General features: G+C 66.6%; 217 protein-coding genes, 5 tRNA genes, 2 other RNA genes, 1 pseudogene and 2 riboswitches (2 of these 227 only partly in view). Of the genes and pseudogenes, 118 read left to right on the top strand and 107 right to left on the bottom strand.

Annotated features, from left to right (window positions below):
• The 15 genes and pseudogenes from cysK to KF783_RS06095 all read right to left on the bottom strand — a co-directional run.
• On the bottom strand, nt 1-406 hold the 5' end (the start) of the coding sequence (gene cysK, locus KF783_RS06165; protein ID WP_294077420.1) for a cysteine synthase A. 515 nt of this gene lie to the left of the window's left edge; only the first 406 of its 921 coding nucleotides appear in the window; it begins with the start codon at nt 404-406; the stop codon falls past the left edge of the window.
• A complete protein-coding gene (locus KF783_RS06160) occupies nt 403-1,728 on the bottom strand; it encodes an MFS transporter (protein WP_294077419.1) in 1,326 nt (441 codons plus the stop codon). Before KF783_RS06160 ends, cysK begins: the two co-directional genes overlap by 4 nt.
• Before the next feature lie 39 nt (nt 1,729-1,767).
• Entirely contained in the window at nt 1,768-2,670 is a 903-nt protein-coding gene (locus KF783_RS06155; RefSeq protein WP_294077416.1) for an alpha/beta hydrolase, read from the bottom strand.
• A gap of 17 nt (nt 2,671-2,687) precedes the next feature.
• A complete protein-coding gene (locus KF783_RS06150; RefSeq protein ID WP_294077414.1) occupies nt 2,688-3,179 on the bottom strand; it encodes a pyridoxamine 5'-phosphate oxidase family protein in 492 nt (163 codons plus the stop codon).
• A gap of 67 nt (nt 3,180-3,246) precedes the next feature.
• Nucleotides 3,247-4,008: a helix-turn-helix domain-containing protein gene (locus KF783_RS06145; protein ID WP_294077412.1), complete on the bottom strand. Its 762-nt coding sequence runs from the start codon at nt 4,006-4,008 to the stop codon at nt 3,247-3,249.
• A gap of 372 nt (nt 4,009-4,380) precedes the next feature.
• Nucleotides 4,381-5,442 (bottom strand): hypothetical protein, encoded by a 1,062-nt coding sequence (locus KF783_RS06140; RefSeq protein ID WP_294077411.1) that lies wholly within the window; start codon nt 5,440-5,442, stop codon nt 4,381-4,383.
• Between the two features lie 59 nt (nt 5,443-5,501).
• Nucleotides 5,502-6,363, bottom strand: a pseudogene (locus KF783_RS06135) (SDR family NAD(P)-dependent oxidoreductase).
• A gap of 190 nt (nt 6,364-6,553) precedes the next feature.
• On the bottom strand, nt 6,554-6,847 hold the full coding sequence (locus KF783_RS06130) for a hypothetical protein (protein WP_294077410.1): 294 nt from the start codon (nt 6,845-6,847) through the stop codon (nt 6,554-6,556).
• 100 nt (nt 6,848-6,947) lie between these two features.
• Nucleotides 6,948-7,640: a phosphate regulon transcriptional regulator PhoB gene (phoB, locus tag KF783_RS06125; RefSeq protein ID WP_294077409.1), complete on the bottom strand. Its 693-nt coding sequence runs from the start codon at nt 7,638-7,640 to the stop codon at nt 6,948-6,950.
• A gap of 1 nt (nt 7,641) precedes the next feature.
• A complete protein-coding gene (gene phoU, locus KF783_RS06120) occupies nt 7,642-8,343 on the bottom strand; it encodes a phosphate signaling complex protein PhoU (protein WP_294077407.1) in 702 nt (233 codons plus the stop codon).
• Nucleotides 8,343-9,089, bottom strand: a complete 747-nt coding sequence (gene pstB, locus KF783_RS06115; protein WP_294077573.1) for a phosphate ABC transporter ATP-binding protein PstB — start codon at nt 9,087-9,089, stop codon at nt 8,343-8,345. Before pstB ends, phoU begins: the two co-directional genes overlap by 1 nt.
• Before the next feature lie 71 nt (nt 9,090-9,160).
• Nucleotides 9,161-10,426: a phosphate ABC transporter permease PstA gene (gene pstA / locus KF783_RS06110; RefSeq protein WP_294077406.1), complete on the bottom strand. Its 1,266-nt coding sequence runs from the start codon at nt 10,424-10,426 to the stop codon at nt 9,161-9,163.
• Entirely contained in the window at nt 10,419-11,792 is a 1,374-nt protein-coding gene (gene pstC, locus KF783_RS06105; RefSeq protein WP_294077404.1) for a phosphate ABC transporter permease subunit PstC, read from the bottom strand. The genes pstA and pstC overlap by 8 nt, the downstream gene beginning before the upstream one ends.
• An 18-nt stretch (nt 11,793-11,810) precedes the next feature.
• The gene (locus KF783_RS06100; RefSeq protein ID WP_294077402.1) at nt 11,811-12,845 is read right to left on the bottom strand and encodes a substrate-binding domain-containing protein; all 1,035 of its coding nucleotides are present in this window, start codon (nt 12,843-12,845) and stop codon (nt 11,811-11,813) included.
• 83 nt (nt 12,846-12,928) lie between these two features.
• Nucleotides 12,929-14,134: an ATP-binding protein gene (locus tag KF783_RS06095; RefSeq protein WP_294077400.1), complete on the bottom strand. Its 1,206-nt coding sequence runs from the start codon at nt 14,132-14,134 to the stop codon at nt 12,929-12,931.
• A gap of 103 nt (nt 14,135-14,237) precedes the next feature.
• On the opposite strand from KF783_RS06095, the gene KF783_RS06090 reads away from it, so the two are divergent.
• Genes KF783_RS06090 through KF783_RS06070 form a run of 5 tightly spaced genes read left to right on the top strand, consistent with a single transcriptional unit; the run spans nt 14,238 to nt 17,200 of the window.
• The gene (locus KF783_RS06090; RefSeq protein WP_294077398.1) at nt 14,238-14,639 is read left to right on the top strand and encodes a hypothetical protein; all 402 of its coding nucleotides are present in this window, start codon (nt 14,238-14,240) and stop codon (nt 14,637-14,639) included.
• 6 nt (nt 14,640-14,645) lie between these two features.
• Nucleotides 14,646-14,915, top strand: coding sequence for an HPr-rel-A system PqqD family peptide chaperone (locus KF783_RS06085; RefSeq protein WP_294077396.1), 270 nt, complete (start codon nt 14,646-14,648; stop codon nt 14,913-14,915).
• Nucleotides 14,915-15,778, top strand: coding sequence for an HprK-related kinase A (locus tag KF783_RS06080; RefSeq protein ID WP_294077395.1), 864 nt, complete (start codon nt 14,915-14,917; stop codon nt 15,776-15,778). The genes KF783_RS06085 and KF783_RS06080 overlap by 1 nt, the downstream gene beginning before the upstream one ends.
• Nucleotides 15,775-16,770: a nucleotidyltransferase family protein gene (locus KF783_RS06075; RefSeq protein WP_294077393.1), complete on the top strand. Its 996-nt coding sequence runs from the start codon at nt 15,775-15,777 to the stop codon at nt 16,768-16,770. The genes KF783_RS06080 and KF783_RS06075 overlap by 4 nt, the downstream gene beginning before the upstream one ends.
• 25 nt (nt 16,771-16,795) lie before the next feature.
• Nucleotides 16,796-17,200: a hypothetical protein gene (locus KF783_RS06070; RefSeq protein WP_294077392.1), complete on the top strand. Its 405-nt coding sequence runs from the start codon at nt 16,796-16,798 to the stop codon at nt 17,198-17,200.
• 16 nt (nt 17,201-17,216) lie between these two features.
• On the opposite strand, the gene gph is transcribed toward KF783_RS06070, so the two are convergent.
• Nucleotides 17,217-17,900 (bottom strand): phosphoglycolate phosphatase, encoded by a 684-nt coding sequence (gene gph, locus KF783_RS06065; protein ID WP_294077390.1) that lies wholly within the window; start codon nt 17,898-17,900, stop codon nt 17,217-17,219.
• Between the two features lie 170 nt (nt 17,901-18,070).
• Here gph and glmU point away from each other — a divergent pair, with 170 nt between their 5' ends.
• The 6 genes from glmU (at nt 18,071) to KF783_RS06035 (ending at nt 24,959) form a co-directional block, all read left to right on the top strand.
• On the top strand, nt 18,071-19,426 hold the full coding sequence (gene glmU, locus KF783_RS06060; RefSeq protein ID WP_294077389.1) for a bifunctional UDP-N-acetylglucosamine diphosphorylase/glucosamine-1-phosphate N-acetyltransferase GlmU: 1,356 nt from the start codon (nt 18,071-18,073) through the stop codon (nt 19,424-19,426).
• Nucleotides 19,426-19,845: a hypothetical protein gene (locus KF783_RS06055; RefSeq protein WP_294077387.1), complete on the top strand. Its 420-nt coding sequence runs from the start codon at nt 19,426-19,428 to the stop codon at nt 19,843-19,845. Before glmU ends, KF783_RS06055 begins: the two co-directional genes overlap by 1 nt.
• Nucleotides 19,846-19,861: 16 nt before the next feature.
• Nucleotides 19,862-21,685, top strand: coding sequence for a glutamine--fructose-6-phosphate transaminase (isomerizing) (glmS, locus tag KF783_RS06050; protein WP_294077385.1), 1,824 nt, complete (start codon nt 19,862-19,864; stop codon nt 21,683-21,685).
• A 60-nt stretch (nt 21,686-21,745) separates the two neighbouring features.
• A complete protein-coding gene (locus KF783_RS06045; protein WP_294077383.1) occupies nt 21,746-22,891 on the top strand; it encodes a hypothetical protein in 1,146 nt (381 codons plus the stop codon).
• Nucleotides 22,892-23,167: 276 nt separating this feature from the next.
• Complete coding sequence (locus KF783_RS06040; protein ID WP_294077381.1) at nt 23,168-23,986, top strand: AraC family transcriptional regulator; 819 nt, start codon at nt 23,168-23,170, stop codon at nt 23,984-23,986.
• Between the two features lie 31 nt (nt 23,987-24,017).
• Complete coding sequence (locus KF783_RS06035; RefSeq protein WP_294077380.1) at nt 24,018-24,959, top strand: type II CAAX endopeptidase family protein; 942 nt, start codon at nt 24,018-24,020, stop codon at nt 24,957-24,959.
• Between the two features lie 221 nt (nt 24,960-25,180).
• Here KF783_RS06035 and KF783_RS06030 read toward each other — a convergent pair.
• The 3 genes from KF783_RS06030 to KF783_RS06020 all read right to left on the bottom strand — a co-directional run bounded on the left by KF783_RS06030 (nt 25,181) and on the right by KF783_RS06020 (nt 26,858).
• Nucleotides 25,181-25,254, bottom strand: a tRNA-Gly gene (locus KF783_RS06030).
• 118 nt (nt 25,255-25,372) lie between these two features.
• On the bottom strand, nt 25,373-26,212 hold the full coding sequence (locus KF783_RS06025) for a CsgG/HfaB family protein (RefSeq protein ID WP_294077378.1): 840 nt from the start codon (nt 26,210-26,212) through the stop codon (nt 25,373-25,375).
• 172 nt (nt 26,213-26,384) lie between these two features.
• Nucleotides 26,385-26,858, bottom strand: coding sequence for a phosphoglycerate mutase family protein (locus tag KF783_RS06020; RefSeq protein ID WP_294077376.1), 474 nt, complete (start codon nt 26,856-26,858; stop codon nt 26,385-26,387).
• 78 nt (nt 26,859-26,936) lie between these two features.
• Here KF783_RS06020 and lepA point away from each other — a divergent pair, with 78 nt between their 5' ends.
• From lepA to KF783_RS05985, 7 genes are all read left to right on the top strand, one after another.
• Nucleotides 26,937-28,745: a translation elongation factor 4 gene (gene lepA, locus KF783_RS06015; RefSeq protein WP_294077374.1), complete on the top strand. Its 1,809-nt coding sequence runs from the start codon at nt 26,937-26,939 to the stop codon at nt 28,743-28,745.
• Between the two features lie 76 nt (nt 28,746-28,821).
• Nucleotides 28,822-29,634 (top strand): hypothetical protein, encoded by an 813-nt coding sequence (locus tag KF783_RS06010; RefSeq protein WP_294077373.1) that lies wholly within the window; start codon nt 28,822-28,824, stop codon nt 29,632-29,634.
• Nucleotides 29,635-29,833: 199 nt separating this feature from the next.
• Nucleotides 29,834-31,669 (top strand): sodium:proton antiporter, encoded by a 1,836-nt coding sequence (locus KF783_RS06005; protein WP_294077372.1) that lies wholly within the window; start codon nt 29,834-29,836, stop codon nt 31,667-31,669.
• Complete coding sequence (locus KF783_RS06000) at nt 31,666-32,292, top strand: OmpA family protein (RefSeq protein WP_294077371.1); 627 nt, start codon at nt 31,666-31,668, stop codon at nt 32,290-32,292. The genes KF783_RS06005 and KF783_RS06000 overlap by 4 nt, the downstream gene beginning before the upstream one ends.
• Nucleotides 32,293-32,391: 99 nt before the next feature.
• Complete coding sequence (locus tag KF783_RS05995) at nt 32,392-34,251, top strand: EAL domain-containing protein (protein ID WP_294077572.1); 1,860 nt, start codon at nt 32,392-32,394, stop codon at nt 34,249-34,251.
• A gap of 29 nt (nt 34,252-34,280) precedes the next feature.
• Complete coding sequence (locus KF783_RS05990) at nt 34,281-36,116, top strand: CHASE4 domain-containing protein (protein ID WP_294077369.1); 1,836 nt, start codon at nt 34,281-34,283, stop codon at nt 36,114-36,116.
• Nucleotides 36,117-36,171: 55 nt separating this feature from the next.
• Nucleotides 36,172-36,843 (top strand): hypothetical protein, encoded by a 672-nt coding sequence (locus KF783_RS05985; RefSeq protein WP_294077368.1) that lies wholly within the window; start codon nt 36,172-36,174, stop codon nt 36,841-36,843.
• On the opposite strand, the gene KF783_RS05980 is transcribed toward KF783_RS05985, so the two are convergent.
• The 4 genes from KF783_RS05980 to cysD form a co-directional block, all read right to left on the bottom strand.
• Nucleotides 36,840-37,982 (bottom strand): SET domain-containing protein, encoded by a 1,143-nt coding sequence (locus KF783_RS05980; RefSeq protein WP_294077366.1) that lies wholly within the window; start codon nt 37,980-37,982, stop codon nt 36,840-36,842. The genes KF783_RS05985 and KF783_RS05980 overlap by 4 nt on opposite strands.
• Nucleotides 37,983-38,071: 89 nt before the next feature.
• Nucleotides 38,072-38,794, bottom strand: a complete 723-nt coding sequence (locus KF783_RS05975; RefSeq protein WP_294077364.1) for an inositol monophosphatase family protein — start codon at nt 38,792-38,794, stop codon at nt 38,072-38,074.
• A 229-nt stretch (nt 38,795-39,023) separates the two neighbouring features.
• Nucleotides 39,024-40,943 carry a sulfate adenylyltransferase subunit CysN gene (cysN, locus tag KF783_RS05970; RefSeq protein WP_294077363.1) on the bottom strand — a complete coding sequence of 640 codons (1,920 nt, stop codon included), beginning with the start codon at nt 40,941-40,943 and terminating at the stop codon, nt 39,024-39,026.
• Nucleotides 40,943-41,839 (bottom strand): sulfate adenylyltransferase subunit CysD, encoded by an 897-nt coding sequence (cysD, locus tag KF783_RS05965; RefSeq protein WP_294077361.1) that lies wholly within the window; start codon nt 41,837-41,839, stop codon nt 40,943-40,945. Before cysD ends, cysN begins: the two co-directional genes overlap by 1 nt.
• A 632-nt stretch (nt 41,840-42,471) precedes the next feature.
• Between cysD and KF783_RS05960 the strand changes: the two genes are divergently transcribed.
• From KF783_RS05960 to KF783_RS05950, 3 genes are read left to right on the top strand one after another with little or no spacing between them, the layout of a single operon-like run.
• Nucleotides 42,472-43,836 (top strand): EAL domain-containing protein, encoded by a 1,365-nt coding sequence (locus tag KF783_RS05960; RefSeq protein ID WP_294077359.1) that lies wholly within the window; start codon nt 42,472-42,474, stop codon nt 43,834-43,836.
• On the top strand, nt 43,836-46,256 hold the full coding sequence (locus tag KF783_RS05955) for an ATP-binding protein (RefSeq protein ID WP_294077357.1): 2,421 nt from the start codon (nt 43,836-43,838) through the stop codon (nt 46,254-46,256). The genes KF783_RS05960 and KF783_RS05955 overlap by 1 nt, the downstream gene beginning before the upstream one ends.
• 59 nt (nt 46,257-46,315) lie before the next feature.
• Complete coding sequence (locus tag KF783_RS05950) at nt 46,316-46,705, top strand: response regulator (RefSeq protein ID WP_294077355.1); 390 nt, start codon at nt 46,316-46,318, stop codon at nt 46,703-46,705.
• A gap of 24 nt (nt 46,706-46,729) precedes the next feature.
• On the opposite strand, the gene KF783_RS05945 is transcribed toward KF783_RS05950, so the two are convergent.
• From KF783_RS05945 to KF783_RS05925, 5 genes are all read right to left on the bottom strand, one after another.
• Nucleotides 46,730-47,428, bottom strand: coding sequence for a 2OG-Fe(II) oxygenase (locus tag KF783_RS05945; protein WP_294077352.1), 699 nt, complete (start codon nt 47,426-47,428; stop codon nt 46,730-46,732).
• A gap of 86 nt (nt 47,429-47,514) precedes the next feature.
• A complete protein-coding gene (locus KF783_RS05940; protein WP_294077350.1) occupies nt 47,515-48,351 on the bottom strand; it encodes an RcnB family protein in 837 nt (278 codons plus the stop codon).
• 107 nt (nt 48,352-48,458) lie between these two features.
• The gene (locus KF783_RS05935) at nt 48,459-48,968 is read right to left on the bottom strand and encodes a (2Fe-2S)-binding protein (protein ID WP_294077349.1); all 510 of its coding nucleotides are present in this window, start codon (nt 48,966-48,968) and stop codon (nt 48,459-48,461) included.
• Nucleotides 48,969-49,014: 46 nt separating this feature from the next.
• A complete protein-coding gene (locus KF783_RS05930; RefSeq protein ID WP_294077346.1) occupies nt 49,015-50,616 on the bottom strand; it encodes a pilus assembly protein TadG-related protein in 1,602 nt (533 codons plus the stop codon).
• Nucleotides 50,616-51,038, bottom strand: a complete 423-nt coding sequence (locus KF783_RS05925) for a TadE family protein (protein WP_294077344.1) — start codon at nt 51,036-51,038, stop codon at nt 50,616-50,618. Before KF783_RS05925 ends, KF783_RS05930 begins: the two co-directional genes overlap by 1 nt.
• Nucleotides 51,039-51,304: 266 nt before the next feature.
• Between KF783_RS05925 and KF783_RS05920 the strand changes: the two genes are divergently transcribed.
• A complete protein-coding gene (locus KF783_RS05920; protein WP_294077343.1) occupies nt 51,305-52,462 on the top strand; it encodes an isovaleryl-CoA dehydrogenase in 1,158 nt (385 codons plus the stop codon).
• A 7-nt stretch (nt 52,463-52,469) separates the two neighbouring features.
• On the opposite strand, the gene KF783_RS05915 is transcribed toward KF783_RS05920, so the two are convergent.
• Nucleotides 52,470-52,808: a DMT family protein gene (locus KF783_RS05915; RefSeq protein ID WP_294077341.1), complete on the bottom strand. Its 339-nt coding sequence runs from the start codon at nt 52,806-52,808 to the stop codon at nt 52,470-52,472.
• Between the two features lie 63 nt (nt 52,809-52,871).
• On the opposite strand from KF783_RS05915, the gene KF783_RS05910 reads away from it, so the two are divergent.
• Genes KF783_RS05910 through KF783_RS05900 form a run of 3 tightly spaced genes read left to right on the top strand, consistent with a single transcriptional unit; the run spans nt 52,872 to nt 56,712 of the window.
• Nucleotides 52,872-54,473: a carboxyl transferase domain-containing protein gene (locus KF783_RS05910; RefSeq protein WP_294077340.1), complete on the top strand. Its 1,602-nt coding sequence runs from the start codon at nt 52,872-52,874 to the stop codon at nt 54,471-54,473.
• A 5-nt stretch (nt 54,474-54,478) separates the two neighbouring features.
• Nucleotides 54,479-54,835, top strand: a complete 357-nt coding sequence (locus tag KF783_RS05905) for a hypothetical protein (protein WP_294077339.1) — start codon at nt 54,479-54,481, stop codon at nt 54,833-54,835.
• Nucleotides 54,832-56,712, top strand: coding sequence for an acetyl/propionyl/methylcrotonyl-CoA carboxylase subunit alpha (locus KF783_RS05900; protein WP_294077337.1), 1,881 nt, complete (start codon nt 54,832-54,834; stop codon nt 56,710-56,712). Before KF783_RS05905 ends, KF783_RS05900 begins: the two co-directional genes overlap by 4 nt.
• Before the next feature lie 28 nt (nt 56,713-56,740).
• On the opposite strand, the gene KF783_RS05895 is transcribed toward KF783_RS05900, so the two are convergent.
• Both KF783_RS05895 and KF783_RS05890 read right to left on the bottom strand, forming a co-directional pair.
• Nucleotides 56,741-57,478: an NYN domain-containing protein gene (locus KF783_RS05895; RefSeq protein WP_294077335.1), complete on the bottom strand. Its 738-nt coding sequence runs from the start codon at nt 57,476-57,478 to the stop codon at nt 56,741-56,743.
• A gap of 1 nt (nt 57,479) precedes the next feature.
• Nucleotides 57,480-58,244, bottom strand: coding sequence for a class II aldolase/adducin family protein (locus KF783_RS05890; protein ID WP_294077333.1), 765 nt, complete (start codon nt 58,242-58,244; stop codon nt 57,480-57,482).
• A gap of 87 nt (nt 58,245-58,331) precedes the next feature.
• Nucleotides 58,332-58,515, top strand: a riboswitch (yybP-ykoY riboswitch).
• A gap of 11 nt (nt 58,516-58,526) precedes the next feature.
• Between KF783_RS05890 and KF783_RS05885 the strand changes: the two genes are divergently transcribed.
• The gene (locus KF783_RS05885) at nt 58,527-59,096 is read left to right on the top strand and encodes a TMEM165/GDT1 family protein (protein ID WP_294077330.1); all 570 of its coding nucleotides are present in this window, start codon (nt 58,527-58,529) and stop codon (nt 59,094-59,096) included.
• Nucleotides 59,097-59,106: 10 nt separating this feature from the next.
• Nucleotides 59,107-59,979 carry an ROK family protein gene (locus KF783_RS05880; protein ID WP_294077329.1) on the top strand — a complete coding sequence of 291 codons (873 nt, stop codon included), beginning with the start codon at nt 59,107-59,109 and terminating at the stop codon, nt 59,977-59,979.
• Here the strand turns inward: KF783_RS05880 and KF783_RS05875 are convergent.
• Together KF783_RS05875 and KF783_RS05870 are read right to left on the bottom strand one after the other, a co-directional pair.
• Nucleotides 59,980-60,056 (bottom strand) — tRNA-Pro (locus KF783_RS05875). It lies immediately after the preceding gene.
• Between the two features lie 115 nt (nt 60,057-60,171).
• Entirely contained in the window at nt 60,172-61,470 is a 1,299-nt protein-coding gene (locus KF783_RS05870; RefSeq protein WP_294077327.1) for an FAD-dependent oxidoreductase, read from the bottom strand.
• A 20-nt stretch (nt 61,471-61,490) separates the two neighbouring features.
• On the opposite strand from KF783_RS05870, the gene pnuC reads away from it, so the two are divergent.
• The 3 genes from pnuC to KF783_RS05855 are packed head-to-tail and all read left to right on the top strand — an operon-like array spanning nt 61,491 to nt 62,834.
• Complete coding sequence (pnuC, locus tag KF783_RS05865) at nt 61,491-62,141, top strand: nicotinamide riboside transporter PnuC (RefSeq protein WP_366511706.1); 651 nt, start codon at nt 61,491-61,493, stop codon at nt 62,139-62,141.
• Nucleotides 62,138-62,653, top strand: a complete 516-nt coding sequence (locus tag KF783_RS05860; RefSeq protein ID WP_294077325.1) for an ATP-binding protein — start codon at nt 62,138-62,140, stop codon at nt 62,651-62,653. The genes pnuC and KF783_RS05860 overlap by 4 nt, the downstream gene beginning before the upstream one ends.
• A gap of 7 nt (nt 62,654-62,660) precedes the next feature.
• Nucleotides 62,661-62,834 carry a hypothetical protein gene (locus KF783_RS05855; RefSeq protein ID WP_294077323.1) on the top strand — a complete coding sequence of 58 codons (174 nt, stop codon included), beginning with the start codon at nt 62,661-62,663 and terminating at the stop codon, nt 62,832-62,834.
• 19 nt (nt 62,835-62,853) lie between these two features.
• Here the strand turns inward: KF783_RS05855 and KF783_RS05850 are convergent, their stop codons facing one another.
• Nucleotides 62,854-63,414 carry a lipocalin family protein gene (locus KF783_RS05850; RefSeq protein ID WP_294077321.1) on the bottom strand — a complete coding sequence of 187 codons (561 nt, stop codon included), beginning with the start codon at nt 63,412-63,414 and terminating at the stop codon, nt 62,854-62,856.
• Between the two features lie 114 nt (nt 63,415-63,528).
• Nucleotides 63,529-64,185, bottom strand: coding sequence for an alpha/beta hydrolase (locus KF783_RS05845; RefSeq protein WP_294077319.1), 657 nt, complete (start codon nt 64,183-64,185; stop codon nt 63,529-63,531).
• A gap of 111 nt (nt 64,186-64,296) precedes the next feature.
• Here KF783_RS05845 and KF783_RS05840 point away from each other — a divergent pair, with 111 nt between their 5' ends.
• From KF783_RS05840 to bla, 4 genes are read left to right on the top strand one after another with little or no spacing between them, the layout of a single operon-like run.
• Nucleotides 64,297-65,376, top strand: a complete 1,080-nt coding sequence (locus KF783_RS05840) for an aminotransferase class V-fold PLP-dependent enzyme (protein WP_294077568.1) — start codon at nt 64,297-64,299, stop codon at nt 65,374-65,376.
• Nucleotides 65,373-66,467 carry a cysteine desulfurase family protein gene (locus KF783_RS05835; RefSeq protein ID WP_294077317.1) on the top strand — a complete coding sequence of 365 codons (1,095 nt, stop codon included), beginning with the start codon at nt 65,373-65,375 and terminating at the stop codon, nt 66,465-66,467. Before KF783_RS05840 ends, KF783_RS05835 begins: the two co-directional genes overlap by 4 nt.
• A complete protein-coding gene (locus tag KF783_RS05830; protein WP_294077315.1) occupies nt 66,464-66,799 on the top strand; it encodes a 2Fe-2S iron-sulfur cluster-binding protein in 336 nt (111 codons plus the stop codon). The genes KF783_RS05835 and KF783_RS05830 overlap by 4 nt, the downstream gene beginning before the upstream one ends.
• A complete protein-coding gene (gene bla, locus KF783_RS05825; protein ID WP_294077314.1) occupies nt 66,799-67,671 on the top strand; it encodes a class A beta-lactamase in 873 nt (290 codons plus the stop codon). Before KF783_RS05830 ends, bla begins: the two co-directional genes overlap by 1 nt.
• 27 nt (nt 67,672-67,698) lie before the next feature.
• Here the strand turns inward: bla and KF783_RS05820 are convergent, their stop codons facing one another.
• On the bottom strand, nt 67,699-68,415 hold the full coding sequence (locus tag KF783_RS05820) for an ABC transporter ATP-binding protein (RefSeq protein ID WP_294077312.1): 717 nt from the start codon (nt 68,413-68,415) through the stop codon (nt 67,699-67,701).
• Nucleotides 68,412-69,440, bottom strand: a complete 1,029-nt coding sequence (locus KF783_RS05815) for a hypothetical protein (protein WP_294077310.1) — start codon at nt 69,438-69,440, stop codon at nt 68,412-68,414. The genes KF783_RS05820 and KF783_RS05815 overlap by 4 nt, the downstream gene beginning before the upstream one ends.
• A gap of 142 nt (nt 69,441-69,582) precedes the next feature.
• Here KF783_RS05815 and ffs point away from each other — a divergent pair.
• The 4 genes from ffs to KF783_RS05795 all read left to right on the top strand — a co-directional run bounded on the left by ffs (nt 69,583) and on the right by KF783_RS05795 (nt 72,444).
• Nucleotides 69,583-69,681, top strand: an RNA gene (ffs, locus tag KF783_RS05810) — signal recognition particle sRNA small type.
• Nucleotides 69,682-70,100: 419 nt separating this feature from the next.
• A complete protein-coding gene (locus tag KF783_RS05805) occupies nt 70,101-71,729 on the top strand; it encodes a DNA polymerase III subunit gamma/tau (protein WP_294077308.1) in 1,629 nt (542 codons plus the stop codon).
• Nucleotides 71,726-72,049 (top strand): YbaB/EbfC family nucleoid-associated protein, encoded by a 324-nt coding sequence (locus KF783_RS05800; protein WP_294077307.1) that lies wholly within the window; start codon nt 71,726-71,728, stop codon nt 72,047-72,049. The genes KF783_RS05805 and KF783_RS05800 overlap by 4 nt, the downstream gene beginning before the upstream one ends.
• 71 nt (nt 72,050-72,120) lie before the next feature.
• Nucleotides 72,121-72,444 carry a hypothetical protein gene (locus tag KF783_RS05795; RefSeq protein ID WP_294077305.1) on the top strand — a complete coding sequence of 108 codons (324 nt, stop codon included), beginning with the start codon at nt 72,121-72,123 and terminating at the stop codon, nt 72,442-72,444.
• A 149-nt stretch (nt 72,445-72,593) separates the two neighbouring features.
• Here the strand turns inward: KF783_RS05795 and mtgA are convergent, their stop codons facing one another.
• The 3 genes from mtgA to KF783_RS05780 all read right to left on the bottom strand — a co-directional run bounded on the left by mtgA (nt 72,594) and on the right by KF783_RS05780 (nt 75,324).
• Nucleotides 72,594-73,304: a monofunctional biosynthetic peptidoglycan transglycosylase gene (mtgA, locus tag KF783_RS05790; protein WP_294077564.1), complete on the bottom strand. Its 711-nt coding sequence runs from the start codon at nt 73,302-73,304 to the stop codon at nt 72,594-72,596.
• Nucleotides 73,305-73,381: 77 nt separating this feature from the next.
• Nucleotides 73,382-74,287, bottom strand: a complete 906-nt coding sequence (gene rpoH, locus KF783_RS05785) for an RNA polymerase sigma factor RpoH (protein WP_294077304.1) — start codon at nt 74,285-74,287, stop codon at nt 73,382-73,384.
• Nucleotides 74,288-74,370: 83 nt separating this feature from the next.
• A complete protein-coding gene (locus KF783_RS05780) occupies nt 74,371-75,324 on the bottom strand; it encodes an RluA family pseudouridine synthase (RefSeq protein WP_294077302.1) in 954 nt (317 codons plus the stop codon).
• Nucleotides 75,325-75,342: 18 nt separating this feature from the next.
• Here KF783_RS05780 and KF783_RS05775 point away from each other — a divergent pair, with 18 nt between their 5' ends.
• The 4 genes from KF783_RS05775 to KF783_RS05760 all read left to right on the top strand — a co-directional run bounded on the left by KF783_RS05775 (nt 75,343) and on the right by KF783_RS05760 (nt 77,985).
• The gene (locus tag KF783_RS05775) at nt 75,343-75,741 is read left to right on the top strand and encodes a M67 family metallopeptidase (RefSeq protein WP_294077300.1); all 399 of its coding nucleotides are present in this window, start codon (nt 75,343-75,345) and stop codon (nt 75,739-75,741) included.
• Between the two features lie 132 nt (nt 75,742-75,873).
• Nucleotides 75,874-76,017 carry a lmo0937 family membrane protein gene (locus tag KF783_RS05770; RefSeq protein WP_294077298.1) on the top strand — a complete coding sequence of 48 codons (144 nt, stop codon included), beginning with the start codon at nt 75,874-75,876 and terminating at the stop codon, nt 76,015-76,017.
• Nucleotides 76,018-76,101: 84 nt separating this feature from the next.
• Entirely contained in the window at nt 76,102-76,743 is a 642-nt protein-coding gene (locus KF783_RS05765; protein ID WP_294077561.1) for a histidine phosphotransferase family protein, read from the top strand.
• Between the two features lie 69 nt (nt 76,744-76,812).
• Entirely contained in the window at nt 76,813-77,985 is a 1,173-nt protein-coding gene (locus KF783_RS05760; RefSeq protein ID WP_294077297.1) for a tetratricopeptide repeat protein, read from the top strand.
• A gap of 123 nt (nt 77,986-78,108) precedes the next feature.
• Here the strand turns inward: KF783_RS05760 and KF783_RS05755 are convergent, their stop codons facing one another.
• The gene (locus tag KF783_RS05755; protein WP_294077295.1) at nt 78,109-79,332 is read right to left on the bottom strand and encodes an RtcB family protein; all 1,224 of its coding nucleotides are present in this window, start codon (nt 79,330-79,332) and stop codon (nt 78,109-78,111) included.
• 268 nt (nt 79,333-79,600) lie between these two features.
• On the opposite strand from KF783_RS05755, the gene KF783_RS05750 reads away from it, so the two are divergent.
• The 10 genes from KF783_RS05750 (at nt 79,601) to KF783_RS05705 (ending at nt 93,339) form a co-directional block, all read left to right on the top strand.
• Nucleotides 79,601-81,904 (top strand): chemotaxis protein CheA, encoded by a 2,304-nt coding sequence (locus KF783_RS05750; RefSeq protein WP_294077294.1) that lies wholly within the window; start codon nt 79,601-79,603, stop codon nt 81,902-81,904.
• Entirely contained in the window at nt 81,901-82,338 is a 438-nt protein-coding gene (locus tag KF783_RS05745; RefSeq protein ID WP_294077292.1) for a chemotaxis protein CheW, read from the top strand. Before KF783_RS05750 ends, KF783_RS05745 begins: the two co-directional genes overlap by 4 nt.
• Nucleotides 82,339-82,414: 76 nt before the next feature.
• The gene (locus KF783_RS05740; RefSeq protein WP_294077291.1) at nt 82,415-82,780 is read left to right on the top strand and encodes a response regulator; all 366 of its coding nucleotides are present in this window, start codon (nt 82,415-82,417) and stop codon (nt 82,778-82,780) included.
• A 70-nt stretch (nt 82,781-82,850) separates the two neighbouring features.
• Nucleotides 82,851-83,849 carry a chemotaxis protein CheB gene (locus KF783_RS05735; protein ID WP_294077290.1) on the top strand — a complete coding sequence of 333 codons (999 nt, stop codon included), beginning with the start codon at nt 82,851-82,853 and terminating at the stop codon, nt 83,847-83,849.
• Complete coding sequence (locus tag KF783_RS05730; protein ID WP_294077288.1) at nt 83,849-84,703, top strand: protein-glutamate O-methyltransferase CheR; 855 nt, start codon at nt 83,849-83,851, stop codon at nt 84,701-84,703. The genes KF783_RS05735 and KF783_RS05730 overlap by 1 nt, the downstream gene beginning before the upstream one ends.
• Before the next feature lie 65 nt (nt 84,704-84,768).
• Nucleotides 84,769-85,479 (top strand): N-acetylmuramoyl-L-alanine amidase, encoded by a 711-nt coding sequence (locus KF783_RS05725; protein ID WP_294077287.1) that lies wholly within the window; start codon nt 84,769-84,771, stop codon nt 85,477-85,479.
• A 79-nt stretch (nt 85,480-85,558) separates the two neighbouring features.
• Nucleotides 85,559-85,952: RNase P RNA component class A (gene rnpB / locus KF783_RS05720), an RNA gene on the top strand.
• A gap of 70 nt (nt 85,953-86,022) precedes the next feature.
• The gene (locus KF783_RS05715; protein WP_294077285.1) at nt 86,023-90,573 is read left to right on the top strand and encodes a CHAT domain-containing protein; all 4,551 of its coding nucleotides are present in this window, start codon (nt 86,023-86,025) and stop codon (nt 90,571-90,573) included.
• A 1-nt stretch (nt 90,574) separates the two neighbouring features.
• Nucleotides 90,575-90,997 (top strand): hypothetical protein, encoded by a 423-nt coding sequence (locus tag KF783_RS05710; RefSeq protein WP_294077281.1) that lies wholly within the window; start codon nt 90,575-90,577, stop codon nt 90,995-90,997.
• A gap of 35 nt (nt 90,998-91,032) precedes the next feature.
• Nucleotides 91,033-93,339: a DUF2610 domain-containing protein gene (locus tag KF783_RS05705; protein ID WP_294077279.1), complete on the top strand. Its 2,307-nt coding sequence runs from the start codon at nt 91,033-91,035 to the stop codon at nt 93,337-93,339.
• Nucleotides 93,340-93,375: 36 nt separating this feature from the next.
• Here the strand turns inward: KF783_RS05705 and KF783_RS05700 are convergent, their stop codons facing one another.
• Nucleotides 93,376-94,740 (bottom strand): class II 3-deoxy-7-phosphoheptulonate synthase, encoded by a 1,365-nt coding sequence (locus KF783_RS05700; protein WP_294077559.1) that lies wholly within the window; start codon nt 94,738-94,740, stop codon nt 93,376-93,378.
• Nucleotides 94,741-95,102: 362 nt separating this feature from the next.
• Between KF783_RS05700 and KF783_RS05695 the strand changes: the two genes are divergently transcribed.
• A complete protein-coding gene (locus tag KF783_RS05695) occupies nt 95,103-95,516 on the top strand; it encodes a hypothetical protein (protein ID WP_294077277.1) in 414 nt (137 codons plus the stop codon).
• Nucleotides 95,517-95,535: 19 nt separating this feature from the next.
• On the opposite strand, the gene trpE is transcribed toward KF783_RS05695, so the two are convergent.
• Complete coding sequence (gene trpE, locus KF783_RS05690) at nt 95,536-97,056, bottom strand: anthranilate synthase component I (protein ID WP_294077276.1); 1,521 nt, start codon at nt 97,054-97,056, stop codon at nt 95,536-95,538.
• A gap of 5 nt (nt 97,057-97,061) precedes the next feature.
• A complete protein-coding gene (locus KF783_RS05685) occupies nt 97,062-99,005 on the bottom strand; it encodes a SurA N-terminal domain-containing protein (RefSeq protein ID WP_294077275.1) in 1,944 nt (647 codons plus the stop codon).
• A gap of 120 nt (nt 99,006-99,125) precedes the next feature.
• Between KF783_RS05685 and tpiA the strand changes: the two genes are divergently transcribed.
• The 3 genes from tpiA to KF783_RS05670 all read left to right on the top strand — a co-directional run bounded on the left by tpiA (nt 99,126) and on the right by KF783_RS05670 (nt 101,079).
• Entirely contained in the window at nt 99,126-99,872 is a 747-nt protein-coding gene (gene tpiA, locus KF783_RS05680) for a triose-phosphate isomerase (protein ID WP_294077274.1), read from the top strand.
• Between the two features lie 110 nt (nt 99,873-99,982).
• The gene (locus KF783_RS05675; protein ID WP_294077273.1) at nt 99,983-100,330 is read left to right on the top strand and encodes a hypothetical protein; all 348 of its coding nucleotides are present in this window, start codon (nt 99,983-99,985) and stop codon (nt 100,328-100,330) included.
• Between the two features lie 56 nt (nt 100,331-100,386).
• Entirely contained in the window at nt 100,387-101,079 is a 693-nt protein-coding gene (locus KF783_RS05670) for a hypothetical protein (RefSeq protein ID WP_294077271.1), read from the top strand.
• A gap of 29 nt (nt 101,080-101,108) precedes the next feature.
• Here the strand turns inward: KF783_RS05670 and KF783_RS05665 are convergent, their stop codons facing one another.
• Nucleotides 101,109-103,256: a M3 family metallopeptidase gene (locus KF783_RS05665; RefSeq protein ID WP_294077269.1), complete on the bottom strand. Its 2,148-nt coding sequence runs from the start codon at nt 103,254-103,256 to the stop codon at nt 101,109-101,111.
• Nucleotides 103,257-103,500: 244 nt separating this feature from the next.
• Nucleotides 103,501-103,719, top strand: a riboswitch (cobalamin riboswitch).
• A gap of 168 nt (nt 103,720-103,887) precedes the next feature.
• Here KF783_RS05665 and KF783_RS05660 point away from each other — a divergent pair.
• From KF783_RS05660 to KF783_RS05645, 4 genes are all read left to right on the top strand, one after another.
• Complete coding sequence (locus KF783_RS05660) at nt 103,888-105,816, top strand: TonB-dependent receptor (protein ID WP_294077268.1); 1,929 nt, start codon at nt 103,888-103,890, stop codon at nt 105,814-105,816.
• Nucleotides 105,817-105,893: 77 nt separating this feature from the next.
• The gene (locus tag KF783_RS05655) at nt 105,894-106,349 is read left to right on the top strand and encodes a MaoC family dehydratase (protein WP_294077267.1); all 456 of its coding nucleotides are present in this window, start codon (nt 105,894-105,896) and stop codon (nt 106,347-106,349) included.
• Entirely contained in the window at nt 106,346-107,248 is a 903-nt protein-coding gene (locus KF783_RS05650; RefSeq protein ID WP_294077265.1) for a CoA ester lyase, read from the top strand. The genes KF783_RS05655 and KF783_RS05650 overlap by 4 nt, the downstream gene beginning before the upstream one ends.
• Nucleotides 107,249-107,326: 78 nt before the next feature.
• Nucleotides 107,327-107,494, top strand: a complete 168-nt coding sequence (locus KF783_RS05645; RefSeq protein WP_294077263.1) for a hypothetical protein — start codon at nt 107,327-107,329, stop codon at nt 107,492-107,494.
• Between the two features lie 14 nt (nt 107,495-107,508).
• On the opposite strand, the gene KF783_RS05640 is transcribed toward KF783_RS05645, so the two are convergent.
• Complete coding sequence (locus KF783_RS05640) at nt 107,509-108,798, bottom strand: MFS transporter (protein WP_294077262.1); 1,290 nt, start codon at nt 108,796-108,798, stop codon at nt 107,509-107,511.
• A gap of 120 nt (nt 108,799-108,918) precedes the next feature.
• On the opposite strand from KF783_RS05640, the gene pgsA reads away from it, so the two are divergent.
• Genes pgsA through KF783_RS05625 form a run of 3 tightly spaced genes read left to right on the top strand, consistent with a single transcriptional unit; the run spans nt 108,919 to nt 110,179 of the window.
• The gene (gene pgsA, locus KF783_RS05635; protein WP_294077260.1) at nt 108,919-109,473 is read left to right on the top strand and encodes a CDP-diacylglycerol--glycerol-3-phosphate 3-phosphatidyltransferase; all 555 of its coding nucleotides are present in this window, start codon (nt 108,919-108,921) and stop codon (nt 109,471-109,473) included.
• Nucleotides 109,473-109,724, top strand: coding sequence for a molybdopterin converting factor subunit 1 (gene moaD, locus KF783_RS05630; protein ID WP_294077259.1), 252 nt, complete (start codon nt 109,473-109,475; stop codon nt 109,722-109,724). Before pgsA ends, moaD begins: the two co-directional genes overlap by 1 nt.
• Nucleotides 109,721-110,179 (top strand): molybdenum cofactor biosynthesis protein MoaE, encoded by a 459-nt coding sequence (locus KF783_RS05625; RefSeq protein WP_294077258.1) that lies wholly within the window; start codon nt 109,721-109,723, stop codon nt 110,177-110,179. Before moaD ends, KF783_RS05625 begins: the two co-directional genes overlap by 4 nt.
• On the opposite strand, the gene KF783_RS05620 is transcribed toward KF783_RS05625, so the two are convergent.
• The 4 genes from KF783_RS05620 to KF783_RS05605 form a co-directional block, all read right to left on the bottom strand.
• Nucleotides 110,134-111,069 (bottom strand): hydrogen peroxide-inducible genes activator, encoded by a 936-nt coding sequence (locus tag KF783_RS05620; protein ID WP_294077256.1) that lies wholly within the window; start codon nt 111,067-111,069, stop codon nt 110,134-110,136. The two genes, KF783_RS05625 and KF783_RS05620, sit on opposite strands and share 46 nt — an antisense overlap.
• A gap of 94 nt (nt 111,070-111,163) precedes the next feature.
• Complete coding sequence (gene ahpF / locus KF783_RS05615) at nt 111,164-112,744, bottom strand: alkyl hydroperoxide reductase subunit F (protein ID WP_294077254.1); 1,581 nt, start codon at nt 112,742-112,744, stop codon at nt 111,164-111,166.
• A gap of 106 nt (nt 112,745-112,850) precedes the next feature.
• Nucleotides 112,851-113,414: an alkyl hydroperoxide reductase subunit C gene (ahpC, locus tag KF783_RS05610; protein WP_294077252.1), complete on the bottom strand. Its 564-nt coding sequence runs from the start codon at nt 113,412-113,414 to the stop codon at nt 112,851-112,853.
• Between the two features lie 187 nt (nt 113,415-113,601).
• A complete protein-coding gene (locus KF783_RS05605) occupies nt 113,602-114,363 on the bottom strand; it encodes a sulfite exporter TauE/SafE family protein (RefSeq protein ID WP_294077250.1) in 762 nt (253 codons plus the stop codon).
• A 155-nt stretch (nt 114,364-114,518) separates the two neighbouring features.
• On the opposite strand from KF783_RS05605, the gene epsC reads away from it, so the two are divergent.
• A complete protein-coding gene (gene epsC, locus KF783_RS05600; RefSeq protein WP_294077249.1) occupies nt 114,519-115,217 on the top strand; it encodes a serine O-acetyltransferase EpsC in 699 nt (232 codons plus the stop codon).
• Entirely contained in the window at nt 115,214-115,558 is a 345-nt protein-coding gene (locus KF783_RS05595) for a DUF2794 domain-containing protein (protein WP_294077248.1), read from the top strand. Before epsC ends, KF783_RS05595 begins: the two co-directional genes overlap by 4 nt.
• Nucleotides 115,559-115,561: 3 nt before the next feature.
• Here KF783_RS05595 and KF783_RS05590 read toward each other — a convergent pair whose 3' ends face one another.
• Complete coding sequence (locus KF783_RS05590) at nt 115,562-115,837, bottom strand: acylphosphatase (protein WP_294077246.1); 276 nt, start codon at nt 115,835-115,837, stop codon at nt 115,562-115,564.
• Nucleotides 115,838-115,975: 138 nt separating this feature from the next.
• On the opposite strand from KF783_RS05590, the gene KF783_RS05585 reads away from it, so the two are divergent.
• Nucleotides 115,976-116,752, top strand: coding sequence for a polyphosphate kinase (locus tag KF783_RS05585; protein WP_294077245.1), 777 nt, complete (start codon nt 115,976-115,978; stop codon nt 116,750-116,752).
• Here the strand turns inward: KF783_RS05585 and KF783_RS05580 are convergent.
• Together KF783_RS05580 and KF783_RS05575 are read right to left on the bottom strand one after the other, a co-directional pair.
• The gene (locus KF783_RS05580) at nt 116,749-116,961 is read right to left on the bottom strand and encodes a hypothetical protein (protein ID WP_294077243.1); all 213 of its coding nucleotides are present in this window, start codon (nt 116,959-116,961) and stop codon (nt 116,749-116,751) included. The genes KF783_RS05585 and KF783_RS05580 overlap by 4 nt on opposite strands.
• A 69-nt stretch (nt 116,962-117,030) precedes the next feature.
• Nucleotides 117,031-117,660 (bottom strand): carbonic anhydrase, encoded by a 630-nt coding sequence (locus tag KF783_RS05575; RefSeq protein WP_294077242.1) that lies wholly within the window; start codon nt 117,658-117,660, stop codon nt 117,031-117,033.
• Between the two features lie 65 nt (nt 117,661-117,725).
• On the opposite strand from KF783_RS05575, the gene lipA reads away from it, so the two are divergent.
• Together lipA and KF783_RS05565 are read left to right on the top strand one after the other, a co-directional pair.
• Nucleotides 117,726-118,664: a lipoyl synthase gene (gene lipA / locus KF783_RS05570; RefSeq protein WP_294077240.1), complete on the top strand. Its 939-nt coding sequence runs from the start codon at nt 117,726-117,728 to the stop codon at nt 118,662-118,664.
• Nucleotides 118,664-119,158 (top strand): type II toxin-antitoxin system RatA family toxin, encoded by a 495-nt coding sequence (locus KF783_RS05565; protein ID WP_294077238.1) that lies wholly within the window; start codon nt 118,664-118,666, stop codon nt 119,156-119,158. Before lipA ends, KF783_RS05565 begins: the two co-directional genes overlap by 1 nt.
• Here KF783_RS05565 and KF783_RS05560 read toward each other — a convergent pair.
• Genes KF783_RS05560 through KF783_RS05550 form a run of 3 tightly spaced genes read right to left on the bottom strand, consistent with a single transcriptional unit; the run spans nt 119,086 to nt 121,313 of the window.
• Nucleotides 119,086-119,622, bottom strand: a complete 537-nt coding sequence (locus KF783_RS05560; protein WP_294077236.1) for a CinA family protein — start codon at nt 119,620-119,622, stop codon at nt 119,086-119,088. The two genes, KF783_RS05565 and KF783_RS05560, sit on opposite strands and share 73 nt — an antisense overlap.
• Complete coding sequence (locus KF783_RS05555) at nt 119,619-120,137, bottom strand: hypothetical protein (protein WP_294077235.1); 519 nt, start codon at nt 120,135-120,137, stop codon at nt 119,619-119,621. The genes KF783_RS05560 and KF783_RS05555 overlap by 4 nt, the downstream gene beginning before the upstream one ends.
• Nucleotides 120,138-120,140: 3 nt before the next feature.
• Nucleotides 120,141-121,313 carry a bifunctional 2-C-methyl-D-erythritol 4-phosphate cytidylyltransferase/2-C-methyl-D-erythritol 2,4-cyclodiphosphate synthase gene (locus KF783_RS05550; protein ID WP_294077232.1) on the bottom strand — a complete coding sequence of 391 codons (1,173 nt, stop codon included), beginning with the start codon at nt 121,311-121,313 and terminating at the stop codon, nt 120,141-120,143.
• Between the two features lie 174 nt (nt 121,314-121,487).
• Here KF783_RS05550 and dusB point away from each other — a divergent pair, with 174 nt between their 5' ends.
• Genes dusB through hfq form a run of 7 tightly spaced genes read left to right on the top strand, consistent with a single transcriptional unit; the run spans nt 121,488 to nt 129,675 of the window.
• A complete protein-coding gene (gene dusB / locus KF783_RS05545) occupies nt 121,488-122,516 on the top strand; it encodes a tRNA dihydrouridine synthase DusB (RefSeq protein WP_294077228.1) in 1,029 nt (342 codons plus the stop codon).
• Nucleotides 122,492-123,604, top strand: coding sequence for an ATP-binding protein (locus KF783_RS05540; RefSeq protein WP_294077227.1), 1,113 nt, complete (start codon nt 122,492-122,494; stop codon nt 123,602-123,604). Before dusB ends, KF783_RS05540 begins: the two co-directional genes overlap by 25 nt.
• A gap of 22 nt (nt 123,605-123,626) precedes the next feature.
• Nucleotides 123,627-123,905, top strand: a complete 279-nt coding sequence (locus tag KF783_RS05535; protein WP_294077556.1) for a hypothetical protein — start codon at nt 123,627-123,629, stop codon at nt 123,903-123,905.
• Nucleotides 123,902-125,344 (top strand): nitrogen regulation protein NR(I), encoded by a 1,443-nt coding sequence (gene ntrC, locus KF783_RS05530; protein WP_294077225.1) that lies wholly within the window; start codon nt 123,902-123,904, stop codon nt 125,342-125,344. The genes KF783_RS05535 and ntrC overlap by 4 nt, the downstream gene beginning before the upstream one ends.
• A gap of 59 nt (nt 125,345-125,403) precedes the next feature.
• Nucleotides 125,404-127,650, top strand: coding sequence for an ATP-binding protein (locus KF783_RS05525; RefSeq protein WP_294077223.1), 2,247 nt, complete (start codon nt 125,404-125,406; stop codon nt 127,648-127,650).
• Nucleotides 127,651-127,664: 14 nt separating this feature from the next.
• On the top strand, nt 127,665-129,038 hold the full coding sequence (locus KF783_RS05520; protein WP_294077221.1) for a sigma-54 dependent transcriptional regulator: 1,374 nt from the start codon (nt 127,665-127,667) through the stop codon (nt 129,036-129,038).
• A 43-nt stretch (nt 129,039-129,081) separates the two neighbouring features.
• Nucleotides 129,082-129,675, top strand: coding sequence for an RNA chaperone Hfq (gene hfq / locus KF783_RS05515; protein ID WP_366511703.1), 594 nt, complete (start codon nt 129,082-129,084; stop codon nt 129,673-129,675).
• A 35-nt stretch (nt 129,676-129,710) separates the two neighbouring features.
• On the opposite strand, the gene argJ is transcribed toward hfq, so the two are convergent.
• The 3 genes from argJ to KF783_RS05500 all read right to left on the bottom strand — a co-directional run bounded on the left by argJ (nt 129,711) and on the right by KF783_RS05500 (nt 133,476).
• The gene (gene argJ / locus KF783_RS05510) at nt 129,711-130,931 is read right to left on the bottom strand and encodes a bifunctional glutamate N-acetyltransferase/amino-acid acetyltransferase ArgJ (RefSeq protein WP_294077218.1); all 1,221 of its coding nucleotides are present in this window, start codon (nt 130,929-130,931) and stop codon (nt 129,711-129,713) included.
• Between the two features lie 54 nt (nt 130,932-130,985).
• Entirely contained in the window at nt 130,986-132,650 is a 1,665-nt protein-coding gene (leuA, locus tag KF783_RS05505; RefSeq protein ID WP_294077216.1) for a 2-isopropylmalate synthase, read from the bottom strand.
• Between the two features lie 190 nt (nt 132,651-132,840).
• Complete coding sequence (locus KF783_RS05500; protein ID WP_294077214.1) at nt 132,841-133,476, bottom strand: YceI family protein; 636 nt, start codon at nt 133,474-133,476, stop codon at nt 132,841-132,843.
• A gap of 270 nt (nt 133,477-133,746) precedes the next feature.
• Between KF783_RS05500 and KF783_RS05495 the strand changes: the two genes are divergently transcribed.
• Nucleotides 133,747-134,181, top strand: coding sequence for a hypothetical protein (locus tag KF783_RS05495; RefSeq protein ID WP_294077213.1), 435 nt, complete (start codon nt 133,747-133,749; stop codon nt 134,179-134,181).
• A 55-nt stretch (nt 134,182-134,236) separates the two neighbouring features.
• Here KF783_RS05495 and ilvC read toward each other — a convergent pair whose 3' ends face one another.
• The 4 genes from ilvC to miaA form a co-directional block, all read right to left on the bottom strand.
• Complete coding sequence (gene ilvC / locus KF783_RS05490; protein ID WP_294077555.1) at nt 134,237-135,265, bottom strand: ketol-acid reductoisomerase; 1,029 nt, start codon at nt 135,263-135,265, stop codon at nt 134,237-134,239.
• 110 nt (nt 135,266-135,375) lie between these two features.
• Nucleotides 135,376-135,891, bottom strand: coding sequence for an acetolactate synthase small subunit (ilvN, locus tag KF783_RS05485; protein ID WP_294077211.1), 516 nt, complete (start codon nt 135,889-135,891; stop codon nt 135,376-135,378).
• Nucleotides 135,892-135,895: 4 nt separating this feature from the next.
• Entirely contained in the window at nt 135,896-137,656 is a 1,761-nt protein-coding gene (locus KF783_RS05480) for an acetolactate synthase 3 large subunit (protein ID WP_294077210.1), read from the bottom strand.
• An 80-nt stretch (nt 137,657-137,736) separates the two neighbouring features.
• On the bottom strand, nt 137,737-138,672 hold the full coding sequence (gene miaA, locus KF783_RS05475) for a tRNA (adenosine(37)-N6)-dimethylallyltransferase MiaA (RefSeq protein WP_294077209.1): 936 nt from the start codon (nt 138,670-138,672) through the stop codon (nt 137,737-137,739).
• On the opposite strand from miaA, the gene serB reads away from it, so the two are divergent.
• Together serB and KF783_RS05465 are read left to right on the top strand one after the other, a co-directional pair.
• A complete protein-coding gene (gene serB / locus KF783_RS05470; protein WP_294077207.1) occupies nt 138,665-139,546 on the top strand; it encodes a phosphoserine phosphatase SerB in 882 nt (293 codons plus the stop codon). The two genes, miaA and serB, sit on opposite strands and share 8 nt — an antisense overlap.
• Complete coding sequence (locus KF783_RS05465; protein ID WP_294077206.1) at nt 139,531-140,019, top strand: NUDIX domain-containing protein; 489 nt, start codon at nt 139,531-139,533, stop codon at nt 140,017-140,019. The genes serB and KF783_RS05465 overlap by 16 nt, the downstream gene beginning before the upstream one ends.
• A gap of 19 nt (nt 140,020-140,038) precedes the next feature.
• On the opposite strand, the gene KF783_RS05460 is transcribed toward KF783_RS05465, so the two are convergent.
• Nucleotides 140,039-140,128: transfer RNA gene (locus KF783_RS05460), tRNA-Ser, on the bottom strand.
• 127 nt (nt 140,129-140,255) lie between these two features.
• Here KF783_RS05460 and KF783_RS05455 point away from each other — a divergent pair.
• Genes KF783_RS05455 through mazG form a run of 10 tightly spaced genes read left to right on the top strand, consistent with a single transcriptional unit; the run spans nt 140,256 to nt 149,611 of the window.
• Nucleotides 140,256-141,272: a lytic transglycosylase domain-containing protein gene (locus KF783_RS05455; protein WP_294077553.1), complete on the top strand. Its 1,017-nt coding sequence runs from the start codon at nt 140,256-140,258 to the stop codon at nt 141,270-141,272.
• The gene (locus tag KF783_RS05450; protein ID WP_294077203.1) at nt 141,256-142,194 is read left to right on the top strand and encodes an SPOR domain-containing protein; all 939 of its coding nucleotides are present in this window, start codon (nt 141,256-141,258) and stop codon (nt 142,192-142,194) included. The genes KF783_RS05455 and KF783_RS05450 overlap by 17 nt, the downstream gene beginning before the upstream one ends.
• 36 nt (nt 142,195-142,230) lie before the next feature.
• Nucleotides 142,231-143,397, top strand: coding sequence for a D-alanyl-D-alanine carboxypeptidase family protein (locus KF783_RS05445; protein ID WP_294077201.1), 1,167 nt, complete (start codon nt 142,231-142,233; stop codon nt 143,395-143,397).
• Entirely contained in the window at nt 143,394-144,017 is a 624-nt protein-coding gene (gene tmk / locus KF783_RS05440) for a dTMP kinase (protein WP_294077200.1), read from the top strand. Before KF783_RS05445 ends, tmk begins: the two co-directional genes overlap by 4 nt.
• Entirely contained in the window at nt 144,014-144,997 is a 984-nt protein-coding gene (locus KF783_RS05435; RefSeq protein WP_294077198.1) for a DNA polymerase III subunit delta', read from the top strand. The genes tmk and KF783_RS05435 overlap by 4 nt, the downstream gene beginning before the upstream one ends.
• A gap of 38 nt (nt 144,998-145,035) precedes the next feature.
• Entirely contained in the window at nt 145,036-146,580 is a 1,545-nt protein-coding gene (gene metG / locus KF783_RS05430; RefSeq protein WP_294077196.1) for a methionine--tRNA ligase, read from the top strand.
• Nucleotides 146,577-147,356, top strand: a complete 780-nt coding sequence (locus tag KF783_RS05425) for a TatD family hydrolase (RefSeq protein ID WP_294077194.1) — start codon at nt 146,577-146,579, stop codon at nt 147,354-147,356. Before metG ends, KF783_RS05425 begins: the two co-directional genes overlap by 4 nt.
• Complete coding sequence (locus KF783_RS05420) at nt 147,353-148,117, top strand: MBL fold metallo-hydrolase (RefSeq protein ID WP_294077192.1); 765 nt, start codon at nt 147,353-147,355, stop codon at nt 148,115-148,117. Before KF783_RS05425 ends, KF783_RS05420 begins: the two co-directional genes overlap by 4 nt.
• A complete protein-coding gene (locus tag KF783_RS05415) occupies nt 148,114-148,749 on the top strand; it encodes a TIGR02281 family clan AA aspartic protease (protein WP_294077190.1) in 636 nt (211 codons plus the stop codon). Before KF783_RS05420 ends, KF783_RS05415 begins: the two co-directional genes overlap by 4 nt.
• Nucleotides 148,750-148,771: 22 nt before the next feature.
• Nucleotides 148,772-149,611: a nucleoside triphosphate pyrophosphohydrolase gene (gene mazG, locus KF783_RS05410; RefSeq protein ID WP_294077189.1), complete on the top strand. Its 840-nt coding sequence runs from the start codon at nt 148,772-148,774 to the stop codon at nt 149,609-149,611.
• Nucleotides 149,612-149,620: 9 nt separating this feature from the next.
• On the opposite strand, the gene KF783_RS05405 is transcribed toward mazG, so the two are convergent.
• The 11 genes from KF783_RS05405 to ahcY form a co-directional block, all read right to left on the bottom strand.
• Nucleotides 149,621-149,968, bottom strand: coding sequence for a hypothetical protein (locus KF783_RS05405; protein WP_294077187.1), 348 nt, complete (start codon nt 149,966-149,968; stop codon nt 149,621-149,623).
• 77 nt (nt 149,969-150,045) lie between these two features.
• Entirely contained in the window at nt 150,046-150,708 is a 663-nt protein-coding gene (locus KF783_RS05400; protein WP_294077186.1) for a peptidylprolyl isomerase, read from the bottom strand.
• Nucleotides 150,705-151,997, bottom strand: coding sequence for a GTPase HflX (gene hflX / locus KF783_RS05395; protein WP_294077184.1), 1,293 nt, complete (start codon nt 151,995-151,997; stop codon nt 150,705-150,707). Before hflX ends, KF783_RS05400 begins: the two co-directional genes overlap by 4 nt.
• A gap of 31 nt (nt 151,998-152,028) precedes the next feature.
• A complete protein-coding gene (trxA, locus tag KF783_RS05390) occupies nt 152,029-152,355 on the bottom strand; it encodes a thioredoxin (RefSeq protein WP_294077182.1) in 327 nt (108 codons plus the stop codon).
• Between the two features lie 51 nt (nt 152,356-152,406).
• Complete coding sequence (gene addA, locus KF783_RS05385) at nt 152,407-155,832, bottom strand: double-strand break repair helicase AddA (RefSeq protein WP_294077180.1); 3,426 nt, start codon at nt 155,830-155,832, stop codon at nt 152,407-152,409.
• The gene (gene addB / locus KF783_RS05380) at nt 155,819-158,770 is read right to left on the bottom strand and encodes a double-strand break repair protein AddB (protein WP_294077178.1); all 2,952 of its coding nucleotides are present in this window, start codon (nt 158,768-158,770) and stop codon (nt 155,819-155,821) included. The genes addA and addB overlap by 14 nt, the downstream gene beginning before the upstream one ends.
• Entirely contained in the window at nt 158,763-159,500 is a 738-nt protein-coding gene (locus tag KF783_RS05375; RefSeq protein ID WP_294077550.1) for a nucleotidyltransferase family protein, read from the bottom strand. Before KF783_RS05375 ends, addB begins: the two co-directional genes overlap by 8 nt.
• A 20-nt stretch (nt 159,501-159,520) precedes the next feature.
• Nucleotides 159,521-160,489 (bottom strand): phosphotransferase, encoded by a 969-nt coding sequence (locus KF783_RS05370; protein ID WP_294077548.1) that lies wholly within the window; start codon nt 160,487-160,489, stop codon nt 159,521-159,523.
• A 23-nt stretch (nt 160,490-160,512) separates the two neighbouring features.
• The gene (gene tsaE / locus KF783_RS05365; protein WP_294077177.1) at nt 160,513-160,965 is read right to left on the bottom strand and encodes a tRNA (adenosine(37)-N6)-threonylcarbamoyltransferase complex ATPase subunit type 1 TsaE; all 453 of its coding nucleotides are present in this window, start codon (nt 160,963-160,965) and stop codon (nt 160,513-160,515) included.
• Nucleotides 160,965-163,235, bottom strand: a complete 2,271-nt coding sequence (locus tag KF783_RS05360) for a PAS domain-containing sensor histidine kinase (RefSeq protein ID WP_294077547.1) — start codon at nt 163,233-163,235, stop codon at nt 160,965-160,967. The genes tsaE and KF783_RS05360 overlap by 1 nt, the downstream gene beginning before the upstream one ends.
• 214 nt (nt 163,236-163,449) lie before the next feature.
• Nucleotides 163,450-164,856 (bottom strand): adenosylhomocysteinase, encoded by a 1,407-nt coding sequence (gene ahcY, locus KF783_RS05355; protein WP_294077175.1) that lies wholly within the window; start codon nt 164,854-164,856, stop codon nt 163,450-163,452.
• Nucleotides 164,857-165,015: 159 nt separating this feature from the next.
• On the opposite strand from ahcY, the gene KF783_RS05350 reads away from it, so the two are divergent.
• A complete protein-coding gene (locus KF783_RS05350) occupies nt 165,016-165,618 on the top strand; it encodes a hypothetical protein (RefSeq protein WP_294077173.1) in 603 nt (200 codons plus the stop codon).
• A gap of 43 nt (nt 165,619-165,661) precedes the next feature.
• Here the strand turns inward: KF783_RS05350 and KF783_RS05345 are convergent, their stop codons facing one another.
• Nucleotides 165,662-166,222 (bottom strand): YqgE/AlgH family protein, encoded by a 561-nt coding sequence (locus tag KF783_RS05345; RefSeq protein WP_294077172.1) that lies wholly within the window; start codon nt 166,220-166,222, stop codon nt 165,662-165,664.
• A gap of 109 nt (nt 166,223-166,331) precedes the next feature.
• Between KF783_RS05345 and KF783_RS05340 the strand changes: the two genes are divergently transcribed.
• From KF783_RS05340 to KF783_RS05325, 4 genes are all read left to right on the top strand, one after another.
• A complete protein-coding gene (locus KF783_RS05340; RefSeq protein WP_294077170.1) occupies nt 166,332-166,811 on the top strand; it encodes a peroxiredoxin in 480 nt (159 codons plus the stop codon).
• A 111-nt stretch (nt 166,812-166,922) separates the two neighbouring features.
• Nucleotides 166,923-167,177, top strand: a complete 255-nt coding sequence (locus KF783_RS05335) for a hypothetical protein (protein WP_294077168.1) — start codon at nt 166,923-166,925, stop codon at nt 167,175-167,177.
• Between the two features lie 92 nt (nt 167,178-167,269).
• A complete protein-coding gene (locus KF783_RS05330; protein WP_294077166.1) occupies nt 167,270-168,709 on the top strand; it encodes an AMP nucleosidase in 1,440 nt (479 codons plus the stop codon).
• A 78-nt stretch (nt 168,710-168,787) separates the two neighbouring features.
• Nucleotides 168,788-169,402, top strand: a complete 615-nt coding sequence (locus KF783_RS05325) for a hypothetical protein (RefSeq protein WP_294077164.1) — start codon at nt 168,788-168,790, stop codon at nt 169,400-169,402.
• 81 nt (nt 169,403-169,483) lie between these two features.
• On the opposite strand, the gene KF783_RS05320 is transcribed toward KF783_RS05325, so the two are convergent.
• Together KF783_RS05320 and KF783_RS05315 are read right to left on the bottom strand one after the other, a co-directional pair.
• Nucleotides 169,484-171,307 (bottom strand): M2 family metallopeptidase, encoded by a 1,824-nt coding sequence (locus KF783_RS05320; RefSeq protein WP_294077162.1) that lies wholly within the window; start codon nt 171,305-171,307, stop codon nt 169,484-169,486.
• 61 nt (nt 171,308-171,368) lie between these two features.
• Nucleotides 171,369-172,121 (bottom strand): alpha/beta fold hydrolase, encoded by a 753-nt coding sequence (locus KF783_RS05315; RefSeq protein ID WP_294077159.1) that lies wholly within the window; start codon nt 172,119-172,121, stop codon nt 171,369-171,371.
• Nucleotides 172,122-172,249: 128 nt separating this feature from the next.
• Between KF783_RS05315 and KF783_RS05310 the strand changes: the two genes are divergently transcribed.
• The 3 genes from KF783_RS05310 to KF783_RS05300 are packed head-to-tail and all read left to right on the top strand — an operon-like array spanning nt 172,250 to nt 175,383.
• A complete protein-coding gene (locus tag KF783_RS05310) occupies nt 172,250-172,696 on the top strand; it encodes a MarR family transcriptional regulator (RefSeq protein ID WP_294077157.1) in 447 nt (148 codons plus the stop codon).
• The gene (locus KF783_RS05305; RefSeq protein ID WP_294077155.1) at nt 172,689-173,792 is read left to right on the top strand and encodes an HlyD family secretion protein; all 1,104 of its coding nucleotides are present in this window, start codon (nt 172,689-172,691) and stop codon (nt 173,790-173,792) included. The genes KF783_RS05310 and KF783_RS05305 overlap by 8 nt, the downstream gene beginning before the upstream one ends.
• 1 nt (nt 173,793) lies before the next feature.
• Nucleotides 173,794-175,383 carry a DHA2 family efflux MFS transporter permease subunit gene (locus tag KF783_RS05300; RefSeq protein WP_294077153.1) on the top strand — a complete coding sequence of 530 codons (1,590 nt, stop codon included), beginning with the start codon at nt 173,794-173,796 and terminating at the stop codon, nt 175,381-175,383.
• A 46-nt stretch (nt 175,384-175,429) separates the two neighbouring features.
• Here the strand turns inward: KF783_RS05300 and KF783_RS05295 are convergent, their stop codons facing one another.
• Nucleotides 175,430-176,455, bottom strand: coding sequence for an aspartate-semialdehyde dehydrogenase (locus tag KF783_RS05295; RefSeq protein WP_294077151.1), 1,026 nt, complete (start codon nt 176,453-176,455; stop codon nt 175,430-175,432).
• Nucleotides 176,456-176,777: 322 nt separating this feature from the next.
• Here KF783_RS05295 and KF783_RS05290 point away from each other — a divergent pair, with 322 nt between their 5' ends.
• From KF783_RS05290 to KF783_RS05255, 8 genes are all read left to right on the top strand, one after another.
• Nucleotides 176,778-177,752, top strand: coding sequence for an alpha/beta hydrolase (locus KF783_RS05290; protein WP_294077149.1), 975 nt, complete (start codon nt 176,778-176,780; stop codon nt 177,750-177,752).
• Complete coding sequence (locus tag KF783_RS05285; RefSeq protein WP_294077147.1) at nt 177,749-178,249, top strand: RNA pyrophosphohydrolase; 501 nt, start codon at nt 177,749-177,751, stop codon at nt 178,247-178,249. Before KF783_RS05290 ends, KF783_RS05285 begins: the two co-directional genes overlap by 4 nt.
• Nucleotides 178,250-178,287: 38 nt before the next feature.
• Complete coding sequence (locus KF783_RS05280; protein ID WP_294077145.1) at nt 178,288-179,205, top strand: DUF481 domain-containing protein; 918 nt, start codon at nt 178,288-178,290, stop codon at nt 179,203-179,205.
• A gap of 79 nt (nt 179,206-179,284) precedes the next feature.
• On the top strand, nt 179,285-180,490 hold the full coding sequence (locus tag KF783_RS05275) for a hydrolase (protein ID WP_294077143.1): 1,206 nt from the start codon (nt 179,285-179,287) through the stop codon (nt 180,488-180,490).
• On the top strand, nt 180,487-181,497 hold the full coding sequence (locus tag KF783_RS05270) for an arginine N-succinyltransferase (protein ID WP_294077141.1): 1,011 nt from the start codon (nt 180,487-180,489) through the stop codon (nt 181,495-181,497). The genes KF783_RS05275 and KF783_RS05270 overlap by 4 nt, the downstream gene beginning before the upstream one ends.
• The gene (locus KF783_RS05265) at nt 181,484-182,740 is read left to right on the top strand and encodes an N-succinylarginine dihydrolase (RefSeq protein WP_294077140.1); all 1,257 of its coding nucleotides are present in this window, start codon (nt 181,484-181,486) and stop codon (nt 182,738-182,740) included. Before KF783_RS05270 ends, KF783_RS05265 begins: the two co-directional genes overlap by 14 nt.
• Nucleotides 182,741-182,804: 64 nt before the next feature.
• Nucleotides 182,805-183,026 carry a hypothetical protein gene (locus tag KF783_RS05260; protein WP_294077137.1) on the top strand — a complete coding sequence of 74 codons (222 nt, stop codon included), beginning with the start codon at nt 182,805-182,807 and terminating at the stop codon, nt 183,024-183,026.
• A 65-nt stretch (nt 183,027-183,091) separates the two neighbouring features.
• Complete coding sequence (locus KF783_RS05255) at nt 183,092-184,381, top strand: ATP-binding protein (RefSeq protein WP_294077135.1); 1,290 nt, start codon at nt 183,092-183,094, stop codon at nt 184,379-184,381.
• A gap of 3 nt (nt 184,382-184,384) precedes the next feature.
• Here KF783_RS05255 and KF783_RS05250 read toward each other — a convergent pair whose 3' ends face one another.
• From KF783_RS05250 to KF783_RS05210, 9 genes are read right to left on the bottom strand one after another with little or no spacing between them, the layout of a single operon-like run.
• Nucleotides 184,385-186,421, bottom strand: coding sequence for an acetyl/propionyl/methylcrotonyl-CoA carboxylase subunit alpha (locus KF783_RS05250; RefSeq protein ID WP_294077133.1), 2,037 nt, complete (start codon nt 186,419-186,421; stop codon nt 184,385-184,387).
• Between the two features lie 8 nt (nt 186,422-186,429).
• On the bottom strand, nt 186,430-187,230 hold the full coding sequence (locus KF783_RS05245; RefSeq protein WP_294077131.1) for an alpha/beta hydrolase-fold protein: 801 nt from the start codon (nt 187,228-187,230) through the stop codon (nt 186,430-186,432).
• A complete protein-coding gene (bioB, locus tag KF783_RS05240) occupies nt 187,227-188,225 on the bottom strand; it encodes a biotin synthase BioB (protein ID WP_294077129.1) in 999 nt (332 codons plus the stop codon). The genes KF783_RS05245 and bioB overlap by 4 nt, the downstream gene beginning before the upstream one ends.
• A gap of 5 nt (nt 188,226-188,230) precedes the next feature.
• Entirely contained in the window at nt 188,231-188,692 is a 462-nt protein-coding gene (locus tag KF783_RS05235; RefSeq protein ID WP_294077128.1) for a hypothetical protein, read from the bottom strand.
• A complete protein-coding gene (scpA, locus tag KF783_RS05230; protein WP_294077125.1) occupies nt 188,689-190,827 on the bottom strand; it encodes a methylmalonyl-CoA mutase in 2,139 nt (712 codons plus the stop codon). Before scpA ends, KF783_RS05235 begins: the two co-directional genes overlap by 4 nt.
• The gene (locus KF783_RS05225) at nt 190,827-191,609 is read right to left on the bottom strand and encodes an enoyl-CoA hydratase-related protein (RefSeq protein WP_294077123.1); all 783 of its coding nucleotides are present in this window, start codon (nt 191,607-191,609) and stop codon (nt 190,827-190,829) included. Before KF783_RS05225 ends, scpA begins: the two co-directional genes overlap by 1 nt.
• Nucleotides 191,602-192,027, bottom strand: coding sequence for a methylmalonyl-CoA epimerase (gene mce, locus KF783_RS05220; RefSeq protein ID WP_294077122.1), 426 nt, complete (start codon nt 192,025-192,027; stop codon nt 191,602-191,604). The genes KF783_RS05225 and mce overlap by 8 nt, the downstream gene beginning before the upstream one ends.
• A gap of 16 nt (nt 192,028-192,043) precedes the next feature.
• Nucleotides 192,044-192,838, bottom strand: a complete 795-nt coding sequence (locus KF783_RS05215; protein WP_294077121.1) for a hypothetical protein — start codon at nt 192,836-192,838, stop codon at nt 192,044-192,046.
• 48 nt (nt 192,839-192,886) lie between these two features.
• Nucleotides 192,887-194,413 carry an acyl-CoA carboxylase subunit beta gene (locus KF783_RS05210; protein ID WP_294077119.1) on the bottom strand — a complete coding sequence of 509 codons (1,527 nt, stop codon included), beginning with the start codon at nt 194,411-194,413 and terminating at the stop codon, nt 192,887-192,889.
• Between the two features lie 100 nt (nt 194,414-194,513).
• Here KF783_RS05210 and KF783_RS05205 point away from each other — a divergent pair, with 100 nt between their 5' ends.
• Nucleotides 194,514-195,908 carry a short-chain fatty acyl-CoA regulator family protein gene (locus tag KF783_RS05205; protein ID WP_294077117.1) on the top strand — a complete coding sequence of 465 codons (1,395 nt, stop codon included), beginning with the start codon at nt 194,514-194,516 and terminating at the stop codon, nt 195,906-195,908.
• A 2-nt stretch (nt 195,909-195,910) separates the two neighbouring features.
• Here KF783_RS05205 and KF783_RS05200 read toward each other — a convergent pair whose 3' ends face one another.
• Both KF783_RS05200 and KF783_RS05195 read right to left on the bottom strand, forming a co-directional pair.
• Nucleotides 195,911-197,578 (bottom strand): MFS transporter, encoded by a 1,668-nt coding sequence (locus KF783_RS05200; RefSeq protein ID WP_294077116.1) that lies wholly within the window; start codon nt 197,576-197,578, stop codon nt 195,911-195,913.
• 82 nt (nt 197,579-197,660) lie between these two features.
• A tRNA-Arg gene (locus tag KF783_RS05195) sits at nt 197,661-197,737 on the bottom strand.
• Nucleotides 197,738-197,822: 85 nt separating this feature from the next.
• Between KF783_RS05195 and KF783_RS05190 the strand changes: the two genes are divergently transcribed.
• Entirely contained in the window at nt 197,823-198,314 is a 492-nt protein-coding gene (locus KF783_RS05190) for a hypothetical protein (RefSeq protein ID WP_294077115.1), read from the top strand.
• A 10-nt stretch (nt 198,315-198,324) separates the two neighbouring features.
• Here KF783_RS05190 and KF783_RS05185 read toward each other — a convergent pair whose 3' ends face one another.
• The 8 genes from KF783_RS05185 to KF783_RS05150 all read right to left on the bottom strand — a co-directional run bounded on the left by KF783_RS05185 (nt 198,325) and on the right by KF783_RS05150 (nt 209,086).
• On the bottom strand, nt 198,325-200,586 hold the full coding sequence (locus KF783_RS05185; protein WP_294077113.1) for a fused MFS/spermidine synthase: 2,262 nt from the start codon (nt 200,584-200,586) through the stop codon (nt 198,325-198,327).
• A 22-nt stretch (nt 200,587-200,608) separates the two neighbouring features.
• Nucleotides 200,609-201,151 (bottom strand): GNAT family N-acetyltransferase, encoded by a 543-nt coding sequence (locus KF783_RS05180; RefSeq protein ID WP_294077112.1) that lies wholly within the window; start codon nt 201,149-201,151, stop codon nt 200,609-200,611.
• Nucleotides 201,148-202,137 (bottom strand): porphobilinogen synthase, encoded by a 990-nt coding sequence (hemB, locus tag KF783_RS05175; protein WP_294077111.1) that lies wholly within the window; start codon nt 202,135-202,137, stop codon nt 201,148-201,150. Before hemB ends, KF783_RS05180 begins: the two co-directional genes overlap by 4 nt.
• Nucleotides 202,138-202,178: 41 nt before the next feature.
• Nucleotides 202,179-203,633 carry an MATE family efflux transporter gene (locus KF783_RS05170; RefSeq protein WP_294077109.1) on the bottom strand — a complete coding sequence of 485 codons (1,455 nt, stop codon included), beginning with the start codon at nt 203,631-203,633 and terminating at the stop codon, nt 202,179-202,181.
• A 2-nt stretch (nt 203,634-203,635) separates the two neighbouring features.
• The gene (locus KF783_RS05165) at nt 203,636-206,317 is read right to left on the bottom strand and encodes a valine--tRNA ligase (RefSeq protein WP_294077108.1); all 2,682 of its coding nucleotides are present in this window, start codon (nt 206,315-206,317) and stop codon (nt 203,636-203,638) included.
• 37 nt (nt 206,318-206,354) lie between these two features.
• Nucleotides 206,355-206,828: a DUF2497 domain-containing protein gene (locus tag KF783_RS05160; RefSeq protein ID WP_294077107.1), complete on the bottom strand. Its 474-nt coding sequence runs from the start codon at nt 206,826-206,828 to the stop codon at nt 206,355-206,357.
• Nucleotides 206,829-206,897: 69 nt separating this feature from the next.
• Nucleotides 206,898-208,424, bottom strand: coding sequence for a TolC family outer membrane protein (locus tag KF783_RS05155; protein ID WP_294077106.1), 1,527 nt, complete (start codon nt 208,422-208,424; stop codon nt 206,898-206,900).
• Nucleotides 208,424-209,086 (bottom strand): protein-L-isoaspartate O-methyltransferase, encoded by a 663-nt coding sequence (locus KF783_RS05150; protein ID WP_294077104.1) that lies wholly within the window; start codon nt 209,084-209,086, stop codon nt 208,424-208,426. The genes KF783_RS05155 and KF783_RS05150 overlap by 1 nt, the downstream gene beginning before the upstream one ends.
• A 165-nt stretch (nt 209,087-209,251) precedes the next feature.
• On the opposite strand from KF783_RS05150, the gene KF783_RS05145 reads away from it, so the two are divergent.
• Nucleotides 209,252-209,325: transfer RNA gene (locus KF783_RS05145), tRNA-Cys, on the top strand.
• Nucleotides 209,326-209,652: 327 nt separating this feature from the next.
• Here KF783_RS05145 and KF783_RS05140 read toward each other — a convergent pair.
• Entirely contained in the window at nt 209,653-209,976 is a 324-nt protein-coding gene (locus KF783_RS05140; protein ID WP_294077103.1) for a hypothetical protein, read from the bottom strand.
• A gap of 54 nt (nt 209,977-210,030) precedes the next feature.
• On the opposite strand from KF783_RS05140, the gene KF783_RS05135 reads away from it, so the two are divergent.
• Entirely contained in the window at nt 210,031-210,726 is a 696-nt protein-coding gene (locus KF783_RS05135) for an META domain-containing protein (protein WP_294077101.1), read from the top strand.
• 4 nt (nt 210,727-210,730) lie between these two features.
• Here the strand turns inward: KF783_RS05135 and KF783_RS05130 are convergent, their stop codons facing one another.
• From KF783_RS05130 to KF783_RS05115, 4 genes are read right to left on the bottom strand one after another with little or no spacing between them, the layout of a single operon-like run.
• Nucleotides 210,731-211,483, bottom strand: coding sequence for an AAA family ATPase (locus KF783_RS05130; RefSeq protein ID WP_294077099.1), 753 nt, complete (start codon nt 211,481-211,483; stop codon nt 210,731-210,733).
• A 27-nt stretch (nt 211,484-211,510) separates the two neighbouring features.
• Entirely contained in the window at nt 211,511-212,818 is a 1,308-nt protein-coding gene (gene rmuC / locus KF783_RS05125; protein WP_294077542.1) for a DNA recombination protein RmuC, read from the bottom strand.
• A 52-nt stretch (nt 212,819-212,870) separates the two neighbouring features.
• Nucleotides 212,871-214,241, bottom strand: a complete 1,371-nt coding sequence (gene radA / locus KF783_RS05120; protein WP_294077098.1) for a DNA repair protein RadA — start codon at nt 214,239-214,241, stop codon at nt 212,871-212,873.
• Between the two features lie 39 nt (nt 214,242-214,280).
• The gene (locus KF783_RS05115; protein WP_294077096.1) at nt 214,281-214,976 is read right to left on the bottom strand and encodes a glutathione S-transferase N-terminal domain-containing protein; all 696 of its coding nucleotides are present in this window, start codon (nt 214,974-214,976) and stop codon (nt 214,281-214,283) included.
• Between the two features lie 64 nt (nt 214,977-215,040).
• On the opposite strand from KF783_RS05115, the gene KF783_RS05110 reads away from it, so the two are divergent.
• The gene (locus KF783_RS05110; protein WP_294077095.1) at nt 215,041-216,210 is read left to right on the top strand and encodes a glycosyltransferase family 1 protein; all 1,170 of its coding nucleotides are present in this window, start codon (nt 215,041-215,043) and stop codon (nt 216,208-216,210) included.
• On the opposite strand, the gene KF783_RS05105 is transcribed toward KF783_RS05110, so the two are convergent.
• Together KF783_RS05105 and KF783_RS05100 are read right to left on the bottom strand one after the other, a co-directional pair.
• Nucleotides 216,189-216,512: a DUF2218 domain-containing protein gene (locus KF783_RS05105; RefSeq protein WP_294077093.1), complete on the bottom strand. Its 324-nt coding sequence runs from the start codon at nt 216,510-216,512 to the stop codon at nt 216,189-216,191. The two genes, KF783_RS05110 and KF783_RS05105, sit on opposite strands and share 22 nt — an antisense overlap.
• Nucleotides 216,509-216,961, bottom strand: a complete 453-nt coding sequence (locus KF783_RS05100) for a PadR family transcriptional regulator (RefSeq protein WP_294077091.1) — start codon at nt 216,959-216,961, stop codon at nt 216,509-216,511. Before KF783_RS05100 ends, KF783_RS05105 begins: the two co-directional genes overlap by 4 nt.
• 234 nt (nt 216,962-217,195) lie before the next feature.
• Between KF783_RS05100 and KF783_RS05095 the strand changes: the two genes are divergently transcribed.
• From KF783_RS05095 to KF783_RS05085, 3 genes are all read left to right on the top strand, one after another.
• Nucleotides 217,196-218,515 (top strand): replication-associated recombination protein A, encoded by a 1,320-nt coding sequence (locus KF783_RS05095; RefSeq protein ID WP_294077089.1) that lies wholly within the window; start codon nt 217,196-217,198, stop codon nt 218,513-218,515.
• Between the two features lie 114 nt (nt 218,516-218,629).
• A complete protein-coding gene (locus tag KF783_RS05090; RefSeq protein ID WP_294077087.1) occupies nt 218,630-220,102 on the top strand; it encodes an ABC transporter substrate-binding protein in 1,473 nt (490 codons plus the stop codon).
• Between the two features lie 12 nt (nt 220,103-220,114).
• Nucleotides 220,115-220,543 (top strand): DUF4112 domain-containing protein, encoded by a 429-nt coding sequence (locus tag KF783_RS05085; RefSeq protein ID WP_294077085.1) that lies wholly within the window; start codon nt 220,115-220,117, stop codon nt 220,541-220,543.
• 15 nt (nt 220,544-220,558) lie between these two features.
• Here KF783_RS05085 and KF783_RS05080 read toward each other — a convergent pair whose 3' ends face one another.
• Together KF783_RS05080 and nadC are read right to left on the bottom strand one after the other, a co-directional pair.
• Nucleotides 220,559-221,020 carry a hypothetical protein gene (locus tag KF783_RS05080; RefSeq protein ID WP_294077084.1) on the bottom strand — a complete coding sequence of 154 codons (462 nt, stop codon included), beginning with the start codon at nt 221,018-221,020 and terminating at the stop codon, nt 220,559-220,561.
• Between the two features lie 40 nt (nt 221,021-221,060).
• Nucleotides 221,061-221,906 (bottom strand): carboxylating nicotinate-nucleotide diphosphorylase, encoded by an 846-nt coding sequence (gene nadC, locus KF783_RS05075; protein ID WP_294077083.1) that lies wholly within the window; start codon nt 221,904-221,906, stop codon nt 221,061-221,063.
• A gap of 148 nt (nt 221,907-222,054) precedes the next feature.
• Here nadC and KF783_RS05070 point away from each other — a divergent pair, with 148 nt between their 5' ends.
• From KF783_RS05070 to KF783_RS05045, 6 genes are all read left to right on the top strand, one after another.
• Nucleotides 222,055-222,378 carry a DUF1476 domain-containing protein gene (locus KF783_RS05070; RefSeq protein ID WP_294077081.1) on the top strand — a complete coding sequence of 108 codons (324 nt, stop codon included), beginning with the start codon at nt 222,055-222,057 and terminating at the stop codon, nt 222,376-222,378.
• A 2-nt stretch (nt 222,379-222,380) separates the two neighbouring features.
• Nucleotides 222,381-222,623 carry a BolA family transcriptional regulator gene (locus KF783_RS05065; RefSeq protein WP_294077079.1) on the top strand — a complete coding sequence of 81 codons (243 nt, stop codon included), beginning with the start codon at nt 222,381-222,383 and terminating at the stop codon, nt 222,621-222,623.
• A gap of 1 nt (nt 222,624) precedes the next feature.
• A complete protein-coding gene (gene grxD, locus KF783_RS05060) occupies nt 222,625-222,954 on the top strand; it encodes a Grx4 family monothiol glutaredoxin (RefSeq protein WP_294077078.1) in 330 nt (109 codons plus the stop codon).
• Between the two features lie 34 nt (nt 222,955-222,988).
• Nucleotides 222,989-224,344 (top strand): glycosyltransferase, encoded by a 1,356-nt coding sequence (locus tag KF783_RS05055; RefSeq protein ID WP_294077076.1) that lies wholly within the window; start codon nt 222,989-222,991, stop codon nt 224,342-224,344.
• 242 nt (nt 224,345-224,586) lie between these two features.
• Nucleotides 224,587-224,967 (top strand): BlaI/MecI/CopY family transcriptional regulator, encoded by a 381-nt coding sequence (locus KF783_RS05050; protein ID WP_294077074.1) that lies wholly within the window; start codon nt 224,587-224,589, stop codon nt 224,965-224,967.
• Nucleotides 224,964-225,420: the beginning of a M56 family metallopeptidase gene (locus KF783_RS05045; RefSeq protein ID WP_294077072.1), read on the top strand. 1,199 nt of this gene lie beyond the right edge of the window; only the first 457 of its 1,656 coding nucleotides appear in the window; it begins with the start codon at nt 224,964-224,966; its stop codon lies beyond the right edge, outside the window. Before KF783_RS05050 ends, KF783_RS05045 begins: the two co-directional genes overlap by 4 nt.

Below are 225,420 nucleotides of genomic sequence, written 5' to 3'. Positions count from 1 at the left end.
CGCCGGGGGTCGATGCGACGATCTCGGTCGCGCGCTCGATCGCGCCCTTCATTCCCTTCTCCCGCGGCGTAAGGTCGAAGCTGGCCCCATAAGCGAGCATCAGGCGACGGCGCTCGATGCTCATGCTTTCCGGCATGACCAGGATCAGCTTGTAGCCCTTGACCGCCGCCACCATCGCCAGCCCGACGCCGGTATTGCCGCTGGTCGGTTCGACGATCGTGCCGCCGGGCTTCAGGCTGCCATCGGCCTCCGCCGCCTCGACCATCGCCAGCGCGATGCGATCCTTGATCGAGCCGCCGGGATTGGCGCGTTCGGATTTCACCCACACCTCCGCGCCCGGAAACAGGCGCTGGATGCGGATGTGGGGCGTGTTGCCGATGGTTTCGAGGACCGTGTTCGCCTTCATGTCGTGGTCTCCTCTACAGGGGGTTCGTCAAGCATGACGGGCGCGTCAAAGGTTCGCGCGCGCCGCAATTGCGGAAAGATATGCGCCCAGAGCGCGGTTACCAGCACCGCGGCGATTCCGCCGCCCACCGTGGCGACGACCGGCCCGATCAGCGCGGCGAGAAAGCCCGACCGCGCTTCGCCCAGTTCGTTGGAGCTGGAGATGAACAGCGTCGAGACCGAACCCACCCGTCCGCGCATCGAATCGGGCGTATAGAGCTGAATCAGCGAGGACCGGACATAGACCGACACCATGTCGAACGCGCCGAGTGCGACCAGCGCGACAAGCGAAAGCAGCACCGCCGGCGCCAGATCGCTGCCCACCATGCCAGGCCCGAACCAGTGTTTGAGCAAGGGGCCGGCGGCGCCGAACAGGGTCGTGGCGATGCCGAACCCGATCACCGCCCAGAGCATCTTTACCCCGACATTGGTCTTGAGCGGGCGCCAGGAAAACAGGACGCCGACAATCACCGCGCCCAGCGCCGGCGCCGCGCGCAGATGGCCCAGGCCGTCCGCCCCGATCATCAGAATATCGCGCGCGTAGATCGGCAGCATGGCGGTCGCTCCGCCCAGCAGCACCGCGAACATGTCGAGCGAGATGGCGCCCAGCACCAGCCGGTTGCGCCGCACATAATGCAGGCCATCGACCATCTGGGTAAAGGGGTTGCCAACCGCCTTGATCCGGCTGTGCGGCACGCGGGACACGAGCAGCATCATCAGCAGCGAGACGCAGAACAGGGCGCCCGAAACGAAATAGGGAAGCGAGGCGTCGGCCGCGTAGAGATAGCCGCCCATCGCCGGACCGCCGATCGACCCGACCTGCCACGCGACGGCGCTCAGCGCGATCGCGGTCGGCAGCGATTCGCCGGGGACGAGGTTGGGCGCAAGCGCCTGGAGCGCGGGGCTGGCAAAGGCGCGGGCGACTCCCAGCAGCGCGGCGATCCCGAACAGCCAGGGCAGGGTGATCGACCCGCTCGCGGTCAAGAGCGCGAGCGAGAAGGCGCACAGCACTTCCAGCGAGATCGATGCGCGGATGATCCATCGGCGGTCGATGCGATCCGCCACCCATCCCGATACCAGTGTCAGCGCGAGCAGCGGCAGGAACTGAGCCAGGCCGACAAAGCCAAGCTGAAGCGCGGCCTCGCGCATTCCCATCGTCTCGCGGGCAAGGTCGTAGACCTGCCACCCGATGACGACGACCATCGACAGGCTGGCGAGCGTCGAGGCGAAGCGCGCGATCCAATATTTGCGGTAATTGGCGACGCGAAAGGGATGGGCGGCCATATCGTCCTGTCGGGCCGCCCAACGGCATTGCGGGCGGCTTCACTCCGCCTCTAGGGACTCGCGGTCGGGTCGCGCAATGAAGGATTCGTTGGCGCGGACCACCGAACCCTTTTCCGGATTGCCGAGAAAGGTGATCAGATCCCGGCTCAACCGATCGCCATGAGTCGCGAACAGGCCATGCGGCGCGTCGTCATACTCGACCAGCTGCGCATCGCGGATGCCGGCTGCGGCCGCGCGCGCGGATGCGGCGATCGGCACGGTCGCGTCACCCGTGCCGTGCAGCACGAGCGTCGGCACGTCGAAGGCGGGCAGGTCGCCGCGAAAATCAGTGAAGCCAAATGCCTTCGCGCACGCCAGCGTCGCCGGAAGGCTGGCCTGCATCGCCAGTCGCCAGGCCCAGTCGAGCGTCGCGTCCGAAACCGGATGCAACAAGGTCCCGACGCCAAAGAAGTCGCGAAAGAACGATGCGAAAAAGCCGGGACGATCCGCCGCCAGCCGCTCGCCAATTTCCTCGAGCTTCTCGCGCGGTACTCCATCCGGGTTGTCGTCGGTCTTGAGCATATAGGGGACGACCGAGCTGACAAGCGCCGCAGCGACGACCCCCTTGCCGTCATGACGCGACATATATCGCGCCACCTCGCCGCCACCCATGGAGAAACCGACGATGCTCGCCTCCTCGCCAATGTCGCGCGCCGCCATGACATCGGCGAGATCGTCGGCCAGCGTATCGTACTCATAGCCGGTCCAGGGCTGGGACGAGCGGCCGAACCCGCGACGATCATAGGCGATGACGCGGAAACCGGCCCGCGCCAGCGCCATCGCCTGAGAATCCCAGCTGTCGGCAGACAGCGGCCAGCCATGGATCAGTACCACCGGCCGCCCGCCGCCGTCCCAATCCTTGAGGTACAGATCGACCCCGTCCCTCGTCTTTACATACGGCATGGTGAGGTTCTCCGGCTTCAGGCGAGCGAAACCTCGGCGACCTTGTCGCGATATTCCTTCTTCGGATCGGCGCCGAGCAGCATCTTCACGCCGGCGAACAGGCTGTTCTCGTTGAGCCAGATCTGCGCGCGTTCGGGGTTCAGGCGGATCAGTTGGAGATTGGGATCGTCCTTTCCGCCCTCGTACCAGGCGGCGACAAAGGGATTCCACAGCCGGTCGATCGTGGCGCGATCATTGTCGAGGACGAGATTGCCATGGATCGTCGCCCACAGATCATGCCCCTTGGACGCGAAATGGGCCATGGCGCGATGCCCCTCGCGCATCGCCGCGACGATACCATTGTCCCTGGTGGTGAAGAACCAGACGGGACCGCCATCGCTGTCCTTGTCGCGCATCGCGGTCATCGGTTGCGCATGTCCGTCCTCGACGCCGTCAAGACCGAGGAAGAGGGTGCGATCGTCGTCGAGTGCCTTCCAGAATTTTTCCTGAAGCTCCTGCGGGGTTGGCATGGGCTGCTCCTCTCAAAATTGATTTGCAGCACGAACGGATGGCAAAAGGCAGGGTTCCGGATTTGGCTCAGCCCAGCACGGGGAGGGCCGGTCTGCGCGCGATATAGGCGTCGCCCGCGCGATCCGCGACGAACCCGGTCTGGGCCAGGCGGTTCAACAGAAAGCGCCCGCGGTCCCGCAACTCGTCACGCGCGTCGCGCCCGGCCGCCTTGATCGGGCCTAGCCCGTCCGGTCCGCGCTCCAGCAGTCCCCGCCGGACCAACGCATCGGCATGGCGGGAGGTGGTGGCATAGGGCATGCCGAGCAGGCGGGCGATCACGCTGGTCTTCACACCTGTACCCTGCGCATTCCCCCCATAGCGGGCGCTGCTCCACTCGACCGCCAGCAGAACCGCCTGGCGGGTCCAGTTCGACTCCCGTCGGTCATGCGATCCGACCGCCGACAGCAAAAGGTCCAGCGCCACGCCCGTTCCCAGGCGCGGATCATAGCATATGCCCTTGCGCGCCGCGGGTACTTTGAGCGCGGCGGCCATGGCATCCTCGATCAGGCGGACCAGCAGATCGTGGCACCGGTCGGTAAACGTGGAGGTCACCGGGTCGGAGAGCGCGGACAGCGGAGCCGATACCCCCGCGTCGTTTCGAACCAGCAGATTGGCATCGACCAGCGCGATCACGTTGCGCCGCGTGGTTTCGAACGGGCGGTTGAGCGACGTCGCCAGCGCGTTGATGCTGACCGGACGCGGTGGGGGAGAGGCGGGGGTAAACGGCCCGCACGCCCGGGCCACTGCCGCGAACAGAAGTGCGCGATTGAGCGATCCGAAGGTCGTCATGCCGGCCGCGAATGCGCAGGCCGTGAATTCCAGAAGCAGAAGGTCGAAGGTCGGGCAGCCTTCTTCGACCGGTTCATCACGCTCGGATGCGCTTGGCCCGGATCGAACTGGGTCGGACCGTCTCTGTGTACCCGCGACCAACCGTACCGCCTACTACTGTCAACTCACACGCGTGGGCGAGTGAAGGAGCAAATCGCGTGGGTGGCAACGCGGTGGCTACCCATTTTGGGGGTAATCGGCCGCTCGAATCCCGTTTTGGGTAACTGGGCGTCCGATTGTGCGCGTAAACTGGAATTTTCTGCCGCAATCGCGCGGACTTGATACGTTTTGTTGCGCGACGCCCGGCGCGGTTCGCGCGCCGGGAGTACATGGTCAGGCGAGGGCGGGCTGTGCCGGAGGAAGCCGGCTGCCGATCGAACCGAGCGGTCGGACGATCATCCGCCGCATCGGCTGCCAGAAGGCGGAGAGCATCAGCAATGCCGACCCGATCACCAGCCCGGTGAAGGCCGCGCCGAGTTCGACGGCGCCGGCCCGGGTGAAGAGCGCGTACAGGGCATAGAGGACATAGACGAGGCTGGACACCAGCAGCGCCCGGCGGTCCACCGCCAGCGCGATTCCCGCGAACGCCACGTACAACAGCAACACGATCGCGGCGATCCCGGGCTGAACATTGCCGTCAAAGACGCCGAGCATCTGAAAGATCGGATGCGCGATCATCGGTGCCGCCGCCAGATGGAGCCAGAAGGCGACATCGGCGCGTCGGGTCCGGCGCTGCGGATCGGACATGTCCCACCGCATCGCGAAGCCGAACATCAGCAGGCCGCCAGCAAGGACGATCGGCATTGCCCATGCCTGCGCACCGGCAAAGCTGCTCATCACCAGCGCGATCAGCACGCCGACGATGGCGATCGCTCCGGCAGCCACGGTGATCGGCACCATGAACCGGCGCCAGTGCAGCCAAGCCGCGCCGGCGGTGATCAGGCAGATGCCCGCCGCGATCCCGCCGGCGACCTGCCGCGCGAGCGTATCGTTGCCGGCGCCGACCCACGCCTCGATGGTGGCGGCATTCACCGCGACGGCGGCGATCAGCGCCCCCGCCACGCCGCCGACAAACGCAAGCAGCAGCAGGATGCTGGGGAGCGCCATGCGCCGCACGCGTGTGAAATATTCGGCTAGTCCCCAGGCGAGCGCGGCAACGGCCAGTCCGCCGAGCCAGGGGGTGATCGTTCCGCCGATCCATGCGACGGCGGCAAGCATCAGCGCCGCGGCGACCGCGACGAAAATATCGTTGAAGCCGGTCAGCAATCGGAAATGTTCTTCATCCGCGATCGGTGCGGCCCGCTCGATCGCGACATGGTCTCGAAAAGCGGCGGCCGCTTCCGCGCTGATCGCGCCGGCGGCGACCGCCTGATTGAGATCGCTTTCGCTGTACATGGCATCCCTCCTGTCAGGGCTACCATGCCATAGCTGTATTAGTGATGCAATACGGCGGGTCAGCTCTGGAGCTTTGCCATGATCGTCATCGCCTGCTCGCTGCCGGACTTCGGTACGATCTCGCCCGTCCGGTCGGTGATTTTGGCCCAATGGGCCGCTACGCCGTCCGGCGAGAGATCGTCGCCCGAGAGGTGAACTCCGGGTGTCAGGGTGACGTAGGCGGCCTGGAACACGCCCGCGCCGGCGCCGATGATCATGTTGGTGGGCGCATCCTCGCTGACCAGGAACAGCGCGGCCGGTGCCACGCTTTCCGGCGTGAACGCCTTGAACGCGGCTTCGGGAAAGATGTCCTCGGTCATCCGCGTGCCGGCGGTCGGCGCGATCGTGTTGACGCGGATGTCGTATTTCGCGCCTTCCAGATAGAGCGTCTTGGTCAGCCCGGCGAGGCCCAGTTTCGCGGCGCCGTAATTGGCCTGGCCGAAATTGCCGAACAGGCCGGTGGATGACGCGGTCATCAGAATGCGGCCGTAATTCTGGCCCCGCATCGTCTCCCACACGGCCTTCGTCACATTCGCCGATCCGTTCAGATGCACATCGACAACGAACCGAAAATCCTCCGGCTCCATGTTCGCGAAGCTCTTGTCGCGCAGGACGCCGGCATTGTTGATGAGGATGTGGACGCCGCCCCATTTCTCGACCGCGCGCGCGACCATTTCCTGCATCTGCGCATAGTCGGTGACGCTGCCGCCATTGGCGAACGCTTCGCCGCCCGCCGCCTCGATCTCGGCGACGACCTGCGCCGCCGCGTCGGAGGTTCCGGTTCCGTCGCGCGCGCGCCCAGATCGTTGACAACCACCTTGCACCGGGCGCCGCCAGTTCGATCGCATAGGCACGGCCAAGGCCGCCGCCGGCTCCGGTCAGTCTTGATGGCTATCTGCTACAAATAGGTCAATTCTGTCCGAGTTTTCGAACTCACGCGACCTATCCATCACGCGCCGGATCGGCTACAAAATCCACGTGAAACCAAGGCCTTTGTCATCGGTAATCGGGCGGGGAAGGGGTCGATCACATCGGTCCAGATACGGAACAACTTCGCGCACCCCTGACGCGATCAGCCGCCGCGCTGGCGGCAATTGTCATACTGCCCCTTCTTGCAGATCGGGTAGCTCGCCATCGGCGGGGGCGGGGGATAGGCCTCGGTCGGCGACTTGGACGGCTGGAAAATGACCTGCTGGCCGGGCAGCGGTTGCGCGGACATAGGCGGGGTGGACGGCTGATATCCGCCGACCGGATCGTCCATCGTCTGGCCGGTGGTTGCCGTCGTGGCGGGCGGAGTCGTCATGTCCTGGGCGATCGCGGCGGTACCGGTCATGGCGAGCGCCGCTGCAAGGGCGATCAACTTCATGTCACTTACTCCTGACTGTGTCGGTCAGAGCGTCTTTCGCTCGGCCGGCAAACGCATCAGGCGCCGAATCTATCCCTCGTTTCGCTAGCGTGTCCGTTTGTTAATGTCCGGCGTCGAGCGCATAGCCGGCCGAACGGACGGTACGGATGATGTCGGGGCGGTCGCCGATGTTGATCGCCTTGCGAAGGCGCCGGATATGGACATCGACGGTGCGGCTTTCGATGTCGCTGTCATGCCCCCAGACCGCGTCCAGCAGGCGTTCGCGTGAAAAGACCCAGCCGGGATGCTCCAGGAAATGCTTGAGCAGGCGAAATTCGGTCGGCCCCAGCGGGACGATCTCGCCGCCGCGACGAACCTTGTGGCCGACCGTGTCCATCTCGATATCGGCATAGCTCAGCGCCTCACCGGCCAGCGCCGGGCGGACGCGGCGCAGCACCGCGCCGACGCGCGCGACCAGCTCGCGCGGTGAAAACGGCTTGGTGACGTAATCGTCGGCGCCGGTTTCCAGGCCCCGGACGCGATCCTCCTCCTCGCCGCGTGCCGTCAGCATGATGATCGGCACGTTCGCGGTCTCGTTCATGCGGCGCAGGCGGCGGCAGACCTCGATCCCCGACAGGCTTTCCACCATCCAGTCGAGCAGGACGATGTCGGGCGCCGATTCCTTCGCCAGCAATAACGCCTCCTCGCCGTCGGGGGTGTGAAGGACGTCGAAATCCTCGCGTTTGAAATGATAGGTCAGCAACTCCGCCAGCGCCGCGTCGTCCTCGACCAGCAACATCCGCGCCCGGCTCATCTCAACCCTCCGACGCTTCGGCCGCGTCGCGCTCGGCCATGTAATTGCCGGTCGCGGCGAAATAGACCATTTCGGCGACATTGGTGGCGTGATCGCCGATCCGCTCGATATTCTTCGCCACGAACAACAGGTGCGCGACCTCACTGATCGTGCGCGGATTTTCGACCATATAGGTCACCAGGGTACGGAAGATGCTGTCGTAGAAATCGTCGAGGCGGCGGTCGCGTTCATAGACCCGGATCGCGGCCTCGGCATCGCGCGCCGAGAAGGCGTCCAGAACGTCATGGACCATCTCCGCCGCCAGACGCGCCATCGCCGGCAGAACCGAAACCGCGTCGATCCGCTCCGCACCCTCGACATGGATATGCGGGATGCGCTTGGCGATGTTCTTGGCATAATCGCCGATCCGCTCGACCACCGCGGCGATCTTCAGCGCGGCGACGACTTCGCGCAGATCGTCGGCCATCGGCGCGCGGAGCGCAATCACGCGCACGGCGAGCTTTTCGACCTCCGCCTCGATCGCGTCGATCTGCCGGTCGTTGGCGCGAACCTCCTTGGCCAGCGTGGTGTCGTTCCGCTGAAGCGCGGTCATCGCATCCTGGATCGCCTGTTCGGCAAGCCCGCCCATCTGCGAGATCAGCGCGCGCAGATGCTTGATGTCCTCGTCGAACGCCTTGACCGTATGTTCCTGGCCGGTCGCCATTATCCGTACCTTCCGGTGATATAGTCCTTGGTCCGCTCCTGTCGGGGGGCGGTAAAGATCTGGTCCGTGTCACCATATTCGACAAGCGTGCCGAGATGGAAGAAGGCGGTGCGCTGCGACACGCGCGCCGCCTGCTGCATGTTGTGGGTGACGATCACGATCGCATATTTGCCGCGCAGTTCGTGGATCAGCTCCTCGATCTTCGCGGTCGCGATCGGGTCGAGCGCGCTGCACGGCTCGTCCATCAGGATAACCTCCGGATCGACGGCGATCGCGCGGGCGATGCACAGGCGCTGTTGCTGCCCGCCCGACAGCGCGGTGCCGCTGTCGCCCAGCCGGTCCTTCACCTCTTCCCACAGGCCGGCGCGGCGCAGCGACCGCTCGACGATCTGGTCCATGTCGCCCTTCGCCCGGGCCAGGCCGTGAATCCGGGGGCCATAGGCGACGTTTTCATAGATGGATTTGGGGAAGGGATTGGGCTTTTGAAAGACCATGCCGACCCGCGCGCGCAGCTGCACGACATCCATCGACCGGTCATAGATATCCTCACCGTCCAGCGTGATGCGGCCCTCTACCCGCGCGCTGGCAACCGTGTCGTTCATGCGGTTGAGCGTGCGCAGAAAGGTGGATTTTCCGCAGCCCGACGGGCCGATGAACGCGGTCACATTGTCCATGTCGACATCGATCGACACGTCCTGGATCGCCTGTTTCTCGCCATAGAAGACGTTGACGCCACGCGCCGACATCTTGGGTTCGGCGGTCGCCGCGGCGGATGGGTGCGCCGTTACGGCGGCGGCGTGAAGATCGGCTTGGGTCATTACCAGCGGGTCTCGAATCGGTTGCGAAGATAGATGGCGAGGGCGTTCATCGCGAGCAGGAAGGCCAGCAGGACGATGATCGCGGCGCTGGTCTTTTCGATGAAGCCGCGGCTCACCTCGTCCGACCAGAGGAAAATCTGCACCGGCAGCACGGTGGCGGGGTCGAACACGCCGCCCGGCGGTGTGACGATGAACGCCCGCATGCCGATCAGCAGCAACGGCGCGGTCTCGCCCAGCGCGCGCGCCATGCCGATGATCGTGCCGGTCAGGATGCCGGGCAGCGCGAGTGGCAGGACGTGATGGAACACCACCTGCACGCGCGACGCGCCGATGCCCAATGCCGCGTCGCGGATGCTGGGCGGCACCGCCTTGATCGCGTTGCGCCCGGCGATGACGATCACCGGCATGATCATCAGGGCAAGGGTCAGGCCGCCGACCAGCGGCGCCGAACGCGGCAGGCCAAGCGTGCCGAGGAACACCGCCAGGCCGAGCAGGCCGAAGATGATCGACGGCACCGCAGCCAGATTGTTGATCGATACCTCGATCAGGTCGGTCCAGCGGTTCTTGGGCGCATATTCCTCAAGATACACCGCCGAGAGCACGCCGATCGGAAAAGCGATGATCAGGGTCACGAACATCGTCAGCAGCGACCCCTTGAGCGCGCCCCAGATGCCGACCGCCGTCGGGTCGGTCGAATCGGCGCGGGTCAGGAAATCGGCGTTGAACCCGCTTTGCAGGCCACCGCTCGCGCGCAGCCGCGCGGCGAGCGCGCGCATCGGTGCGTCGCCGCCGCCATCGATCGCGGTGTCGAGCGCGCTGGACGCGGGAACCCAGATGCGGCTGTCCTGATCGAGCAGCGTCGGATCGGCCTTGATCGCCTCGCGCACCGCGACCCATGCGTTGTTCGCGATCGCTTCCTCGCCATCGGGGCCGAATGCCGCCGTGGCGGCGGACGAGACGCGGTTTTCCAGCCCGGCGCCAGCCAGCGCCAGGTCGGCCGCGCGGGTGGACAGCTGCGCACGCTCGACCTTCAACGGTGCCGACTTGAACGCCACCGGCAGCGATACCTCGGTTCGCATGAACCCGGCCGCGCCATTGCCGATCATCGTGACCAGCAGGAAGACGAGGAACGCGGCGGAAACGACCACGGCGCCAAGGCCGAGCGCGCGGAACCGCCGCTCCGCACGGTAGCGCCGGCGGATCCGCCGCTGCATCGCTGCGGCCTTCCAGTCGGTGGGAGCGCGTGGGGCCGGCACTTTACTCATAGGCTTCGCGATACTTTTTGACGACGCGCAACGCGACGATGTTGAGAAGGAAGGTGATCATGAACAGCGTCAGGCCCAGCGCGAAGGCGGCCAGCGTCTTGGGGCTGTCGAACTCGGCCTCTCCGGTCAGCAGATCGACGATCTGCTTCGTGACGGTGGTCGCGCTTTCGAAGGGGTTGAGCGTGATGTTCGCCGCGCCGCTGGCCGCCATCACCACGATCATGGTTTCGCCGATCGCACGGCTCACCGCCAGCAACACGCCGGCAACGACGCCGGGCAGGGCGGCGGGCAACAGGACCTTGCGGATCGTCTCGCTGGTGGTCGCGCCCATCGCCAGGCTGCCGTCGCGCATCGCGCGCGGGACCGCCGCGATCGAATCGTCCGCCATCGACGACACGAAGGGGATGATCATCACCCCCATCACCAGTCCGGCGGCGAGCGCGCTTTCCGAACTCGCATAGGTGAAGCCGAGCGACACCGCGAGGTCGCGGATCGCCGGCCCGACGGTCAGCGCGGCGAAATAGCCATAGACCACGGTGGGGACGCCGGCGAGGATCTCGAGCAGCGGCTTCATCCACTGGCGCACGACGGGGCGGGCATATTGGGTGAGGTAGATCGCGCTCATCAGCCCGAAGGGGATGGCGACGATCATCGCGATGACCGCGCCGATGAAGAACGTTCCCCAGAACAGCGGCACCGCGCCCAGCGTCGCGCCGGGCCGGGCCGGGTCGATCACCTGGGGGCTCCAGTTGGTGCCGAACAGGAAATCGGTGACTGGAACCACCGAAAAGAAGCGGACCGATTCGAACAGCAGCGACAGGAAGATGCCGAGCGTCGTCAGGATCGCGATCAGCGACGCGACGAGCAGCGCCCCCATCACCGTCCGCTCCACCCGGGTGCGCGCGCGGAAGTCGGCGTTGACGCGGGTATAGGCGAAGGCGCCGGTGGCGAAGGCGAGCAGGACCGCGATGGCGGTGCCGATCCAGCTGTAGAAGCGCGCCGCGCTGGCATAAATCGGTGCCAGCTGCTCCGCGAGCGGATAGAAACCGTAGCTGCTGCCGGCGGCGCGGGCGCGCACTTCGTTCAGGATCGCCTGTCGTTCAAAGCCAAAGGCCGGCAGCTCGAACGCGGCTGGCGCGCGGAGCAGGGCGTCGGTCGCCAGCATCGGCGAGACGATCGACCAGGCGATCACGAAGATCAGCGCCGGCACCACCGTCCACATCGCGACATACAGGCCGTGCTGCCCCGGCAGCGAATGGAGCCGGTGCGCACGCGCCGCCCCCAGCCGCGCGGCGCGCGCACGCCCGGTGAGCCAGGCGATGATGCCCAGCCCGGCGACCATGAAGAGAAGCGCGTAGACGTTCACGGACCTGTCGCTCCGCCGCTATTTCAGCGTCGCGGGATCGAACGTGGTTTCACGATCGATCATCTGTTGCGACGCGTCGCGCACATCCTGCGGGCTGGCGATCAGGCCGCGCTTGACCAGCGGGCCGTCGGGCGCCCACATCTGGCTGTACTGGGCCAGGAATTCCTTGAGGCCAGGCACCGCCTTCAGGTGCTGTTTCTTGACATAGATGTAGAGCGCGCGCGCACCGGGATACGTCTTGCCGGCGATCGTCGCATAGGTCGGTTCGACCCCCTCGATCGGGATGCCGCGCAGCCGCTGGGCATTTTCCTCGAGATAGGAATAGCCAAAGATGCCGATCGCATTGGGGTCGGTGGACAGCTTCTGGACGATCAGATTGTCGTTCTCGCCCGAATCGATATAGGCCGCGTCGCTGCGGATCAGCAGGCACTGGTTCTCGAACTTCGTCTTGTCGCTGTCTTTCAGCGCCTTGACCGCCGGATCGCTCTCCTCACAGCCCTTTTCCATGATGAGTTCGGCGAACGCGTCGCGCGTGCCGCTGGTCGAGGGGGGGCCGAGCACCTTGATCGGGATCGCGGGGAGCGACGGATTGACGTCACGCCACGTCTTCGCCGTGTTCGGCTTGCCCATCGGATTGGCGGCGAGCGCCAGATAGATGTCCTTGCGGGTCAGCGCGAATTTCGGCCCCTGGGTCGATTCGGCCAGTGCGATGCCGTCGTTGCCGATCTGGATTTCCATGATGTCGGTCACGCCGTTCTGCCTGCACAGTTCGTATTCCGACTTCTTCATGCGGCGCGACGCATCGACGATATCGGGATGGGCGACGCCGATGCCGCCACAGAACAGCTTCATCCCCGCGCCGGTGCCGCCCTGTTCCACCACGGGCGCCTTTACCTGGGTGCTGCGGTTGACGAACGCCTCTGCCACCGCGGTGGTGAACGGATAGACGGTGGAGGAGCCGACGACCTTGATCTGGTCGCGGCTGGTCTGCTCGCCGCATCCGGTGAGCGCGAGCGCGAGCGCCGCGACGGTGATGACGGTGAAGCTGCGCATGTCGATGTCCCCTTGCGGATCCGATAAGTCTCGCGGTCGGTGACCGGCCGCCACGCGGCGGCCTCTGTTGCAATAGCGTTACGCTATGATGACAACGCTCCGGTTTCGGTGGCGGTGGGCAGCAGGATCGATACGGTGGTGCCACTGCCGACGGTGCTGGCAATGTCGAGCCGGCCGCGATGCCGTTCGACGATGTGCTTCACGATGGCGAGGCCAAGGCCGGTTCCGCCCGCGGCGCGGCTGCGACTCGAATCGACACGATAGAATCGTTCGGTCAGGCGGGGGAGGTGTTCGGGCGCGATCCCCTCACTCTCGTCGCGTACGCTCAGGCGGACCATCGATTCGCCCGTCGGTTCGATCGCGACCACGACGGGGGTTCCCGCCCGGCCATATTTCATCGCGTTGCCGATGATGTTGTGCAGCAGCTGCGACAGCTGGATCCGGTCGCCGCGCACCGGCGGCAGCGGCGCGATATCGATGGTGATGTCGGCGGCGCGCACCGGGGACTGGGCGAGCAGCTCGTCGCGCACCTGCCCGATCAGCTCGGCGAGATCGATCGAGTGATCGGGCGCGCGATATTTCTCCGCCTCGATACGCGAAAGCGACATGAGATCGTCGATCAGCCGCTGCATCCGCCGTGCTTCATTGCCCATCACGCCCAGAAAGCGGGTGCGCGTTTCGGGATCGTCCGCCGCATCCTCCAGCGTTTCGATGAAGCCGAGGATCGAGGCGAGGGGGGTGCGCAGCTCGTGACTGGCATTGGCGACGAAGTCGATGCGGATGCGGTCGGCGGCGTGGCTGCCGGTACGATCGCTCAGATGCACGATCCGTTCGCCGCTCGGCGTCGCGCGTACCCGCATCTCCCACCGCTGTTCGCGCGCGCCCAGGCCCACCAGATGGACCGGGCCGCCCGGTGCGCCGCTTTCCGGGTTCAGCAAGCGTTCGGCGGCGGCGGGGTGCCGGATCGCCACCCGCACGTCCTCCCCCAGGATATGCTCGCCCAGCAGCGCGCGGGCCGCGCGGTTGGCGCCGGCCACGCGATGGTCCGCGATCACCAGCACCGGTTCGAAGATCGCCTCGCTGACGTCGGACAGCGCCCTGGCGGTATCCGGCGCGGGCGCGCTGGTGCTGGTTTCCGTGGGTTCGGCGGGCTGGGCGGCGATCAGCGTCGCGATCGCCCCGCCGACCAGGGCGAGCGCCGCAGCCTCCACCCCGGCGACGAGCCACAGGGCGATGGCGGTGGCGATAATCGCGGCCAGCGCGAAGAGGCTGCGGGTCGAGAGCGGCATGGCGATCCCCGCCTCTAGCGGACGCGGCCCGGTCCGGCCAGCGGCAAGCGGGCTTGCGCGCGATTCACCTTTGTGAAAGGCAGCTATGGCAGGACGGAGGAACATGGACGATCGCGATCCCAACTCGTCGGGCGCCGCCAAAGGCCCCAGCCGCCGCGCGCTGATGCTTGGCGCGGTGAGCGCGTCGGCGATCGTGTCGATCAAGCCCGCGCTGGCGCAGACCGCCGGGTCGGTGCTGAATTGCGAGATTCCGGTTCCCGATCCCGGCCGGGCGGGCAACTATATCGCCGCCGACGGCACGCTGGTCCCCGCCGGGACGCAGGGCGCCTATCCCCCCGCATTCCGCGCCTTTCGCGGCGAAGAGGTGAAACAGGCGCTGAACGGCGCGAACCTGCCCGGAACGACCTACGAACAGAGCCGAGCCTACACCAATTATATCCGTCGGCTACAGCGCGGGACGAGCGGCTTCACCTGCTTCGCCTCGCTTCAGATGCCGCGCGGCTGAGCCGCGATGCACCAGTATCGCGCCGCGCCCGCCGCGACGCTGCGGATCGTGCCGCTCGATACGCTCACCCTGATCTATCATCGCGCGTCCGGCATCACGCATGTGGTCGATTCGCCGGTCCCCGAACTGATCGCGGTGCTGGGCGAGACTATCCTGTCGGTGGATGGCGTCCTGTCGGCGCTGGCGGCGGCACATGATCTGGTCGATCCCGACATCGCGGCGCTGACCGCGCGGCTGGACGAGCTGGTCGATGTCGGGCTGGTCGAGCGGATCTGATGCGCCACGTCACCAGCCTGCGGATCGGCCCGACCGGTTTTCGCGTCGGGAGCGACTGGCGGGCGCCGATCGCGCAGATCGAGGCGCTCTATCGCGACTATCCGAAGCCGGACGACGCCATCCCCGATTTCAACGTCCGCCTGTTCGCGGCGCGGCCGTGGCGACGCTGGATCCGGCCCGCGGTCCATCTGGGCGGCGATTTCGTCATTCCGGACGCGGCGCCGCTGCCCCTGGCCCAGGGGCTGCTGGCGGCGGAGATGGCGATGAACCTGCAAATGGCGCTGGGCCAGCGGCGCTATCTGCTGCTCCACGCCTCCGCGGTCGAACGCGACGGACGCGTGCTGCTGATGAGCGGCGAATCGGGCGCGGGCAAGTCCACGCTCGCCGCGCTGTTGATGGCGCGCGGATGGCGCCTGATGGGCGACGAATTCGCGCTGGTCGATCCGGCGACCGGGCTGATCCACGGCTTTCCGCGCCTGATCAGCCTGAAGAATGAAGCGATTGGGGTGATGGAATCCGCGCTTCCGGATGCGCGCTGGGGACCGCGACTGGCGGGAACGCCCAAGGGGACGATCCGCCATCTGGTGCCGGACGCACGCGCGATCGCGGGGATGGCGACGGCGGCCCGCGCCGGCCTGATCCTCTTCCCCGCATTCGGTTTCGGCGCGGCGGAACGCGCGGTGCAGCCAAGCGAGTGCTTCGTGCGACTGACCCAGGCATCGACCAACTATGTCTCGCTGGCCGAACCGGGCTTCGACGCGCTGACCGGCCTGGTCCGCGACACGCCGGCCCATGCGATCGACTATCCCGACACCGCCACCGCGATCGCGCTGGTCGAGCGGCTGTGGAGCCAGTGCGGATGAGCGGCGCGCTGCTGGTGCGGGTCCTGCGCGATCCGGCGCAGGTCGCGTCCCTGGATGCGGCGGGGTGGACCGCATTGCTGGCCGCCGCGCGAGCGGAACAGCTGATCGGATCGCTGGCGCATCGCCTGTCCGGCCTGGCGTCGATGCCGGGGGCGGCGCGGCGCGTGCTTGACGACGCGAAGGCGGCTGCCGAGCAGGGGCGGGTCGCCGCGCTCTGGGAGGCGGAGATGGCGCGCCGTGCGCTCGCACCGACGGGGATGCCGGTCGTGCTGCTAAAGGGAACCGCGTTCGTGGCGGCGGGGCTTGCCGCCGGGGTCGGGCGACAGATCGGCGATCTCGACATTCTGGTGCCGCGTGCGCGGATCGGCGAAGCGGAGGCGGCGCTGATCGGGGCCGGCTGGGAATGGGTCAAGCCCGATCCCTATGACGACGCCTATTACCGGCGCTGGATGCACGAGCTGCCGCCGCTGATCCATCGCGAGCGGGACCGGATGATCGACGTCCATCATACGATCCTCCCGCTGACCGCGCGGATCGCCCCCGATGCCGACGCGCTGATCGACAGCGCGATGCCGCTGGCGGGTGGCCTGTCGGTGCTCCCGCCCGAGGGCATGCTGGTCCACGCCGCCGCGCACCTGTTCGCCGATGGCGACCTTGCCGGCGGACTGCGCAATCTGTGGGACATCCACTGCCTGATCGCGGAGTTTGGCGGGCAGGGGTTCGACCTTCAACTCGCCGCATGCGCCGCCCGACATGGCCTGACCCGCGAGGTGGAGCGATCGCTGCGCCTCGCGGCGGCGCTGTTCGGGGACGGTGCGCGGCTGACTCCCGTCGATCACCTTTATGTCCGGCGCCTGTTGGCCCGCGACGGGTGGGGGTGGCCGACGCGGCGATTGACCCGGCTCGGTTTCTACGTCCGTTCGCACTGGCTGCGCATGCCGCCGTTGATGTTGGCGCGACATTTGTGGACCAAGTGGCGCAAGACGCAGTAGCCTGCGGCGAAAGGAGACGGGAACGATGCGCGGACTGGGGATCGTGGCGGTGGCGATGCTCGCCGGCTGTTCGGGCGGCAGCGCGGACATCAAGGCCGCGCAGGCGGCGGTCACGGGGTTTCACGCCGCGCTCAATGCGGAGCGTTACCAGGCGATCTATGCCGAGACCGCGCCGCAATTTCGCGCGAACACGCCGCAGGACCGGCTGGTGAAGCTGCTCGCCGCCATCCACCGCAAGCTGGGCGACGCCGGCGAGACGCGGTTGCAGGGCTGGAACGTGCAATATGCCACGGGCGGCAGCGCGGTGACGCTCACCTATCAGACGCGGTACGCGAAGGGGGTGGCGACGGAGGTGTTCGTCTACTCCACCGGTACACCGCCACGGCTGATCGGTTACAACATCAATTCGCCGGACATGATGATGAACTGATCGTGCGGCCGGGCGTTCAGCGTGCGCCGCGCGCGACGCGTTCCAGTTCGGGGATCAACGCGCCATACTCATCGATCACGCCATCGGCGCCCAGACCCTCAACCGGGCCGAGCAGAAAGCCGAAGCTGACCGCGATCGACGGGATGCCGGCGGCGCGCGCGGCGCCGATATCATAGACCGAATCGCCGACGAACGCGGCGCTGCCGCCGCCCAGTCGCGCGATCATCGCATCGATCGGCGCGCGATGCGGCTTCGAAAAGCCCTTGCCCATCGTGTCGCCGCCAATCACCACACCGAACCGTTCGCGCAACCCCAGCGCGGACAGCAGCCGGTTGGCGAACGCTTCGAACTTGTTCGTCACGACGGCGAGCCGGACGTCGCGCGCGGCAAGCGCGTCCAGCGCCGCGACCGCGCCGGGATAGGGTGCGCTGCCATCCGCCAGATGGTCGCCATAATGGTCGAGCAACAGCCGGTAGAGGCGCCGGAACTCGGCGTCGTCGCACCCGCCGCTCGCCTCCAGGCTTTGCCGCAGCATGTTTTTCGCCCCGCCGCCGATCATCGGCGTCACCCGCGCCGGCGTCAGCAGCGGGCGACCGGCGGCCGCGAGCGCGTGGTTCACCGCCGCAGTCAGGTCCGGGCTGGTATCGACCAGCGTGCCGTCGAGATCGAACCCGACGATGTCGAATGGAAAGCGCGCCATGGCTTTCCATAACGCCGCGCCGATTCTGGCCAAGCCCTGACCGGCAGATTACCGGGAATTAAGAGGAAAGCGGGCAGGGGAACGGCTATGCACGGCCTGGAGAACGCGCGGGTGACGCGGGCGTTCGCGGCGGCTAAGGCCACCGCCAGTAGCAACGGAGTGGACACGCGATGAAGAGCCCGATCGCCGCCGTCATCCTCGCTGCCGGCAGCGGCACCCGGATGAAGTCGGACCTGCACAAGGTGCTGCACCCGATCGCGGGGCGGCCGATGCTGCTGCATCTCATCGATACCGCCTCATCGCTGTCGCCCGATCGGACGGTGGTGGTGGTGGGCGCGCGGCGCGAGCAGGTGGAAGCGGCGGTCGCGCCCCATGGCGCCATCGTCGCGCATCAGGCCGAGCAGCTGGGAACGGGCCATGCCGTGGCCCAGGCGCGTGACGCGCTTGCCGGCTTCGCGGGCGATGTGCTGATCCTCTATGGCGACGTGCCGCTGGTGCGGGCCGAAACGATGCGGCGGATGGTCGATCGCCTGCATCATGACGACGCGCCGGCTGCGGTGGTGCTGGGATTTCGCCCCGCCGACCCGGCCGCCTATGGCCGGATCATCGCCGGTGCCGATGGCCGGATCGACAAGATGGTCGAATATAAGGACGCCGCCCCGGATGAACGTGCGGTCACCCTGTGCAATTCCGGCCTGATGGCGGTGCGATCGACGGATCTGTTCGCGCTGCTCGACCGGGTCGGCAACGACAATGCCGCCGGCGAATATTATCTGCCCGATATCGTGATGCTCGCCGCCGCCGACGGGCGCGGTTCGGCGGTGATCGAAACCGATGCGATCGAGGTTGCCGGGGTGAACAGCCGCGCCGAACTCGCCGCGCTCGAACGCGACTGGCAGCATGAACGCCGGGCGCAGGCGATGGCCGACGGGACGACGCTGGTCGCGCCGGAAACCGTCTGGTTCGCCTATGATACGGTGCTGGGCCGCGACGTGACGGTGGAACCCAATGTGGTGTTCGGCCCCGGCGTGTCGGTGGCGGACGGGGCGGTGATCCGCGCGTTCAGCCATATCGAGGGGGCGACGATCGCCGAAGGAGCGACCGTCGGTCCCTATGCGCGGCTGCGGCCCGGCGCGGTGGTCGGCGAGGGCGCGCATGTCGGCAATTTCGTCGAGATGAAGAAGGCGGTTCTGGGCAAGGGCGCAAAGGCCAACCACCTGACCTATCTGGGCGACGCGGATGTGGGGGCGGGGGCCAATATCGGCGCCGGCACGATCACCTGCAACTATGACGGATTCTTCAAATATCGCACGCGGATCGGCGCGGGCGCGTTCATCGGATCGAACAGTGCGCTCGTCGCGCCGGTTTCGATCGGCGATGGCGCGATCGTCGGGGCAGGCGCCGTGGTGACGCGCGATGTCGAAGCGGATGCGCTGGCGCTGGTGCGGCCGGAACAGGTCGTGCGGGCCGGCTGGGCGAAGCGGTTTCGCGCGACGATGCAGGCGCGCAAGCAGGAGAAGTCGTGATGCGTTTGATGAACATCGTGTTGGGCGCCTCGCTCGCCCTTGCGGCTCCCGCGCTCGCCCAGGCGGCCGCGATGACGCCGGCGGAGGCGATCGCCGCCGCCGCCAAGGCAGCCACCGGCGAAGTGCGCGGGGTGTTCGAATTCCGCGTCGGATCGACCGGCGCGTCGGGGTTCAAGGTCTTCCTGAACTCCGATCCCGACTATCGCGCGCCCACCAACCTGACCGCCGAATTGCAGCCTGCCGCCAATACCGAATTGCGGCAGAAGCTCGGCGCGCTGCCGCAGGACGTTCTGACCGGAAAGCGGGTGCGGATCACCGGTACGGCGCATCGCGTTTCGATTCCGAAGCGGGACGGCACCAGCTATTTCCAGACCCGGATCGAGGTCGCCGCGGCGAACCAGATCCAGATTCTCGATTGAGGGAAAGCAACACGGCATGTGTGGAATCGTAGGAATATTGGGGCGGGGCGACGTCGCCGATCGCCTGCTCGACGGGCTGAAGCGCCTCGAATATCGCGGCTATGATTCGGCCGGGATCGCGACCGTCATCGATGGCGCGATCGACCGGCGGCGCGCGTCCGGCAAGCTGGTCAATCTTGGCCGGGAGCTTGCCGCCAACCCGCTGCCCGGCGATGTCGGCATCGCGCATACCCGCTGGGCCACGCATGGCGGTCCGACCACCAGCAACGCCCACCCGCATGCCACCGGCGAAGTCGCGCTGGTCCACAACGGCATCATCGAGAATTTCAAGCCGCTGCGTGAGGAGCTTCTGGCGCGCGGGCGCGTGCTCGAAAGCGAAACCGATACCGAAATCGTCGCGCATCTGGTCAGCGAACAGGTCGAGGCCGGCCTCGATCCCGTCGCGGCCGTCCGCGCGGTGCTGCCCCGCCTCCATGGTGCGTTCGCGCTCGCGATCCTGTTTCGCAGCCATCCCGACCTTCTGATCGGCGCGCGGCTCGGTTCGCCGCTGGTCGTGGGCTATGGCGATGGGGAGACATATCTAGGCTCCGACGCGCTCGCGCTCGCGCCGCTGACCCAGCGTATCTCTTATCTGGAGGAAGGCGACTGGGTCGTGCTGCGCCGCGACGGCGTTCAGGTGTACGATCAGGACAATCGTCCGGTCGAGCGCGAGATCGTCAATTCCGGCGCCTCCGGCCAGATGGTGGACAAGGGCAATCACCGTCATTTCATGGCCAAGGAGATTTACGAACAACCGATCGTGGTCGCCCAGACGCTGCGTGCCTATCTCCAGCGGCTCGACGAACAGGTGACGTTGCCGATCCCCGATTTCGATCTGTCTGCGATCCGGCGCGTGACCATCGTCGCGTGCGGGACGAGCTTTTACGCGGGTATGGTCGCCAAATACTGGTTCGAACAGTTCGCCCGCGTTCCCGTCGATATCGATGTCGCGTCCGAATTCCGCTATCGCGCGCCGGTGATGGAAGCGGGCGGCCTGATGATCGTCATCAGCCAGTCGGGAGAGACCGCCGACACGCTGGCCGCGCTGCGCCATGCCAAGGGTGAGGGGCAGACGATCGCCGCGGTGGTCAATGTGCCGACCAGCACGATGGCGCGCGAGGCGGACCTGTTGCTGCCGACGCATGCCGGACCCGAGATCGGCGTTGCATCGACCAAGGCCTTCACCTGCCAGCTCGCCGTACTGGCGGCGCTTGCGGCGAACCTCGCCAAGGCGAAGGGGCGGATGACCCCGGCGGAGGAAAAGGCGATCGTCCGGCATCTGGCCGAGGCGCCTGCCGCGCTCAACGCCGCGCTTTCCTATGACGAGGCGATCGAAGCGATGGCCGGCGCGGTCGCCGGCGCGCGCGACGTGCTGTATCTTGGCCGTGGCACCGATTACCCGCTCGCGCTTGAAGGTGCGCTTAAACTCAAGGAAATCAGCTACATTCATGCCGAAGGCTATGCCGCCGGCGAAATGAAGCACGGGCCGATCGCGCTCATCGACGAAAATGTGCCGGTCATCGTCATCGCGCCCAGCGGGCCGCTGTTCGACAAGACCGTGAGCAACATGCAGGAGGTGCAGGCGCGCGGCGGCAAGGTGGTGCTGATCAGCGACGCAGCGGGCATCGCTGCGGCCGGCGAGGGGTGCATCGCCTGTATCGAAATGCCGGCGGCGCATCCGCTGATCGCGCCGATCGTCAACGCGGTGCCGATCCAGCTCCTCGCCTATCACGTCGCGGTCGCCAAGGGGACCGACGTGGACCAGCCGCGCAATCTGGCGAAGTCGGTCACGGTGGAGTAGGGTCGCGCCGGTAACGGCGGCCGGGATCGACCGACCGCCGGAAACCGGAGCGTATCGGCGATGTTCAGCCTGTTTCTCGCACTTGCCTCAGTCCAGGATTCCGCGCCGATCATCGTCACCGGCCAGGTTGGCGATGCCCGCCGCGCGCTGGAGGCGTGCCTTGCCCGCAAATGCCCCCCGCTTGAGGATATGGCCGCCTCGCTCCGCTATGCGGAGGCGCAGTTCGTCGCCGGCCAGTATCAGGGCGCGCGCAAGACGCTGAAAGGCGCGACCGACCGCAATCGCGGCTTTGCGGCGGAGCATCCGCGCGAAGTGGCGGGCCTGTATCGCGCGGCGTCGCGGGTGGCGGCGCATCTGGGGGAGGGCGACGAATCCGAATCGCGCGCCTTTGGCATGATGCGCGCGATGAAGGCGGGGCTGCCCGATCAGTCGCCGGAGGTGCTGCTCGCCCGGCTCGAAGTCGCCAAGACTCAGGCGAATTTCAACAAGGTCGCCGGTGCGATCATCACGCTGGAGGGTGTGTGCAGCGCCGCCGAGGCGTCGGGGCAGCGGCTGATCTATGGCATCGCCGCCATCCGCCTCGCCGCACTCAAGGATATCGTCGGCGGCAAGAGCGAGGCGAAGCGCCTGCTGCGTCCGATCACCGGATGGACCGAGCCGGAAATGGCGCAGGTGCGCTTTGCCGCGCGCCTGCTGCTCGCACGGCTGGAGGACGGGCCTGAGGCGATGGACAAGCTCATCGCCGAACTGCGCAGCGCGCCGGGCCAGCCGCCGGTGCTGCTCAAGATGGCGCCGCTCAAGATCGACTGGTACGATCCGCGCGGTGCGAGGCAGGGCGTGGGCGAGGTCGCGACCGTGAAGGTCGAACAATGGTATCAGCCGCGCGTCGATCAGAAATGGGCCGATATCGGATTCTGGGTGCGCCCTGATGGCACGGTGGACGATGTCGATGTGCTGCGTGAGAGCGGTGCGGAGAAATTCTGGATCGATCCCATTGTCGCCCAGACGAAGAGCCGGGTCTATGCAAAGGCGGCGAATCCGGCCGGGCCGGCCGTCTATCGCGTCGAACGCTTCACCCTGACCGCGCTATGGGACAAGCTCACCGGCACCCACCAGCGCGTCCGCGCGCCCGCCTATCGCGTCGAGCGTCTGGATCTCACCGCCGACCCCGCGCCCAAATCGGCGGAACCCGCCGGGGCGAAGTAGCGTCCTGTCCGGGGTCCGCGCGCATCAAGCTGGTCGAAGCACAGTGCGGGAGCGAGGGGTGGTGCAACCGGCGGCGCGGGACAGGTGAAACGCCTCATATTTGAAGCGCCGAGCAGCTTCGCGCACGTTGTGAGTCGCGAAACGCTGCGTCAGTTCGGCGCCCCGGTTTTACACATTGATGCTCTGCGACCGGTTGGCTGAAAGTGGACATCAGTTCGTCACGGGTGGAAGGGCTGGACACTTGCGAACACCCGGTTCGGCGGCAATATCGATTGGATGCAGCCCAATGCGGAACATCACGATGCCGGTCTGCATGGTTCTGAGGTCGAGCTGATTGAAGCGCAGCTTCGCGCGGGTGCGTTTTCGCCGCATCGCCACGATACCTATACGATCGCGGTGACCACGTCGGGGGTGCAATCATTCAATTATCTGGGGAAGCGTTGGCAGTCTCTGCCCGGGCAAGCGGTGATCCTGCATCCAGACGAAGTGCATGATGGGTACTGCTGCAACCAGACTGGCTTTTCCTATCGGGCGGCCTATCTGCCACCGGCACATATCCAGACCGTGATCGGGGGAGCGGCCCTGCCGTTTCTGGCGGAAGGGGTTTCAACCGACGCCGATCTGGTCGGCTCGGCGCTTCACCTGATCGCGATGTGCAGTGCCGAGGTTGATCTCTTCGGTTATCAGGACGCGCTCCACCAGTTCGTTTCCGCGATGCAGCGGTGCGAAGGCCGCCGGCTGCCGGCCAGGCGGAATATCAATCGTGAAGCCGTGATGCGGGTGCGCGAATTTCTCGACAGCATTCCGGCCCCCGGGGTGAACCTCGATCAACTCGAGGAACTGGCCGGTTATGATCGCTGGCAGCTTTCACGCGACTTCCGCGCGCTGCTGGGGACCAGTCCCTATCGCTATCTGCAATGTCGCAGACTTGAGCGCGCTGGTCGGCTGCTGCGCAGCGGGCTTGGCATGGCCGCAGCTGCCCACGAGGCCGGATTCGCGGATCAGAGCCATTTTGGTCGGGTGTTCAGGCGCACTTTTGGAACCACGCCACTGGCTTGGCACCGGTCCGGGCAGACGCGCACAATCATTCTATAACCCGGACCAGCCCCCGGGCTAAGCGGCTGGAATGACCCAAACCATCTTTTCGCCCGAATCGCATCGCGGCTGGCTGCCCTGGGCCTGGCTTTCGCCGGTGGTCTGCATCCTGCTCGTGGCATTTTCCAGCCTCCCCCTGGATTTCGGCCTTGAATGGATCGGCGTGATCGATGCCAAGGGACAGCCCCGGTCCGCGTTCGGCTTTTGCCTGAACCTGCTGCTGCCATTCGCTGCGATGGGAGCCGCAGTCTGGGTCTGGTCGCGGTTCGTCGAACGCCGCAGCCTCGCGACCCTGGGTTTGACCGGCGCGGGGCGGTTGCGCAAACATCTGGCCGGACTGGCGATCGGGGTTGGCATGATGGCGGTTGCGACCATGTCGATCTGGCTCATTGGGGGGTATGTCGCCAAGGACGTTCTTCCTGCCTTTTCCTCTCCCGCATCGCTGTTCTGGATTGCAATTCTGCTGCCCTGCTTCGTTTTCCAATCGGGCGTGGAGGAGTTCATCTTCCGCGGCTGGCTGCTCTCGACGGCGACACGCCGCTGGAACCTGACGGCGGGGTTCATTGCCAGTTCGTGCGCATTCACGTTTCTTCACTTCTCGCCGCACCAGCCGGTTCGCGAAATCATCATGGCGTTCACCTTTGGACTATTCACTTGCGCCTGGGCCTGGCGGGCCGGCAACATCTGGGGCGTGATGGGCTGGCATGCGGGCTGGAACTGGATCACAGGCGTCGGCTTTGCCGTGCCGATCACCGGGTTCGATCTGCAATTGCCGGCCTTGTTGGTGCAACTGACGCCCTCTGGTTCGGACATGCTGACCGGCGGACCCGCAGGACCGGAGAGCAGCGTGCTGACGATCGGCTTGATGGCGGCGGCCACGCTGGCTCTGTTGATATGGCCCGGAGGTCCGATGGCCGCTGCGCAGCGGACACCGGCACGAAGCGGCGCAACGACAACGGGTGAGCCCGCGTGATACCCGCGGTGAATGCCGGCTCGGCCGGTGGGGATTGAGCAACCTGACTAACCGACCAAGGATAGCCGAGCCCATCTTCACACCTGGAAGCAGGCGACCTGCTTCCGGCCCAGCGACCTGCTTCCGGCCCAAGAGCCGCCCAAATGTGCCTTGCGGAAGCGTGTCCGGTTGCGGAGTTCAGCCGAGCGTCCGCGATCGACCGCGATGCCTGCGGAAAGCCGTGGAGCGGGTGAAGGGAATCGAACCCTCGTCGTAAGCTTGGGAAGCTTCTGCTCTACCATTGAGCTACACCCGCGCGGGGCGCTCAAATCATCGCTTCGGGGGCGGATGTCAAGCGCGCATGCGGCGGATATGAAACGGGCCGGTGCGTCGTCGCCCGGCCCGTCATTCCATCTGCCCTATGGGCTGGTGGGTCAGCGCCGCGCAGGCGGCGCGGCGGCGGCCGGATCCTCGGGCAGCCCGCCAAGCTGATAGACCAGCTTGGTATAGGCATCGAGATAGGCGAGCACGATCACCTGGCCGATCTCGGTATTCTGGTAGCCGCCACCGCCGGCTGCGGCGAACCCGCCCCACCAGCCGCTGGCCGCGCCGCCGCCAAAGCCGACATCGGTCTTGCGGGCATAGCCCTCGGTCAGCGCCTTTTCCTCGGTCGTGCGCGCATCGACCATCGACAGGGTGACGCTGGCTTCCTTCTTGCTGATCTTCAGTCCGCCGGCGATCGCGCCGACCCCGCCCAGGACGCCGCCGCGACGGCCGAGGATGCCGCCGATCGCGCCACCCACCGCGCTTCCGCCCGAATCCTTGTTGCCGGACACGATATCGGGCTGAAGGAAATAGTCGGCGGTGCGCACCTGGCCCTTTCCGACATTCTGGCCCGGCTGCATCTCACCCTGCTCCTGGAGCGCGCGTTCCATCGCCCGGCTCTGCATCGCGCGACCGCGATTGACGATGGTGAAGCACCCGGACTGCTGGACGAACACCTTCAACACCGCTTCAGGGCTGCCGAGATTGAATTCGCGCCACCACTGCTTGTCCGGCTCGACGATCGCGACGGTGCCGAGATTGCGGGTGCAGCGCGGGATATCGCGCTGTCCGCGCTCCTGGTCGCGGCGGCCGGACGAGGCGCCCTTGGTCGTGCCGTCGCGATAGGTTTTGCCCGACGAACTGGTTGCGGTCTGCGCGGTGGCGGCGATCGGCCCGGCGGCCATGGATGCAAGCGCCGTGGCGGCGATGAGATTGCGGACGATACGCATGAATGTCTCCCTTCCTGGCGGGAGCATCGCTGCTCCCTGCGTTACGGCGCAAGGTGCCGGCGCGGCGCGGCGCGGACAACTGATACGCTCTGACAATGAAGGCTCTCGCCCTCCCCTGGAAGGGCTTGTACCGCAACCGTTGCGAACGCGTCATGTAAAAAAGCGCGACGCGTTATTCGATGCGGCCATGTACCGTCCGTCCGTCGCGCACCGTCCAGATGTCGCCGAAATCGCCATGCTCCAGATCCACCGGCCGGGCGCCGCCCAATTGCGCGACAATGTCGGGAACGGTGTTGCTGTGGCCGACGATCAGCACCGGGCCGCCGGCGGCGCGGGCGCGCGCGACGATGCCCGGCGTGTCGCGCGGGTCATAGGTCTGGACGTCGATCCCGCGTTTCGTCGCCAGCGGCGCCACGGTTTGCCGCGTTCGCCGGAAATCGCTGACGAAGATCGCCGTCAGCTTCTTTCCGCGAAACCAGGTTGCCAGCCTGTCGGCTCGCCGCGTTCCGCGCGGCAACAGGTCCGGATCGCGCGCGCCCGCGGGCGTATCGAAATGGCGGACGACATAGATCGGCGCATCCCTGGCCACCGCCGGGATCGCGGCGAGGAGCAGCGCGGCAAGGGCGGCAAGGCGTGCGTAACGCATCGCGCGATGCTGCCGGTTCGACGGTACGATCGCAACCCTCTTCGCAAGTGCATCCGCCCCTGCTAACGCGCCGCGATCATGGCGACCGACCTTTCCCGTATCCGCAATTTTTCGATCATCGCGCATATCGACCATGGCAAGTCGACGCTGGCCGACCGGCTGATTCAGCGTACCGGCGGCCTGACCGAGCGCGAGATGTCCGAGCAGGTGCTCGACAATATGGATATCGAGAAGGAGCGGGGCATCACCATCAAGGCGCAGACGGTGCGCCTGAACTGGAAGGGGCCGGACGGGCTCGACTATGTCCTCAACCTCATGGACACGCCGGGCCATGTCGATTTCGCCTATGAGGTGAGCCGCTCGCTCGCGGCCTGCGAGGGGGCGTTGCTGGTCGTGGACGCGGCACAGGGGGTGGAGGCGCAGACGCTCGCCAACGTCTATCAGTCGATCGAGCATGACCATGAAATCGTGCCGGTCATCAACAAGATCGACCTGCCGAGCGCCGAACCGGAAAAGGTGAAGAACGAGATCGAGGAGATCATCGGCCTGGACGCGTCGAACGCCGTGCTGGCGAGCGCCAAGGCCGGGATCGGCATCGACGAGATCCTGAACGCCGTGGTCGAACGCATTCCCGCGCCAAAGGGGGATGCGACCGCGCCGCTCAAGGCGATGCTGGTCGACAGCTGGTACGACCCCTATCTGGGCGTCGTCATCCTGGTCCGGGTGATGGACGGCACGATCCGCAAGGGTCAGCAGGTCAAGTTCATGCAGGCCGGCACCACCCATCTGGTCGATCGCGTCGGCGCGTTCCGGCCCAAGATCGAGCAGCTGCCCGACCTGGGTCCCGGTGAAATCGGCTTTATCACCGCCCAGATCAAGGAAGTGGCGCAGGCACGCGTCGGTGACACGCTGACCGATGCGAAACGGCCGGCCGCCGCGGCGCTGCCGGGATTCAAGGAGGTTCAGCCGGTCGTGTTCTGCGGCCTGTTCCCCACCGATGCCGCCGATTTCGAGAAGCTGCGCGAGAGCATCAGCAAGCTGCGCCTCAACGACGCGTCGTTCAGTTTCGAAATGGAGACGAGCGCGGCGCTCGGATTTGGTTTCCGCTGCGGATTCCTGGGCCTGCTCCACCTTGAAATCATTCAGGAGCGGCTGAGCCGGGAATATGACCTCGATCTCATCACCACCGCGCCGTCGGTCGTCTATCAGATCGAATTGACGCATGGCGGCGGGCATATCGAGCTGCACAACCCCGCCGACATGCCCGATCCGAACCGGATCGAGGCGATTTCGGAACCGTGGATCCAGGCGGTGATCTATGTGCCGGACGAATATCTGGGGTCGGTGCTGAAGCTGTGTCAGGACCGGCGCGGCATCCAGCAGAACCTGACCTATGTCGGCGGACGGGCGCAGGTGACCTATGAATTGCCGCTCAACGAAGTGGTATTCGATTTCTACGACCGCCTCAAATCGTTGTCCAAGGGCTATGCCAGCTTCGATTATGAGCAGATCGGCTATCGCGAGGGCGATCTGGTCAAGATGAGCATCCTGGTGAATGAAGAGCCGGTCGATGCGCTCAGCATGATCGTCCACCGCTCCACCGCCGAGGTGCGCGGGCGCGGCATGGTCGAGCGGCTGAAGGAACTCATCCCGCGCCATCTGTTCAAGATTCCGATCCAGGCGGCGATCGGCGGTAAGGTAATCGCGCGCGAAACGATCAGCGCGATGCGCAAGGACGTGACCGCGAAATGCTATGGCGGCGACGCGACGCGCAAGCGCAAGCTGCTGGAAAAGCAGAAAAAGGGTAAGGCGCGGATGCGCGAATATGGCTCTGTCAGCATCCCGCAGGAGGCGTTCATCGCCGCGCTGCGGATGGGCGAGGAATAGCGTGGCCGGCCAGACGCACGCGATTGCCAGTTCGCGTTCGCGATCCTAGCATCCCGCCGGTAGCAGGGAGCGGGACATGGCCGAAGACGAGGGTTGGGCGCAGCTGAAGGCAGATATCGAACGGCTGTCGCCGGGCGCGCGCGACGTCGTTCTGTACCGCGCGTCGCTCCGCATCCTGCCCAAGGCGCTGAGCCTGCATTATTCGGATCGTCCGCGCGCCGATGTGCCGGACCTTGAACAATGCGCGTGGCGCTGCGCGTTCGTCAGCTGGGCAAAGGTCGCCGGATATCCGGGCGCGCAACCCTCCCTGGCGAGCGCGTCGGGCGCGCTGCGCGTCGAGGCGGAGCGGCGTGGCGCGCGCCGCAGCCGCGCGACGAATGCGCGGATGCGCGCCAACGGCAATGCCGCGTCCCGGCAGAGCATGAACGCGGGTCTGGCGGGCCTGTACCTGACCGATCCCGCGCTGGCGCTCGACGCGCTGCCCCATGTCGTCGGCGATCATCGCGATTTCGGTGCGCGCGCACGCGATCTTCAGCGGGACGCGGCGCGATCGCATGTCGAGCGCGATGTCGCGTCGCTGATACAGGCCGGCGATGCGCCGGCGGCGGCTGCGGATCTGTTGCTGCGGCCGTTATGGTCCGAGCCGGTCGACTGGGCGGATGCAGCGCGGGATAGCCTGACGGACTGGTTCACCGCAGGCGGTACGCATCGTTCGCCCTGGCCGCTGTGGTACGCGCGGCGCCAGGCCGGAGACGCGTCGGCATTCGGGTTGCCGGAGGGTCCAGATGGCGCGCTGGTCACCCGGATCCTGGCGGAACCCGACGATTTCTGGGATCGCGCGCCGCGCTTGCTCGAAAGCGAGATCATGGGGTGGATCGACGCCGCATGATGCGGCGCGTCAGAAAGCGACCGTGGTTCGGCGCGCCCGTGCGGCTAGAAAGAGGGGGTGCGGAGACGCATTCATCCCCTGAAAAACTCGGGGCGCCTCGAAAGGGGCGCCCCCTTTCTTTGTCTCCAGCCCTTAGGGAAGCTTGGAACCGCGCGGGCGCTCGTGCATTGGCGAGCCCGAAGGGGCATCATCCACCGCCATGAACGACCAGGCTTTCGCGATCGCGCTGATCGGCGCGCTGGGCATCGGTGCGCAGTGGGTGGCGTGGCGCACCGGCTGGCCGGCCATCGCCCTGATGCTGGTGGCGGGGGTGCTCGCCGGGCCGGTGTTCGGCCTGATCCATCCCGAAGCGGTCTTTGGCGAACTGATGGAGCCGATGATCTCGGTCGCGGTCGCGCTGATCCTGTTCGAGGGCGGACTCAGCCTCAACCTGCGCGAGCTGCGTCAGACCGAGGGGGCGGTGATCCGCCTGCTGGCGCTGGGCGTGCCGATCGGCTGGGCGCTCGGCGCGGCGGCGAGCTATTATGTCGCGGGCCTGGTTTGGCCGATCGCCGTGCTGTTCGGCGGCATTCTGGTCGTGACCGGGCCGACCGTGGTCATGCCGCTGTTGCGTCAAAGCAATGTCGCCGCCCGTCCGCGCGCGATCCTGAAATGGGAAGGGATCGTCAACGATCCCTTCGGGGCGCTGTGTGCCGTACTGACCTACGAATATCTGCGCCGTTCGGCCGACGGGGCCACGCTGTTCCAGGTCGTATTCTCGCTGGTCGGTGCGGTGGTCGTCGCGGGACTGATCGGCTATGGCGTTGCCCGCGCCATCGCCTGGGCATTTCCCCGCGGCCATGTGCCGGAATATCTGAAGGCGCCGGTCCTGCTCGTTGCCGTCATCGGCACCTTCGTCGTCTCCAACACCATTCAACAGGAAACCGGCCTGTTCGCAGTGACGCTGCTCGGCATCGCGCTCGCCAATATGCGGCTCGACAGCCTGCGCGACATCCACCCGTTCAAGGAGAACGTCACCGTCCTGCTGATTTCGGGTGTGTTCGTGATCCTGTCCGCCTCGCTCGACCTTGAGGTGCTGCGCCAGTTCGAGTGGCGATTCCTCGCCTTCCTCCTCGCGCTGCTGTTCTTCGTGCGTCCCGCGACGGTGCTCGCCAGCCTGGCGTTCAGCCGGATTCCCTGGAACGAACGGCTGCTGATCGCGTGGATCGCGCCGCGTGGCATCGTCGCGATCGCGATCGCCGGGCTGTTCGCGCTGCACCTCAACGATCTGGGCTATACGGACGGCAGCATCCTCGTCACCCTGTCGTTCCTGGTCGTCACCGGCACGATCCTGGCGCACGGGTTCAGCATCCGCCACGTCGCGCGCTGGCTGAAGGTCACCGGCGCGGAAAAGCGCGGCCTGCTGATCGTGGGCAGCACCAGCTGGAGCCTCGCCCTGGCCGAGCAGCTCAGACAGCTTGAAGTGCCGGTGCTGATCAGCGATTCGAGCTGGGAGCGCCTGTCCTCCGCACGACAGGCCGGAGTACCGACCTTCCATGGCGAGATCCTGGCCGAAGCGACCGAGGATCGACTCGATATGAGCCAGTTCCAGGTCCTCGCCGCCGTCTCGACGAACGAGGCGTACAACACGCTGGTGTGCAGCGAATTCGCGCCGGAGATCGGCCGCGATTCGGTCTATCAGCTGGGTGACGCGACCCGGCACGATCCGCGCAGCCTGCCCGAGGCGCTGCGCGGACGGACGATGTTCGACGCCGGCTGGGGCGTGGAGGACATTCTTGAGCGCGAGGCGCAGGGATGGGTTTTCCGCAAGACGAAGATCGGCGAACAATATGATTTCGCCAACGCCAAGGCGGCGCTGCCGGAAGGGGGAGACATGCTGTTGCTGGTCCGAAAGAACGGGTCGATCCGGTTTTTCACCCATGCGACGCGGCCGACGCCGCAGCCGGGAGACATGGCGATCTCCTACGTTCCGGCAAGCGGGCGCAAGTCGCGCAATCGCGGCCAGGTTTCGGCATTGGCCGGAGCGGTGACGTGAGGGCGCCGATCGCCGCCGCCGCGCTGACCCTGCTCGCCGCTTGTGGAAAGCCGGCAGCGCCCGACGCTTCCCCCACGCCGACTCCGACGGTGACGCCATATCCGACACCCACGCCTTCACCATCATCGGAAGAGGCGGCCAAGTCGATCCTGCGCCCCGAATCGGTCGAGACTCCCGTGCCTGAGCCGGCGATCGAACGGGTCGAGGCGACGGTGCCGTTCGATGATCACGGAATGCGGCTGAACGATGCCGCCCGTGCGCAGATCGATACGCTTCTCGAAACGCCGGCGATGCAGGCGGGCGGCGCGATCACGCTGCGTGGACACAGCGATTCGCGCGGATCGGACGGCGACAATCTGGTCGCGTCGCGCAAGCGGGCGGAGGCGGTGGCGGCATATCTGACCGCGCATGGCGTCGCTGCCGATCGGATCGCGGTGATCGCGCTGGGGGAAACCCGGCCGATCGCGCCCAATGCCAATCTCGACGGCACCGACAATCCGGACGGGCGCGCGAAGAATCGCCGCGTCGATATCGTCGTCGATCCACCAGCTGCGCCCGCGCCCGCGCCCGGAGCCAGCCCGGGGGCCGTCGCGAGCGATCCCGTTCCTGATCCGGCGCGTTAACCCTTTTACCCCACCTTAACCCTGCTGCCCCTACGCCATCGCCATGTTGATGAGGGGGATCCGGTCTTGCGCATTCTGATCGTGGACGACGAACCGGGGATGCATGAATCCTATCGCCAGTGTTTCAAGGCGAAGGGCGGGGCGCAGGGCGCCGCGCTCGACGCGCTGGCGGCGGAACTGTTCGGCGACGCGGATGCGGATGAGACGAACGGCGCGCCGGCCGATGGCGAGCAGTTCGACACGGTCCATTGCATGCAAGGCCTGGACGGGGTCGAGGCGGTAGCGGCCAGCCTCGACAGCGGGGACCGCTTCGCGGTCGCGTTCATCGACGTGCGCATGCCGCCGGGGATCGACGGCAAGGAAACCGCCAAGCGCATCCGCGCGCTCGATCCCGACATCAACCTGGTTATCGTGACCGGCTATTCGGATTTCTCGCCGCTGGAGATCAGCCGCGAAGCCGGGCCGGCGGACAAGATCTTCTACATCGCCAAGCCGTTTCAGGTCGAAGAGGTCGTCCAGACCGCGACCGCGCTCGGCGCCCGCTGGGAGGTGGACCGCCGGCTTGCCGCGGCGATGGTCACGCTGGAGGAGCAGAAGGCCGAACTCGCCGCGAACGAGAGCAAGGCCACCCACCTCGCCAATCATGACAGCCTGACCGACGCGCCCAACCGCCTCGCTTTCATGCGCGCGCTGACCGATCATGTGCGCGGGCCGGACACCTTTGCGATGGTGATGATGGATCTCGACCGGTTCAAGCTGGTCAACGACACGTTCGGGCATTTGGCTGGAGACGAGCTGATCCGCATGGTGTGCGATGTCGTCCAGTCCAACGTTCCCGCCGGTGGTTTCGTCGCGCGTCTGGGCGGCGACGAATTCGCGGTGCTGATGAAGGTGACCGGGGAAGACGAAGCGGTGATGGCGTGCGAGCGCCTGCTGCTCGCCTGCTCGACCACGTTCAGCGTCTTTGGCCATTCGGTTCAGGGTTCGGCATCGGCCGGGCTGGTGATCGTCGGTCCGGGCATGCGGCACGATCCGATCGACGTCATGCGCCGTGCCGACCTCGCGCTCAACGAATCGAAGCGGGGGGGACGCGGCATCGTCAAGGTGTTTGACGAAAGCATGGATGAATCGATCCGCTTCCGTCGCCAGATCGAAAGCGGGCTGAGCCAGGCGATCGCCAATGGCGAGTTGCGGCTGGTCTATCAGCCGATTTGCGCGCGCGACCGCATGGAGGTCGTCGCGTTCGAGGCGCTGCTGCGCTGGAACAGCCCGGAATATGGGAATATCTCGCCCGGCCTGTTCATCCCGATCGCCGAGGAATCGAACCTGATCCACGAACTGGGGGACTGGGTGCTCGATGAAGCGCTCAAGATGCTCCAGCGCTGGCCCGGCCAATATGTCTCGGTCAATTTCTCGCCGCGCCAGTTCCGGCGCCAGAATTTCGTCGGCCATGTCGTCGAGCGGGTGCAGCATGCGGGAATCGAACCCACCAGGTTGCAGATCGAAATCACCGAAACGGCGATTTTCGACAATGCCGAGCGTGCGGCGGAAACGCTGTATCGCCTGCGCCAGATGGGGTTCCGCATCGCGCTGGACGATTTCGGCACCGGCTATTCCTCGCTGTACAATATCCGCAAGTTCGCGCTCGACTGCCTGAAGATCGATCGCAGCTTCATCGACGGCATGGGTCGCGAGCGCGAAAGCGCGGCGATCGTCCATTCGATCATCCATCTCGGCCGCGCGCTGGGGATGGAAGTGGTCGCCGAGGGCGTGGAGACCGAGGCGCACCTTCAGGCGCTCCGGCTGGCCGGGTGCAGCCATTATCAGGGCTATTATCTCGCACGGCCGCTGGAGGCGGATGTCGCGATCGACGTCGCGAACGAGCGCTACATGGCCCCCGATGAACCGGGCGCTGGCGACGATCCGGAGGCGCAGCCGGCCAACGGCACCCACGGCTGATGTCTTTTTTCCGCGCAGCATTTTCGCGCATGGGCCGATACGCGCCCCGGTCGCTGGGGGCAAAGCTGGTCGCGATCCTGACCGGGATCGCGCTGCTGGGCGCGGGGGCCGTGACGCTGCTCCTCGCGCTGGTCATCACCCCCAGTTTCGACCGGTTGGAGCAGCAGGCGATCGACGGTCATATCGAGCGCACCCGCGCCGCCCTCGCCGAATATGCGACGAAAGTGCGCGCATCGGTGCGCGATTACGGTGACTGGAACGAAAGCTACGCCTATATGGCGGCGCCCAACCGCGCGTTCGAGCAGGACAGTTTCGCGACCTCCGCGATGGTCAATCTGGGCGTCAACGGCATGGCCTATGTCGCCCCGGACGGGCGGATCGTCATCGCCCGGTGGCTCGACCTTCAATCCGGGCGCGACCTGCCGGCGATGCGCGCGCAGATGATCCGGGCGATCGCGAAGATCGATTTCCGCACCGCATTGGCGCGCGAAAGTTCGGACAGCTTCTATGTCCGGCTGGGCGACCGCATTGCCGCGTTCGGCATCGCGAAGGTGCGGCGGACCGACGGGACCGGCGAATCGCGCGGCCATGTGGTGATGGCGCGCCTGATCAGCGCAGCGCAGCTCAGCACCCTGCTTCAGCTCGATGCGCAGCTCGACATGCCGCACCCGATAACCGCGCCGACGATCACGACCGGCGAGACCCAGATCCGGGTCGCGGTGCCGGTGCGCGGGGAGGGGGGCGTCCCCGTCGCCAGCGCCACCTATCGCGTTCCGCGCGATCTTTCCGAACTGGGGCGCAGCATGCTGCAACTCGCGGTCGGCGGCACGATCGGTCTGTTGCTGGTGCTGATGGCGGTGCTGAGCCTGATGATCGTGCGACTGGTGCTGCGCCCGCTCAACCGCGTCGAGCGGCATATGGGGCTGGTCCGCAAATCGGGTAACCTGACCCCGCTCACCGAAGCGCCCCGCGCGGACGAGATCGGCAGCCTGGTCACGAGTTTCAATGCGATGCTGAGCCAGCTCAAGGACCTGCGCGAGCAGGTGGAGGCGCAGTCGTTCAAACTCGGCCAGTCCGAAAGCGCGGTCGCGGTGATGCACAATGTCCGCAACGCGCTCAATCCGATCAGCACGGTGCTCAGCCAGGGCCTCGCCCAGGCGCCGGCGACCGACCGCGCGCTGCTCGACCGGGCGCTTTCCGAACTGGCGGACGAGGGCATTCCGGCCGCGCGCCGGCAAAAGCTCGCCGCGTTCCTCGCCGCGGTGTTGCAGAGCGAGGTCCAGGCGCGCGAAGAGCGCAAGGAACAGCTCTCGATCGGTCGCGACGCGTTGCACAATGTCCTCGAAATCATCGGTCGGCAGCAGGAACAGGCGCATGAACGTCCGCCGGTCGATCCGTGCGACGTCACCGACATCGTCGCCCGCAATGCGACGATCGCCCGCTATTCGGGGAGCAATTCGATCGCGTTCGACTTCCCCTCGCTCCCGCATTGGGCGCTCGCGAACCGCGTGCTGCTGAGCCAGGTGATCGGCAACCTGTTTTCCAATGCCGCTGAGGCCATCGCGGCGACGGGGCGGTCGGGCGGCAGCATTTCGGTGACGATCGCCGAACGCGGCCAACAGGTTGAGATCACGATCCGCGACGATGGCGAGGGCTTCGATCCCGACGCCGCGCCGCAGCTGTTCCAGCGCGGATTTTCGACCCGCGCGCACAAATCGGGCGGCCTTGGCCTGCACTGGTGCGCCAATTCGATGATCGCGATGGGGGGCAGTCTGGAATTGCGCAGCGATGGCAAGGGATGCGGCGCGCGCGCGGTGCTGACATTGCAAGCCGCTGCCACGATGGCGGAGGATGTCGCCGCCTGATTTCGTCCGGGTTCGACCGTTTCGGATCCCCGACCCGGTCGTCTAAAGCCGCGGTATGCGCAGATCATTTCTGTTTGCCGCCGCGCTCCTGATGGGCGCGACCGTGCTTCCTGCCGCCGCCTGTTCGGTTGTCCCGGGCTATCGTATTCCGACCACGCTACAGCTTGTCGAACAGGCCGACCTGATCGTGCTTGCAAGGGTCGAGGATGGCCGGGGCGGCACGGACGACGACCCTGAACTGAAGCTTGTCCCGATCCTCACGCTGAAGGGGGTGAACCCGCCGCCCAAGCTCGACATGGCCGGTGCGCTGGAAACGGGCAACATGCGGGCGACGCCGAGCGATCCGACGGAGATCGTTCGGGCCAATCCCGACGCCTATACCGGCGCCTGCAACCGCTATGTCTTTCGGCGCGGAGCGACGTTGTTGCTGTTCTTCCGGCGCGAAGGGCAGGGGTATGTCCAGATCTCGCAGCCCTTTGCGCGCACGGCGGAGGACGTGACCGGCATCGATTCGCTGTGGGTCCGGGTGGTGCGGGAATATATCGCGATCGATGAATTTCCGCCCGCGCTGCGCCGCGCCCGGCTGGCCGCCCGCCGCGATTTGCTGCGCACAAAAGCCGATCCGGAGTCGCGCGCGATCGCGGCGGATATGGACGCAACGCTGAACACCGTGCGTAAACCGCTGCGCGCGCCGTTGCCGCCAGCGCCTGCGGAGGATCGACCCTAGGCCGAGCGCCGGACCGGCTTCACCTTGTCGCTGCGGCGCAGATAGGGGGCGACGAGATTGCGGGCGCGGAAAAATTCCTGCCGATCAGGGTCCAGCGTCTCGAAATTGCCGATCACGCGCCGACAGCTCTCGCTGCGGCACTGGCAGATCATGTGCCAGTTCGACTGGGCGAGGGTGGTCGAATAGTCCCACGTCACCTCGTCGCCGCTCGCGATGTCGCGGATGGCGACCAGGATGACGCCGTCATCGGTGAAACGCAGCCCTGCATTGGGGGCGCAGCTGTGATTGACCAGATCGTCCAGCTGCCCCGACGGCCCCATATAATGGTCGGGCGTCACCTGCACGAACCGGTCGTCGCTGCCGCGCATCAGGCTGGGGATTTCATCGACATGGAAACGGCGGCCGGTGAAGCGCATCAGTTCCGCGCCCTCGGCAAAGCGGCAGGTCGCATAGACTGCCTTGCCAAGGTGGTTCTCTCCCACCGCGAACAGGTTGCGCGCCGGGTGATAGCGATCGAGGATCAGGAACCCGCCGCGCTTCCAGCCGAGCGAGCGGAGCGGATTGAGCGTGGCGAGGCCGATCATGAACCACACGCTGGCGTGGCAGGCGAGTTCGACGAAGATATAGGCATATTGATCGACGCCATTGCCCCCGGTGCGCGTCGCGACGATCAGCGTGGCCAGATCGCCCAGCGTCCACAGGCCCCAGGAGGGCGAACGTTCGCGCCGGCGGTCCTTCCACACGCTCGCCCAGGTGGGCCAGAAGCTGACCGGCACCGCCGCGACCACCAGCATGTGCGCCCAGAACGCCTCGCGAAAGGCGATCCAGATCACCAGCGCGATCAGGCAGGCCGCGATGCATACCGATTCGATCATCGTCGGCGGCGCCCAGCTCGATCGCCGCCACAGGGCAATGGTGACGACCGCGCAGCATGCGGCGGAGAGCAGGAATACCCACCCCTGTAACGCGCCGGGATTGACCGCCTGATAGGTCAGTGCCTCCGCCGTCGCCGACGCGCTCCAGATCAACCATGAGGCACGATTGGGCTGAACGATCTGTCGCCGCAGGCCGAGCAGATACGCGCCATAAGCCGCGAAGCTCAGCCCCATCGCGATCGCGAACCAGATTCCGGCGCCCATACAGCCCCCCTGTTAAGGAGGTTTGTTTACCGTGTTCGGTAACGCAAGTCAAAGCGCGACTCGCGCTGAATCCACGAGTCGCATCGAATCTACATCAGGTGCCGGGCGGCCAGTTCCAGGATTTGCGGAGCCAATTCGCGGCGACAGATCAACAGATCGGGAACCAGCGTGTCGGCGCCATTATAGACGAGCGGCGATCCGTCGATCCGCGACGCGTGCAATCCGGCGGCGAGCGCGACGGCGGCCGGCGCGCAATTGTCCCACTGATGCTGTCCGCCGGTATGCAGGTAGATTTCCGCCTCGCCCAGAACGATCGCCATCGCCTTCGCGCCCGCCGATCCCATGCCGATGGTTTCCCCGGCGAGTGCGTCGGCGACACCCCGGCACAGCGCGCTCGGGCGGCTGCGGCTGACCAGCACGCGCGGCGGATCGGCGGCGGGGGGAAGGGCGGGCGGCGCGGCGCTGGTCAGCACGAGTCCGCGCCGGGGGAGGCCGACCGCGCCGAGCGCGGGCGCGCCATCGATCGCCAGCGCGACATGCACGGCCCAGTCCGCGCGCCCCTCGGCGAATTCGCGTGTCCCGTCGAGCGGATCGACGATCCACACCCGGCGTGCGCCCAGCCGGGCCGGATCGTCGGGCGATTCTTCCGACAGGATCGCGTCGTCGGAGCGTTCGGCGCGCAGTAGGTCCAGGATCAGGCGGTTCGCGTCCCGGTCACCCCTGGCGCCGTCACGGGATTCGGACTGGATTTGAAGAAGCAACGCTCCGGCGGCTTCGGCCGCGCGACGGGCCAGTTCGGCATCCGCGCTCATCACGGCCGCCCGCCTGGCGCGGCGCGCCTAACGCCGGCGCTCAAACTCGCGCCGTTTCGTCGCACCGTCTCCCGCCAGCCGCAGCTTGCGGATGCGCGCGCGACGTCGCGCGATGATCCCCCCAACGCTAGCCCCGATGACGAGCAGACCGATGAGCCCGAAAGCCACCAGTTCGCGCACTTCGAACCTATCCAACACAAATCTCCGACACGCGCTGAAGCTGACATACTCACAGCGTCGGAGACCAGATACCGATGATCCGCTCGACGATCAATTCGGCAGCATCCTCAGCTGTTTGTTTTGTCGTGTCGATCCGGATTTCGGGGTTGGCGGGTGCTTCATAGGCGCTCGAAATGCCGGTGAAGTTCGCGATCTCGCCGGCGCGGGCCTTTTTGTACAGGCCCTTCACGTCACGGCGCTCCGCCTCGGCCAGCGGCGTATCGACGAAGATTTCGAAGAACTCGCCATCGGGCAGCATGCGCCGCACCATTTCGCGTTCGGCGCGGAAGGGCGATATGAAGGCGGTGAGGACGATCAACCCCGCATCGGCCATCAGGCGCGCGACCTCGCCGACCCGCCGCACATTCTCGATCCGGTCGGCGTCGCTGAACCCCAGGTCGCGGTTCAATCCGTGACGGATATTGTCGCCGTCGAGCAGGAAGCTGTGCTTGCCCATCGCGTGCAGCTTCTTCTCGACCAGATTGGCAATCGTCGATTTTCCCGCGCCGGAAAGGCCGGTGAACCACAGCACCCGCGCCTGCTGTCCTTTTTGCGCGGCATGGCGGTCGCGCGTGATCTCCACCGCCTGCCAGTGGATCTGGTGGGCGCGACGTAGCGGGCGATCGATCATGCCCGCCGCGATGGTCGCGTTGGTCAGCTTGTCGATCAGGATGAACCCGCCCAGATCGCGGTTCCGGCGATAGGGTTCGAACACGATACCCCGGTCGGTCGCGATTTCCGCCACGCCGATATCGTTGAGTTCCAGCGTCTTGGCGGACAGCTTTGCCATCGTGTTGACGTCGATCGCGTGTTCCGGCTCGCGCACCGTGGCCCCGACCGTCTGGGTGCCGATCTTCAGCCAATAGCCTCGGCCCGGCAGAAGGGCGGTGGGGTCCATCCACACGATCGTCGCACTGAACTGATCGGCGACTTCGGGCGGGTCGTCGGCGGCGGCGATCACGTCCCCGCGCGAACAATCGACTTCGTCCGCCAGGGTCAGCGTTACCGACTGGTCGCGCCCTGCCGCGTCCAGGTCGCCGTCGAATGTCACGATCCGGGCCACGGTCGTGAGCCGGCCGGAAGGAAGGATGCGGACCCGGTCGCCCGGCGTCACGCGGCCTTCCGCGATAGTGCCGGCAAAGCCGCGAAAGTCGAGATTGGGCCGATTGACCCATTGTACGGGCATGCGAAAGCCAGCTGCGTCGCGGTCCGCGTCCGCCACCTGCACCGTTTCCAGATGCTCGATCAGAACCGGCCCGTCATACCAGGGCGTGGCCGTGGAGCGCGTCGCGATGTTATCGCCGGCCAGGCCGGATAGCGGGATCGCGGTGAAGTCCGCGATGCCGATTTCGGTGGCGAAGGCGCGATAGTCTGCGACGATGCGGTCGAACACCGCCTGGTCATATCCCACAAGATCCATCTTGTTCACGGCCAGCACGATCTGGCGGATTCCCAGCAGATGAGCGAGGAAGCTGTGGCGGCGCGTCTGCGTCAGGACGCCCTTGCGCGCGTCGATCAGGATCACCGCCAGATCGGCGGTCGATGCGCCCGTGACCATGTTGCGCGTATATTGTTCGTGGCCCGGCGTATCGGCGACGATGAACTTGCGCTTTTCCGTCGCGAAAAAGCGATAGGCGACGTCGATCGTGATCCCCTGTTCACGCTCCGCCGCCAACCCGTCGACCAGCAACGCGAAATCGATGTCCTGCCCCTGCGTCCCGACCCGCTTGCTGTCGGCCTCCAGCGCAGTCAGCTGATCCTCGAAAATCTGGCGGCTGTCATAGAGCAGCCGGCCGATCAGCGTCGATTTGCCGTCATCGACGCTGCCACAGGTGATGAAGCGGAGCAGCGATTTCGACTGATGTTGCGCCAGATAGGCCGCGATGTCGGTCGCGATCAGATCGTCGGGGCGATAGGATGGCGTGGGCATCAGAAATAGCCCTCCTGCTTCTTTTTCTCCATGCTCGCGCTCTGGTCGTGGTCGATGGCGCGGCCCTGCCGTTCGCTGGTGGTGGTCAGCAGCATTTCCTGGATGACCTCGTCCAGGCTGGCGGCCCGGCTCTCCACCGCTCCGGTGAGCGGGTAACAGCCAAGCGTGCGGAACCGGATCGAACGTTCGACCGGCACTTCCCCCGCCAGCGGAAAGCGGTCGTCATCGACCATCAGGATCATGCCGTCACGGACCACGGTCGGGCGCGGCGCGGCGAAATAGAGCGGGACGATCTCGATCCCCTCGGCACGGATATATTGCCAGATATCCAGCTCGGTCCAGTTGGACAGCGGGAAGACGCGGATGCTCTCCCCCTTTGCCTTGCGGCCATTGTACAGGCGCCACAGTTCCGGCCGCTGCGCCTTGGGGTCCCAGCGATGGCTGGCGGAGCGAAAGCTGAATACGCGCTCCTTCGCCCGGCTCTTTTCCTCGTCGCGCCGGGCGCCGCCGAACGCAGCGTCGAACCCGTGGGCGTCGAGCGCCTGTTTCAGCCCCTCGGTCTTCCACATGTCGGTGTGCAGCCCGCCATGATCGAACGGGTTGATCCCCCGGGCCTTCGCTTCGGGATTCTGGTGGACCAGCAATTCCATCCCCGCAGCCCGCGCCGCGCGGTCGCGCAGTTCGTACATGGCGCGAAACTTCCACGTGGTATCGACGTGCAACAGCGGGAAGGGCGGCGGCGCGGGAAAGAACGCCTTACGTGCGAGATGGAGCATCACCGCACTGTCCTTGCCGACCGAATAGAGCATCACGGGGCGTTCCGCCTCGGCGACGACTTCGCGCAGGATGTGGATGCTCTCGGCCTCCAGCCGGGCGAGATGGGTAAGCGGTTGCATGGCCGCCGATCTAGTGAGCCGGTGCGCCGCGTGCGATCTAGATAAACTTTAGACGGGGTGAGATGGGGTCACGCCCCGCGATTGTGCGGGCGGCGCCGGCGGATGCTCCGGGGAGCGCGAAGGGCGCACACGGCTATCGGACCGTCCGGATGCGCGCGTCGCGGCGTCGCGGAAGGGGTGAGGTGCGATCGCCCCTTTCCGCTCGCCGGGCTTGATCGGTCCTTCTGGTCGCCGCAGGAATTGACCCGATCGGTGGCGTCGCGGCCATCAAGGACGCAGGCATCAAAAAAGCGCGCGGCCAACCGGCATCGCGCGCCTGGGATGGGGAAATAAGCCCGGGCGAGATGAAATCGCGCGTTTCCGCAGATTCATCCGCCCGGGCCGGAGAGGTTACCAGGGACGAAGATCGTCGCCGTAGCCTTCCCGGAAAAGAAGGTTGAACATGTGTTTTCTCCCATTGTGCGCAAAAGGCGCACCCATATTGGTTACCGAAAAAATAACCATAAATCAATCGGGGGCGGCGTGAATGCGACGCGATCGCCCATCGCGGGGATTTCGTCCTTAAGGGTTCTTTCAAGAGTAGCGCCTATCCCGGTCGGGTGATGTCGAACCTCGGCGATTTCAGCGCGGGAATGCACCCGCCCGGGCAAGCCACGCCCTCGGGCCTGCCGCCGCTCGCGTTCGATATGCTCAACCCGATCCGCTCGTTCGATGCTGAGCACGCCGACGACGCCGACGAACGTGGCCGCGCACGCGCCAGGCCCTGGCGCGCGATTGCGCTGTGCGAGATCGTCAATTTTCAATCATTGCGCCGGCATCTCGGTCGGGCGCGGGCGGACACGCTGGCATGTGACGTGGCCGAGCATATCGGATCGCTTCACCCCGGTATTCGCCTGGCCGTGGTCGGGCGGGCGCTGGTCGAACTTTCCTTTGAATCCGACACGCCGGCAAAGGCGACGGCATCAGTGGAGGAGCTTTGTCGCGTGTTCGCGCGCACGCTCGACCTTGATGGCGAACGTCACCTGATCCAGATGCGCTGGGGCCTGGCCGTTGCTGCCGCCAGCGATGACGATGAGGTGCGCCTGAGCGAGGCTGCCGAAGCGGCGCTGGAGCAGGCGCGGCAGGAGGCGCGCGTCGTCACGCTCGACCTGTCGCAGGCGGGAGTCGCCTTCGATCGCGTCAGCCTGATGCGCGAACTGCCGCGTGCGATCAGTGCGGGCCAGATGTTCCTGCAATATCAGCCAAAGGTGAACGTCCGGCGCGAAGCGGTGTCGAGCGCGGAGGCGCTGGTCCGCTGGCAGCATCCGGTGCGCGGGCTGATCCTGCCGGGTGATTTCATCTCTGCGGCGGAAGAGGGTGGGGAGATTGCCGGCCTGACCCTGTGGACGTTGCGGCAGGTGATCGCCGATCAGCGCGTCCTGGCCGCGCACGGCCACGACATGCCGGTGTTCATCAATATTTCCGGCGTGCTTCTGGCGGACACCGCTTTCGTCGAAGAGGCGTGCCGCATCGTTCGGGAATCGGACGCGAAGATCGGGTTCGAAATTACCGAAACCGCGGTCATCCGCGATCCCGAAAGCGCGATCCGCCATCTCAAACTGTTTTCGGACATCGGGATTCCGCTCGCGATCGACGATTACGGTGCCGGCCTGTCATCGCTCGCCTATCTCAAGCAGCTGCCGGCCACCGAACTCAAGATCGACAAGATGTTCGTGATGCAACTGACCAGCAGCAATCGCGATCCGCTGATCGTGCGATCGACCATCGATCTCGCCCATGCGCTGGAAATGGAAGTGACCGCCGAAGGTGTCGAAACGCCCGCCGCGCTGGCGCTGCTCAGCGTGATGGGGTGCGATATGGTGCAGGGATATCTGCTCAGCCGGCCGATCGCGCTCGATGCGTTCATCCGTTATCTGGATGAGGAAGGTTTCAAGTCGGTGTCCAGTGCGCGGCCCAGCTTCGCGGCCTTGCAGGGATTCCGCCGGAAGGCCGGGTGATGCTGCGCGGCATTGCCCTCGCATTGGCGACGCTGTGCCTTGGACTGGCGATGCCCGCCGCCGCGCAGAGCGGCCCGGCACAGGCCGATATCGACAAGGCGAAAGCGGCGATGATCGGCGAACCGCGCGACGCGCTCGCGCTGTCGCTGGCGGCGGAGAAACAGGCGGCGACTATCGCCGATCCTGCCGCGCGCGCGACCGCCTCGGCCACCGCATTATGGCTTCAGGGCGAGGCGCTGATCCGGATGCGCGACGCAAAGGCCGCATCGCCGCGCATCGCACGGGCGCTGCGGCTTATCAGCGGCGATCCCCGTCCGGGCAAGCTGAAGGGCGACCTGTTGCTGGCGCGCGCGGGCGTGCAGCAGGACCAGCTGCGCCCCGCGGAGGCGCTCGCCTCGCTTCAGGAGGCCTATACGATCTTCGCCGATGTCGGCGAGAAGCGCAGCCAGTCGATCACCCTGCAAACCATCGCCACCCTCTATACCCAGGCGAACGACCTTGCGAGCGCGGACAAATATTTCCGGCAGGCGTCGGAAGTGTATGAAGGCGACCCGAAGCTGTCGATCTTCCTGCTCAACAATCGCGGCAACGTCCTGCTTCAGCTCGATCGGCCGGCAGAGGCGGTCGCCCAGTATCGCCGCGCGCTCAAGATCGCGCGGTCGCTGGAAACCGAGCAGATCCTGCCCCAGATCCTGATCAATCTTGGCCGCGCCTATCTGCACGACAAGGATACCGCCAATGCCGATGCGGTGCTGGGCCAGGCACAGCGGCTGATCGATTCCGGCGTTGCACCGGGGATGGAATGGAAGCTGCTTTCGGTATCGGCGAAGCTGGCGTTCGACCGCGGTCGGCTCGATCTCGCCGAAGCACGGATCGCGCGCGCCTTTGCCGGGGTTCGCCTCGCCGACACGACGATCGCCTATCGCGACGCGCATCTGACCGCCTATGAAATCTATCGCGCGCGTGGCGAAACCAAACAGGCGCTGGCCCATCTGGAACGGGTGCGCAATCTCGGCGACGAGGCGGCGCAGCTGGCGACATCGACCAATATCGCACTGATGGCGGCGCGGTTCGACTATGCCAATCAGGAACTGCGCATCGCCAATCTGAAGGCCGAGGAGCTGCGCCGGGCCGCCGAATTCCAGCGCACGATCTTCATCGGGCTGGGCGGCGCGACGCTGATCATCATCACGCTGCTCAGCATCGGCCTGTTCACCATCCGGCGCAGCCGCAATCAGGTGCGCGCGGCCAATACCGAACTCAACGAAACCAACGTTGCGCTCGAAAAGGCGCTGAAGGCGAAGACCGAATTCCTGGCGACGACCAGCCACGAGATCCGCACGCCGCTCAACGGCATCCTGGGCATGACCCAGATCATGCTGCGCGATCCGTCTGTCCCCGCCGCGACCCGCGACCGGCTGGATGTGGTCCACGGCGCCGGCATGACGATGCGCGCGCTGGTCGATGACATTCTTGACGTCGCGAAGATGGAAACGGGGAACCTGTCGGTCGAGCTGGTCGCGACCGACCTTCAGGCAACGCTGCGCGACGCGGCGCGGATGTGGCAGGAACAGGCGCGCGGCAAGGGACTGGAGTTCCGTCTCGATATCGATGGCGCGCCGAACTGGGTGAATACGGATCCGGGCAGGCTCCGGCAGATGTTGTTCAACCTGTTGTCCAACGCGATCAAGTTCACCGAAAGCGGCACGATCGCGCTGACGGCGTCTGCCGAGGGCGGGCGGCTGTGCATCGCGGTGACCGACAGCGGCATCGGCATCCCCGCCGAAAAGCATGAGGAAATCTTCGAATCGTTCAAGCAGGTCGATGCAGGCACGACGCGCAAGTTCGGTGGCACCGGCCTGGGCCTTGCGATCGTCCGCAACCTTGCGCGCGCGCTGGGCGGCGACGTCGCGGTACGCAGCGACGAAGGTGCAGGCACCTGCTTCACCATCGACCTGCCGCTCGATCTGGCGGAGGCGCCGGGCGGGGACGGGGTGAGCGGCAACGCGCGCCGCATCGTCGTGCTCGATCGCAATCCGATCGCACGCGGCATGCTCAGGACCCTGCTCGAACCGGCATTCGCATCGGTCCAGTTTGCCGGAACGCCCGAAGAGGCGGTCGATCTGCTGGACGCATCGACGCTCCTGCTCGCGGAAGAAGCGACGCTCCGCGCGGCTGGCGACGATATCGGCGCGACGGTTGCGGGCCTGGCCAGCTCCGCCCAGGCGCGCGGCGCGGCGGTGGCGGTGCTGTGGAGCAAGCTGGACGATGACATGCGCGCGTCACTTCTGTCGGCAAAAGTCGGAATGATCGTTGAAAAGCCGATTGCCGGCGCAATATTGATTGAGCGATTGATTGGGTTCGCGGAAGAAAATTTCCCGAACTTGGCGAATAGTTCACTTGTGTCCCAGGCGGCTTAGGGCGATAGCACACATATGCGTTTAGCGTTGCGCCTCCATACCGATCCCGGACTGACCTCGTGAATATCCTGTTCATCGAGGACGATCCGATGAATCGTCGGGTCGTCCGCGACATGCTGGACGTTGCCGGCGCGGCGATGACGGAGGCGGAGGACGCGGAAACCGGGCTGCGTCGCATCGATGCGGAGGATTTCGACGTCATCCTGGTCGATTTGCGCATGCCGGGCATGGACGGGATCGAGGCGATTCAGCACATTCGCGCGCGCGGCGATCACAAGGCGGAATTGCCGGTGATCGTGGTCACCGCCGATACCGCGGTCGATCTGCGCGAACGGTGCCTGGGCGCGGGTGCGGACGAGGTGTTGTTCAAGCCGGTTGCGATGGACGCGCTGTTCGACACGATCGGGCGCGTGCTGGCGCAGCGCAGTGGCGGGGACATGCTGCTTTAGAACGGTCCGGGTCGCCCCGTCGGATCAATAGGTCCGGATCGGCATGTTGATCCAGGGATGCTCCCGGAACCATTTGGTGATGATATATTTGACGCCGCGCACCACCGGCGTCCCCTCATGCAACGTCGCCGGATTGGGTGCGCCGTCGGGCTTCATGTTGTTCCACGCGAGCAGCATGCCCTTTTTCGGCGCGACCCGCAGGCCGGCCTGGGGGAACCAGGTCGCGCCCCCTTCCTCGACATCGTTCAGATAGATCATCGTCGTCCAGGTGCGCTGGCCGCCCGAGGATTTCATCGCCGCCCAATATTCCTGGCTTTCGCTGAACCAGTCATAATGCGCGCGGAATTGCTGGCCCGGCGCGTAACGCTGGCCCTGCATCGTCTCGCCATGTTCGGGCGGGATTCCCAACAGGCTGGCCATCCGCTCGTCGATCGGCTGGACATAGGGGGACCAGCGATCGAGGTCGCAGCTCTCGCTGGTGCGGAATTCGGGATCGTCAGACGCCGCGAGCAGGGTCGATGGCCGGCGGTTCGCGTCGATCATTCCAATCAGTTGGCGGCATTCGGTGTCGGAGAGGAAATCGGGGTGGTAATAGAATTGGACGTTGTCCACCTTCGCCTTGCGAACGGCGCCATTGGCTTCGATCCGGGCGGTGGCCTGTTGCCCCAGGCGCGCACGCGCAAGCGATGCGCCGCCGGACTTGGGTTTCGCGAAAATGCTCATCGCGCGCAATTTGCCGCGACGCCGCCGAAACGCAAGAGGCCCGACCGTTGCCGGCCGGGCCTCCCTTGCGTGACGACGCGTCTCGCTTACCAGAAGATGTCGTACACGACGTCCACGACATAGCCGGTCCGGATATCGACGAGCAGCGCGTCATTGTAATAGCGCACCCAGCGATACGGGCCATAGGCCGGCGGCAGGCGATAATAGAACGGATCGTTGATCCAATAGTTCTGCGAGAACAGCAGCGCGCCGATCGTCAGACCGATCGAAAAGCGCTGATAGCCGTAACGATAGCCAGCCGGCGCGTAATAGCGGGGCAGGCGATAGATGTTGCGGTTATACTGGCGATAGCTGCCCCAGTCATAGCGGCGATCGCCCCGCCAGCCGCGGCTCCAGTCGCGCCGGTCGCCGCCGCGATATTGCTGCGAACGCTGATCCTGGCGATAATCGCGTCGATCGTCGGTGCGGTCGCGGCGATATTGCTGGGGCGCCTGATATTGCGGCTGCGGCGCGGCCTGCTGACGCTGCGGGGCCTGATACCGGCCCTGCGTGCGTTCGCCACCACGGTCGCCGCCGCCACGCCGGCCCTGCCACTGCGGGGTGGACTGGGGCGCCTGAGCCTGGGGTGCCTGATAGGACGGCGCGGCCTGCTGGCGCTGGGGTGCCTGATAGGATGGCGCGGCCTGCTGGCGCTGCGGCGCCTGATAGGACGGGGTTGCCGGCTGACGCTCGCGCGCCTGATACATGGGGCGCTGGCTGTCCTCGGACGAGCGGCGCTGCTGCCACTCCTGTCGCGGCGACTGGCGCTGCTGTCCCGACTGGTCGCCACCACGTCCCTGCCAACGGCCACGCTCCTGCGCGATCGCCGTGGCGGGGGTCAGAATTGTCGCGCCGATCAGCGCGGCCAAGATCATCTTCTTCATTTCCATCCTCCGCTCCCGGCACACGCCGGCGTTCAGACTAGGCCCCTTTTGCCGCGAGTCGGCTGACACGTCTCTGAATCGGGCTGACAGCATTGCGAAAGGATTCATCAATCGCTCGGGGAGGGCTGTGGGTCGGCGGTTTCGGCTTCGTCGTCCTCCTGCTCGCCGCGCGCCAGTCGCGCAGCCCGGCCGATCGCGTCGATCAATCGCGGATAGATGCCGCACCGGCATAAATTGGTGATCGCCGCCTCGATCTCCTCGTCGGACGGGCTGCGATTCTTGCGCAGCAGCACCGCCGCCGCCATCACCATGCCGGGGACGCAATATCCGCACTGCCCGACATTGGCGGACAGGAACGCGCGCTGCACCGGATGGTCGCGCGCTTCCGCCAGCCCCTCGATCGTCGTGACGAACGTCCCCTCGATCGCCCCGATCGTCACCTGACAGGATCGCACCGCCTCGCCATCGATATCGACGGTACAGGCACCGCAATCGCCGCTGCCGCAGCCATATTTGGTGCCGGTGAGGTTCGATGCGTCGCGCAGCGCCCAGAGCAGCGGCGTGCGCGGATCCAGCCTGTATTCGACCGGCTGGTTGTTGACCGTGAACTTCGTCATGCCGCCGACCCTAGCGCGAAGGCGGCGGCGGCCCAATAGGGCGCGGTCACCCGATCAGGACGGGATGGCCGCAACGATAGCCATCGATCCACACCTTGGCAGTGCCGATCTGAAGGCCGGCGAGCGTGAGCAGGTCGAACAGCGTGCGCTCAAGCCCCGGCGTGGCGGCGGAGATCGCCGAGGCGACCTGGCTTTGCCCGGGCAGCCCCATGCCCAATCCCAGGCCCGGGAAGCGGACATCGATCCGGGTCGAGGCGAGTGTCGATCCGATCAGCGTCGATACGCCGTCGGTCGTCGCGACCGACTTTCCGACATGCCCGGCAATGTCCTCGCGGGTGAAGGACAGCGGCTGCCAGTCGGACGCCTCCAGCGCCCCGAAGGCACGCCCGTCCACCTCCAGCAACGGCGCGCGCAGCATCGGTGCCGGGGGGAGGGCGGTCGGGCCGTCCGGAATCGCCTGACCGATCGGGATTGCGGCCACAGCCACCCGCGCGACGCCCGCGCGCGCACGGACGGCCGCAGTCGTGCGTGGCGCGCAGGGCAGGGCGTCCAGGACCGCACGCGCCTGCGCAATGTCGGCGGCAAGCGGCAGGTTCAGCGAGAAACCGAGCAGCGGGCCGATATCCGCGACCAGGTTGATCCGCGCCTGCGCCGTGTTCACCTCGATCCCGCTGCGTTCGTTGACGATCATCCACGGGCTGGACTGGATCGCCTCACCGATGCGCAGTTCCGCGCGAACCGCGGACAGGCCGGCAATCCCGCTTCCCAGGTCCAGCGAGACGGCGTTGCCGCGATTGGCAAGGGCGAGCATGGCGCCCAGCAGGTCGCTCGCCCGCGTCTGTGCGCGCACCGCCGACTGGCCGCCCCCACCGACATTGCCCGCGCCGGGCAGGTCGAGCCCGATCAGGTCGCCGAGCCGCAGGGTGCGCGGCGATCCGCCGATCCCCGCCGCGACCCCCTCCAGCGCACCGCTGCCCGACGCATCGCCGAGCGCACGCAACAGCAGCGGCAGGTCGAATTCGCGATCAAGCAGGCTGTCATAGCTGATCGCGCCCAGGTTCGCGCGCAGCGCCACCGCGTCGAGAAAGGCGAACAGATCGACATTGGCGCTCGCCAGCCCCTGATAGCCGAGCAGCGACAGGCCGACCGACGAGCCGGTCATCGCGCGGGTAAAGCCGTTGACGACCCCATTCTCAAAGCTCGCCAGCCCCGATCCGATGGACAGCGCCCCCAGATTGCGGCGCGCCGCGGTCGCGGTGACGGTCGCGGGCGGGAAACGCAGGCCCAGCGCGCGCAGGAAATAGGTGTCGTTGGGATAGGTCGCGCTGACCTGAACCGCGTCGCCGGCCGGGTTCGGCGTCAGCACGATGCCGGTGGCGCCACGAGTCGCGATTCCGGCGGTAACGCGCGTGTCGATCACGACGCCCGGGCGGTTCGCGGCGATCGCCTGCCGTGCGCGCGTCGCGGCGTCGGACGGCGCCTGTGCCGCCGCCAGCGCCGCCGCATCGACCGCGCCCTGCATCCGCCGCCGCTCCAGCGCCACCGCGCCGACATCCACCGCCGCCGCAGCAGCACCGAGCAGTACCGGCAGCATTCCGCCCACCAGCACGGCGACGCCGGCGCGCCGGTCGCTGGTCAGCCGGCGCATCATGCCTCACCGTCCAGGATGGTGCAGTCGCGCGTGATGGTCCCGGGCGGAAGCGGAACCATCGCCGCGAACGAGAAGATCGGCAGCCATGTCGCGTCAAAGGCGATGCGGATTCGCGTCCGCCCGTCGCCGATCGCGGTGGCGCTCACTTCGCGCAGCCGGTCGGCGCGGATCAGGAAATAGCCGGTGGCATTCGCATCGACATAGGCGTGCACGATCGACGATCGTTCCGCCGCGTTCGATCCCGCGACCGATCGCCGCGCGGCGTCGGCGGCCAGCTGCTGCACCGAATGGGCCGCACCGAAATACAGGCCGTAGGACAGGATGCCGACCAGCATCGATGCGAGTATCGGCAACAGCAGCGCGAACTCCAGGATCGCGCTCCCGCATTCGCCGTTCTTCAAGTTCGTCACGCCACGCATGAACTTTCCTCGAAATCAGGCGCATAGCGTGGCGCGGGGGCGGTTAACGGCATGCGCAAATCGGGTAACGGACTGGACCGTTATGGATCGTGGGACGGGCAAGTCGCGCGCCGCCCACGCGGATCCGCGACGTTGGAACCATCCGGAATGGACGCGAGTCCCTGGTGCGCGCACTCCGTTAGCGCTGCGTCCGTCCGGGCGAGCGGGCGCCCATTGCGGTGCGGGGCGGCACGCGGCTATTGGGCGACAAAAGAACAGGAGAGCATATGAGCCTGCCCCAGATGGATTTCGACCTGGGCGAGACAGCAGAGATGATTCGCGAAACCACCGAGCGATTCTCGCGCGAGCAGATCGCGCCGCTGGCCGCGCGCATCGACGCGGAGGACTGGTTCCCGCGCGACGAACTCTGGCCGGCGATGGGCGAGTTAGGGCTGCACGGCATCACCGTGGAAGAGGAATATGGCGGGCTGGCCCTCGGCTATCTCGAACATGTGATCGCGTGCGAGGAGGTATCGCGCGCGTCCGCATCGATCGGGCTCAGCTATGGCGCGCATTCGAATTTGTGCGTCAACCAGATTCGCCGCTGGGCGTCGCCCGCGCAAAAGGCGAAATATCTGCCCAAGCTCATCAGCGGCGAACATGTCGGCTCGCTGGCCATGTCGGAGGCGGGCGCGGGCAGTGACGTCGTCAGCATGAAGCTGCGGGCCGAGCACAAGGGCGACCGATATGTGCTCAACGGAACGAAGTTCTGGATCACCAACGCCGCCTATGCCGACACGCTGGTCGTCTATGCGAAGACCGGCGAAGGATCGCGCGGGATCACCACGTTCCTGATCGAGAAGGACATGCCCGGCTTCTCGATCGGGCAGAAGATCGACAAGATGGGGATGCGCGGGTCGCCGACGGCGGAACTCGTGTTCACCGATTGCGAGGTGCCGGAGGAGAATGTCATGGGGCCGCTGAACGGCGGCGTCGGCGTGCTCATGTCGGGCCTGGATTACGAGCGCACGGTGCTGGCCGGAATCCAGCTCGGCATCATGCAGGCATGCCTAGATGTGGTGCTGCCTTACCTGCGCGAGCGCAAGCAGTTCGGCCAGGCGATCGGCAGCTTCCAGCTGATGCAGGCGAAGGTCGCCGACATGTATGTCGCGCTCAACTCCGCGCGTGCCTATGTCTATGCCGTCGCCCGCGCGTGCGACGCGGGCAGGACGACCCGCTTCGACGCCGCCGGCGCGATCCTGCTGGCGAGCGAAAGCGCGTTCAAGGTCGCGGGGGAGGCGGTTCAGGCACTGGGCGGCGCGGGCTATACCAGGGACTGGCCGGTCGAACGCTTCCTGCGCGACGCGAAGCTGCTCGACATCGGCGCGGGGACGAACGAGATCCGCCGCATGCTGATCGGCCGCGAACTGGTGGGGGCGGCGTGACCCGCGATCACCGTCCCACGAACAGGAACGCGACCGCCGCCATGATGCAGGCGAAAGCGGCCAGGTGGCGCCAGCTGATCGCTTCGCCCAGCACCGCGACCATGAAGACGCCGAAGACGATGAGCGCGATCGCCTCCTGCACGACCTTAAGCTGGCCCGGCGTCCACCCGCCGGCATATCCCAGCCGGTTGGCCGGAACCGCGAAGCAATATTCGACCAGCGCCAGGCCCCAGCTGATGAGGATGACCGCCAGCAGTGGCCGGTGCATCCCGCCTTTCGACAGATGCCAGTACCAGGCGGTGGTCATGAAGACGTTGGAGACGATGAGGAGCAGGATGGTCGGCATGTTCGGTTCCGGCTGTCGGCACGGCGGCGCTGCGCTGTGCGCCAGCTTTGGCGGGGTGGCAAGATGAGCGCGCCTGTTCTCAAGACGCTGGTGTCGGCCGACGACCCGCAGTTCCGCGCCAATGCCGCGCACAATCGCGCGCTCGCGGACAAGCTCCGCGCGGATGTGGCACAGGCCGCGCTGGGCGGGAACGAGAAATCGCGGGAGCGGCATGTGGCGCGGGGCAAATTGTTGCCGCGCGAGCGGGTCGAGCGCCTGCTCGATACCGGCGCGCCGTTCCTTGAAATCGGTCAGCTCGCCGCGAACGACCTCTACGACGGCGAAGTCCCGGGCGCGGGCGTGATCGCCGGCATCGGCCGCGTGTCAGGCCGCACCTGCATGATCGTATGCAACGACGCCACGGTAAAGGGCGGCACCTATTATCCGATGACCGTGAAGAAGCATTTGCGCGCGCAGGAGATCGCCGAGGCGAACCGGCTGCCGTGCATCTACCTTGTCGATAGCGGCGGCGCGAACCTCCCGCATCAGGCGGATGTGTTTCCCGACCGCGATCATTTCGGCCGCATCTTCTTCAATCAGGCCAATATGAGCGCGAAGGGCATCGCCCAGATCGCTTGCGTCATGGGCAGCTGCACCGCCGGCGGCGCCTATGTTCCGGCAATGTCGGACGAGACCGTGATCGTGCGCGAACAGGGGACGATCTTCCTCGCCGGGCCGCCCCTGGTAAAGGCGGCGACGGGTGAGGTCATCAGCGCCGAGGATCTGGGCGGCGGCGATCTGCACGGACGCAAATCAGGCGTCGTCGATCATGTCGCGGACGACGATGCGCACGCGCTGACGATCGTGCGCGACATCGTCTCGACCCTGCCGCCCGATCGCGCGGCGGAGGTTGCGATCCGCGATTCCCGCCCCCCGAACTATGACGCGGAGGACCTGTACGGCGTCCTCCCCACCGACGTCCGCGCGCCCTATGACGTGCATGAGGTGATCGCGCGGCTGGTCGATGGCAGCGAATTTCACGAATTCAAGCCGCTCTATGGCGCAACGCTTGTCTGTGGTTTCGCGCATATCTGGGGTTTGCCGGTAGCGATCCTCGCCAATAACGGCGTGCTGTTCAGCGAAAGCGCGCAAAAGGGCGCGCACTTCATCGAACTCGCCTGTCAGCGCCGCGTCCCGCTGCTGTTCCTCCAGAATATCAGCGGCTTCATGGTCGGCGGCAAATATGAGGCGGAGGGGATCGCCAAGCACGGCGCCAAGCTGGTCACCGCCGTCGCCACCGCCAGCGTGCCAAAGGTCACCGTGCTGATCGGCGGCAGCTTTGGCGCCGGCAATTACGGCATGTGCGGCCGGGCCTACGCCCCACGCTTCCTGTTCAGCTGGCCGAACAGCCGGATCAGCGTGATGGGTGGCGAACAGGCGGCGAGCGTGCTCGCGACCGTTCACCGCGATGCAGAGAAATGGACCGCGGAAGAGGCCGAGGCGTTCAAACAGCCGATCCGAGACGATTACGAGGCGCAGGGCAACCCCTGGCACGCCACCGCGCGCCTGTGGGACGATGGCATCATCGATCCCGCGCAGACCCGCGATGTGCTTGGCCTCGCCCTGGCTGCCACGCTCAACGCGCCGATCCCGGAACGCCCGGCGTTCGGCGTCTTCAGGATGTGATGACGATGGAATTGAGAACACATGCCGGGTCGGCGACCGTGGGTTCGGCCGATCGGCTGCGGGAATTGCTGCGATGGATGCCCGCCGCGACGGATGGCGCCTTCGCCGTCCTCACCCGATCGCCGACCGATTACATCCAGGCGATCCTGAACGGGCGCCGCTGGGTCGTCGAATTGCGCGCCGGCGGCCCGGAAACGCATGTCGAGATCAGGAAGCCCGGCCTCGCACCCGACCCGGGCGACGCCGGGCGCGATTTCGGCAGTTCGTCCGCCGGCACGCTGACCGCTGACGAAGTCACCGCGCTGTTCGCCGCCTTTTTCGAGGGCGAGGATCCGTTCGAACTTGCCGGGACGCTCCATTGATCACCTCTCTTCTCATCGCCAATCGCGGCGAGATCGCGTGCCGCATCATTCGTACCGCGCGGACGCTCGGCATTCGTACCGTCGCGGTCTATTCCGACGCCGATGCCAATGCGCTTCACGTCCGCACCGCCGATGAGGCCGTGCATATCGGCGCCGCCCCCGCGCGCGACTCCTATCTCCTCGGTGACCGGATCATCGCCGCCGCCAGGGAAAGCGGGGCGGAGGCGATTCATCCCGGCTATGGCTTCCTGTCCGAAAATGCCGATTTCGCCGATGCGGTAATCGCCGCCGGCGTGATCTGGGTGGGGCCAAAGCCGGCCAGCATCCGCGCGATGGGCCTGAAGGATGCCGCCAAGAAGCTGATGCAGGATGCCGGCGTGCCGGTCACGCCCGGCTATCTGGGCGAGGACCAGTCGGCCGGCCGCCTTCAGGCGGAGGCGGATGCGATCGGCTATCCCGTCCTGATCAAGGCCGTCGCGGGCGGCGGCGGAAAGGGGATGCGGCGCGTCGATGCTGCGCAGCATTTCGCCGACGCGCTCGCCAGCTGCCAGCGTGAAGCGGCGTCATCCTTTGGCGACGACCGGGTGCTGATCGAGAAATATATCCTCAGCCCGCGCCACATCGAGGTACAGGTGTTCGGCGACAGCCATGGCAATGTCGTCCACCTGTTCGAGCGCGACTGTTCGATGCAGCGCCGCCACCAGAAGGTGATCGAGGAGGCTCCGGCTCCGGGGATGGATGCGGCCACACGCGAAGCCGTCTGCACCGCCGCCGTGCGCGCCGCCCAGGCGGTCGATTATGAAGGTGCGGGAACGATCGAGTTCATCGCCGACGCCAGCGCGGGGCTGCGCGCCGACCGCGTCTGGTTCATGGAGATGAATACGCGGCTCCAGGTCGAACACCCGGTTACCGAGGCGATCACCGGCGTCGATCTGGTCGAATGGCAGCTGCGCGTGGCGTCGGGCGAACCGCTGCCGTTGCGGCAGGGGCAGCTCTCGATCAATGGTCACGCGGTCGAGGCGCGGCTCTATGCCGAGGATCCCGCAAAGGGATTCCTGCCCAGTGTCGGCCGTCTCGAGGTGCTCGATTTCCCCGACAATTCGCGCGTCGATACCGGTGTCGAGGCGGGTTCGGTCATCTCACCCTTTTACGACCCGATGATCGCAAAGCTGATCGCGCATGGCGACAGCCGCGACGACGCGATCGCCTTGCTCCGTGCGGACCTGTCCTATCTGCCGGTGTGGGGCGTGAAGACCAATGCCGGGTTTCTCTATCGCCTGCTGGGTGACGAGGATTTCGTTGCAGCACGGCTCGATACCGGTCTGATCGATCGTCGCGGCGACGCGCTGGCCGTCGATCCGCTGCCCGGGGCGGTGGACCTGACCCAAGCGAGCTACTGGCTCGATGCCGATGTCCCGCGCGAGCCGGTCATCCGTGCGCGCGAGCTGGAGGGCTTTCGCCTCAATCGCGCGCCGGTGACCCAGCGGGCGCTGAGCGTGAATGGCGTGCGGGTGACGTTCGACGTCGCCGCCGATGGCGATCTGTCCTCGCACTTCCACCGACACCCGCGTGACGGGGCCGCACTGCTGGTCCATGGCGGGGCGACCTTCCGCGTCACCGCCGATCGGACCGACGGCGGTGGGGGCGGTGCGGCCGGCGACGGGTCGATCCTCGCGCCGATGCCCGGTCGCATCGTATCGGTGGAGGTCGCACAGGGTCAGGACGTGACCGCCGGCCAGAAGCTGCTGGTGCTTGAGGCGATGAAGATGGAACAGGCGCTCACCGCCCCCTTTGACGGGACGATCGAGACCCTGAATGCCGTCCCCGGAGCGCAGGTGCAGGTCGATGCGTTGCTGGTGAAGGTGGCGAAGGGCTAGGCGCCCGCTCGTCCCGGCAGGGTTTCGATCAGCGCAACCGCTTGACGAAAATCTGCCCGTCCTCGCGCTGTTCGGTCTGAAAGCTGGGGATGGCGGCGAGCATGTCCGACAGCCGCTTGTATCCGTAATTGCGGGTATCGAAGCTCGACCGGTTGCCGGCGCGCCGCCCCAGCTCGTTGAGCGAGGCAAAGCCGCGCTGGTCGCGCTTCGAGGCGTTGTAGGCGTCGATCAGCAGCGACAGCAGCGCCTCGTCGGTCGAACCGCCGGTGCTTTCGACGGCGGACTGGATCGCGGCGCTGCGCTCTGCCGCCTCGCTCTCGCGGGTGCGCAACAGCCCCTCGACCTCGATGAAGCGGGTGCAGGATTCGCGAAATCCCGCCGGCGTCTTGCCGGTGCCAAAGCCATAGACCGGGATGCCATCCTGACGGATGCGCTGCGCCAGCGGCATGAAATCGCTGTCCGAGGACATCAGGCCGAATCCGGTCACGCGTCCGCCGAACAACAGGTCCATCGCGTCGATGGTCATCCGCATGTCGGTCGCGTTCTTGCCCTTGGTGATGTCGAACTGCTGATAGGGCTGGATCGCGTGTTTCAGCGTCATCGCTTCCCAGGTCTTGAGCGCCGGCTTCTTCCAGTTGCCATAGACGCGGCGGATGTTGACCGGCCCCAGTTCGGCCAGAACGCCCAGCACCGGGTCGATCGCGGCGGGCGAGGCATTGTCGGCGTCGATCAGCAGGGCGACATTGCCCGGAGGGATATCGGTCACGTCAGTCGCGCCAGCTCGTGTCGATACGATCGACCAGCCGCACCATTGCCGCAAAGTCCGCCGCGCCCGGCCCGCCCGGCACCTGCGCCATGTGCAGGTCGCGCTGATGCACGGCGACGACGTCATCGGATACGGTAAGCGGGGTTCCCATGCTCGCGGTCGCCACCTGGATCTCGCACGCGCGTTGCAGCGACCAGTGTTTGATGAACGCCTCGGGCAGGGTGCGGCCCATCACCAGAATGCCGTGATTGCGCAGCAGCATCACCCGCTTGTCGCCCAGATTGGCGAGCAGCCGCTCGCCCTCCTCGTCGCGGACCGTCACGCCTTCGAAATCGTGATAGGCGATCTGCCCGGCGAAATTGCACGCGTAGAAATTGGTCGGGCGCAGCCCGCCCTCCACGCTCGATACCGCCATTCCCGCGGTCGTGTGGCTGTGCATGATGCAGTGCGCATCGGGCAGATGGCGGTGAAACAGCGCATGTTGGACGAAGCCGGCGCGGTTCACCGGATAGGGGCTGTCGTCCAGCTTGTTGCCGTCGATGTCGATCTTGACCAGGTTCGACGCCTTCACCTCGCTGAAATGCAGGCCGAACGGGTTGATCAGGAACGCGCCTTCCTCGCCCGGCAGCTTCACGGTGATGTGGTTGTAGATCATTTCAGACCAGCCGAGCATGTCGAACACGCGATAGCAGGCCGCGAGCTGCTGGCGGGCTTCCCATTCGGCGTCCGAAGCGACGCGGGGGGTATCGGCGATCGCGGTGGCCATGACTCTCTCCATTCCTGTCTGGCGTGCCTATGCCATGCGGGCGCGGTCGCGCGCAACTTGCGCCGGCGGGAACGAAGCGCTAGGGCCACCGCAGTCATCTGGGGAGTAGCCAGCCGCCATTCCGGCGGGCTCGCGCGTCAACATACTTGGTCGAGAGGCCATGGCGCACGGGGGACGGGAAACCGTTCGGGCGAGACCAATGACGCCATGCTTTCCGCTCAATGGCCGGGCGGGAGGGTGTGGTGTCGTTGGAACACGCTTCGCCCGGCCCGGAGACCTGATTTGGAAGCCTTGCTCACATCCACCGCCGTGGTCGCGCTCGCCGAGATCGGCGACAAGACGCAGCTGCTCGCGATCCTGCTGGCGACCCGCTTCAAACGGCCGATTCCGATCGTTCTGGGCATATTCTTCGCCACGATCGCCAATCATTTTCTCGCGGCGCTGGTCGGCGAACAGGCGGCGTCGATCCTTCAGGGCGAATGGTTCCGCTACGTGATCGCGATTTCGTTCATCGCGATGGCGGTGTGGACGCTTATCCCGGACAAGATCGACGATCTGGAAGACAGGCCGGCGCGCTTCGGCGCGTTCCTGACGACGCTGATCTCGTTCTTCCTGGTCGAAATGGGGGACAAGACGCAGATCGCGACCGTGGCGCTCGGCGCGCGGTTTGCAGAGGTCGGCTGGGTCACGGCGGGAACGACGCTGGGCATGATGCTCGCCAATGTGCCGGCGGTGTTCCTGGGCAACGAGCTGGTGAAGCGTGTGCCGCTCAAGGCGGTGCGGATGGTCGCCGCGCTGCTGTTCCTGGCGATCGGCCTGTGGGTACTCGCGCAGACGATCTGGGGCGGCTAAGCCTCGCTTCATGAACGACGACGCGATGTTGCTGGCGGTCGAGACGGGCGGGACGAAACTCCTCGCCCGGCTTGTTCGCGGGGAAGAGGTGCTCGCGGAGCGTCGATGGGATACCACCACGCCGGCGGAGGCGGAGGCCGTGCTGCTTGCGTTTGCCGGCGACGTGCCGATCGCCGCCGCCGGCATCGCCGCCTTCGGCCCGCTGGTGGTCGATCCCGACGCGGCGAACTATGGCGAGGTGCTGGCGACGCCGAAGCCGGGGTGGAGCGGCTCCAACCTGCGCCGCGCCCTCGCCACGCGGCTCGCCGTCCCGGTCGCGGTCGATACCGACGTCAACGCCGCCGCGCTGGCGGAAGCGACGCTCGGCGCCGGCCAGGGGTGCGCGAATGTCGCATATGTCACAGTCGGTACGGGGATCGGTGCCGGATTGGCGATGAACGGCATCACGCTGAAGGGGGCGATGCACCCCGAATTGGGGCATGTGCCGGTCATCCGGGCGCCGGGCGATGGCCTTGCCAGCGCCTGCCCCTTTCACGCCGATTGCGTTGAGGGGCTGGCCGCCGGTCCGGCGATCGCGGCGCGGACGGGCGGCGCCCCGCTCGACTCGCCGGGCGAGGCGTTCGGGCGGGTTGCCGACTATCTCGGTCAACTCTTCGCGACGCTGGTGTTCGCATGGTCGCCCAATCGCATCGTCGCGGGCGGGGGCGTGATGTCGGTGCCGGGCCTGCGCGCGGCGGCGGAGGCCCGGATGCGCGCGGCGATCGGTGGTTATGGCGTCGGCCCCGCCGCGCTTGCGGACGGGTTCATCGTCGCGCCGGCTCTCGAAAACGCGGGACTGGAGGGCGCGCTCATTCTCGCGCGGGCCGCATCCAAAACAGGTTGATGGTCGGGGAGAGAGGATTCGAACCTCCGGCCCCTGCCTCCCGAAGGCAGTGCTCTACCAGGCTGAGCTACTCCCCGACGGAGTGCCGCGTCCTTGTCGTTCGGCCCCGGGATGGGCGGACGGGCGATCGCTTGGAGGCGCGCCTATAACCAGCGTCCGGCGGGGACGCAAGCGCCGTCTTGCACGGTTTTTTCAGACGCCCCGCGCGTCCAGCATCGTCTCCACCGTGACGAACTTCTCACGCGGGCTGCCGCTGCGCGCTGCGGCGATCTCGGCGGTGTCGATCTTTTGCCAGTCGCGAAAGGTGACGACATCGGTGCCGCGCGCCTCGAGCAGCGCGTCGAGGCCCGGTCGGCCCGATTTCCCGCTTGTTCCCGACAGGTCCTCGGCGATCTTTTCAGCGATCGCGAACCCGTCGGGGCGGTTCGTTCCGATTGTGCCGGTCGGCCCGCGCCGCGCCCAGCCGACCGCGTACAGCCCGGGAAGCACGCGACCATCGTCATTGGCGAAGCGGCCCGCACGGTCGTCATAGGGGACCCCCGCGATCGGCGGCGTGCGATAGCCGATGCATGAAACCACCAGGCTGGCCGGGACCGCATAGGTCTCCCCGGTCCCGTTCGCGGCGCCGCGCGCATCCAGCTGGGTGCGTTCGACGATCACCCGCTCCACCCGGCCATCTCCCTCGATCGCCACCGGCCGCGCGAAGAAATCGAAGATGATATGTACCGGCTTGTCGACCGGGGTCGCGGCAAAGGTGCGGAGATAAGCGACCGATTTGCGCTGGCCCGGCTCCAGCATCGCGTCGTCGATCTCGGGAGGGAAATCGCCGATCTCGACCACCGGCGCGGCGCGGCGCAGCTCGCCAAGCTCGCCCAGTTCCTTCGGCGTCATGTTGATCTGGTGCGGTCCGCGCCGGCCAAGCAGCGTGATCGTGTCGATCCGCGCGCCCTTCAGCGCGTCGAGCGCGTGGCCGACAATGTCCGACCCGGCGAACTCGCCCTGGGTTTTCGCGAGCACCCGCGCCACGTCGAGCGCGACATTGCCGTTGCCGATCACCACCGCGCCCGGCCCGGCCAGCGGCGGATCAAGGTCGGTGAAATCGGGATGGCCGTTATACCAGCCGACAAATGCCGCCGAACCGGTGACGCCGGGCAGGTCCGCCCCGGGGATGTCGAGCGGACGATCGCTCGGCGCGCCGGTGGCCAGCACAACCGCGTCATAGAGCTGCATCAGCTCCGCGATCGTCACGTCCTTGCCCACCGTCACATTGCCGACGAAGCGGACATTGTCGGTCAGCGCCACCGCTTCGTACCGGCGCGATACATTCTTGATCGACTGATGATCGGGGGCGACTCCGGTGCGGATCAGCCCGAAGGGGACGGGCAGGCGATCGATGATATCGACGCGCACCGCGTCGCCGAACTGTTTCTGGCACGCTTCGGCGGTGTAATAACCCGCCGGCCCCGATCCGATCACCGCGATATGCCGCATGCCCGATCCTCTCGATTGTCGTGCAGGAGCCTAGCGGGGAAACGGGGAAGGGCAAGCGGATCGCGCTCGACCTGGCTGCGATGCCGCGCTACCGGGTCGGAGTGAACCCGGTCGAGATCGTCGCATCGTTGCTGTTGCTTGCGAATATCGCGCTCGTGGCGCGCCGCAGCATCTGGAACTACCCGGTCGGAATCGCGGCGGTGCTGCTCTACGCCTCCGTCTTCTACGGCGCGAAATTGTACAGCGACATGCTGCTTCAGGGCCTGTTTCTCGCGCTCAATCTCTATGGCTGGCTCAACTGGGCGCGCGCGCGTGCGCTGACCGGGGAGGTGCAGGTGCTGACACTCGGCTGGACGGGGCGAATCGCCTGGATTGCGGGCTGTGCGGTCGCGACGATGGCCTGGGGGACGCTGATGCACCGCTTCACCGACGCGTCGCTGCCCTGGTGGGATGCCGCCGTGGCGATGACCAGCATCGCGGCCCAGATTCTGCTGTCGCGCCGCTATCTGGAAAATTGGGTCTTGTGGATATTGGTCGATATCGTTGCGGTGCCGCTGTTCGCGATCCGCGAATTGTGGCTGACGGCGGGGGTCTATCTGGTGCTGCTCGTCGTTTCGGGTTGGGGACTGATTGACTGGGAGCGGGCTTTTCGGCGAAGGGCCGCGCCATGACGCTGCGCACCATCTGTCTCCACGGTCCGGAAAGCACCGGAAAATCGACTCTTGCGCCGCGTCTCGCCGCGCATCTGGGCGGCGAGGTGGTCGAGGAATATGGCCGCGAATATGCCGAAACGCGCGGCATCGATTTCACCATGCGCGATCTGGTCGAAATCGCGAAGACGCACGATGCGGGCGTTCAGACGATGCTGAATGCGGGCCTTGAACCCCTGATCCTCGACACTGACCCGCTGATGACGGCGGTGTGGGCCGACATGCTGTTCGGCACGCGCGATCCGTGGTTCGACGGGTGGACCGGCACCGCAGACCTCTATCTGCTGTTCGACATCGACCTCCCCTGGGTTGCCGACGGCACGCGGATGTTCGGCGACCCGGCGGAGCGACAGCGGTTCTTCGACCTCTCGCGCGCAGAGCTGGAGCGTCGGCAGGTTTCCTGGGCGCTGATTTCCGGGGATGGCGACGCCCGTTACGTGCAGGCGGTCGCGGCGATCGATCGCGCGGGCTGAGCGGGGGATGGAGACGCTCTCGACCGGCGCATCGACGCTCCTCGCGCTGCTCGTCCTCGCCGCGTTCGCGCTGGCGGCCGGCGGCGTGGCGATGATCCGGCGCGGCGCCCGGCAAAAGGGGCTGTTGATGATCGCCTGTGCCATCGTCGCGCTCGGCAATGTCCTGATCTGGACGGTCTGAACGCGCGAAGCGTCGCCGGTCAGCCCTGTTGCGTGATGCGCAGCGCCCAGCGATCATAGCCCAGATCCTGGACCCGTTCGAGCAGCGACTGGAGCGTGTCGGGCGCCGGCCGCGCCTCCCGGCTCAACAGCCAGAGGTAACGGCCGCTCGGTTCGCCGACGATCGCCCAGTCATAGTCGTCGCCATGGTCGAGCACCCAATAGTCGCCGGTGTAGAGCGGGCCGAAGAACGACACCTTCAGCTTTGCATTGGTCGCTTCGTCCGCGACGATCGCGCGCCCCTCGCTGACGTCGCGTTCGGATTCGCCGCTCCGTTGCCCGCTGTTGACGATCACGATCCTGCCATCTTCGCCGACAGCATATTCGGCGGTCACCGCGTCCATCCCCTTTTGGAACCGGTTGTCGTGGCGGGCGAGTTCGAACCATTTGCCGGTATAGCGTGCCAGGTCCACCGGTTTGGCGGGTTCCGGCACCTGCGGATTGATGACCGACGGGCGCGAGGCGCGCGAATAGAGGAACAGGCCGCCCAGGGCGGCGGCGGCGACGCCGGTGGCGATCTTGATCGCGGTCGATTGCTTCATGCGCGCATCATGCGGCCTGGGCGGTCGCAGCGATAGGGGGCATCGCAACGAAAATGGCCGGAGCATCGCGCCCCGGCCATTTCATCGCGTTGATCGCGCACGGGATTCCGTCGGTCACCGGATCGGCGAATTGGGATCCAGCCGCATGTCCAGATATTTGTCCACGCTGCCCATCAGCTGATCCATTTCATGTTCGAAGAAATGGTTCGCGCCGGGGATCGTGTCGTGATGGATGGTGATGTGCTTCTGGGTGCGCAGCTTGTCGACCAGCTTTTGCACCGCGCCGGGCGTCACCACCTCGTCGGCGTCGCCCTGGATGATGATGCCGGAGCTGGGGCAGGGGGCGAGGAAGGTGAAATCATACATGTTCGCCGGCGGCGCGACCGAGATGAAGCCGCGAATCTCTGGCCGGCGCATCAACAGCTGCATGCCGATCCATGCGCCAAAGCTGACGCCGGCGATCCAGGTGGTGGACGCTTCCGGGTGAAAGCTCTGCACCCAGTCGAGCGCGCTGGCCGCGTCGGACAGTTCGCCGATGCCGTTGTCGAACGTCCCCTGGCTCTTTCCGACTCCGCGAAAGTTGAAGCGCAGCGTCGCAAAGCCGCGGCGCTGGAACGTCTTGTACAGCTCCTGCACCATCCGGTTGTTCATCGTCCCGCCCGCATTGGGATGCGGATGCAGGATCATCGCGACCGGTGCGCGGGGGCGGGGAGCGGGGGCGAAACGCCCTTCGAGGCGGCCTTCGGGGCCGGGAATGATGACTTCGGGCAAATCGGACCTGCAAGGCTTGAGCGCGCGGTGGCGCGAAATACGATGGGGGCTATATAGACAGCGCGCGCGCGTGCGCAATTGCAACCGCATCCCGAGCCTTCGGAGTCCGCTCTGACCGACCGCATCTATCTCGATCACGCAGCCACCACGTCGATGACCGACGCGGCGCGCGCCGCCGTCGCGGAGGGGATGGCGCGCTGGGCCAATCCCTCCTCTCCCCATGCGGAGGGGCGGGCGGCACGGCGCGCGCTCGAGGACGCGCGTGCCGCGATCGCGTCGGCCTATGGATGGCGGCGTGAGATCCTGCTCACCAGCGGCGCCAGCGAATCGATCGCCATCGCGATGCAGCGGTCGATGGCGCCGGCAAAGATCGTGTCTGCGGTCGAGCATGACGCGGTGATGCGGCATACCGGCCCCGGCGTGGCGATGATGCCGGTCGCGGCGGACGGACGGATCGATCCGGTGGCGCTGGCGGGACTGCTTTCGCCTGACCGCCCCACGCTGGTCGCGGTGCAATGGGCGAACAGCGAAACCGGTGTGCGACAGCCGATCGCGGAAATCGCGCAGGTCGTCCACGATGCCGGCGGCCTGGTGTTCGTCGATGCTGCCCAGATGCCCGCCGGCGCCGATCCGGAGGTCGCGGCCCATGCCGATTTCGTCGCGCTGTCCGCGCACAAACGGGGTGGCCCGCCGGGCATCGGCGCGTTGCTCGTCCGCGATTTCGCGACGCTGCTGCCGACCGGCGGGCAGGAGCGGGGCTATCGCCCGGGGACCGAGAATCTGCCCGCCGCGCTGGGCTATGCCGCCGCGCTGGCCGAGCCGGAGCCGTTCGCCCGCTGGCGTGTGCTGCGCGACTCGCTCGACGGCGCGATTTGCGCGGCGGGGGGCGAGGTCGTTCTGGCCGACAGCCCCCGCCACCCGGCCATCGCCAGCTATCGCATGCCTGGCATTGCCAGCGCGGCCCAGTTGATCCAGTTCGACAGCGCCGGGTTCGCCGTGTCGGCGGGCAGCGCCTGTGCGTCGGGAACGCTCAAGCCCAGCCACGTGCTCACCGCGATCGGCCTCGACGATCCGGCGCGCGGTGAGGTCGTCCGCGTCAGTTTCGGTCGCGCGACCACCGCCGGGGAGGTGGACGGATTTGCCTCGGCGTGGAGTTCGGTGGCGCGGCGAGGGCGGATCCGCGCGGCATGACCTATCTCGACTATCAGGCCACGACACCGCCAGCACCCGAAGCGGTCGAGGCGATGCGCCCCTGGCTCGCCGACGGCTTCGCCAACCCGCATTCGGCGCATGCGCCTGGCCGGCGGGCGAAAGCGGCGGTCGAAGCCGCGCGCGAGGCGGTGGGCGACCTGCTGCCCCCCGGCGGTGCCGTCAGTTTCACGAGCGGCGCGACCGAGGCGCTCAACTGGGCGATCAAGGGGACGCGCGGGCCGATCGTCACCCTCGCGACCGAGCATGCGGCGGTGCTTGACACCGTCGCGGCGCTTGCGGGGCAGGGCCGGGAGGTCACCATCGTCCCGGTCGGTCCCGACGGCCTGATCGACCTTAACGCCGCGCGTGCCGCGATCCGGCCGGGCATCGGCCTGGTCGCCGCGATGCTGGTCAATAACGAGATCGGCGTGATCCAGCCGATCGCGGCGATCGCCGACCTGGCCCACGCCGCCGGCGCGACGATGCTGTGTGACGCGGTGCAGGGCTATGGACGGGAGATCATTTCCGATGCCTGCGACCTCGTCGCCATCTCCGCGCACAAGATCCATGGGCCGAAGGGCGTCGGTGCGCTGTGGATCCGCGACGGGGTCGCGCTCGATCCGCTGTTGCATGGCGGCGGGCAAGAGGCGGGGGGCCGCTCCGGCACGCTCTCGCCGATGCTGTGTGCCGGGTTCGGCGCTGCGGCGACGCTTGCAAAGCAGCGCTTCGGCGCCGATCGCGCGCATGTCGCCCAGCTGTTTCGCGCGGCCCATCGCGCGCTCGGCAGCGCTGGCTGGACGCTCAACGGATCGCTGGACGAACGCTATCCCGGCAATCTCAACATGCGCCGCCCAGGCCTCGATGTCGCGCGGCTGATGTCGGACCTGCGCGACATCGCCTTTTCCGCGGGGTCCGCCTGCGCCAGTGGGTCGGGCCGTCCCAGCCATGTGCTGCGGGCGCTGGGCCTTGCCGATGGGGACGCGCGATCGAGCATCCGCCTCGGTTTCGGGCGCTATACCAGCGAGGAGGAATTGATGAGCGCGATCGAACGGATCGACGCGGCGGCGCGCGCCCAGCAGGTAGCGGCATGATCCGGGTGCGTCTCCTGACCCCTGACGGCGATCTTGCCGCCGAGGCCGAGGCCATGGCGGGCGATCGCCTGCTCGAGGTCGCACAGGCGCGCGGTATGCCGCTTGAGGGAACGTGCGAGGGGCAGATGGCCTGTTCCACCTGCCACGTCATCGTCGATGCCACCGACTTCGCCCGCCTCCCGCCCGCCAGCGAGGAGGAGGAGGACATGCTCGACCTGGCGGTCGGTGCCACGCGGACCAGCCGGCTTTCCTGTCAGATCGTCCTGACGCCGGACCTTGACGGGTTGACGGTGAGCCTGCCCGCGGAGCATCGCGACATGCAGGGACGATGATGACCACACGCCGTAATCTGATCGCTGGCGCCGCCACCCTGGCCGCGCTCCCCACCGCCGCGTTCGCGCAGACGCCGCGCGCGCCCAAATCGAGTCCGTTCGACCGGATCCGGGCGGAAACCGGCGGGCGGCTTGGCGTCGCGGTCTATGATACCGGCACCGGTCGCCGCTATTTCGACGGGGCGGAGGCGCGCTTCGCCATGTGCTCGACCGTCAAGGTCCTGCTCGCCGCCGCGGTGCTCGCCCGCGCTGACCGGGGCGAGATCGACCTCGCCCGGGAGATCCGCTTCGGCGAGGCCGATCTGCTGGAATATGCGCCGGTCGTCCGCGCGAACGTCGCAAAGGGTGCGCTGTCGATCGAGACGCTGATCCGCGCCGCGGTGGAGGTCAGCGACAACAGCGCCGCCAATCTCGTCTTCGGGCAGGTCGGTGGCCCACGCGGCCTTACCAAATTCATTCGCGACGCGGGGGATGTCGTCACCCGCTCCGATCGCGACGAACCCGGCCTCAATGTGGTTCGGAACGGCGAGGTGCGCGACACCACCACGCCAGAGGCGATGCTGTGGCTGCTCAACAAGCTGCTGCTGGGCGACATCCTTTCACCGGCCGCGCGCGCCAAGCTGATCGGGTGGATGGAGGCATCGCCGACCGGCAAGGATCGCCTGCGCGCGGGCCTGCCCAAAAACTGGCGCGTCGGCGACAAGACCGGGACGAGCGGGGAGGGTTATTTCAACGACGTCGCGATCGTCACCCCGCCGGGCCGCAAGCCGATTCTCGTCACCTGCTATCTCGACGCGCCGGGGCTGGACGGGACGAAGGCGAACGGCGCGCACGCCCGGGTGGGCGAACTGGTCGGGGCGCTGTTCGCCTGACCAGGCTACGGTCGGGCGCCGCGCCGCTCATCGTCGCAGCGCCGCGATCATCTCCCGCTCGAACCCGTCAATATCGCGCGATCCGGCACGAAGCGTTTCGCGGTCAAGCTCCAGCGATATCGCTCCGCCCGCCATGACAACGCCGTGATCGCACGCGCCGCACAGGGTCGTCAGGTCGTGAACGGCGGTCAGCAGCGTCGTTCCCGCCCGCACCAGATTCGCCAGCGCCGCCCGCGTGTCGAACGCGGCCACCGGATCGAGCCAGTTGAACGGTTCGTCCAGCACCACGATCGGCATCGGCCGGGCAAAGGCCAGCGCGATCGCAGCCCGCTGGCGCATGCCCGACGACGATTCGCCGATCGCGCGATCCAGCAGCCCATCGATCCCCAGTGCCGCCCACAGATCCGCATTGCGATCCCGCTGCCGGTCAAGGGCTTCGCCGGCGATCTCCAGCAGGGCGCGGACCGTCAACAGGCCGGGCAGGCGTTCGATAGGGGGCGCAAAGCCGATGCGGTTCGCCCGTGCCGACCGGTCCGCCGCCATCTCCTGCCCCTCGATCGCGCATCGGCCGGCGGCGATGGGCAGGCGGCCCGATACCGCCCTCAGCAGCGTGGTCTTGCCCGACCCGTTGGCGCCGACGACCCCCAGCCAGTGTCCGCTCTCCACACTGGCGGAAAGGTCGCGGACGACGGAGCGACCTCCGCGATCGACCCGCAGATCGACGAGATCGAGTGCCGATGTCATCGAATCAGCCACGCCTCCCGCGCGCCGCGACGGGCAAGCCAGGCGATCGAACCGGCGATCGCGAACGGGCAGAGGGGGGGCAGCATCAGGGCGATCAGTGTGCAGGCGGCAAGGAGGATCGTCACGATCCAGTCGCCGGCCCGGCGGCCATGGGATTGATAGGCGATGACACGCATCGCGATGAACAGCGCAGCGGCGGCCGCGACGAGCAGCGCGATCGACGCGGCCTCCCAGCGCGAGAAGATGGCCAGGGTTGCGGCGAACGGAATGAGGACCATCAGCGGTGCAGCGGTGTGAGCGCCGGCGAGTTGCCAGGGCGTGTCGCCGATCATGGTGCGGAACCGGATCGCGTCCGCATCGACATTTCCCAGCAGGGCGATCGCCGCAATCGCGACGGCGAGTACGGTTGCGAACAGTGCGGCGGGCGGCGCCGGCATCATGGCACAGCCGATACCGATCAAAGCCCCCGCGAGCGCGTGTGTCGGGCGGATCCCCGGCGTCGATCCGCGCCGGCCCCTGAACCAGCGAACCATGGTGGTCAGCGCCGCCGGCGCTGTTTTGGAACGCGCCGACCAGGCGAGTCCGAGCGTCGCGCCCGTCACCGTTCCCGCGCACCACGCCATGCGCTGCCCCGGAAAGAGGGCGATCGACAGCATCAGGCTGGTCGCGACGGTGGCACTCCACAGCGGAATGGCGAAGCGCAGCGCGTCGGATGTCCGCTGGGCATGGGCGGCCAGCACCCCGTCTTCGCGATGATAGGTCCAGCGGTCGATCACCAGGGTGACGCCATAAAATGCGATAACCGCGCCCAGGGCGGCGGACTGTGTCATCACGACCTGTTCGGACAATCCCATCGCCCATGCCCGCCAGGCAAGCAACAGAAGGGGGGCAAAGAGCGCCAGCGTGACGACGTCCCCCGGCCGGCGCACCGTCCGACGCACGGCGACCCGCGCAATCTCCAGGTCGTGCCGGAGCGGCGCGGACGCGGACCATGGACTGCTGGTGCTCAAAACCGTCCTTGTCATGCGATACGCTCTTTCGGGAGATCGTATGAAAGATCAACTGCCGGGCGTGGCGCGCGTCACGCCCCGGCACGTCGCGCGTCGGCGTATCGCGCACGCGACCGATGGCGACATTGCAATCCCCCGCGGCTTCCCCCATATGCGCGCCGGGAGTCGGGCGGACGATGCCGTCGCCAACCCGGTCAGGTCCGGAAGGAAGCAGCCGTAACGATTTTCGTGTCGGGTCGTCCCGGCTCCCACCTTCCACACCGCCGATAGATCATTGCCTTGCCGATACCATGTCGGGGGCGGACGATGCGCGACGTCGAATTCTTCTTCTCGTTTTGACGGACTGCCGCTCGGACTGTCGGGCTTCTTCATCTTCCACCATGGCCTCGTCGCGCTGGGCATCACCGAACCGCCATCGGGCGGCTGGTCGGTCGCAATGGGACTGTAGCTGAGCGCCCGTGCGGGGCGGCCCGCCTTTCCCCGGCCAGATTTCGTTTTCCTACACGGCCGCATTTGGTCACAATGGCGTGCATGCCCGCGCACCGCCTCCCGCCGATTCACCGTTCGCCCGATATCGCCAGAAATCGTCGCCGGTGGGACGGCGCCGACAGTGCCAGGCTGGCATCGATTTCGCGCGCTCGACACGCCCGGTCGGCCCGCTAAGAGGGGGGCAGGATGAGCGAATCCCTTCTCGGCCTCGACGAACCGCCCCAGCCGCGCGACCCCAATGCGTCCGGGGTCTATCGCGTGCTGGCGCGCAAATATCGTCCACAGACCTTTGCCGAGCTGATCGGGCAGGACGCGATGGTCCAGACGCTGGGCAACGCGATCCGTCGCGATCGGCTGGCGCATGCGTTCCTGCTCACCGGTGTCCGCGGCGTCGGCAAGACCTCGACCGCACGGCTCATCGCAAAGGCGCTGAACTGCATCGGTCCGGACGGGCAGGGCGGTCCGACGATCGATCCGTGCGGGGTATGCGAACCGTGCCGCGCGATCGCGGAGGGGCGGCATATCGACGTGATCGAGATGGACGCCGCCAGCCACACCGGCGTCGATGACGTGCGGGAGATCATCGACGCCTCACGCTATGCGGCGGTCAGCGCGCGGTACAAGATCTACATCATCGACGAAGTCCACATGCTCTCGAAAAACGCGTTCAACGCGTTGCTCAAGACGCTGGAGGAGCCGCCCGGTCACGTCAAATTCCTGTTCGCGACGACCGAGGTGCAGAAGGTTCCGGTGACGGTCCTGTCGCGCTGCCAGCGTTTCGATCTGCGTCGCATTCCCGCCGAAAAGCTCGCCGCCCATTTCGCGGAGGTTTCGGAGAAGGAGGGGGCAGAGGCCGAGCCGGAGGCGCTGGCGATGATCGCCCGCGCGGCGGAAGGGTCGGCCCGTGACGGCCTCTCGATCCTCGATCAGGCGATCGCCCATGCCGGGATCGAGGGTGGCGCGGTGACGGCGGAGGCGGTGCGCCACATGCTGGGCCTGTCCGACCGTAACGCCATCCGCAGCCTGTTCGGGCGGGTCATCGCCGGGGACGCGCCCGGCGCGCTTCAGGGGCTTCGCGACCAGTATGACATGGGCGTCGATCCGCAGGCGGTGCTCAAATCGCTGCTCGAAACCGTGCATCGCGTGACGTTGTCCAAGCTGGGGAACGAGGCGGTGCCGGGGCAGGCGGCGGAGGAAACCGCGGCGCTGTCCGAATGGGCGGCACAGCTCGGGTTTCCGGCGCTGCACCGTTTGTGGCAGTTGCTGCTCAAGGGGCATGACGAGGTCGCTCGTGCGGCGCTGCCGATTGAGGCGTGTGAGATGGCGCTGCTGCGCGTGATCCATGCCTCGACGCTGCCCGATCCCGGCGAACTGGCGCGGAAGATCGCCGATGGCGCGCCGATCGGCGGTGCGCCGGCCCCCGCGCCCGCCGCCCCGGCAGAGGCGCCTGCCCCGCGCGATCTGGCCGAACTGGTGCAGCGGCTCGCCGACGCGAACGAGGCGCATCTGGCCGCGCGTGTCCGCAACCTCGTCCGCCCGATCCGGCTGGAGGAGCCGGTGGTCGAGGTGAGCAGCCGCGGCCTGCCGGCGGATCTCGTCCGTGATTTCGAAACCGCGCTGCGGCACGTCCTTGGCAAGCGCTGGTCACTGCGGGTCAGCGACGCGCCGGGCCAGCCGACGCTGAACGAGGCGCTCGCCGCACTGGAGGCGCAGGAGCGCGAATCGGTCCTCAAATCCCCCATGGTCGCCGCCGCGATGGAGGCGTTTCCGGACGCCGAACTGATCGGCTGGAACCGAGACAGGAGACAGGCATGAAAAGTATCGAAGACATCATGGCGATGGCGCAGAACGTCCAGAGCGAGCTGACCAAGGCGCAGGCAAATCTCGACACGATCGAGGTCGAGGGTGCGTCCGGCGGTGGCCTGGTCAAGGTGAAGGCGAGCGCCAAGGGCCGGATCATCGCGGTCGATATCGACGAATCGCTGCTCGCCCCGTCGGAAAAGCAGATGCTGGAGGATCTGATCGCCGCCGCGCTCAACGACGCGCGCGCAAAGGCGGACGCGGCGGCGCAGACCGAAATGTCGAAACTGTCGAGCGGCATTCCGCTGCCGCCGGGATTCAAACTGCCCTTCTGAACATTTCACCACGGGAACAATCGCTCCGCCGCCCGCGTTGGCACGGCAATATTTATTGAGGGAGATGCGAAATGGCGGACGAGCGGATTATCGAACGCGACGATGGCGTGACGACCGAACGCGTGACCGAGCGTAATGGCGGCGGCACCACCACCGTTGTCGAACGTGGCGGCGGCGGTGGCGGCCTGATCCTCGGGATCATCGCTCTCGTGATCGTCGTCGTCGGCGCCTTCTACTTTCTGAGCACGAACAGCAGCGAAACGCGCAAGGACGATGCGATCGCCGAAGCGGCGAAGAGCATCGGCGATGGCGCGAAGAAAGTTGGCGACGCGGCCGAAAAGGCCGGCGACAAGGTTGAGGCTTCGACCACGACGACCACCGAATCGACCAAATAAGCGCCCTGGGCGGATCGACATTCGAAAGGCGATGCGCCGAACGGGCTTATCTTGCCTTGCTCGATGCGAACAAACCCGATCGCGTCTGATCGCCGGAAGCGTGTGAAGGCGCCAATTGCGGAGCCTTCAGCGCCGAATGCCGGTCCGCACTAGCGTACGCACGCGTCCAGGCCGTCGCGCTGAACGATGGCGATGCGCGCGGCGATCGAATTGCCATAGCGGCGGGTGAAGCCCTGCGGGGCGACCCCCGCCCGCTTCTTCGGCAGCGGCAGGACTGCGGCGATCCGCGCCGCCTCGCTGCGGCTCAGCCGATCGGCCCCATGGCGGAAATAGCGCTGCGATCCGGCCTCGACGCCATAGGTGCCGATCCCGGTCTCCGCGACGTTCAGATACACTTCCATGATCCGCTTCTTGGGCCAGATCAATTCGATCAGAACCGTGAACCACGCCTCCAGCGCCTTGCGGAAATAGCCGCCGCCCTGCCACAGAAAGACGTTCTTCGCGGTCTGCTGGCTGATCGTGGACCCGCCGCGCAGTACCTTGCCGCCCTTCGCATTGCGGTACATCGCTGCGGCGATCGCATCATAGTCGAAGCCGGAATGGCTACAGAAACGCGAATCCTCTGCGGCAATCGCCGCACGCGCCATGTCCGGATCGATGCTGTCGATCGCGCGCCAGCGCTTGGTCACGGTATGCCCGCCGATCAGATCACCCGCCATCGTCCAGGTGAATGGCGGGGGAACGAAGCGATAGACGGTCACCATTACGAGCGAGAGCGCGACGAATGCCAGCACGGCCTGTCCCGCCCAGCGCAACAGGCGACCGCCGAACGGGCGACGCGGTTCAACATTCGCCGCCATAACCCCCTCTGCCCGCTGGTCGCGCGACGGATCCGGATCAACCATCGAGTCCGCCGCCCCGCTGTCGAAATCAGGCGTCAGGTCGCGGGCAGCAGCCGGCGATCGCCCGCCAGCCGCATCATCGCCTTTTGCAGCTTTTCAAAGGCGCGCACCTCGATCTGGCGGACGCGTTCGCGGCTGACGCCATAGACCTGCGAGAGTTCCTCAAGCGTCTTGGGGTCGTCGGTCAGCCGGCGCTCCGTCAGGATGTGCTTTTCGCGATCGTTGAGCTCGTCCATCGCCTCGACCAGCATCCCGTGGCGCACATCCGCTTCCTGCGCATCCGCCACGACCTCGTCCTGAAGCGCGCCGTCGTCCTGAAGCCAGTCCTGCCACTGGCCCTCGCCGTCCTCACGCATCGGCACGTTGAGCGAGGTGTCGCCGCCCATCGCCATACGGCGGTTCATCGACGTCACCTCTTCCTCGGTCACGCCCAGATCCTTGGCGATCTTGGCAAGGTGCTCGGGCGAAAGGTCGCCATCCTCGAACGCGTCGAGCTTTGCCTTCATCCGGCGCAGGTTGAAGAACAGCTTCTTCTGCGCGGCGGTGGTCCCCATCTTGACCAGGCTCCACGAGCGCAGGATGAATTCCTGGATCGAGGCGCGAATCCACCACATCGCATAGGTGGCGAGGCGGAAGCCGCGATCGGGCTCGAACTTCTTAACCCCCTGCATCAGGCCGATATTGCCTTCGGAGATCAGTTCGCTGACCGGCAGGCCATAGCCGCGATAGCCCATCGCGATCTTTGCCACGAGGCGCAGATGCGAGGTTACCAGCTGGGCCGCGGCCTCCGGATCGCCATGCTCCTGAAAGCGCTTGGCGAGCATATATTCCTGCTCGGGCGCCAGGATCGGAAACTTCTTGATCTCGGCCAGATAGCGGTTGAGGCTCGCCTCTCCGCCCAATGCGGGGATCGTCGCCGGGACGTTGCTTCCGCTTGCCATGATCTACTTACTCCCTTTCAAGTGACTTCCCCCCTGTTGCGGCGAGGAGGTCGTGCGACCCTCCGAATGGACGGGCCAATCTTCTATACGACGAGACTATCGAACAGTTCCTGCATGTCCGAAGGCATTTCACTTTCGAACGCCAAAGCGTGGCTATTTATCGGGTGAATAAACCCAAGATGCGCCGCGTGTAAGGCCTGACGATGGAAATTCAGGGTTTCCAGAACCTCCCTGTGTTCCTTCTTCGTTCTACCATAGACCGGGTCGCCCAGCAAGGGATGCCCGATCGAAGCCATATGGACGCGCACCTGATGCGTGCGCCCGGTTTCGAGCCGGCATTCGACCAGCGCCGCCTCACGAAGTTGCGGGGCCTCACGCACGCTCCAGTGGGTAACGGCGCGCTTGCCCCCCGAAACGATCGCCATCTTCTTGCGGTTCTGCGGCGAGCGCGCAAGCGGCGCATCGACGGTTCCGCCTGACATTTTCGGTCGCCCCGATACGATCGCGCGGTAGCGCCGATCGATCGAATGCGCCTTGAACTGGCGGGCGAGGCCGACATGGGCGGGATCGGTCTTCGCGGCGACCATCAGGCCCGACGTATCCTTGTCGATGCGGTGGACGATACCAGGCCGCGCGACTCCGCCGATCCCGGACAGGCTGCCGCGACAATGGTGGAGCAGCGCGTTCACCAGCGTACCGTCGAGATTGCCGGCGGCGGGATGGACGACCAGTCCCGCCTGCTTGTCGATCACGATCAGATGTTCGTCCTCGAACACGATGTTGAGGGCGATCGCCTGTGGTTCGTTATGGGCCGCTTCCGGTTCGGGAACCGCGATGCTGAACACCGCGCCGGCCGGGGCCTTTTTCTTCGGGTCGCGCACCAGACCGTCCGGGCCGGTGACGTTGCCGGTCGAGATCAGTGCCTTGATCCGTTCGCGCGACAGGGTGGGCAGCGCCTCGGCCAATGCCCGGTCGAGCCGCCAGCCGTCCGCCGCGTCCCCGATCCGCGCCTGATATGTGGAAACCCCCCGGTCCATTGTCGTAGGAAGATGGGCATGAAGGTCCGGATTTCAAGCTGTGTTATCGAGCTAATTCAGCAGGGCGCCGCTACGGCGGCACCGCTGGAAGTGTGCGGCCTGCTGTTCGGTGGCGAACAGGTGGCGCGGGCAAGCGTGACCGCGAATGTCGCGGCGGATCCGCGCCGGCATTTCGAGATCGATCCGGGCGCGTTGATCGCCGCGTTGCGCGCCGAACGGGCAGGGGAAGAGCGCCTCGCCGGCTATTGGCATTCGCACCCGTCCGGCGATACCCTGCCCTCCGTCACCGACGCGGCGATGGCCGCGCCCGACGGGAAATTGTGGATCATCGTCGCGGGGCAGGATGTAAGCGCCTGGCGTGCCGGCGATAGCGGGTTGCACGGGCGATTTGCGCGACTCGAGATCGAGATCGCCTGAAACCGGACCGCGCTCGGGCGACACCGGGGCGGCCGGACATCGGAAATTTCATGCGCGCGGCCCTCGATCCGGGAACGTTTCGCCTGTGCAACACGTTGAGCGCCCACCTGAAAAACAAGGGGAGCCGTTATCATGTTGTGGACCATCGCCGTCATTCTGCTGATCCTGTGGCTGCTGGGATTTTCGATGCATGTCGCGGGCGGATTGATCCACCTGCTGCTGGTGATCGCCGTGATCGTCGTGGTGGTGCAGTTCCTGCGCGGGCGACGCGTCTGAATCGGGCGCCGATGTTCCGGTCGCGTCAGCCTTGCGGCGCGACCGGTGCTGGGCCAAAAGGCCGGCACCAACTGGAGCGCCGCTTTGAACATCTCGCCGACCGATTTCGCCAGCCTGCTTTGCTCACGCCTGTGCCATGACCTGCTCAGCCCGGTGGGCGCGCTCAATAACGGGCTGGAGCTGCTCGCCGACGAGCATGACCCGGAAATGCGCGCGCGCTGCCTGGAACTGCTCGCCGAGAGCGCGAAGGCCAGCGCGAACAAGCTGAAATTCTTTCGCCTGGCGTTCGGCGCCGCCGGCGGTTTCGGTGACACCGTCGATACGCGAGAGGCGCAGGCCGCGATCGAGGGTCTGTTCGGCGACAATCACCGCGTATCGATCGGGTGGCTGGTCGAGGATCCGGTTCTGCCCAAACAGGCGATCAAGGTGCTGCTCAACCTCGCACTGATCGGTGGCGACGCGCTGGTGCGCGGTGGCCAGCTCGACGTGGGGGCGGAAGTGCGGGGCGACACGGTCGAAATCGTGGTGCGCGCGCAGGGGCAGCGCATCGTGCTCGATCAGGAACTGCGCGGCGCGCTCACCGGCCAGAGCGGCGACGCGCCGGTGACCCCGCGCGCGGCGGCGGCCTATCTGGTGCATCAGCTGGTGGAACAGGGCGGCGGCGAGCTTCAGGTTTCGCCGCCGGAGGACGAAGTGCTTCTGTTCGGGGCGGCGTTTCGCGCCTGATGGCCCGGCTCTCCGCCTGACCGTTTTTGTCGCTTGCGGGCGACAGGCCGGCGCGGCATCCATCGCCGCATGAGATTGGCCGCGATGTTCGCCCGACTGACGATGTTCGCATTGCTGGCCGCGTCGCCGGCGATGGCGGGCGAGTTCAAACTGGGTCTTCAGCTGGACGAGAGCGCGACCCCGATCGCGCGGGAGGCGGCGCTCGCCGGGACTGCCAGGCAGCGGGAATCCTGTGCGGCGCCCGACGAAAAGCGCGAGGATTGCGCGCTCGATCTGGTCGCGGCGGCCGACATTCTGGCGGGTGCGGGCCTGTTCGACGAGGCCGAGCGGAGTGCGCGCATGTCGGCGGCGATCATGGAGCGGCTGCGCGGGCGCGATCATCCCGACACCGGCGTCGTCTATGGCGCGCTGGGATCGATCCTGGTGCGCGCCGGCCGTTACGACGCGGCGGAGCCGGTGCTGCGCGCCGCCCTGTTCGGGCTGGAGGGGCAGGCGGATGCCGATCCGGAACTGCTCGCCGATCACCGGATGAACCTCGGCATCGTGCTCGCCGAACAGGGGCGTCTGGAGGAGGCGGAGCCGTTTCTGCGCGGCGCGCTGGCGCTGCGGCGGGCGAAGCTGGCGGAGAACCGGCGCGGGATCGCCACCGCCTGGGCCAATCTGGGCGTGCTGCTTGACCGGATGGGGCGCTATGCCGAGGCGCTGGACGCGCATCGCGAGGGCATGAAGATCCGTCAGCAGGTGCTGAAGCCAAGCGACTATGATCTTGGCACCTCGATGCTCAACATCGCCGAAACGCTGGCGCGACAGCAGGATGCGGGCCGGCTGCTTGCCGAACCCTATTTGCGGGCGGGGCTGATGACGCGGGAGGCGGTGCTGAACCCCGGCGACCCGCGCACGACGCTGGCGCAGACCATGCTCGCCGAGAATCTGGACGCGCAGGGCAAGCGACGGGCCGCGCTCGAACTCTACGCGCTCGCCTATGCCGGCGCGCGGGTCGGAAGCGAGCCGGACAGCCCGCTGCGTATCCGTACCGAATGGAATTTGGCACGGTTGCTGATCGACAGCGGGACCGGGTTGCCCGTGGCGCGCATGCTGTATCGTGAGGCGGGGCGGGGTGTCGTCGCCCGGATCGATCGCGCGAAGGAGTTCGATGCACGGGCGCGGGCGGATCTGACGCGCTATCGCGGTGTCTTCGCCGGAGAGGTGCGCACCGCCTGGGCCTTGGGCGGCGGCGGCTGAACGAGGCGCGCGCGCGGCCCGTACCGGCCCCATGGGGTGGCGAGTGGTCGCGACTACCGATCGCCAACCGCCCGCCACCCTGGAGGACCCTGGTGGGACGTTTTTGGACGGACCGGGTGCGGTCTATCCCTTCACATTCACCACCTGCCGCAAGCGGTGGCGGATCGCCACCAGGTCCTGCTGCGCGTCCATGACGGCGCCGATGTCCTTGTACGCCGCCGGACTCTCGTCCAGCACGCCTTCGTCCACCCGCGCCTCGATGCCCGCCATCGCGGCCTTGTGCTGATCGAGCGTGATCAGCTTTTTGGCCGCCCCGCGCGACATCACCCGGCCCGCGCCGTGCGAGCAGGAGCAGAAGGACTCCTGGTTCCCCAGTCCCTCGACGATGAAGCTGCCCGTTCCCATCGACCCCGGGATGATCCCGAGCTCACCCTCACGCGCGCTCACCGCCCCTTTCCGGGTGACCCACACCTGCTCACCGAAATGGAGTTCCCGCGTCGCGTAATTATGGTGGCAGTTGATCGCCGCCTTGTCGGTCTTGAACCCCGGCAGGTGGCGGCGCAGGGCATCGAGCACCCGGACCATCATCAGCTCGCGATTGGCCATGGCATAGTCCTGCGCGAAGTGCATCGCTTCGACATAGTCGTCGAACAGCTGCGACCCTTCGGTCAGGAACGCCAGATCCTTGTCGGCAAGATGAAAGTCGAGCGTCTCCTTCGCCATCGCCTCCTTGGCGGCGTCGATGAAGTAGGTGCCGATTCGGTTTCCGGTTCCGCGCGAACCCGAATGGAGCATGACCCACACCCGGTCCTCTTCATCCAGGCAGACCTCGATGAAATGGTTGCCGCCACCCATCGACGCGAGCTGGTCGGTCGTCTTGCCGTCCACCTTCGGGTGGCGGGCGACGATCTTGCGCCAGCGCGCCTCGAACCGGTCGTACCAGGTCCGCGACACGCTGTTCGGCGTGCTGGCCCATCCGCCCTTGGCGTGGTTGGCGGACTGGCTCGACTCCATGCCCTTCGGCACGGCGCGCTCGATCTCGGCACGGATCGCCGAGAGGCTGTCCGGCAGCTGTCCGGCGGTCAGCGAGGTGCGCATCGCCATCATTCCGCAACCGATATCGACGCCCACTGCCGCCGGCACGATCGCCCGGTCGGTCGCGATCACCGATCCGACCGTCGCGCCCTTGCCAAAATGCACGTCGGGCATGCCGGCCACATGCCGGAAGATGAAGGGGAGCGCCGCCACGTTGCGCAGCTGTTGCATCGCACCGGCCTCGAACGGGCCGGCGCTGTCCCACAGCTTGAGCGGCACGTTCGGCGTCGCATGGATGGAAAACTGGTTCATCGGACACTCCTGTAATCGGTTCAGGGGTGCCGGGCCGGGCGCTGGAGACGTTCCAGTCGCATGAATTGGCTGCACCCCGAACGGGTGCAGCGACCCGCGGGTTAGTGGGTACCCTTGACGGTACCGGGGAAGAGGTCGGGTCGGGTCATTGCGAACCGGGCTTTACCGCGATCGCATCGCATTGGGAAGCGGACGAAATCTGACATGTGGCTAACCTCGTCTTAACCCCGGCGGCTCCATGAGCTGAGCGGACCGCCCAGGGGGAAATGTGGACGATCTGTTGCAAGAGTTCATCGCGGAGACCCGCGAAACGCTGGAGGCTCTGTCGGGCGAGATCGTCGCCTGGGAGGCCGACCCCGACGATCGCGCGCGCCTGGATGCCATTTTCCGGTTCGTTCATACGGTCAAGGGAAGCTGCGGCTTTCTCGACCTGCCGCGTCTCGCGCGGCTGAGCCATGCGGCGGAGGACGTGCTGGCCGCCGTTCGTGCGGGCGAGCGCAAGACCGATCGCGCGCTGGTCAACGCGGTGCTGGCGGTCGTCGATCGGATCGGCGAGCTGGTGGACGCGATCGATTCGGGCGCGTCGCTGGACGATACCGAGGAGGATCTGCTGATCGCCGCGCTCGCCGAGGGATCGGACGAGGTTCGCGAATCGGTGGCGGTGCAGGGGGGGCGTGGCCAGTCGCGCAGCGTGCGCCTCAACGTCGATCTGCTCGACCGGATGATGAGCGGCATGTCCGACATGGTGCTGGCGCGCAACGAACTGGCGCGTCGTCTGCGTGGGGCGGTGATCGACCCGCAGATCGAGGCGGCACTCGAGCGCATGTCCGCCACCGTCGCCGATCTGCGCGACACGGTGACGCGGACGCGGATGCAAAAGATCGAGGCGCTGTTTTCGGCACTGCCGCGCATGGTGCGCGACACGGCGGCGGGGCTGGGCAAGTCGGTGACGCTGCACGTCGAGGGTGCCGAGGTGGAACTCGACCGCGAGATGATCGAGGTACTGCGCGATCCGCTGGTCCATATCATCCGCAATTCGATCGACCATGGGATCGAAGCTCCGGCCGCCAGGCGCGCCGCGGGCAAGCGGGAAAACGGGCGATTGACCGTTCACGCGCGCCAGTCCGGAAACCAGATCGTGGTCGAGATCGCCGACGATGGCCGGGGGATCGATACCGATCGCCTGGTCCGGAAGATGATCGAGAATGGCGGCGACGCGCGCGCGCTCAATGCGCTGAGCGAGCGCGCCAGGCTCGATCTGGTGTTCGAGCCCGGACTGTCGAGCAAGGACGAGGTGACCGAAATCTCGGGGCGCGGCGTCGGGATGGACGTGGTGCGCGCGGCGATCGAACAGATTGGCGGACGCGTCGAATTGCAGAACGAATTCGGTCGCGGCCTGCGGATCCGCATCCATGTGCCGCTGACCCTGTCGATCATCCCGACGATCGTCGTTGCCGCCGCCGGGCAGCGCTTTGCGGTGCCGCGTCAGGCGATCGAGGAAATCCTGAGCGAGTGCAGCGAATCGGTTCATATCGACCGGATCGGAGATTCCGAGGTGGCGCGGGTGCGCGATCGGCGCCTGCCGCTCATCGATCTGGCGTCGGCGTTGCGCATCGCCGACGCGCCCCGCCGGCCGACGTCAAAGCTCGCGATCCTGAACGCGGGCGAGGGCTGCTATGCGCTAAGAGTAGATGACGTGCTCGACAATGAGGAGCTGGTGATCAAGCCTGCCGCTCCGGCGGTTATGTCGGCGGGGCTGTTCGCGGGCAAGACGCTGCCCGACAGCGGCCTGCCGATGCTGCTGCTCGACTGTGCGGGGATTGCACAGGATGCCGGCCTGAAATTTCGTCGCGAGGAGATTTCGGACGAGGAGGAATTTCACGCGGTCGAGGACGAGCGCGAGAGCGCGCTGGTCTTCATCGATCTGGACGGCGTGCGTCGCGCAGTTCCGCTCGCGGCCGTCGATCGGGTGGAGCCGGCCGAGGAAAGCGCGATCCGTCATAGCGCCGGCCGTCTCCGCCTGGTGACCGACGGGCGGATGATCCCGCTTGCCGCACAGACGCCGATCGATGGTGGCTGTTCGATCCTGCGCCTGACGGATGGCGAGGACGAACTGGGCTATGCGATCCGCGAGGCGGCGGAGATCGTCAGGCTTTGCGACGAGATCGCGCCGGCGCGCGAGGCGGGTCCGGTCCTTGGCGTCACCCTGATCGAGGGGGAGCCGGTCGAGCTGCTCGATGTCATGTGGCTGTTCGGCGCGCATGGTGAGGACGAGGTCCTTTCTGACAGACAGGCGGTATGCCTGCTGGCGGAGGGATCGAGCGCGTGGCTGAAGACGTTCGTCCGCCCGCTGCTCGAGAGCGCGGGCTATCGCGTCGTATCGAGCCTGGGGACCGACGAGCGTGCCGACGCCATCCTGACGACCGGGGACGATCCGGCGCCGGCGAGCGGCGGGCCACCGGTCATCCGCCTGCGCCATCGCCGCGCCGGGGGTGAGGATGGAAGTATCTACCGTTATGATCGCGAAGGGCTTCTGACGGCCCTCGCCGAGCTGTCGAGGCGCTGCGCATGAGTGAAATCCAGCTGTTCCTGATCGCGCATGCCGCCGGACGATCGATCGCGATTTCCGCCGCGCACGTGGATTCCGTCGTGGATATCGGGCCGATCATTCCGGTGCCGCGGGCAAGCGCGCTGGTTCGAGGGCTGAGCGCACTGCGCAGTCGGGTCGTCACCGTGATCGACACGGTGGCGGCGCTTGGTATCGTCTCGGACGAGGCGCGCGGCACCCGCGCGGTGATTACCCAGGTCGACGGGCATTATTACGCCATGCTGGTCGATGCCCTGGACGATGTCGCCCCGTTCGAACCCAAGCCGCTGGCGTCGGGCATTCCGCTGTCGCAGTCGTGGCAATCTGCGGCCTGTGGCGTGATCGAGCGGGATGGCGAGCCGATCCTCGTGATCGACCCGGCCGCGCTGATCCCCGGCGCGCCGAGCCTGGCCGCGTGACGCAGCGTTAACGCCACGCTTACATCTCTAGGTCATAAATTACCGCAATCGCGCCAAATTCCGGGAACTGCAGATCATGAAAACCTGTCTCGTCGTGGATGACTCCAAAGTGATCCGAAAGGTCGCCCGTCACATTTTGGAGACGCTGAACTTCGAGGTTCGGGAGGCCGGCGACGGGCGGGAAGCGCTCGATTCATGCATGGCGGCGGCGCCCGACGTGGTGCTGCTCGACTGGAACATGCCGGTCATGAGCGGGATGGATTTCCTGCGCGCGCTGAAGGACAGCGGGATCGAGGCGAAGCCCAAGGTCGTGTTTTGCACCACCGAGAACGGCATGGCGTATATCCGCGCGGCGATCGACGCGGGGGCCGACGAATATGTGATGAAGCCGTTCGATCGCGAAACGCTTGAAAGCAAGCTCCAGATCGTCGGCGTCGCCTGAGCCCCCGACCGTGAGCGCCGGACCGGCTATTGCCGCGCATCCGCGAGGGGGCGGCCCAGCGCCCATCCGGGTGCTCGTCGTCGATGATTCGGTGGTCGCCCGCAGCGTATTCGCGCGGATGGTGGAAGCGATGCCGCGCTTCGAGATTTGCGGCGCGGTGAGCGACGTTTCCGGTGCGCTGCGCTTCCTCGCCGATCATCGCGCCGATGTGATCCTGCTGGATCTGGAGATGCCGGGGATCGATGGACTGACCGGGCTGCCCGACCTGATCGCATTGGGCCAGGGCGCGAAGGTGCTGGTGGTTTCATCCAGCGCCGAAGACGGCGCGGCCGCCGCCGTTCAGGCGCTGGCGCTCGGCGCCGCGGATACGCTGATGAAGCCCGGAGTCAGCAACTTCGCAGGGAAGTTCGCCAAGGTGCTGGAGGATCGCCTCGAACGCCTGTTCGAGCACGAGCCGGCACCGGTGATGAATCGGGATGGCGTGGGACGGGTCAGCGGCCAGTTCGATATCGTCGCGATCGGCGCATCGACGGGCGGCATCCACGCGCTCAGCCAGTTGCTGCGCGCGATTCCCGCCGATTTCGCGCCGCCGATCCTGGTCACGCAACATCTACCCGCGTCTTTCATGAGCTACTTCGCCGCCCAGCTTGCGGTGCTCGCCGGCCGGCCGTGCGAGGTGGCGACGGACCGTATGCGGCTGCGGCCGGGGCGCATGCTGGTGGCGCCCGGCGACGCGCATGTGCGGATCGTCCGGATTTCCGACGGGATGGCCGTGCGTCTGACCCGCGAATCGGCGCCGAGCGGGTGCATGCCCTCGGTCGATCCGATGCTCGCGTCGATTGCGGAGGCCTTCGGGAGCAGGGGGCTTGGCATCATCCTGTCGGGGATGGGACGCGACGGCGCTATCGGCGCCAGGCAGCTGATCGAATGCGGCGGCTCTGTGATCGTGCAGGACCGCGCGAGTTCGGTCGTGTGGGGCATGCCCGGAGCGATCGCCGATTCGGCGAGCGCCATCCTACCGCCGGCCGAGATCGGTCGCATGGTGGCCAGTTGCAGGAGGCCGGGGTGATGCCGGCGCTTCCCGCGATGCCCGGATCGAGGACCGCCTTCGCGACGGTGATGGCACTTCTCGAACGGCGCACTGGCCAGGAGGTCGCCGCCAACCGAGCGTGGCGGATCGAGGCGGCGCTGAAAACCGTGCTGCGCGAGCACGATCTGTGCAGCATCGAGCAGCTGGTCGAACGGTTGCGTAGCGCGGCGAGCGGACCGCTGGCCGACGCGGTCGTGGACGCGATGCTCAATCAGGAAACGTCGTTCTTTCGCGACGCGGCGGTCCTCGATCAGGTGGTGGAGGCGGTGCGGGCGATTCACGCCGAAAATCCCGATCGAAAGGTGCGGATATGGTCGGCCGGCTGTTCGATGGGTCAGGAGCCGCTTTCGCTCGCGATGCTGTTCGCAGAGGCCGAGCGCACGAGCGGGCTGCCCGGCCCCGAAATCCTGGCCACCGACGTGTCGGCGGGCGCGATCGCGCGGGCGCGCGCCGGGCGGTATTCGCAATTCGAAATTCAGCGGGGCCTGCCGGTGCGGCGCATGGTCGCGTGGTTCGAACATGTCGATGGCGACTGGATCGTACAGCCCGATCTGGCGAAACGGGTTCAGTTCCGGCGCCACAATCTGGTTGGGGATGTCCCGCCGATCGGCCGTTTCGACGTGGTATTGTGCCGCAACGTCCTGTTGTATTTTCCCGCGAAGGTACGCGCCGAGGTGTTCCGCAAGCTGCGAACCGGCATGCGCGAGGGCGGCCTGTTGGTACTGGGGGCCGGCGAGACGGTGATCGGTCAGACGGACGCGTTTCGGCCAAGCCCGCAATTTCGCGGCTTTTACGCTGCCGAACCCGCCTCGATCGTGCCGATCACGCGCTAGCAGGGGCTGGCGCGCGCAAGGTGACGCTTGCGTTTCCGTCCTGCGCGCCCCATCCCTGACACAGAATGACGCAGGATCGTGCCGAACTGAACTGGATCGACGCGCCGTCGCCCAATTTCGACGTGCGTACATTACCCGTCAGCATCATCGTGCTGCACTATACCGGGATGAAGACCGCGGAAGAGGCGATCGAGCGGCTGCGCGATCCTGCGGCGAAGGTGTCCAGCCACTGGCTGGTCGCAGAGGATGGCCAGATCGTGAAGCTGGTCGATGAGGCGAACCGCGCCTGGCATGCGGGGCGATCGCACTGGCGCGGCGTGACCGACGTCAATTCGGCGTCGGTGGGTATCGAGATCGTCAATCCCGGACACGAATTCGGCTATCGCCCGTTTCCCGACGAACAGATGGACGCGGTGATCCGGCTGACCGCGGCGATCAAGGATCGCTATGGCATCACCCGTGGCAATGTGGTGGGCCATTCGGACATCGCGCCGGCGCGCAAGCAGGATCCCGGCGAGCTGTTTCCCTGGGGCAAGCTCGCGCGGCTGCGGCTGGCGCTGCCCAGGCCGACGAAGAATTTGATGGACCCCGGCTGGACCGATGGCGGATTCCTGCTGGCGCTCGAACGGTTCGGCTATGACGTCACCGATCCACTGGCGGCGACGGTCGCGTTTCAGCGGCGCTTTCGCCCCGAACTGATCGATGGAACGATCGACGCCGAATGTCGCATGATCCTGCTCGCGCTGTTGCTGCCCAAGCCGCAGGGAGACGATTGAGGCCGATCGGCGTGTTCCGGGGGCAGTTCCCCGTCCGAACCGCTTTCGCCCGCCATCGAATGGCCCTATAGGGGGCGGGCCAGAGGGCCGGGCGGCCACGTCGCATTTCGGTGCGCCGAGGAAAGTCCGGGCTCCACGGAAACACGGTGCCGGGTAACGCCCGGCGGGGGTGACCCCAGGGAAAGTGCCACAGAGAGCAGACCGCTCACCGCTTCGTTTCGAAGCAGGAGCAAGGGTGAAAGGGTGCGGCAAGAGCGCACCGCGCCTCCGGCAACGGCAGGCGGCACGGCAAACCCCACCGGGAGCAAGATCGAATAGGGGCCGCGCATGGGGAATTCCGCCCCTGCGGCCCGGGTTGATTGCTCGACCCCGGACGCAAGCCCGGGGCTAGAGGAATGGCCGCCCATCGCGCGCACCTCCCGCAAGGGAAAGGGCCGTGAGGACAGAACCCGGCTTACAGGCCCTCTGGCGTCTCAACCTGACTGAATTGCCGGGCTTGTCACCCGATCGGACGGCGGGGATAATGCGTCCCGGACGGTGATGATGGCACGCAATCTCTTTCTGTTCGCGACGATATCGCTTTCGGCGCTGGCATCGAACGCCGCGCAGGCGCGTGAGCCGGACCTGCGCAAGGCGTGCGCGAACGAGGCACGCCTGCCGACCCCCGACGACAAGACGGGCAAGAGCTGGGACGGGATTTTCGCCGATCGCGCGGTCGAGATCTGCCGCCGCGCGGTCGAGCTCAATCCGGACGATCCCGACGCGCTCGCCAATCTGGGGCGCGCCTATAGCAAGGCGGGGGAGGGCAAGCTCGCGCTGCCGCTGATCGAAAAGGCCGCCGCTGCCGGCAGTCTCCAGGCCGCCAACACGCTGGCCGCGATGTATGAACAGGGCGATGGCGTCGAGAAGGACGCGAAACGCGCGTTCGCATATGCCAGGGTCGGAGAGACGAGCCGCTATGTCTGGATCGTCGGGCGGCTGGGCCAATATTATATGGAAGGCACCGGAACCCCCGCCGATCCCGCGCGCGGCCTGAAGCTGTTTGCTCGTGCGTTCGAATTGGGCAATGCCGGGGCTGCCCATGACCTGGGCGATATCTACCGGTTCGCCAGATATGGTTTCGCCCGCGATTATGCGCTGGCACGCAAATGGTATGCGCGCGCGACCGAAATGGGCCACGGCGATTCGCCCGCCGCGCTCGCCTATATGACCGAGAAGGGGCAGGGCGGGCCGGTGGACGAGCGCGAGGCGCGCCGGCTCTACAAGGTCGCATGGGATCGCGGATCGGGCTGGGGCGCGGAGAATTACGCGGTGATGCTCCAAACCGGGCGCGGCGGCGCGAAGGACCTGCCCGGCGCCGCGACGGCGATGCGGGCGGCCGTCGATCTGGACGAGACGAGCGCGATGCGTCGGCTTGGCAATTATTATGAGAATGGCGTCGGGGTCGAACAGGATATCGGTCTGGCGATCGCCTGGTATCGCAAGGCGGCGGACGCCGGCGATACCGACGCCATGGTACGGCTGGGCTTTATGGCGCAGAACGGTCGCGGCATGCCACGCGACCTGGTCGCCGGACGCGCCTGGTATCGCAAGGCGGCGGAGGCGGGTAGCGGCGCGGGAATGAGCGCGCTGGCGTTCGACCTGTCGTCGAGCGAGTTCACCGGGGTGCCGAGCGACAATCCGGCGGCGGTCGAATGGTATCACAGGCTGGGCGAGACCGACGAACCCGAGGACGCCGCAACCGCCGCGGCGGTCTTTGCCGCGGGCAAGGCGGTGCCGATGGATCTGAAGGCGGCGCGCAAATATTATGAAAAGGCGCTGGCGGGCGATGTCGATGATGTCGCTCAGCCGCTGGTCGAGGTGGTGCTGCGCGATAGTCCCGGCGACGCCGAACGGGCCTACGCGCTGAAGATTCTCGAGGATCGCGCGTCGAAGGGAGAGGGGTGGGCGCTCGCCGCGCTGGCGCATCCAGGGCCATTGATCGATAATGCCGGACTGAAGGTGGACAGCGCGAAATGGCGCGCGCGTATCGCGACCCTGGCGGATGCCAAGGTGCTCACCGATGTCGCCAAGGCGTTGCAGGACGGCAAGCTGTCGAAGCAGCAGTTTGGCCTGGGCGTGCGCTACACCGCTGCGGCGAGCGATCCGTCGGCGGCGAAGCAATATCAGATCGGCCTGATGGTCGATCTGAAACTGCAAGAGGCGGCGCTGCGCGAACTGGCCCGCTATACCGCGAGTGATGCGTTCAAGGCGCTGCCCGCCGCGCGCCGCACCGCGTTCCTGGATGCGTTCGACAATGAGACGACGTTCAATTTCAACGGCGACGCATCGAATATTCCGATGTTCCAGGCCCTTGCCGAACTGGGAATGAAGGAGGCGGCGGCCAAATATGCCTGGCGTCTGCTGGACGATGGCAAAGGCGACCCCGCCGCCGCACTGAAATGGTTCAAGATCGCCGCCGAACGCGGATCGGGCGATGCGCAACGGGCGATCGGCTATATCTACCTGAAGGGATTCGGCGTCGAAAAGAGCGCGGTCCAGGCGGTGCGTGCCTGGGAGGAAGCGTATCGCCGCGGCGAAACCATCGCCGCGTTGAGCCTTGCGCTCTATTACAAGGGCGATCTGGAGTTTACCGACAAGGAGCGCGCGGGCGCGCCGTCGCTCAGCCGCGAACAGGCGTTCGAATGGATGGAGCGGGCCGCCTCATCGAGCTACGCCAATGCCGTGCGGCTCGCCCGCATGTACCTTGCCGGCGACGGGACGAAGATCGACGCAAAGGAAGGAATCCGCCTGCTCCACTGGGCGGTGCATTGCGGCGACTACAGCGCGCGCGTCGCGATGGGGGAAGCGTTTCTGGCGGGCGCCGGCGTGCCGAAGGATCCGGCGATGGCGTTGCGCTGGTTCAAGCATGCGGCGGCCAGCGGCTATAGCGGCGGCGCTGCGGCGATGGTTCGCGCCGCGACGCTTGGCTGGGGCATGAAGCCGGACGTGAAGCTGGCGCGGTTCTGGCTCGCCGAGGCGGTGCGCCGGGGCAGCGAGGACGCCAAGCAGTGGCAGGACGATTGCGGCATCCAGGCCAGCCTGAAATGCCTGTCGCGGCAAAAGGACTTTGCACCGCTGCCGATCGGCCCCGAAACCGCCGGGGTCGCGCCGCTGCCGACGTTCGAGGCGCGCGAGGCCTCGCTCAAGAAGGATCTGGAAACCGCAAGCGCCAACGGATCGCAGTTCGCGCTGTTCGAAGGGTTTCGCAGCCTGGAGGAACATTATCTGCTCTATGGGCGGATGGACGCCTATGTCGCGACGAAGATGCGTTCGCTCGCGTTGCAGGAAGCGCGCTATCAAAAGACGTTCGGCACCCGTGACAATTACTTCGCGCTGATCGAATCCGCCTGTGGCTGGGCGACGGCGGCGAAGGAGGCGAATGGCGGCGGGCGGCCGGAGGCGGCGCTGTTCTTCGCCAAGGTTGCGGTCAACAAGTTGCAGGACGCGCGCAAGCGGATCGCCGACCTTGATCCGTCGATCCGCGAGTGTTTCCTGAAGGTGCATCAGGATCGCTATCGCTATCTCGCCGACATCTTCATGGGCATGGGCCGTTTCGCCGAGGCCGAGCATGTGCTGGCGATGCTCAAGGATTTCGAGACCTACAGCTATACGCGCGACCGCAAGCGTGAGGGCGAGGCCTTTGAGCGGATGCCGCTGGCGAAGAAGGAAACCGACAGCCTGGCCGCATTCGATACCGCGATCGGCGCGCTGGTCGAAGCGGGCGCCGCGCGCGACCGGCTCATCGCGTTGCAGCGTCAGGGCAGCCTGACGCCGGTCCAGCAAAAGGAACTGGAGGCGGCGACGACCGCGCTGGGCGCCGCGAACACCGCGTTTCGCAGCGACATCGCCGCGCTGGGGAATGCGGTGAGCGGCCTCGACGCCAAGCTGGCCCCCGATGCGGAGGCAAAGGCCGATCGCGTCGCGTCGATCCAGCCGCGGCTGATCTCCACCGTCCGCCGGCTGGGCAAGGATGTGGCGGCGGTCCACGCGGTGGTGCTGCCGGATCGCATCCACTGGCTCATCACCACGGGCAATTTCCAGAAGTCGGTGGTGGTGCCGGTCGATATCACCGCGTTGCGCAAGGATGTCGGCGCCTATCGTCAGGCGATCAGCGACAAGGCCGCGTACATCACCGATCCGGCCGCCAAACTCTATCGCGAAGCATTTGAGCCGGTCGATAAGGTGCTGCGCGCGGCCGGTGTGAAGCAGGTCATGCTCTCCCTGGACGATGCGCTGCGCTACCTGCCCTTCGCGGCGCTGTATGACGGTCAGGAATGGCTGGCGAAACGTTACGCGTTCAGCGCCTTTCGCGCGATCGACGAGGTGCAGACCGGGCCGTCCGACGGCGCGGAGTGGCGCGTCGCCGCGCTGGGGGCGAGCAAGGGCGGATCCGGCCTCAGTCCGCTCCCCGCCGTGCCGGCCGAACTGGGCGGCATCGTGCGCGCGGACAGCGGCGGGGCGACCGGGGTCCTGCCCGGCATGGTCAAGCTCGACGGCGCGTTCGACGAAGCCGCGCTTGGCACCGCGATGGCGGGCGGGTTTCGCGTGATCCATATCGCATCGCATTTCGCACTGGATCCGGCGAGCGAGGACAAGTCGTTCCTGCTGCTCGGCACGGGCAAGGAATTGCCGCTCAGCAAGTTCATCGCCGATGGTCGCTTCACCGCGATCGACGTCGATCTGCTGGCGCTGTCGGCGTGCCAGACCGGCGTGCCGCGCAGCGACCAGAATGGCGCGGAAGTCGATGCGAGCCTGGCCGAGCTGGCGCAAAAGGCGGGTGCCGGCGCGGTGCTGGCGTCGCTATGGTCGGTGGCGGACGAATCGACCGCGCGGCTGATGCAGGAATTCTACGCGATCCATTCGCGGGACAAGGTGAGCAAGGGCGAGGCGCTGCGCCGCGCGCAGATCGCGCTGATGGACTCGCAGGGCGCGGTGGGCGGCGATCGCGGCGCGATGCGGCGCGAGGATCCCGCGTCGAAGGGGCCGGCGATCACCGGCTATGCCCACCCCTTCTACTGGGCGCCGTTCATCCTGCTCGGCAACTGGCAGTGAGGTGCCTGTCGTGCTCCCGGCGATAGCGCTGCTGCTGGCGGTTGCGCCGCTTCAGTCGGGCGAGGCGACGGCGCGCGCAGCAGACCAGCGCGAATGCACCCTGTGCGCCCGGAAGCTTGAGCTCGATGCGGCGCGCTGGAATTGTCTGCTGCGCAAGCGCGAAGCGTTGCAGGGCGAGCCGGGAGACGCCGTAATCGTCCAGCTAGATCCGCGAAGCTGCAATGAGCCCGTGGCGAGCGCGCGCAAGGCGGGCGCGTCGTCGCGCAGCGGGAGCGCTGATCTTATCGTTACCGACGGGGGCGGCATGTCACGCGCCCTAATCATGCTGAGCAAAAGACAATTGCAATGCCTGGCAGATGCGAAATCGGCGAAACAGGCGGGGGCGCTTGTGTCATTTGATTTTGGGAGACAGTGTCCGCCTTAACAAGGCGATTCGACCGGTCTGTGGGGGACGAGACCATGGGTTTGATGGCGCGGGCCTGGATATGGGTTGCGATCCTTTTCGCATTGACCGGACTACCGGATCGCGCCGAGGCGCAGTCTCGTTTCGCTCTCGTGATCGGTGTTTCGGCGTATGAGGGGCGGTACGCCCTTGAAAACGCGGTAGGCGATGCGGCGCTCGTTGCGGCCCGCTTGTCATCCGCAGGATTTGGCAGCGACGATCTTAAGCTGCTCACCGACCCGACAAAGGGGCAAATGCGCGACGCCCTGGACGCGCTTTACGCCAAGGCGCAAGCCGCTCCAAATTCCCTCGTGGTTATTTATTATGCCGGACATGCCGTCCAGTATGACGGGGTCAACTATCTCGTTCCAAAGGGCGCCGATCTCCTTGGGCGGCAAGTGACCCCTGGTGATTACGACGATCAGGCTTTCAACGCCCAATTGTTCATGAGCAAATTCGCAAGAACGCGCGTCGGCCATCTGCTGGTGGTTCTCGACGCGTGCCGCGACAATCCGTTCGGCGGCAGTCCTGGCCTGGCCGAAATCACCGGCGCACAGACCGGCCCGGAGTGGATGGTCGCATTTTCGGCAATGGCGGGTCAGACAGCGTCTGACGGGACGGGAAAGAACAGTCCCTATACTGCGGCGCTGGCCGCCGAATTGTCCGTCCCGGACATCACGCTGACCCAGGTGTTCGAGCGAATCCGCGCGCGTTTTGCCGCCGATCCGGGCCTTGCCCGGCAGCGACCCTATTCGAAGGGGTCCCTCAACGTCGTCCTTCGATCCGCGCCTGCGGAGACGAGCCTGACCTCGCTGGGGGCCGCGTTGACGGGCGCGACCGGATCATCGCGCGGAGATGGCGCGCAAACGGAAATTACGCGATTGATCGGCGCCGAACGGATCGGGAGCGGCGAGGACGGCCGCAAGTTGCTCATCGATGCGCTCAAACTGCGCCCGCTTTCTGCGATACGTGCCGATGCCGACCGGGGCGATGGCTTTGCGCTTTATCTTCTTGCCCTTGCCCATTGGGATGGGATGGGGGGCGCTACGAAGGATCCGAAGCTGGGCGCTTCGCTGTTGCGTCGTTCGGTCGCCCGTGGAAGCGGACGTGCCGCAAGCGCACTCGGGTTTTTTCTCTGCTGCGAACCGGACGGGCCAAAGAACGAGCAGGAAGCGGTAGAATGGTTTCGGGTCGGATCGTGGCTGAAATTTTCAGGCGCGACCCGAAACCTCGCCGTCATGTATCGCGACGGCACGGGCGTGAAGAAGGACCTGGCTGAGGCGATTCGCCTGTTCGAACTGGCGGGAAAGCAGGGGTCAGGCCAGGCACTCTCCAATCTCGGCGGCATGTATGACGGGAATCGCTACGGCCTCTTGGATCGTGCCAGGGCGCGGATCTATTATCAGCGCGCAGCAGATGCGGGATACCCGGAGGCGTATGAATCCCTGGGAGACGGATACTGGTTCGGCATCCGGCCAGATGCGAGCGACAAGGATCCCAAAACGGCGCTCGAGTTCTTTATTCGTGGCGGTAACGCGGGTTGCGCCACCTGTTGGGAGCGCGCGGGAGCGCTATTGGCGTCCGGCGATCTGGGCGCGGTCGATGATGCGCTGGCGTTCAACGCCTATATGAAAGGGGCCGAACTGGGGAGCGTGAGCAGCACGGTCGAGGCGGCCCGCAAGCTGCTTAACGGCAAGGGTACGGCGAAGGACCCGGTTAAGGCGTTGGCTCTTTTCCAGCGAGCGGCGGACGCGGGCAACGTGGAGGCGAAGGCAAGCATCGGCATCATGCTCGCGCGAGGAGATGGCGTCACACGAGATCCCGTTCGTGCGGCGACAATCCTGCGCGAGGCGCTCGCGCGAGACCTGAGTGCCGATCCCAAAGTGCGGCATGCCGTATACCAGCCAAATTATTGGGGATATGCCCGCGATCTTGGCTTGCTGCTCGAAACAAAGCTCGTGCCACAGCGCGTGCCGACCGAACTGGCCGACCTGCGGGCGCGTTATGGCGCGGCCACGGGTTCGATGAAGCGCTTTACGGTCCCAATTGATTGCGGCGGCAGCAAATCGACGTTCCACGTCTACCTTGTCAATTGGGACCGTCCGAATGACGAGACTTCCGTCGATCCGCAGGCCGAGTGGTTGCAGGAACAACGTGGCTGCACAATACCTGTAACGGTCGTTGATTCGTTCCGTAAACTCAAAAGGATAGCGCGGGAAAACAACGTTTCCTTCATCGACCTCACCGTCTACGCTCTCGGCGAGGCCCAAAAGGAGCAGGCCCAGCCGAAACCGGTCGAGCGGAAGCCCGTGACAAAGCCCTGATGCCGGACCGCGATTTGTCGTAGGGATTGACCCGGCTCACGCCGCCTTGCGGCGCTCCGCCATTTCCTCGTTCAGCATCTCGGCCAGCAGGAACGCCAGTTCCAGGCTCTGACCCGCGTTCAGCCGGGGATCGCAATGCGTGTGGTAGCGGTCGGCCAGACCCTGTTCGGTGACGTCGATCATGCCGCCGGTGCATTCGGTGACGTTCTGCCCGGTCATCTCGCAATGGATGCCGCCGGCGAACGTCCCCTCCGCGCGGTGAACGGCGAAAAAACCGCGCACTTCGGCCAGGATCCGCTCGAACGGGCGCGTCTTGTAGCCATTCGCCGCCTTGACGACGTTGCCGTGCATCGGGTCGCAACTCCACACCACCGGATGTCCCTCGCGCTTCACCGCGCGGACGAGCGCGGGCAGGCCGCTCTCGATCTTGTCATGGCCATAGCGGGTGATGAGCGTCATCCGCCCGGGCGTCCGGCCCGGGTTCAGCGTGTCGAGCAGGCGCAACAGTGCGTCCGGCTCAAGGGTGGGGCCGCATTTCATGCCGATCGGATTGCCGATGCCGCGCAGGAATTCGACATGCGCCGACCCGTCGAACCGGGTGCGATCGCCGATCCACAGGAAATGGGCGCTGGTGTCGTACCACCCGCCGGTCAGGCTGTCCTGCCGGGTGAGCGCCTGTTCATAGGGGAGCAGCAGCGCTTCGTGGCTGGTGTAGAAGTCGGTCGCCTTGAGCTGCGGGACGCTGTCCGCGTCGATGCCGCATGCCTGCATGAAATCCAGCGCCTCGCCGATCCGGTCGGCGACGTCGGCGAACTTCTTGCTCCACGGACTCTTGCCCATGAAATCGAGCGTCCATTTATGGACCTGGTGCAGATTGGCGTAACCGCCACTGGCAAAGGCGCGCAGCAGGTTCAGCGTCGCCGCCGACTGGGTATAGCCACGGATCAGCCGCTGGGGATCGGGAATGCGCGATTCCGGGGTGAAGGCGATGTCGTTGATGATGTCGCCGCGATAGCTGGGCAGTTCGACGCCATCGATGGTTTCGGTCGGCGCCGAACGTGGCTTCGCGAATTGGCCCGCCATCCGGCCGAGCTTCACCGTCGGCAGCTTCGACGCGAAGGTGAGGACCACCGCCATCTGGAGGATCACCCGGAACGTGTCGCGGATATTGTTGGGGTGGAATTCGGCGAAGCTCTCCGCGCAATCGCCGCCCTGAAGCAGAAACGCTTCGCCGCGCGACACGCGGGCCAGTTCCTGGGTCAGCGCGCGTGCTTCGCCGGCGAAAACCAGCGGCGGGAAGCTGGCCAGTTGATCCGTTGCGGATTTCAGTCCGGCCTGATCGGGGTAATCCGGGAGCTGTCGGGCCTCGGCCTTCGTCCAGCTGTCGGGGGTCCAGTCCATCGCCTGCTCCAGGTTGCGGACATGGACGTACCAGTCCTGATGATGCGCGATTCCGTTTGCGGCGATCTGGTTCAACACGGCGGGAGACGCGCGCTTGCCGTCCTCCTCCCACCCCTGGACCGTGGAACCGGGGGTGTCGAACCACGCGCCGAAGGCGGCACGGGAAAGCGAGCGGTCTTCGCGGAAGCGGCGAATCTTGGTACCGGCGAGTGTCGTCATGATATGCGCCCTTTACCCAGGGCGGGTAAAGAGGTGCAAGGGCTAATTTCACCCTTTTCGGGTAATTTGCGCTGGGTGCAGTGGTTCAGCCGTGCTTCATGCGGATCGGGTGTTAGGTGGCGGGTGTTTTCGGGAGTGTCCAGATGATCCGGTTGGCGTTGTTCATGGCGATCGTCGCGTCCCCCGCCCTGGCGCAGGATGCCGGCGGCGAGGGAAGCGAGCCGCCCCAGAAGGTGCGGAGCGTCATCCTCTATGGCGACGACAAATGTCCGGCCGCCGCCGCCGATGAGATCGTGGTGTGCCACAGCGGCGGGGAATCGCCGTTTCGCATTCCCAAGAGCCTGCGCAAAAGCCCCGAACGCCCCGCCAATACCAGCTGGGTGCGTCGCGCCGAGTTGATCGACGAGGTGAACCGCGCGACCCTGCCGGGCAGTTGCAATCCGATCGGCAGCAATGGCCAGACCGGCTGCACGCTCAAGATGCTGCAACAGTGGAAGGCGGAGCAGGCCGCCAAAAAGGCCGAGGAGGCGAATATTCCACGCGCGCAAGACGAATGAAGCGGTTGCCCGGCGTCCGCTACTGACCAAAGCCCGGCGCGGCGGCGCGCGCAACGGCCTCTCGCGCCGCGGCGAACAGCGCGCCGGCCTTGGCCTCGCACTCGCGCTGTTCATAGGCCGGATCGCTGTCCGCGACGATGCCGGCGCCGGCCGTGACGTGCATCGTGCCGTCCTTCACGATCGCAGTGCGCAGGACGATACAGCTGTCCATCGAACCGTCTGGCGAGAAATAGCCGACGCCGCCGGCATATGGCCCGCGCTGTTCGGGTTCCAGCTCGGCGATGATCTCACACGCGCGCACCTTTGGCGCGCCGCTGACGGTGCCGGCGGGGAAACCGGCGAACAACGCATCGAGCGCGTCGGCATCCGGGCGCGACGTGCCGACCACGTTCGACACGATGTGCATCACATGGCTGTAGAATTCGACGGTGTAGCTGTCGGTGACGCGGACCGTTCCCGCCTGGGCGACGCGACCGACATCGTTTCGGCCCAGATCGAGCAACATCAGATGCTCGGCGCGCTCCTTCTCATCGGCGAGCAGGCTCGCGCGATTGGCGGCATCCTCCTCCGCATCGGCGCCGCGCGGGCGCGTGCCGGCGATCGGGCGGATGGTGACCTTTCCATCGCGCATCCGGACGAGGATTTCGGGGCTGGAGCCGGTGAGCGCGAAGCCGGGAAGATCGAGATAATAGAGAAATGGCGAGGGATTGATGCGGCGCAGTGCGCGATACAGTTCGATCGGGGGCAGCGCGAAGGGCGCGGTAAAGCGCTGCGCCAGCACCACCTGAAAGATGTCGCCGGCGGTGATGTACTCCTTCGCCCGGCCGACCATCGCCGCATAGTCCCCGGGCTTCATCACCGGCTGCGGATCGATCGGTTGCGCCGCCGTCCGGGCGCGGGCCGGAAGCGCGGCGGCGGCCAGCCGGGCAGCGGTGGCATCGATCCGATCGGCGGCGATGGCTATCAGATCGTCGGGATCGCAATCCGCGTCCGGCCACACCGGCGCGACGACGAAAAGCGCGTCGGTCAGCCGATCGAAGATCAGCACGACGGTCGGCCGGACGAAAATCATGTCGGGAAGGCCGAGCGGGTCGCTGTCGGCGCGGGGCAATTTCTCTGCCAGGCCGACCGTTTCATACCCGAAATAGCCGACCAGACAGGCGAGCGCGCGCGGCAGTTCCGTTGGTACGTCCATCCGGCACAGGCGCACCAGATCGCGCAACGCATCGAGCGTGGAGGACTGACAGGGGTGAAATGCGGCGCGGTCGCTCAGCCAGCGGTCGTTGATTTCCGCGCGTTGCCCCTCGGCGCGAAAGACGAGATCGGGGGCGAGTCCGATCAGGCTGTGTCGCCCGCGTACCGCGCCGCCCTCCACCGATTCGAGCAGGAAATCGCCGCGCCCCGGCTCGATCAGCTTCAGCGCGGCGGCGACCGGCGTGTCGGTATCGGCGAGCTGGCGCCGCCAGACCAGTGCCGGCCGGCCGTCGGCCAGTGCCGCGCGCGCCTGCGCGACGCCCTCCAGGCCGACGGCGAACGTCATCGGGTTCAGTCGGCCGAGGCGCGACCGGCGAGCTGCGCCTTGAGCTGCGCGATCGCCGCCTCGTTGCGCTTGACGCCGACCGACTTGCGCAGCGCGGCCACGAACTGCTCGGCGAATTCATTGCCGAGAATCTGGCCGAGCTGCCCGCGTGTCTGCTGGATCAACGCGTCATTGCCCTTGGCGTCGCCGCGCTCAATCTGGTCGAGCCAGATGATGAAATAGCCCGCGCCCTGCGGCGCTTCGGTCATCTTGGCCTTTTTCTCCGCCATGCTGAACATCAGGCGGACCGGCGGCGGCAGCTGCTGGCCCATCTGCGCCAGCTGGGCGCGCGAGGCGTCAAGCGGTTGAAGCGGGGGAAGGCGCAGGCCGCTCTTCCTCATCGCATCGGCGATCGGCGTCCCCTTGTTCACCTCGGCGAGGATCGCGGCGGCAGCCTTGCGCGCGCCCTGTAGCTGGCGGTCGCGGATCAGGTCGGCGGCGACGCGCGGCTTGATATCGGCGAGCGGACGCGGCGCGGCGGCGATCACGCGTTCGGTCTTGATGAGCGCGAATCCGCCATCCTGGCCGATCGGGATCAGCTGCGGATCGTCGCTCGCATCCATCGCGAAGCCGCCCTGCGCGATCTGTGCGATCGCCGGATCGGGCTGTGCCTGACCGCTGTCCATCGTCCGGCCGTCGGCGAACAGCGGGTCGGTGGTCTTCGCCTCGACCTTCGCTTCGGCGACCGCCTCGTCAAAGGTGGCGTTGTCGCCGACCGCGCCATCGATCTTGGCGCGCAGATCGGCGAGCGCTTCGGCTTCCTTGCGCTTGGCGATCTCTTCGGCGAGCGTCCCGCGCACCTGCGCCAGCGTCTTGCCCGGCACCTGCGTCACCTTTTCGACGCGAACGATGTGCCAGCCGAGCGGGGAGCGCAGCGGTCCCACCAGCGCACCCTGCTGTGCGGCGAAGGCGGCGTCGGCGATCGCCTGGCTGGTGTCGCGCGCCAGCGTCGCCTTGTCGGCGCTATCGACGGTCGATGCCTGAAGCCCTGCGGCCTTGGCGGCGTCGGACAGGCTCGCTCCCGCCTTCACCTTCGCGGCGATGCCCTCCGCCATTTTCTGGTCGGCGACGACGAGCTGGGTCAACGACCGCTTGGTCGATGGCGCATATTCGGCGGCCTTTTGCTTATAGGCGTCGGCGATTTCCGCATCGGTCGCCTTCGACACGGCGGCGAAGCGCGACGGCGCGACGATCGCATACCGGATCACCCGGCGTTCCGGCAGCGTGTAGCGGGTCGCGTTGCGGTCATAAAAAGCCTTCACTTCGGCGTCGGTCGGCGCCTTGCCGGGATCGATCGCCGATAGCGGGACGAAACCGACCGTTCCCTTGCGCCGTTCCAGCAGCAGCGAGGCATAGGGCAGCGCCAGCTTCGACGGCACCTCGACCCCGGTCAGGGTCGGCGCGATCAGCCACTGGTTCAGCGTTTCGCGGCGAACATCGGCGCGCAGCTGGTCCGCCGTGATGCCTTCACGGGCCAGCAACTGATCGAACTTCGCCTGGTCGAATCGGCCGTCAATGCCCTGAAAGGCCGGGATCGACGCGATTTCGCCATCGACCGAGGCCTTGGACACCGCCATGCCCTGCTGCTGCGCGAACTGTTCGATCACCAGGCTGTTGATGACCTGTTCGAGCACCTGGTCGAAACCGCCGCTGTTCACGAACTGGGTCATGTCGAGCATCTGCTGCTCCTGCCGCACCCGTTCGAACGCCGATTTGATACGGGCGCGCAGTTCCTGTTCGGTCACCTTCGCATCGCCCACCTGAACCAGCGCGCCGCCCGCCGGGGCGCCGCTCTGCCCCAGATGCATGACGTCGCCGAGCGCGAAGGCGATGGCGATGACGACAAGCAGGGCGAGGGCGATGAACTTGCCGGCAGTCGAGAAGAGCAGGCGCCGCAGAAAGCTGAGCATGGATATCCGATCGATGAAGTCTGGCGGGTGCTTTAGGGACGTGCGCGCGCCTCATCAAGCTTGTGTGCGCCACCGCCGCCGCCTAACGCGATGTCCGAAATCGGACAGCGGGAGGATCGAATGCGGCGCAAGCTGGTGGCGGGCAACTGGAAGATGAACGGCGTCACGGCGACGCTGGGCGAGGTCGAGGCGATCGCCGCCGCGGCTGCGGCCCATCCGGGGGTCGATGCGGCGTTGTGCGTGCCGGCGACGCTGATCGCGGCAGCGGTGCCGGTTGCGGGCGCGCTGCCGATCGGGGGACAGGATTGCCACGAAGCGGATTCGGGAGCGCATACCGGCTGTATCTCCGCGCCGATGCTGAAGGATGCGGGCGCCACGCTGACCATCGTCGGGCATAGCGAGCGGCGCGCCGACCAGCATGAGACGAGCCACGATGCCTGGGCCAAGGCGGCGGCGGCCCACCGCCACGGGCTGGACGTCATCCTGTGCGTTGGCGAGACCGAGGCGGAGCGGGATGCCGGCCGGGCCGAGCGGATCGTTCAGTCGCAGATCGAGAAATCGGTTCCCGACGATGCCGATGGCAGCTGGTTCACCCTTGCCTATGAACCGCGATGGGCGATCGGCACGGGACGCACCCCGACGCTGGAAGAGATCGCGTCGATCCACGCCATCGCCCGTGCGAAGCTGGCGATGATGATCGGAAGGGAGCGCGCTGAGGGAATCCGCATCCTGTATGGCGGGTCGGTCACCGGCGCCAATGCCGGCGACATTCTGGCGATCGACAATGTGGACGGCGCGCTGGTCGGCGGGGCCAGCCTGACCGCCGCGAAGTTCGTGCCGATCATCGAAGCGGCGGCGGCGCTCTGACTCCCGCGCCGTCGCCCGCGCCGTCGCCCGCCCCGGTCGAGGGTGCTCGCCGCCGGCTCGGGCGATGGGCGCTCGCCCTGTTCTATGCGGCAGCTGGATTAGCGCATTTCGTGTTCACCGATGCGATGGTGCGGATCGTTCCCGCCTGGGTGCCGTGGGACGCTGCCGAGGTCGTGCGGACCACCGGCATCGCCGAGTTGCTGGGCGCGGCGGGGCTGATGACGCGCAAGTGGCGGCTGACGGCCGGCTGGGCGCTCGCGCTCTATGCGCTCTGTGTATGGCCGGCCAACGTCAAGCACGCGATGATCGACCTGACATGGCTGGGCGGGAGCGGACGGGGGCTGTCGGCATGGTATCACGTCCCGCGCCTTCTGGCCCAGCCGTTGCTGATCGCATGGGCGCTATGGGCGGTGGGGGCGGTGCGGATCGACCGCGTCGAGCGGTCGCCAGAAGGATGATTGTCCGCGTGAAAACAGCGCGCTAGGCTGAATCCCGGACAGCAGGCGGGGACGCGATGACGGACGGGGCGGTGTCGGAGCCGGGGCGGCCATGTCCCGAATGCGGGTTCGCCGCCAGCCATAATTACTGCGCCGATTGCGGTTCGCCGCTGATCCGCGGCCGCGCCCCGATGCGTGCGGCGAAACTGATGTTCGCGCCGCTGTTCGACTATTTCGAGCAGGCGCGGGCGATCCTGTTCCCCCGCAGGCTGGTCGATGCGATCCGCGCCGGCCGCTTCGGATGGGGGGAGGCGCTCGCCTTCTGGTTGGCGGCGACGGCGATCGCGGCGCTGGTGAACGCGGTGGTGGACCGACCCGCGCTGACCCCGGTGACGTTACCGATCGTCGATGAGGTGAGCGAGGCGCTCATCGCCTGTGTGGTGCTGGTGCTGCTCTATTCCCCGGTCCATCCGTTGCTCAATCGCGGCGGCCGCGCCGTGCGTTACGGGGCATTCGTCGTGACGACGCTGGCGATCGGCGCGCTGCTCTACCCCTGGCTGGTGCTGGTCCAGGGCGTAATGGCGGCGCTCAGGGTCGAGGACCCGGTGGGGATCACCACGCCGGTTACGATGTTCTTCTTCACCGCGAGCTACGCGGCGCTCTATCGACGGCACTGGGGCAAGGTACTGGCCTGGATTGTCGGCTATTTCCTGGTCCTGGTGATCGTCGTGTCGGCGATCGGCGCGGCGGCGGGTGTGAACATCGATTGAGCGCCGCCGCGCCGGCCGGGACGATATGTTTACTTCGCGGGTGCCGGATCCGGGGCAATGCGGCTGCCGTCGGCATTCAGGCCCATATTCTTGAGGAACGGACCGATTTCCGGATCCTTCCCGTAGAAGGTACGGAACATCGGCGCATAATCCTCGGTATGACCCTTTGAAAGGATAAGGTCGCGGAAGCGCTGGCCGTTGGCGCGGGTCAGGCCTCCGTTGCGTTCGAACCAGTCGGTCGCGTCGGTCGCCAGCATCTTCGTCCACTGATAGGCATAATAGCCGGCCGAATAGCCGTTCGCCCAGATGTGCAGAAAATAGGTGGAGCGATAGCGGGTCGGCACGTCCGCCACGTCCAGTCCCGTCGCCGCCAGCGCCTGTTTCTCGAACGCGTCGGCATCCTGTTTCGGTGCGTCGGCGCTCAGGGCGTGCCAGCTCATGTCGAGTTCGGCGGCGGCCAGGGTCTGACCGACATCCCATCCGACATTGAAGCTGGAGGCGCGGCGGATCTTGTCGATCAGCGCCTGGGGCATTGGCGCCCCGGTCTTGTAGTTGACCGCATAATGCGGAAGCACCTTGGGATCGAGCGCCCAATGTTCGTTGAACTGCGACGGGAACTCGACGAAATCGCGCGCGGTGTTGGTCCCGGACACGCTCGGATAGGTCTGATTGGCGAACAGGCCGTGCAGAGCATGGCCGAATTCGTGGAACATGGTGGTGACGTCGTCGAAACTGATCAGCGCGGGCTGCCCCGCGGCCGGCTTGGTGAAATTGGCGATGTTGTAGATGACCGGCTTCGTCCCCAACAGCTTCGACTGGTTGACGAGGTTCGACATCCACGCGCCGCCCTGCTTGTTGTCGCGCTTCCAGTAATCGAAATACATCAGGCCAAGCGGCTGGCCATTCTCTTCGAACACCTCATAGACCATGACGTCGGGGTGCCACACCGGGATGTCGGTGCGGCGCTTGAACGTGATGCCGTACAGTTCGGTCGCGGCGCGAAAGACGCCATCGACCAGCACCTTGTTGATTTCGAGATAGGGTTTCAGCTCGTCCTGGTTGAGGTCATAGCGTGCCTTGCGCAGGCGTTCGGCATAGAATTGCCAGTCCCAGGGGCGCAGTTCGAAATCGCCGCCATCGGCCTTGATCTGCGCCTGGAGTTCGGTCGCCTCGCGCTTCTGTTCGGCGGCGAGGGGTGCGCCCATCTGTTGCATGAAGGCCAGCGCGGTCTTCGGCGTTCGCGCCATCTGGTCCGCCAGGACGTAATCGGCCCAGGTCGGAAAGCCCAGCAGCCTGGCCTTTTTCGCGCGCAGCATGGCGATGGTCGAGATCGTTCCGCGCAGATCGTTGCCATCTCCCTTCACCGCGCGCGTCCATGAGGCGTCGAACAGCGCCTTTCGGGTCGCGCGATCGGTCAGCGAGGCCAGCGCCGGCTGTTCGGTGGTGTTCTGAAGCGGGAGTACCCACTTTCCGGCCAGGCCGCGGGCCTTTGCCGCATCCGCCGCTGCCGCGATCTCCGCGTCCGACAGGCCCGCCAGCTTCGCCTTGTCATCGACGACCAGCGCCCCCGCTTTTGCCGCCGCCAGCAGCTTTTGCTGAAACGTCGTTTCAAGCGTCGAAAGGTCGCGATTATATCCGCTCAACACCTTCTTGTCGGCGGGCGAGAGCAGCGCACCGGCGCGTACCATGTCCTGATAGCTGAGGGTGAGCACCTGAAGCTGTTCGGCAGACAGGCCCAGCGTCGCGCGGCGGTCATATAGCGTTTTCACCCGCATGAAGAGCTTGGGATTGAGCGCGATCGCGTCACGATGCGCCGCGAATTTCGGGGCCAGCGCGGATTCCGCCTTTTGCAGCGCCTCGTCGGTATTGGCCCCGGTCACCGTGTAGAATGCGAGCGACGCCCGCTCGAGCAGCCGGCCCGAACGCTCCATCGCCGCGATCGTGTTGTCGAAGGTGGCGGGCGCCTTGTTGTCGGCGATCCGCGTGATCTCTGCGCGCTGCGCCGCCATCCCGGCCTCGATCGCCGGCTGATAATCCGCGTCCTTGATCCGGTCGAACGGCGCGGCCTGAAACGGCAGGCTGCTTGGTTTTGCGAACGGATTGGACGCGGGCAGCGTCTGGGCGAGCGCCGGAGTCGATAGCAGGGCGAGGGCCGAAATCGCGGAGGTGAAACGCATGGGATACTCCAGAGGAAGCGGGCGGGGGGCGCCGCGCGGGCAACGTGGGACCATGCCGAATGGTTGCATCGCGCCGTCGGACAGGATCGCCAACGACTCGAACCCGGCACGATCCGAACGCGATAGTATATCATAAACCACGCGCGTGAAGCATCGTGGTTGCGCGCGGGAGGTGGCGCGCGATGCCGGTTCCGGCGATTTTCATTCGTCCGGCTTGCCCTGTCGGGCATCGCGGCCTAACGGGGCGGCGGCCACGCCTTTGGGTGGGGCCGATCGCGCCGGTACCGGGAACGCAGTGGACCTTTGGGTGAATCTGCGGCTGACCCTGCAACTGTGAGCGGCGAGTGCGGCATGCACGTGTCCCGATATCGGGGCGCAGCCACTGAAGGATTTTCCTTCGGGAAGGCGGATGCCGGACGATGACCCGCGAGCCAGGAGACCGACCGGAGCGATGTCGCTCTTGCCGGGTTCATGGGACTGACCGGGCGCGAAGTCTTTCGTCTGAGCGACGAACGTGCGGCGGGGGCCGCATCGGTGAGGGGCCGGGGCGTCAGCGTCCGTCCGCGGCCCGTCATCGACCGTTCGCGCGGAGGCCCCGGTCGATGTCGCTCGACGCCGGGACTGAAGATCGATGAAGCATATCCGTTTTGTACCCGCGCTCCTGCTCGCCGGAGCCGCCGCCACGCCCGCCTGGGCGCAAACCGTCGACCCGGACGGTGCCGCCGATCAGGACCTGATCGTCACCGGCACACGCGCCGACACCGCGATTCCGGTCGGCCAGACCGGCGGCGCGGTTACCGTGCTCGACTCCGCCGCGCTGGAGGAGCGACAGACGCGGATGGTCGCCGATATCCTGCGCGACGTGCCGGGCGTCGCGGTCGCCCGCGTCCCGGGTCAGACGCAGATCCGCCTGCGCGGCACCGAGGCGAACCAGGTGCTGGTCCTGATCGACGGGATCGAGGTGTCGGATCCGTTCACCGGCGAATTCGACCTTGGCACGCTCCCCGCCGATGCGGGCGGCCGCATCGAGGTGCTGCGCGGACAGCAGAGCGCGATCTATGGCTCTGACGCGATCGGCGGCGTCATTCACTATATCACCGCCACCGGGCGAGAGATGCCCGGCCTGTCGGCGCGTATCGAGGCCGGATCGCTGGGAACCGTCAATGGCGCTGTCCGCGCCGCCGGCGGGGGTGACGTGGCGGATTATGCCCTGACCGCGACGCTCAATACCATGGCTGGCACCAGCAATGCCCGCACCGGCGGACGCGACCTGCGCGACGATACCGGGGCGATCGCGTTCAAGGGGAACTGGCAGCCGGGGGCCGATGCACGGATCACCGCCGTGGCGCGCTATTCGCACAGCCGGCAGGATTTCAACGACACCGATTCGAACCCCGCCAGCCCGACCTTCGGCTATGTCGTCGATACGCCGGGCAACCATGTGGAGAGCGAGGGGCTGTACGCGCTGCTGCGCGGAACCTTCACCCTGCTAGACGGCCGGTGGAGCCACAGCGTCAGTGGACAGATCGCGGATACCCGCCGCGACGGATATAATGCGGCGGGCCGCAGCTATGGCGATGTCGGCACGCGATTGAAGGGATCGTACGAAACGACGCTGACGCTGGGGGGGGCGGCATTTCGCCAGCTGTTCACCGTGGCCGCCGATGTCGAGCGCGAACGCTATCGCAACACCGATCCGACCGGGTTCGCGTTCACCGGCGCCCGCCATGTCTCCAATGTCGGCATCGTCGCGCAATATGAAGCGCGCATTGGCGAGCGTGGCGCTTTCGGTGCGTCGTTGCGCCATGACGCCAATGATCTGTTCGACGACACGACGACCTATCGCCTTCAGGGCAGCTATCGCTTCGCCAGCGGCACCAGGCTGCGCGCGGCGGCTGGATCGGGTGTGAAGAACCCCGGATTTTACGAGCTTTATGGCTATATCGATGGGCGCTTCATCGGCAATTCGGCGCTGAAGCCCGAACGGTCGGAAGGTTGGGAAGCGGGGATCGAGCAACAGGTCGATGGCGGGGGAATCGTGTTCGGCACGACCTATTTCCAGAGCGTGCTGCGCGACGAGATCTACACCAGCTATCCCGCCCCCACCTATGTCGCGACGCCGGCGAACAGCACCGGACGGTCGCGCCAGCATGGCGTGGAGGCCTATGTGAATGCGCGGCTGGGCGCCGGCTGGCGGATCGACGGCGCCTATACCTGGCTTCATGCGCGCGAGCGCGGGGCGGAGGAAGTGCGTCGGCCGCCCCACAGCGCCAGCCTGGCGGTGAACTGGTCCGCGCCGGACGGGCGCGTGTCGGTCAATGCCGTCGTCCGCTATACCGGCGTTGCGCGCGACCTTGCCTATATCGATCCTTCCTATGTGCCGGTGCGCGTGCGACTGGACGATTATGCGCTGGTCAATCTGGCGGCGGAATGGCGGGTGACCCGGACGCTGTCGGTGTTCGCGCGCGGGGATAATCTGCTCGACGCGCGGTATGAAAGCGTCTTCAGCTTCACCAATCCCGGCATCACCGGGGTCGCGGGCATGCGCGCCAGATTCTGAAGGACCGCGTCCGGGGCTTGGCCTTTCCGCGCGGAAAGGCCTAAGCGCGGGGCAGAAGAACAAGCGGAGGATGGGCGATGGCAGGGGTTTGGTTCGACGAGATGCATGTCGGACAGACGTTCGAGCATCCGATCCGGCGGACGGTGAGCGAGACGGACAATGTCCTGTTCACCGCGATGACCCATAATCCCGCGCTTCTTCACCTTGATGAGGAATATATGAAGGGGACGGAGTTCGGCGCCCGGATCGTCAACTCCGCCTTCACGCTCGGCCTGATGGTCGGCATTTCGGTGGGCGATACGACGCTGGGTACGGCGGTCGCCAATCTCGGCTGGGACGAGGTGCGTTTTCCAAAACCGCTGTTCCACGGCGACACGGTGAACGTGGTGACGGAGGTGATCGAGCTGCGCGAATCGCGATCGCGGCCGGAGGCGGGGATCGTCACCTTCCTCCACCGTGCCTATAATCAGCACGGCGATCTGGTCGCATCGTGCAAGCGCTCTGGTCTTCAGCGCAAGCGGCCCCAGGCATGAGCGCGCGCCGGCCGCTTCGTTCGATGCTGTTCATCCCGGGGGACAGCGAGAAGAAGATGGGAAAGATCGCCGCGTGCGGTGCGGACGCGGTGATCCTCGACCTGGAGGATTCGGTCGCGCCGGAAAACAAGGATGGCGCCCGCCAGCTGGTTCGCGATTATCTTCGGGCGCATCCCGCCGGCGCGCGCGGGCCGCAACTATGGGTGCGGATCAATCCGTTCGACACCGGGCTGACGCTTGCCGATCTGACGGCGGTGATGGCGGGTCAACCGGACGGGATTCTTCAGCCCAAGATCGACGGCCCGGCGGACGTCGCGCGCCTGTCCCACTATCTCGACGCGTTCGAGGCGGCAAACGGGATCGCCGCCGGCGCGACCGCGATCATCCCCGTCGCGACGGAAACGGCGACCGCTCCCTTTCACCTGGGCGAATTCGCCAAGACCTCGCTGCCGCGCCTGGCGGGCCTGACCTGGGGAGCTGAGGACCTTGCCGCAGCGATCGGGGCGAGCGGCAATCGCGCCGCCGACGGGGGGTGGGCGTTCACCTTTCGTATGGCGCGCTCCCTGTGCCTGCTGGCGGCCCATGCCGCCGGCGTGCCGGCGATCGAGACCCTGTACGCCGACTTTCGCGACGAGGACGGGCTTCGCGCCAGTTGCCGGGAGGCGCGGGGCGAAGGGTTTGGCGGCAGACTGGCCATCCATCCGGCACAGGTCGCATCGATCAACAGCGGCTTCACCCCCGATGAAGACGAGATCGCGCACGCCCGTCGGGTCGTAGATGCCTTTGCCTCCGCGCCGGGCGTCGGGACGATCGGCATCGACGGAAAGATGTACGACATTCCGCACCTGAAGGCGGCGCAGCGCGTGCTCGACCAGGCCGGGGCGTTCGGCGTTAACTAGCGCGCGTATCAAAATCGAACGTGGGTTAACCACCCTTTAACCTAGGCGAAAACGTAAACACCGCGTTAACTTGCGGACATGCAACGTGATCTCATCCTCGCCCGCCGCCGGCCCGGACATCCGTTCCGCGCCGCGCTTCCCGAAATCCGCGCGGCGGTGCGCCAGCGCGAGCAGGATAGCGACATCAAGCTGTTCGCGCTGAGCTTCGCCGCGTTCTTCGTCTGCTTCTACACCTTCATCCTCTGACGCGGCGCTTCGCGTCAGTCACAGGCGCGATGTAGCCGCTGGGCGATCCAGGCGGACACCAGGCCCATCGCGGCAACGAACAGAAGCTGGTCGGCGGGGCCGACACCCAGTGCGGTGATCCCGATCACCATCAGCGCCCCGGCCACCATGCCGAACGCGTTGACGATATTGTTCGCCGCCACCGTCCGGGCGGTCTGGTCCTTCGTCACCGTCGTGGTCAGAAATGCGTAGAGCGGCACCACGAACATGCCCCCGGTGATCGCGATCGCCATCAGCGTCGCCAGCACCAGCCACGCCTGCGGCATCGTCATGAAGGTCGCCATGTCATAGAGCCGGCCCGGTTCCGCCGGGATCCAGAGGCGCGATTCGACCGAAAATCCGACCACGATTCCCGCCATCGCGATCACCGAGGCGGGGGCGTATTTCGCGGAAATCTCGCCCTTCAACATTGCGTTGATGACGACCGAGCCGATCGCGACACCAATCGAGAAGGTCGCGATCATCAGGCTCGCCACCCGTTCGTCCGACGTCAGGACGTTCTTGGCCAGCGGGGTGAAAATGACGATCAGTACCGAACCGATCGTCCAGAAGAAGCTGATCGCGCAGATCGCCCAGAACAGGCGCGGAATGTGCATCGTGTTCGAGATCAGGCGCCATGAAGCGGTGAACGGATTGTAGTTCAGTTTCAGACGCGCGCCCACCCGCGGCGCGGCCGGCACGAACCGGCCGGAGACCCAGCCAAGCCCGGCGGCCGCGAGCGTCAGCAGGCCGGCGGTTTCGATCGTGACCCATCCGGCGATGATGGTGCCGAGCAGGATCGAGAGATAGGTCCCCGCCTCGACCAGGCCGGTCCCGCCCAGCACTTCGTCCTCCTCCAGATGCTGGGGGAGGATCGCGTATTTGATCGGGCCGAAAAAGGTCGAATGCGTTCCCAGCATCAGCACCGCGCCGAGCATCATGCCGACGCCCGCGCTGGCATATCCCATTTTCGCGACCACGATGCCCGCGCCGCCGAACAGCATGATGCCGATCTCGACCGTCTTGATGATGCGGATGATCCCCGCCTTGTCATAGGTATCGGCGAGCTGCCCCGAGAGCGCGGACAGCAGCACGAACGGAATGAGCGCCAGGCCGGTCGCCAACGCGTTGAAATAGAATTCGGTCGCCGCGTCGTTGAACACCGAATAGGTGGCGAACAACACCATCGCGGTCTTGAACAGATTGTCGTTGAACGCCCCCAGAAACTGTGTGGTGAACAGAGGGAGGAAACGGCGCTCTTTGAGCAGTCCGAGCGCATTGATCATCGGGTTGGCGGGCCTTCGTCCGTCGAAACTGGCGCTGACATAGCCGGGCGGGGCAGGGCGCGGCAACCGCTAACGCGGCGATGTGGCGAGCCGGTCGAGGCGGTGCTAAGGCACGTATCGATGCTGACCCTGCCCAACATCCTGACGCTGTCGCGAATCGTCGCCGTGCCGCTGCTGCTGGCATTCCTGTGGTGGCCCGAATGGCAGCTGGGCTACGCCCTTGGCTACGCCACCTACTGCCTGATGGGCATCACCGACTATTTCGACGGATATCTCGCCCGTTCGCGCGGCACGGTGTCGAAGCTGGGCGTGTTTCTCGATCCGATCGCGGACAAGATCATGGTCGCGGCGGTCATCCTGATCCTGTGCGCAAAGGGGATCATTTCGGACCTGAACATGATCGCCGCGCTGGTGATCCTGCTGCGCGAAATCGCCGTGTCGGGGCTGCGTGAATTTCTGGGCGGGATCCAGGTGTCGGTGCCGGTATCCGCGCTCGCCAAGTGGAAGACCGCGTTTCAGCTCGCCTCGCTCGGCGGCCTGGTGCTCGGCGTCGCATTGCCCGACTGGCCGTGGGTGCATCAGGCGAGCATCGCGATGCTGTGGGCAGCGGCGGTGCTCACGCTGATTACCGGATGGGATTATCTGCGCATCGGCCTGAAACATATGGATAGCTGATGCGGGTGCTGTATTTCGCCTGGGTACGTGAGCGGATCGGCACCGGTGAGGAAGAGGTTGAGCCGCCGGCCGGCGTCCATACGCTCGCCGATCTCGCCATCTGGCTCCGCGATCGAAGCGCGGGCCATGCCGAGGCGCTGGCAGACATCACCCGCCTGCGCGGCGCGATCGATCAGCGTTTCGTCGCGCTCGACGCTGAAATCGGCGCCGCGCGGGAGGTCGCGCTGTTCCCCCCGGTGACGGGCGGATGATCCGCGTCTCGGTCGATCCCGCGCCGATCGAGGTCGCCAGCGAACTCGCCGCGCTTGAGGCGCATGGCGCCGGCGCGATCGCCAGCTTTACCGGTATCGTGCGCGGCGATGACGGGGTCACCTGCCTCGAACTCGAACATTATCCGGGCATGACCGAGGCTGCGCTGTGCGATATCGCGGAACAGGCGGTGGCGCGATGGTCGCTGCTGTCGGCGGTGATCGTCCACCGGATCGGCCCGATGAGTCCGGGCGAGCGCATCGTGTTCATCGGCACCGCGGCCCAGCATCGCCACGCCGCGCTGGACGCGTGCAGCTTCCTGATCGACCGCCTGAAGACCGATGCGCCCTTCTGGAAGCGCGAGGTGACGGACCGGTCGCCCCGCTGGGTCGCGGCCCGCGCGGACGACGATCAGGCCGCGTCGCGCTGGACCCGATCCGCGGACAGGCCGGCCTGAGCCAGCACATCGGCGAGCAGGCGGAAATCACGCTCGCGCGGGGATGCCTTTCGCCAGACCAGCGCGATCCGCCGCGACGGATTGTCGGCCTCAAGCGGGCGGGCGGAGACATGCGTATGGTCGAGGATGCCGGCGGCCAGCGCCATTTCGGGGAGCATTGTCACGCCAAGCCCATTGTCCACCATCTGGACCATGGTGTGAAGCGAGGTGCCGAGCATCGTCGCCTCCGCGCGCAGTTCGGGGCGGTTGCATGCGGCCAGCGCATGGTCCTTCAGGCAATGCCCGTCCTCCAGCAGCAACAGCCGGGTCTCGTCGATCTCGTTCGGGGCGACGGCGCGATGATCGCCATGATATTCGCCCTCCGGAAAGGCGACGAACAGCCGATCCTCGAACAGCGGCGCGGTTTCGACGTCGCCACAGGCATAGGGGAGGGCGAGCAGCACGCAATCGGTACGCCCGGTGTGCAGGCTCTCGCACGCGGCGCCGCTCGGCTCCTCGCGCAGGAACAGTTTGAGGTCCGGATAATCCCGTCGCAGGCGGGGGAGAATGCGCGGCAGCAGGAACGGGGCGATCGTCGGGATGACGCTCATCCGCATCTCGCCGGACAGCGGACGGCCCGACGCGCGGGCCAGGTCGGCCAGCTCATCCGCCTCGCGCAGCACGCGACGCGCCTTGTCCACGATCCGCTCACCCAAGGGGGTAAATCGGACCACCCGCCGCGTCCGCTCGACCAGCACGACCCCGATCAGCGTTTCCAGTTCGCGCAGGCCGGCGGACAGCGTCGACTGGGTCACGAAACACGCCTCCGCCGCACGGCCGAAATGGCCATGATCCTTCAGCGCCACCAGATATTGCAGCTGCTTGAGAGTCGGGAGGTAGGTTTGCGCCATGGATCGTCCGGGTCGATTGCCAGCCGGATATAAGAAGGACGACCTGCGCAAGCCAGCCCCGTCGCGCCCGATTTTCCGGGCGCGACGGACAGGGTCACGCGGCCTGCGCAGCCTCCGCTTCGGCGGGCAGGCGGATCAGATAGTCGAACGCGGAGAGTGCGGCGGTCGATCCCGCGCCCATCGCGATCACGATCTGTTTGTACGGCACCGTGGTCGCGTCCCCGGCGGCAAAGATGCCGCGGCGGCTCGTCTCGCCGCGCGCGTCGATCTCGATTTCGCCTCGCGGGGTGAGCGCGATCGTGTCGCGCAACCATTCGGTGTTCGGCACCAGCCCGATCTGGACGAAAATCCCCTCCAGTTCGAGATCATGTTCGACGCCGCTCTCGCGATTCTGGTACGTCAGACCGGTCACCGTCTCCCCGCCATTGACCCGGGTGGTGAGGGCGGAGGTGATGATGCGGACATTGGCCAGGCTGTTCAGCTTGCGTTGCAGCACCGCATCGGCACGGAGTTGATCGTCAAATTCGATCAGCGTGACATGGCCGACGATTCCCGCAAGGTCGATCGCGGCCTCCACGCCGGAATTTCCGCCGCCGATCACCGCGACGCGTTTGCCCTTGAACAGCGGGCCGTCGCAATGGGGGCAATAGGCGACGCCCTTGTTGCGATATGCCTCCTCGCCCGGCACGCCCATCTGTCGCCAGCGCGCGCCGGTGGACAGGATGATCGTCCGCGCCTTCAGCGTCGCGCCATTCTCCAGCTCCACATGATGAAGGCCGCCTTCCTGCGTGGCGGGGATCAGCTTCGCCGCGCGCTGGAGGTTCATGATATCGACCTCATTCTCCCGCACATGGCTTTCCAGCTGGGCGGCGAGCTTCGGGCCTTCGGTATAGGGGACGGAGATGAAATTCTCGATCCCCATCGTGTCGAGTACCTGCCCGCCGAACCGTTCGGCGGCGACACCGACCCGGATCCCCTTGCGTGCGGCATAGATGGCCGACGCGGCGCCCGCCGGTCCGCCGCCGATCACCAGCACGTCGAACGGGTCCCTGGCGTCGAGCTTTTCGGCGGCCTTCGCGTCGGCGCCCGCGTCGAGCTTCGCGACGATCTGTTCCAGTTCCATCCGGCCCTGGCCGAATGGCTGGCCGTTCAGGAACACCGCCGGCACCGCCAGAACCTGACGCGCCTCGACCTCGTCCTGGAACAGCGCGCCATCGATCGCGACATGGCTGATCCGCGGGTTCAGCACCGCCATCAGGTTAAGCGCCTGAACGACGTCGGGGCAGTTCTGGCACGAGAGCGAGAAATAGGTCTCGAAATGCAGTTCGCCTTCAAGGCCGCGAACCTGCTCGATCACGTCCTGGGTCGCGCGCGAGGGATGCCCGCCGACCTGAAGCAGGGCGAGGACGAGCGAGGTGAATTCATGGCCCATCGGGATGCCGGCGAAGCGAACCCCGATATCGGTGCCGGCGCGGCGGATCATGAAGCTCGGCTTGCGCCGGTCATCGTCCTTGCGCACCAGCGCGATCTTCCCGCTGAGCGCGGCGATTTCGTCCAGCAGCGTTTCGAGTTCGCGCGACTTCGCATCCTCGCCCAGGCTGGCGACGAGTTCGATCGGTTCGCGGATGTTGACGAGATAGGCTTCGAGCTGTTGCTTGAGATGCGCGTCGAGCATGGCGGACTCCAGTCGGATTGGTGCGAAAAACGAAGCGGCCCGGGGCGGGGGAAGACGTCCGCCCCGGGCCGCGACAGCGCCCGCAAGAGGGAGGGGCGGGCGCCGGTCAGATCTTGCCGACGAGGTCGAGCGACGGCGCCAGCGTGGTTTCGCCCTCTTCCCACTTGGCGGGGCAGACTTCACCCGGATGCGCGGCGATATACTGCGCGGCCTTGATCTTGCGGAGCAGTTCGGTCGCGTTGCGGCCGACGCCTTCGCTGGTGATCTCGACCAGCTGGATCACGCCGTCGGGATCGACGACGAAGGTGCCGCGATCGGCCAGGCCCTGTCCTTCGCGCAGGACGTCGAAATTCTTCGACAGGACATGGTTCTGGTCGCCAAGCATGTAATAGTCGATCTTGCCGATCGCGGGCGACGTGTCGTGCCATGCCTTGTGGCTGAAATGAGTATCGGTGGAGACCGAATAGACCTCGACGCCCATCTTTTGCAGCGTCGGATAGATGTCGGCAAGATCCTCGAGCTCAGTCGGGCATACGAAGGTGAAATCGGCCGGGTAGAAGAAGAAAACCGCCCACTTTCCCTTCACGTCGGCGTCGGTGACATCGACGAACTTGCCCTGTTTGAAGGCGGTGGCGGTGAACGGGGTGATGGTGCTGCCGATAAGGGCCATGATCTGTTTTCCTCTGACGGGTTGTTGTTGCCGTGCAGCAAATAGCTATGCCGCACCGCAATGTGAAATTCGAATCGATGGTCGATGTGATCGGATCAATCGATCAGTACGGGCGCGATCGGGGGATTTGCCTGCGCCTGTTGCGATGCAACTGGGGCGTTGGCGCGATGCAGCGATGGCGCGACGGTCAGCTTAGCGCGCGATAGATCGTCCACGCGCTGGTAAGCGTCAGCAGCACGCCGACCATCGCCATCAGGGTGCGGGTCGGGACCCGCTTGGCCAGAAGGCCGCCGAACGGCGCGGCGATCAGCCCGCCGATCAGGATGCCCAGGGTCTGGAGCGTGAACATCTCCCACCCCAGCGTCGCGATGAACGTCGCCGATACGCTGGCGGTGAGGAAGAACTCGCTGGTGTTCACCGTTCCGATCGTCGTGCGGGGCGATGCGCCCTGCACCAGCAGGTTGCTGGTGACGACCGGACCCCATCCGCCACCGCCCGCCGCGTCGAGGAACCCGCCGACCAGGCCGAGCGGTTCGATCACCTTCGGCTCACGCGGCTCCACCTTGCCGCGCCACGCGCGGAACAGGAGGTACAGGCCGATACAGGCGAGATAGGCCATGACGAACGGCTTTGCCTGCGAGGCGTCGATCCGGCTGAGCACGGTCGCGCCGAGCACGCCGCCAATCACGCCGGGAACCACGAGCCGCCCGAACAGCTTCCAGTTGACGTTCCGGTGCCACACATGGCTTGCGCCCGAGGCCGCGGTGGTAAAGGTCTCGACCGTGTGGACCATCGCCGAAGCCTGGGCCGGCGCGACGCCCATCACGCTGACCAGCAGCGTCGAATTGATGACGCCGAACGCCATGCCGAGCGCGCCGTCTACCATCTGGGCGGCGAATCCGACGGCCACGAAGGGCAGCAGCGCGGTCAGATCAAATCCTGCGAACATTCCTGCCTCTGCATTGGCGATAATGGGGCCGGTGTGGCGGGCTTGTCGAATTCCCACAAGATACATCGTGTTTAGACGCGCGAAGCGATTGCGGGGGTGCGCTGGAAATTCCCGGCGCGCGCGCCTAGATACGCCGTTCAAAGAAGGGGCCGCCCATGTTTGGACGTCTGGGATCCTACCTCAAATCTATTCAGGCGCGCGATCCTGCACCCCGCAGCCGCGCGGAAATCCTGCTCTATCCCGGCGTGTGGGCGCTGTTCTGGCACCGGATCGCGCATTGGCTGTTCGGGGCGCGGCTGTTTTTCCTGGCGCGGGTCGTCAATCACCTGTCCCGCTGGATGACCGCGATCGATATCCATCCGGGGGCAAGGATCGGCCGCAATTTCTTTATCGACCACGGATTTGTGGTGATCGGCGAGACGGCAGAGATCGGCGATGACGTCACCATCTATCAGTGCGTGACCCTGGGCGGCACCAGCCCGGACAATGGCGTCGGCGGCAAGCGGCACCCGACGCTGTCGGACGGGGTGATCATCGGGTCGGGCGCGCAGGTGCTGGGTCCGATCACGGTCGGGTCGCGCGCGCGGGTCGGCGCCAATGCCGTTGTGACGAAGGATGTGCCGGACGGCGCGGTGATGGTCGGCATCCCCGCCAAGGCGACGCTGGTCGAGGCGGACAAGTGGCAGCGCGATTTCGTCCCCTATGGCACACCGTGCAGCGAGATTTACGATCCGGCGACGCAAAAGCTGGAGATCATGCGCTGCGAGCTTGAATCGATGCGCAAGCGCGTCGAGGAACTGCTTGCCGAGCGCGACGCGCGACACGCCGAAGAGGCGCGGCGCGACCGGGCGTGAGCGCGACCGTCACGCCCCTCCCACAGCGCGGCGGTGCGCATCAGATCGGGTTCGAACGCGCCGAACTGATGCGCATCCTCGACCTCTACGGTCGTATGGTCGCGGCGGGCCACTGGAAGGATTATGCCATCCATCTCGGCCGGGACGCCGCGGTGTTCGCCGCCTTTCGTCGCGCGGCCGAACGCCCCGAATTCCGTGTCGAGAAGCGTCCCGCGCTGCGTAACCGGCAGGGGATGTGGTCGCTCGTCGCGGAATCCGGCGCGGTATTGAAGCGCGGACACGAACTGGGGCCGGTGCTGGCGCCGGTCGAGCGCCGCCTGCTCAAACTCGTCGAGGATTGATGTTCAGGCGGTGAAGCGCTTGGTAAAGCCCTTGACGTTGCCGCGATCGGCCGGGGTGGCGTCGATCCGCGCGACATTCGCCAGCAATGGCCCTTCGCGACAGCGATCGACAAAGGTGTCGAGCGCCATCTCGTCGCCATCGACCAGCATCTCGACCCGCCCGTCCGCCAGATTGCGGACCCATCCTACCACCCCCAGCTGGTGCGCGGTGCGCACTGCCCAGTCCCGGTAGCCAACGCGCTGAACGCGCCCTTCGATCAGCAGACGCTGAGTCGCCATGTTTCGATACCCCGCATACAGGTGCGCCTACATCGCGCACCCGGCGTTGATAGCGCGCCGGACCGGGGTGCGCGAAGACCGGGCAGCCGCGAAAGCGGGGCATTTCGGCGTGGTTTCGAAGCGTGCTAGGGATTTGCGATGAAGATCGATCTTGGCGACTATGAAACCGGCGCGAAGCTGGATGGCGACTATGACGCGCAATTGGCGAGTGTGCAGGGCCGGCTGGAGAAGATCCAGGTCGCGCATATCGTCCACAAGAAACCCGCGATCGTGGTGATGGAGGGGTGGGACGCGGCCGGGAAAGGTGGCGTCATCAAGCGGCTGACCGCCAATTGGGATCCGCGCTTTTTCGAAGTCATGCCGATTTCCGCGCCGAGCGAGGCGGAGCTCGCGCATCATTTCCTGTGGCGTTTCTGGACCCGCCTGCCAGCCAACGGCCACATCACGATTTTCGATCGCAGCTGGTATGGCCGCGTGCTGGTCGAGCGGGTCGAGGGCTATGCCAGCGAGGCCGCGTGGCGGCAGGGCTATGATGAGATCAACGCGTTCGAAGCGCAGCAGATCGAGGCGGGCGCGACGATCGTGAAGATGTTCGTCCATATCACCCAGGAAAAGCAGGACGAGGAGCTGGCCGAGCGGCTCGACGACCCCTGGAAGCGGTGGAAAACGGGCGCCGACGATTATCGCAACCGCGCCCGGCGCGCCGATTACCTGTCCGCGATGGCCGACATGTTCGATCGGACCAGCACCGAACTCGCGCCGTGGACGGTCATCGACGGCAATAACCGCAAGGCCGGGCGGATTGCCGCTCTGACGGCGATCGCCGACCGGCTTGAGGCAGGGGTTTCGATGGAACCGCCCTCGCTCGACCCCGATTTCGAAAAGATGGCGCGGGCGGCGCTACGCGCGGATTAGCCGGGTTTGCATTCGCCGTGATTGATTTCGTCCCGCCTGTCGACGCCTTCGCACGCCTCGGGATCGCGGACGCGTTCCGTCGCGGCGTCGGTGCCGACATCGCGCGCCAGATTGCCGCCATTGCGGCCCTGCCGTCCCGGCGTGTCGAGGGGGGAAGCGATCAGGTCGCCGCCATCATGATTGCGGGCGGTTTCGGTACGGTCGGTCATTCTGACTCTCCTTCGCCCGATCAATGAGCGAAGGGGCCGGGAGTCGCGCAACCCCGCCGGACGCGGCGGTCAGGCGGGATGAAATGCGCCGTCCGCGTCCATCAGATACAGGATGCCGTCGCTGATCGCGAAATAGGCGCCATGAATCTTGAGCTTGCCCGCCGCCTCGCGTTCGGGAACGAACGGAAAGCTGTGCAGATTGCGGATCGAGGTGCGGACGGTCTCCAGCTCCATTTCGCGCGCCGCCTCGGGCGTGTCGCCGAACCGCGCCTTTACCCGTTCGCGCGATTCGTCGAGCAGGCTGACCCAGGCATGGACGAATCCGCCATCGCCCGGGGGGCTGTCCTGAAACATTTCGGTCAGCGCGGCATGGGCGCCGCCACACATGCCGTGACCCAGCACCACGACCTCTTCGACCTCCAGCTTGGTGACCGCGAATTCCAACGCCGCGGAAACGCCGTGGCGGCCGCCGTCATTTTCGAACGGCGGGACCAGATTGGCGACGTTGCGCACGACGAAAATCTCTCCGGGCAGCGTGTCGAAAATCTGCGAAGGCTCGACCCGGCTGTCCGAACAGGCGATCACCATGACCTTCGGCGCCTGCCCCTCGGCCAGTTGCGCCCAGCGTTCGTGCTGGCGCCGATAGTCGGCAGTGCGGAAACGGCGATAGCCGTCAACAAGGTCTGCAAAGTGAGTCATGCGCGAACCATTGGCGCACGCGCAAAGGGCTGGCAAGCCGGGGGCTGGATCGCTATCTGCGCGGCATGAATGACATGTCCCCGACCGCAGCGCCCAGGCCCGAGCGCCAGCGCAAGCCCGACTGGATCCGGGTAAAGGCGCCGACGTCCGCCGGCTTTGCCGCAACTCGTGCGCTGATGCGGTCGAAAAGCCTGACGACGGTGTGCGAGGAGGCGGCCTGTCCGAATATCGGCGAGTGCTGGTCGAAAAAGCACGCGACGGTGATGATCCTGGGCGATACCTGCACGCGCGCCTGCGCATTCTGCAACGTGAAGACCGGCATGCCGCGCATGGTGGATCCGATGGAGCCGCAGAACGTGGCCGATGCCGCCGTGCAGATGGGGCTTGAGCATATCGTCGTGACGTCGGTCGATCGCGACGACCTGCCCGATGGCGGCGCGAAGCAGTTCGTCAAGGTGATCGAGGCGGTGCGCAAGGCGAGCCCGACCACCACGATCGAGATCCTGACCCCCGATTTCCGCAACAAGCACGAGGCGGCGGTAGAGATGATCGTCGCCGCGCGGCCCGACGTGTATAACCACAATCTCGAAACGGTGCCGCGTCTCTATCCGACGATCCGGCCCGGCGCCCGTTATTACGCCTCCTTGCGCCTGCTGGAGCAGGTCAAGAAGCTCGACCCGTCGATCTTCACCAAATCCGGCATCATGCTCGGCCTGGGCGAGGAGCGGCTGGAGGTCCATCAGGTGATGGACGACATGCGCAGCGCCGACATCGATTTCATGACGATGGGCCAGTATCTGCAACCGACTCCCCGCCATGCGAAGGTACAGGATTTCGTGACGCCCCAGGCGTTCGACGCCTATGCCGCGATTGCCCGGGCCAAGGGATTCCTGCTGGTCGCGTCCTCACCGCTGACGCGGTCGAGCTATCACGCCGGCGACGATTTCGCGCGGATGAAGGCGGCGCGCGACGCCCGGCTGGCAAAGGTCGCGGCGGGGGCCTGATGCCCAGGCACAGCGAAACGCGCCGGCTGCCCTACACGCCGGAGCAGATGTTCGATCTGGTCGCTGACGTCGCCCGCTATGGCGAATTTCTGCCCTGGGTCAGCGCGGTGCGGGTGCGGTCCGACGGCGAGACGGAGATGGTCGCGGACCTGATCGTCGGATTCAAGGGCCTACGCGAGACGTTCACCAGTCGGGTCGAGAAGCAGCGGCCGGCCCATATCCGGGTCGATTATGTCGATGGCCCGCTCAAATATCTGCACAATGACTGGAAGTTCCGGCCCGACGGGGACGGGGGCGTGCTGATCGATTTCTGCGTCGATTTCGCGTTCAAGAGCCGCGTGTTCGAAATGCTGGCGGGACAGGTGTTCGACCGCGCCTTGCGGATGATGATCAACGCGTTCGAGGAGCGCGCGGCAAAGCTCTACAGCGATTCGGCGTCGGGCGACGGCGGCTTGCCCGGGACCAGCAGTTCGAGCGCGCACAACGCGGCCTGAAGCCGCACGCCGCCCCGGCCCAGATCGCCGAATTCACGCGTGTCCGCGACGACGATGTCGGGATCGGCATCGCGCTCCGCCCGGGCGAAGACGACATGGCCGACCGGCTTTTTGTCGGTGCCGCCGTCCGGCCCGGCGATGCCGGTGACCGCCACCGCGACATCCGCCCCGCTTTCCTCAAGCGCGCCCTGCGCCATGCTCCACGCGGTCGCGACCGACACGGCGCCAAAGGTTTCGAGCACGTCGCCGCTGACCTTCAGCTCCGACATCTTGGCGTCGTTGGAATAGGTGACGAAGCCGACGATCAGCACTTCGGACGAGCCGGGAATTTCGGTGAGCGCGGCGGCGACGAGTCCGCCGGTGCAGCTTTCGGCGACCGCCACGGTGCGACCGGCGGCACGGTTGGTTTCGACCACCTTACGGGCAAGGTCGACAAGGGTCTGGGGTAGAATCGTATCGGTCATCGTGCCGGCGCCATAGGGCAAAGCGGAAGTCTTGGCCCGCGTTTTTCGTCCGTCTGGGCGATCTGCGCCAATGCGACGAACACCGCCGCCAGGTTGCGCGGGGGAAGCGGGGCGAGATTCGCGACGGCCCGGTCGATGCCGGGGCAGTCGGCGGGCCGGATCCGCTGGGCGATGGCCGGTGCAAAGATCGCGCGGACCGCGCCGACCGCGAACTGCGATTCGGCGATCGCCTCTCCGCCGGGACCCAACAGCTTGCGGATGCCCGCGCGGGCGCCGGGAAGCGCAGGCGCAACGCCGGCGTCGATCCGGGCGAGGAAACCGGGATCGGGCCGGCGAAGAAAGGATTGCGGCGGCAGGCCGGCGCACACCCGCCCCATTTCGCGGATCGTGTCTGGAAGCATGACCTGGAACAGCGACTCCGCCTCCGGCCCGGTGATACAGGCCGGCTGTGCCGCGGCGGGCGCCGAAAGCAGCGCCGGGGCCGCGAACAGAAAGGGGATCGATCGAAAACGCATGCCTTACTCCGGGACGCGCACCGTCGCGATGGCCTGGGCCGCCATCCCTTCGCCGCGACCGGTGAAGCCCAGTCGTTCGGTGGTGGTCGCCTTTACACTAACCTGTTGAACCTTAAGGTTCAGCAACGCGGCGATGCTGGCGCGGATCGCGTCGCGATGGGGACCGATCTTGGGCGCTTCGCAGATCAGCGTCAGGTCGATGAAATCGATGACGCCGCCCGCTGCATCGACAAGGTGAGCGGCATGTTCGAGGAATTGGGCCGAGGCCGCGCCGCGCCATTTGGGGTCGCCGGGTGGGAAATGCATGCCGATATCCCCGGCGCCGACCGCGCCGAGCAACGCGTCGGTGATGGCATGAAGCGCGACATCGGCGTCGCTATGGCCCGACAGGCCCCGATCATGGGGAATCCGTACCCCGCCGAGCCACAGCTGCGCACCGGCGTCGAACCGGTGAACGTCGAACCCCATCGCGCTGCGCGAGACGAGGGCGGCGCGGTGGCGCGCCTGTGCCGCGGCGAAGTCGGCGGGGTGGGTGATCTTGTCGAGCATCGGGTCTCCGGGAACCAGGATGACGTCATGGCCCGCACGGCGGAGCATCTGGGCGTCGTCGGTCGCCTCTTCCTCCGCAGGCCAGGCGCGATGGGCGGCGAGGATGGCGTCGAGATGAAACGCCTGTGGCGTCTGGATGCGGTGGAGGCCCCCGCGCGGGACATTCTCGCCCAACCGATGGTCGCCCCGGGCGAGCGTATCGGCGACCGGCAGGGCCGGAACGGCCCCGGGCGCGCGATCGAGCGCGGTGAGCAGCGCATCGATGACCGCCGGCGGGAGAAAGGGGCGGGCCGCATCGTGAATCAGGACGCGGGTCACGCCCCGGTCCGCCAACACCTCCAGCCCCGCGCGGACCGACTCGCGGCGTTCCGCACCGCCGGTGACATGATCGATCCGGCTGACCGATCTGGCCGGATCGGCATTGGGATCTTGAAGCGCGTTGTGGAGCGCGTCGGCCTGCCCATCGGCGATGACGAACAGGATCTGGTCGATGCCGGGATGCGCGGCGAACGCGGCATGGCTGTGCGCCACCAGCGGCCGACCGCACAGGGCGACGAACTGTTTGGGAATGTCGGTGCCGGCGCGCACGCCCTTGCCGGCCGCGACGATCAGGGCGGCGGTGGTCATGGGATGCGCCGCCGGCAGCCGGTGACGGCGCGGTTCGACGATGGCATGCGGATCGCTGGCATGGCGAGGGAACTAGCGCGATGCCCTGGCATAGGGAAGGGTCGAGCGGGATCGGCGCGCCCTTGCGCCCCAAGCCATCGCCATGTACAGGCGCTGCCTGTTTTTCAGGCACATATGACGATGCTCAAGCCCATCCAGGTCGGACCGGTGACGGTCGAGACGCCGGTGATCCTGGCGCCGATGACGGGCGTCACCGATCTGCCGTTCCGGCGGCTGGTGCGGCGCTATGGCTCCGGCCTCAACGTCACCGAAATGATCGCGAGCCAGGCGGCGATCCGCGAGACGCGGCAATCGGTGCAGAAGGCGGCGTGGGACCCGATCGAGGAGCCGGTGTCGATGCAGCTGGTCGGCTGTACCCCCTATGAAATGGGCGAGGCGGCCAAGCTGAACGCTGATCGGGGCGCCGCGATCATCGACATCAACATGGGCTGCCCCGTGCGCAAGGTGACCAATGGAGATGCGGGATCGGCGCTGATGCGGGTGCCGGAACTTGCCGCCAGGCTGATCGAGGCGTGCGTGAAGGCGGTCGATGTGCCGGTGACGGTGAAGATGCGCATGGGATGGTGCCATGACAGCCTGAACGCCCCCGAACTCGCGCGTGTCGCCGAGGATCTGGGCGCGAAGATGGTGACCGTCCATGGCCGGACCCGCAACCAGATGTACAAGGGGTCCGCCGACTGGGCATTCGTGCGCGGGGTCAAGGATGCGGTGTCGATCCCCGTCATCGTCAACGGCGATATCTGTACCGTGGACGATGCGCGCGCGGCGCTGGCGCAATCGGGCGCCGATGGGGTGATGATCGGGCGCGGCGCCTATGGCAAGCCATGGATCCTGCGCCAGGTGATGGACGCGCTGTCGGGGAAGGACGAGCGCCCCGATCCGGACATCGACGAGCAATATGCGCTGATCGCCGAGCATTATGCGATGATGCTCGACCATTATGGCGAGATGACCGGCGTCAACCTGATGCGCAAGCATGTCGGCTGGTACACCAAGGGGCTGCCCGGTTCGGCCGAGTTCCGGAACAAGGTGAACCAGGAGCCGAAGGCGGCGACGGTGCTGGCGATGCTGGACGAATTCTACGCACCACTGCGTGAGGCAGCCGCGGCGGGCGGATCATGGCCGGCGCGCGAAGCGGCCTGAGGCCCCCGCCCCAGGCGGGCGAGCCGGACCTGGGCGAGATGTTCGGCGCCCTGCCCGTCGCGGCACTGGTGCTGGACCCGCAGGATCGCGTCGTCCGCGCGAACATCGCGAGCGAGCATCTGTTGAACCATAGCGAGCGCGCGATGATCGGCCAGCGGCTGGACCGGATCGTCACCCCGCCCGAGGGCTATGCGACGCGGCGCGAGGGGCATGGCTTTGCCGCCTATGACGTCGAGATCGAACCCACGCGATCGCCGCGCACCCGCGTCGATTTCGTCGAGGCGCAGATCGCCGAACATCCCGGATGGCGCATCGTGACGCTGCATCAGGCACCGACGTCACGCCGGCTGTCGGTGGGCGCCGACCGCAGCGCCGGCGCGCGTGCGGCGATCGGCGCGGCGGCGATGCTGGCGCATGAGATCAAGAATCCGCTGTCCGGCATTCGTGGCGCCGCGCAATTGCTGGGCAGCGCCGGCGGGGAGGAGGACTGCGAAGGACGCGCGGAACTGACCGGCCTGATCACTGCCGAGGTGGACCGTATCGCCGCGCTGATCGACCGGATGGAGGATTTTACCGACACCCGTCCGCCCAAATTGTCGCCGCACAATATCTACCCGCTGCTCGATCATGCCCGGCGCGTCGCGCTGGCCGGATTCGCGCGCGGTATCGTGATCGAGGAGCGGTTCGACCCGTCGCTGCCGCCGGTACTGATCGATCGGGACGCGTTCACCCAGGTGGTGATGAACCTGCTGAAGAACGCCGCCGAAGCGTTGAAGGACGTGGCGGAGCCGCGCATCGTGATGGCGACGCAATACCGCCACGGCGTCGCGATGCGCCCCGCGCCGAACCGGCCGCGCCGATGGTTGCCGATCGAACTGTCGATCGCGGACAATGGACCTGGCGCGCCGTCGGACATTGCCGGGCATCTGTTCGAACCGTTCGTATCGGGCAAGCCCGAGGGCAAGGGGCTGGGCCTCCCGCTGGTCGAAAAGCTGGTTCGCGACATGGGCGGCGTGGTCGAATATGCGCGCGCCGGCGATCCGGAACTGACGATCTTTCGGGTCAATCTGCCGCGGGCGGACGGATGATGATGGTGAGGGTTCACGGGTGATGGATTGGGTGGATGTCGTCGGCTGGGCCGGGGCCGGGCTGGTACTGGTCGCCTATGCGTTGTTGTCGGCGGGCCGCGTGGACGGGCGCGGGGCCGCCTATCAGCTGATGAACGTGTTCGGCGCCATCGGCATGTTGATCAACGGCTATGTGCGCGGGGCGCTGCCGTCGGCGGCGCTCAACCTGATCTGGATGGGGATCGGCATCTATGTTCTCGCGCGCGGGCGGGCCGGACTGGTGCGCGAACGGATCGGCGCGGCCGGGACGCGCGAATCATGAGTGTCAGCGGCGCGATCCTGATCTGTGACGACGACGCCGCGATCCGCACCGTCGTCACCCAGGCGCTGCGACGGGCCGGCCACCGGGTGACCGCAGCCGCGTCGCTGGACGAGTTGCGCAAGGCGATGCGGGTCCAGCGGCCTGACGTGGTGGTGACCGATGTCGTGCTGCCCGACGGCAACGGCCTGGACCTGGTCGCGACGCTGACCGGCGAGCATCCCGACCTGCCGGTGATCGTGCTGTCGGCGCAGAACACACTGACCACGGCCGTGCGCGCGACCGAGGCAGGGGCGTTCGATTACCTGCCCAAGCCGTTCGACCTGGACGCGCTGACCACCGCAGTGGGGAGCGCGCTGGTGCGCGGGCGGCGGCTGGTCGAGGATCTGCCGGCGGCGGAGGACCACGCGGTCGCGATGATCGGCCGGTCGCCGGCGATGCAGGACGTCTATCGCGTGATCGCGCGCGTGGTGTCCAACGAACTCACCGTGCTGATCAGCGGGGAGAGCGGGACCGGCAAGGAGCTGGTGGCCCAGGCGATCCATGACCTGGGTCCGCGCCGGCGCGCGCCGTTCGTAGCGATCAACATGGCGGCGATCCCGCGCGAGCTGATCGAAGCGGAGCTGTTCGGGCATGAAAAGGGTGCCTTTACCGGCGCGGCAGCGCGATCGGCTGGCAAGTTCGAGCAGGCATCGGGCGGCACACTGTTCCTGGACGAGATCGGCGACATGCCGATGGACGCACAGACGCGGCTGCTGCGCGTGCTGCAATCGGGCGAATTCATCACCGTCGGCGGCGCGCGGGCGATTCGGGCGGACGTGCGCATCGTCGCGGCGACCAACAAGGATCTGGGCGCGCTGGTGGCGAGCGGGCAGTTTCGCGAGGACCTGTTCTATCGGTTGAACGTCGTGCCGATCGCATTGCCGGCCCTGCGCGAGCGGCGACAGGACGTACGGCTGCTCGCGCGGCATTTCCTCGATCGTGCGGTAGAGGACGGCTTGCCGCGCAAGGCGATCGGTGACGATGCGATCGCCGCGCTTGAGGCGCATGACTGGCCGGGTAATGTGCGCGAGCTGGAAAATCTGATGCGGCGGATGGCGGCGCTGCACCGCGACGAGTGGATCGATGGCGCGGCGGTGCGGACCATGCTGGGCGAGGGCATGAACCCCGCCCCTGCGACGCGGGACGAGGGGATCGAGGCGGCGGTGATCGCGCGACTGTCGCGCATCGCGGCGGAGGAACCGGCGGTGCTGGAGGACGGCACCCTCTACGATCGCATCATCGGCGAAGTTGAACGACCGCTGATCGAGGCGATGCTGGCACGGCACGGGCAGAACCAGTTGCGGGCCGCGCGGGCGCTGGGGATCAACCGCAACACGCTGCGCAAGCGGCTCGATACGCTGGGGATCGATGTCGGGGGGCGGCAGGACGATCCCGCTTAGCGACAATTGGCACAAAGAGTGTGTTTTCACGGCAACGGTCTTGTTGTAGCCATGCAACGATGAATGCCGCCGCCGAGCCGATCGACGTAGCTGTAAGGCGCCCGTGGCGGTTTGCCGTCACGCCGGTCGTCGAACTCGCGGTGCTGGCCGTGGCGGCCGCGGTGATGGTCGGCAGCTATTTCGTCATCAGCGGGAATGACGAATCGCAAAAGCTGCTGACCCCGCCACTGGTCGCGCTGCTGCTGGTCGCCAACCTGGTTCCGCTGGTCGCGCTGATCGTGCTGATCGGGCGGCGCGTGGCGAAGCGTCGGGCGGCGCAATCGCCGCTGGGCGGGCGGGCGCGCCTGCATGTGCGTCTGGTGGCGATCTTTTCGATCCTGGCGAGCGTTCCGACGATCTTTGTATCGATCGTCGCGTCGCTCCTGTTCCAATATGGGGTCGAGTTCTGGTACTCGGACCGCGCGCGCTCGATGCTGGAAAATGCCTCCGCCGTGGCGCAGGGCAGCATCAACGATCTGAAGGAGCGGGTCGGCGGCAATACCGAGAAGATGGCGATCGATCTGGGCGTTTTCCTGACGGAGCAGCCGATCGATAGTCAGGCGTTCATCAACTATCTGCTGTTCCAGACCACCCAGCGCGAACTGTCGGAGGCGGCGATCGTTCGCCAGACATCGCCGGACGGCGAGTTGCAAACGCTTGCGATTCTGAACCCCTATGAACAGCTTATCGATCAGCAGATCAGTCGTGATGCGATCCGCCAGCTTCGGGACGGAAAGGACATTGTCGTCGAAGATGCCGGCGGGCGGATCCGCGCGCTGACCCGGTTTCCCGGCGCGCCGGATACCTATCTCTATGCCGCGCGCGTGATCGATCCCGCCCTGCTTCAGCGCAAGCGTCGCGCGGATAGTCTGGTGAGCGATTACCGCACCCTGACCGAACGTTCCCGCTCGCTCCAATTGCAGTTCAATGTCGCGCTGCTCCTGCTTTCGCTGGCGATTGTCGGGCTGGCGGTGTGGGTCGCGTTGCAGATCGCCGACCGGCTGGTGCGCCCGGTGGGCGATCTGGTGAAAGCCGCGCGCGAGGTTGCCGATGGCGATCTGGCGACCCGAGTGCCGACGCCGCGTGCCGACGACGAGATCGGCACGCTGGCGACCGCGTTCAACCGGATGACCGACCGGTTGCAGGAACAGACCAACGCGCTGGTCGATGCGAACGCCGAATCGGAAAGCCGCCGCGCGCTGATCGAGGCGGTGATGTCGGGCGTGACGGCCGGGGTGCTGTCGATCGATGCGGACCGGCGCATCCGCCTGATCAACAGTTCCGCCATGGCGCTGTTGCGTCCGGGTGAGGCGCCGGTCGGCAAATTGCTTGCCGATGTCGCGCCCGAACTCGACGCCGTACTGGGCGGCGAATCGCGAGAGGATATCGTCCAGCTGACCAGTGGCGGAGAAGCGCGGACGCTGGCGGTGAAGATCACCCGCGATGAGGCGGGGCAAGTGCTGACCTTCGACGACATCACCCAGCAATTGCTCGATCAACGGCGCGCCGCCTGGTCCGATGTCGCACGGCGCATCGCCCATGAGATCAAGAACCCGCTGACCCCGATCCAGCTGGCCGCCGAGCGGCTTCAGCGCCGATATGGCAAGAAGATCGAGAGCGATGACGGCACCTTTGCCAAGCTGACCGATACGATCGTGCGGCAGGTGGGCGATCTGCGGCGGATGGTGGACGAATTCTCGTCCTTCGCGCGGATGCCCAAGCCGATCTTTCGCGAGGAATCGCTGGTCGATATCGCCCGCCAGACCCTGTTCCTGCACGAGGTGTCGAAGCCGGAGATCCGGTTCGGCATGAGCCATCCGGACCATGTGCCGCCGCTGGTATGTGATCGCCGCCAGCTGGGCCAGGCGCTGACGAACCTGGTGAAGAACGCGATCGAGGCGGTCGAGGCGCGGGCCGAGGGAGAAGGCGAGGGCGGGGGCGCGATCGACATGGCGATCCGCATCGACGAAGACCGCCAGATGCTGGTCGAGATCGCCGACAACGGCATCGGCCTGCCCGCCGAGCGCGACCGGATCGTCGAACCCTATATGACGACCCGCAGCCGCGGCACCGGACTTGGCCTCGCCATCGTCAAGAAGATCGTCGAGGAGCATTTCGGGACGATGGCGTTCGCCGACCGGCCGGGCGGCGGGACGATCGTGACGCTGTGTTTCGACACGACGACGCTGGAGCGGCTGGCAGGCGACCCGGCAACCATTGAAGAGAGTGCGGTGGGTGAGGCGTCGGCCGCACCGACACGTATCTAGAACGGACCGAACGCATGACACTCGATATTCTGGTGGTCGATGACGAGAGCGACATCCGCGAACTGGTCGCGGGCGTTCTTGAGGATGAGGGTTATGAGACCCGTGGCGCGGCCGACAGCGACGCCGCGCTGGAGGCGATTGCCGAGCGTCGGCCGAGCCTGGTGCTGCTCGACGTATGGTTGCAGGGATCGCGGCTCGACGGGCTGGACCTGCTCGATGAAATCAAGCGGCGCGATCCCTCGATTCCAGTGCTGGTGATCTCAGGGCATGGCAATCTGGACACGGCGGTCGCGGCGATCCGGCGCGGCGCGAGCGACTTCATCGAAAAGCCGTTCGAGGCCGAGCGACTGTTGCTGCTGGTCGAGCGCGCGACCGAAACCGAACGGCTGCGGCGCGAGGTCGCGTCGCTGCGCGCGAGCGTGGGGCGCGAAACCGACCTGACCGGGACGTCGAACGCGATCAACACCGTTCGCGCGACGCTGAAACGGGTCGCGGCGACCGGCAGCCGGGTGATGATCACCGGCGGACCCGGCACCGGCAAGGAGGTGGCGGCGCGGCTGCTGCACGAATGGAGTACGCGCGCGGCGGGACCGTTCGTGATCGTGAGCGCGGCGCGCATGACCCCGGAGCGCGTCGAGGAGGAGCTGTTCGGCCTCGAAGAGGACGATCTGGTCCATCCCGGCCTGCTGGAGCAGGCGCATGGCGGCACGCTGTTTCTGGACGAGATCGCCGACATGCCGGTGGCGACGCAGGGACGCATCCTGCGCGTGCTGACCGAACAGAAGTTCAGCCGCGTCGGCGGGCAGCGGCAGGTGAAGGTCGATGTCCGCGTGGTTTCCGCGACCGGCCGTGACCTGATGGTCGAGATCGCCGAGGGACGGTTCCGCGAGGACCTGTTCTATCGCCTGAACGTCGTGCCGGTGCCGATTCCGCCGCTGGCGGAACGCCGCGAAGACATCCCCTCTCTGGTCGAGCATTTCGTGGCGCATTACGCCAATGAACGACGGGTGCCGACCCCGGAGGTGTCGCCCGAGGCGATGGTGGCGCTGCAAAGCTATGAATGGCCGGGCAATGTACGCCAGTTGCGCAACATCGTGGAGGCGACCGTTATCCTTGCCCCCGGCGACCGGATCGGGCGGATCGACCTGGACCTGCTTCCCGCCGACATCATGGGTGGGCGCGACGAGGGCGGCGCGGCGGGGGCCACCGCGATGATGGGCGCGCCGCTGAAGGAAGCGCGCGAATCGTTCGAGCGGGAATATCTGCGCATCCAGATCCGCCGCTTTTCCGGCAATATCTCGCGCACCGCGAACTTCATCGGCATGGAGCGATCGGCGCTGCACCGGAAGCTGAAATTGCTGGGGATCACCGACGCGCGGGACGAATAGCGTCGCGCCGGCGACCCGCCGCTGCACAGAACCCTAGACCTGGGTGTGGCGGCACCCTAGATTGGCGCTGCACGCCGTGGGTGGCGCGCCTCCGACGCCGGGAAACGGCGCCTGTCGCGGGAAAGATCCCGCCAAGAATAGTGGAGCCGATCAAATGGCCGACAAGCATACCTCGCTTCAGGATTTGTTCCTCAACGCGCTTCGCAGATCCAAGACGCCGGTGACCATGTTCCTGGTGAAGGGCGTGAAGCTACAGGGGATCGTCACCTGGTTCGACAATTTCTCCGTACTGTTGCGCCGCGATGGCCAGTCACAGCTGATCTATAAGCACGCGATCTCCACGATCATGCCGTCGGGTGCGATCGATGTGGCGTCGATCGTCGATGCGGTTCCGGACAGCGCGTCGAAGAACCCGGTATTGCAGGAAATCTTCCTGGGCGCGGTGAAGCGGCAGGAAGAGAATGTCACGATGTTCCTGGTGAACGGCGTGATGTTGCAGGGCGGGATCGCTGCGTTCGACCTGTTCTGCATGCTGTTGGAGCGCGACGGGGTCTATCAGCTGGTGTACAAGCACGCGGTATCGACCATCCAGCCGGCGCACCCCCTCAACCTGGCCGATGAGGGCGAGGGGGACTGACGCCCGCCGACGGCGCGCGGGGCCGCGCCGCCGCCCTAGCTGCGATAATCGGCGTTGATCGAGATATAGCCATGGGTGAGGTCGCACGTCCAAACGGTCGCGCGGCCCTCTCCCAGTCCCAGATCGACGCCGATATCGATGTCCTGCCCCTTCAGATGCGCGGCGACCGGGGCTTCGTCATAGCCCTCGACCGCGAGGCCGTGGCGCGCGACGGGGGTGCCGCCAAAGGTGATGGCGAGCCGGTCACGATCGGCGGGTTCGCCGGCTTTGCCCACCGCCATTACGATCCGCCCCCAATTCGCATCTTCCCCTGCGATCGCGGTCTTGACCAGCGGTGAATTGGCGATGCTGAGCGCGATGCGGTGTGCGCTGGCGTCGCTTTCGGCACCCTCGACATCGATACGGATGAATTTCGATGCGCCCTCGCCGTCGCGGACGACAAGGTGCGCGAGTTGCAGGCAGAGATCGGCGAGCGCCGCGCGAAAGGCATCGGCGCCGTCGTCATCGTCCGACGCAAGCGGCGCGTTGCCCGCCGCGCCGGTGGCAAAGGCGAGGACGGTATCGCTGGTCGACGTGTCGCTATCGACGGTGATGCACGAGAAGCTGCGCGCGTTCGCGTCCGACAGGGCGCGCTGAAGAAAGGCGGAATCGACCGCGGCGTCGGTGAAGACATAGCCCAGCATCGTCGCCATGTCGGGCGCGATCATGCCCGATCCCTTGATCACGCCGACCAGGGTGACGGTGCGATCGTCCACGACGGCGGTCGTCATCGCGCCCTTGGCAAAGGTGTCGGTGGTGCCGATCGTGTTCGCGACGTCCTCCCACCCGCAGACCGGCGCGGCGAAGGCGGCGTCCAGCCCCGCCTCTGCCCGGTCGATCGGAAGCGGCACGCCGATCACGCCGGTCGAGGATACGAACACGTCCGAAGGGCTGCACCCCAGATGCGCGGCGACGCGGGCGGCGATCGCCTCCACCGCCGCGCGGCCCCGATTGCCGGTAAAGGCGTTGCTGTTGCCGGCATTGACCACGAGCGCGCGGGCCTGGCCGAGCACGAGCGCGTCGCGGCACCATTCGACTTCCGGAGAGGGACATTTGCTGGTGGTGGTCACCCCGGCGACGCGGGTCCCCGCATCCAGCGTGACGAAGGTGAGGTCACAGCGGTCCCAGGCTTTGTATTGCGCGCGCGCGACCCGCGGGGTCACGCCGGCGACGGGAGGCAGCGGCGGGAAGGGAGAGGCGAGGGGGGAGGGGGGCATCGGGGTTCCTGCGGACTGAGGGAGAGCGGTGCGCGGTCGAGAGGCCTGGACGCGTCAGCCGACCGCGCCAGCGGCGCTGAGCACGGCACGGACGCTGGCGGTGGCGACATCCTCGTCGATGCCGACGCCCCATACGGTATCGCCGTTGCCGGTGCGGCATTCGACATAGGCGGCCGCCTGGGCGCCCGACCCATGACCGATCGCGTGTTCGGCATAATCGGCGATATCGAGATCGACGCCGAACCCGTCGCGGATCGCGGCGACGACGCTGGAAATCAGCCCGTTGCCGCGTCCGCTGACCGATTTCTGAACGCCGTCATGCAGGATCGCGCCGGCGAAGATCCGTTCGCCGTTCGGCGCGCGCGTTTCGTCATAGGCGCCTAGGCGAAAGCGCTGCGGGTGATCGAGACGATAGGCGGCGGCGAAGGCGCGCCAGATGTCCCGCGCGTTGAGTTCGCGACTGGTTTCGTCGGCCATGCGCTGGACGTGGCGGCTGAAATCCGCCTGGAGCCGCTTGGGGAGTTTCAGCCCCTTGTCCTGCTCCAGCACCCAGGCGACTCCACCCTTGCCACTTTGCGAATTGACGCGGATCACCGCTTCGTAGCTGCGCCCCAGATCGGCCGGGTCGATCGGCAGGTACGGCACCTCCCAATAGGCGTCGTTGCGGGCTTCCTGGGCCGCGAACCCCTTTTTGATCGCGTCCTGGTGGCTGCCCGAAAAGGCGGTGAAGACCAGTTCGCCGGCATAGGGCGTGCGCGGATGCACCGCGATGTTGGTGCAATATTCCACCGTCTTCACCACCTCATCGATGTCCGAAAAGTCGAGGCCAGGATCGACGCCCTGCGTGTACATGTTCATCGCGACGGTCACGAGGTCGCAATTGCCGGTGCGCTCACCATTGCCGAGCAGACAGCCTTCGACCCGATCGGCCCCCGCCATCACGCCGAGTTCCGCCGCCGCGACGCCGGTGCCGCGATCATTATGGGTGTGGAGCGAGACCACCACCGCTTCACGGTTCGGAATATGCCGGCAGAAATATTCGATCTGATCGGCATAGATGTTCGGCGTCGCGCATTCGACGGTTGCGGGCAGGTTGAAGATGATGGGCCGGTCCGCCGTCGGCCGCAGCACGTCCATCACCGCCGCGCACACTTCGACCGAAAAATCGATTTCGGCGGTGGAGAAGGTTTCGGGACTATACTGGAAATGCCAGTCGGTATCGGGCCGGGCGGCGGCATTGTCGCGCAACAGCTTCGCCGCATCGACCGCGATCTGCTTCACCTGCGCCCGGTCCATGTCGAACACGATCCGCCGCCATGCCGGCGAGACGGCGTTATAGACATGGACGATCGCCTGTTTCGCGCCGACCAGGCTGTCGAACGTGGTGTCGATGAGATCGCGGCGGGCCTGGGTCAGCACCTGGACGAACACGTCGTCGGGAACATGGCCATCGCGCACCAGTGCGGAAATGAAATCGAATTCGGTGGCGCCCGCGCTGGGGAACCCGACCTCGATCTCCTTCAGCCCGACGCGGCAGAGCAGGTCGAAGAAACGCGTCTTCTTCTCCGCGTCCATCGGGTCGATCAGCGCCTGATTGCCGTCGCGCATGTCGGTCGACAGCCAGCGCGGCGCGCGGGTGATGGTGCGGTTCGGCCATTGCCGGTCGGGCAGGTCGATCTGGGGAAAGGGGCGGTATTTGACGCTGGGATCGCGCAACATGGGTCAGCTCGCTTGCAGATATGGCGGTCGGGGTGGCTCGGTTCGCCCTTAGGCCGTGTGCGCAGGACGCGCCCGCGCAGGTTCACGCCCTAAGGGCGCGTAAGTCGTGCAAGAAGAAGCAGGCCATGGATGGCAGTCATGTGCCGCCCATAGCCCGCGCGGGTTAACAAAGAAAGCCTGGTTTCTGCGGTTACTTCATGAAGGCGGCAGAGATGTTCAGTTGCACCTCGTCCGAGACGAGGGGGACGGCGAGACCCAGACCGAAATCGCTGCGCCGGACCGTGCCGGTCGCGGTGAAGCCGACATTCTCCTTCCCGCCCATCTGAGCGGGCATCCGGCCGGCACCGTAGAATCTCACCGCGAGCGTCACCGGCTTCGTCACGCCGTTAAGGGTCAGGTTGCCGGCCAGCGTCGCCGCATCCTTGCCCCGGACGGTGACGCGCGTGGACACGAACCGGCCGGGAGCCGGGTCCGGACCAAAGAAATCGGGCTTGCCGCCATCCTTGCCCGGGCGGAGGAAGTGGTTCTTCAGCCCCTCGACCGTCATCAGGCCCTTTTCGATCGGGATAGTGACATCGACCTTCGTCGCTGCGGGAGCCTTTGGATCCAGCTGAAGCGTCCCGGTCATCGATCCGAAGATGCCGGTGAGCGGTGTGAAGCCGAAATGATCGACCGTCCATGTCGCGAAAGTGTGATTGGGATCGACCTGATAGGTGCCGCCGGTGACGATGGCGACATTCTTCGTCCCCGGCGCCTTCATCTGCTGGGCGACGATCGGCGTCGCAACGGCGGTAGTGGCGACGAGGGCGGCGATGAGGATGCGCATGGGCGGTCTCCGAACGTGACGACGGGCGCGCAGCCTTCAGAAACATCGCGCGCGCGTCAAACAACGCGTTGGAAACCGATCGTTTCCGCCCGCCCAGGACGGATCGGCTCTCGCCCTTTTCCACCAGCTTGCCGGCGCCGGTCCTTTCGATGGGATGCGCCTCGGCCCCGCCACTGGCTTCGATCTCAGCCTAGCCGGGGCGACACGCAATTCTCTTGCGTGGCAAAATCCGGATCGGCATCGTCCGACAGGCTAAGGGGGAGAATCGCGATGTACTACCTGGTCGCAATTACCTTGTTCGTCGGTGGCATTGCGCTTTGCACCTGGTGGGCAAAGGGTGCCGAGAACATCAAGCGCGATGCGTTCAACCGTCGTAATGCCGCGGGCGTGCTCATCTACGATAGCTATGAGCAGTCTGAGGCGGCGAATCGCGCCGAGGGCAGCAACCAGATGAAGGGCGCGCTGGGCTTGCTGGCGATCGGCGCGTCCTTTGTGCTGGCGCTGATGCAATATGTCTCGGATGAAAAGCAGGGCCTGATCGATGCCGATCGGGAAGACCGGGCGTATCGCATGTGTACCAAGGCCTGGGATCAGCGCGATGGCTCCCTTCAGTCGTGCCGCGACTGGTGCGTGTTCAAGCAGAACAAGAACAATTGCCAGAAAATCTTCGGCTCGACGGACGGGCCGGTCGGCGAGACTCGCTGACCGCTGACCGCTGACCGGCGGCGAAGGCGCCTCGCCGGGGCGCCTTCGCTCTGGCTCAGTTCCGTTCCTTGTCGACCAGCTTGTTGGCGCCGATCCACGGCATCATCGCGCGCAACTCCGCGCCGGTCTTTTCGATCGGATGCGCCTCGGCCGCCTTGCGCGCGGCCTTCAGCTCCGGCTGACCGGCGCGATTGTCGAGCACGAAGTTCTTTACGAACCGGCCCGACTGGATATCGGCCAGCACGCGCTTCATCTCTGCCTTGGTCTCGTCGGTGATGATCCGCGGGCCGGTGGTGATGTCGCCATATTCGGCGGTGTTGCTGATCGAATAGCGCATGTTGGCGATGCCGCCTTCATAGAGCAGATCGACGATCAGCTTGGTTTCGTGAAGGCACTCGAAATACGCCATTTCGGGGGCGTAGCCGGCTTCGACCAGCGTTTCGAACCCGGCCTGGATCAGGTGGGTGATGCCGCCGCACAACACCGCCTGTTCGCCGAACAGGTCGGTTTCGCACTCTTCCTTGAAATTCGTCTCGATGATCCCCGATCGGCCGCCGCCGACGCCGCTGGCATAGGCGAGTGCCACGTCATGCGCGTTGCCGGTCGCATCCTGGTGGATCGCGATCAGGCAGGGGACGCCGCCGCCTCGCACATATTCGCTGCGCACGGTGTGGCCCGGCCCCTTGGGCGCGATCATGATGACGTCGATATCCGCGGGCGGCTCGATCAGCCCGAAATGGACATTCAGCCCGTGCGCGAAGGCGATCGCCGCGCCGGACTTCATATTGCCCTTCAGGTCGTTCTCCCAGATCGCCGCCTGATGCTCGTCGGGGGCCAGGATCATCAGGATGTCGGCCCATTGCGCCGCTTCCTTGTTCGACATCACCTTGAACCCGGCGCCTTCCGCCTTCTTCGCGGTGGCGGAGCCTTCGCGCAGCGCGATCGCGACCTCCTTCACCCCGCTGTCACGCAGGTTCTGGGCGTGGGCATGGCCCTGCGACCCATAGCCGACAATGGCGATCTTCTTACCCGTGATCAGGTTCAGGTCGGCGTCACGATCGTAATAGACACGCATTTCAGTCAGTTCCCTTTCGTAAGCTGACCGTGCTCCTGCGAAGGCAGGAGCCCAGAGTCACGGGCGATATCGCTTATGGCCCTAGGCTCCTGCTTTCGCAGGAGCACGGAAGAAATTGTTCAGGCCGCTTCCTTGCCCCGGCCGATGGCGACGATGCCGGTGCGAGCGACCTCGATCAGGCCGACTTCGCCCATCAGTTCGACGAACTTGTCGATTTTTTCGGTGGTCCCGGTGACTTCGAACACGAAGCTGGAGATGGTCGCGTCGACCACCCGGGCGCGATAGACCTCAGACAGGCGCAGCGCCTCGATCCGGTGATCGCCGGTGCCGGCGACCTTGACCAGCGCCAGTTCGCGCTCGACATGCTCGCCCTCGGCGGTCAGGTCGCGCACCTTATGCACCGGCACCAGCCGGTCGAGCTGCGCCACGATCTGTTCGAGCACATGCGGACTGGCGCTGGTGACGATGGTGATGCGGCTCACCGATTTGTCGTCGGTGATCTCGCTGACCGTCAGGCTCTCGATATTATAGCCGCGCGCGGTGAACAGGCCGGCGATCCGCGCGAGGATGCCCGGTTCGTTGTCGACGATGACGGCGAGCGTGTGCCGCTCGGCCTTTTCTTCCTTGATGTGCATGGGATCAGACCAGCGCCTTGGCTTCGTCGTCCATCAGCCCCGAAACTTCGGCGGCCTGGAGGAGCATTTCGGTATGGGCGGCGCCCGACGGTATCATCGGGAAGCAGTTGGCGAGCTTCGCCACGCGGCAATCGACGATCACCGGGCCGTCATGGGCGAGCATCGCGGCGATGCCGTCGTCCAGTTCGCCGCGCTTGTCGATGCGGATGCCCTTCCAGCCATAGGCTTCGCCGAGCTTCACGAAATCGGGCAGGGCGTCGCTATAGCTTTCGGCGTAGCGCGATTGATAGGTCAGTTCCTGCCACTGGCGGACCATCCCCATATATTCGTTGTTGAGGATGAAGATCTTGACCGGCAGGCGATATTGGGTCGCGGTCGCCAGTTCCTGGATGTTCATCTGGATCGACGCTTCGCCGGCGATGTCGATGACGAGTGCGTTCGGGTTGCCGAGCTGCGCGCCGATCGCGGCCGGCAGGCCATAGCCCATCGTGCCGAGGCCGCCGCTGGTGAGCCACTTGTTCGGCGCTTCGAAGCCGAAATGCTGGGCCGCCCACATCTGATGCTGGCCGACCTCGGTCGTGATGATCGGTGCCTGGTTGTGCGTTGCCTCCCACAAGGCGCGGATCGCGCGCTGCGGCATGATGGTTTCGGGATCGAAGCCGGGGCCGTCCTCCGGAAAGTCGAGGCAGCGGACGTGCCGCCACCCCTCGATCCGGCGCCACCAGTCGCCCAGGGCGGGTTTCGGGTGCTGGCGCGCCTTCCAGAGGCGGACCATGTCCTCAAGCGCGCGGCCGACATCGGCGACGATCGGCAGGTCCACCCGCACCGTCTTGTTCATCGACGATCGGTCGATGTCGATATGGATCTTCTTCGCATGCGGCGCGAAGGCGTCGAGCCGACCGGTCACGCGATCGTCGAACCGCGCGCCCAGCGCGACGATCAGATCGGCCTGGTTCATCGCCATATTGGCTTCATAGGTGCCGTGCATGCCGAGCATGCCGAGCCACTGGTCCGACGAGGCGGGGAAGGCGCCCAGGCCCATCAGCGTCGAGGTAACCGGCGCGCCGGTGATCTTTGCCAGCTCGCGCAGCAATTGCGAGGCGCCCGGTCCGGCATTGATGATGCCGCCGCCGGTGTAGAAGATCGGCCGTTCCGCCGCCGCGAGCATTTCGATCGCCGCATCGAGCAGCGCCGGATCGGCCTTGACCTGCGGGCGATAGGTCTTGTGCTGGATCGGGCCGGGCTTGGCGTAGCGCGCGGTCGCGATCTGCACGTCCTTGGGAATGTCGATCACCACCGGGCCGGGGCGGCCGGAGGTGGCAATGTGGAACGCCTCATGCACGACCGCGCCGAGCTGGGCGGGGTCCTTCACCAGATAGTTGTGCTTGGTGCAGTGGCGGGTGATGCCGACCGTATCCGCCTCCTGAAACGCGTCGGAACCGATCAGATGGGTCGGCACCTGGCCGGTGATGACCACCATCGGGATCGAATCCATCAGCGCGTCGGTGATGCCGGTGACGGCGTTGGTCGCGCCGGGACCGGAGGTGACGAGCACGACCCCGGGCTTGCCGGTCGCGCGGGCATAACCCTCCGCCGCGTGCGTCGCGGCCTGTTCGTGGCGGACGAGGATGTGGCGAATCTTCTTTTGCTGAAAGATCGCGTCGTAGATCGGGAGGACCGCACCGCCAGGATAGCCGAACACGACCTCCACACCGAGGTCGACCAGCGCCTCGATCAGGATATCGGCTCCGCTTTTCTCCGCCACGTCACGTCTCCTTTGATGCCGCACTGCAATAGCAGCCGGGGAAGCGCGCTGCTATGCGTATGAAAGATACGTGTCAACCTCTATTTGTGTAATAATGATGCGAATGAGGATATTTGTTTGGATATTTCTGTCTCATCCCGGCGCGGCCATTCGCCCGGCATCTGGTGGCGCAGCCAGGTATATTGCCGCTTCGCATACTGACGAGTCGCCGCCTGGGTGCGTTCAAGCGCCGTTTCCCGTGAGATTTCGCCGGCCTCCATCGCCGCGATTTCGGCGACGCCGATGGCGCGGCGGACCGGAGCGGACGCGGTGATATCGGTCCGCGCGATCAACGCCCGAACCTCTTTGACCGCGCCGCTGTCGAACATCGCGACGAGCCGGCGGTCGCACCGGGCGGCAAGCCAGGCGCGGTCGGGCAGCAGGATGAGCGGATGGAGCGCGATCGCGCCGCCGATCCCGCCGACGCGGTCGCCCTGCCAGTCGGAAAGCGCGCGGCCGGTGGCGACCACCACCTCCAGCGCGCGGGCGACGCGCGTGGTGTCGGCCGGGTGCAGGCGCCGCGCCGCCTCCGGGTCCAGTTCGCGAAGACGGATATGCGCGTCGGCCACGGGCAGCGCGCGAACGCTCGCGCGAACCTGCGGATCGATCTGCGGCACCGGAGCGATCCCGTCCAGCAGCGTGCGGATATACATGCCGGTCCCGCCGACCAGGATCGGCAGGCTGTTCCGGGCAGCGGCCGCTTCGATCTCCGCCCGCGCTTCCTGCGCCCAGCGGGCGGCGGAATATTCCTCGTTCCCGGCGACATGGCCGAACAGGCGATGGGGCGCCTGCGCCTCCTCCTCGGGTGACGGACGGGCGGTGAGGATGCGGAGATCGGCATAGACCTGCGCCGAATCGGCATTGATGATCGTACCGCCGATACGCCGCGCCAGCTCGATCGCGAGAGCGGACTTGCCGCTCGCGGTCGGCCCTGCGATGAGCGCGACCCTTGGCTTCATGGAGTTCGGCATGTTCATTGCGACCTTGATAGCAGCGGACAGGCTGAAAGCGGGCGATATTTCCAACGTGCTCGACAGGCTTCGCGCGGCGGGGTGTGCGCCCGGCGAGCCGGTGTCGCTCGATGAGGGCGTGGCGGTGGACCTGCCGTTCGACAAGGCCCCGGAGGCCGGCCGCACGGCGATCGACGGGACGATTGCCGGGATCGACACCGTGGTTCAGCCCGCCGCCAACCGCGCCAAGAAGCTGATCGTCGCCGATATGGATTCGACGATGATCACCGTCGAATGCATCGATGAGCTGGCCGACTATGCCGGGATCAAGGCGCAGATCGCCGAAGTGACCGAGGCGGCGATGCGCGGCGAGCTGGATTTCGCCGAGGCGCTGGACGCGCGGGTCGCGCTGCTGACGGGACTGGGCGCGGACGCCATCGACCGGTGCCTTGCCGAGCGGGTGAGGCTGATGCCGGGCGCCCGGACGCTGATCCGGACGATGAAGGCGCACGGCGCACATGCCATTCTGGTGTCGGGTGGGTTCACGCGGTTCGCGCAGCCGGTGGGCGCGCAGATCGGGTTCGACCGGGTGATCGCCAACGAACTGCTGATCGACGGCGATGCGCTCACCGGCAAGGTCGGCAAGCCGATCGTCGATTCCTCGACCAAGGAGGAGACCCTGTTGGGGGCGATGAACGAACTGGGGCTGGATGCGAACGCGACGATGGCGGTGGGTGACGGCGCGAATGACCTGGCGATGATCCGCAGGGCGGGGCTGGGCGTCGCCTATCACGCCAAGCCGGTGGTTGCGGCCGCGGCTGGCGCGCGGATCGACCATGGCGACCTGACCGCGCTGCTGTACGCGCAGGGATATCCGCGTGCCGAATGGGTGGCGGATTGAACCTGGTCCGGATCGCGATGGGGGCAGCGCACCAGCTGCGCCGCGCGCTCTGGTTCTTCACCCGACCGCATACGCGCGGCGTCCATGCGGTTCCGTTGACCCCGGCAGGCGAGGTGGTGCTGGTCCGCCTCACCTATCTGCGCGGGTGGCACCTTCCCGGAGGGAAGGCGAACCGGGGGGAGGCGGACGAGGCGGCGGTGTTGCGCGAATTGCGCGAAGAAATCGGCCTGCGCGGCTGGAGCCGGTGCGCAATCGCCGACCGGTTCGAGCACCGGATCGACTGGAAGCATGACCGGGTGACCCTGTTCCTGCTCACCGGGGTCGATCATGCGCCGCGCCGATCGCTGGAAATCGCGGAAGTCGCGGCATTCGCGCTGGACCGGCTTCCCGCGCGTCTTTCCGAAACGGAGCGCGGATGGATCCGGACCGCACTCGCATTGCTGACGCCCGACGCGGCGCCGTCCGACCCGTGAGGAAGCGCGCGGCGCGCGTTGGCGGAGAGGGTGGGATTCGAACCCACGGTGGGCGTGAACCCACGGCGGTTTTCAAGACCGCTGCCTTAAACCACTCGGCCACCTCTCCGCTGGTCCGGCGCCTTTGGGCGTTTGGCGGTTTTTCTGCAAGAGGGGTGCGTCAGGGGGTTCATGCCCGGGCGGGGCTGTGGCAGAAAGGCGGCATGCGGGGATTCAGCGGCCTAGTACGGCGTATCATGACGGTCGGCACGGTGGCGGGGGCGTGGCTGCTTGCCGCGTCGCCGGCCGTGGCTCAGGACGAGGCCGGCTTTCAGACCTATATCAATGGCGAGTTGCGGCAGCAGGCGCTGCGCGAGGGCGTGAGCGCCCGGACGCTCGATATGGTGCTGCCGTCGCTGACGCTGAGCGCGCGGGTGGTCGAGCTGGACCGCGACCAGCCGGGCGGCAGTCCGAACGGGCCGATTCCCGCCTTTGCCCCCTATCAGGCCCGCCATGTCGATGCGGCGCGAATCAATCGCGGGCGCGACACCTATCGCCGCCTGCGCGCGCGGCTGTCGCAGGTGGAGCGTGAGACGGGGGTCCCCGAATCGATCATGGTCGCGATCTTTGGCCATGAAACCAATTACGGCGCCTATACCGGCGACTTCGACCTGCCACGCAGCCTGGCGACGCTGGCTTATGAAGGGCGTCGGCGCAGCCTGTTCGCGGCCGAGTTCATCGCGACGATGAAGATGATCGATCGCGGGGTTCCGCGCGACCGGCTGAAGGGAAGCTGGGCCGGGGCGTTCGGCTATCCCCAGTTCCTTCCGTCGGTCTATCTGCGGCTCGCGCGGGACGGCGACGGGGATGGCGTCGCCAACATCTGGTCGAGCGAGGCCGATACGCTGGCTTCGATCGCCAATTATTTCGTCAACGCCGGCTGGCGTCCGGGCCAGCCATGGGGCGTCGCGGTCAATGTTCCGGCGGGATTCGACCGGACGGCGGTGGCCAATCGCACCAATGCGCCGCGCTGCAACCGGGTGTTCGAACGGCATTCGCAATGGCGGTCGATGGCCGAATGGCGCGCGATGGGGATCGTGCCGCGCAGCGGGCGCTGGCCCGATGGCGACATCCAGGCAACGCTGCTGGAGCCGGACGGGCCGGGAAAGACAGCCTATCTGCTGACGGGCAATTACCGCGTGATCCTCGATTACAATTGCTCGAACTTCTACGCTCTATCGGTGGGATTGCTGGCCGATGCGGTTGAAAACTAGCCTGGTCGTTCCGCTCGCGCTGCTTGGCGCGTGCGGCGGGCGGGGTGGCCTGGAGGAATTGCCCCCGGCGCCGGTCTATGCCGGTGCGCAGCCGGCCGAGCGCGCGCCGACCTATCGCGTGCGCCCGCAGGACGAGGCGCCACCTGCCCAGCAGCCGCAGCCGGCGGCACCGCCATCACCGCAATATTCCGGCCAGCAGCCGTCCCCGACGATGGAGGGCGCGCCGCCGTCTTCCCAGGGGCCGCAAGGATCTTCGCAGCTGCGCCCGGGGGAAGAGCGGTACGACCGGGTCGGCTATGCCGGCTACGCCGGGGCGGGCGACGGGCATTATGCGCTCAGCGCGGTCCTGCCGGCGGGCAGCTTCGCCGAAGTCACCGCGCTCGACACCGGCCGCACGATCCTGATCCAGGTTCGCGGACCGGGTAGCGGCCTGATCGACCTGTCCGCCGCCGCCGCGCAACAGTTGGGGGTGACCGGCACGCCCCCGGTGCGGGTACGGCGGGTCACCGTGACCGCGCAGGACCAGGCGTTGCTGAGCGCCGGACGCCCCGTGTCGCCGCGCGCCGACGCGCCCCCGGTGCTGCTCAACGGTCTGCGCAAGCGGCTGGGCGAGCGCGGCACGGCGCGAACCGAGCCGCCGACCCCCGCACCGGCATCGTCCGCCGCAACGTCGCGCCCGACACCGCAGCGGCCAGCCCCCGCCCAGCGGGCGACACGGGGGCTGTTCGTCCAGGTCGCCGCGCTGTCAAACGCGGCGCGCGCCCGCGATCTCGCCAGCCAGCTGGGCGGAATCGTCCGCCCGGCGCGCGGCCTGTACCTCGTCCAGATCGGGCCGTTCGACAGCAATGCCGCCGCCGAACGCGCGCGTGCGGATGTGGCGCGGCGCGGCTATGGCGATGCGCGACTCGTTTCCGTTCCCTGACCTTTCCCTCGAACCATCCGGACCCGATCTGATCCCATGAAGAAGTTCCTGCTCTCCGCCGCCGCCTTCACCACCGCCGTCGCGCCCACCGCCGCGCAGACGCCGCCGTTCGAAACCAGCGCGCCGGTCGCCTATATGGAGGATCTGTCGTCCCACGCCGTCCTGTTCCAGAAGGACGCGGACCGGCGGATGCCACCGGCATCCATGGCAAAGATGATGACCGCCTATGTGGCGTTCGACCTCATCAAGCAGGGCAAGCTGAAGCTCGATCAGGAGATCGACGTCAGGCCGGAAACCTGGAAGAAATGGCATGGTCCGTCAGCGGGTTCGACCATGTTCCTCTCACCCGGTACGAAGGTGAGCGTCGAGAATCTGTTGAACGGAATCATGGTCGTGTCGGGCAATGACGCGTGCGTGGTGCTGGCCGAGGGAATTGCCGGGACCGAGCCGGCGTTCGTCAACCTGATGAACCAGAAGGCGCGCGAGATCGGCCTGAAGAACAGCCAGTTCGGGACGTCCAATGGCTGGCCCGATGGCGGGCGCACCTATGTCACGGCGCGCGACCTGGCGACGCTGGCCAAGGCGACGATCGAGAATTTTCCCGATCTCTACAAGCGCTTCTATTCCAAGGAGAGCTTTACCTATGGCTCGACCATGGGCGGCGCGCCGATCACCCAGGCGAACCGCGACCCGCTGCTGGGCCGCGTCAAGGGCGCCGACGGGTTGAAGACCGGCCATACCGAGGAGGCCGGCTATGGCTTTACCGGGTCGGCGGAACAGAATGGCCGCCGGCTGGTGATGGTCGTCGCGGGATTGAACAGTTTCAATGCGCGGATCGAGGAGTCGGTGAAGTTCATGGACTGGGGCTTTCGCGCCTGGTCCTCGCGCAAGCTGGTGAACAAGGGGCGGCAGGTCGAAACCGCCCAGGTGCAGCTGGGCGATGCGTCGAGCGTCGGGCTGGTGGCGCCGCGCGACCTGGCGATCGCGATCCCGGCGGGAAGCAATCCGGATCTCCAGGCTCGCGTCGTGTATGACGGCCCGGTGAAGGCGCCGATCAAGGCGGGCGCGCATATCGCCGATCTGGTCGTGACCTCCCCCGGTATGCCCGAGCAGCGGCTGCCGCTCGTCGCGGCGGCGGATGTGGGTGAGGCGGGCTTTTTCGGGCGCGCCTGGGCCGGGTTCCTCTCGCTGTTCGGCGCGTGAGGGGACGCTTTCTCAGCCTGGAGGGCGGGGAAGGTGCGGGTAAGTCGACCCAGGCGCGGCGGCTGGCCGAGGCGCTGGAGGCGCGGGGCGTCCATGTCGTGCGGACTCGCGAGCCCGGTGGCACCGACGGCGCGGAGGCGATTCGCGGCCTGTTGATGCAGGGCGCGGTCAATCGCTGGAGCGCGCATGCCGAGGCATTGCTGTTCGCCGCCGCGCGCGCGGATCATGTTGAAAAGCTGATTCGCCCCGCGGTGGAGGCGGGCAGCTGGGTGATCTGCGACCGCTATCTCGATTCGACGCGCGCCTATCAGGGGGCGCAGGACATTGACGATGCCGCGATCCTGGCGCTCCACGCGTTCGGATCGAAAGGGCTTCTGCCCGACCGGACCCTGGTGCTCGACCTGCCCGACGGGGCGGGCCATGCGCGCTCGCTCGCGCGTGACGGCGGCGCGGCGGACCGGTTTGGCGCACGCGGGCCGGAATTTCACGCCGCGGTCGCGGCGCAGTTTCGGCGGATCGCCGCAGACGAGCCGGACCGCGTCCGCCTGATCGATGCGCGCGGGAGCGAGGATGACGTCACGACGTCGCTTCTGGACGCGCTGACCGATCTGCTGCCATGACGTCAATGCCGGGCAATGCCGCGGCAAAGGCCGCGTTCCGCGCCGCGATGTCGAGCGGGCATCTGCACCACGCATGGCTGTTCGCGGGACCGGAAGGTGTGGGAAAGGCTGCGTTCGCGCGCGCGGCGGCGGCGCGCATGCTCGCCGAAGCGGCGGGGCAGGGGCCGTTACCGGGCGATTTCGACCTGCCCGACGACAATATGACCGCGCGGCTGATCGCGCGCGGCGCACATCCCGATTATCGCGAACTGGTGCGGCTGCCCAAGGATCCGGACAAGCCCGACCAGAATCTCGCCCGCTCGATCCCGATCGCACAGGTGCGCGGGCTGTTGCCGATGTTTGCGACCAAACCGGCATTGTCCGACCGGCGGGTGGTGCTGATCGATTCGATCGACGATGTCGAACGCCCCGGCGCCGCGAATGCGCTGCTCAAGAATCTTGAGGAGCCGCCGGCCGGGACGATCTTTCTGCTGGTCAGCCACTCGCCGGGGCGTCTGCTTCCGACGATCCGGTCGCGGTGCCGGACGCTGCGGTTCGATCCGTTGCCCGACGCGCAGGTCGCCGAACTGCTCCGCACGCGGTTGGGTGATGCGAGTGCTGCGGAAATCGACGCGCTGGTGCGCGCGGGCAATGGCTCGGTGGGCAAGGCGCTGGGGTTTGCCGGCCTCGACCTGGCGACGCTGGACGGAGAGATGGCGGCGATCGCCGCGCAGGGCGACGTGGACAATGTCATTCGATCCCGGCTGGCGAAGACGTTGGGCGCGAAGGCGGCGCAGCCGCGATACGAGGCGTTTCTGACACGCGTCCCCGCCTTTATCGCGTACCAGGCGCGTGGACGGGAGGGGCGCGCCCTTGCCGAAGCGATCGACGCCTATGAACGCGCGGCGTCGCTGGGGCCGCAGGCGCTGGCGCAATCGCTGGACGCACAGGCCACGGTGTTCGAGATGGGCGGGATTTTGGCACGGCTTGCACCACGCTGATGCTTCCAGCGCGGGCGCGCTTGCTCTAGAGCGCGGCCATGGCCGAACCCTATTATATCACCACCGCGATTCACTATCCGAACGGCAAGCCGCATATCGGCCACGCCTATGAGATGATCGCCGCAGACGCGATCGCGCGCTTTCAGCGGCAGATGGGCCGCGACGTGCGGTTTCAGACCGGAACCGACGAACATGGGCTGAAGATCGCCCAGACGGCGCGCGGCCGCGATATGACCCCACGCGAACTGGCCGATGAAATGTCATCTTATTTCAGTGCGATGGCTGGTGAACTTAATATCTCATACGATCGGTTCATTCGCACCGTCGATGCCGATCATTATGCTGCGAGCCAGGCGATCTGGAAGGCGATGGAGGCGAAGGGCGACCTGTATCTTGACCGCTATGAAGGCTGGTATTCGGTCCGCGACGAGGCGTTTTACGAGGAGAAGGAGCTGACCGAGGGGGAGGGCGGCGTCAAGCTGTCGCCCCAGGGAACGCCGGTCGAGTGGACCGCCGAGGAGACCTGGTTCTTTCGGTTGTCGCGCTATCAGCAGCCGCTGCTCGATCTTTACGCCGCGCAGCCCGAGTTCATCCAGCCGGAACGGTCACGCAACGAAATCCTGAAATTCGTCGAGGGCGGGCTGACCGACCTGTCGGTCTCGCGGACCAGTTTCGACTGGGGGGTGCCGGTGCCGGATGCGCCGGGGCATGTCATGTATGTGTGGGTCGATGCGCTGACCAATTATCTGACCGGCATCGGCTATCCGGAAATGGATGGCCCGCTGGCGAGATACTGGCCGGCCGATCTCCACCTGATCGGCAAGGACATTGTCCGCTTTCACGCGGTGTACTGGCCGGCATTCCTGATGTCGGCGGGGATCGACCTGCCAAAGCAGGTGTTTGCGCATGGTTTCATCCTGAACCGGGGTGAGAAAATGTCGAAATCGACCGGTAATGTGGTCGATCCGATCGAGCTGGCGCGCCTCTATGGCGTCGATGCGTTGCGCTATTTCCTGTTGCGGGAGGTGAATTTCGGCGGAGACGGGAGCTTTAGCGACGAAGCGATCGTGACGCGGGCCAATGCCGATCTGGCCAACAGCTTCGGCAATCTGGCGCAGAGGACGCTGGCGTTCATCGCGAAGAATCTGGAGGGGGTGCTGCCGCAACCGGGCCGGAGCGATGCGGCGGACGGCGAGCTGGCGGCCACCGTGGGTGCGGAGATCGAGCAGTTCCGCACCCATTTCGCCGCCCTCAACCTCAATCAGGCGGTGGAGGCGTGGATGCGCGCCGTCTTTGCCTGTAACCAGTATATTGACGTTCAGGCCCCGTGGGCGCTGCGCAAGAGCGATCCCGAACGGATGCACGCCGTGCTGGGGACGCTGGTCCGGGCGATTCACGATCTGGCGATCTGTATCTGGCCGGTGATCCCGCAATCCGCCGAAAGACTGCTGGCGCAGATCGAATGCACTCCCGCCGATCCGATCGGTCCGGATTGGTATGACGCCATGGCGTCAGGCGGTTTCCGCCTCGATCCGCCGACCGGCATCTTCCCCCGCCTGGACTTGCAGAGCGCGCCGGCATGAGGCTCGCCGACAGCCACTGCCACCTCAATTACAAGGGGTTGGGCGAGCAGCAGCCAGAGGTGCTGGCGCGCGCCCGGGCGAGTGGCGTCGTCGCGATGCTGAATATCGCAACGCGCGAGCGGGAGTGGGATGAGGTGGTCGCCACCGCCGAGCGTGAGGACGATGTGTGGGCGACCGTGGGTATCCATCCGCATGAGGCGGATGAGCACCCGCATATCGACACCGCGAAACTGGTCGCGCGCGCAACGCATCCACGTGTCGTCGGGATCGGCGAGACGGGTCTCGACTATTATTACGACCACAGCGATCGGGCGCGGCAACAGGCGAGTTTTCGCGCGCACATCGCCGCCGCGCGTGAGACCGGATTGCCGCTGATCGTACACACCCGCGATGCGGAAGAGGATACCGCCGCGATTCTGGCGGACGAGATGGGGAAGGGCGCCTATCCGGGGGTCATCCACTGTTTCACTGCGAGCGGAGCCTTTGCCGACCGGGCGATGGCGCTCGGTTTCTATATCTCGATCTCTGGCATCGTGACGTTCAAGAACGCCCGCGATCTTCAGGAAACCGCCGCGCGACTCCCGATCGATCGGCTGCTGATCGAAACCGATGCGCCGTTCCTGGCGCCGGTGCCGCATCGCGGGAAAACGGGGGAGCCGGCATTCGTGGCGGACACCTGCCGCTTCCTTGCCGGGCTGCGCGGTGAGGATCCTGAGCAACTGGCGGAGGCGACCCGCGCCAATTTCCACACGCTGTTCGCGAAAACGCGGGCGTGAAGGTCCGCATTCTGGGGTCCGGCACCTCATCGGGTGTTCCGCGGATCGGCAATGACTGGGGCGCCTGCGATCCCGCCGAGCCGCGCAACCGGCGCACCCGCGCGTCGATCCTGGTCGAAAGCGCGACGACGCGGGTGCTTGTCGATACCAGCCCGGACATGCGCGCGCAGCTCTTGGCGGCGGGCGTGAGCGATATCGATGCGGTGATCTGGACCCACGACCATGCCGATCACTGCCATGGCATCGACGATCTGCGCCAGCTGATGCACGCACGCGGCGGGCCGGTGCCGGGATTCGCGCCCGATGCCGCGGCGCGGTCGCTGCGCGCGCGCTTTCGCTATGTGTTCGAGGGCGGTGGGCCGTATCGCGCGACCGCGACGATCGCGCCGCTGGTTGACGGCATGACGATCGGCGACATCACCATTCGAACGGTGGATCAGCCGCATGGCGGCATCACATCGGCCGGCCTAAGGTTCGAATGCGGCGAAAGATCTGTAGGATATGCCACTGATTTTAATGAATTTACAACGGGAATGAGGCATCTTTACAGCGGCCTTGACCTGTGGGTCGCCGATGCGCTGCGCCACCGGCCACACCCCACGCATCCACATCTCGCCCAGACCTTGCAATGGGCGCGGGAGTGCGCCGTGCCGCGAACCGTGCTGGTCCATATGGACAATTCGATGGATTATCGGACACTTTCGCGGGAACTGCCCAATGGCGTCGAGCCGGGCCATGACGGAATGGAGTTGTTCGTTTGAGCGAGGATCAGGTCGTCCAGCTGGTCGCGTTGGTCGGCTTTCTCGTGCTGGTGCTCAGTTCGCTCGCGGTGCGCCGGCTGCGGATCGGATTCATCCTGAAGACGGTCGTCGGCTGGGCGGTCATCGGTGGCCTGCTGTACCTGATAGTCGTCAACCGGGAACGGATCGGCGATCAACTGGCGACGCTGGGCGCGAAGGTCGGCCTTGGCGAAGAACCACAGGTCGCCGATGGCGAGACGGTTCGCATCCGCATGTCGCCCGACGGCCATTTCTGGGCGCGCGCGACCATCAACGGCGTCGAGCGCCGGATGCTGATCGACAGCGGCGCGACCGTCAGTGCGATCAGCGCCGATACGGCACGGGCGGCCGGGATCGATTTCGAGCGCGGCATGCCCGTCCAGGTATCGACGGCGAATGGCACGGTGGACGCGCGCCGGGCGCAGGCGTCACGCGTGCAGATCGGTCCGCTGGGTACGGACGACCTGACCGTGTTCGTCGCGCCGAGTTTTGGTGACCTCGACGTCATCGGAATGAACTTTCTTTCGCGGCTCAAATCCTGGCGGGTCGAGGCCAATGTGCTGATCCTGGAACCGCAGGGGGCCAAGTCCGACAGCGATACGGATTTAACATAATGTATATTATCGGACTTTCGATATGAGCACGGCGTCTCCCCGTTCAGCCACCCCCGCCAATGCGCAGGATGGCGATCAGCGCGCGGATCATCCGGGTTCCGCGACCGGGCGCGCGGCGGACATCGCGCGGTTGGTGGCGATCATGGCGCAGCTACGCGATCCCAAAACCGGATGCGAATGGGACACGGTTCAGACGTTCGCGACGATCGCGCCATATACGATCGAAGAAGCCTATGAGGTCGCCGACGCGATCGAGCGCAACGATATGGCCGATCTGAAGGACGAACTGGGCGATCTGCTGCTCCAGGTCGTGTTTCACAGCCGCATGGCCCAGGAGGCCGGCGCATTCGACCTGGCCGACGTCGTTTCGGCGATATGCGACAAGATGGAGCGGCGCCACCCGCATATTTTTCGCGGTGCCGCGGAGGGCGGGCATCATCTGTGGGAACAAATCAAGGCCGCGGAGCGGGGGGCGAAGGGGGTGAGCGGTACGCTGGACGGCGTGGCGACCGGCCTCCCCGCCCTCTCCCGCGCCGAAAAGCTGCAAAAACGGGCGGCGCGGACCGGGTTCGACTGGCCCGACCCGACCGGCGCGCGCGCGAAGATCGACGAGGAACTGGCCGAAGTAGAGGCTGCCACCGCCCCCGCGTCGCAACAGGAAGAGATCGGCGACCTGTTGTTCGCGGTCGTCAACTGGGCGCGCAAGCTGGGGGTCGATCCCGAAACCGCATTGCGGGGCGCCAATGCGAAGTTCGAACGCCGGTTCCGCGCCATGGAGACGAAAGCCGGCGACGCGTTCGCAGACCTGGGCCTGGAGGCCCAGGAAGCGCTATGGCAGGCGGTGAAGGCAGATGAAGCCTGATCGGCTGCATCATGCGGCCACCGCGCCCCCCCGTTCGACCGCCATCAACGTCGTGCCGGCATATTTCTCTGCTTCGGGTTCGAACAGGTCGCTGATGTCAAATCCGCGCCCGGTAAGCGCCAGATCGTTCAGGCCATCGAGCTTGAACGTTCCGATCTTCGCCTCGCGCGGAATGAGGAACTCCCGCGAAACGATCAGCGCGTCGAGATAGAGCGCGCCGGCGCGCATGTAGAGAATGTGCGGCGCGAGAACCATGCGGGTGCGATTATAGGTGGCCGAAAGGCACCGCTGCTTCACGATCCCCTCCAGCACGATCGGCGTTGCGCCCGCCGGTGCGTCCGCGCTTTTGTCAGTCATGCGTAGAATATGGTGTCTATGCTGCGATGCAGCAAGCCAAAATGTGAACCGACTTTCAAGTTAACCGCGATTTATCGCTATTTCCGCTGCCACGGAAGCACGAGCAGCCAGGGTTTTGGCAGGCCGGTCGGCCTCGCCACTCCATCCAGCCGCTCGGCACGAAGGATGCGGACCGGCTTCAGGATCATCTGTCCGAACATTACGCCCCGCCCGCCCCCGGTGGGCATCGCCAATATCCGGCGAACGACATCCATGCCGGCGATCACCTGCCCGAACGCGGCGAACCCCGCGTTTCCGGCCGTCGCATCGAGCGATGGATTGTCCCCGACCATGATCGAGAAATTGCCGTTTCCCGAATTTGGATCGACGCCATGAGCCATCGAAATCGTGCCGTCGCGATGCCGCAGCCCGGTGCGGTTTGTCGGCTCGATCGGCACCGATGGCAGGATGCGGCGCGCGTCGGTGGCGATCCCGCCCTGCACGAACCCCAATTTGGGATCGGTCTTGCGCCGCGCGGAGCGGTAGAATTCGGTTCCGTCGAGCCGCCCGTCATCGACATAGCGCATGAAGTTCGCAACGGTGCGGGGCGCGCGTCGCGCATCAAGCGCGACGACGATATCCCCTGCCGATGTGACGAGTCGAACCCGGATGATCGCGGGCTCGGGCGGCGGCGGCGCGGCGTTGGCGGTCACGAGCAGAAGAGATACGAACGGCAGAAAATGACGCCGTGACAATATCATGTGGAACGAACCTCGAACCGTTCGTAATCCGCTGGAGCCATCCGCACGTCATAGACCGCGCGATCGCCATCGACCCAATGTTCCACCACCTCCCCATGCTGGTGCAGCCAGGCGGCGGCCGCGCCGTCGCTGGGGTCGAGCGTGATCCGGTAACGCCGGTGCCCCTCCGTCAGCCGCGCGGCGACGGTGCGGACGAGCGTATCGACCCCCTCCCCACTCAGCGCCGACACGGCGACGACATCGTCGCGGCGCGCGGCATCGGCGAGGAGTTCGTCCCGCCGCTCGCCGTCGAGCAGATCCAGCTTGTTCCAGGCTTCGAACCGGGGCGTGGCGGGATCGACGCCGATTTCCTCCAGCACCTTCTCCACATCGTCTCGCTGCGCCTGGCTGTCGGGATGGGCGACGTCGCGGACATGGATGAGCAGGTCGGCCGAAACCACTTCCTCAAGCGTCGCCTTGAACGCGGCGACGAGCTGGGTCGGCAGTTCCGACACGAAGCCGACCGTGTCCGACAGGATCGCCTTGTCGATGCCGGGAAGCGAAATCTGACGCAGCGTGGGATCGAGCGTGGCGAAGAGAAGATTTTCCGCCATGACGTCAGCGCCCGTCAATCGATTGAAAAGCGTCGATTTTCCGGCGTTGGTATAGCCGACCAGGGCGATCACGGGCCATGGCGCGCGCTGGCGGCGATCGCGGTGTAACCCCCGCGTGCGGCTGACCGATTCGAGTTCGCGCTTCAGCCGCGCCATGCGGTCGCGGATCAGGCGGCGATCGGCCTCGATCTGCGTTTCGCCAGGCCCGCCCAGAAAGCCGAAGCCGCCGCGCTGTCGCTCAAGATGGGTCCAGCTGCGCACCAGCCGGCCCGCCTGATAGTCGAGATGGGCAAGCTCCACCTGAAGCCTGCCCTCCGCCGTGCGCGCACGCTCCCCGAAGATTTCGAGGATCAGGCCGGTGCGGTCGATCACCTTGCAGCCCAGCGCGGTTTCGAGATTGCGCTGCTGCACCGGCGTCAGCGCGGCGTCGAATACCGCCAGGCCAAGTTCGCGATCCCGAACCAGCTCCGCCAATGAATCGACCTGCCCCGATCCGATCAACGTTCCGGGCTTCGGAGCGCGAACCCGGATCGCCGCCCGCTCGATCACCTCGATCCCGATCGCCAGCGCCAGGCCGGCGGTCTCTTCCAGCCGCGCCTCGGCGTCGCGCGTGCTCGCGCCCAGATCGGGATAGACGACGACCGCCCGCGCGCCGCGCGCGAACTCCTGCGCGTCGCGGTCGAACCCGGTGCTCATGCGTATGCGATCGGTGGCCGGCGAGGTGCGATCAAACGACGCTCTCGATCCAGGCCTTGAGCTTCGATTTGGTCGAGATGTTCTGGATGCCGATTTCCTGCGCGACCTTCTCGCCGTTCTTGTAGACGTGCAGCGTCGGGATGCCCCGGATACCAAGCTGACCCGGCGTGTCCGGATTCTCCTCGATGTTCAGCTTGGCGATGGTGACCTTGTCGGCCATCTCCTCGGCCAGTTCCTCAAGGCTCGGGCCGATAATCTTGCACGGTCCGCACCATTCCGCCCAGAAATCGACGATCACCGGCTTGTCCGACTGAAGGACGTCGGACTGGAAACTCGCATCGGTTACGGCCTTGGCCATCTTGTTCACTCCTGTCTGTTGCCCATTACCTAGGATGCCGGCCGGCATGGCTCAAGCGTTCGAGGCGAAGCTTTGCTCCCCGATCGGCAAGCCCGGCTTGTGCGCGTCGAGGAGCGCGTCGGGCAAATCGAACAACGCGGGGCCGGCAGTATAGAGCAACGCCGCCTCGACCTCGCGATCGGGAAAGATCACCCGCAAGGCGGCGACATAGGCCGCCATCTGACGCAGGTGATAGACAGGCACGTCGTCCAGCGTCGCCGGTGCGCGCCGGCCCGTCTTGAAATCGATGACCTGAACCCGCCGCTCGGTCACCAGCAGCCGGTCGGCAGTCCCCGAAACGACATGACCACCGGCGATGACCGCCGCGATCGGCGCCTCCGCCAGCGCATCGGACCCGAACAGCGCATCGAAGCGCGGGTCGGTCAGCACGCCAAGCGCCGCATCGGCGATTTCGTGCCGGATTGCGGAGTCGCTCACACCGCCGGGGCCGGCGAGCCAGCGTTCGGCGGCATCGGCGCGCGCGCTGGGTTCGATCGCCGGCAATCGTTCGAGCAGCGCATGGATCAGGCGCCCCCGCTCGGCCGCCGCACGCATCGCGGGGCCGGGCGGCGGATCGGCCACCGCATCGTCGCCGATCGCCGACGGGGCCAGTGGCCTCGGCGGACGCGCCTCGATCGGGGCGGGGCGATGCGCCCAGCCGGGCAAGGGTGTCGCGGGGACGCTTGCCGGGGCGGCGCGCGCTGCCACCTTGACACGATCCTGTGGCGCGGTGCCGACAAACGACCGCGCCCCCTCCTCCGCCGCGACCCCCAGCCGGTCGAACGCGGCGGCTGCGGTGGCGTACCAGCTGTTGGGCTGGGGAACACCCTTGTCCTTGGACCCAAGCGCGCCAGTGATCACCAGCCGCTCCTCCGCGCGGGTGGCGGCGACGTAGAACAGCCGCCAATGCTCCTCCATCTCGCGGCGGTCGGTTTCCTCGATCAGATCATCCAGCGCACCGTGTCGCTCGCCGGCACGCGGCCGGATCACCGGGATCGACCCACCGTCATGGCCGTCGGGCGTCCAGCCCAGCAGGTCGCGCCGCGCGTCCCCCGGATTGAGCGTCGCATCCGCCAGGATCACGAGCGGCGCCTGCAACCCCTTGGCCCCATGCGCGGTCATGACGCGCACCGCATCCTGGGGTTGGGCGGCATCGCGGACAATCTCCACATCGCCGCGATCGAACCAGTCGAGGAACCGCTGGAGCGACGGGGTGGCGACACGTTCGAAATTGAGCGCGGCGTTGAGCAGTTCCTCGATCGGATCGCGCGCTTCGGCGCCCAGCCGCCTGAGCAGCCGGCGCCGCGCGTCGATCGGACCGGACAACAACCATTCGAGAAACTGATAGGGCGTCGAAAAATCGGCCCGTGCGAGGATCGCATAGAGCGGCTCCAGGCGCTCCGCCGCGACGCTGTCCCGCACGTGCCGCCACAACCCTTCGCGCCGATGCGCCGCAACCGCCAGAAGATCGTCCTGTGTCCAGCCGACCAGTGGAGACACGAGCAGGGTGGCGAGATTGAGATCGTCCTCCGGCTGAAGCGCGAACCGCACCGCCGCGAGCAGATCCTGGACCGCGAGCGGCGCGTTGAGCCGCAGCCGATCGACGCCCGCGACGGGAACCCCCTCGGCATAGAGGCGTGCGACGATGAGCGAGGCCAGTTCCCCGCGTCGCTTGACCAGGATCATGACGTCACCGGGCGACAGCGTCTGCCCTTCCCGCCGCATCGGCAGCGTGCCGATCCATTCGCGAACCTGTCGGGCGATCCGCCGGGCGACCTCGCGCACTGGTTCGGCGACCCATTCTTCCTCATCCGCGTCGCTTCCGCCGGCGACGACCGGCGGCCACAAGGTGACGCTGCCGGGGCCTTTCACCTCGCTGGCATGCGGTTCGGGATCGCTCAGCGCGCCCATCGCCGGTGGCGGCATGCTGGCGATGGCGGCATCGACGAATTCGAGAATCGGGCGGGTCGACCGAAAGCTGTGGGTCAGCGACAGGTCGTTGAGCGGCGCCGGCTGGGGATCGTCGGGGCCGATCAGCTCGCTCGCCACCGATGCGCGCGCCCGATACCGATCGAGCATCGCGCGAAAGATCGCCGGATCCGTCCCCTGAAAGCCGTAGATCGCCTGTTTATAGTCGCCGACCGTGAACAAGGTACGCAGCCGGTTTCCGCGCGTGCCGGCGCCGGCGAAATATTCGTCGACGATCGCATCGATGATCGCCCATTGCTCGGCATTGGTGTCCTGCGCCTCGTCGATCAGGACATGTTCGGTCTCCTGATCGAGCTTGAAGCGGATCCACTCCCCCATCCCTTCCTGCCCCAGCAGGCGGATCGTCGCGCGGATCAGATCATCGAAATCGACCCCCCCGATCCGCTTCTTCGCCTCGGCATAGGTGCGGGCATAGGTGCGTCCCGCCTCCAGCCCGTCCGCGAGCAGATCGGCATAGGCGGCGCGCACCTGCAACGCGGCCAGTTCGGCGCACTCCGCATGGATCGGTTCCGCGATATCGGCATAGGCGGGGTCGGGCGGCACCCAGCCCTTGGCGAAATTGCCCTTGGAGAGTTCTGCATGAAGGATGCCGATCCCGGCGGCGCGATCCCCGGGCGTCATCGCGATCCACGCCTGGATCGCGGCGGCGCGATGCCCGGCACGCGCGGTTCCCCAGGCAAGGTTCATCGCCAGCAGGTCTGCAAGACCAGCGCGATCGAAGACGTCGTCCCCGCACCGCCGCGCGATTTCCGCCGGGATGTCGCCGGTCGGCAGGTCCAGTGCGCGCCGCAGCCATGGCTGGATGCCATGGGGAAGCGCGTCGAGCGCATCGCCCCGGCGCGCGCATTCGTGCAGGAACGCTTCGGCCTTTTCCTCGCCCAGGCGCAGGCTGAGCGCCCCGATCGCATCGGCCACGCCCCGCCGCCCCTCTCGCTCGGCCTCAATCAGCATGTCCGCCAGCGCCGCGCGTCGCAGCACCGCCTCTTCGCGCGGTTCCAGCGCGCGAAAGCCCGGGGTGAGGTTCGCCTCGAGCGGGAAGCTGGCGAGCAGGCTTTGGCAGAAACTGTGGATCGTCTGAATGCGCAGACCGCCCGGCGCGTCCAGCACGTCGGCGAACAGCGTCCGCGCGCGGGCGATCATGGCGTCATCGGCCACTTCGCCCAATGCCTCAAGGTCGGCAAAGACCTCGGCACGGTCGGCGCGGACCCATCGCGCCAGCTGGCCGGTGATGCGCGCAGACATTTCCGACGCGCCCGCTTTCGTGAAGGTCAGGCACAGGATCGCCCCCGGCCGCGCCCCGTGCAGCAACAGGCGCCACACCCGTGCGGCGAGAACCTGTGTCTTCCCCGTCCCGGCCGACGCGGCCAGCCAGACATGCGTATCGGGCGCCGACGCGTCGGTCTGTGTCGCCGTGAGCGGCAACAGGGCGCCGCGCCTAGTCCCGGCCATACCATTCGTCCCGCCGCATCAACTGGTCATAATCGCCATAGGGCGCATATTCGGGGCGCAGCTTGGCCGTGAACGGCTCCTCCCCCGTCAGCCACCGGCGCGCCGCATCGATGAAATTGTCCCGTGCAACGGCAACGAACTCGTCGGTCACGATACGATCGTGCCTGCCATCGCGATCGACCGGCGTGGCGACGTAGCCGAATCCGTTCGGCCCCTTTCCCAGCGACCAATATTCGAACGCGCCGGCTGTTCCCGAGATCGTCTCGAACCGCCCCTCCTGCGCGAGCAGACCGAGCAGGCCGAGCTGAAGGCTGAACCCCGCCCGGACCGCCGCGGTGCTGGGCGGCTTGCCCGTCTTGTAATCGACGATGGCGATCGACTCGTCGGCCATCCGGTCGATCCGGTCATAGGTGCCGCTCAGCTCGACGCCGGCGATGTCGAGTACCCCCTTCCCTTCGACGCCCAGGATGACGCGCCCGGTTTGCGCCTGCGCCTGAAGGCGGGCCACGATCCAGTCGATCGCCTCCAGCAGGCGCGGCTGCCACAGGGCGCGCATCATCGGGTGCGTGGGGGCATGTTCCAGCATCGACAGCGCACGGGGGCGCAGACGCGCCGGATCGCCTCCATCCTCGCGAAACCAGCGCTCCAGCACGTCATGCACCGCAGTGCCGCGCCACGCCGCACTGGGATCGGCATCGACCGCATCAAGCGGCGTGAGCCGAAGCATCCGCCGCGCGTAGAAGGCATAGGGATCCGCCTTCAGCCGATCGACTTCGGTCACCGAGATACGACGCGGGCGGTCCGCCGCCGGCGGACATGGTTCGGGCCGCGCGACCGGTTCGGGTGCGCCGGGATCGTCGATCGCCTGCGCCCAATCGGCCAGCCGCGACGCGCGATCGAGACCGTCCGCCAGCGCTTCCAGCCGCAACCAGAAGCGCGAGGCGATGGTCGGCGCGCTGGCGTCGCGACGCGCACGGGTCAGCAGCACCTCCCGCGCGCCGAGGCCCATCGCCAGATCGTGCGCGGCCAGGCCGATGCGTCGTTCAAGGCCGGGCAGGCCCAGTTCGGCGCGGATGCGCGGCGCAAGCCACGGGTCGGGCGCGGGCAGGCCCGGCCACACGCCTTCGTTCAGCCCGCCCAGGATCATCAGGTCGGCGGTCTGCAACCGCGCCTCGATTAGGCCGTAGATGGCGAGGCGCGGATGCCCCCCCTGAACCGGGCGCACCGCGACTTCGTCCGTCACCGTGCGCAGGATCGCGGCGAGATCCGCCGGCTCGACAAGCGCGGGTCCATGCGGCGCTTGGCGTTCCAGATCGTCGAGCAGGCTCGCCGCCGCCCGCCCCTCCGCGCGCGACCAGACGGCGTCGCCGCACAGTGCGCTGGCGGTGTCACGCAGTTGCGCGAGCATCGCCGGCAGCGGCGCCGCGCCGCCCGCGAACATCGCCTCCAACGGTTCGAGCATCGGGCGCACCTCGCGCCACCAGGGCGCGGCAGCCGCCCGCAGCTTCGCATCGCGCGCATCGGCATCGGCAAGATGCGCGTCGAGGCCGGAAAGTCCCGGCGCCGGGCGCGGCCCGCGCAACGCGAGGTCGAGCCGCCGCGCACCCTCCAGCCAGGCGAGACGCGCGTCCCCCGCCGCCACCAGCGGATGTTTGAGCAAGGTCAGCAGCGCCATGGGCGCAAACGCCTGCGCCGCCGCCTCGGCAAGTGCGAGCAACAAGGTCCCGGGCGGAAGACTGGACAGCGACGTGCCGGCACTATCGTCGATCTGGATCCCCCAGCGCGCGCAATGCGCGGCGACGCGGCGAGCCAATGCGCGATCGGGAGTGACGAGCGCGGCGGTGCGCCCTTCGGTCTCCAGCGCCTCGCGCAGCGCCAGCGCGATCGCCTGCGCCTCCTCCGCCGGCGTTGCGACCTCCAGCGCGCGGACGTTCGACAGGCGCCGGGCGGCGGCATCCATCGCGCTCCAGCCGGTGGTCAGCGCCGCGGGCATCATCGCGCTGGCGATCGCGGCGCTCCGCGCGGGCCGCGCATCGAGTTCGGTCGCGACTTTCCAGGGCGCGATTTCGCGGCGCTGGACCCCCATCCGCTCGAGCAGCAGCTTCAGATGAAATTGCGGGTGGGTTTCAAGTGGCCGCTTCCGCCCCTCCCCCCGCGCTTCGGGATCGAACGGTCCCAACATGTCCCATTCGGCATCCGGCATCGCCAGATCGACCCCGGGCAGCACGACCATCCCGTTGGGCAGCGCTGCAACGACCTTCAGGAGACGCGCCACGGCGGGTGCCGCCGTGGTGATACCGGCGGCGCAGACGAAGCGGCCCGGCGGCGCCCCCTGCCACCGCGCGGCAACCCGGTCGAGCAGGCGGTTGCGCCGTTCCGCCAAATCTATTCGCCCAAGAGAAACAAGCTCTTGTGGCCATTTACTCAGAATGATTTCGAATAGATCGAGCGAGTGTTGCCAGTGCTGCGACAGTTCGCCGGGGGCAACATCGCGCATCCGGCGTGGATCGACCTGCTCGACCAGCAACTGATCGAGCGTACGGCCGAGATCGCCGGCAAGGCGGATGGCTTCGGCTGCATCCACGTCGCGATCAGCTGCCTGCACCAGCCGCGCGAGGATCAGCCGCCGCTGCAACGGCTCGACCGCCGGCGGGACGGGATCGTCATCATCGACGGGGTCGAGAAACGGCCCGGCCGCCTCGTCAAGGTCGGGATCGCCGATCGCCACCAGTCGCGGCAGCAGCAGTCCGCCCCCGCTCGCCCGCACGAATGCGTCGGTGATCGCCCGCCGCGCGCGATTGGTGGGCAGCAGAATGATGCCGCGCGCAAGCTGCATCGGGTCGCCGCCGAACCGGCGGATCAGGCCCTGGGCGAGCGCATCGGCGAACGCCCGGTGCGGCGGGATCGAGAAGAGGTGAAGGCCCCGCCCTTCACCCATCGGCGAGCACCGACTCCGTGGCCGCAATCGCCTGGGGCGTGCCGACATCGAACCACAGGCCCTGATGGACCAGCCCCCATGCGCGCCCGGCATCGATGGCGCGTTGCCAGAACAGGTTGGTGGAGAACGGCCCCTCCGGCCAGTCGCGGATCACCCGGGGTGAGAGGATCTGGACGCCGGTAAAGACGAAGGGGGCCAGCCGGCCCGGCTTTCGCCGCCCGACGATCCGCCCGAACGCGTCGAGGTGGAAATCGCCCTGGCCCCGATGGCAATGCGCCCGGGCGAGGGGAACGAGCAGCAACAGCGCGTCCATCCGCTCGTCGTCCCACGCCGCCGCAAGCTGGCGGATCGCGTCGATCGGCCCGTCGACCCACAGATTGTCGCTGTTGACGCACAGGAACGGTTCGTCGCCGATCATCTCCCGCGCCTGCACCAGCCCGCCGCCGGTTTCCATAAGCTGCCGGCGCTCGTCGGACACCACCACCTCGACATCCTTCACCCGATGGGTGACATGCGCTTCGAGTGCGTCGGCCAGATAGTGGACGTTGACGATCGCGCGCTGCACCCCGGCACTGCGCAGGCGATCGAACACATGGTCGATCAACGGCTTTCCGGCGACCTCCACCAGCGGCTTGGGGCGCGTCGCCGTCAGCGGCCGCATCCGCTTGCCCAGCCCGGCCGCCATCACCATCGCGGTGCGCGGGACCCGCGCCGCGAGCGTCGGGCGCATCGCCAGAGTCTTGCGTGCGGTCACGCCGTCACCTTCATGGGATCGCCGCGCAAATGCATCGGTACATTCGCATCGAACCATGCCGCGACCGGCGCGAGCGCGGGATGCTTCAAATCGCGGTGGAGATAGGTCCACACGCGCGGACACAGGCCCGGATAGCGCGGCTTGCCGTCACGCCGCCACAGCCGGGTGAAGATGCCGACGATCTTCGCATTCCGCTGCGCGCCCAGGACGTGATAGGCATCGAAAAAGGCCGGCGCGGCCCCGGTGATCCGGCGATAGCGGTCGAGCAACGCCGCCTCGAGATCGGGATGCACGTCGCGCCGGGCATCCTGGAGCAGCGAGACGAGGTCATAGGCCGGATGCCCCGCCAGCGCGTCCTGGAAATCGAGCAGGCCGAGCGTTTCGCTCCCCTCGATCAGCATGATGTTCTCCGCATGATAGTCGCGCAGCACCGTGACCGGCGTGCAGTCGAGCGCGGGGGCCAGCACCTCCTCCCACGCGGCGCGGTAGCCGGCGACATCGACGTCCAGCCCTACGGCGGGGCAGTACCAGTCGGTGAACAACGCCGCTTCCTGGTGATAGACGCGCATGTCATAGGCGCCGATCTCGGCCGCGCCATGGTCCGCGAGGCGGATGAGCAGATCGACCGCCGCTTCATAGAGGCGCAGTTCGCTCTCCGGCGCGGCATCGACCGTTTCGCGCATTCGCGCGTCGCCGAAATCCTGAAGCAGCACGAGCCCTTCGGCCAGATCCTCGCCATAGATGGTCGGCGCGGCAAACCCCTTCCCCGTCAGCCAGCGGGCGATGCCGATGAACGGGCGCGGATCTTCATGCGGCGGCGGGGCATCCATCAGGATCGCCGTCCTGCCCGGCGCCTGCACCCGGAAATAGCGGCGGAACGAGGCGTCCCCCGCCAGCGGCAGGATTTCGCCATCGCCCCAGCCCAGCCGATCGAGGAATCCCGGCGCGGATGGCGGCGGGTTCATGTCGGGAATCGAAGGCGCGGGCGTCACAGGGGAAGGTTCAGGGGCCATCGGTCCTTCCATGCCGCCGGCACCCGCGCTGTCAAGGCGCGCGCGCCGTCCGGCATGATCGTCAGGGTCAGCCACAGCGCATCGGCCCATGCCGAATCCGGCAACCGTTCGGGCCATTCGACGATCAGCAGCGAGTCATGCCGGGCGTCATCCAGACCCAGTTCGGCGATCTCCTCCGGATCGTCGAGCCGGTACAGATCGACATGAAGGACGGGACACCGCGTCTCCGGCGGCTCATAGGGCTGAACGATCGCGAAGCTGGGGCTGGGCGCCTCTCCCTCCAGGCCAAGGGCGGCGAGCAATCCGCGCGCGATGCTCGTCTTGCCCGCCCCCAGCTGACCCGATAGCGCAACGATGTCCCCCGGGCCGACGACGCCGGCGAGCGCATGGCCCAGCGCCTCGCTGGCCGCCGCATTCTCCAGCCGCATCATCCGCGTGGCAGATCGACGATCACCATCGTCCCCTCGCCCGGCTCCGACACCAGCTCGATCCTGCCGCCATGCGCCTCGACAAATTGCTTGGCGAGCGGGAGGCCGAGGCCCAGCGCGCGATCCCCGCTCCTGCTCACCCCGGCCTGCACGAAGCGGGTGAAGGCGCGGGCGATCGCGTCCTTCGACATGCCCGGCCCGTCATCCGACACGATGATGCGCGCGCGCTGATCGGTGCCATCGATATGGAGCAGCACGCGGCCGTGTTCGCGCGTCGCACCGACCGCATGGCGCAACAGATGCTCGATCGCCTGGCCGATGCGGCGCGCGTCGCCGGTGATCGCGCCGGCGCTCCCCTGAATATCGACCACCAGTTCGATTCGCCGCGCCGTGGCAGCGGGTAGAATATGCTCCGCCGCGCCCCGAGCGACCAGTTCCAGGTCGATCGGCTCGCGCACCATCGCGTCCCCTTCGCGCGTCAGGTCGAGGACATCGTCGATCAGATCGCCCAGCCGTCCGACCGAATCGAGGATCGCCTCGGCATATTCGACGGCGCTCTGAGAGAGTTCGCCGGCATAGCCGCCATGCAGCATCTCGGCGAACCCCTTGATCGAGGTGAGCGGGGTGCGCAGCTCGTAACTCATATTGGCGACAAAGGCGGTCTTGACCCGGTCCGCCGCTTCCAGTGCGTCATTGCGTTCGCGCAGCGCATTTTCGATCCGCCGACGGTCGGTGATGTCCAGCATCGTGAACAGCGCGTTGCCGTCGGGCAGCGGCACGGCCGCGACCTCGAATTGCCGGCCATCGGCGAATTCGATCGATCCGCCACGTTGCTGCCTCTCGACGGTGGCCGCACGGACCAGCTCGCCGATCAGCGCCGCACGTTGCGGGTTGGCAAGCCGGGGAGCCGCCTGTTTGATGAGCGCATCGACGCGTGGATGGGCGGTGACGAACGCCTCGTCGAAGCCCCACAGGCTGCGGAAACGGTTGTTCCACAGCTGCAATCGCCCGTCGGAGGCAAACACACCCAGCGCCTCGAACAGATTGTCGAAGGTCGCCGTCCTGACGCGCAGCAGCGTGTCGCGCGCACTCGCCAGTTGTACCTGTTCGGTCAGATCCTCGAAGATCAGCAGCAACCCGCCTTCGGGAAGCGGTTGCGCCACCACGCGCAGGTGGTTCCCGCCGGGCAGCGTCCAATTCTCTTCCTGTGCGCTGTCGCCGGCCTGAAACCATCCGCGCCGCTCCGCCTTCCACCCCGGAAAGTCGCGAACCACCGGCAGCCGGTTCGCCTCACGCATGCGTTCGAGCACGCGATCGAATTCCGGGCGGTCGGCCAGCCACTCGTTGCGCATTTCAAAGAGCCGGCGGAACGGCTGGTTGCAGAAGACCAGGCTGCGGTCTGCGGCGAACTGGGCGACACCCGCGGACAGGCGATCGAGCATCGCGCGCTGTGCGGCCCCGGCGCGCTTGATCCCCGATCGTGCCTGTTCCAGATCCTCGACATCGACGGCATAGCCGGCGACCCCGCCCGTCGGCAGCGGGACATCGTGGATTTGCAGCGTGCGCCGTGCGCCGGCGATCGTCACCGGCAGCGTCGCCATTTGCGGCCGCTTCGATTCGCGGGCCGTCCCCGCACCCGCCAGCGGCCCGCCCGGCGCGGAAATATCGACCAGTTCGGTCTGCGCGGCCACGACGGCCTCCGCATCGCGACCGCCAACCGCCTTCACATAGGCAGAGTTGACCATCGCGAGCTTCAGGGACGGATCGCGATACCACATCGGCATCGGCGCGGCCTGAATGAGGCCGGTCAGCGCCTCGAACGCGTCGCGATAGCGCCGCGCCTCGGTGGACAGCCGCGTAACCTCCTCCTGCGATTCGGTCGCGTCGAAAAACCAGATGACGACGCCACCCGGTGCGCGCAGGGCGTCCGGCGCGCGCGCGCCGATCGCCAGCAGGGTGCGGCTCGATTCCCGCGCGCGCACGGTGCGGCGGAACGGGCGTGCGGCCCGCTGCGCGGCCGCGATATCCGCTTCGAGCGCCTGCGAATCCTCGACCGAGAGCACCGCCTCGTTCCCGATGATGTCGGAGAGGATGGCGGGCGGCTGCGCGAAGCCCAGCACGCGGACCAGCGCATCGGGCATTTCGACGCGACCATCGGCACGTACCACCATCGCCAGAATCGGCGCCGCCTCGGTCAGCGACTGTAGCCGGCGATTGGCGTCCCCGATCGCGCGCGCCTCGCCACGCGCGCGCAGGCCCATCGCCAGCATCGCCGCGCCCGCGAACAGCAGCAGCGCGACAACGCCGCCGGCGATCGCAAGCGCGCTCTGCGACAATTCGGTCACGCCGTCCGGCTCCTCATGCCGCGGGTCTTAGGGGCCTGTCTCATGGGCGGCAATGGCCTCGTTCCCTTCGGCACGAAGCGGACACGAAAAGGGGCGCGGCCGATGCCGGCCACGCCCCAATTCGTTCGTCCGGGGACGATCAGTAGCGGTAATGGTCGGGCTTGAACGGCCCCTCGACCGGGACGCCGATATAATCGGCCTGGCGCTGGCTCAGCTTGGACAGCTTGACGCCCAGCTTGTCGAGGTGGAGTGCCGCGACCTTCTCGTCGAGATGCTTGGGCAGGACATAGACGTCGTTCTTATACTCGTCCGACTTGGTCCACAGTTCGATCTGCGCGAGCACCTGGTTGGTGAAGCTCGACGACATGACGAAGGACGGGTGGCCGGTCGCATTGCCCAGGTTCACCAGGCGGCCCTTCGACAGCACGATGATCTTCTTGCCATCGGGGAACTCGACCTCGTCGACCTGCGGCTTGATCTCGGTCCACTTCATGTTGTTGAGGCCGGCGATTTCGATCTCGCTGTCGAAATGGCCGATGTTCGACACGATCGCCATGTTCTTCATCGCGCGCATGTGATCGACGGTCAGGACGCCCTCATTGCCGGTCGCGGTGACGAAGATGTCGGCGCGCGGGGCAGCCTCTTCCATCGTCACGACCTCATAGCCCTCCATCGCCGCCTGCAACGCGCAGATCGGATCGATTTCGGTGACCAGGACGCGCGCGCCGCCATTGCGGAGCGAGGCGGCCGAACCCTTGCCGACATCGCCGAAGCCGGCAACGACCGCGACCTTGCCCGCCAGCATCACGTCGGTGGCGCGGCGGATCGCATCGACCAGCGATTCCTTACAGCCGTACAGGTTGTCGAACTTCGACTTGGTGACGCTGTCGTTCACGTTGATCGCCGGGAACGGCAGCTTGCCCTTCTTCGACAGCTCGTAGAGGCGATGGACGCCGGTGGTGGTTTCCTCCGACACGCCCTTGATGGTCTGCACCGACTTGGTGAGGTAGCCGGGACGCTCCGCCAGGAAACGCTTGAGCGTCGCGACGAAGATTTCCTCTTCCTCGTTCGACGGGGTGAACAGCTCCTCACCCGCCTCGACGCGCGCGCCCCACAGCGCGAACATGGTGGCGTCGCCGCCGTCGTCGAGGATCATGTTGGCGGTCTGGTCCTGACCCCAGTCGAAGATGCGGATGACGTAATCCCAATATTCCTCCAGCGTCTCGCCCTTCACGGCGAAGACCGGGATGCCCGCCTGCGCGATCGCGGCGGCGGCGTGATCCTGCGTCGAATAGATGTTGCAGGTCGCCCAGCGCACCTGCGCGCCCAGTTCGACCAGCGTTTCGATCAGCACCGCGGTCTGGATCGTCATGTGCAGCGACCCGGTGATGCGCGCGCCCTTCAGCGGCTTGCTCGCGCCGAACTCCTCGCGCAGCGCCATCAGGCCCGGCATTTCGGTTTCGGCGATCTCGATCTCCTTGCGACCGAACGCGGCGAGCGAGAGGTCCTTGATCACGTAATCGTTCTTTTCGAGCACGGTGGCCACGACATGTTCTCCGGAAAAATTGAAACGTCGCGCCGGAAACAGCCGGCGGCACGCCGCGCCCCCTAACCGCTTTCGCGGTTGCGCGCAAATGAAACATAAAGATATCTTTATATGACCCGTCGCGATTGACGCGCGACAGAGGGCGCGCCACACCCCGCGATGATCTCCACCGCCATTGAGGTGGTCATGCGTATCCTGTTCCTTGTCCTCGCCCTTTCGTCCGGCATCGCGTCGGCGCAGACCCAATCGACCCGCGTCGATGAATATGGGCGACCCGACGACAATGACGTGATGGGATTGCCCGATCCCAACACCGTGCGCCCCGCCACCTACACCACCCCAGGCCAGGCCGAAGTCGTCGCGAAGGCGATGGCGGGTCGCCTGATCGCCGCCGCGAAGGGAGAGCGCTATTGCGAGCGCGAGGGGTGCCTGGTGCTGGTCAACGCCAATCGCGATTATCGCCTGACCGGCTTTTTCGTCGCGAAGGATATCGGCGCGTCGGGTTCGGACCCCTCATGGAGCCGCAACAAGCTGAGTGCTTCGCTTCCGCCCCTCATGGCCGTTGCGATGCCGAAAAAGGGCGGACCGGAAGCATGTGCGACGCATGTCCGATTCAAGCTGAGCAATATCCATCGCAAGGAGGAACTGGCGGTGGAGGGCGTTGCCGACATGTGTCGGCGCCCGGGCGTCGATTCGATGATCCGCGTGCGTGTCGTGCGGCCGATCGTCCGAATCGAGCCGCCGCTGCCCGGCGATCCCTGAGCACATCGGGCCGGCATCGCTCACGCGTCGCGCAGCTCACGCTTCACGCATTGCCCGCATCATTCGCGAGCAGGCGGGGATCGATGCCAGACCTGCGGAAACAGCTTTCCCAGCGCGCGTGGGTATCGACGTCGAACAACATCGCCGCATCGCCCGCGATGTTGAACCAGCCGTGGCGCGTCATCTCACCGTCCAGCTGTCCCTCGCCCCAGCCGGCATAGCCGAGCGCGACCAGCCACCGCGACGGCCCACGCTGTTCCGCGATCGCGCGCAGCACGTCGATGCTGCCCGACAGTCCCCAGCGCCCGGCGACATCGATCGTATCCTGTCCCGCCCAGTCGGTCGAATGGAGGACGAAACCGCGCCGCGGCTCCACCGGACCGCCGGCATGAACGGGGGCGTCGGCGACATTGCCCGGATCGATATCGAACTGGCCGAGCAGCTCGTGAAAGGTCAGCCCGGCAATCACCTCCCCGATCCCGATGCCCAGCGCGCCCTGCGCGTCATGTGCGCACATCGCGATCACGGCCCGTTCGAACCGCGGGTCGCCGATGCCGGGCATCGCGAGCAGGATCTGTCCGGTCAGATACGCAGTGGACTCCATGCCTGCACGTCATATCGGGGTCCGACCGGCTCCGCCACCGCTTGAAAAACCGCCATCACGCGCCAATTGAAGCGCGACCGCATTTTCGCGGACCTCAGAGGAGAGCAGCATGAGCATCAATGTCGGCGACCGCGTGCCGAGCACCACCTTTATCAAGCCGACCGACAACGGCCCGGAACCGGTGCAGTCGGACGAATTCTTCAAGGGTCGCAAGGTGGCGCTGTTTTCGGTCCCGGGTGCCTTTACCCCCACCTGCTCCGCCCGCCATCTGCCCGGCTATGTCGATAAGGCCGACGAGCTGAAGGCGAAGGGCGTGGACGAAATCGCCTGTACCGCCGTCAACGACGCGTTCGTGATGGGCGCATGGGGCAAGAGCGCCGACGCGGGCGACGTCACGATGCTGTCGGACGGCAATGGCGCCTTTGCCAAGGCGGTCGGGCTTGAGTTGGACGGCAGCAAGTTCGGCATGGGTACGCGCGGTCAGCGTTTTTCGATGCTCATCAATGACGGTGTCGTCGAGCAGCTGCACGTCGAGGCGCCGGGCGAGTTCAAGGTCAGTTCCGCCGAGTATCTCCTCGAAAACATGTGATCGCCCGGGCTTTTGCCCGGCTGACGCTTTCGGTCGCGCGCCGCTTTTCCGTTGACCGGGGAACCGGCGCGCACCGAGGATGTTGATCGATCAGAGATGGAGACAAGCGACATGATGGACGAAACCAGCCCCGCGACCGCGACCACCACCCCGGCCGATGCCCCTGAGGAATCGCTGATCGATCAGGCGAAAGACGCGCTGAACGAAGCCGGAGAGACCATCTCCGAAGCGTTTGGCGATGTGGTCGATGCCGCGAAGAAGAACCCGATCGCCGCAGCCGCGATCGCGGCGGGCGCAGCCGCGGCAGTCGCGGGCGCCGCCTTTGGCGTCAGCAAGCTGCTTGACAAGGACGACGCCGCCGATTGAGGCGCGCAGGCGGCGCGCGAAGCCGATCGCGCGCCGCTTTCCCGCCATGCGACGGTCTTGCCAATGTCATTTTACCGCACTAGCGGCGGAAGATGACAACGAAAGCAGAAGAAATCGTCGCCGAACTGGATCGGCTCTACACCGCCTCCGTCGATCGCTTGAGGGAGGCCCTCGACCTTTATCTCACCAGGGGCGTCGCGCCCGACCCGGAGCGCCGCCGTGACGGCAGCTTCGCCTATCCCGAGATCAGGGTTTCCTATCGCAACGAGGTGGACCGGCCGACGCCGCCGCGTTCCTTTGGCCGGCTGGTAACGCCGGGCGACTATGCGATCAGCGTGACCAAGCCGGCAACCTTTGCCAGCTATATCGTCGAACAGCTGACCCTGTTGATCGAGGATTATGATGTCGAGGTGACCGCCGCGCCGGGCCGGCAGGAAATCCCCTTCCCCTATGTGCTGGACCCCGGTCACGCGCTGCGGCTGGACGAGGTTTCGGCGCTGGAACTCGCCCGGCATTTCCCCGCCACCGAACTGGCGCATATCGGCGACGAAATCGCCGACGGCACCTGGGTCAGCGGCGACACGTCGCGCCCACTTGCCCTGTTCGACGGGCTGCGGACCGATTTCAGCCTGGCGCGGCTGCGGCATTATACCGGCACGCCGTCCGAACATACGCAGCAATATATTCTGTTTACGAACTATCACCGCTATGTCGATGAATTCGTTCGTTATGCCTGCGCCCAGCTGGCGACGGACAATCGCTTTACCGGTGTGTCCGGGCCGGGCGGCATCGTCATCAAGGCGGGTGACGATCCCGATACGCTGCTGACCGACGGCGCGTGGCGCCGGCACCAGATGCCGGCATGGCACCTGATGGCCGCCGACGGCAGCGGCATCACGCTGGTGAATATCGGCGTCGGGCCGTCCAACGCGAAGACGATCACAGACCATCTCGCCGTGCTCCGGCCGGAGGCATGGATGATGATCGGCCATTGCGGCGGTCTGCGGCCCAGCCAGCGGATCGGCGACTATGTGCTGGCTCACGCCTATCTGCGCGACGACCATGTGCTGGACGATGTGCTGCCGCCGGAAATCCCGGTGCCGGCGATCGCCGAGGTACAACAGGCGCTCGCACGGGCGGCGGAGACGGTGTCGGGGCAGTCGGGCGACGAACTCAAGCGGCGGCTGCGCACCGGCACCATCGTCACCACCGACGACCGCAACTGGGAACTGCGCTTTTCGCGGTCCGCATTGCGCTTCTCGCTCAGCCGCGCGGTCGGCGTGGACATGGAAAGCGCGACGCTGGCGGCGCAGGGCTATCGCTTCCGCGTGCCATATGGCACGTTGCTGTGCGTGTCGGACAAGCCGTTGCATGGCGAGCTGAAACTGCCCGGACAGGCCAATCGCTTTTACGAGCGCGCGATCGCCGAACATCTCAAGATCGGAATCGAGGCGTGCCAGGAACTGCGCCGTGAGGGCGCAAAGCTCCATTCGCGCAAGTTGCGGGCATTCAACGAGCCGCCATTCCGGTAATCTTGACCGCTTTTCGTTGACGCGGGAAACCGATTTGCGTCAGGTTGGTTACAGACACGAAACCAATGGAGTATCGTGATGGCCAAGGCCCCGAGCAAATCGAAGACCAAGGCAGCCGACACGCCGGCGACCGACATCCAGGCGCCGGCGGCGAAGACCGCCAAGGCACCGGCGAAGACTGCCGCAAAGCCCAAGACAGCTGCCAAGCCGAAGGCCCCGGCAAAGGCGACCACCGCGAAGGCCGCCCCAGCCAAGGCCCCGGCGGCGAAGTCCACCGCGACCAAGGCAGCAGGTGGCACCACCGCGACGGCAAAGGCACCTCCGCCCCGCCGGAAAGCGGCACCGCGCAAGCCGGCGGCTGCTGGCGCCGGTACGAAACCGTCCACGCCAAAGGCGGCGGCGAGTGCGGCGAAGTCTGCCGCGTCGAGCGCCAGGGCGGCAGCGGGCAAGGCTGCGTCGAAGGTGTCCGCGGCGGCACAGTCCGCGGCGCACAGCGTCACCGACTCCGCGCCGGCGCAGTTCGTTTCCGATACCCGCGAGCGGATGGGCGACCGCAACTTCTTCGCCTCGCTGATCGGCGGCGCGGCCGCGATCGGCGCGGCGGTGGCTGGCATCTTCATGGCGGTTCAGAAAGGCGGCGGCGGCCCGACCGACACCCCCGCCGACAAACCGAAGGGCAAGGCGAAAAGCTGATCGCAGCCGCGCGACGAACGTGAAAACGGCCGCCGCGAGGGGATCGCGGCGGCCGTTTCGTATCGGCATTGGCGCGCGGCGTTACCAGCCGCTGGGCTTGCCCTTGTTCTGTTCGTCCAGCCACGCCTTGAGCGGGGCGAAATATTCGACCAGCGCCGCGCCGCTCATTTCCCGGCTGCCGGTGAATTTCTCCAGCGCATCGGGCCACGGCTTGGAAGCGCCCATCTCCAGCATCGCGTTCAACCGCTCGCCGACCTCCTTGTTGCCGTAGAACGAACAGCGGTGCAGCGGCCCCTTCCACCCCGCCTGTTCGCACGCCGCCTTGTAGAATTGGAACTGGAGCAGCCGCGCCAGGAAGTAACGGGTGTAAGGGACGTTGGCCGGGATATGGTATTTGGCGCCCGGATCGAATCGCGTCTCGTCGCGCGTCACCGGCGGCACGATACCCTGATATTGCAGGCGCAGCGCGTCCCATGCGCCCTGATAGCCGCCCGACGGGATCCCGCCCGAAAAGACGCCCCAGCGCCATTTGTCGATGAGGAGTCCGAACGGCAGGAACGCGACCTTGTCCATCGCCTGCCGCAGCAGCAGGCCGATATCCTTGTCCGCGCTCGGCACCTTGCTGGGGTCGAGCAGGCCGATCGATACGAGATAATCGGGCGTGATCGACAGCGCGACGAAATCGCCGATCGCTTCGTGGAAGCCGTCATTGGCGCCGGTGCGATAGAGCAGCGGCTGCTGGTTATAGGCGCGCTGATAGTAATTATGGCCCAATTCGTGATGGATCGTCACGAAGTCGTCCGAATTCACCTTGATGCACATCTTGATGCGCAGGTCATCGACATTGTCGAGATCCCATGCCGAGGCGTGGCACTGCACCTCGCGATCGGCCGGCTTTGTGAACAGCGAGCGCTTCCAGAACGTCTCCGGCAGCTCCTTGAAGCCCAGCGAGGAATAAAAGCCCTCGCCCGCCTTCACCATCTTGATCGCGTCGTAATCCTTCGCCTTCAGCAGGTCGCCGATATCGTAACCGAGATCGCCCGATCCCGCCGGCGCCACCACGTCATAGATGTTGCCCCATTCCTGCGCCCACATATTGCCGAGCAGGTCCGCGCGGATCGGGCCGGTCTTGGGCTGGACGGCGTCGCCATATTTCTCGTTCAGCTTCCAGCGGACATAGGTGTGCAGCGATTCGTAGAGGGGCTTCACCTCGTTCCACAATTTGTCGGTCAGCTTCGCGAACGCCTCGGGCGACATGTCGTAGTTCGACCGCCACATCGCGCCCGCATCCTTGAACCCCAGTTCGCGCGCGCCCTCGTTCATCAGGCCGATCGAGCGCTGGTAGTCGCCACGCTGCGGCGCCCCGACATTGTCGTGCCAGCTGGTCCACATCTCCTTAAGCTCCGCCGGGTTCCGGCTGGTCCCCATCGCGGCCTCGATGTCGCTGCCGCTGATCGGCTTGCCGTTCAGCGTTCCCTTGCCGGTGCCATAGGTGGTCTGCATGTCGGTTTGCAGTTTCGCGAGCGCCGCGGAGGCGCCCTCACGCGTGGGGGCCGGAGAGGTGATCCCGCTGCGCAGGATGTCGAGCTGGCGACGGGTGTCGTAGGACAGACCCTTCACCTTTTCATATTTCGCCGCCTCCAGGGCGAAACGGACCGCCAGGTCGGTTCCCGCCGCCCCGCTCTTGGCGACCAGCGCGGCGGTGTCGTCGGTGATGTAGGTGGCGTAGACCCACTGGATGCGCGCGTCATCGACCGAAAAGGCATCATATTCCTTGGTCGCCTGTTTGACGAAGGCGTCGGCCTGCGCGGCGGTGGGCGCGTCCTTCTTCGCCTCCTGGGCGGTGGCGGCGGGGCCGGCGAGCAGCAGCGCCAGCGCGACGGTCGAAACTCCGGTGCGGATCATCAATCCCTCTTTTGTCGTGATTTATGGATGGTCCGCAGCCTGCGCCCGGGGCGGGGGCGGGTCAAGCGGTCAGGAATGAAACCATCGCCGCGCCCAGCTCACGCCGGGTGACCGCGCTCATATGGTTGCCGGGAATCTCGACATCATGCGCCTCCGGCAGCATCGCGGCCAGCCCCGCGAACGACCCGACCTCGTCGTCATCCGCCCCGCCGATGACGAGAATCGGCAGGTCCAGCCGCGCCAGTTCCGCCGGCGTCGTATCGACAAAGGTGTCGAGAATGCCGAGCAGCGCCTGCGGATCGCCCCCGGTGGTCTTCAGAAACGCCTGTGCCATGAATTCGGGATCGCCGTGGCGAAAACTGCCGAATCCGGTCAGTACGCGGCGAAAATGACCCGCCCGACGCGCGGTATCGGTCACGCCCTCGTCACCCAGCCCCGACAGGATCGCCCGGCGCGGGCGCGGCGCGATCCCCCGGGCCAACACCCGGACCGTGGTTCGCGCGCCGAGCGAATAGCCGCCCAGATCATAGTCGGTCAGGCCAAGATGCGCGATCAACGCTTCAGCGTCTCGCGCAAGCGCATCCGGCGGATAGGCCGCCGCGTCATGCGGCTTCGCACTGTCCCCGTGCGCGCGCAGATCGGGCATGATGACCCGGAACCCGGCGTCCACCAGACGCGCGGCGGACCCATATTTGATCCAGTTCGTTCCGGCGTCGGAAAAATAACCGTGAATCAGCACCACTGGCCGGCCCTGCCCCATTTCCCGCCAGGCGAGGGTCGTTCCGTCGAAGCTGGAGAAGCTATGCATATCCATCGGCCGGTCATGCCGCGTTTGGGATGTGCAGAAAACCCCCGTACGATTGCATGAAACGCAACCAAAAAGTCGCGCTTTGCAACTGATGTGTATAGCAATATATAAGCACGCTCATTATATCGCGCGCCATGAGTGACACTCTCGGCTTTCTGATCGGCGATGTTTCGCGCCTGCTGCGGCGCGAATTCGACCTGCGCGCGCGCCGGATCGGCGTTACCCGCGCGCAATGGCGCACACTGAAAATCCTTACCCGGCACGAAGGCAGCAATCAGGGGACGCTCGCCGACCTGCTGGAGGTCGAACCGATCACCCTGGCACGAATGATCGACCGGCTGGAGGAGGCCGGGCTGGTCGAGCGTCGCCGGGATCCGGCCGATCGCCGCGCATGGCGCATCCACCTCACCGATGCGGCGCAGCCGCTGCTCGCGCAACTGCGCGACCTGGGCGATTCGATGCTCGATGAAATGCTCATCGGGATTTCGCCAGACGATCAGCGGCGCCTGCTGCGCTCGCTCGAACAAATCCGCGCAAACCTCAGCGCGCCCGAAATGCAAAGGGAGGCCGCAAATGGCTGACGCAGATCCGAAGGTCCGGTCGGCGACCGCCATCGAAATCGGCACCAACGACGTGTCGAGCGACACGACCGCGGCCGCGCCCGCGGCTGAACAGACGCGTCGCCGCTGGCTGCGTCCAGTGCTGATGTTCGGCGTGCCGGCCGTGGTGATCGCCGCGATTGCCCTCTGGTGGGCATTTTCGGGCGGCACGGTATCGACCGACAATGCCTATGTTCAGCAGGACAAGGTTTCGGTCGCCAGCGACGTCGCGGGCCGGATCGTCGAAGTGGCGGTCAAGGAAAACCAGAAGGTGAAGGCCGGCGACCTGCTGTTCCGGATCGATCCCGAACCCTACCGCATCGCCGTCGCACAGGCCGACGCCGCGATCGCGAATGCGCAGGTTCAGGTGACCACGCTTCAGGCAAATTATGCCGGCACCGGCGCCGACATCCAGGCCGCAAAGGACCGGATCGCCTCTGCGCAGGAGGATTTCGACCGGCAAAAGGCCCTGATGGCGCGCGGCTTCACGACGCGCGCGCGCTACGAACAGGCGCAGCACGCGGTCGAACAGGCGCGGGCAAGCTACCAGAGCGCCGTGTCGACCGCCGAGGAGGCAAAGGCCAAGCTGTCGAGCGGCAGCGCGGTTCCGGGCGTCAGTCCCGCGATCGCCGCCGCCCGGGCGCAGCGCGCCAAGGCCCAGCTGGACTTGAGCAGGGCCGAGCGCCGCGCCCCCGTCGCCGGCATCGTCAGCCAGGCCGATCGGTTGCAGGTGGGACAGATGATGATGACCGGGCTGCCCGCCGTCACCATCGTGCGTTCGAACGGCGCCTGGATCGAGGCCAATTTCAAGGAGACCGACCTCAACAAGATGCGCGTCGGTCAGCCCGCCGAAATCAGGTTCGACGCGTATCCCGACCTCAAGCTGAAGGGGCATGTCGCATCGATCGGGTCGCAGACCGGTTCGGAAACGTCGGTGCTCCCGGCCCAGAATGCGAACGGGAACTGGGTGAAGGTGACCCAGCGCGTGCCGGTGCGCATCGCGATCGATGAACAGAGTCCGCGCCAGTTGATCGCCGGTCTGTCGGCCGACGTCACCGTCGATATCAGCGGCAAATAAGATGGCGAGTTCCGCCGCATCCGCACGGCCGCGCGGGCCGGCGCCGGCGGCCGTCGATGCCGGCGGCGCGTCCCTGCCGGTTCGGAACAAGGGGCTGCTGACCGTCGGCGTCATGCTCGCGACGCTGATGCAGATCCTCGACACGACGATCGCCAATGTCGCGCTGCCCCATATGCAGACCGCGCTTGGCGCGACCGCGGACACGATCACCTGGGTCCTGACCAGCTATATCGTCGCATCGGCGATCGCGATCCCGATCACCGGATGGATTTCCGACCGGATCGGATCGCGCAACCTGTTCCTGTTCTCGACCGTCGGCTTCATCATCGCATCGGCGCTGTGCGGCACTGCGCAGAGCCTGGAAGAGATGGTGCTGTTCCGCATTCTGCAAGGCGTGTCGGCCGCGTTCCTCAACCCGCTCAGCCAGACGGTGATGCTCGACATCAACGCGCCAAGGGACCAGCCTCGGGCGATGGCGATCTGGGGCATGGGCATCATGATCGGCCCGATCCTGGGTCCGGTGCTCGGCGGATGGCTGACCGACAATTTCAACTGGCGCTGGGTGTTCTATGTCAACCTGCCCGTCGGGGTGGTCTGCATCGTCATCCTCTGGTGGCTGTTGCCCAGCCGGCCGACCCGGAAACGCGATTTCGACGTCTTTGGCTTTTCCCTTCTGGCGATCGGGATCGGCGCGCTCCAGCTGATGCTCGACCGCGGACAGGGGGAGGACTGGTTCGGATCGACCGAAATCTGGGTTGAAATGATCATTGCGGGTGCCGCGATCTGGATGTTCATCGTGCATCTGGCGCTGGGCAAGAATCCGATGTTCGATCGCGCGATGTGGCGCAACCGGAACCTGGTCACCGCCCTCGCCTTCATGCTGGTGGTGGGCGTGGTGATGATGGCGACGATGGCGCTGCTGCCGCCGATGCTCCAGACGCTCTATGGCTATCCGGTCGTCGATACCGGCCTGTTGCTGATGCCACGCGGGGTCGGGGTGCTGATCACGATGGCGCTCTCCGCCCGGCTGATCGCGCGTGGGCTGGATCCGCGCATTTCCGTGGCGTTCGGCTTTTTCCTCGCGGCCTGGTCGCTTTACGACATGACCCGCTGGACCTTGGAAATGGGCGCGGACCATTTCGTCATCTCCGGCTTCATCCAGGGTCTGGGAATGGGCCTCATCTTCATGCCGCTGAACGGCATGGCGTTCGCCACGTTGGCGCCGGAGCACCGGACCGAGGGCGCGAGCCTCCTGAACCTGTTCCGCAGCATCGGCGCGTCGATCGGCATTTCGGCGGTGACGACGATCCTCGCCCGCGGCATCCAGGTGAGCCATGCCGATATCGGATCGACCCTGACGGTGGAGCGGCTCCAGACGCTCGACCCCGGCCTGCTCTCCAATCTGGGCGGCGCCAGTGATGTCATCCTCGCCATCGCCAATGCGGAGGTGACGCGGCAGGCCGCGATGATCGCGTATCTGGACGACTTCAAGGCGATGATGATCGTCACCGCCTGTTCCATCCCGCTGGTGCTGTTCATGCAGAAGCCCAGCGCGCCGCTTTCCAGCGACCCCGCCGCCGCCGGGCATTGATGACGGAGGCGGGCGACCGTGTTGCGCGGTCGCCCGATCCGCACTCCTACCCCTTTTTGAGCTGAGTGCGGCCCAGCAGTTCGGCGATCTGCACCGCGTTCAGCGCCGCGCCCTTGCGCAGATTGTCGCTGACGCACCAGAAGGCCAGGCCGTTATCTACCGTCGGATCGTCGCGCACGCGGCTGACGAACGTCGCATAGTCGCCGACGCATTCGACGGGCGTCACATATCCGCCGTCCTCGCGCTTATCGACCAGCATGACGCCCGGCGCCTCGCGCAAGATCTTCTGCGCGTCCTCGGCCGAGAGTTCGCGCTCGAGTTCGACATGAACCGCTTCGCTATGGCCGACGAACACCGGCACGCGCACACAGGTCGCGATCACCTTCACCTTCGGATCCAGGATCTTCTTGGTCTCGACCACCATCTTCCACTCTTCCTTGGTGGAGCCATCCTCCAGGAAGCTGTCGATGTGCGGGATCACGTTGAACGCGATCTGCTTGGTGAACTTCTTCGGTTCCGCCTGATCGCCGACAAAGATGTTGCGGGACTGTTCGAACAGCTCGTCCATCCCCGCCTTGCCGGCGCCGGACACCGACTGGTAGGTCGAGACGACGACGCGCTTCACCCCCGCCGCATCGTGGAGCGGCTTGAGCGCGACCACCATCTGCGCGGTGGAGCAATTGGGGTTGGCGATGATGTTCTTCGCCTTGTAGCCGGCAATCGCCTCCGGATTCACTTCCGGCACGATCAGCGGCACGTCGGGATCCATGCGGTACAGCGAGCTGTTGTCGATCACCGTGCAACCGGCAGCCGCGAAGCGCGGGGCATGGACCTTCGTCGCGTCGCTCCCGATCGCGAACAGCGCCATGTCCCATCCCGTCGGGTCGAAATGCTCGATATTCTGGATCTTGTACTGTTTCCCCGTCTCACCGAAATCGACCATGTCGCCGGTCGAGCGCGACGAGGCGACGACCGCCAGGTCGTCCAGCGGAAATTCACGCTCGGCGAGGATCGCGAGCATCTCGCGACCGACATTGCCGGTGGCGCCGGCGACTACGACACGGTAACCCATTGCTAGACCCTTTCATGCGGCATGGCGCCCGTCTCCGGGCAGCCATCTGGTCGTTTTTCGGTGAAGGATAAGGCGGCCCGGCGGCGCGCCAAAAAAGGTGTTTCGTCGCGACGGCCCGGCCCCCGCGCCCACGCGTTCAGCGCGGCGCGATCCGGGCGGCGGTAATGGTGCGTTTTCGAAACATGGCGCGCCCTTAGCATCACAATTGCGCAATGCACAGCGGCATTTCTTCTTTTCTGTCGCGAAAGCGCGGGTTTCGATGCAGTGGACGAACGCCCCGGCGCGCGCCTAAATGCGCGCCGCACCAACAGGAGACGCTGCCTTGACCGATCCGTTCGTCCGCCCCGACGTTCGCGCGTTCCTCGATATGATCGCGGCCATGCCACAGCCCGAATGGCCGCCGGAAACCGCCGCCTATCGCGCGCAATATCTCGCGATGAAGGACCTGGTGGACCTGCCGCTCCCGGAACTTGCCACCGTGCGCGATCTGGCGATTCCCGGCCCCGCCGGCACGATCCCCGCCCGCCTGTTCGACGTGCGCGAGAAACGGGAGCCGGGACCGGTGGTCGTTTTCTATCACGGTGGCGGATTCGTTATCGGCGATATCGATACCCATGCCGCGTTCACCGCGGAAATGAGCCGGATGCTCGACCTGCCGGTGGTTTCGGTCGATTATCGGCTCGCGCCCGAACATCGCTGGCCGGCCGCGTCGGACGATGCGGAGGCGGCGGCGCGCTGGGTTGCATCCAGCCCCGCCGAACTCGGCCTTGCGGTCACGTCGATCGCGGTCGCGGGCGACAGCGCGGGGGGGCAGCTTGCCGCCGTGGCCGCCATCGATCTGCGCGACAAGCCGGCGGCGACGCCGGTGATCGCCCAGCTGTTGATCTATCCGGCCAGCGACCTCGGCACCACCTACCCTTCCTACGATCAGTTCAGCGAAGGCTATGTCCTGACCGCCCGGAGCATGGAGTGGTTCGACGATTGTTATCGCGCGGACGTGACCCATCCCCGCGCCTCGCCGATGCGGGGTGGCGGTCTCGCTGGCCTGCCGCCGGCGGTGATCGTCACCGCCGGCCTGGACCCGATCCGCGACCAGGGACGGGCCTATGCCGCCGGGTTGATCGGCGCCGGCATTCCCGTGGTGTTCCGCGAGGCGGTGGGCAATGTCCATGGCTTCGTCACGCTGCGCCGGGTCATCCCGTCGAGCCAGGGCGACGTCGCCGGCATGCTCGCGGCGTTTCGCGATGTGGTGACCGAGGCAGAGGCCAATCGCGTCATGGTGCAGGCGGCGGCATGAGCGGCACTGCCGCCCTTCCCTATCGCCCGTGCGCGGGGGTGATGCTGGTCAATGCCGACGGACAGGTGTTCGTCGGTCAACGGCTCGATTCCACGCTGGAGGCCTGGCAGATGCCACAGGGTGGGATCGATCCGGGAGAGGAGGCGATCGACGCCGCCTATCGCGAGCTGTGGGAGGAAACCGGCGTCGTGCGTGCGCATGTCGAATTCGTCGCCGCCGCGCCCGAGGAACTTCAATACGACCTGCCCGACGATCTGATCGGCAAGGTGTGGCGGGGGCAGTGGCGCGGCCAGCGGCAGCGCTGGTATCTGTTTCGTCTGACCGCCGGAGACGATGCGATCGACATCGCGACCGCGCATCCCGAATTTCGCGCATGGCGCTGGATCGACCCGCGCGAGCTGCCTGAAGTGATCGTGCCGTTCAAGCGCGATCTATACGTAAGGCTGCTCGAAATCTTCGCCGAACCGCTGGGATTGCCGGCGCCCCGGTCGGATTGATCTCGATTTTGCCGCATTGCCGCATTAGGCGGATCGCCATGCGCCGGACGATCCCCCTCCTCCTCGCCCCCCTGCTGCTTGCCAATGTCGATGAGGCGGTCGGGGAAAAGCCCGCCCCTGCCGAAGTGCCGCCCGCCGTCCAGGCGATGCTCGACGCCGCGATGAAGGCAGGCGACGAAGGGGCGGTCGCCGCGATCGTCAAATATGCCAAGGCCGCCGACAAACCGAGCGGCGAGGTAATCGAAAAGACCGCCGGTACATGGAAGCGCGAACGGCGGGAGGCGGCGGAACGCAAATTGCGCGAGGCCAGCTTCCTCGACCTGTGGAAGGGGCGCGCCGAACTGGGCGGCTATCTGACCACCGGCAATTCCGACACGCTGGGCCTTACCGGCGTACTTGACGTGAAGCGTGAGGCCCTGCGCTGGCGGCACAAGCTGAAGCTCCAGGCCGATTATCAGGAGAGCCTGGGCCGCGTGGTGCGCGAACGCTACCTCGCCGCCTACGAACCCAATTTCAAGATCGATGACCGCGCCTATATCTATGGCGCCGCGATGTTCGAGAGCGATCGCTTTCTCGGCTTTGACGAACGCTATTCGCTGTCGGCCGGTGGCGGCTACACGGCGATCCGCTCGCCGCAGGTCAAGCTCGATCTGGAGGTCGGCCCGGCCTATCGGCGCACCGCCTACACGTCCGGCATGCTCGAGAACCAGCTGGCGGTGCGCGGCAAGCTGGACCTCGACTGGAAGCTGACGCGCGGCATCACCTTCAGCCAGGATGCCGCTGCCTATGTGCAGAGCGACAACAGCACGATCCAGACCAAGACCGCGTTGCGCGTGCGCCTGTTCGGCCCGCTTTCGACGCAGATGTCCTACGCCGTAAACTATGAAAGCGCGCCGCCGGCACCGCGCGTCAACACCGATACGACGACGCGCGCATCGCTGCTGATCGACTTCTGACCGATCGGCGATCGTTACATTCGATACTTTTGCGGTCGAGGGGGTTCACCCGCGCGGCGTGAGCCGATAGACCCGCGCCATGCCCCTCTCCCCCACCGAAGCCGCCGCCGTCGAACACGCCCGCGCGGCCCCGATGCTGGAACAGGTCGAACGCTGGGTCGCGGTCAACAGCGGGACGCGTAACCTGACCGGACTGGCGCGCATGGCCGAGTTGCTCGCCGCCGCCTTTTCGACCCTGCCCGGTGACCTTCGGCTCGTCGATCCGGCGCCCGTCGATGCCGTCGATGGCGCGGGAGAGACGCGCGCGGTGGGCCATGGCCATCACCTTCACCTGCGCGTCCGGCCCGAAGCGCAGGTGCAGATGCTGTTCACCGGGCATATGGATACGGTGTTCGCGGCGGACCATGCGTTTCAGCAGGCGACATGGCTGGACAATGGCTGGCTGAACGCACCCGGCGCGGCCGACATGAAGGGCGGCCTGGCGGTCATGCTCGCCGCCCTGAATGCGGCGGAGGCGCATGCGGACCCCGCGCGTTTCGGTTATGAAGTCGTCATCAATTCGGACGAGGAAACCGGGTCGTTCGCGTCCGCCGCGCTGATTGCGGAGGCGGCGCGCGGCAAGGCCGCGGCGCTCACCTATGAGCCGGCCCTGCCCGACGGAACGCTGGCCGGTGCGCGTGGCGGCACCGGCAATTTCTCGATCGTCGTCCATGGGCGCAGCGCGCATGCCGGCCGCAATCCCGACGAGGGTCGCAACGCGATCGTCGCCGCCGCCGATCTCGCCCTGCGGCTCGCGGCGATCAAGGGCGACGGCCTGTCGGTGAACCCGGCCCGGATCGAGGGTGGCGGGCCGAACAATGTCGTCCCGGACCTCGCAATCCTGCGCATCAACTTCCGGCCCGCATCCGCCGACGCGATCGCGCGCGCCGGTTCGGCGGTGGAGGATGCCGTCGCCGCCGTCGCGTCCGCGCATGACGTGAAGGTCCACGTCCATGGCGGCTTCAACCGCCCGCCCAAGCCGATCGATCCGGCTGCCGAGCGCCTGTTCGGCATGGTCAGGCAGGCCGGCGCCGATCTCGACATTCCCGTCGCGTGGCGGGCGACCGGCGGGGTGTGTGACGGCAACAACATTGCCGCCTGCGGCGTGCCGGTCGTCGATACGATGGGCGTGCGTGGCGGCGCCATCCACAGCGCGGACGAATTCCTGATCCCCGAAAGCCTTGCCGAACGGGCGGGTCTTTCGGCGCTCACCATCCTGCGCATCATTGAAAAGGGAGGCGTATGAGCTTCGTCATCCGGCCCGCACGAGCGGACGATCTACAGCATCTTTATGAAATGGCGAAGCTGACGGGGGGCGGGTTCACGAACCTTCCCCCGGAAAAAAAGTCGCTGATCGCCAAGCTGGAGCGCAGCGCCGAGGCGTTTGCCCGTACCGACGATGCGCTGAAGGACGAGCTGTTCGTGCTGGTACTCGAAAATGTCGCGACGGGCGAGGTGCGCGGCACGTGCCAGATCTTTACCCAGGTCGGCCAGCGCTGGCCCTTTTACAGCTATCGGATCGGCACCGAGACGAAGCATAGCGAGGCGCTGGGACGGACGTTTCGCGCTGAAATCCTGAGCCTGGTCAACGATCTGGAGGGGTGCAGCGAGGTGGGCGGCCTGTTCCTCCATCCCGGCGAGCGGGCCGGCGGCCTGGGCATTCTGCTCGCGCGCAGCCGCTATCTCTTCATCGCCATGCACCGCGCGCGGTTCGGTGACCGGATGCTGGCGGAACTGCGCGGCGTGATCGACGAGGCGGGGGGATCCCCCTTCTGGGACGGGGTCGCCGGGCGATTCTTCGGCATGAATTTTCAACAGGCGGACGAATTCAACGCGATCCATGGCAACCAGTTCATCGCCGATCTGATGCCCAAGCACCCGATCTACACCGCAATGCTCACCGAAACGGCGCGCAGCGTGATCGGCCTCCCCCACCCGTCCGGCCGCGCGGCGATGCGGATGCTGGAAAATGAAGGGTTCGCGTTCGAGAATTACATCGACATTTTCGATGGCGGACCAACGATGACCGCGCGGACCGATCAGGTTGCGACGATCCGCGACTGCCGTACCGATCAGGTGGCCGCAATCGGCCCCGGCGGGGGCGCAGCGATCGCAGCGCGCGGCATGCTTGGCGAGTTCCGGGCCTGTCACGCAAAGGTCGGGACGGACAGCGATGGCGTCACGCTCGACGCGGCCTCGGCGGACCTGTTGGGCATCGAACCCGGCGCTCGGATCGTCCATGCCGCACGTTGAGATCAATTTCGACGGGATCATCGGGCCAAGCCATAATTATGCGGGCCTGAGCCCCGGCAATCTGGCCGCGACCCGCAACCGGGGGGCGGTGTCCCATCCGCGCGCCGCCGCCCTTCAAGGGATCGCGAAGATGCGCGCCAATCTGGCGCTGGGGCTGACCCAGGGCATCCTGCTGCCCCATGCGCGGCCCGACCATCGCTGGCTCTCCACGCTGGCGGTCGCATATGCCGATGCCGCGCCGCACCTGCAGGCGCAGGCGCTGTCGGCGTCGGCGATGTGGGCCGCGAACGCGGCGACCGTCTCTCCGGCGGCCGACACCGCCGATGGCCGTTGCCATCTGAGCGTCGCCAATCTCGTCACCATGCCGCATCGCAGCCATGAGTGGCCCGAGACGCTGGCGCAGCTCCAACTGGCGTTCGCCGATCCCGCCTTCCGCGTCCACGGTCCCGTCCCCGCGCCGTTCGGGGACGAGGGCGCGGCCAATCACATGCGGCTCGCGCCCGCGCATGATGCGCCCGGGGTCGAGATCTTCGTCTATGGCGTCGGTGGCGGCCCGTTCCCCGCGCGGCAGCATCGAACCGCCAGCGAGACGATCGCGCGCCGCCACGGACTCGATCCCGATCGCACCTTGTTCGTCGCCCAGTCGGACGCGGCGATCGCCGCCGGCGCCTTTCACAACGATGTCGTCGCGGTGGCGAACGGGCGCGTGCTGTTCGCGCATGAGGATGCCTTTGCCGACAAGGAGGGAGTTTACGCGCGGTTGCGCGCGATGATGCCGGAGGTCGAGATCGTCGAGGTTCCCGCGGCAGAGGTGAGCCTTCAGGACGCGATCACCTCTTATCTCTTCAACGCACAGCTGGTGACTCTGCCATCCGGCGAAACCGCACTGATCCTGCCCCTTGAAGCGCGCGAAACGCCTTCGGTATGGGCCTGGCTGGAAGCGCATGTTGCGGGCAATGGGCCGATCCGCCATCTCGAAGTGGTCGATGTCCGCCAGTCGATGGCCAATGGCGGCGGGCCGGCGTGCCTGCGCCTGCGCGTCGTCGCCGATCCAGCGACGGTCGATCCACGCTTTCTGGTCGATGACCAAAGGCTCGACCGGATCGCGGATGTCATCGCAACCCACTGGCCCGAAACGATCGCGCAGGACGAAATCGCCGATCCCCAGTTGCTCGCGCGGATCGAACGGGCGCGTACCGCCCTGCATGGACTGTTAGGCACTGTCGGGTTAATTGACAGGTAACCATGACGCTTAACGCGAATCGTCGGATAATCGCCATTGGCCCGACTTTTGCGTTGAAACTGTCATGGTTGTGCGCATCAAACGCCTGTTCACGATAAAGACCAAGTTCGAGGCGTTCCTCGTGATCTATGCGCTGGCCAACGGCGCGGTGCAGCGGGGCGCAGTCTATCTGGATCAGTATCCGGGCGTTGGGGGCTGGATGCTGTTCGCCGCATGTACCGGCGTCGTGTTCATGGCGGGCGGGCGACTGCTCGATTCGCTGGCATTGGGCTTTGGCGCGGAGTGAACGACATTTGATCGGAGCGCAGGGCGGTCCGGCCGGGGGAGATTGAGTTGCGATTGTTTCGTCGAATGTTCACCACGCTCGCCGCGCAGGCGTTGCTGGTCGTCGCGCTTCCCGGTGGTCTGTTGCTGTGGAACGTTCACACCAGCAGCCAACGCCTGATGGCGGTGCGCGATCGCGAGCATCTGGACATCTTCGCCGCGCTTGCATCGGCCTCCGCAACTGCGGGGAAGCCGTTCGCGCAGGTCATCGACGAACTGGACACGCGCGATCCGATGATCCTTGGCGGGCGTACCGCGATCGTCGCGCCGGACGGCCGGCTGCTCGCCGGGCCGACCACGACCCCGATGCTGCTGGAGCGCCCGGTCACGGTGAACGGACGCGAGGTCGCGAAGGTGCGGATCGTGCGGCCGCCCCGGCTGACGGATGGCGACCGCGAGCTGCTGCGCGATCATTATCTGGGCATCGCGGCGGTGCTGTTCGGGATGTTCGCGCTGTTGTTGCTCGCCGCCTACTGGATCGCGGGCCGCTGGTCGCGGCCGCAGATCCAGATGCTGCACGCCAGCCAGGAGGTGATCGAGGGCGCCGACGACATCTATATCGACGAAACCGCCCCGCGTGAAACCGTCGCGACGATGCGCAATCTGCGGCGCATCGCCAGCCGGTTCGGGCGCATCGAAACCGCACGCCGCACCTGGCTGGTGATGATCGCGGAGGAACTGCGCGATCCCATCCAGCGATTTGGCGAACGGCTGTCGATGGTCAACGAGCGGCTGGCGGGCGACACCGAATTGCAGGCGGAACTGGAAGCCGATCAGTTGCGCCTCTCCCGCATGGCGGAGGATTTGCACGCGGTCGCGCTCGCCGATCTCGGCCGGCTGCCGCTCCGCTTCGCCGATGTCGATCCGCGCGCGCTGATCCACAACGCGATCTGGAGCCATGGCAAGATGGCGCAGGCGGCGGGGGTCAGCCTCGAAACGAGCAATCTTCCTCCCTTCACCATCATCGTGAAATGGGATGCCGAGCGGATCGAGCAGCTGTTCGGCGCGCTGATCGAAAACAGCATGCGCTATGTTCCGCGTGGCGGCCGGATCGTGCTGGGGCTGGAAAGCCAGCGCGACGCATGGCGTCTGATCATCGACGACAATGCGCCGGGCGTCGATGTCGCGCTCGCGCAGCAGCTGTTCGAACCCTTTTACCGCGCGGACGCCCAGAACACGCCGGGCGGATCGGGCCTTAGCCTTGCGACCGCACGCGCGATCGTCGAGGGGCATCACGGCCGGATCGAGGCGGGGAATTCGCCGATCGGCGGGCTGCGCATCACCGTCGTGCTGCCATCCGCGCCGCCGGCGGTCTGACCCCTATTCGAACTCCAGGATGGCGGCATCCACGGCCAGGCTCTCACCGGCGCCATAGTTGACCGCCTTCACCACGCCAGCCTTTTCGGCGCGCAGGATATTCTCCATCTTCATCGCCTCGACCACCGCCAGCGGCTGTCCTGCCTCGACCTTGTCACCCGGTTCGACATCTACCCGGGTCAGCAGCCCCGGCATCGGACAGAGCAGGAACCGGCTCATGTCGGGCGGCACCTTCTCGATCATATATCCGGCCAGTTCGGCGACGCGCGGCGAATAGACGCGCGCCTCATGCGCCGCGCCGCGCGTGCGCAACCGCCAGCCGGACCGGGTCCGCGTCACCGCGACGGTGAGCAGATCCCCATCGACACGAAATGCGGCAAGGCGCTCGCCCGGGCGCCACTGGCCGATCACATCGACCGGCGGTTCGTCGGCATCGAGACGGACGAGCAGCCCCCCCTCATATGGCTCGATCGTCGTATCGAAACGCGTATCTCCGATGAGTACCGCGCGGTGGGGAGACAGCGGGGGCGGCCCGGCCATCTGGCCCGACAGGTCGGCGGCATGGGCAGCGCGCGCGATGTCCAGCGCCACGGCGATGGCGGCGAGCCTGCGGATCAGCTCCGGCGTCGCGGCGGCACCCGCGAACCCGTCGGGATATTCCTCCGCGATAAAGCCGGTCGTCAACGCACCTTCGCGAAAGCGGGGATGCTGCATGAGCGCGGACAGGAAATCGATATTATTGCCCAGCCCCTCCAGCTCGAACCGGTCGAGCGCCGCGACCTGAAGATCGGCGGCGGCATCCCGCGTCGGCCCCCAGGTGATCAGCTTGGCGATCATGGGGTCGTAGAACATGCTGACCTCGCCGCCCTCTTTCACGCCATCATCGACGCGAACATAGCCGGCGGCGTCCGCCATGACGTCACCATAGGGCGTGTCCTGCGACGCGGGCGGCTGATAGCGGACCAGCCGCCCGGTGCTGGGCAGGAACCCGCGATAGGGATCTTCGGCATAGACGCGGTTTTCGATCGCCCAGCCGGTCAGGGTCACATCGTCCTGCGTGAACGCCAGCTTTTCGCCCGACGCGACGCGGATCATCTGCTCGACCAGATCAAGGCCGGTGATCGCCTCCGTCACCGGATGCTCGACCTGAAGCCGCGTGTTCATTTCGAGGAAGTAAAAGCCCTGGCCCGTCGTATCGGCCCCCGACACGATCAGCTCGACCGTGCCGGCGCTGTAATAGCCCACCGCCCGCGCCAGCGCGACCGCCTGCTCGCCCATCGCCCTGCGCATCTCGGGACTGACGAATGGCGATGGCGCTTCCTCCACCACCTTCTGGTGGCGGCGCTGGATCGAACATTCGCGCTCGCCGAGATAGACGATGTTGCCGTGCTGGTCGCCCAGCACCTGGATTTCGATGTGGCGCGGGCTCTCGATGAACTTCTCGATGAACACGCGGTCGTCGCCGAAGGATGCCAGCCCCTCGCGCTTGGTCGCCTCAAAGCCTTCGCGCACGTCCTGTTCGCCATAGGCGAGCCGCATCCCCTTGCCGCCGCCACCGGCCGAGGCCTTCATCATCACGGGATAGCCGATATCGGACGCGATCTTCACCGCCTCGTCCGTGTCCGCGATTTCGCCCAGATAGCCGGGAACGACGTTGACGCCCGCTTCCTTGGCCAGCTTCTTGGACTCGATCTTATCGCCCATCGCCGCGATCGCACCGGGCGGCGGCCCGACAAAGGCGATTCCCGCCTCGGCGCAGGCCTTGGCGAAGCTCTCACGCTCCGACAGGAAGCCATAGCCCGGATGGATGCAGTCCGCCCCCGTTTCCTTCGCCGCAGCCAGGATGAGGTCCGCCTTGAGGTAACTCTCCGCCGCCGGCGCCGGCCCCAGCCGAACCGCCTCGTCAGCCATCAGCACATGCGGCGCGCGCGCATCCGCGTCCGAATAGACCGCGACCGTCGCGATCCCCATCCGCTTCGCCGTGCGGAACACCCGACACGCAATCTCGCCACGATTGGCGACCAGGATCTTCTTGAACATTGCGGCCCCTATTGGCTTGGTTGCGGGTAAAGCTGGCGGATCGCGGCAAGCGCGGCGCCATGATAGATGGTGGCGTGGGTCTCGTCGGGACACGGTGCGTAGGTCCAGGCAAGGGTTGCCGGCACCTTGTCCTTGAGCAGCGCCGCAAAGGGCGCGACCCCCATTCCCTGTTCATTGGCGACGCTGAGCCACAACCGGCCTCTCGCCTTGGAAAGCAGCGCGGGCGCCGCCTTCACCAGCGCCTCATTATCCCACCACAGGCTGGGACTGATCGCGATCCAGGTATCGAACAGGGTCGGCGCGCGCAGCATCGTTTCGACGACGAACAGCCCGGCGAGCGATTCCCCGATCAGCGCGCTTTCACCGCTGGTGCGATAGGTCTTCTCCACCCACGGTTTCACCTCCTGCGCGAGGTAGCGGCGGAAGCGATCGGATTGACCGGCCGTCGGATAGTCCGCTTTCAATTTCGCATCGGTCGCGATCGGGAAAGCCAGTTCGTTGCGTCGATCCACCGTCTCGATCCCGACGACGATCATGTCGCGCGTCGTGCCTACAATCGTACCAAGCTGCGCGATGCCGGAAATGTGGTGGAAATCCTGATCCACTCCGCCATCGAGCAGATAGAGCACGGGATAGCGTTTCGCGCCCTTCTCGTAACCCGGTGGCAGCCAGACATTGATCGTACGTGCCGAACCCATGATCGCGGACGGTAGCTTGTAAGACTGGCCGATGACGATCGGCGTGCCAACGGGCTGCGCGAGCGCGGAGAGCGGGAGCAGCGCCAGCAGGAGGGCGAGGAGGCGGATCACTCCGCCGCCTCCAGCTCCGTCTTCACCTCGCCCGCCATCGCGCGCATGCCCAGCCGGGCGAACAGCGCCGCGTCCTTGTCGTCGCCGGCATTGCCGGTGGTCAGCAGCTTGTCACCGGTGAAGATCGAGTTCGCCCCCGCCATGAAGCACAGCGCCTGCGTCTCGTCGCTCATGCTCTCACGCCCGGCGGACAGCCGCACCATCGATTCCGGCATTGTGATCCGCGCGACCGCGACGGTCCGCACGAACTCGATCTCGTCGATCTTCGCCAGCGGCGTATCGTGGAGCATGTCGCCCAGCACCGTCCCCTTCACCGGGACCAGCGCGTTCACCGGAACGCTCTCCGGATGCTTCGGCAGCGTCGCCAGCGCGTGGATGAAGCCGACGCGGTCGCTGCGCGTCTCACCCATGCCGACGATGCCGCCGCAGCACACATTGATCCCCGCCTCGCGCACATGGTCCAGCGTCTCCAGCCGGTCAGCAAACGTGCGCGTCGTAATCACCTCGCCATAGCGTTCGGGGGCGGTGTCGATATTGTGGTTGTAATAATCCAGCCCCGCCTCGGCCAGCTGAGCCGCCTGTTTGTCGCTCAGCATGCCCAGCGTCATGCAGGTTTCCATGCCCATCTGGCGCACGCCCTTCACCATCTCGACGATGGCGGGCATGTCGCGGTCCTTGGGATTGCGCCAGGCAGCACCCATGCAGAAGCGCGACGAGCCATTGTCCTTCGCCTGTGCCGCCGCCTGCAACACCGCGCGCACGTCCATCAGCTTGGTCGCCTTCAGCCCCGTTTCGGCATGGGTCGATTGGTTGCAATAGCCGCAATCCTCAGGGCAACCACCGGTCTTGATGCTGAGCAGCGTTGACAACTGAACCTCGTCCGCCGCGAAATGCGCGCGATGGACGGTGGCGGCCTGAAACAGCAATTCGGCAAACGGCAGGTCGAACAGCGTGGCGATTTCGTCGCGGGTCCAGTCGGTGCGGATATTGCTCATCGTCTCTAGAACTTCCGTTTCGCAAGGTCGAACACCGGAACCTCGGTTTTCCGGCATTGCATGTCCCACGCTATTTCGTGATAGCGCCCGTCTTTCCACTCGCCGCGCAGGATATAGCGCGCCGTACCCGCCATCCGATCAGCCTTGAACGTGCAGGTCCAAAGCGGATCGCCGTCCGGAGCATCGTCGCTACTGACCGTCACAAGACCCGGCGATATCGAAACGAAACGCAGCCCTTTTTCGGAACCGCACACCGGTTCGAACTCCTGTCGCGGCATCATCGCGCGACGGACCGTTTCGGTCGAGGCGTCGAACACGAACACCTGCTGCTGGAGCGCGCCCTTCCTCACGCTGCCGCCGTCGCTTTTCGCGGTCGCGGCACCGATGCACGCGATCGCGACCGGTCCCTCCGCTCCGGAAGCGATCCCTGCGGCAAGCAGGGTGATCGAAGCCCAGCCAAGGGTCATTCGGCGGCTTCCCGTTGCGGCGGCATATTGTGGCCCAGCAGCGTCAGCACTTCCTCGGCCGCCTCGACCAGATTGGTGCCGGGGCCAAAGATCGCCTGGACACCGGCATCGCGCAGCATCTGATAGTCCTGAGCAGGGATCACGCCGCCCGCGATCACCTTGATATCCGCCCGCCCCGCATCGCGCAGATGGCCGATCAATTGCGGAATCAGCGTCTTGTGTCCCGCCGCCAGGCTGGACGCGCCGACCACATCGACATCCTCCGCCAGCGCCAGCTCGGCCGCTTCCGCCGGGGTCTGGAACAACGGACCGGGAACGACGTCGAACCCCAGATCGCCGAACGCCGAGGAGACCAGGTTCGCGCCGCGATCATGCCCGTCCTGCCCCATCTTGGCGACCAGCATGCGCGGCCTGCGCCCCAGACGGCGCTCGGTCGCGGCGACGCCGTCCTTCAGCCGCTCCCAGCGCGCGTCATCGTCATAGGCGCCGCCATAGATGCCCTTGACCGGGGTCGGCACGGTGCCGTGGCGGCCGAACACATCCTCCATCGCCAGGCTGATCTCGCCCAGCGTCGCGCGATGCCGCGCCGCCTCGACCGCCAGTTCGAGCAGATTGCCCTTACCCCGCGCGCCCTCACGCAGCGCGTCGATCGCCGCCCGGCACGCCGCCTCGTCGCGAGACGCCTTCACGCTGGCGATCCGCGCGACCTGTGCCTCGCGCACCGCGTGGTTATCGACATCCAGGATGTCGATCGCGTCCTCGTCCTTCAGGCGGTATTTGTTCACCCCGACGATCACGTCCTCACCCCGATCGACGCGCGCGGCGCGGGCGGCGGATGCCTCCTCGATCATCGCCTTGGGCCAGCCGGCGGCGACCGCCTTGGCCATGCCGCCCTCGCCCTCGACCCGCTCGATGATCTCCCACGCCTTATCGACCAGTTCCTGAGTCAGCGCCTCGACATAATAGGAGCCGCCCAGCGGATCGACGACCTGCGTCATCCCGGTCTCTTCCTGGAGCACGATCTGGGTATTGCGGGCGATCCGGGCGGAAAAATCGGTCGGCAGCGCAATGGCTTCGTCCAGCGCGTTGGTGTGCAGCGACTGCGTCCCGCCCAGCATCGCCGCCATCGCCTCGATCGTCGTGCGGATGACGTTGTTGTACGGATCCTGCTCGGTCAGGCTGACGCCGCTGGTCTGGCAATGGGTGCGCAGCATCTTGCTGCGTTCGTCCTTCGCGCCCAGGCGGGTCATCACGCGATGCCACAGCACGCGCGCCGCGCGCAGCTTTGCGACCTCCATGAAGAAGTTCATGCCGATCGCGAAAAAGAAGCTGAGCCGGCCCGCAAACTTGTCGATGTCGAGGCCGCTGGCGACCCCGTATTTCACATATTCCATGCCGTCGGCGATGGTGAAGGCCAGTTCCTGCACCTGGGTCGCGCCGGCTTCCTGCATGTGATAGCCAGAGATCGAAATACTGTTGAATTTCGGCATGTTGGACGACGTATATGCGAAAATGTCCGAAATGATCCGCATGCTCGGCTCGGGCGGGTAGATATAGGTATTGCGGACCATGAACTCCTTCAGGATGTCGTTCTGGATGGTCCCGTCCAGCTGATCGGTCGGAACGCCCTGCTCCTGCCCGGCGACGATGAAGAAGGCGAGGATCGGGATCACCGCGCCGTTCATCGTCATGCTGACCGACATCCGGTCGAGCGGGATGCCGTCGAAGAGGATCTTCATGTCCTCGACGCTGTCGATCGCCACCCCCGCCTTGCCGACATCGCCGGTCACGCGCGGGTGGTCGCTGTCATAGCCGCGATGCGTCGCCAGATCGAAGGCGACCGACAGTCCCTTCTGCCCCGCCGCGAGGTTACGGCGATAAAAGGCGTTCGATTCCTCGGCCGTCGAAAAGCCCGCATATTGCCGGATGGTCCAGGGGCGGCCGGCATACATGGATGCGCGCACCCCGCGCGTGAACGGCGCAAAGCCGGGCAGGCCGGGGTCGATGGTCGCATCATCGGCGGTGTAGAGCGGCTTGACCTCGATCCCCTCAGGCGTGCGCCACGTCAGGTCGCGGCCCTTTACCTCCTTGTCGGCCAGGGCTTTCCAATCGTCGCGGGTCGGCTTGTCGGTCATTACTTGCCCTTGAACTCCGGCTTGCGCTTTTGCAGGAACGCGGCAACGCCCTCACGAAAATCCTCACTGTAGCCGGCGCGACGCTGGTTGGTCGCCTCAATGCTCAGCGTTTCGGACAAGGTGCTGTTGAGCGCGGCCTTTACCTGCGCACGGATGAGGCCAAGCGCCATGGTCGGCTTCGCCGCCAGTTGTGCAGCGATGGCGAATGCCGTTTCCATCAGCGCCTCGTCCTCGACGACCCGCGCGACCAGCCCCGCATCCTTGGCTTCCTGCGCGCCAAGCTTCTCGCCAAGCAGCGCCATTTCGAGCGCCTTGGCGCGTCCCGCCGATTTCGCGACCAGCCACGTCGCCCCGCAATCGGGTACCAGGCCGATGTTGGAGAAGGCGAGGAGCAGATAGGCGGATTTCGCCATCACCACGATGTCGCCGCCCAGCGCGATGCCGGCGCCGGCCCCCGCAGCCGGACCGTTCACCGCGACAACGATCGGGATCGGCAGTTTGGACAGCGCCTCCGCGACCGGATTGTAGCCAAGCTCGATCGACCGGCCGAGATCGGGATTCAGCCCCTTGCCGCTTTCCGTACCAAGCTCCGCGCCGGAGCAGAAGCCGCGCCCCTCCCCCGTCAACAGAACGACCCGCGCGCCCTCGTCCGCCGCACGCCACAGCGTATCGCGGATGAGCGTGAGCATGGCGGGAGTGACCGCGTTCAACCGGTCCGGGCGATTGAGCCGGATCGTCGCAATGCCATTTTCCAGTGCGTAGAGGACGGTTTCTTCAGTCATGCGCCTCTCCCTTCGGCGTCTCCATGATCTCCGTCAGCACGCCACCCATGTCTTTGGGATGCAGGAAAAAGATCAGCGTGCCGTGCGCGCCGATGCGCGGTTCGCCCAGCACCTTGGCGCCCTTTTCCTCGAACCACGCCTTCGCCTCGTGAATATCGGGAACTTCGTAACACACATGATGCTGCCCGCCCGCCGGGTTCCTGGCGAGGAAAGCGTGGATCGGCGAGGTCTCGCCCAGCGGCTCGATCAGTTCGATCTGGGTATTGGGGGTATCGACGAAACACACCTTCACCCCCTGGGCGGGCAGGTCGAACGGCATATGCACCGTCTCCGCACCCATCACGTCGCGGTAAAAGGCGATGCTGTCCTCGATCGAGGGCGTGGCGACGCCGATATGGTTGAGGCGGCCGAGTTTCATGGCTTGCATCCCAATTTCAGCACGAGAGGCGCGACTCCTTTTGCACCGGCACGAACTTCCCGCCGCGATATTCGTAGCGCTCGACGAAGCTCGCCGTGCCGCTAGCGCGGACCGCGAACGACTTTCCCTTGACGATATCAACGATTTTTCCGTCGAGGTTGCTGAGCGGCTCGCCGCCGAACGTCTTGCCGGTGGTTTCATCGACCGCGCCCTCGTTCGACGAGGACAGCCACACGCGATCGGATTCAACCGGCCCGTCGGGCTTCAGTTCGGTGATCGACGCCCCACCGCACGAATAGCGCTGCCCCGACCAGCCACTCTCGACATAGATTGCCGGATTGTCGGTGAAACGATCGACCAGCTTCCATTCCGGTTCCGCGCCCCAGCCGGAGCCGCGCACCAGGGTGGGCCATTTGCCGGTCACCTCAAACCCATCGCCCTGCGGCTTCAGATAGGCGATCGCCAGCGCGCCCGAACAGGCATGGCAATCGGACTCGTTTGCACCAGGGCTCAGCAGGACCGCCCTGTCGCCGATCCAGAACAGGCGGCCCGGCTTCACATTGATGATGTCGGCATCGCCCCCCCGCACCTGCGCGGCGCCATCCCTGCCATAGACGGCGCGGAAGGCGAGCTTGAGCTGCTCCGCCTCGGACAGGGCGCGCACGTCTTTCGCTGCCGCAGTCGCGGTCGCGGTCGCCGAAGGGGTCGGCGTGGCCGCGTTACCGCTCTCGGGCGTCTGTTTACAGCCGGCCAGCAGCACGATCGCACCGCCAAGCGCGATGCCGAAAAGAGTGAGGCGATCGGCTTTCATTTCGAATTCCGGTCGCTGTCGATGAACACCGGAGCCATCAGGTGGCCCTCACAGCGGGATATTGTCATGCTTCTTCCAGGGATTTTCGAGGCTCTTGTTCCTCAATTTCCGCAGGCCCAGCGCAATCCGTCGGCGCGTCGAGTGCGGCATGATGACCTCGTCCACGAATCCCTTGCTGGCGGCCACGAACGGGTTGGCGAAGCGTGCCTCATATTCGGCGGTCTTTTCGGCGATCTCCTCGGCGGTCTTGCCGCGGAAGATGATCTCCACAGCCCCCTTCGCGCCCATCACGGCGATTTCGGCGGTCGGCCAGGCGTAATTCAGATCGCCGCGCAGATGCTTCGACGCCATCACGTCGTACGCGCCGCCATAGGCCTTGCGCGTGATCACCGTGATCTTCGGCACCGTCGCCTCGGCATAGGCGAACAGCAGCTTTGCGCCATGCTTGATGATGCCCGAATGCTCCTGGCCCACGCCCGGCAGGAAGCCCGGCACATCGACAAAGGTCACGATCGGAATGTCGAACGCGTCGCAGAAGCGGACGAACCGTGCCGCCTTCTTGGACGAATTGATGTCGAGCACGCCGGCCAGCACAATCGGCTGGTTCGCGACGATCCCGACGGTGCGTCCCTCGATCCGGCCGAAGCCGATGATGATGTTGCCCGCATGCGCCGGCTGAAGCTCGAAAAACTCGCCCTCATCGACCGTCTTCGCGATCAGCTCGTGCATGTCATAGGGCTGGTTGGCCGATGGCGGGATCAGCGTGTCGAGGCTGTCCTCGGTCCGGTCCCACGGATCGCTGCTGGGGCGTTCGGGAACCTCTTCGCGGTTCGATGCCGGCAGGAAATCGATGAAGTCGCGCGCCGCCAGCAACGCCTCGATATCGTTTTCCAGCGCCAGGTCGGCGACCGACGATTTGGTGGTGTGCGTCACCGCGCCGCCCAGTTCCTCCTGGGTCACCACCTCATTCGTCACCGTCTTCACCACATCGGGACCGGTCACGAACATATAGCTCGAATCCTTCACCATGAAGATGAAGTCTGTCATCGCGGGGGAATAGACCGCGCCGCCGGCGCACGGCCCCATGATGAGGCTGAGCTGCGGCACCACGCCCGATGCCAGCACGTTGCGCTGAAACACTTCGGCATAGCCGCCAAGCGAGGCGACCCCCTCCTGAATCCGCGCGCCGCCGCTGTCGTTCAGGCCGATGACCGGCGCGCCGACCTTCAGCGCCATATCCATGATCTTGCAGATCTTCTGCGCATGACGTTCGCTCAGCGATCCGCCGAAGACCGTGAAATCCTGGCTGAACACGAACACGAGCCGACCGTTGATCGTGCCGGAGCCGGTGACCACGCCGTCGCCCGGCACGATCTGGTCCGGCATGCCGAAATCGACGCAGTTATGCTCGACATACATGTCCAGTTCTTCGAACGATCCGGCATCGAGCAGGACGTCGAGCCGTTCGCGCGCGGTCAGCTTGCCCTTGGCATGCTGCGCGTCGATCCGTTTCTGTCCGCCGCCCAGCCGCGCCGCGGCGCGACGCCGTTCCAGTTCCTCGATGGTCGAAGACATAGCTTCTCCTTGTCCCGCGTGCCTTCACAGGACACGTACGGGGATGCAAATGCAATCTTGCGAAGTTGCATCTGTCGTATCTGCGGATATGGTCGCGGCCATGACTCAGCCCCGCCGTCGCCTCTTCGCCGGTGCGCGCGTGCGCGATCTGCGCGCGCGTCTCTCGCTCGCGCAGGCCGCGATGGCGCAACGGCTGGGCGTGTCGGTCAGCTATCTGTCGCAGATCGAAAATAACGAACGGCCGCTGACCCCGCCGGTCCTGATCGCCCTCGCCCGCGAATTCCCCCAGGAATGGGGCGATGTCGGGGAGGATCACAGCGTCGCCGATCTGGTCCGCGCGATCGAGGCGGGGACCGACAGCAGCATCGCCGGCGCGCGCGTGGATGAGGACGCGGTGCGCCGCGGCGTCGAAAAGCATCCCGCGCTCACCCGGCGGATGATCGCGATCCACGACGCGTGGCGGCGCAGCCAGGCCCAGTTGCGCGTGCTCGACGACAAGGTGGAAAGCGGCGCGGGCGGCGGCGGCGCACTGCCATGGGAAGAGGTGCGCGACTGGTATCAAGCGGAGGGGAATTACATCGATGCCATCGATCGCGCCGCCGAATCGCTGGCCGACGAATTTGACGGGCCGCATCCGATCGAGGACCGGCTGCGCGGCTGGCACGGCGTGCGGATCGCGGATGCCCGCGACGACGATCTGCGCCTCTCCCGCTATGACGCGGACAGCCGCCGGCTGATCGTCAGCGGCGTGCTCCCGCCCGAAAGCCGCGCGTTCCTGCTCGCCCACCGCCTCGCGGTGCTGGAGTTCGGCAACGAGATGCGCGCGGTGAGCGAGGCAAGCGGCCTCGCCTCCCCGGCGGCGCGCGAACTGTTGTCGCTGGGGCTGGCCAACTATGCCGCCGGCGCGCTGCTGATGCCCTACACCCGCTTTCGCGCCGCCGCGCTCGACGTGCGGCACGATATCGATCGCCTGCGTCAGCGGTTCGGCGCCAGTTTCGAACAGGCATGCCACCGCCTGTCGACGCTTCAGCGGCCCGGCGCGCAGGGGACCCCCTTTTTCTTTTGCCGTGTCGATATGGCGGGGAACATCACCAAACGCCATTCGGCCACGCGGCTTGAATTCGCGCGCTTTGGCGGCGCCTGTCCGCTCTGGGTGGTGCATGAGGCGGTCGCGATCCCCGACCGCATCCTGGTGCAGCTTGCCGAAATGCCCGACGATGTCCGCTATGTCGTGATGGCGAAGGGGCTGGTAAAGCCCTCCGCCAGCTATCAGCGCCCGCCACGCCGCTATGCCGTCGCGATCGGTTGCGAGGAGAGCCACGCGCCCGCCTTCGTCTATGCCGACGGGCTGCGCACCGGCGGCGTGGCGACCCCGATCGGGACGAGCTGCCGCATCTGCCCGCGCGCCGATTGCGACCAGCGGGCGTTTCCTCCCGCCGCCGGGGAAATCCGCATCGACCCCAATGTGCGTGCGCCTGTCCCCTATTCGATTTAGGTTCAGGTCGAGCGAGTGGGATCGGTCATCGGATCCGCCAGTTCGCGCGCACTGGGCAGGCGCAGGCCCGGCAGCGTGCCGGTCGAGCGTTCGACCATCCGGTGGACCTGCGGCGCGGCCGGGCCGCGATGCAGCTGTGCGATCGCATCGCTGTTGGCGGTATCGGCATGGGTGCGGCGCTGGTTATGGCGCACATAATCGAGCCAGGTCGGCACATGATACCGCTCGATCCACAGCATCTCGTCGGCAAGGTCGCGCAACAGGGACCATCCCCGCGCTCCGTCGCGCGCGCGAATCCGATGCCGTTCGGACATCACGTTCAGAAAGGCCGGGATGTCCGCCGCCGCGATCCGGTATTCGATGGTGATGACGACCGGGCCACTGCGCGCCTCGACCGGGACGGCGGTATCCGGTTCCTCCCAGGTGCCGCGCGGATCGAGATTGGCCTCCTCAAGCCGGGGAACCGGAAGGATGAGGCCGAGCAGCGCCACTCCGGCCTGAGCCGCGGCGGCGCACAGCAATCCCGTCGAAACGCCGTGATGCGTGGCGATCCAGCCGAATATCCAGCTGCCGATCGCCATCCCGCCAAAGGCCACCATCTGATACAGCGCGAGCGCCCGCGCGACGACCCAGCGCGGTGCGGAATATTGCACCGTCACGTTGAAACTCGACAGGGCGAGCACCCATCCCGCCCCCGCGCCGGCGAGCGCCAGCATGGTGAGCGGCAGCATGGTGCTCACCGCGGCCACGCCGGCCCCCACCGCCATCGCGAGCGCAGCGACACGGACCAGCCGCTCAGTCGACCAACGGGCGCGGATCGACCGGCTGACCAGCGCGCCGCCGACAGCGCCGACGCCGAATCCGCCCAGCAGCAGGCCATAGGTCAGCGGACCGCCGCCGATCACGTCCCGCGCCACCAGCGGCATCAGCGCGACGATCGCGCTGGCCGAAATCCCGAACGCCGCCGCGCGGAGCAACACCACCAGGATGTTCGGCGACATCGATACATAACGCACCCCCGCCACCATCGCGGTGAACAACCGCTCGCGGGGAAGGATACGGGCCGGCAGATCCGGTCGCCAGCGGGCCAGCACGACGATCAGCCCCAGATAGCTGACCGCATTGATCGCGAATGCCGCCGCCGCCCCCGCCGCCGCGACGATCGCGCCGCCGATCGCCGGGCCGACACTCCGCGCGATGTTGAAACCCATGCTGTTATAGGCGATCGCCTGGGGAAGCACCGCGCGCGGGACCATTTCGCCGACCGAAGCCTGCCAGGCCGGCCCGTTTACCGCCACGCCGCATCCGATCAGAAAGGTAAAGCCGAGCAGCAGCCACGGCGTGAGCAGCCCCGCCCAGGCGCAGATCGACAGCCCCAGCGACACCAGCAGCATGAACCCCTGAGCCGCCAGCATCACCTTACGCCGGTCGAGATTGTCGGCGACTGCCCCGGCCCATAGCGCCAGCAGCATGATCGGCAGCGTCACCGACGCGGAAACCAGCGCGATCAGCTGCGCGCTCGCTCCCAGCCGCACCATCATCCACGCCGCGCCGACCGACTGGATCAGTCCGCCGAAATTCGACGCCATGCTCGCCACCCAGACGCGACGAAAGACCGGAACCTGAAAGGGTGAGGTGATCGGCGACTCGGCTGGATCTGCTTCGGCCATGGTCGCTGTTTAGGCGCTGTCGACCGCTTGACCAGCCGTCGATACAACAAAGCCCCGCCGGCATGACCGGCGGGGCTTTGAATGGCGCGCCCGGAACGATTCGAACGTCCGACCCTCAGATTCGTAGTCTGATGCTCTATCCAGCTGAGCTACGGGCGCGCAGTGGAGGGGCGCAGATAGAAGCGCTTTTCCGGAAACGCAAGCCCGTTGCGAATGGTTTCTTGCCGGCATAGACCGGCGCGCGATGCGAATGCTTCCTCTTCTCGCGCTCGGCCCGGTGCTGGCGGGCTGCACGGTCACCGACGCGGCCTATCCCTCGCTGCTTCCGCGACCGATCGAAAGCGTCTCCGATGCCGAACCGGTTCGCCCCGATCCGGTCGTGGCGCCGGACGCCACGCTCGATTCCCGGATCGCGGCGCACCGTGCCGATGCCGACGCGGCGGCAGAGGCGTTTCGATCGCAGGCCATAACGGCGGAGGCGAAGGTCGCGGTCGCTCGCGGTGTGGCGGCCGGATCCGAGTCGTGGATCGCGGCGCAGTCCGCGCTGGCGGATCTGGGCGCGACGCGCGCGCGCACGGTCGAAATCGTCACCGCGCTGGAGGAGATTGCGATCGCGCGGGCGCAGGCGGGTGAGCCGTCCTATCCCGCGCTGGATGCCGCGATTGCCGAGATCGGCAAACGTGCGAGCGATCAGGCGGCCCGCGTGGCCGCGCTCGATACCGCCCTGGCCGGCTGACCCGCGCGCGCTACGGGACTCCGTCAAGCGGACGCAGAAGCGGCAGGATCGTCGCATAATCGTCGGTCCAGGGGGCAAAGCCCGCGCGTTCCGACAGCGGTCGCCATGGACCGCCCCGGGTGATCAGGGTGACCAGCGTCGCGCGTGACGGAGACAGGGCAATCCACTCCGAAGCCGTTGCTTCCTCCCGCTCCTCGCTCGGCGTGGGGGTGTAGTCGATGAGCGCCGCCTGCCACCCCTGCGCCCTCGCCGCCGCCGCGACGACGGGTTCGAGGTCGAGGAAACGGTTGGAGATATGGACCAGCAGCAATCCATCGTCCGCCAGCGTGCGGCGATAGGCCGCAAAGGCCTCGAGCGTCATCAGGTGCATCGGAACCGCGTCCGACGAAAAGGCATCGAGCACCAATAGGTCGAGGCTCTGTGCGGGAGCCTCGGCGATCCGCAGCCGCGCGTCGCCCAGTTCGATCCGGGCGTCAGGCAGGCATTGATCGAGAAAGCGGAACGCGCTGTGCGCCAGCTGCACGACCGCCGGGTCGATCTCGTAAAAGCGCCAGGCCTGACCGGGTCTGGCATAGCAGGCCAGCGTGCCGGTCCCCAGCCCGACCACGCCGACGCGCGCACCCGGCCCGTACAGCAGGTCGAGCGATCGCATCGCCAGGCCGACGCCCGAATTCGGCACGTAATAGGTTGTCGGACGGCGCAGGTCGTCCGCACTCCCGCGTAATTCGACGCCATGGAGCGTCGTGCCATGCGCCAGCCGCCGCTGACCCGCGCTGTCGCTGATCGTGTAGACGCCGAAATAGCTGCGGGTCCGCGCGTCCCCCGCCCAGCTGATCGCCAGCGACCGATAGCCCCCGAACAGGAACAGCGCGCCGACCAGCACGATCATGAACGCGGTCCGCTGCCCGATCACGATCAGGCCGATGGCGGCGATCGCGAGGTAGAGCGGCCCCAGCGGCGCCGCGCCCATCGCGCGTCCCGGCCCGAACAGGCCGAACCACGCCACCAGCCCGGTGCCGAGTGTGGCTGCACCGACGCGCAACCACCACCCGCGGCGCGAGGTCTGCCAGAGCCGCGCGACGGCGGGGAACAGCGGCCGCTGCGGCACCAACAGGCCGGCGGCGAGGATCAGGATCGGATATTCCCATGTCCAGTCGAACAGGATCGGCGCGATCAGCCCGGCAAACACCCCGCCCAGCGCGCCCCCGACCGCCATGGCGAGGTAAAAGCCGGTCAACCGGTCCGGTGCCGGCCGCAGATCGTACATCCGCGTGTGCAGCGCGACCGCGACCATGAACAACAGCATGAGCGCCATGATCGCGTTGAGGGCGGGATTCTGGTGATCGTTGGTGATCATCAACCCGCCGAACATCAGGATCGTGAGCGCCGCGAACCGCGCGAGAAAGGCCGCCGGCCCGCGGCGTACCGCGAATGCGAGCGTGAAGCTGAGCAGGTAGAGGCCGAGCGGCACCACCCATAGCAGCGGCACGGCGACGATATCGGTCGTGAGAAAACTCGACGTCGCGAGCATCAGGCCCGACGGAATTGCGGCAAGCGCGATCCATTGCGTCACCCGGCCGGGCGACGAGCGCGGACTTGCCGGCTGATCCCGCGTCCCCTGCGCCGTCGGCGGGACGCCGCGCGGCAGCAACAGCGCGCACGCCGCGACCGCCACCGCCAGCAGGACATATCCCGCGCTCCACAGCCAGCTTTGCCCGCGCAGCGCCAGACCCGGCTCGACGACCAACGGATAGGCGATCAGCCCGGTGAAACTCCCCACATTCGACGCGGCGTAGAGCGCATAGGGATCGCGCCCGCCCGATGCGGCGGCAAACCAGCGCTGGAGCAGCGGCGCCTGCGCCGACACCGCGAAAAACAGCGGGCCGATCGATGCCGACAACAGCCACGGCACCCATAATGCCGGCTCCGCGCGGGCCGGCAACTGCATCTTCATCAGCCCGATCGGCAACCACAGGGCCGCCACCGCAAGGATGACGAGATGGAGCATCGCCTGGCGCCGGACGGTCAGCCGGCCGATCGCGTGCGCATAGGCATAGCCGCCCAGCAACAGCGCCTGATAGACCAGCATCGCGCTGTTCCAGACCGCCGGCGCGCCGCCCAGCCGTGGCAGCGCCATCCGCGCGATCATCGGCTGGACCAGAAACAGCAGGAAACTGCCGAGCAGGATCGTCGCGACGAACAGGGGGCCGGCCCCGGCGCGCAGCCATGCCGGCGCCGGGATCGACGAGCCGGGCGCGGCGCCGGCGCTCATCGCGTCTCGCTCATGCACCGGGTCAGGACGCGGCGGGCCGGTCGATCGCGTAGACGATCATCGCGCCGAGCGGATCGGCCGGATCGATATCCGGATGCCGAAAATCCAGATCGGACCGCCGTCGCATGCCCAGTCGCTCCATCAACCCCCAGGAGCGTATATTGCCGATCACCGTCCATGCCGCGATGCGGGGACGCGCGCTGTGCGCCCATCCCCAGGCGATGCTCGCCTCGGCCGCCTCACGCGCGATCCCCTGGCCCCAGAATTTCTCCCCGATCCGCCACCCGATTTCCAGTTCCTCAGGCACCGGTGTACCCGGATGGCCCCCGATCCGAAGCCCGCAGACTCCGGCGAGCTCCCCGGTCTCGCGCAGATCGACCGCCCACATGCAATGGCCGTGACGCGCCTGTTGCTCCATCTGCCGGTCGAGGATGGCGTCGTGCTTTGCCTGTGGCACGGGTCCGCCGAAATGCGCCATCATCGCCGGGGTATTCACCAGCGCGTGAAACACCGGCTTGTCAGCCTCCCGCCAGGGCCGAAGATGCAGGCGCGGGGTCGTAATCATGCGGCGAGCAGCCGGGCCGCGTGCAGCGCATGATAGGTCAGGACGCCGCTGCACCCCGCCCGCTTGAACGCCATCAGCGTTTCCAGAACCAGCCCGTCCCGCTCGCCGGCGCCGGCGGCCGCCGCCGCCTCGATCATCGCATATTCGCCGGACACCTGATAGGCGAAGACGGGAACCTCGAACCGTTCCTTCACCCGCCGGACGATGTCGAGATAGGGCAATCCGGGCTTCACCATCACGCTGTCCGCCCCCTCGTCCAGGTCGAGCGCGACTTCGCGCAGCGCCTCTTCGGCATTTGCAGGGTCCATCTGGTAGGTCTTCTTGTCGCCCTTCAACAGGCCACGCGAGCCCACCGCGTCGCGAAACGGGCCATAAAAGGCCGAGGCATATTTGGCGGCATAGGCCATGATCTGGACGTTCACATGCCCCTCGTCCTCCAGCGCGGCGCGGATCAGGCCGACGCGGCCGTCCATCATGTCGCTCGGCGCGATCACGTCGGCGCCCGCTCGCGCCTGGTTGAGCGCCTGTTCGACCAGCACCTCGGCCGTCACGTCGTTGAGGACATAGCCGGTCCCGTCCACCAGCCCGTCATGGCCATGGGCGGTGTACGGATCGAGCGCAACGTCGGTCAGCACGCCGATATCCGGCACCGCGTCCTTGATCGCGCGGATCGCCCGGCACATCAGGTTGTCCGGATTGGTCGCCTCACGCCCGTCATCGGTGCGGCGATCGTGCGGGGTGTTGGGGAACAGCGCCAGGCACGGGATTCCCGCCGCCGCCGCCTCACGCGCGCGATCGGCGATCCGGTCGACCGACCAGCGCGACACGCCGGGCAGCGCATCGATCGGCTCCTCCATCCCGTCGCCGCCGGTGACGAACAGGGGCCAGATCAGGTCGGCGGGTGTCAGCACGGTTTCGGCGTGCAGGCGCCGGCTCCAGGCGGTCGAGCGGGTGCGGCGAAGGCGAAGCGCGGGATAGCTGCTCATGATCCGCCGCTTCTGGCGCGCCCGCGCCGGCAGGGCAAGCGTCACCCGGTCGGCTGGGGCCGCCCCGCCGGTTCCGCCTCGGCAAAGGTCTGTTCGCGCAACGCTTCGGATGCCGGCGGCACGGCCAGCCGTGCCGCCCGCCAGCCGCCCCAGCGATAATAGCCGATCGCGATTCCCATCGCGGTCAGCGATCCCACGGGAAAGCTCCACCAGATCGAATCGGCACCCAGCCACGGCGCGGCCAGCAGCGCGACCCCGATCCGCACCGGAAACATCGCCACCGCCAGCGCGATCAGCGGCGCCCACACCGCCCCATTCGCGCGGACGGTGGAAAACAGGACCATCGTCACCCCGAACAGCACGAAGCTCCAGCTGGCGATCAGCTGAATATGGCGACCGATCGGGATGGCCGGGCTGTCGCCGCCCAGGAACAGCGCCATGGCCGGGCGGTCAAAGACGATCACCGCGGCGATCATCACCCCGGTCAGCAGGCAGTTATACAGGATGCCGGACCGTGTGATCGTCGCGATACGGTCCCACCGCCCCGCCCCGATATTCTGCGCCGCCATCGCGCTCACCGCCGCGCCGATCGCCATCGCCGGCATCTGGATATAGGTCCATAATTGCTGCGACACGCCATAGGCGGCGGCGGTGTCGATACCGTGCCGGTTCACCAGCTTGATCATCGCGAGACCGGCCAGCGTCATCACCAGCATCTGCGCGCCCATCGGCAAGCCCTTGCTCAGGATCAGCCGCATCAGCTGCGGGTCGGGAATCAGCCATTTCAGCTCCTCGCCCCGCAGCCGGATCGCCAGATCGCGGCGATAGATGGTGACGAGCAACGCGATCACGCTGACATGCGTAGCGATCAACGACGCGGTCGCCGACCCGGCGATCCCCATGCGCGGAAACGGCCCAATGCCGCCGATCAACAGCGGATTGAGCGCCACGTCGATCACCGCGCTGGCCCCCATGAACCATAGCGGCGTCATCGCGTCTCCCATCCCCCGCAACGCCATCATCAACAGCACGAACAACATCGAGGCCGGGAGCGCGAGAAAGATGACGCGCAGATAGGCGAGCGCGAGCGCAAAGGCATCCGCGGGAGTGGAGAGCAGGGTCAGGATCGCGGGTGAGAAGATCCACCCCGCCGCCGCCACCGCAAAGGCGCCACCCATGACCAGGCCGACCGCGGACCCGAATGCGCGCCGCGCGCCGGTGACGTCGCGCCGCCCCATCGCCTGCCCGATCAGGATCGTCGCCGCCATGCCGAAACCGAATACGGCGGAGAACATCAGGAACATGATGATGTTCGCGTTACTGGTGGCGGCAATGGCGCCCTCACCCAGGAAACGCCCGACCCAGATCGCGTTGATCGATCCGTTGAGCGACTGGAGAATATTCGATCCCAGCGTCGGCAGCGCGAACAGCAACAGCGTCCGGCCGACCGGTCCCGCCGTCAGATCGCGGCTGCGTGCGCCCGCCGGACCGGCCATGGTCAGCCGAGCCGCCCCAGCGCCGCCTGCAACCGCGCCGCCTCCGCCGCCTTTTCGGCATGATCGGCCTTCGCCTTTTCCACCGCTTCCGGCTTCGCGCGCTCGACGAAGCTGGGATTGGAGAGGCGGGTGTTCAGGCTGTCGCGCTCTTTTTCCGCCGCCGCGATCGCCTTGGTCAGGCGGGCGCGTTCGGCGTCGAGGTCGATCACCCCCTCAAGCGGGAGGACGAAGGTCGCTTCATCGACAACGATCTGAAGCGCGCCGCCCGCCGGCGCCTCCCCCACCGCCCGATCGACCCGGGCGAGGCGTCCAAGCGCCCCCTCCTGCCGGTTCAGCCGCGCCAGCGTTTCGTCCTGCGCGTCGCGAACATGGATCGGTAGCCGTGCGCCCGGCGGCACGTTCAGTTCGGTTCGCGCCGCGCGCAATTCGGTGACCAGACGGATCAGCCAGTCGATCTCCCGCACCGCCTCCGGATCGAGCGCGCGGGCGTCGGCCATCGGCCATTTGGCGGTGATGAGCGGAGTGTCGGGACGCTCGCCCATCTTCGACCACAGCTCTTCGGTGATGAACGGCATGAACGGGTGGAGCAGGACCAGGATCTGGTCGAGCACCCAGCCGGCGACGCGCCGCGTCTCCTCGGCCCCGTCCGCCCCCTCGGTCTGGAGCACCGGCTTGATGAGTTCGAGATACCAGTCGCAGAAGCGGCTCCACACGAACTGATAGATGGTGTTCGCCGCCCCGTCGAAGCGCAGGTCGGCAAAGGCGAGGTCCATCGCCTGCACGCACGCCACCGTTTCGGCGATGATCCATTTGTTGACCGCGAGCATCGCGGCGGGCGGTTCGATCTGCTCGCTCGCGCGGATGCCGTTCGACTGGGCGAAGCGCGCCGCGTTCCACAGCTTGGTGGCAAAGTTGCGATACCCCTCGACCCGCTTCTCATCCATCTTCACGTCGCGGCCCTGGCTCTCCATCGCCGCCATGAAGAAGCGGAGCGCGTCGGCGCCGTATTTGTCGATCAGCCCCAGCGGATCGACGACATTGCCCTTTGACTTGGACATTTTCGCCCCGTCCGCCGCGCGGACAAGGCCGTGGAGGTACAGCGTCCGGAACGGCACCTGCTTCATGAAGTGCAGCCCCTGCATCATCATCCGCGCATCCCAGAAGAACAGGATGTCGAAGCCGGAGATGAGCACATCATTGGGATAACGCCCGCCCAGAGTCGGATCGCCGTCCTCGGGCCAGCCGAGCGTCGCAAAGGGCCACAGCGCGGAGGAGAACCAGGTATCGAGGACATCCTCGTCACGCTTGAGCGCTACGCCCTGCCCCGCTTGTGCCTGCGCCTCTTCCTGCGTCTCAGCGACGAAGACGCTGCCATCCTCGGCAAACCAAGCCGGAATGCGATGCCCCCACCAAAGCTGGCGGCTGACGCACCAGGGCTGGATGTTCTCCATCCAGTTGAAATAGGTCTTTTCCCAGCTTTTCGGCACGACCTTGGTCGCGCCCGACCGCACCGCCTCGATCGCAGGCTTTGCCAGCGTCGCGGCATCGACATACCATTGATCGGTCAGCCACGGTTCGATCACCACGCCCGAACGGTCGCCGAACGGCGTCTGGATCTTGCGCGGTTCGGCGTCATGCTCGGCGCCGTCCTTATCGACATGCGCGATCAGGAACCCTTCGTCCTTCAGCCGCGCCACCACCTTCTCGCGCGCGTCGAACCGGTCGAGGCCGATCAGTTCGGCCGGGATCAGCCCGTCCGACGTCTGGCAGATCGCGGCCCTGGCATCGAGCATGTTGAGCATGTCGCGCGCCTCGATCCCCGCGCGGCGACCGACCTCGAAATCGTTGAAGTCATGCCCCGGGGTGATCTTGACCGCGCCCGATCCCAGTTCCGGATCGGCATGTTCGTCGGCGATGATCGGGATCAGGCGGCCGGTGATCGGCAGCTTCACCTGCTTGCCGACCAGCGCCGCATAGCGCGCATCCTGCGGATGCACCGCGACCGCCATGTCGGCGAGCATCGTTTCGGGACGCGTCGTCGCGACCTGGATGAAGCCGCTGCCATCGGCGAGCGGGTAGCGCAGGTGCCAGAACTTGCCCGCCACCTCACGCGTCTCGACCTCAAGATCGCTGATCGCCGTGCCAAGGCCCGGGTCCCAGTTCACCAGCCGCTTGTCGCGATAGATCAGCTTTTGATTGTACAGATCGACGAACACCTTCAGCACGGCCTTTGAAAAGCCCGCGTCCATCGTGAACCGTTCGTCGGACCAGTCCATCGAACAGCCCAGGCGCCGGAGCTGGCCGGTGATCGCACCGCCGCTCTCCGCCTTCCACTCCCACACCTTCGCCACGAATTCGTCGCGGGTGAAGTCGGTGCGCTTCTGCTGACGTTCGTTGAGCTGGCGCTCGACCACCATCTGGGTCGCGATGCCGGCATGGTCCATGCCCACCACCCAGCGCGCGTCCATCCCCTTCAACCGCGCGTGGCGGACGAGGATGTCCTGCAACGTGTTGTCGAGCGCATGGCCGATATGCAGCGAGCCGGTGACGTTGGGCGGCGGGTTGACGATCGTCCAGGGCTGGGCGCCCGGCCGGTCGGGGCGGAACAGCCCGTTGCGTTCCCAATGCGCGTACCAGCGCCGCTCGATCTCGGCAGGGTCGAAAGTCTTTGGAAGTTCGCTCATGCCCCGCCCTCTAACGGGCGGGCCAGCTTAGGCAAGGTCAGTCGCGCCCCGCCGTGATTCGCGCGATCTCGCGCTGCACCATATCCTCGACCATGCGCGGCAGGTTCGCGTCCAGCCAGTCGCGGAGCATCGGGCGGAGCATTTCGCGCACCATCCCCTCCAGCGTGTCGCTGCCCGCGACCTCCGGCTTCACGACCATGCGCGAGAGCGCTTCGAGCGGACCCCGCGTCGCCTCCGCGGCGGTGCGCGACAGGATCGATTCGGACGGTGCCGGTTCGGCGGTGGCGGCCGGTGCCGCCTCCGGCTCGGCGCGACGGGTGGCAGGCCGTGCAGGCTCCGCCGGTGCCGGCTCGCTCAGCTCCAGCACCTCGTCCTCGGACGGCGCGGAGGGCGCCGCACGGGCGGGGCGCCGCGAACGTGCGGACGCCGCGCTGTCGCCTTCCTCGGCGATGATCCGTTTGATCGAGGACAGGATGTCCTCCATCGACGGCTCGTTGCTGACGTCCCCCATTCGAAAACCCCTGATTAGGGTTAAGACCGAGCCGCCACCTGTCGGATCGGCAGGGGGTCTGTCAACCGTCTAGCGTGGATTTTGGGGATCGAGCGGCCCCGAAACGATCGGCGTCTGTGCCGGCGTGTCGGTTGTGCGCGTCGCCTCCGGCTTGGGCGCGGGGTTGTCCCGCCAGTCGGACAGGCTGCGCTTCACCCGATCGTAATTGGCGACCGGATCGTAGAGCGGCCCGCCATCCAGCCCCAGGTCGGCGGCTTCCGCCCGGCCCATCGCCGCCAGCACCGCAAAGCCCGCGACATAGGCATCGCGCTCCGCCGTCACCAGCTGGACCTGGCTGTTCAGCAATTCCTGTTCGGCGTTGAGGATGTCGAGGATCGTCCGCGTGCCGACGCTGTTTTCCGCACGCACCCCTTCCAGGCTCAATTGGTTGGCCTGCACCGCCAGGCGGCTGCTCTCGATCACCCGCTGCGCCGACTGCCACACCGCATAGGCCGAGCGGGTCTGCGCGATCACGCTACGCTCGGTCGCGGTCACCTGCTCGATCGCGACCGACTGGCGCGCTTGTGCCTGGCGCACCTGTGCCGCCGGGCGTCCGCCCTGGAACAGCGGCATGCGCAAGGTTACCCCGGCGGAGGTCGCGAAGCCGTCATTGGCGATGCCGGCGGTCCGACCGAAGCCGCTCACCGATCCGAAACGGTTGTAATAATCGCCGCCGACGCCGACGCTGACCTGTGGCAACCGCCCGGCGCGGGCGACATTGACATCATACCCCGCCGCGTCGCGCGACTTCTTCGCCCCGGCGAGCGCCGGATTCTCCTCCAGCGCGACGCTCACCGCCTGATCGACGCCGGCGGGCATGTTCGGCAGCGACGGCGGTGCGGCCAGCGTTCCGGGAACCGATCCGACGATCCGGATGTAATTTTCGCGGCTGGAAATGAGGCGCGATTCGGCGCTGCGCAGCTGGCTCTCCGCCAGCGCCTGGCGCGCTTCGGACTGGGCGACGTCGGTGCGGGTCAGGTCGCCCACCTCGAACCGATCGCGCGTCGCCTGGCTGTTCACGCCCAGCACGCGGGCATTCTGCTGGTTCAGGCGCACGATCGCCTCGTCACGGATCACATCCATATAGGCGGCGACCACGTTGCTGAAGAGCTGCGATTCGGCGCTGCGCAGGCCGTCGCGTCCTGCCTCGACCCGGGTTTCGGCGGCGCGCACCGAATTGCGCACCGATCCGCCGGTAAACACCGGCACGCTCAGATCGACGCCCAGCGACCCCTGACGCGTCGGCCCGAGGCCGCTCGAATCGGTGTCATAGAGATTTTCGTTGTAGCTGCCGCTCGACGACACGCTCGGCAGGCCGGCGGCGCGCGCGATCGGCACCGATTCGTCGGTGGCGCGCAGGCTGGCGCGCTGGCCCGTGATGTCCGGATTGGTGCGATACGCCTCGACCATCGCCTCGCGCAGCGTTGTCGTCGGCGTGGCGGCGGGCGCCTGGCCGGCGGGGGGCGGAGCGCCCGTCTGCGCTGCGGCGGGCAGTGCGAGGCCCAGCAGGCTCACCCCGGCAAGAATGTCGCTCAATCGCATCTTTGCTTCTTTCATCAGAATCTGAACCCTTGCGGAGCCTCGAACCCGGGGAGCACCGCGCATTCGCTGTCGGCAAAGGCGGTGAGGCCGAAACCCCCTTCCGTGCGCACCCCGGCGGCAAGCCGCGTGACACCGCGTTCGAGCAGGCCGGCGACGATCCGCCCGCCCACGCGCACCTGCGCGACCAGCGCGTCCGGAAGCACCTCCACCGCGCCATCGACGATCAGTACGTCATAGGGCGCACCGGCCGGCCACCCCGCCATCAGCGGACCCTCCGCGACATCGGCAACGCCGCCGAGCGCGGCTCGCGCACGTGCCGCCAGCTCTCCGTCGCTCTCCAGCGCGATGACCTTCGCTCCCAGTTTCGCCGCGATCGCGGCCGCATAGCCGCCCGCCGCGCCGACGATCAGCACCCGGTCGCCCGCCGCGATCCCCGCCTGGGTCAGCAACAGTCCGGTGGCGAGCGGCGGGTTCTGCATCCGTCCCCCGCCCAGTGGCAGCGGCCGATCGCGATAGGCCAGGCCGCGATGCCGTTCCGGCACATAATCCTCGCGCGCCACTTCGTTCATCGCGGCGACGACGCGCGCGTCGCTGACGCCGCTGGTGCGCAGCTGGCTCGCCACCATCGCCTCGCGGGCGGGGTTCGGAATGAAGGAATTGGCGGTTGCGGTCATCATCTAACCCCTGTTCGCACAACTGTTATAGTCATGCAATACACTGTGTTACTCGGCGCGCTTGTAACTTGTGCGGTGCGCCACGCCAAGCAAGACCGCGCGTGAAATTCTCAACCGGGCAGTTGACATGGCGCACGCCCCCGCGCATTTCCGCCGCTCTTTCGCCGAGGCCCGATGGCGGAGTGGTTACGCAGAGGACTGCAAATCCTTGCACGCCGGTTCGATTCCGGCTCGGGCCTCCAGAAACGCGCGCACCCGCACCGATTGTCGGGGCGGCATTTTGTCGGGGTGGCATCGCCCCGGACAGCGGCCCTGCCCTTCCGCTCCGCGCAAATCCGACCATTTGTGGACCTCTCGACGCCGCGCCGGCGATATGCTCCGAATCCGGACCGATGAGCCATGGGGATGGCGGGTGATTCGCGGGCTTTCCTGCGTGGTCGCCACCACGATTGCGTGCATCGGGACCGTGTCGCGCAGACGCCGCTGCCAGACTCTGCCGCGCTGAAACGCGCGCCCGAGGCCCAGCGGGTTGGGCAGGGCGAAAATCTGTGGGAGGAGGCCTCAGGCGGCTACACCCCGGCCAACATGGCCCGGGACTGGGGCGATGAGCGCGCCAATTTCGTCCCGGCATCTTTCCCGGCGTCGATCCGTCCGGCGCGGTGGTCGGTCACTACACGCAGATCATCTGGCGACAGACCCCACGAGTCGAATGCGGCGTGCATCGCGCCGGAGACCTGGATTATCTGGTCTGCCGGTACAGCCCGGCGGGCAATGTCGAAGGTGTCGCCATACCCTGGATCGACAGATCGACAGGTCGACAGGTCGATACCGATCTCCTGGTCCGGGCGGTCGCGCGGGTTGATCGGAGCAGCCGACCGCTGCGCATGCTTCACGGCAAGCCGGCGTTCATCCGCGCTGCGGCACCCATGCCGGCAAGGAGAATGAACATGCGTCCCGGAACCCTGATCCTCGCCGCCGCACTGCCGCTTGCGCTTGCCGGGCCTGCGCTCGCCCGGCCCGACGCCCCTTATCGCGCGGTCGGCACGGAGCCGTTCTGGAGCCTTACCATCGACGATCGCGCGATCATCTTCGAGCCGATGGAGGGCCGCGCGCTCCGCGTTGCGAGGCCGCGCCCGATCGTCGGCTTCAACGGCGAAATCTACCGCACACCGCGGCTCAGCGTGGATGTCACGCATGTCCGCTGCAACGACGGGATGAGCGATCGCACCTATCGTGACACGGTCAAGGTGACGCTGGGCCGTCGCGTGCTGAGCGGTTGCGGCGGCCCGGCCATCGCCGGCGCGGCGCGCGCGGCGGTCGATGGCGACTGGCACATTCAGCGGATCGCCAACGCGCCGGTCGCCAATCGCGACCGCGTCACCATTCGCTTTGCCGAGGGTCGGGTGAGCGGCGACGCGGGCTGCAACCGGTTCAGCGGCAGCTTCCGTCTCGATCGCGGTATCGTCAGCATCGGGCCGCTGGCGACCACGCGGCGGGCCTGCACCAATCGCTATGTCCAGCAACAGGAGAACGACCTGCTTCGCCTGCTACAGGAGAAATTGAGCGCGTCCACCAACCGCGCGGGCAAGCTGATCCTGACCGCGCGGAACGGCCGGTCGCTGGTGCTCGCGCCCGCGCGCTGAACGGTCATTCGGCCAGCATATCGTCCACCATGCCGTGCGGATCGAGCGCGAACTGGCGATAGATACGGAAATGCGCCGTATCCTCCAACTCGATCGGCTCGATCGCGTATTTTCCCATGCCCAGCAACCGCGCGTCGGGGCATGCCATCAGGATCGGCGAGTGGGTAACGACGATCGCCTGCGACTGGCCGCCATCCTGCATCCGCCTCAACAGCTTCAGGAACTCGAACTGCCGGACCGGAGACAGTGCCGATTCGGGCTCGTCGAAAAAGAAGATGCCGGGGCGCGAACAGCGCTCCTCGAAAAAGCGGATGAAGCCCTCGCCATGCGAGTGGGAGAGAAAATCAGCATAGGGCGAACGCGCCTCGTCCAGGTAGCGCGCGACGGAGAAAAAGCTCTCTGCCCGAAAGAACCAGCCCTGCCCCATTTTGGGCAGCCAACTCGCCTTCAGCCCCGCCGCCAGTAAGCTTCCGCCACGTTCGATCGCCTGCGAATGATCGACAGCGCGATAGCCGGGTCCGCCGCCCGCTTCATCGAAGCCGGCCAGCGCCGCGATCCCCTCCACCAGCGTCGATTTGCCGACGCCGTTTTCGCCCGCGATGATCGTGATCGGCCGGTCAAAGGCGAGTTCGAATTCACCGGACCGGAACAGCGGAAGGCACCAGGGATAGGCGGCCGCATCGACATCCGCCGGCCGATCGAGCCAGATGCGCTTCAGATAGGGCGGCGGCAGGCGGGTGTGACGGTATTTCGGCATCGCTCCCGCACTCCACATCCCGATCGGCTATTCCGCCGCTTCCGCATCTCGCCCCGCTTCATCGGAATCGGCGTGGCTGGCCAGGAACTCGACCGGCGCCACCGTCTCGATCTCCCGCGCGCCGGTTTCGATATTCAGATCCTTAAGCTTGCGCGCCGATACCAGCGCGCGACTTTCAAGGCTGCTGGCGAAGGCATTGAAATTCTTGACCGCCGTGTTGAGGCCGCTGCCGACGGTGCGCAGATCGCCCATCGCCTTGGCCAGCCGGTCATATAGTTCCTTGCCCAGTTCGCCGATCTGTCGTGCCTCTTTTGCCAGCTTCTCCTGCCGCCACACCGCCGCGACCGTGCGCGCGATCGCGATCAGGTTCGTCGGCGTCGCCAGCAGCACGCGCTTTTCGAACGCGAAGTCCCACAGGGCGGGATCATGTTCCAGCGCCGCCGACAGGAAATGTTCGCCCGGCACGAACATGATGACATAATCCGGGGCGTCGTCGAATTGCGCCCAATAGGCCTTGTTTCCCAGCGCGTTGACATGCGCCCGCATCGACGCGGCATGCGCATCCAGGCCCTGGCGTCGCTCGCCCTCGTCCACCGCGCCGAACGCGTCCTGATAGGCGTTGAGCGACACCTTGGCGTCGATCACCAGCGCCTTGCCGCCCGGCACGCGCACGATCGCGTCGGGGCGCAGGCGCGCGCCGTCCTCCCCCGCGACGCTCACCTCGGTCCGGAAATCGGTATGTTCGGAAAGGCCACAGGTCTCCAGCACGTTGCGAAGCTGTTGTTCGCCCCAGCGTCCGCGCGATTTCGGCGCGTTACGCAGCGAATTGACCAGCTTGGCGGCTTCGGAGCTCACCTTTTCCTGGCCGATCCGCATCTGCTCGATCTGCCCCTTCAGTTCGCCAAAGGCGTCGCGGCGCTCCGCCTCGACCTTCGCGACCCCCTCTTCATAGCGTTGCAGACGTTCGTTGACCGGCTGGAGCAACGCTTTGAGGTTGTGGCCAGCATGCGTCTCGGCCTCCTTGAACCGGTCCTCCGCGCGCTTGAGGAACGCCTCCTGCGTTTCGCTCAGCATCGCCCCGGCCACTTCCCGAAACTGCCCCGCCATCGCTTCACGTGCGGTGCGCAGTTCCGCGATCCGCGCCTCGGCGGCGTCGCGCTCGGCCTGCAACCGCTGCCCGAAGCCCTCGGCCTCTGCGGTCAGCCGTGCGACCTCGATCTGCGCGCGGCCCAGTTCGGCGGCGGCGGTTCTGAACTCGGCCTCGCGCTGGTCGCGCTGCGCCCGCATCTCGCGCACGCCCCGACCGGCAGCGAGCCAGCCAAGCACAGCGCCCATCACCAGCGCCAGCACCGCGATCAGCACCAGATTCAGTTCCACGACAACACCCCTATCCACGCCCCAGCATGTGATCGACAAAGCCGCCCAGATTGCGAAAGCCGGTCAGCGCCACCGCCCCTTCCTTCGCCTGCGCGGCCGGCACGAGCGCCCGACCGAAACCCAGCTTGCCCGCCTCCTTCAGCCGAAGCGCACCGTGCGCCACCGGGCGCACCTCCCCCGACAGCGCGATCTCGCCGAACGTCACCGCGTCGGCCGGCACCGGCCGTTCGGCCAGCGCCGACACCAGCGCGGCCGCCACCGCAAGGTCGGCCGCCGGATCCTGCACGCGATAGCCGCCGGCGATGTTCAGATACACCTCGCTGGTCGAAAAGCTGAGACCGCATCGCGCCTCCAGCACCGCCAGGATCATCGCCAGGCGCCCGCTGTCCCACCCGACCACCGCGCGGCGCGGCGTCGCTCCGCTGGCGAGCCGCACCACCAGCGCCTGAATCTCGACCAGTACGGGCCGCGTCCCCTCCAGCGCCGGGAAGACGACAGTCCCGGTCACGCTCTCATCCCGATTGGTAAGGAACAGCGAGGATGGATTGCCCACCTCGCTCAACCCTTCCGCCTCCATCGCGAACACGCCGATCTCGTCCGTGCCGCCAAAGCGGTTCTTTACCGCGCGCAGGATGCGATACTGGTGGCTGCGCTCCCCCTCGAACGCCAGCACGGTATCGACCATATGTTCGAGCACGCGCGGCCCGGCGAGCGCGCCATCCTTGGTCACATGGCCAACCAGCACCAGCGCGGTGCCGCGCTCCTTGGCAAAGCGGATCAGTTCCTGTGCCGATGCGCGCACCTGGCTTACCGTGCCGGGCGCGCCCTCGATCAGGTCGCTGTGCATCGTCTGAATCGAATCGATGATGAGCAGCGCCGGCGGCGATCCCGCGCTGATCGTCGTCAGGATGTCGCGCACGGACGTCGCGGCGGCAAGCTGTACCGGCGCGCCGCCCAGACCCAGCCGCCGCGCCCGCAGCCGCACCTGATCCGCCGCCTCCTCCCCCGATACATAGGCGACGCGCAGGCCGCGCAACGCCATCTTCGCCGCCGCCTGTAGCAGCAGCGTCGACTTGCCGATCCCCGGGTCGCCGCCGATCAGCGTCGCGCTCGCCTCGACAAAGCCGCCGCCAAGCGCGCGGTCGAGTTCGGCGATGCCGGTCGCCATACGCGCCGGCAGCGGCACATCGGCGTCAAGGCCGGACAGGGCGATCATCCGCCCCCCGCCTTGCAGGTTATGCTTCGCCTGAAACGGCGTCACGACCGCGCCGGCATCCTCGACCAGCGTGTTCCATTCTCCGCAATCGCCGCATTGCCCCGCCCATCGGTGCGCGACCGATCCGCATTGCTGACACACATAGCGCTTCTGGGGCTTGGCCATCTCCCGCGCTTAGCAGCAACGGAACGATTGGGGAACATCTTAATCCTTCGACGTGACTTTCAGCCCCCGTTCCACCCCCGGCCGCGCCAGCCCGCGCTCAAGCCAGCGCGCGACATTCGCAAACTCCGTGAACGCGACAAGGTTGCCCGCGCCATAAAAACCGATCAGATTCCTGACCCAGCCCAATGTGGCGATGTCGGCGATCGAATAATCGCCCATGATCCAGTCGCGATCCGCCAGCCGCGCATCGAGCACGCCGAGCAGGCGCCGGGATTCATCGACATAGCGTTGCAGCGGACGCTTGTCGGCGATCTCACGTCCGGCGAATTTGTGGAAATAGCCGATCTGGCCGAACATCGGCCCGATCCCGCCCATCTGCCACATCACCCATGACAATGTCTCGTAACGCTGCGCGGGGTCGAGAAACGCCCCCGTCTTGTCGGCGAGGTAGATCAGGATCGCACCGCTTTCGAACAGGGCATGCGGGCGACCGTCGGGTCCGGCGGGATCGATGATCGCCGGAATCTTTCCGTTCGGGTTCAGGCTCAGGAATTCGCGGGTCTTCTGATCGTCGGTCGCAAAATCGATCAGATGCGCCTCATAGGGCAATCCCGTTTCCTCGAGCATGATGCCGACCTTCACGCCATTGGGCGTGTTGAGCGAATAAAGCTGGATGCGGTCGGGATGGGTAGCGGGCCAGCGGGTGGTGATCGGATAGGCGGACAGGTCGGTCATGCGCGGCCTCCTTTGGCTGCGGCAGACATAGTCACGCCGCATTCGCATCGCTATGGCCCGCGCCATGGAACCGACCGACCTTCGCGTCGCGCTGTTCAGCGGGAATTACAATTACGTTCGCGACGGCGCGAACCAGGCGCTGAACAAGCTCGTCCGCCACCTGCTCGATGCGGGCGTGCAGGTGCGCGTCTATTCGCCCACCACCGACACCCCGGCGTTCGAGCCCCAGGGCGATCTGGTCAGCGTGCCGGCGCTGCGCGTCCCGGGCGGACGCGGCGAGTATAAGTTCGCGCTTGGCATGGCGAAATCGGTCCGCGACGATCTGACGCGCTTCGCGCCCAACCTCGTCCATGTGTCCGCGCCGGAATTTCTGGGCCACGCTGCCGTCGCCTGGGCGCGGGAACGCGGATTGCCCAGCGTCGCATCGTTCCACACCCGGTTCGAAACCTATCCCCGCTATTACCGCCTGGGGTTCGTCGAGCCGTGGCTGATCCGCCGCCTCACCCGCTTCTACAACAGCGTCGATCGCATCCTGGTGCCGGGTCAGTCGATCACCGACCTCATCCGCTCCTGGGGCGTCGATACCCCGGTTCGCACCTGGACGCGCGGGGTGGACCACGCCCGGTTCAATCCGCAACGTCGCGACGCCGAATGGCGGCGGTCCCTTGGCATTGCCGAAGATGTCGCCGCGATCGGGTTTCTTGGCCGGCTCGTGCTGGAAAAGGGGCTCGACATCTTTGCCGATGTGGTGCGCGAACTCGCGCGGCGCGGGGTTCCGCACAAGGTGCTGGTGATCGGCGAGGGGCCGGCGCGCCAATGGTTCGCCGATCGCGTCCCGGACGCCATCTTCACCGGGTTTCAGTCGGGCGATTCGCTGGGCCGCGCGGTCGCGTCGATGGACGTGTTCTTCAATCCATCCGTGACGGAGGCGTTCGGCAACGTCACCTCCGAAGCGATGGCCTGCGGGGTTCCCGTCGTGGCCGCCCGCGCGACCGGCGCGACCGATCTGGTCGAGGAGGGCGTGACGGGCTTCCTGGTGCCGCCGCGCGACGTGACCGCCTATGCCGACGCGATCGAGCGTTTCGCCCGCGACCCGGCGCTACGCCGCGCGGCGGGCGAGGCCGGACACCTGAAGATGCGCGACCATGTCTGGCCGCGCATCAATCAGGCCGCGCTCGACGCCTATCTTGAGGTGATGGACGCGCGCGATCCTCAGGTCGCCTCCCACCGATAGGCCAGCGGCGCCTCGCGAAACGCGAAGCGATCGACATGACGTTCGACCGCGCCTTTCAGCCCCTCGACCTGTCCCGGCGCGGAGGCGTCGATCCGGATCGCCAGCCCGTCCGCCCTTGCGTCGAGCGTGACCAGCCCGTCCGCGGGCCAGTCCGCCCCGCGCGCGTCGCGCGGGAAGGTGATCGTGCCATGGCCGGCATCGAAGGTGACCTTCAGATTGTGCTCCCAGTGCTTGCACAGCTGTTGCAGGTAACGGCTGGCGTGCGCCGTCGGTGCGAAGCCGGTTGCGACGACCGCGCTCACAACCGTTCGATCCGGCGTGCGGCGTCGTCGATGATCTCGGCGACCGCGTGGAGCGTTTCCTGCGACACCTCGCCCTCGCCCAGCCTGTGCTGGAGCACGGTGCGAAGATTGCCCATCGCCCGCCGGACGGGGCTGCCCTGGCTGCGCGAGCGCATCCTGCCGATTGCCTCGAGCCGCTCCATCAGCGCCTCGACCTCTTCCTCGCGCTCGGTCAGGTGCGACTGGCCGGCGGTGGTGGCGGCGAACACCTTCTTGGTATCCTCGCTCGCCTGCTCGGCGATCAGGTCCATATCGGCCAGCATGGTCAGCGTGGGATAGACGACGCCCGGGCTGGGCGCATAGGCGCCCCCGGTCCGCGTTTCGATTTCGCGGATCAGGTCATAGCCGTGGCGCGGCGCCTCCTCGATCAGCTTGAGCAGAACCAGCCGCAATTCGTCGCCGGCGAACATGCGCCGTCGACCCCGCCCGCCACCGCCGACATCGCCGCGTACGTCCCATTCGACGGTGAAGGGTCCCCATTGGCGGCGCCCATGGCCGCCAGCGAAATGCGGACCGTGTCCGCGATGATGTCCTCGAAACATATATACCTTTCGTGATCGAGTTACGATTGCACTAAGATATATCGTAGACAGATTTTGACAAGCCGCTTCGCGAAACATTTTCCAGTTCCTATATCGTTCGGCATGGCCGACCTGTTCGGCGGGCTGGACCCCGCCCCCGCTTCCGATGCGCATGCCGCTGACGGTCCGCTCGCCGACCGGCTCCGGCCGCGCCGGCTCGACGCGATCGTCGGGCAAGACCATCTGACCGGGCCGGAGGGCGCGATCGGGCGAATGGTGGCGGCCGGGCGCCTGTCCTCGATCATCCTGTGGGGGCCACCGGGAACGGGGAAGACGACCACCGCGCGCCTGCTCGCGGACGCGGTCGGCCTGCGCTTCGTCGCGATCAGCGCGGTCTTTTCCGGCGTCGCCGACCTGAAAAAGGTCTTCGCGGAAGCGCGCGAACATGCCCGGATCGGCACCCGCACCCTGTTGTTCGTTGACGAAATCCACCGCTTCAACCGATCGCAGCAGGACGGATTCCTTCCCTTTGTCGAGGACGGGACGGTGACGCTGGTCGGCGCGACGACCGAAAATCCGTCGTTCGAACTGAACGCCGCACTGCTCAGCCGCGCCCAGGTGCTCATCCTGCGCCGGCTCGATCACGGTGCGCTGGGTCAGTTGCTCGACCGCGCGGAGGCGTTGGAAGGGCGCCCCCTGCCGCTGACGCCGGACGCGCGCGACGCACTGGTCGCCAGCGCCGACGGAGACGGACGCTTCCTGCTCAACCAGGCAGAGACGCTGTTCTCGGTCACGTTTGACGCACCGCTCGATCCGACGGCGCTGGGCGCGTTCCTTCAGCGCCGGGTCGCCGTGTACGACAAGGATCGGGAGGGGCATTACAACCTCATCTCCGCGCTTCACAAATCAATGCGCGGGTCCGATCCGCAGGCCGCGCTCTATTATCTCGCGCGGATGCTGGTCGCGGGCGAGGAGCCGCTCTACGTCCTGCGCCGCATCACGCGCTTCGCCAGCGAGGATATCGGCCTCGCCGATCCCCAGGCGCTCGCCCAGTGCCTAGCCGCGAAGGACGCCTATGAATTTCTGGGCAGTCCCGAGGGCGAACTGGCGATCGTCCAGGCGTGTCTCTATTGCGCGACCGCTCCCAAATCGAATGCGGCATATCGGGCGATGAAGGCGGCATGGCGGGCGGCGAAGGACACCGGATCGCTGATGCCGCCGCAGAACATCCTGAACGCCCCGACAAAGCTGATGAAGGACATCGGCTATGGCAAGGGCTATGCCTATGACCATGATGCGGAGGGCGGGTTTTCCGGCGCCAATTACTGGCCGGAGGAGATGACGCCCCAATCCTTCTACGAACCGACCGACCGGGGGGTCGAAAAACGCATCGCCGAGCGGATGGCCTGGTGGGACGAACGGCGGCGTACCGACCGCGGATAGAGTGATCGCCACGCGCCGGGCAGGCAGGCAGGCAGGCAGGACGGCCGCCAAATGCCGCGCGAAAGCCCGCCAGCCGCTTTCATTGTAATCGGCGATCTGCTTTAGCATCGTGCGATGCCGATCCGCCCGTTCGCCGCCATTTCCGCGCTTGCGATGCTGGTCGCGTCCGGCGGGTGTGACCGGCGGCCGGACGATGTGGCGGTGACGGTCAGCGTGATTGGCGGCACCGCGAAACTCGCCGATCCGACGCGCGGTCCGCTCGACCCCGCCGAGCGGCTGACCGCCGACGCCATCGCCCAGGGGCTGGTCCGTTTCGACGCGAATGGCGGGATCGAGCCGGGCCTTGCCGAACGCTGGATCGTCATCGACGGGGGACGCAGCTACATCTTTCGGCTTGAGGACGCCAGTTGGCCCGACGGCACCCGAATCCGCGCCCGCGACGTGGTCGACAGCCTCCGCCGCACGGTCGCGGCGCAAAGCCGGGTCACGCTCTCCCCGTTTCTCGCGGTCATCGATGAAATTGTCGAAATGACCCCCCAGGTGGTCGAGGTGCGGCTGAAACAGCCCCGCCCCGACCTGCTGAAGCTCTTCGCCCAGCCGGAAATGGCGATCCTTCGCCGCCCCGTGCTCGCCGGAACCGGTCCGCTGCGCGTCGCGCGGTCGATGGCGGGCGAACTGCTGTTGCGTCCCCCGGTAAATGCCGATCCCGACGACGACGAGCCGGCGGAGGTCCAGGGCGAGGCCGACACGGTCCGCCTGCGCGGGGAGCGGGCGGCGCTGGCGGTGGCCCGGTTCGCCGCCCGCCGCTCCGACCTTTTGCTGGGCGGCACGTTTCGCGACTGGCCACTGCTCGCCCATGCCGACGTCGCACCGGCCAATGTCCGGGTCGATCCGGCGGCGGGGCTGTTCGGCCTCGCCATCGTGTCACGCGAAGGCTTTCTGTCTGCGCGGGAGAATCGCGCCGCGCTTGCCATGGCGATCGACCGGGCGACCCTTACCGCGCTGTTCCGTCCGGACTGGCAACCGGTTGAAACGATGCTGCCCGCGCGGCTCGATTCAAGCCGCGATCCCACGCCGCCGGCGTGGCAATCGCTCGATCTGGATGCGCGCCGGATCGCCGCGCGGAACCGGGTCGCGATCTATCACGCCGCCAATCCCGATACCCCGCTGACGATCCGGGTGGCGCTGACCCGCAGTCCGGGCGTGGTGCTGCTCTGGAGCCGGATCGCGAGCGACCTGCGCGATATCGGGCTGCTGCCGGTGTGGGTGGACGAGGATGCGGACGCCGATCTGCGCATCGTCGATGCGGTCGCGCCCTATGACAGCGGCCGATGGTATCTGGTCACCGCATGCGGTCTGTGCGCCGAACCGGTGATGGCCGCGATCACCGCCGCGCGCGACGCCCCCTCGCTCCCCGAACGCGCCAGCCGCATCGCCGCGGCCGAACTGGCGATGGCGCAGGACACCCCCTATATTCCGATCGCCCAGCCGCTCCGCTGGTCGCTGGTCGCGCTGCGGCTGGAGGCGTGGCAGGGGAACAGCCGGGCATGGCATCCGTTGACGCATCTGCGGCGCCCGGGTCGATAGGGAGAAGGCGAAATGGCGAAAGCGACACGGATGCACGCCAACATGGCGCAGATGGCTGGCAAGCTTCCCGTCGGCAACGACGCCGCCTCGGTCCGCCGCCGGGTCGAGGCGATGGAAAAGCTGCTCGAACGCAGCTTCGTCATTCCCGGAACCAATCAGCGGTTCGGCCTCGACGTGATCCTCGATCTGATCCCGGTCGGCGGTAGCTTCATCGGAGCCGCCTTCGGCCTCTATATGGCGTGGGAGGCCCGCAATCTCGGCATGCCCAAATCGACCTTCTGGCGAATGGCGGGCAATGTCGGGATCGACTGGCTGCTGGGCCTCATTCCAGGGATCGGCATCATCCCGGACTTCTTCTTCCGATCGAACTCGCGCAACCTGCGGATGATCCGCCGCCACCTTGATCGCCACCATCCCTCTACGGTGACGATCGATCGGTAGCGGCGTTCGCGGCGATCAGATTTCGGCGTTTTCTGCCGGTTCGTCGGCGGGCGTCCGGCTGCCCGCGAACCATGCCTGCGCATCGGGCCGAAAGAGCATCCAGACGGCATAGCCGGTCAGCGCGATGCCGATGATGTTCAGCCCGACGCTCACATTCCCCGATACGGCAATGCTCCTGACCAGCAGCGGCAGTCGCAACACCGACAGTGCGAACAGGATCGTGACGATCCATTTGCCCACCGTGCTCGCCCGGCGCGCCGTGAAATACCATAGCGCCAGCGAGATCAGCAGCATCAGCGCCAGAACGCCGATCAGAATCATCCGCGCCACGTCCATCATCTGGGCATTGCCGGCGAAGCCGGGCTGCGCCTCCAGCGTCCGGATCCACACCGACCACAGGATCGGAATGCCCGCCAGCCAGACCACGATGCTCGCCAGATAGGCCAGTTCGAACCGCACGATCGATATGGGACGCATGTTGCCGTTCCTCCCCCGGAATTTCAGCGTGGTCTTCACCTCAAGCGGCGGCAAAGTCCAGTCCGATGTCGGCGGCCGGGGCGGACTGGGTCAATCGTCCCACGCTGACGAAGGTGACGCCGGTTTCGGCGATCGCGCGGATCGTGTCGAGCCGGACGCCGCCCGACGCTTCGGTCGGCACGCGCCCGCCGACCAGCGTGACCGCGCCGCGCAGCGTCGGCGGATTCATGTTGTCGAGCAGCAGATGGGTGGCGCCGGCGGCCAGCGCCGGCTCGATCTGATCGACACGGTCCACCTCGACGATGATGCGATCGATTCTGGCGGTCACCGCACGCCGCACGGCTTCTTCCACCGATCCGGCGACGGCGACGTGATTGTCCTTGATCATCGCCGCGTCCCACAACCCCATGCGATGGTTCTGCGCGCCGCCCATCCGTGTCGCATATTTCTCCAGCCGGCGCAGTCCGGGAATGGTCTTTCGGGTATCGAGCAGCGTCGCTCCCGTCCCCGCGATCGCATCGACATAGCGCCGCGTGAGCGTTGCGATACCCGACAGGTGCTGGACGGTGTTCAGCGCCGCGCGCTCGGCGGTCAGCAGCGCGCGCGCATTGCCGCGAAGGCGCATCAGGTCCGCGCCGGCACCGACCTGCGCGCCCTCCCCCGCCAGAATGTCGATTTCGACTCCGGGATCGAGCGCGCGAAAGAACGCCGCCGCGATGGGCAGCCCCGCCACCGTCACCGCGTCGCGGCTGTCCATCACGCCGACAAACTGCGCGTCGGCGGGGATCACGGCCAACGACGTGACGTCCCCGGACCCGACATCCTCCGCCAGGGTCGCGGCCACGAATGCGTCCAGATCGAATCCATCGAGGGAAAAGCCGGTCATATCCTCATCCCGTTTCGCCAGGTCTGCGGGGGGCTATAGCCGATCGGCCCCCATCGCACAGCCGCCGCACGCCGATTTCGCGCGGGCGTTGCCACACCGGCGTCGCGCACCTATCTCAACCGCGAAACAACCATAGGGGTGATGACGGATGACGACCTTCGACGACCGCGAACGCGCGTTCGAGGCCAAGTTTGCGAGGGACGAGGACATGGCGTTCCGGATCACCGCGCGCCGCAACCGCCTGCTCGGCCAGTGGGCCGCGGCCAAGATGAACCTGACCGCCGAGGAAACCGACGCCTATGCCAAGGCGGTGGTGCAGGCCGATTTCGAGGAAGCGGGCGACGAGGACGTGATCCGCAAGCTGCTCGGCGACCTGACCGCGGCCGGGGTCGATATCGACGAGGCCACGGTCCGCCAGGCGCTTCAGGAACAGGCGGTCGAAGCGCGTCGCCAGATGATCGAGGCGACCTGACGATGCCGATGGCGGCGGACGAGATCGAGACGCTGATCCGGCAGGGGATTCCCGATGCCCGGATCGAAATCACCGATCTGGCCGGCGACGGCGATCATTATGCCGCGCGGGTGGAAAGCGAAACCTTTCGGGGGCTGCCCCGTATCAAACAGCATCAGGCAGTATATGCCGCGCTCGGCGGTCGGATGGGGGGCGTGCTCCACGCGCTCCAGTTGACCACCGCCGTACCGGCCGGAGGTGAATGAGATGACGGACGATATTCAGGCGCGAATCCAGTCGCTGGTCGATGGCAGCGACGTGCTGCTGTTCATGAAGGGGACGCCGCTGTTTCCCCAATGCGGCTTTTCCAACCGCGCGGTCTCGATTCTCGGCCATCTCGGCGTCGAATTCGACAGCGTCGATGTGCTTCAGGATCAGGCGGTTCGACAGGGCATCAAGAGCTTTTCCGACTGGCCGACCATCCCCCAGCTTTATGTGAAGGGCGAATTTGTCGGCGGGTCCGACATCATGATGGAAATGTACGAATCCGGCGAACTGGCGCAACTTCTCGGGGAAAAGGGCGTTGCCTGCGCGTAAACACCGTGAGTTTTCAGTAGCGTAGGAATTCCCCATGTTCATGCAGCCTCGCGCTGCCGCACCCGGTGCGGCGGCACGGGACGCCGCGTCCCTGCTGATCTGCGACCTGACGCAGAGCTATTCGCCGGCGGGCGGCGGCGGCATCAGCACCTATCTTCGCGAAAAGCGCGACTATGTGCTCAATCACACCCCGCATCAGTTGCTTCAGATCGTCCCCGGCCCCCACGACCGGGTGACGATCAACGGGCGTCACATCTTTGCGGAGGTGGGGGCGGAGCCGGTGCGCGGCAGTCCCAACTACCGGTTCATCCTGCGGACCGGAGCGGTGCGCGACCTGCTCGAACATTATCGGCCGGATATCATCGAATCGCTCTGCCCCTGGGTGTTGCCGTGGACGGCCATCAACTTCCGGCGCGACTTCCCGGACACGACCCTGGTCGCGGGATATCGGACCGATTTTCCGAACGCGCACGTCTATCGCGTGACCCGGGCGGGCGCCGGAACGCTGGCCGCGCGGTTCATGCGGATGCTGGCCTATGGCTATGCCGAAATCACCTATCGCGAGTTCGATCGCGTCTACACGCTCAGCGAGGATGCGCGCCGCACCCTTGCGCGGAAAAAGCTGACCCGGACCGATCTCCTGCCGCTCGGCGTCGATACCACGATGTTCTCGCCCGACAAGCGCGACCGCCGGTATCGCGCCGAACTCGGCCTTAGCGGGGACGGCCCCCTGCTGATCTATGCCGGCCGGATCGACAATGAAAAGCGCGCCGACCGGCTGGTGGAGATGTTTCGCCGGCTTCCCGCCGATCTCGGCGCCGCGATGGTCATGATCGGCGACGGCAAGCTGCGCGAACCGCTGATGCGCCGCGCCCGCGACCTGCCGATTGCGTTTCCGGGATTCGAGCGGGACCGGATCGAACTTGCCCGCGCGCTCGCCTCGTCGGACATCTATGTGTCGGCGATGGCGGACGAGACATTCGGCATATCGGTGCTGGAGGCACAGGCGTGCGGCCTGCCGGTGGTGGGCGTCGCCAGCGGCGCGATGCCCGATCGGGTACCGCCGTCGCTCGGCCTGCTCGGACCCGTCGATGACAGCGACGCGATGGCCGCAAATGTGGTGCGGCTGTGGGAATGCGGCGCGCGCCTGGTCGGCGCCCGCGCCCGCGCGATGGTGACCCGCGCCTATGGCTGGGACCGCACGTTCGAACGGCTTTTCGGCGAGATTTACCCACAGGCCCGCGCCCGCGCCGCCGAACGGCTGGAGGAGGACGGCGCGCGCATCTTCCGCCGGCGGCATCGCCGCGACGGATCGCCGGTGGTCTATCGTCATCGGGGTGCGGGGCGGGGCGAGCAGCCTGGACCGGTAAAGGTGGCCGCCCGCCCCTGAGGCATCACACGCTTGTGAACGGGTGCGCGAACAGCGTTGCAGGCCGCGTGCCACTTCGCACGATCGGCGGATTTCCGCGAAAATCAGCGTTAGCGAAACCCTAACCGCCCCTGCCCCTGTAAAATCGCCCGACACCGACCCGTGCGCCCGACCCGCGCGGCGCGGCCCCGTTCATAATGCGTTCAGCCGCGTGTTTACAGATGTGGTCGTAACGATTACACCTGTAATCGAAAGGGAGAATCATGAGCGAGCGCAGTAGCGAACGGATCAGCGAGGCCGAGCATGCCGTGATGGAGGTGCTCTGGGACGAATCCCCCCTCACCGCACAGGACGTGTCCGAACGCGTCGCGCCGACGCGCAGCTGGAGCGCGAACACCGTCAAGACGCTGCTTGGCCGGCTTCTCGCGAAGAACATCATCGCCGCCGAGGAAGATGGCCGGCGCTATCGCTATCGGCCGTTGGTCGATCGTGCCGACTATGTCGATGGCGAATCCCGTCGCCTGATCGACCGTCTGTTCGGCGGCAGGCTGACCCCGCTGGTCGCGCACCTCGCCGAGCGCGACGCGCTGACCGATCAGGATATCGCCGAGATCGAGGCGTTGTTGAAGGAGCTCAAGCAATGATCGCCTGGCTCGTCGAAACCTTTGTCGCGACCACGCTGTTGATGCTGGTCGTCCTGCTGGTCCGCCGCCCGGTCGCGCGTCAGTTCGGCCCCAACATCGCCTATGCGTTGTGGCTGCTCCCGGTGATCCGCATGGTAATGCCGCCGCTGCCCGGCACCTGGCGCTTTACCGACTTGATCGCTCCCCTCGCCCGCTCCGCACAGAATGGCGAGGGCGTCATGTTCGGCATTCTGAATACCGACACGATCCCGCAATCGGCGGTCGATACCGCGATATTCCAGGCGCAGGTCGAACTTGCCGGCCGTACCGCGCATCTCGCGGCGGTTCCGCCGACACCGGTCGCCGACGGGCCGAGCGTCGCGCTCCTGCTGGCCGCGCTCTGGGGGATCGGCGCACTCGCCTTTCTGGCCTACCATCTGATCGCGCACCGCTGTTTTTGCGCCCGGCTGCTGC

This window comes from Sphingomonas sp. (genome assembly GCF_019635455.1).
Classification (GTDB): domain Bacteria; phylum Pseudomonadota; class Alphaproteobacteria; order Sphingomonadales; family Sphingomonadaceae; genus Sphingomonas.
Note: the sequence above shows the minus strand (reverse complement) of the source record. Positions and strands in the feature narration are given on the sequence as shown.

Excerpts from the sequence above, each read along its gene's own strand:
- KF783_RS05665 (WP_294077269.1), bottom strand. The coding sequence starts at position 103,256 with ATGCGTTTCACCTCCGCGATTTCGGCCCTCGCCCTGCTATCGACTCCG.
- KF783_RS05165 (WP_294077108.1), bottom strand. The coding sequence starts at position 206,317 with ATGAGCGAACTTCCAAAGACTTTCGACCCTGCCGAGATCGAGCGGCGC.
- ilvN (WP_294077211.1), bottom strand. The coding sequence starts at position 135,891 with ATGCACATCAAGGAAGAAAAGGCCGAGCGGCACACGCTCGCCGTCATC.
- KF783_RS05190 (WP_294077115.1), top strand. The coding sequence starts at position 197,823 with ATGCGAATGCTTCCTCTTCTCGCGCTCGGCCCGGTGCTGGCGGGCTGC.
- KF783_RS05445 (WP_294077201.1), top strand. The coding sequence starts at position 142,231 with ATGAAGAAGTTCCTGCTCTCCGCCGCCGCCTTCACCACCGCCGTCGCG.
- phoU (WP_294077407.1), bottom strand. The coding sequence starts at position 8,343 with ATGGCGACCGGCCAGGAACATACGGTCAAGGCGTTCGACGAGGACATC.
- KF783_RS06020 (WP_294077376.1), bottom strand. The coding sequence starts at position 26,858 with ATGCGTTACGCACGCCTTGCCGCCCTTGCCGCGCTGCTCCTCGCCGCG.
- KF783_RS06055 (WP_294077387.1), top strand. The coding sequence starts at position 19,426 with ATGCGTTTGATGAACATCGTGTTGGGCGCCTCGCTCGCCCTTGCGGCT.
- KF783_RS06075 (WP_294077393.1), top strand. The coding sequence starts at position 15,775 with ATGAGCGGCGCGCTGCTGGTGCGGGTCCTGCGCGATCCGGCGCAGGTC.
- KF783_RS05855 (WP_294077323.1), top strand. The coding sequence starts at position 62,661 with ATGGAGACGCTCTCGACCGGCGCATCGACGCTCCTCGCGCTGCTCGTC.
- KF783_RS05805 (WP_294077308.1), top strand. The coding sequence starts at position 70,101 with ATGAGCGAATCCCTTCTCGGCCTCGACGAACCGCCCCAGCCGCGCGAC.
- KF783_RS05700 (WP_294077559.1), bottom strand. The coding sequence starts at position 94,740 with ATGGACTGGACCCCCGACAGCTGGACGAAGGCCGAGGCCCGACAGCTC.
- KF783_RS05815 (WP_294077310.1), bottom strand. The coding sequence starts at position 69,440 with ATGACAAGGACGGTTTTGAGCACCAGCAGTCCATGGTCCGCGTCCGCG.
- KF783_RS05520 (WP_294077221.1), top strand. The coding sequence starts at position 127,665 with ATGACACTCGATATTCTGGTGGTCGATGACGAGAGCGACATCCGCGAA.
- mtgA (WP_294077564.1), bottom strand. The coding sequence starts at position 73,304 with ATGGCGGCGAATGTTGAACCGCGTCGCCCGTTCGGCGGTCGCCTGTTG.
- KF783_RS05070 (WP_294077081.1), top strand. The coding sequence starts at position 222,055 with ATGACGACCTTCGACGACCGCGAACGCGCGTTCGAGGCCAAGTTTGCG.
- KF783_RS05090 (WP_294077087.1), top strand. The coding sequence starts at position 218,630 with ATGCCGATCCGCCCGTTCGCCGCCATTTCCGCGCTTGCGATGCTGGTC.
- KF783_RS05115 (WP_294077096.1), bottom strand. The coding sequence starts at position 214,976 with ATGACCGACCTGTCCGCCTATCCGATCACCACCCGCTGGCCCGCTACC.
- nadC (WP_294077083.1), bottom strand. The coding sequence starts at position 221,906 with ATGACCGGCTTTTCCCTCGATGGATTCGATCTGGACGCATTCGTGGCC.
- KF783_RS06095 (WP_294077400.1), bottom strand. The coding sequence starts at position 14,134 with ATGCCGCTCTCGACCCGCAGCCTCTTCGCGCTGGCCGCGATTATCGCC.
- KF783_RS05085 (WP_294077085.1), top strand. The coding sequence starts at position 220,115 with ATGGCGAAAGCGACACGGATGCACGCCAACATGGCGCAGATGGCTGGC.
- hflX (WP_294077184.1), bottom strand. The coding sequence starts at position 151,997 with ATGAGCACCGGGTTCGACCGCGACGCGCAGGAGTTCGCGCGCGGCGCG.
- KF783_RS05760 (WP_294077297.1), top strand. The coding sequence starts at position 76,813 with ATGAGATTGGCCGCGATGTTCGCCCGACTGACGATGTTCGCATTGCTG.
- KF783_RS05200 (WP_294077116.1), bottom strand. The coding sequence starts at position 197,578 with ATGGCCGAAGCAGATCCAGCCGAGTCGCCGATCACCTCACCCTTTCAG.
- KF783_RS06045 (WP_294077383.1), top strand. The coding sequence starts at position 21,746 with ATGTTCAGCCTGTTTCTCGCACTTGCCTCAGTCCAGGATTCCGCGCCG.
- KF783_RS05985 (WP_294077368.1), top strand. The coding sequence starts at position 36,172 with ATGCGCAGATCATTTCTGTTTGCCGCCGCGCTCCTGATGGGCGCGACC.
- KF783_RS06140 (WP_294077411.1), bottom strand. The coding sequence starts at position 5,442 with ATGTACAGCGAAAGCGATCTCAATCAGGCGGTCGCCGCCGGCGCGATC.
- lipA (WP_294077240.1), top strand. The coding sequence starts at position 117,726 with ATGAATGACATGTCCCCGACCGCAGCGCCCAGGCCCGAGCGCCAGCGC.
- KF783_RS05540 (WP_294077227.1), top strand. The coding sequence starts at position 122,492 with ATGGCCGGCGCGCGAAGCGGCCTGAGGCCCCCGCCCCAGGCGGGCGAG.
- KF783_RS06100 (WP_294077402.1), bottom strand. The coding sequence starts at position 12,845 with ATGCGCAGCTTCACCGTCATCACCGTCGCGGCGCTCGCGCTCGCGCTC.
- KF783_RS06080 (WP_294077395.1), top strand. The coding sequence starts at position 14,915 with ATGCGCCACGTCACCAGCCTGCGGATCGGCCCGACCGGTTTTCGCGTC.
- KF783_RS05745 (WP_294077292.1), top strand. The coding sequence starts at position 81,901 with ATGAGTGAAATCCAGCTGTTCCTGATCGCGCATGCCGCCGGACGATCG.
- KF783_RS05625 (WP_294077258.1), top strand. The coding sequence starts at position 109,721 with ATGATCCGCGTCTCGGTCGATCCCGCGCCGATCGAGGTCGCCAGCGAA.
- KF783_RS05500 (WP_294077214.1), bottom strand. The coding sequence starts at position 133,476 with ATGCGCATCCTCATCGCCGCCCTCGTCGCCACTACCGCCGTTGCGACG.
- KF783_RS05725 (WP_294077287.1), top strand. The coding sequence starts at position 84,769 with ATGACGCAGGATCGTGCCGAACTGAACTGGATCGACGCGCCGTCGCCC.
- KF783_RS06145 (WP_294077412.1), bottom strand. The coding sequence starts at position 4,008 with ATGACGACCTTCGGATCGCTCAATCGCGCACTTCTGTTCGCGGCAGTG.
- hemB (WP_294077111.1), bottom strand. The coding sequence starts at position 202,137 with ATGAGCAGCTATCCCGCGCTTCGCCTTCGCCGCACCCGCTCGACCGCC.
- KF783_RS06005 (WP_294077372.1), top strand. The coding sequence starts at position 29,834 with ATGAACGACCAGGCTTTCGCGATCGCGCTGATCGGCGCGCTGGGCATC.
- KF783_RS05925 (WP_294077344.1), bottom strand. The coding sequence starts at position 51,038 with ATGCGTGGCGTGACGAACTTGAAGAACGGCGAATGCGGGAGCGCGATC.
- KF783_RS05305 (WP_294077155.1), top strand. The coding sequence starts at position 172,689 with ATGGCTGACGCAGATCCGAAGGTCCGGTCGGCGACCGCCATCGAAATC.
- KF783_RS05715 (WP_294077285.1), top strand. The coding sequence starts at position 86,023 with ATGGCACGCAATCTCTTTCTGTTCGCGACGATATCGCTTTCGGCGCTG.
- KF783_RS05210 (WP_294077119.1), bottom strand. The coding sequence starts at position 194,413 with ATGTCTTCGACCATCGAGGAACTGGAACGGCGTCGCGCCGCGGCGCGG.
- cysD (WP_294077361.1), bottom strand. The coding sequence starts at position 41,839 with ATGCAACCGCTTACCCATCTCGCCCGGCTGGAGGCCGAGAGCATCCAC.
- leuA (WP_294077216.1), bottom strand. The coding sequence starts at position 132,650 with ATGTTGCGCGATCCCAGCGTCAAATACCGCCCCTTTCCCCAGATCGAC.
- KF783_RS05565 (WP_294077238.1), top strand. The coding sequence starts at position 118,664 with ATGCCCAGGCACAGCGAAACGCGCCGGCTGCCCTACACGCCGGAGCAG.
- KF783_RS05455 (WP_294077553.1), top strand. The coding sequence starts at position 140,256 with ATGACGGTCGGCACGGTGGCGGGGGCGTGGCTGCTTGCCGCGTCGCCG.
- KF783_RS05940 (WP_294077350.1), bottom strand. The coding sequence starts at position 48,351 with ATGAAGAAGATGATCTTGGCCGCGCTGATCGGCGCGACAATTCTGACC.
- KF783_RS06010 (WP_294077373.1), top strand. The coding sequence starts at position 28,822 with ATGGCCGAAGACGAGGGTTGGGCGCAGCTGAAGGCAGATATCGAACGG.
- KF783_RS05325 (WP_294077164.1), top strand. The coding sequence starts at position 168,788 with ATGGCCAAGGCCCCGAGCAAATCGAAGACCAAGGCAGCCGACACGCCG.
- KF783_RS05160 (WP_294077107.1), bottom strand. The coding sequence starts at position 206,828 with ATGGGGGACGTCAGCAACGAGCCGTCGATGGAGGACATCCTGTCCTCG.
- ahpC (WP_294077252.1), bottom strand. The coding sequence starts at position 113,414 with ATGGCCCTTATCGGCAGCACCATCACCCCGTTCACCGCCACCGCCTTC.
- KF783_RS05065 (WP_294077079.1), top strand. The coding sequence starts at position 222,381 with ATGCCGATGGCGGCGGACGAGATCGAGACGCTGATCCGGCAGGGGATT.
- glmU (WP_294077389.1), top strand. The coding sequence starts at position 18,071 with ATGAAGAGCCCGATCGCCGCCGTCATCCTCGCTGCCGGCAGCGGCACC.
- KF783_RS05405 (WP_294077187.1), bottom strand. The coding sequence starts at position 149,968 with ATGACTGACAAAAGCGCGGACGCACCGGCGGGCGCAACGCCGATCGTG.
- KF783_RS05350 (WP_294077173.1), top strand. The coding sequence starts at position 165,016 with ATGATCTCCACCGCCATTGAGGTGGTCATGCGTATCCTGTTCCTTGTC.
- pgsA (WP_294077260.1), top strand. The coding sequence starts at position 108,919 with ATGCTGACCCTGCCCAACATCCTGACGCTGTCGCGAATCGTCGCCGTG.
- KF783_RS05555 (WP_294077235.1), bottom strand. The coding sequence starts at position 120,137 with ATGCGTTTTCGATCGATCCCCTTTCTGTTCGCGGCCCCGGCGCTGCTT.
- KF783_RS05580 (WP_294077243.1), bottom strand. The coding sequence starts at position 116,961 with ATGACCGACCGTACCGAAACCGCCCGCAATCATGATGGCGGCGACCTG.
- KF783_RS05345 (WP_294077172.1), bottom strand. The coding sequence starts at position 166,222 with ATGGAGTCCACTGCGTATCTGACCGGACAGATCCTGCTCGCGATGCCC.
- bla (WP_294077314.1), top strand. The coding sequence starts at position 66,799 with ATGACCACACGCCGTAATCTGATCGCTGGCGCCGCCACCCTGGCCGCG.
- KF783_RS05370 (WP_294077548.1), bottom strand. The coding sequence starts at position 160,489 with ATGAACCCGCCGCCATCCGCGCCGGGATTCCTCGATCGGCTGGGCTGG.
- KF783_RS05360 (WP_294077547.1), bottom strand. The coding sequence starts at position 163,235 with ATGCTGGCGATGGGCCTGCGCGCGCGTGGCGAGGCGCGCGCGATCGGG.
- KF783_RS05880 (WP_294077329.1), top strand. The coding sequence starts at position 59,107 with ATGAACGACGACGCGATGTTGCTGGCGGTCGAGACGGGCGGGACGAAA.
- KF783_RS06150 (WP_294077414.1), bottom strand. The coding sequence starts at position 3,179 with ATGCCAACCCCGCAGGAGCTTCAGGAAAAATTCTGGAAGGCACTCGAC.
- KF783_RS05535 (WP_294077556.1), top strand. The coding sequence starts at position 123,627 with ATGGATTGGGTGGATGTCGTCGGCTGGGCCGGGGCCGGGCTGGTACTG.
- addB (WP_294077178.1), bottom strand. The coding sequence starts at position 158,770 with ATGGGTGAAGGGCGGGGCCTTCACCTCTTCTCGATCCCGCCGCACCGG.
- KF783_RS05265 (WP_294077140.1), top strand. The coding sequence starts at position 181,484 with ATGCCGCACGTTGAGATCAATTTCGACGGGATCATCGGGCCAAGCCAT.
- moaD (WP_294077259.1), top strand. The coding sequence starts at position 109,473 with ATGCGGGTGCTGTATTTCGCCTGGGTACGTGAGCGGATCGGCACCGGT.
- grxD (WP_294077078.1), top strand. The coding sequence starts at position 222,625 with ATGACGGACGATATTCAGGCGCGAATCCAGTCGCTGGTCGATGGCAGC.
- KF783_RS05295 (WP_294077151.1), bottom strand. The coding sequence starts at position 176,455 with ATGGGTTACCGTGTCGTAGTCGCCGGCGCCACCGGCAATGTCGGTCGC.
- KF783_RS05905 (WP_294077339.1), top strand. The coding sequence starts at position 54,479 with ATGGAATTGAGAACACATGCCGGGTCGGCGACCGTGGGTTCGGCCGAT.
- KF783_RS05995 (WP_294077572.1), top strand. The coding sequence starts at position 32,392 with ATGCATGAATCCTATCGCCAGTGTTTCAAGGCGAAGGGCGGGGCGCAG.
- addA (WP_294077180.1), bottom strand. The coding sequence starts at position 155,832 with ATGGCCGGGACTAGGCGCGGCGCCCTGTTGCCGCTCACGGCGACACAG.
- KF783_RS05575 (WP_294077242.1), bottom strand. The coding sequence starts at position 117,660 with ATGACTCACTTTGCAGACCTTGTTGACGGCTATCGCCGTTTCCGCACT.
- KF783_RS05225 (WP_294077123.1), bottom strand. The coding sequence starts at position 191,609 with ATGACTGAAGAAACCGTCCTCTACGCACTGGAAAATGGCATTGCGACG.
- KF783_RS05695 (WP_294077277.1), top strand. The coding sequence starts at position 95,103 with ATGATCCGGTTGGCGTTGTTCATGGCGATCGTCGCGTCCCCCGCCCTG.
- KF783_RS05955 (WP_294077357.1), top strand. The coding sequence starts at position 43,836 with ATGCTGCGCGGCATTGCCCTCGCATTGGCGACGCTGTGCCTTGGACTG.
- KF783_RS05260 (WP_294077137.1), top strand. The coding sequence starts at position 182,805 with ATGGTTGTGCGCATCAAACGCCTGTTCACGATAAAGACCAAGTTCGAG.
- phoB (WP_294077409.1), bottom strand. The coding sequence starts at position 7,640 with ATGAGCCGGGCGCGGATGTTGCTGGTCGAGGACGACGCGGCGCTGGCG.
- KF783_RS05425 (WP_294077194.1), top strand. The coding sequence starts at position 146,577 with ATGAGGCTCGCCGACAGCCACTGCCACCTCAATTACAAGGGGTTGGGC.
- KF783_RS05640 (WP_294077262.1), bottom strand. The coding sequence starts at position 108,798 with ATGATCAATGCGCTCGGACTGCTCAAAGAGCGCCGTTTCCTCCCTCTG.
- KF783_RS05055 (WP_294077076.1), top strand. The coding sequence starts at position 222,989 with ATGTTCATGCAGCCTCGCGCTGCCGCACCCGGTGCGGCGGCACGGGAC.
- KF783_RS05990 (WP_294077369.1), top strand. The coding sequence starts at position 34,281 with ATGGGCCGATACGCGCCCCGGTCGCTGGGGGCAAAGCTGGTCGCGATC.
- KF783_RS05525 (WP_294077223.1), top strand. The coding sequence starts at position 125,404 with ATGAATGCCGCCGCCGAGCCGATCGACGTAGCTGTAAGGCGCCCGTGG.
- KF783_RS05620 (WP_294077256.1), bottom strand. The coding sequence starts at position 111,069 with ATGGCGCAAACCTACCTCCCGACTCTCAAGCAGCTGCAATATCTGGTG.
- radA (WP_294077098.1), bottom strand. The coding sequence starts at position 214,241 with ATGGCCAAGCCCCAGAAGCGCTATGTGTGTCAGCAATGCGGATCGGTC.
- bioB (WP_294077129.1), bottom strand. The coding sequence starts at position 188,225 with ATGAGCAATATCCGCACCGACTGGACCCGCGACGAAATCGCCACGCTG.
- KF783_RS05910 (WP_294077340.1), top strand. The coding sequence starts at position 52,872 with ATGAGCGCGCCTGTTCTCAAGACGCTGGTGTCGGCCGACGACCCGCAG.
- KF783_RS05100 (WP_294077091.1), bottom strand. The coding sequence starts at position 216,961 with ATGTTCGCCGGCGACGAATTGCGGCTGGTTCTGCTCAAGCTGATCGAG.
- KF783_RS06035 (WP_294077380.1), top strand. The coding sequence starts at position 24,018 with ATGACCCAAACCATCTTTTCGCCCGAATCGCATCGCGGCTGGCTGCCC.
- KF783_RS06155 (WP_294077416.1), bottom strand. The coding sequence starts at position 2,670 with ATGCCGTATGTAAAGACGAGGGACGGGGTCGATCTGTACCTCAAGGAT.
- metG (WP_294077196.1), top strand. The coding sequence starts at position 145,036 with ATGGCCGAACCCTATTATATCACCACCGCGATTCACTATCCGAACGGC.
- KF783_RS06090 (WP_294077398.1), top strand. The coding sequence starts at position 14,238 with ATGGACGATCGCGATCCCAACTCGTCGGGCGCCGCCAAAGGCCCCAGC.
- KF783_RS05670 (WP_294077271.1), top strand. The coding sequence starts at position 100,387 with ATGACGGACGGGGCGGTGTCGGAGCCGGGGCGGCCATGTCCCGAATGC.
- KF783_RS05980 (WP_294077366.1), bottom strand. The coding sequence starts at position 37,982 with ATGGGCGCCGGAATCTGGTTCGCGATCGCGATGGGGCTGAGCTTCGCG.
- KF783_RS06085 (WP_294077396.1), top strand. The coding sequence starts at position 14,646 with ATGCACCAGTATCGCGCCGCGCCCGCCGCGACGCTGCGGATCGTGCCG.
- KF783_RS05685 (WP_294077275.1), bottom strand. The coding sequence starts at position 99,005 with ATGCTCAGCTTTCTGCGGCGCCTGCTCTTCTCGACTGCCGGCAAGTTC.
- KF783_RS05740 (WP_294077291.1), top strand. The coding sequence starts at position 82,415 with ATGAAAACCTGTCTCGTCGTGGATGACTCCAAAGTGATCCGAAAGGTC.
- pstB (WP_294077573.1), bottom strand. The coding sequence starts at position 9,089 with ATGTCGGCGCGTGGCGTCAACGTCTTCTATGGCGAGAAACAGGCGATC.
- KF783_RS05135 (WP_294077101.1), top strand. The coding sequence starts at position 210,031 with ATGCGTCCCGGAACCCTGATCCTCGCCGCCGCACTGCCGCTTGCGCTT.
- KF783_RS05150 (WP_294077104.1), bottom strand. The coding sequence starts at position 209,086 with ATGATGACCGCAACCGCCAATTCCTTCATTCCGAACCCCGCCCGCGAG.
- dusB (WP_294077228.1), top strand. The coding sequence starts at position 121,488 with ATGACGATGCTCAAGCCCATCCAGGTCGGACCGGTGACGGTCGAGACG.
- KF783_RS05775 (WP_294077300.1), top strand. The coding sequence starts at position 75,343 with ATGAAGGTCCGGATTTCAAGCTGTGTTATCGAGCTAATTCAGCAGGGC.
- cysN (WP_294077363.1), bottom strand. The coding sequence starts at position 40,943 with ATGCCCACGCCATCCTATCGCCCCGACGATCTGATCGCGACCGACATC.
- KF783_RS05945 (WP_294077352.1), bottom strand. The coding sequence starts at position 47,428 with ATGAGCATTTTCGCGAAACCCAAGTCCGGCGGCGCATCGCTTGCGCGT.
- mazG (WP_294077189.1), top strand. The coding sequence starts at position 148,772 with ATGAGCACGGCGTCTCCCCGTTCAGCCACCCCCGCCAATGCGCAGGAT.
- KF783_RS05585 (WP_294077245.1), top strand. The coding sequence starts at position 115,976 with ATGAAGATCGATCTTGGCGACTATGAAACCGGCGCGAAGCTGGATGGC.
- KF783_RS05280 (WP_294077145.1), top strand. The coding sequence starts at position 178,288 with ATGCGCCGGACGATCCCCCTCCTCCTCGCCCCCCTGCTGCTTGCCAAT.
- KF783_RS06130 (WP_294077410.1), bottom strand. The coding sequence starts at position 6,847 with ATGAAGTTGATCGCCCTTGCAGCGGCGCTCGCCATGACCGGTACCGCC.
- KF783_RS05915 (WP_294077341.1), bottom strand. The coding sequence starts at position 52,808 with ATGCCGACCATCCTGCTCCTCATCGTCTCCAACGTCTTCATGACCACC.
- KF783_RS06025 (WP_294077378.1), bottom strand. The coding sequence starts at position 26,212 with ATGCGTATCGTCCGCAATCTCATCGCCGCCACGGCGCTTGCATCCATG.
- KF783_RS05960 (WP_294077359.1), top strand. The coding sequence starts at position 42,472 with ATGCACCCGCCCGGGCAAGCCACGCCCTCGGGCCTGCCGCCGCTCGCG.
- argJ (WP_294077218.1), bottom strand. The coding sequence starts at position 130,931 with ATGCCCCCCTCCCCCCTCGCCTCTCCCTTCCCGCCGCTGCCTCCCGTC.
- KF783_RS05300 (WP_294077153.1), top strand. The coding sequence starts at position 173,794 with ATGGCGAGTTCCGCCGCATCCGCACGGCCGCGCGGGCCGGCGCCGGCG.
- tsaE (WP_294077177.1), bottom strand. The coding sequence starts at position 160,965 with ATGCGGCTGGAGAATGCGGCGGCCAGCGAGGCGCTGGGCCATGCGCTC.
- KF783_RS05890 (WP_294077333.1), bottom strand. The coding sequence starts at position 58,244 with ATGGCCACCGCGATCGCCGATACCCCCCGCGTCGCTTCGGACGCCGAA.
- KF783_RS06040 (WP_294077381.1), top strand. The coding sequence starts at position 23,168 with ATGCAGCCCAATGCGGAACATCACGATGCCGGTCTGCATGGTTCTGAG.
- KF783_RS05185 (WP_294077113.1), bottom strand. The coding sequence starts at position 200,586 with ATGAGCGCCGGCGCCGCGCCCGGCTCGTCGATCCCGGCGCCGGCATGG.
- KF783_RS05860 (WP_294077325.1), top strand. The coding sequence starts at position 62,138 with ATGACGCTGCGCACCATCTGTCTCCACGGTCCGGAAAGCACCGGAAAA.
- KF783_RS05320 (WP_294077162.1), bottom strand. The coding sequence starts at position 171,307 with ATGATCCGCACCGGAGTTTCGACCGTCGCGCTGGCGCTGCTGCTCGCC.
- KF783_RS05645 (WP_294077263.1), top strand. The coding sequence starts at position 107,327 with ATGCAACGTGATCTCATCCTCGCCCGCCGCCGGCCCGGACATCCGTTC.
- KF783_RS05770 (WP_294077298.1), top strand. The coding sequence starts at position 75,874 with ATGTTGTGGACCATCGCCGTCATTCTGCTGATCCTGTGGCTGCTGGGA.
- KF783_RS05660 (WP_294077268.1), top strand. The coding sequence starts at position 103,888 with ATGAAGCATATCCGTTTTGTACCCGCGCTCCTGCTCGCCGGAGCCGCC.
- epsC (WP_294077249.1), top strand. The coding sequence starts at position 114,519 with ATGTTTGGACGTCTGGGATCCTACCTCAAATCTATTCAGGCGCGCGAT.
- trxA (WP_294077182.1), bottom strand. The coding sequence starts at position 152,355 with ATGGCCAAGGCCGTAACCGATGCGAGTTTCCAGTCCGACGTCCTTCAG.
- rmuC (WP_294077542.1), bottom strand. The coding sequence starts at position 212,818 with ATGGGCGCTGTGCTTGGCTGGCTCGCTGCCGGTCGGGGCGTGCGCGAG.
- KF783_RS05275 (WP_294077143.1), top strand. The coding sequence starts at position 179,285 with ATGCCCCTCTCCCCCACCGAAGCCGCCGCCGTCGAACACGCCCGCGCG.
- KF783_RS05285 (WP_294077147.1), top strand. The coding sequence starts at position 177,749 with ATGAGCGGCACTGCCGCCCTTCCCTATCGCCCGTGCGCGGGGGTGATG.
- KF783_RS05870 (WP_294077327.1), bottom strand. The coding sequence starts at position 61,470 with ATGCGGCATATCGCGGTGATCGGATCGGGGCCGGCGGGTTATTACACC.
- KF783_RS05650 (WP_294077265.1), top strand. The coding sequence starts at position 106,346 with ATGAGCGCGCGCCGGCCGCTTCGTTCGATGCTGTTCATCCCGGGGGAC.
- KF783_RS05850 (WP_294077321.1), bottom strand. The coding sequence starts at position 63,414 with ATGAAGCAATCGACCGCGATCAAGATCGCCACCGGCGTCGCCGCCGCC.
- KF783_RS05050 (WP_294077074.1), top strand. The coding sequence starts at position 224,587 with ATGAGCGAGCGCAGTAGCGAACGGATCAGCGAGGCCGAGCATGCCGTG.
- KF783_RS05495 (WP_294077213.1), top strand. The coding sequence starts at position 133,747 with ATGTACTACCTGGTCGCAATTACCTTGTTCGTCGGTGGCATTGCGCTT.
- KF783_RS05705 (WP_294077279.1), top strand. The coding sequence starts at position 91,033 with ATGGGTTTGATGGCGCGGGCCTGGATATGGGTTGCGATCCTTTTCGCA.
- KF783_RS05270 (WP_294077141.1), top strand. The coding sequence starts at position 180,487 with ATGAGCTTCGTCATCCGGCCCGCACGAGCGGACGATCTACAGCATCTT.
- KF783_RS05450 (WP_294077203.1), top strand. The coding sequence starts at position 141,256 with ATGCGGTTGAAAACTAGCCTGGTCGTTCCGCTCGCGCTGCTTGGCGCG.
- KF783_RS05465 (WP_294077206.1), top strand. The coding sequence starts at position 139,531 with ATGGGTGGCGGATTGAACCTGGTCCGGATCGCGATGGGGGCAGCGCAC.
- serB (WP_294077207.1), top strand. The coding sequence starts at position 138,665 with ATGTTCATTGCGACCTTGATAGCAGCGGACAGGCTGAAAGCGGGCGAT.
- KF783_RS05795 (WP_294077305.1), top strand. The coding sequence starts at position 72,121 with ATGGCGGACGAGCGGATTATCGAACGCGACGATGGCGTGACGACCGAA.
- KF783_RS05170 (WP_294077109.1), bottom strand. The coding sequence starts at position 203,633 with ATGGCCGGTCCGGCGGGCGCACGCAGCCGCGATCTGACGGCGGGACCG.
- KF783_RS05080 (WP_294077084.1), bottom strand. The coding sequence starts at position 221,020 with ATGCGTCCCATATCGATCGTGCGGTTCGAACTGGCCTATCTGGCGAGC.
- KF783_RS05375 (WP_294077550.1), bottom strand. The coding sequence starts at position 159,500 with ATGCGCCCGACGCTCGCGGCGCGGGTCCCGCGCACCGCGATGGTGATG.
- KF783_RS05340 (WP_294077170.1), top strand. The coding sequence starts at position 166,332 with ATGAGCATCAATGTCGGCGACCGCGTGCCGAGCACCACCTTTATCAAG.
- KF783_RS05655 (WP_294077267.1), top strand. The coding sequence starts at position 105,894 with ATGGCAGGGGTTTGGTTCGACGAGATGCATGTCGGACAGACGTTCGAG.
- KF783_RS05255 (WP_294077135.1), top strand. The coding sequence starts at position 183,092 with ATGTTCACCACGCTCGCCGCGCAGGCGTTGCTGGTCGTCGCGCTTCCC.
- KF783_RS05800 (WP_294077307.1), top strand. The coding sequence starts at position 71,726 with ATGAAAAGTATCGAAGACATCATGGCGATGGCGCAGAACGTCCAGAGC.
- KF783_RS05330 (WP_294077166.1), top strand. The coding sequence starts at position 167,270 with ATGACAACGAAAGCAGAAGAAATCGTCGCCGAACTGGATCGGCTCTAC.
- KF783_RS05335 (WP_294077168.1), top strand. The coding sequence starts at position 166,923 with ATGATGGACGAAACCAGCCCCGCGACCGCGACCACCACCCCGGCCGAT.
- KF783_RS05155 (WP_294077106.1), bottom strand. The coding sequence starts at position 208,424 with ATGAAAGAAGCAAAGATGCGATTGAGCGACATTCTTGCCGGGGTGAGC.
- KF783_RS05590 (WP_294077246.1), bottom strand. The coding sequence starts at position 115,837 with ATGGCGACTCAGCGTCTGCTGATCGAAGGGCGCGTTCAGCGCGTTGGC.
- KF783_RS05605 (WP_294077250.1), bottom strand. The coding sequence starts at position 114,363 with ATGTTCGCAGGATTTGATCTGACCGCGCTGCTGCCCTTCGTGGCCGTC.
- ahpF (WP_294077254.1), bottom strand. The coding sequence starts at position 112,744 with ATGCTCGACGCGCATCTCAAGCAACAGCTCGAAGCCTATCTCGTCAAC.
- tpiA (WP_294077274.1), top strand. The coding sequence starts at position 99,126 with ATGCGGCGCAAGCTGGTGGCGGGCAACTGGAAGATGAACGGCGTCACG.
- KF783_RS05435 (WP_294077198.1), top strand. The coding sequence starts at position 144,014 with ATGACGTCAATGCCGGGCAATGCCGCGGCAAAGGCCGCGTTCCGCGCC.
- KF783_RS05820 (WP_294077312.1), bottom strand. The coding sequence starts at position 68,415 with ATGACATCGGCACTCGATCTCGTCGATCTGCGGGTCGATCGCGGAGGT.
- KF783_RS05130 (WP_294077099.1), bottom strand. The coding sequence starts at position 211,483 with ATGCCGAAATACCGTCACACCCGCCTGCCGCCGCCCTATCTGAAGCGC.
- pstA (WP_294077406.1), bottom strand. The coding sequence starts at position 10,426 with ATGAGTAAAGTGCCGGCCCCACGCGCTCCCACCGACTGGAAGGCCGCA.
- KF783_RS05235 (WP_294077128.1), bottom strand. The coding sequence starts at position 188,692 with ATGACCCTTGGCTGGGCTTCGATCACCCTGCTTGCCGCAGGGATCGCT.
- KF783_RS05835 (WP_294077317.1), top strand. The coding sequence starts at position 65,373 with ATGACCTATCTCGACTATCAGGCCACGACACCGCCAGCACCCGAAGCG.
- KF783_RS05180 (WP_294077112.1), bottom strand. The coding sequence starts at position 201,151 with ATGATTACGACCCCGCGCCTGCATCTTCGGCCCTGGCGGGAGGCTGAC.
- KF783_RS06160 (WP_294077419.1), bottom strand. The coding sequence starts at position 1,728 with ATGGCCGCCCATCCCTTTCGCGTCGCCAATTACCGCAAATATTGGATC.
- miaA (WP_294077209.1), bottom strand. The coding sequence starts at position 138,672 with ATGAACATGCCGAACTCCATGAAGCCAAGGGTCGCGCTCATCGCAGGG.
- KF783_RS05315 (WP_294077159.1), bottom strand. The coding sequence starts at position 172,121 with ATGGATATGCATAGCTTCTCCAGCTTCGACGGAACGACCCTCGCCTGG.
- KF783_RS05400 (WP_294077186.1), bottom strand. The coding sequence starts at position 150,708 with ATGATATTGTCACGGCGTCATTTTCTGCCGTTCGTATCTCTTCTGCTC.
- KF783_RS05550 (WP_294077232.1), bottom strand. The coding sequence starts at position 121,313 with ATGACCACCGCCGCCCTGATCGTCGCGGCCGGCAAGGGCGTGCGCGCC.
- KF783_RS05310 (WP_294077157.1), top strand. The coding sequence starts at position 172,250 with ATGAGTGACACTCTCGGCTTTCTGATCGGCGATGTTTCGCGCCTGCTG.
- ntrC (WP_294077225.1), top strand. The coding sequence starts at position 123,902 with ATGAGTGTCAGCGGCGCGATCCTGATCTGTGACGACGACGCCGCGATC.
- KF783_RS05095 (WP_294077089.1), top strand. The coding sequence starts at position 217,196 with ATGGCCGACCTGTTCGGCGGGCTGGACCCCGCCCCCGCTTCCGATGCG.
- KF783_RS06070 (WP_294077392.1), top strand. The coding sequence starts at position 16,796 with ATGCGCGGACTGGGGATCGTGGCGGTGGCGATGCTCGCCGGCTGTTCG.
- KF783_RS05920 (WP_294077343.1), top strand. The coding sequence starts at position 51,305 with ATGAGCCTGCCCCAGATGGATTTCGACCTGGGCGAGACAGCAGAGATG.
- KF783_RS05250 (WP_294077133.1), bottom strand. The coding sequence starts at position 186,421 with ATGTTCAAGAAGATCCTGGTCGCCAATCGTGGCGAGATTGCGTGTCGG.
- KF783_RS05215 (WP_294077121.1), bottom strand. The coding sequence starts at position 192,838 with ATGAAAGCCGATCGCCTCACTCTTTTCGGCATCGCGCTTGGCGGTGCG.
- KF783_RS05975 (WP_294077364.1), bottom strand. The coding sequence starts at position 38,794 with ATGAGCGCGGATGCCGAACTGGCCCGTCGCGCGGCCGAAGCCGCCGGA.
- mce (WP_294077122.1), bottom strand. The coding sequence starts at position 192,027 with ATGAAACTCGGCCGCCTCAACCATATCGGCGTCGCCACGCCCTCGATC.
- lepA (WP_294077374.1), top strand. The coding sequence starts at position 26,937 with ATGGCGACCGACCTTTCCCGTATCCGCAATTTTTCGATCATCGCGCAT.
- trpE (WP_294077276.1), bottom strand. The coding sequence starts at position 97,056 with ATGACGTTCGCCGTCGGCCTGGAGGGCGTCGCGCAGGCGCGCGCGGCA.
- gph (WP_294077390.1), bottom strand. The coding sequence starts at position 17,900 with ATGGCGCGCTTTCCATTCGACATCGTCGGGTTCGATCTCGACGGCACG.
- KF783_RS05110 (WP_294077095.1), top strand. The coding sequence starts at position 215,041 with ATGGAACCGACCGACCTTCGCGTCGCGCTGTTCAGCGGGAATTACAAT.
- KF783_RS05930 (WP_294077346.1), bottom strand. The coding sequence starts at position 50,616 with ATGCGCCGGCTGACCAGCGACCGGCGCGCCGGCGTCGCCGTGCTGGTG.
- glmS (WP_294077385.1), top strand. The coding sequence starts at position 19,862 with ATGTGTGGAATCGTAGGAATATTGGGGCGGGGCGACGTCGCCGATCGC.
- KF783_RS05755 (WP_294077295.1), bottom strand. The coding sequence starts at position 79,332 with ATGAACCAGTTTTCCATCCATGCGACGCCGAACGTGCCGCTCAAGCTG.
- rpoH (WP_294077304.1), bottom strand. The coding sequence starts at position 74,287 with ATGGCAAGCGGAAGCAACGTCCCGGCGACGATCCCCGCATTGGGCGGA.
- KF783_RS05205 (WP_294077117.1), top strand. The coding sequence starts at position 194,514 with ATGACTCAGCCCCGCCGTCGCCTCTTCGCCGGTGCGCGCGTGCGCGAT.
- KF783_RS05830 (WP_294077315.1), top strand. The coding sequence starts at position 66,464 with ATGATCCGGGTGCGTCTCCTGACCCCTGACGGCGATCTTGCCGCCGAG.
- KF783_RS05560 (WP_294077236.1), bottom strand. The coding sequence starts at position 119,622 with ATGACCGATACGATTCTACCCCAGACCCTTGTCGACCTTGCCCGTAAG.
- KF783_RS05935 (WP_294077349.1), bottom strand. The coding sequence starts at position 48,968 with ATGACGAAGTTCACGGTCAACAACCAGCCGGTCGAATACAGGCTGGAT.
- KF783_RS05730 (WP_294077288.1), top strand. The coding sequence starts at position 83,849 with ATGCCGGCGCTTCCCGCGATGCCCGGATCGAGGACCGCCTTCGCGACG.
- scpA (WP_294077125.1), bottom strand. The coding sequence starts at position 190,827 with ATGACCGACAAGCCGACCCGCGACGATTGGAAAGCCCTGGCCGACAAG.
- KF783_RS05780 (WP_294077302.1), bottom strand. The coding sequence starts at position 75,324 with ATGGACCGGGGGGTTTCCACATATCAGGCGCGGATCGGGGACGCGGCG.